The organism is Geobacter grbiciae (assembly GCF_018531165.1).
GTDB lineage: Bacteria > Desulfobacterota > Desulfuromonadia > Geobacterales > Geobacteraceae > Geobacter > Geobacter metallireducens.
This window is the reverse complement of sequence record NZ_JAHDIW010000001.1, coordinates 169938-400623: the sequence shown is the minus strand read 5'-3', so window position 1 is coordinate 400623 and position 230686 is coordinate 169938. Positions and strand designations below refer to the sequence as shown.

Below are 230686 nucleotides of genomic sequence, written 5' to 3'. Positions count from 1 at the left end.
GTGGAGAGCATCTTCACCGTCAGCGCCATTGGCCTGCGCAACCGCCTCGAACTCAAGACAAAGGCCGTTCACGGCATCGGAATCGGCAAAAACGAGATTCTTGAGGTGGAGGTCCACCCCTTCTCCCGCCTGGTCAACAAACCCCTTGCCTCTTTGCGGCCCCAGCGCTGGCGGGTCGGCATCATCTATCGCGAGGGGCAGATCGTGGTGCCAACCGGTGACGTGGCCCTCAGGCCCCATGACAAGGTCATCATTCTCGGGGATCCCCAGGCCATCAACACTATCGCCCAGATGCTCACCTTCCGCTTCGAGGCATTCCCCCGCGAATACGGCGACGCCCTCTATGTCTATCTGGAGGGAACGGAGGGCGACCGGTATTTCGAGGAAGTCGTCTACATCCTCGACACATTCCCCCTGCACCAGTTGCTCATCTTCCACCCGCCTGAAGCGGCAAGCCGGGCGGAGCAGCTTCGCATGCGGGTGGAAGAGCGATGCTCCGAGCCGCCGATAGTTGAGACAACCTCCCTGCTCCCATCCATAGCAATGGGGGAAATCATGAAGCGCCACAGCACCCGGCCCGCTCTGGTCATGCTCGCACCGCCACGCCCTGGAGGGGTCCTCTTTTCTTTCATCAGCGAACGGTCCGAAAAGCTCATGATGATGGAACTGTCCCGCATAGCCGGCGCGCCACTCCTCCTTGCCAGAGGCACCTTCCCGTACCAGAAGGTCGCTGTTCCCTGCTTCGACGATCCGGGACTCCAGCAGGCACTCGGCACCGCTCTCGAAATATCGTCATCGGTCAATTTCGAAATCACGACCCTCTTCGCCACCCTCTCCCCCTACATCGCCACGGACGAAGAGATGCGCGAGTTCGAAATGATGAAGAAGACCGTCCCCGACCTGGCTCTGCTGTTCAAGAAGAATGTCGCCATCAATCAGCTGGACGGCAACCCGATCAGCGCCTTCCGGGATGCCCTTGACTCCTATGACATGACCGTGGCCAGCATCGGGAGCTGGCGTCTCGAAAATTTTTTCAGAAGGGTCTTCCGCCCCGACGTCTGCTGGCACACGGTGAAACGTGCGCCGACAACAACTCTTCTGATACCATCTGCTCAATCCGCCATTTGACCACGGGCGCGACGAACGAACCGGCAACGTTATGCTCGAAAACCAGACATCCTTTCTCATGATCCTGTTCGGGGCCATGATTATCCCGTTTCTCGGACGGCGCTTCCGCATCCCGTCGGCAGCCTTGGAAATCATCTTCGGCGTCGTGCTGTTCAATCTGGTTCTCCGGCAGAGGGCGCCAGAATGGTTCCAGCTCCTGCGGGAAATCGGCTTCATCTACCTGATGTTCATAGCCGGCATGGAGCTCGATCTGCGCCAGATCCGCAAAAGCGGCAAGAGCGTCTGGTACGTGCTCGTCGCCCTCCTCTCCTTTACCATCACCCCCCTTGTCTTCGTCTACCTGGGGCAACCGTTCTATCTCGGGGTGTCGGTGGCCATGATCTCGGCCGGCATCGTCATCCCCGTCCTTCGGGAACTGGGCACCATCAGGACCGCCTTGGGACAGGAAATCGTCGGCGTATCCTTGACCGGTGAATTCCTCTCGATCCTGGTCCTGACCTTCATCGACGCCTACCACAAGCACGGGCTCACCGTAATGGCCGGCATGGAACTGGTCAAGCTGACTGTCCTCTTCGGGCTCGCTTTCGTGGTCCTCAAGGTTCTCTACGTGCTCGTCTGGTGGAACCCGGAACGGGTACGGATGGTCATGGAGAGCGAAGACCCGGTCGAGGAAGGGATCCGGACCGTCATCACCCTGGCCTTTGCCGGGGGGCTACTGGCATCGCTGGCGGGGGTCGAACCGATTCTCGGCTCATTTATCGCGGGGATGATTTTCAGCTACGTCTTCCGGAGCAAGGGAAAGTTCGAGGAAAAAATCAACGCCATCGGCTTCGGCTTCTTCATCCCTTTCTTTTTCATCGGCGTCGGGGGACAGTTCAACATCGACTTCCTCATGTATCCCCCCACCATCATAATGGCCCTGTACCTCACAATCGCGGTGCTGGCCTCCAACCTGCCGCCGCTGCTCCTCCTGGCGCGGCCCCTCGGCGTCTCGTTCATGGATGCGGGGCGCATGTCCCTTCTCATCTCGGCCCCTCTCTCCATGATCGTCGTTGCCGGCACCATCGGCGAAAAAATGGGGATCCTCTCCCCCGCCATGAACGGCGCCCTCGTCCTCACCGCCCTCTTCGCCAGTATCCTCTACCCATCCCTCTTCCGCTTCCTCACCAAGCGCCTCGTGCCCGAGTCCAGGTAGCTTTCCGCCTTGCCTCTCCCCTCAACGCGCCCGGCCCGTCGTTGAAACAGCCGTGGTTGCTGGTACAGTTTGAAGGATGGCTTCGCTCTACTCCCATTACCGGCGCACGAAGGGTGGCTCATGTACAGGATTTTCCGGATTGCAACTCACTTCTTGATTGTAATTGCTCTCTTCACCACTGGGGCGGCGGCTTCCCCGCAAAAGGACGTATCTCTCCCCGTAACGCCCAAGGCTCAGGTCATGCTGGACGGGAAGGAACTCTTCTCGGTCAGGGAGCGGGTCCTCTCCTTTTCTCCCGAAGACAGGGCGCGCATCATCACGGAGCGGCTCCAGAAACTTACGAGCGATCCCTTTTTCCGCAGCGATACCGTCGACGTTGTCGAGGGGGAAAGCTCTTCCGACATCGTAGCCGGCGACCTCACCATCATGACCATCACCGATCGGGATGCGTCCGCGGAGGGGATGACCCACCAGAGTCTCGCCCGGGAGCGCGCGGCAACAATCCGGGCAGCCCTTGCCGAGCACTGGAGCAGATATGAGACAAAAAATATCGTTAAAAACTCCGTTTACGCCCTCCTTGCAACAGTGGTTCTCTCAGCCCTTCTCATCGTATTCGGGCGTCTGTTCCCGGCGCTGTACCGAAAGCTCGAATCGTGGCGCGGGACCAAAATCCGGACACTCAAGATCCAGGCCTTCGAGATCATAAACGCCGACCGGATCGTGGCAGCCCTGAAAGCCTTGGCTAAGGGGTGCCGGATTTTCCTCACCCTGCTCCTCTTCTACATCTACATCCCCCTGGTATTCAGCCTTTTCCCCTGGACCCACGGTTTCGGGGCCAAGCTCCTCCACTATCTCCTGACGCCATTCTCGACAATCGGTGGCGCCGTATGGGGCTCTCTTCCCAACATGTTTTTTATCATCGCCATCGTCGTGGTGACCCACTACATTCTCAAGCTCATCAGGCTGATCTTCGCCGAAATCGGCAAGGGGACCATATCGATCCCCGGCTTTTTCAGCGAATGGGCGGAGCCGACCTTCAAGATCGTCCAGTTCCTCATCATCGCCTTCGCGGCGGTTGTGGCCTTCCCCTACCTGCCGGGATCGGAATCTCCCGCATTCAAGGGGGTATCCATCTTTCTGGGCGTGCTCTTCTCCCTCGGCTCCACCTCGGCCGTTGCCAACATCGTGGCAGGGGTGATCCTCACCTACACGCGGGCCTTCCGGATCGGTGACCGGGTGAAGATCGCCGACACCATGGGAGACGTGGTGGAGAAAACGCTCCTCGTCACCCGGATCAGGACCATCAAGAACGTGGACATAACCGTACCCAATTCCATGGTCCTCGGCAGTCACATCACCAATTACAGTTCCTCCGCCCAGGAATACGGTCTCATCCTCCATACAAGCGTCACCATCGGCTACGATGCTCCCTGGAAGCGGGTCCACGAACTGCTCGTGGAGGCGGCGCGCCGAACAGAGCATGTCCTCGAACTCCCGGAACCCTTCGTATTTCAGACCGCCCTGAACGATTTCTACGTGAACTACGAGTTGAACGCCTACACCGACCATCCCCATAAGATGGCTAAAATCTACTCCGATCTCCATCAAAACATTCAGGACAGTTTCAACGAGGCGGGAGTGGAGATCATGTCGCCCCACTACACCCAACTGCGCGACGGCAACACGGCAACAATCCCCGAAGGGTACCGTTCCGCAGGATATGAGCCGGATGCCATCAGAATCAGGAACGTCGGTGAGAAAAAACGGGACTAGCACCCCTCTTTCCTCAGGTGCCCCTTTTCGGCAGGACGGGATCCTAGAGAAGGGAGACATCCTGGTCATCAGGGAGAAATGATGAGACACGAAAAAACCAGGGAAGGTTTGACGCCGCACACCCATGCCACGGACCCGGTCTGCGGCATGGAGGTCGACCCCGAGAAGACAAAACTCGCCCATGAGCACGCCGGCACGACGTACTTTTTCTGCAGCGGACACTGCCTGGAAAAGTTCAGGAACGACCCGGCGGCCTACGCAAAGGGAAAACCATCACCAGCACCGGAGCACCAGCTGCATGGAGCCGTCTACACCTGCCCCATGCATCCGGAGGTCCGCCAGGATAGACCGGGAAGCTGCCCCAAGTGCGGCATGGCCCTCGAACCGGAAACCCCGGCAGCGGAAGAAGAGGAAGACCGGGAACTGGTCGACATGCGGCGCCGTTTCCAGGTGGCGCTGCTCCTGAGCGTTCCGGTCTTCGCCAGCGCCATGGGAGGGATGATCCCCGGGGTGCGCCTCGATGCCCTTGTTGCCCCGCAAACCCGCACCTGGCTGGAACTCGCCCTGACCACCCCGGTTGTCCTCTGGTGCGCCTGGCCATTCCTGGTTCGGGGATGGCGCTCGGTGGCAACCTTCAACCTCAACATGTTCACCCTGATCAGTCTCGGGGTCCTCGTGGCTTATCTCTACAGCATCGCCGCAACGGTTGCCCCCGGCATCTTTCCCGCCTCGTTCCGCCACGCCGATGGTTCGGTGGCCGTCTACTTCGAGGCAGCGGCCATGATCGTCACGCTGGTCCTTCTCGGCCAGGTGCTGGAACTCAAGGCCCGCTCACAAACCGGCGCCGCCATCAGGGGCCTGCTCGGCCTCGCACCCAAGACGGCGCGCCTCGTCAAGGCGAACGGCTCCGAAGAGGATATCCCCCTCGACCAGGTGGAACCGGGCAACCTGCTGCGGGTTAGACCCGGCGAGAAGATGCCGGTGGACGGCGAGGTTGTCGAAGGTTCGAGCAGCGTCGACGAGTCCATGATCACCGGCGAGCCGATCCCGGTGGAGAAAGCACAGGGAGACCTGGTGACCGGCGGCACGGTGAACGGAAGCGGCACCCTCGTCATGCGGGCCGAACGGGTCGGGGCGGACACCCTCCTCTCCCGGATCGTCCAGATGGTCGCCGAGGCGCAGCGGAGCCGGGCACCGATTCAGAAGCTTGCCGACCGGGTGGCCGCCTGGTTCGTCCCCGCCGTGGTCCTCATTGCCGGCATAACCTTTGCCGTCTGGGGAATCCTCGGGCCGGAGCCCCGCCTCGCGCACGCCCTGGTGAACGCCGTGGCGGTCCTCATCATCGCCTGCCCCTGCGCCCTGGGGCTCGCCACCCCCATGTCGATCATGGTGGCCGCAGGCAAAGGGGCATCGCTGGGGGTCCTCTTCAAAAACGCCGAGGCGATCGAGACGCTGCGGTTGGTGGATACCCTCGTGGTCGACAAGACCGGCACCCTCACCGAAGGAAAGCCGGGGCTCACAACGGTCGAAGCCCAGGGAATCGACAAAGAGCGGCTCCTTTTTCTCGCCGCGAGCCTGGAGCGGGGGAGCGAACACCCCCTCGCCGCTGCGATCGTAGCCGGCGCGAAAGCGCAGGGTGTCGAGCCGGGCAAGGTCGATGAATTTCGGGCCCTGAGCGGGAAGGGTGTCACCGGACGGGTCGACGGCGTCGCCGTCGCTCTCGGCAATCCCCGACTCCTTGGGGAACTCGGCATCGAGCCGGGAGAGCTCAAAAAGCGGGCGGATCAGTTGCGGACAGAGGGGGCCACGGCCATGTTCGTGGCGGTCGAGGGGAAGGCGGTCGGGATGCTCGCAGTGGCAGACCCGATCCGGAAGACCACCCCCGAGGCGATCGCGATGCTCCACGAGGAGGGGATCCGAATCGTGATGCTTACGGGCGACAACCGGACCACGGCTCGGGCCGTTGCGGAAAAGCTCGGCATCGACGAGGTAATCGCCGAGGTATTGCCCGAGGAGAAGGCAGACAAGGTCAGAACGCTCCAGGAAGAAGGGCACATCGTAGCCATGGCCGGCGACGGGATCAACGATGCCCCGGCCCTCGCCCGTGCCCATGTGGGGATCGCCATGGGGACCGGGACCGACGTGGCCATGGAAAGCGCGGGGGTGACCCTGGTGAAGGGAGACCTGCGGGGCATCGTCCGGGCTCGGCTCCTGAGCCGGGCCACCATGAGGAACATCCGTCAGAATCTCTTCTTCGCGTTCGCCTACAACTCCATCGGCGTCCCCGTTGCCGCCGGCGTCCTCTACCCCTTCTTCGGCATCCTCCTGAGCCCCATGATCGCCGCCGCGGCCATGAGCCTTAGCTCGGTATCGGTGGTGAGCAACGCTCTCAGGCTCCGCGCGACGCGCCTCTGACACGGGGGTAACCCGCGACGTAAAGTGTACCTTTTTTCTCGTGTTTCCAGTCCGTTGCGAACCCGGATTTGATTTGTGTACAAATTATTTGTATTATAACCCATTATAACCACTAATTCACTTCAGGATACTTCATGAACCTGTTCACCAATGCGGAAGAACTCATGGTCCCTCTTGCTTTCATTGCCGGGGGTGCCCTTGCAGGAATTATCGTCGATAGCGTGATACTGCGTCGACTGCGGGCCCTTACCCGACGAACCCCCTGGGAAGGGGACGACGTGGTCGTAACCTCTTTGAAGGGGGTCACCTTCTATGCCTTCTTTATCGCCGGCGTCTATGGGGCACTTCTCAGGACCCCCCTGACGGAGAGAACACGGGCGGTGGCCGACAAGGCAATTCTCGTCCTCTTGCTCCTTCTGGCCACGGTGCTCCTGGTCCGTCTGGCCGCCGGTTTTGTCACCCTCTACGCAAAAAAGGCGGTCCTTCCCTCCACATCCATCTTCACGAACCTGGCAAAGGCAATCGCCTTCACCATCGGCATGCTGATCATCCTCCAGTCCCTGGGAATCTCCATCGCGCCACTGCTGACCGCCCTCGGCGTCGGGGGTCTCGCCGTTGCGCTGGCCCTTCAGGATACCCTGTCCAATCTCTTTTCGGGACTTCACATCATCGCGACACGGCAGATAAGGCCGGGGGACTACATACGGTTGTCGAGCGGCGAAGAGGGATACGTAACCGACATCTCCTGGCGCAACACGGTTATCCGGACCCTGCCGAACAATACCGTGATCGTTCCCAACTCGAAGCTGGCGGGGGCCATCGTCACCAACTTCCATTTGCCGGAAACCGAAATGGCCGTCCTTCTTGACGTTGGAGTAAGCTACGACAGTGATCTCGAACACGTGGAGAAGGTCACCGTCGGAGTGGCACGGGATCTGCTCCGGGAAGTCCAGGGTGGGGTGCCGACCTTCGAGCCCTTCATCCGCTACAACGCCTTCTCGGACTTCAGCATCAACTTCACGGTCATCATGAGGGGATGTGAGTATGTGGACCAGTACCTCATCAAGCATGAGTTCGTGAAACGGCTTCACCGGCGCTACCTTGCCGAGGGGATCGAGATCCCCTTCCCGATCCGCACAGTCCGCCTCCAGCATGGGGCGGCATCGACCATACCGGGGGAGGCGCTATGATCTCCTGGCAGCTCGATCTGGGTGCCCGTCCGGAGCCCGGAGGAATCCGCTTCCGGGTCTGGGCGCCGCTGGCGCAATCGGTGAGCGTGATCCTGTCACGAGACGGCCACGAACAGGCCGTCCCCCTGGAGCGCGACGGCGAACACTTTTCCGGCGTAATTTCCGGAGCCGTGGCCGGCGACCGTTACTGGTATCTGATCGACGGCCATCTGCGCCGCCCGGACCCCGCCTCCCGCTGTCAGCCCGACGGTGTCCACGGACCGTCCCAGGTGGTTGATCCGGAGGCATTCTGCTGGACGGACGGCCAATGGCGGGGCATCCCCCTGAAGGACCTCATCACCTATGAGCTCCACGTGGGAACCTTCACCCATGAAGGAACCTTCGACGGTGCCATCGGACGCCTCGACTATCTTGCGGAGCTCGGCATCACCGCCGTGGAGCTCATGCCGGTCGCCCAGTTCCCCGGGGACCGCAACTGGGGATACGACGGGGTCTTCCCCTATGCGCCCCACCCCGCCTATGGAGGGGCCGCGGGGCTCAAGCGCTTCGTGGACGCTTGCCACCGGCGGGGGATGGCGGTTATTCTCGATGTGGTCTACAACCACCTGGGCCCCGAGGGGAACTACCTCCACGGCTTCGCCCCCTACTTTACTGGCCACTACCGGACCCCCTGGGGGGACGCGGTGAACTACGACGGCTCCTACAGCGACGGGGTCCGCCACTACGTCATCGCCAACGCCCTCCACTGGGTGGCCGAATACCACATGGACGGCCTGCGCCTCGACGCCGTTCACGGCATCTACGACTTCAGCGCCCGCCACATCCTTGCCGAACTGGCCGACGCGGTCCACAGCCTCGCCGGATGCCTGGGGCGCCAGGTCCACGTGATCGCCGAAAGCGATCTGAACGACGCACGGATCGTCATTGACCCCGAGCATGGCGGCCACGGTCTCGACGCCCAGTGGAGCGACGACTTCCACCACGCCCTCCACACCCTCCTCACGGGAGAGAGGAGGGGCTACTACGAGGATTTCGGCGCCTTTTCCCAGATGCTGACCGCCCTGCGCGACGGTTTCGTCTACGCCGGCACCTATTCCCGCCACCGGCGCCGGCGCCACGGCAGCGACTCGTCCCACCTGCCGCCCCAGCGGTTCGTGGTCTGCATCCAGAATCACGACCAGGTGGGGAACCGCGCGCTCGGCGACAGGCTTTCCTCCTCCCTGTCGCCGGAGCAGTTGAAGCTGGCCGCCGCCATGGTCATCCTCTCCCCCTATCTCCCCCTCCTCTTCATGGGGGAGGAGTACGGCGAGACCGCCCCGTTCCCCTACTTCACGAGCCACGGCGACCCGGACCTGGCCGATGCGGTCCGGAAGGGGCGCAGGGAGGAATTCGCCCCCTTCGGCTGGGACGCGGAGGTGCCGGACCCCCAGGCAGAGGAGACGTTCCGCTCGGCCCGCATCGACCCGGAAACGCGCCACCGGGGGGTGCACCGCCATCTCTTCGCCTTCACCCGGGAACTGATCCGCCTGCGCAAAATCCTCCCCCCTTTCAGCGTTCCGACCCGGCAGGGGACATCGGTCGCCGGCTTCGGGATGGAGCAGGTCCTCATGGTGAACAGACACGGCCATGGCGACGAGGTCATCTGCATCTTCAACCTGAGCGGATTCGAACAGCCGGTACCCGTGATCGGAATCCAGGGGAGGCACCGGAAGGTTCTCGACTCGACGGAGGGCTACTGGGGAGGAGGGGGCGGAGCCACTCCGGATCTGCTTGACGCAGGCGCCCTCCTTCTCGTGCCGCCGTTCGCGGTGCTCATCTACCAGAAGGAGCCACTTCCATGAGCCGCCATATCTGCATACACGGCCACTTCTACCAGCCCCCCCGGGAAAACCCCTGGCTGGAGGCGGTGGAGATCCAGGACTCGGCCCACCCCTATCACGACTGGAACGAGCGGATCACCGCCGAGTGCTACGCCCCCAACGGGGCGTCCCGCCTCTTCGACGGCGAGGGGCGCATCCGGGACATCGTCAGCAACTACGCCCGCATCAGCTTCAACTTCGGGCCGACCCTTCTCGCCTGGATGGAGGAATACTCCCCCGAGGTCTACCGTGCCATCCTGGAAGCGGACCGGCTGAGCATCGGCTGGCGCTCGGGCCACGGCAACGCCCTGGCCCAGGTCTACAACCACCTCATCATGCCCCTGGCGAACCGGCGGGACAGGGAGACCCAGGTGCGGTGGGGGATCGCCGATTTCCAGCGTCGCTTCGGCCGCTTCCCCGAGGGGATGTGGCTGGCCGAGACGGCCGTGGACACGGAAACCCTCGACGTGCTCGCCGCCGAAGGGATCCGCTTCACGGTCCTCGCCCCCCACCAGGCCGCACGGATCCGGTCCCGGGGGGCGAGGAAGTGGCACTCCGTGGAGGGGGGGCACATCGATCCGACCATGCCCTACCTCTGCCGCCTCCCGTCGGGGCGCTCCATCGTCATCTTCTTCTACGACGGCCCCATCTCCCGGGCCGTGGCCTTCGAAAAACTCCTGGACCAGGGGGAGCGCTTCGCCGAGCGGCTCCTGACCGGCTTCGACGACCGCCGCAACCGCCCCCAGATCCTTTCAATCGCCACGGACGGCGAAACCTACGGACACCACCACATGCACGGCGATATGGCCCTCGCCTACGCCCTCTCGTATCTGGAGGACAACGGCCTGGCCCGCATCACCAACTACGGGCAATTCCTGGAGCTCTATCCTCCGAGTCACGAGGTGGAAATCGTGAAGGACAGCTCCTGGAGCTGCATCCACGGCATCGAACGGTGGCGGGGTGATTGCGGCTGCAACTCGGGGGGGTATCCGCACTGGAACCAGCAGTGGCGGGGTCCCCTGCGCCACGCCTTCGATTGGCTGCGGGACGAACTGGCAGGCCCCTACGAAATGGCGGCCGGTGCCCTGCTCCGGGACCCCTGGCAGGCCCGGGACCACTACATCGGGGTCATGCTCGACCGCTCCCCCGAGCAGATGGACGACTTCTTCAACCGCCACGCCCAGCGCCCCCTGGCCGACGAGGAACGGGGCCGGGTCCTGAAACTCCTGGAGATGCAGCGCCACCTCCTCCTCATGTACACGAGCTGCGGCTGGTTTTTCGACGAGCTTTCGGGAATCGAGACGGTGCAGGTGATCCAGTACGCGGGACGGGCCGTGCAGCTTGCCCGGGAGCTGTTCGGCAACGGCATCGAGGCGTCGTTTCTCCAGCGGCTGGCGGCGGTGCGAGGCAACATCCCCGAGCACCGGGACGGCGCCCGTATCTACGAGACTTTTGTCCAACCGGCCATGATCGATCTGGTCAAGGTGGGGGCCCACTACGCGGTGAGCTCCCTGTTCCAGGAGTACGGGGAGGAGACCCGGGTCTTCAGCTACCGGGTGCGGAGCGAGGATGCCCGGCTGATCCCGGCAGGGCAGACCCGGCTCGCCATCGGCCGCGCCCTGGTCAGTTCCGCCACCACCGGTGAGCGAGATCGGATCACCTACTGCGTCCTCTACTTCGGCAACCACGCCCTCAATGGCGGGGTCCGAAGCTTCCGCGGCGAAGAGGCCTATGGGGCCATGGCCGCTGAAATCATCCGGGCCTTCGAGGCGAGCGACTTTGTCGAGATCATCCGCCTCATGGACGCCCACTTCGGCATGCACAACTACTCGCTGCGAAACCTCTTCCGGGACGAGCAGCGCCGGATCCTCGGCATGGTCATCGGCGGCGTCCTGGCGGAGTTCGAGGACCGCTACACGGCCCTCTACGACAACTACCGGCTCCTCATGGGGTTCGTCCGGCAGACCGGCATGCCAGTGCCGTACCGCTTCATGACCACGGCCCAGGTGGCCCTGAACCTGAAGCTGGACCAGACCTTCGCCAAGCCATGCATCGCCGATTCCGAGGTCGAGGAGCTTCTGCGGGAGATTGCCGACTGGGGAGTAGAGCTAGAGCGGGTCGACCTTGAGTTCCGGATTCGCCGGCGACTGGAAACGGCAATGTCGATGCTTCGCGCCGACCCCCTGGACCGGGGGCTCCTGGCCGATGCGGCCAGACTCCTGGAGCTGGCGGTCCGGGTCCCCATCACCCTTAACCTCTGGCTGGCACAGAACATCTACCTTGAGATCGCCCGGCCGTGCTGGCGCAGGCTGATGGCGCAATCAAAGAAAGGCGATGCGCGCAACGACTGGTGGTTCGAGGAGTTCCGCCGCCTGGGCGAACGGCTCAACTTCAATACTGACGCCGCTCTCCCCCCCTTATCGGAGGAATGAATGGACCAGACTGACTCTTTGGGTGCCCGGATACCGACGACCACCTACCGCCTGCAGCTCAACGCCGGCTTCCATTTCCGGGACGCGGAGCGGATCGTCCCCTACCTGCACGCCCTGGGCATAAGCGACGTCTACGCCTCCCCACTCTTCAAGGCCCGGGCCGGGAGCATGCACGGCTACGACATTGTGGACCACGACAGCCTGAACCCGGAACTGGGGGACCGGGACGACTTCGACTCCCTGTGCGGAGCCCTCGGACGCCACGGCATGGGGCAGATCCTCGACTTCGTCCCCAACCACATGTGCGTGGAAGGGGGAGGGAACGACCGCTGGCTCGACCTGCTGGAAAACGGCCCCAGCTCCGTCAACGCCGATTTTTTCGACGTGGACTGGTCGCCGGTCAAGCAGGAGCTGACCGACAAGGTGTTGATCCCGGTGCTGGGGGACCAGTACGGCACGGTCCTGGAGAATGGGGAACTGGTCCTCTCCTTCGAGGAAGGGGCGTTCTTCATCAGCTACTACGAGCACCGCTTCCCCATCATCCCCAAGACCTACAGCCCCATCCTCACCCACCGACTCCAGGAACTGGAGCGGCTCCTTCCCCCTGACCACGAGGCGTACCGGGAGCTCCTGAGCATCGTGACCGCCATCACCCACCTCCCGTTCTATACCGACCAGGATCCAGACCGGGTCCGGGAGCGCTACCGGGAAAAGGAGGTCATCAAGAGGCGGCTCTGGGCCCTCTGCTGCGACTGCTGGCCCATCAAGTCCTACATCGACGAAAACGTCCGGATCTTCAACGGCGAGAAGGGGACCCCCCGCAGCTTCGACCTGCTGGACGGGCTCCTGCGCCTGCAGGTCTACCGCCTCGCCCACTGGCGGACCGCCACGGACGAGATCAACTACCGCCGATTCTTCGACATCAACGCCCTGGGGGCCATCAGGATGGAGAACCCCCGGGTCTTCGAGGAGGCCCACCGGCTCGTGCTGCGGCTCGTGCGGGAGGGGAAGGTGACGGGGCTGCGGATCGACCACGCCGACGGGCTCTACGACCCCACCGACTATTTCCGGCGGCTCCAGCGGGCCTGCTTCCTGGAGACGAGACTGGCCGGCCTCGGCAGCACGGACGAGGAGGAGGGGGACAACCGCGCCGAGACGATCCTCCAGATGTACGACGAGATGCTGGAGGTCTCTCCCCAGGCGAAACCGTTCTACATCGTGGGCGAAAAAATCCTCATGAAGAACGAGCGGCTCCCCGAGGACTGGCCGGTTCACGGCACCACCGGCTACGAATTCGCCAACGCCGTGACCGGCCTCATGGTGGACACCCGCCACGGCCGGGAGTTCGACACCATCTATGCGCGGTTCATCCAGGAGCGGCCCAATTTCGCCGAGATCGCCTACCAGAAAAAGAAACAGGTCATGCGGTTCTCCATGGGAGGCGAGATCAACACCCTGGGGCACCACCTGAACACCCTGTCGGAGAGCAACCGCCACACCCGCGACTTCACCCTGGGAAGCCTCACCAAGGCACTGGTGGAGGTGATCGCCCACTTCCCCGTCTACCGCACCTACACGGCCACCCGCAAGGTTGCCGACCGGGACCACCAGTACATCGAATACGCCGTGGCCAAGGCCAAGCGGCGCAACCCCGCCATGAGCGAGTCGATCTTCACCTTCATCGAGGATGTGCTCCTGCTCCGTTTCCATGACAGCACCAGCGGGGAGGAGCAGGAGCAGTGGCTCGACTTCGTCATGAAGTTCCAGCAGCTCACCGGACCGGTCATGGCCAAGGGGCTGGAGGACACCGCCTTCTACGTCTACAACCGGCTCGTCGCCCTCAACGAGGTGGGGGGGATCCCCGAGCGGTTTGGCATCACCCTGGAGGCGTTCCACGGTCAGAACATCGAACGGGCCCGGAGCACCCCCCTCGCCATGCTGGCCACCTCCACCCACGACACCAAGCGGAGCGAGGATGTCCGTGCCCGGATCAGCGTCCTGTCGGAGGACCCGGGCGCCTGGCACGACTGCCTCATGCACTGGAGCCGGATGAACCGCGGCCACAAGGTGACTGTCCAGGGGGTCAAGGTGCCGGACCGCAACGAAGAGTACCTCCTCTACCAGACCATTGTCGGGGCCTGGCCCACGGAGGAGTTCACCGCCGAAGGGCATGCCCTGTTCACGGGGCGGATCAGGGAGTACCTCCTCAAGGCCATGCGGGAGGCCAAGGTGAACACGAGCTGGATCAACCCGAACCCGCTCCACGAGGAGGCGGCCCTCCACTTCGTGGACGCCATCCTCCGGGACGTGCCCGCCAACGGGTTCCTAGCCGACCTGCGCCGGACCCTTTCCCCCCTCATCCGCTGCGGCATGCTGAACTCCCTCTCCCAGACCCTCCTCAAGGTGACGTCGCCCGGCATCCCCGACTTCTACCAGGGGACCGAGCTCTGGGACTTCAGCCTCGTGGACCCGGACAACCGTCGGCCGGTGGATTTCAAGAAGCGAATGGCCATGCTGGCGGAGTTGCAGCGCGTCGAACGGGAAAAGGGAACCCTTGCACTGGCGCGGGATATTCTCCAGACCATGGCCGACGGAAAAGTGAAACTCTTTTTAGCCTGGAAGTCTCTCACCTACCGCCGGGAGCACCGCGCCCTCTTCGAGGCCGGCAAGTACCTTCCCCTGGAGGTGCTAGGGGAGCGGAGCGACCACGTCTGCGCCTTCGAGCGGTACAGCGACGGGGAGACGGTCATTGCCGTGGCGCCCCGCTTCTTTACCCGGCTGGGGGATCCCCCGTTGGGGGCGGAGACCTGGGGAGATACGCGACTCGTGGTCCCCTTCGAGAGCACCGGCCGCCCCTACCGCAACATCCTCACCGGCGAGCGGGTCGTGACGGCCCTGCGGGAGGGGCAGACGATCCTCCCCCTGGGGGCGGTGCTGACGGATTTTCCGGTGGCACTCCTGGAGGCGGTGGGGGAGGAGCAGTAACGCTTGATCCGCGGGCTTCCTGAAGCCCGTGAACGGAGGTGCCCATGACACGCAGAGTACCCTTGCCGGACGACACGCCACACTGGTACCGGGACGCCGTCATCTACCAGCTCCACGTGAAGGCCTTTGCCGACTCCGACGGCGACGGCATGGGAGACTTCCGGGGGCTCATGGAGAGGCTCGACTACCTCCACTCCCTGGGGATTACCGCCATCTGGCTCCTCCCCTTCTACCCATCCCCCCTTCGCGACGACGGGTACGACATCGCCGATTACTACAGCGTGAACCCCAGCTACAACACCCTGCGGGAGTTCCGGGAGTTTCTCCGGGCGGCTCACGCCCGACGCATCCGGGTCATCACCGAGCTGGTCCTCAACCACACCTCGGACCAGCATCCCTGGTTCCAGCGGGCCCGGCGGGCCAAACCGGGCTCGGTCCACCGGGACTACTATGTCTGGAGCGACACGCCGGAACGGTACCGGGAAGCCCGGATCATCTTCCAGGATTTCGAGACCTCCAACTGGAGCTGGGACCCGGTGGCCAAGGCCTACTACTGGCACCGGTTCTACGCCCACCAGCCCGACCTGAACTTCGACAACCCCAGGGTCCAGGCCGAGATGCTGCGGGTCATCGACTACTGGCTCGGGATGGGGGTGGACGGGGTGCGGCTCGACGCCGTCCCCTACCTTTTTGAGCGGGAAGGGACCAACTGCGAGAACCTCCCCGAGACCCACGCGTTCCTGAAAAGGCTCCGGGAGCACGTGGACGCCTCGTTCCCCAACCGGATGCTCCTCGGGGAGGCCAACCAGTGGCCCGAGGACGCCATCGCCTACTTCGGCGAGGGGGACGAGTGCAACATGCTCTTCCACTTCCCCCTCATGCCCCGTATGTACATGGCCATCGAGATGGAGGACCGCTTCCCCGTGATCGACATCATCGACCAGACCCCCTCCATCCCCGAGGGGTGCCAGTGGGCCATTTTCCTCCGCAACCACGACGAGCTGACCCTGGAGATGGTCACCGACGAAGAGCGGGACTACATGTACCGCATCTACGCCGCCGACCCGAAGGCCCGGATCAACCTGGGGATCCGGCGGCGCCTCGCTCCGCTCATGGAGCGGGACCGGCGGAAGATCGAGCTGATGAACGCCCTCCTCTTCTCGCTCCCCGGCACCCCCATCATCTACTACGGCGACGAGATCGGCATGGGGGACAACTACTACCTGGGGGACCGCAACGGCGTCCGCACCCCCATGCAGTGGAGCCCTGACCGCAACGCGGGCTTCTCCTCCGCCAACCCCCAGCGGCTCTTCCTGCCGGTCATCATCGACCCCGAATACCACTACGAGGCAGTGAACGTGGAGATCCAGGAGCGCAACCCCACGTCGCTGCTCTGGTGGATGCGCCGTGCCATCGCCGTGCGCCGCCGCTACCGGGCCTTCAGCCGCGGCGCCATGGAGATGCTCTATCCGTCCAACCACAAGGTCCTGGTCTTTCTCCGCCGCCACGAAGAGGAAGTGATCCTCGTGGTGGCCAATCTCTCCCGCTTCGCCCAGGCCGTGAACCTGGACCTCAAGGAGTTCGCCGGCATAGCCCCCGAGGATCTCTTCAGCCGCAACCGCTTCCCCGTCATCCGCGAAGTCCCCTACCCCCTCACCCTGGGCCCCCACGACCATTTCTGGTTCATCCTGCGCCGGGCCGAGGCGCCCCTTGCGGCGGAAGGGGAGCTACCGCGGATCAGGCTCCGAGGGGGACTGCCGTGGTGGGAAGCCCTCCAGCACGCCCGAGGGGACGCCCACCTGGAACGGATCACCACCGCGTACCTCACGCGCAGCGGCTGGTTCCAGGGAACGGCCAGGGCCGTCATCGGCTACGCGCTGCGGGACACCGTGACCCTGCGGCAGGGAGAAGCGGTCTTTCCCCTCTTTTTCCTGGAGGTCCGCTACCAGGACGGCCCGCCGGAAACCTACCTGCTCCCCGTGGCGTTCCTCACCGGAGCCGGGGCGAAGCGGGTGGCCGCCGAATCCCCCCTGGCGGCCATCGCGGCACTCTCGGCGGGGGATGAGGAGGGGATCCTCTGCGACGCGGTCCATGATCGGGAATTCAGGGATGCGCTCCTCTCCCTGGCCCTTGGCCGGCGTCAGCTCCACGGGAAACGGGAGAGCGTCATCGCGCCGGTCCATGGCGGGAGAAGCCGCACCGCACCGCCGGAGGAAACGGAGCACCTCGTCTCCGAGCTCCCCAAGGCCGACGGGACCAACAGCATCATCATCTATGGCGACCGCCACGCGCTCAAGCTCTACCGCAAGGTGGAGCCCGGCATCAACTCCGAGGTGGAAATGGCCCGGTTTCTGACCGGGAAATCCGGCTTCCCCAACGTCGCCCCGTTCCAGGGGAGCCTGGAGTTGCGGCATCCCGGCATGGAGCCGTGCACCATCGGCCTCCTCCAGGGATACGTGCAGAACCAGGGGGACGGTTGGCGGCTCGCACTCCACCTCCTGGACCAGTACTTCGAGCGACTCCTCTCCCGGCGGAGCGAAATCCCCCCTTCTCCGGAGCGGTTCTCGAGCCTCATGGACGGCAGCGCCTGCGCCGTGCCGGAGCCGGCGACGGAACTCATCGGCGGCTTCTACCTGGAGATGGCGGGACTCCTCGGCCGCAGGACCGCCGAACTCCACCTGGCCCTGGCCGCGGGGGGGAACGACCCGGCCTGGCGGCCGGAGGAGTATTCGACCCTCTACCAGCGCTCCGTCTACCAGTCCCTGCGCAACCAGGCCCGCCGCAGCCTCCAGCTTCTGGCCCGTCACCGCGGGGAGCTGCCGGCCGCGGACCTGGAGCTTGCCGACCGGGTCCTGGCCGCCGAAAAGGATATCCTTGCCCGGCTCCGCCTTATCTCCGGTCGCCGCGTTCAGGCAATGAAATCCCGCATCCACGGCAACTTAAACCTGGGCAAGGTGCTCTTCACCGGCAAGGATTTCATGATCATCGACCTGGAGGGGGAGCCGGACCGAACCCTCGGGGAGCGCCGCATCAAGCGTTCTCCCCTGCGGGATGTGGCGGGAATGATCCGCTCCTTCCACAACGCCACCCTCACCGTCCTCGCCCGCCACGGCACCAGCCATCCCGGCGACATCCCGCTCCTGGAGCCGTGGGCCGAGGCCTGCTACTACCACGTGAGCTGCCGCTACCTTGCGGGGTATCTGGACCGGATGGGGACGAACCCCCTCGTCCCGGCGGACCGGGGCGACCTGGAGACACTGCTGCGCTCATTCCTCCTGGACAAGGCCCTCTATGAACTCGGCTATACCCTCGCCACCCGCCCCGACCGGGCGGCGCTCCCCCTGCGGGGAATCGAGACGGTGCTGCGGGAGTACCGGACGGCATAAATGAAAAAGGAGCCCATAGGCTCCTTTTTCTGCTGCGATTCACTTTATTCCCCGGTTGCTCGCCTCTTTCGGCCGACTTTCGCCCGACCCCGGTTTACCTCCGGCGAGAGGATGAGCTGGGGTGGAAGGTTCTTGGCCCCAAGGATCCGGACCATGAGATCGAACCCCTCGGAAATCGTTTCGAGCTTTTCCCGGGGAATCTTTTCCAGCCCCGCGACGAGGAGCCCCTGGGCCACCACGGGGGACCGGGCCACCAGATCCTTTCCCTGTTCCGTCAGGTCAACCATCACCACCCGGCGGTCCTCCCGGGAGCGGGTCCGCTGGGCGAGCCCCTGGGCCTCCAGTCGGTCGATGATCCCCACCACGGTGGCGTTGTGCAGGTAGAGCCTGCGGGCAAGGTCGGAAACCCGGAGGGGCCCCTGGCCGGCAATGACTTTGATGGCCCAGAGCTGGGGACCGGTAAGGCCGGTCTCCCGCATGGCCCGCTTCGAGTGTTCATTCACCACCTGAAAGACCCGACGCAGGTTGTCGGTCACTTGGGCAATGAGGTCGGCAGTCGGTTTCATCGTCAGCTCCGGTTCGAAATCAGGTTGCGTGTCGTGGGTCGTAATCCTAGTCCCACTTTACTGGCGGCACAAGAAAATCGACAATCCGAAAGGAAGAAGTTGTTGCGGGCTTCACCATGCGGCAGCATGTAGTTTGAATACAAACGAGTCTCGACAAACCTGTCGCGCCCCGCGACACGGCTTCCCGACGCCATACTATTAGCAATTACAGAGTTTTACACGTTTTCACTACGTGCGAAAGCTGAGTTATTTATTCAACGGTCGGTCTTGGTCCATTCTCCACCAGGCTCTTTTCCACAATCTCGAAGACATCCCGTGGCAAATCGGGAAGTGCCCGGATCAGCTCCAGCTCCTCTCTCATCAGCGCCTGCCGAGCCTTATCGTATCGCCGCCAGCGGGTAAGGGGGATGGTCATCCGGGCGGCAACCTGGGGATTGATGGGCATCAGCCGTCGCAGCTCCCGGCCGAGGAAGCGATAGCCGCCGCCGTCGGCAGCGTGGAAACGGACCGGGTTCGCCATGGCGAACGCCCCAATGAGGGAACGCCAACGGTTCGGGTTGGTCAGCTCGAATGCAGAGTGATCAAGGAGACGCTCCACCTCCGCCAGGGTACCGGGAAGAGTGGATGTCGCCTGAAGCCTGAACCACTTGTCCACTACCTGCCGGTCGTCTCGCCACCGTTCGTGGAAGGCGGCCAGTGCTTCCTGCCGCTGAGGACATTCGCAGGAGGCCAGGGGAGCCAGGGCACCCAGGGTGTCAGTCATGTTGTCCGCCTCGGCCAGTTGCTCCAGGGCCAGGGGAACCATGGCGGGATCTTTCCGGGTCAGGAGGTAGGCGAGGCAAAGGTTCGCCAGGCGACGGTGACCGGCCCGGCCGTCGTCGACGGCAAAGGAGGCGTCAGTGCGGCAGGCGTTACGCACCGCAACGAAGCAGTCGGCAAGTTCATCGGCCAGGGTCCGGCGGACGAACTGTCGGGCGGCAAAGAGTGCGTCCGGGTCAATCACCGGCATGAGCTCGGCAAGATAGTCCTCGTCAGGGAGGGTAAGGGCCTCGGCCAGAAAGGCCTTGTCGGGATAGTTGCTTTCCAGGATCGCCCGAAAGGCGGCCACGAAACCGGGATCACAGGTGAGGTGTCGACCGGCTCGGAAATCGTCGGCGAGCCGCAGGAGAAGTTCCACGGCGAGCCGTTGCCCCGCCTCCCAGCGGCAGAAGGGGTCGGATTCGTGGGTCATGAGAAAGACCAAGTCATCGTGGCTATAGGGATATGAGAGCCTCACCGGTGCAGAAAAGCCCCGCAAGAGGGCCGGCACCGGTGCCGCGTCGATGCCGGAGAAGGTGAACCGCTCCTCGGCCTCCTTGATCTCCACGACCCGCGAAGGCGGTCCAGGGTGAGATTCACCGGCGAGGGTCACCGGGAGCTCCTTCCCCGTGGGGCCAAGCAGCCCCATGACAACGGGGATATGGAGGAGGAGCTTCTCTGGCTGGTCAGGTGTTGGTGGGGTGGTCTGGCGTATCGTCAGCGTGAAGGTCCGTTGGCCCGGGTAGAAGGAGCCCTCAGCGGTGAGTTCGGGGGTTCCCGCCTGGGAATACCATAGGCCGAAGCGGGAGAGGTCGATCTGCCCGGCGTCGGCAAGGGCTTGGACGAAATCGTCAATGGTGACCGCCTGGCCGTCGAAGCGGGCAAAGTAGAGGTCCATACCGGCACGGAATCGCTCTGGCCCCAGGAGGGTGGCGAGCATACGGATCACCTCGGCACCCTTGTTGTAGACGGTGGCGGTGTAGAAGTTGTTGATTTCCACGTAGGAATCGGGTCGGACCGGATGGGCCAGGGGGCCGGCATCCTCTGCGAACTGTGCGGTGCGGAGGTACCTTACGTCGGCGATCCGCTTCACCCCCCGGGATTCCATGTCCGCAGAAAACTCCTGGTCCCGGAAGATGGTGAGTCCTTCTTTCAGGGAGAGCTGGAACCAGTCCCGGCAGGTGATCCGGTTTCCGCTCCAGTTGTGGAAGTATTCGTGGCCAATCACCTCCTCGATGGCTTGAAAGTCTTCGTCGGTGGCCGTCTGGGGGCTGGCCAGCACATAGCGGGAGTTGAAGATGTTTAGCCCCTTGTTTTCCATGGCTCCCATGTTGAAGTCATCCACCGCAACGATCATGTAGATATCAAGGTCGTATTCACGTCCGAACCGCTCCTCGTCCCAGCGCATCGCCTTTTTCAGAGAGCGCATTGCGTGGTCGCACTTGTAGCGGTTCTGCTCCTCAACATAGATCCGGAGCGCCACCTCTCGGCCGTTCATGGTGGTAAAGCGGTCCTCGATGCAGACCAGCTTCCCCGCCACCAGGGCAAAGAGGTAGGCAGGCTTTTTGAACGGGTCGTGCCAGGTGGCGGCATGGCGACCGTCGGGGAGCACCTCCGCCGCCACCGGATTGCCGTTGCTGAGAAGCACCGGATAGAGTTCCCGGTCGGCGACGATGGTTGTGGTAAAAACCGACAGGACGTCGGGGCGGTCCGGATAATAGGTAATGGAGCGGAAGCCCTGGGCCTCGCACTGGGTGCAGAACATCCCTCCCGAGCGGTAGAGCCCTTCAAGGCAGGTGTTCTCCTGGGGGCGAAGCTCGGTCTCCACCTCCAGGGAGAACGAGGCCGGCACCCGGTCGATCACCAGTTGCTCCGGTTCGATGGCATAGTCGCCACGAGCAAGCGGCACCCCGTCAAGCCGGATCTCTTTCAGGACAAAACGGTGGCCGTCCAAACGCAAGGGGGGACGCTCCCCGTAGAGATCGCCATTAATTCGGAATTCCAGGCGCGAATGGACGGTACAGATATCCTCCCCCAGTTCGAAGCGAAGTTGGACGCTCTCGACCAAGTAGTCGGGGGGGGTGTAATCGCCACGGTAGATGGTTGGATGGGGGGAAACGGGCATGGGCACCTCGGGGTCGGTGATCGGTGATTGTGTGTAGCGAAGAAATTCTACCAGCTATCGGGACGGGGGGAAACGGATTTTGAGGAGTGGTGTGATTGAGAACGGCCGCCTCGGACGACGCATTGGCGGCTGCGGCGGGAATACCCACGGAAAGAGAACGGTCAACTGACATGGCTGCGGCAAGCTACATACTGTACTGCCCCTCCTGCGGTACCGGCAATCGTATCCCGGCGGACAAGGAGGGGCTGCGGAAGCTGCAAGGCTACCCTTCCGCCATTGTACCGCCATCCCCGGCGGATGACCGACCGGACATTCAACTCTTTCCAAGGGCATGCCTGGTCCGTTCGTAGCACGCATCGATCGCTTCCCGGTCATCCTTCACCTGCACCGCCTCACGACCGGTCCTCGCCACCAGGACGGCATGATGATCGAGAACCGCACGGTGCTCGTCCGTACGGATGTGGGGAGCGACGGCGGTAATGGCCTCGAGAAGCCGGAGAAACACCGGCAGATGGAACGAGGCGGCATGGCGGATCTGTCCAAACGCGGCATTCACGATTTCCTCGAAGGTGATCGGCACGACGGCGAGGCGGAGGCTCCCCTTCTCGTCGTACCGGAGCGGCGAGGGGAATTTCCGCTGGGCGCTCCTCCCGACGGCGACGCCGAGCCAGTCGATGCAGGTCATGGCGGTGAAAGGATCGTTGATGCCAGGGGAAAGAGCGCGCAGGGCCACCTCCACGAGTTGCTTCACGGCGTACTCCATATCCTGCTCGTTGGTGCGCTGCCGGCCACGAATGAAGGCATCGTTCACCTTTTTCACCAGCGTCTCGTCCCAGTGTTCCCGGGGCCATGCGGTGACGAGGGTTGCCCCTTCGGCGACGAACTCGCCGGCATGGCAATGAACCCGGAGGATCAGGTCGTGGTCGCGGGCGAAGGAGGACAACCCCTCAAGGTCTATCGCCTGGAGATACCCGCTCCCATCCGCCGCCACCGGCCACCCCTCTTCTTCGAACCGGGCAGGCAAGGCCTCCGCCACCTCCTTCGGTCCCAACTCCTTCAGCCCGTGCTCCTGCTGCTCGGGAAACAGCCGGTCGATGGTCGCCTCCAGATCACGGTAGACGGCGGTAATGATGCTGTCCGCCTGGATCGATGACGCAACGTGGTGAACGAAGTAGATGAGAACTATGGTGCTCATCAGGGCGAGCAGGTAAGTAAACGTCACCGAGAGATGGGGAACGAACGACTCCTGGTCGGTGCCCCGCACCACCCTGAGAATGAGAAGACAGTAGATGAACGTGGCGACGAATGTCCCGAGCACCACCTGGGTGCCGGTGTCCCGCATGAAGTTGCCGAGGAGGCGCGGCCCGAACGGGGAAGAGGTGAGCGAGAGAACCACGATGGTGATGGAAAAGACCACACCGGCGGTGGTAATCATGGATCCGGCCACGGTCGAGAGGAGGGTGCGGGCCCCTTCCGGCCCTCCGCTATAAAGCCAGCCGAGACGATTTGCCACATCAGGAGGAAGTGCCTCATCGAGGGTGGTCGTTCCGATGGCAAGAGCAATGGCGAGAGCCGCCATTACGGCTGGCACGAACCAGTAGCTGGAACGGAACGAGTACCAGAGATTGAAGATGCGGGTTTTCATGGAGGCTCTCACTTCAAGGGAAACGGCACCACTACCGGGGCGATGGGCGACACTCTCGGCTCCCCCACCCCCACCGGGCGAAGGAGGAACTCGTTGTTAATGAGCCGCGGGTTCACTCGGGAAAGATCTCGACCGCCTCCGTCATGACGCCGGCGATCTCTTCCTTGCCGATGACTCCGAGGATGTTTTCTGCCGTAACCGACTTGCCTTGCGTGACGACGGCAATCTCGGCATGGGCGAGCCGCAGGTGGGCCAGGATGCTGTAGAGGGGGATGTTCCCGTTGATCGTGATATAACTGCGGCATGCGGCATCGGCAACCGGAACGGAGCCCCCCTGCGTGAGGATGGCCTCCAGCGCCGCTTGGCGGGGGAAAATGCCGATCAAATAATCAGAATCCACCACCAAGAACCAGGGAACATCGGGCGCCTCCCGCACCAGGCACGCAAGGTCCCGGAGAGTCGTCGCAGCGGGAACGATTTCCCGTCGGGTCTCCATAATATCCTTGGCGCGCTTGAGGTCATAGACGTTCGAGTGGAGTGACTCGGGCATGTAGTGTCCCCTCAGGACGAGCTTCATTGTGTAGATGCTCTGCCGGCAGAGAAGCCTCCGGACGCCGTAGCAGAAAGCGACGGTGACGGTCATTGGAATGACGACGTTGTAGTCGAGGGTCATCTCAAGGATCATCACGATGGCAGTCAGGGCAGCCCCGGTCGCCCCGCCGACCAGTCCGGCCATTCCGGCCACGGCAAAGGCGGGGGGGCTGATGGCCAATCCCGGCAGCATCTTGTGGAGGGCAATGCCGTAGGCACCCCCGAGGGTTGCCCCGATGAAGAGAGAGGGGGAGAAGATGCCCCCCGACCCCCCCGAGCCGAGCGTGAGCGCGGTGGCAACGAGTTTGAGAAGACAGAGGAGGAGGAGTATGGCTTCAGTCCCCATGCTCCCGGTCAGGACGTCCTGTATCGTGGCATAGCCGACCCCTTCCACGTAGTAGTGTCCCGAGGTCTTCTGGAGAATGACGAAGATGAGCCCCACCAGAAGCATCCCGGCCACGTGGCGGAGATAGTCGTTCTGGGGGATGTACCGGTCGAAGTAACGTTCGAACGAATAGACGGACCTGACATAGAAGGCGGTGACTCCCCCCAGGATGACGCCGAGCCCCACATATGCAAGGAGAACGAACGGGTTGTCGAGACGGAAGTAAGGGGTTTCGAGGGCAGGTATCACGAAGGCCGGATGGGCGCCGAAAAACAGCTGCCCCAGGTAGGTGGCCGTGGAGGTGGTGATGATGACCGGCACGAGCGTCTTAACGCTCACCTCATGGAGGAGGATCTCCGTGGCGAAGAGCAATCCCCCGACCGGGGTGTTGAACGTGGCGGCAATGCCTCCTCCCGCCCCCGCAGCGATGAGTGTGATGATCTGCCAGGGGGGCATCCTGAGGAGTTGGCCGAGGGTTGAACCGAAGGCGGAGCCGATCTGGGCGATGGGCCCCTCGCGTCCCACTGACCCGCCGCTGCCGATGCAGAGTGCTGAGGCCAGCGACTTCACCATGGCAACAACGGGTCGGATCTTCCCCTTGCTGTAATAGATGGCATCCATCACCTCGGGAACGCCGTGCCCCTTCGCCTCCGGAGCGAAGTTCTTGGTGAGGTAGACGACGCCGACCGCCCCGATCGCTGGCACCAGGATCACCCATCCCCCCCACGGGCTGGCGGGGGTATGGACGTTGGCATCGTAGGACAAGGAAAGTTCCCCGAGAAAGAGCAGATTGTGGAAGAAGGCGATCAGTACGCGAAAGACCAGCGCGCCGAGCCCGGCGATGATGCCGGTCAGGAACGACAGGAAGGCGAACATGAACGGCCCGTATTCTTTTCGCTCCGGTGCTTCCGGCATGATCACTTCCTCGGGGATGTATCCATTTTCCACCCATTGCTCCCTGCTCGCTGGGTACTGCAATTGAAGAATAGAAACGATCAATGTCAACCGCTGCAGACATCTAAGGGGCGGATTCCGGACCACCCGCCATGGCCACGGCCGAGGTCTGGGGCCGGGCAGCATCCGAAATCATTTCTCCACCTTCCCCAGGGTCACCGCCGCTGCAATCAACGAGAGGTGGGTCAATGCCTGCGGGAAATTTCCCAGCATCTCACCGCAACGGGTATCGTACTCCTCGGAAAAGAGTCCAAGGTCGTTGGCCGTATCAGCGGCACGCCGGAACACGCTACGGGCCTCCTCAATCTGTCCGTGGGCCGCCAGGTAGTCGGCGAGCCAAAAGGAGCAGGCGAGAAACACTCCTTCCTCTCCATCGAGACCGTCATCGGCCCGGTAGCGCCGCAGCAGCCCATCTTGCTCGAGATCTTCGCGGATCGCCGCAACCGTGCGCACCATCCGTTTGTCGTCGGCTTCGATAAAACCAAACATTGGCAGCAGCAGCAAAGATGCGTCCATGATCGGGGTATCGTAAGCCTGAATAAAGACGCCGCGCTCGGGATCGTAGCCTTTATCCTCGATCTCAGAGCGGATCTGTTCACAGGCCTCTTGCCATTCGTCGACGGGAGCCTCGCGTTCGAGATCCTTCGCTAGGCGGATGCCGCGCTCGATCGCGACCCAGCACATGGCCTTCGACAGCACGAAATGACGGGGCTCCCCGCGAATTTCCCAGATCCCCCGGTCGGGATTGCGCCACTGGCGGGTCGCGGCGTCAACCAGTTCAACCAGGAACTCCCAGTAGTCATCATCAGGCGATTTGCCGAGCTTGTGCCAACCCCAGGCGAGGTCGAGCAGTTCGCCGTAAACGTCAAGTTGCAGCTGCTGTTCGGCGGCGTTGCCGACCCGCACCGGTCTTGCGCCACGGTAGCCCTCGAGTGCCTCGATCTCGTATTCGTGCAGGCGGCGCTCCCCCCCCACCCCGAACAGGATTTGCAGCTCTTCGGCGCTGCCGGCACAGCTACGCTCCATGAAACGCCGGAAGCCGTCGGCCTCGTCGGCGAAACCCAACTCGGCCAGGGTGCGCACCGTAAAGGACGAGTCGCGAACCCATGAATAGCGATAATCCCAGTTGTGCGAACCGCTGGGAGCCTCTGGCAGCGAGGTGGTCGCGGCGGCGGCGATGGCGCCACTCGGGGCGTTGGACAACCCCTTGAGCACGATCGCCGAGCGCAGGACCAGATCGCCTTCGGGACCAGTGTAATCGAGCTGCTCAGTCCACTTGTGCCACCAGTCGATGGTCTCCTCGAGGCGCTCATCCAACTCCTCGATGGATGGCGGACTCACCAGGCCGTCATCGAGGTCTTCGGGGCGCCCGTAGAGGATGGAGAGGTGACGCCGCTCCCCTGCCTCCAGGGTGCAGTTGTCAACGATACGGTGTCGGCCGCTGAATTCAAAGCAGTAGTCGCCGGAAATCAGCAGCCCCGTCTGGCCGCCCACGGCGAGATAATGATCATTTTTCCTGCGTATCCAGGGGCGCACTGCACCATAGTCAAAGCAGGGGGCGCACTCGAGGGCGACCTCAACTTCTCCCTGAACCCCTTCGATAATCCGTATAATCTGCTGGTAGGGATTGTGGCGACCCCCCCCCGCGCATGGGGAAAAAGTCGAGCACCCGCAGTTCGCCATCGGCGGACGTGAACCGGGTCTCGAGAATCAGGGTTCGCTCGAGATAACGGCGGGAAACCACGTCCCCTTCCTTGGGGTGAATACGGCAGTAGCCACCCTTCTCCCAGTCGAGCAACCGCCCGAAACAGCTGGCCGAATCGATGCGCGGCATGCAGCACCAGTCGATGGAGCCAGCGCGGGAGACTAGAGCCGAAGAATGGCAGTCGGCGATGAAGGCGTAATCGCGAATGGGGGGATAACGTCGCTTTTGATCTTTGGTCATGCAGGCCCTCTGTTCTTGCGAGCGACCATTCGATAGTAATTGGTTGTTTCGTGTTTGAATTCTACCAGTATAAATAATTCGGTGCGAACCGCTCGTTGGACTATTTCGAAAATTGACGGGGCTACTTCCTTTGTGACCACTGTGTTCCGCGCCGTCACGGCATGTCGGTGGCCTTCACCTTGGCCCGCCGGGCCTCGGCTTCCACGAAAATGCGTTTGACGTGGGGGTAGACACTTTTGATCCTCGTGTCGATCCCGGCGACGATCGCCTCGATGTCGTCCGCCGAGGCCGAGTCGTCGAACTCCACGCTCAGGTTCACGAGGATGAACTCCGGCCCCATGTGCAACGTGAGGATTTCGTTCAGGTGCTTTATCCCTTCGGCGGAGCGCACGATCTCCCGGATTCCCTCGACCACCTCGCGGTTGGCGCTCTCGCCGATCAGGAGGCTCTTGGTCTCGGCGGCGAGGATACTGGCGGTCACCCCGAGAATAAGGCCGATGACGACGGAGGCGGAAGCGTCGTACATGGAGTTGCCAGTGAGGTGGCTAAGGACGATGCCGGCAAGGGCGGTGCCGAGACCGAGAAGAGCGGCCGAATCTTCCATGAGGACGACGAAAATCGAGGGATCCTTGGCCCGGTGGACTGCGGCGAAGTAGCCGCGCTTTCCCTTGGTCCTGCTGAACTCCCGCAACGAGACGTACCAGCTGCCACCCTCGAAAACCGCGGCCAGCGCGAGCACCACGTAGTTTACTCTCGAATGCCGGATGGGGTGTGGGGCCATGAGGTGGTCTATCCCCTGATAGATGGAAGACCCCGCCCCGACGGCGAAGACGAGGATCGCCACCACGAAACTCCAGAAGTAGACCTCCTTCCCGTGGCCAAACGGAAACTGCTCGTCGGGGGGGAGCAGCGCACGCCGTCTCCCGTAGAGAAGGAGAAGCTCATTTGATGTGTCGGCCAGGGAGTGGATCCCTTCGGCGAGCATCGCGGAGCTCCCGGAGAACTGGGCTGTCACGAACTTGGTCGCGGCGATGAGGAGATTCGCGACGAGAGCGGCATGAATGGCCTTCTGGGGAGACGTCGCCATGGTTCACCCCCCGGTGCCGTTTCCGTTGTTGCGAATTTCCGGATAGATTCGTTCCACCAGTTTACCGAGGGTGAGTCCCTGGACGAGGATCGAGAAAACAACGATGATGTAGGTCATGGCGAGAATCACGTTGCGCTCCGCTCCGCTCGGAAGGGAGAGCGCCAGCGCCACCGAGATGCCCCCGCGCAGCCCTCCCCAGGTCAGGATGCGGACCGCGCCGGGGCTGAAGGAGCGGAAGAGGCGCATGAGGGAAATCGTCCCCATCACGCTCGCCCAGCGCGCCAGGAGTGCGATCCCGATCGCCAGCAACCCCGCGGCCAGGTAGGCGGGGGCGAAGGTCATGATCTGGACCTCCAGGCCGATCAGCACGAAGAGGAGGGCGTTGAGGATCTCGTCCACCAGCTCCCAGAAGGGGTCCAGGTGCTCCCGGGTCATGTCTGACATGGCGTGGGAGCGACCCCGGTTGCCGATGACCAGTCCCGCCACGACGACGGCGATCGGGCCGGAGGCGTGGAGGCGGTCCGCCAGGGCGAAACAACCCATGGCAAGGGCCAGGGTGATGATGATCTCGACCTGGTAGCTGTCGACATGCCGGAGCATCCGGTAGACGAGGTACCCGGCGGCGAGACCGACGAGGGCGCCGCCGACCGCTTCCTCCAGGAAGAGGATCGCGACTCTTTCGGCGGTGACGTCGGCGGTTCCCCGGGCCAGTTCCAGAATGATCATGAAGATGACGACACCGATGCCGTCGTTGAAGAGGGCTTCGCCGGCGATCTTAGTCTCAAGGCTCTTGGGAACCCGGGCGCTCTTGATGATGCCGAGCACCGCCACCGGGTCGGTGGGAGAGATCAGGGCACCGAAGAGGAGGCAGTGGATGAACGGAATCTGCACATTGAGGGCCTTCAGGACGAGCCAGGCAAGGCTGCCGACGATGAAGGTGGAAACGATCACCCCGACCGTGGAGAGGAGGGCAATGGACCATTTCTGGTCGGCCAGGTCATCGAACCGGATATGGAGCGCCCCAGCGAAAAGGAGGAACGAGAGCATGCCGTGGAGCAAGGCCTCGTTGAGATCGATCCCTCCCAGTACGGTCATCGCGTGGCGCTGGACTGTCTCCAGCCCGAACAGCCCCATGGCGGCGATCCCGAGGGAGAAGACCATGGAAATGAGCATGACACCGATGGTGGTCGGAAGGCGGATGGTCAGGTAGTTCACGTAGCCGAAAAGAGCGGTGAGGACCATCAGAATGGCTATGATCTCGAACAGGCTCATGATGGTTCCGTCCGCCCGGGTGGGGCAGCCCGGGCGCCGCTTTTCCCCTCGGTGACGTTGTCGTAGTACCGCCGGGTGGGATAGGCGAAATCGATATTGGTGCGCTCGGCGAACCGCTCCAGGATGGCCTCCCATATCTCCTGGGTGCTTTCGCGCCGCCAGCGCGGTTCGCAGAGGTACCGGAGAGTCAGGAGGACTCCGCTCTCCTCCACGGACGTATAGACCGTCGGCGTGAGCGTGGGAGGGAAGATCATAAACTCCCGCGACGACAGCTCCATCTTCCGTTCGGCGTCGCCGGTCAGATCCGCCGCATGGTCGGTTGCAATCTTCCGCAGGATTTCCTTCGCTCCCTTCCAGTCGCTCTCGAAGGTCACGAGGACGGCGATCTCGTTCCAGATGTAATCGAACCATCCCCGCGTGTAATTGATCTGGGGGTCGACGAACACCTTGCCGTTCGGGACGTGCACGATCCTCCCGGTGCTCTGGTCCGCATGGACCCAGTTGCCGATCTCCATGAGGGTAAACTGGAAAACCCGCAGATCGATCACGTCCCCCGCATGGCCGCCGATCTGGATCCGGTCCCCCACGTCGAAGGGGCGCCGCCAGAGGATGAAGAGCCACCCTGCCACATTCACCAGCGGATCTTTCAGGGCAATCGCCACCCCTGCCGAGAGGAGGCCAAGAAAGGTGGCGACCGACTGAAACTCCTCGAACCAGACCCGCCCCAGCAGGAGAACTGCGAATGCCACTGCCACGTAATTGGACAGTTTCCGCCACTGGTAGCGCACCCGGAAACTCTCCGTGCGCCGCCACACCATCTTTAGGATCAGCCAACGGAGCAGCCAGAGAACCGAGATGCCGGTCAGCGAGGTGATGAGCTTTTCATACAACTCTGCCGGGATGCCGGTCGTTTTCTCCAGCCATTCGGTGAGAAGTCTCATGGTTTTTCTTCCCAGTCATGGAAATGAGGCCGTTTGCAGGGAGTCCGTATGACGGCCTGGTTTCAAGTATAGAGCACCAGGAGTGGAATTCCAGACCAACCCGCGTCGGGCAACCAGTTCTCGTAGACTCATAGGAAAAGTTGGCGGCACAAAAAAAAATCGACAATCCGAAACGAAGAAATTATTGCGGGCTTCACTATGCGGCAGTATATAGTTTGAATACAAACGAGTCTCGACAAACCTGTCGCACTCCGTGACACGGCTTCCCCGGAGGCCGTGAACCCTGCGACACCATAATGGTGATACCTTGCCGATGAAGCGCCAACCCTATCGAAGACCCCCGCGCTGGTCCACGCCGCTGGTCCTGATCCACGATCTCCACCTGCTTCGCCGGTTCGTCCGGCTGCGGCGGGGGGTCTTTTCCCTCCTTTCCCGACTGCGGGTCAGCGAAAACACCCTCATGGCAGTCCTGGCCGTGGGTATCGGATTCCTGGCGGGGCTCTGCAACTACGCCTTCCGCTCATGCATCGATTTTTTCCGTTGGCTCATCATCGACAACGGCGCCCGGCTGACCGGCTATTCCCCCGACGTCTGGGACGCGAACCGGCTCTGGGCCATTGCCTTCCCCGTTATCGGCGCGGCCTTCATGCTCCCCTTCTTCATCAGATACAAGGAAGACATGGCCTTCGGCTTCCCCCGTTTCCTGGAAAGAGTCAACCTGAGGGGGGGGCGGCTGCCGCTCAGGCTCATGTTCACCAGGGGGATTTCGTCGGCCCTCACCATCGGCTCCGGCGGTTCGGCCGGGCAGGAAGGCCCCATCGCCCAGATCGGCGGTACGGCTGGCTCCGTGGTGGGCCATCTGCTCGGCATGTCGGAGGAACGGCTCAAGGTACTGATCGGCTGTGGAGTCTCCGGCGGCGTAGCGGCAACCTTCAACGCCCCCCTCGCCGGAGTTTTCTTTGCCCACGAGATTGTCCTCCTCTCCAGCTTCGAGCTCTCCTCCTTCACAAGCATCGTCATCTCTTCCGGCATGGCCACGGTCGTCTCCCGGGCCATGTACGGCGATATTCCCGCTTTTGATGTACCGGCCTACCAGCTCGTCCACCCCCTAGAACTGGTTCTGTATGCCTTGCTCGGCATTGTGTGCGGCTGCCTTGCCGCAATCTTCATTATCGGCTATGGAAAAACGAAGGCGTTTTTTGACCGGCTCCAGGTAAATCCCCTCTGGAAACCCGTAATCGGAGGATTTTTAGTCGGCTGCGTCGGAGTATTTCTCCCTCAGGTCCAGGGGAACGGTTACGGATTCATTGAAAAGGCCGTTGGCAACGACGTGGGATGGCTCCTTGTCACGCTCCTCATTGCCGGCAAGATAGTCGCCACCTGCGTCACCCTCGGGTCGGGGCTGCCAGGGGGGACCTTCGCCCCGTCGCTTTTTATAGGCTCCGTAACCGGCATGAGTTTCGGCTTCCTGGCAAACCTCCTCTTCCCGCTCCAGACCGCAACACCAGGAGCCTATGCCCTGGTGGGGATGGGGGCGTTTCTCACTTCGGTCACCCATGCGCCCATGACTGGCATCTTCCTCCTGTTCGAGATGACCGGCTCCTACAAGGTTATCGTTCCGATCATGCTCGCCTGCTCCATCGGCACCGCCGTAGCCCGCCACTTCCGCAAGGACGGCATCGACACCGCCGACCTGGCGGCCCGGGGGATCGACCTCAGGGCGGGGCGCGAGGAGACGGTACTGGAGAAGATCCAGGTGAGGGGAGTCATGATGCACGACGCAGAGGTTCTCCCCGAATCGATGACCATCCGCCAGTTCCTGGAACGCGCCCATACCCCGCGACAGCACACCTTCCCCCTGGTCAACACCGGCGGCGGTCTGGCCGGTGTCGTAACGATTCATGACTTCCTGGGTGTCGTCTTTGAACCGGACATCCTGGACCAAGTTCCCCTCGGGGAAATGGCCACCACCGACGCCATCACCGTGCAGGGCGACGAAAGCCTCGCCGCTGTGCTCAGGAAAATGGACATAACCCCCCTCGACGAACTGCCGGTTGTGGATTCCGGCAATGGAAGAGTCATCGGAATCCTGTCGCGACGGGAAGTCATTGCCGCCTATAACCGGGCTATCGTCGAACGGACCTTCAGGGCGTGAACATCCTTCCTTCATCTTCCTCCTGGAAAATAAATAAATGGGGAAGGTTTCCCTTCCCCCATAACATCTCTTCTCTGTGAAAAGAGCGTCAGTGATCGATGGCCTTGGCCATGCCAATGCCAGTGTTCTGGCGAATGTAAATTTCGTCAAACATCTTCTCGGAGCGGCGACTCGGGAAGGCGAGGCAGCCAACGATGGCGACGATGAAGCCGAGCGGAATAGAAATAATATGGATGGGGCAGGTGTATTCGATGCTGTCCGCATCTTTCCCCGGTCCTTCCGAGGGCTTCAGAAATGCTTCGGTATCGAAGCGAAATTCTTAAGGCAGTGTTGACTGCAAGAGTAGATAGGTTGCCCCGTGGCTGCCGGCGGCGAAGCCCGCATCAATCTCCATTCCGCAGACGGGGTCGGTTACTTCGGTTGGCTGTCTCATGGCGCACCTCTTAGAACCAAAGTCTACCAATTTCAGGAAGGCTTTCACTGTAGACGAATTGCCCTGAAGTGGGGTCTGACAGTCTTCAGCAAAGGGCGTCAAGCCACTGCCGCGATTTAGAGTAACAATGATGTAAGGGATGCTCTCGGGGACATGGCAACCTGCAACGGGAGCTGGTCCACAGAAATCTTGGCGATTGTCCCGCCCCCCTCATTTTCTCTTTGACGGATACGTCCCACAACCAACTCTTTTTGGGACAGCAAAAACGGAAAAACGAAAGCCCCGTAAATAGGGGCTTCGCAGGGGGCAAGTTTCAGGGGTTTTTGGGACAGCTAACGAGGACACTTCAACAATAAGCATCGGGGGGATAAGGCTGACGGGGTATTCACCCTCCAACTCAGCATGAGATCCTTTCGCAAAAAGTTCATCTTCCAGCAACTCCTCTTTAGACTGTCCGCCATTGAACCAATCGTAAAGTCCCTGCTTGTAACCGTCACCAAATAGCTGCATTGCCGGTTCGACTTGGCGAGCAAACGAATCGGCTCCCATGTGGTACATCTTGTATTACAGTGCCATAGGATCTTCCTTTTTCAGTTGTTTTCCAGAAAACGATGCTGCTGGATGATTCGATGAACAGTCGATGGCGACATTTTCAGCTTCTTAGCAATGGCCCTAACCGAAGCAGTAGGCTCGGCTGACATCAGGTTGGTTACGGCTTCTTGCTCCGCTTGAGGAGTCGGCTTCCGCCCGACACGCTTCCCCTTTTTTCTGGCATGGTCGATCCCTGCTTTTACTCTTTCTCGGATCAACTCTCTCTCATATTCTGCGAATGCACCAAGGAGGTGCGCCATCAATTTTCCGGACGGGGTGGTCATGTCGATCGATTCTCGTAACGAGATGAACGCTACGTCCAAGGATTGAAAATCGTTCAATAATCGAAGGAGGTGGCTCAGAGATCGCCCCAAACGGTCAAGCTTCCAGACAATAACGCAATCAACCTGGCGCTTTGTCGCCGTTTTGATCAGCCTGTCCAATGCAGGCCGAGAATTCTTGGAGCCAGAAATTCCTTCGTCGACGAACTCTTCATATAACCATCCCCGAGCTTCGGCAAATCGCCTCAACTCTGTAAGTTGGAGTTCAGCGTCCTGGCCTTTGTCAGTTGTGCTTACCCGTGCGTATAGCGCTGCTCTCATTATAGACCTCAATGAAAAGGAATGTCGCAACGCGTGTTTATTCTTCGAAAGTGTGCAATGTTAGGATTTTCAGGTCTACTCTACTACTTATGATTAAGGTTTTTTTTGGATTCAGTCAAAATTCTCAGAGCCTTTTCATAGCGCTTCGCAAACAGTTCAACAAAAGCAAATCCGAATACAATATCAAATACTATATAAGCTAGCGTACTCCATACCCATGTTGGTTTTTGCCAATACAATGCATAAATTACCAAAACAAAATACATAACTATCACCCACTGAGGCATTTTTCTAATTTTTGCTGTCATTTTCTCAAAATCATTGACGTTTGTCGAGAAGCAAGCAGCAATATACGGCGCAAAGTAGTAACCACTTGTTGCGTCTGCGATTGAAAGAACAAGTGTTGTGATCAGGTAGTAATGATTTGTCATATCGACCTCCTCACTTTTTTGCTCTTCTCTTATTACGTTTTTGTCCCCGTTTGGGTGGCGGGAGATGGATACGCGACGTCCTGTCTCCGTTTGGCCGACGGGGAAATCTGTACGTGATGATCGCATAGTTCTCATAGAGATCGATTCGTTCAATTGCCGCCTTAATAAGCATCCTTTTCTCGCCGAAATCAAGTTGAGCGAATTCGGCTTCGGTCAGATGGAGGCTATGCCAGTCTGGTGGTGGATCTATCGCTATTTCGATAACGTTGTTGCGACGGGCTTGTACGTCCATCAGCCCACCTTGGATTTCCGCCATTCTTTCCCGGGCGTCATCCGGAGTGATGATCCCCTCGGAAATGGCATGTACGAGGTTATTCTTACGAAGCTGGAGTTTTTCCTCTTCACGAGCCAGCTCTTTGAGCGCTATCGTTGGATCGTGTTTTGACTGTTCGTCCAGCCAATACCGTTTAAGGTTATCTAGGAATTCAAGTGTTCCGAACAGATTTCCTGTGACTCGAATATTGAGAGCCGATTGCTGGCATAGTCTTGACTTGGGGCATGCCGATGCGTCATTTTTTACCTGGCAGCCGTAATAATCTGTCCGGCTGCCATCGGATTTCACTTTCGAGTTTTGCCACACTTTCACGGTGCGGCCACAGTATCCACAGTAGACGAGACCGAGGTTGCTAAGCAATGCCGCGGCGTGTCTCCGATGTGTATAGTTCTTTCGCTCACGGCGGGCAGCTCGAATACGGACCGCCCGCTCATCATTCATGACTGGTTCCCATTCGCACTTTATGTGGTCTGTGGATTCCGGGTGAACGCGGAGTCCCTGGTAGAAGAGGAGACGGTCGTCACTGATAGCCCTTCTTACAGTTATTTCTGCCAAGCCGAGTTGTTTTGCTACGGCCTTGGCGCTCATCTTCTCTGCAAGTGTCCAAAGTATCTCCATTTGCTTCAGCTGTTCCTGGTCGATGACAATATTTTTCCGCTCAGCGTCATAACGGTACGGAGAAGAAGGTGTTCCGCCCAACCATTTGCCGTCGAGGTAAGCCTGTTCCCGTCCTTCCTGCATTCTTGCCATAATGGTCCGCATTTCGACCGAGCTAAATCCGCCCTCCATCACGAGCAGCATCCAATCCGAAGAGTGGGATGGATCGAGGGTTCTGCTCAGTGTGCCAAGTTTCACGCCGTTCTCGGCACAAAGATACAGCCAGGAAACATAGTCCTGGAGCGAGTCATCGCGTGACAGCCTAGACAGCTCAATGCATAAAACGAGGCCAATTTTTCCTGCACGTATGTCCATCTCAAGCCGTGCCCGTTCTTTCAGTAGTTCCACCTTCCCGCGCATGGCGCTTGCATTGCCGTCGTCATAGATCTCGTATTGCCATCCCTGCGCCTTTGCAAAGGCAGGCAGCTGCTCCCGTTGCGCCACTAGCCGATGTGCTTCCTTTCCCTTCTCTTCACGAGATTTCCGAATGTAGATTGCAGTCTTTCTGCCATGTCCAAGGGGGATGTCGACCTTTTTTCTTCCCATGGTCCCCCCGTTATGCCACTTTTCTTTGATGGCTGTCCTTGGATTTCAGGGTCAGAATTATGCTGAACAACCTATTGATAGCCTCGTATTGCTCGTCTGTCAGGTCTTTCCGGCAGATTTGGTTGTTAGCATTCTGCATAGGCGATCTCCTCAGTGTGGGATTTGGGAGTGTGGTGGCTCCCCCGCCTATTGATTGTGCGTGGGTGCAACAATTCGGTTTGAACGCTGGGAAAACCATCCGCCGCCTGTACGCTTTAAAACATGAAAACAGCTTTCGTTAACAGCACCGTTCCGTCATCGTTAATCCTCAGAATTTCTTGCTTAAAACGCTCGAACGCAGGCTTTGTCAGCTTTTTTCTGGTTTGAAGCAGCAGTTTACGCATTGTCGTATGTGCCGAGGTGGTCATACGGACGAGGTTTTCGGGCCTATTGTTATTGGGGTTACCGTCCAGGTGGTGAATGAAATGTTTCTTAGGTACCTGACGGCTGTGAACGCGCTCCCAGACCACGTTCCATTTTCCAGTAGATGGCTCCGATTTTGGGATCGCGGGCGATGAGTTGGATGTATCCTTGGCGGGTCTGGGTTCTGCTGGCGGTTGCCCAGAGCGGGCTTTCGCTGGTGAGGTACGGACCGGGTTGGCGGACCTTTTTCTCGTACCAGTGACGGCTGTTGAATCCCTGACACTGCTTGTTACAGTATTTCTTGTACGGCGTCACGGATTGGTCTTGATAGCCATAGAACAGTTCAACGAGAAATTTTTTCATAAATACTTCCCATTGGTCAGTGAGATAGTATCGTCGGAAGTAAACCAAAGCCGGCCAATGCCCGTCTGCCAACAATGTCGAAAAGGGGCAGAGTCACGACATTCCTTCCAGAGACTGCGAAATCGAGTTTAAGGAGGAACTCGCCAATAAATTCTTCGAGTTCCGCTTTTGAAAAATTCTCTTGGCGGCGGTCTCTATGGCGGCGTCTGACAAACCCCAAAAGGGCATGTGTGTAGAATCTGCGTTCATCATTTTTTTGCAGTCGACGCCACATTTCGATGTCGCGCCGGGTCATCTCTGGGTGGCGGATATCGAGATTTTTCAGTATCCAGTCCAGCAACTGCGGGTCGTATGATTCCATAGAGCCTCTCCCTTCACATCAAGTTAGTTATATGTTAACATATAGATAACTATGTGTCAAATAAAAAGTAACTAAATGTGAATGTGACGGTTGTCGCCACACCGGAGATCGGAATGGATGGTTTTGCAGTTGAATTGGGAAAACGGATACGAGCGTGTCGCGAAGCCCTGGGAATCAATCAGCGAGACCTGGCTGCGGCCTTGGATGTAAAGCCTCCAACTATAACGATGTACGAAAGCGGGACGCGCTCGCCATCAAACGCAGTGCTCGTGGCCATGGCAAAAAGATTAGGCACAACGACAGACTATTTGCTCGGGGCGTCGGATCAGCGGGATATTTTTGTTGACGAGGAGATTGTCACGGCGTTCCGGCAGTTCGCTTTGCTGTCGCCCAGGGACAGGCGGGTGGTGATGGAGGTCATACGGGCACTGGGTGCTGTGCCGCTATAAATTGTCTGAGTATACTGAAAAATCTCATGGGGCAGTGTCGAAACATCCTAGCCTGCCCAGTGCGAGTGTAACGTCAGGTGCCCCTGCGGGGGCAGGGGCACCTTCACAAAGGTTCGGCCGAACATGATCCTAACTGGGGGTGTAATCGCGCTTGGGATTACCAACCGTTAGATAGTATCCTATTCTTAGCCATCTCGAAGTACATTTCGTCCATTTCTATCCCGATGAAGTACCTGCCAAGATTTGCTGCTGCTACCCCAGTGGTCCCACTACCCATGCAACAGTCTAGGACAACCCCCTCTTTATTGGTGTATGTAGCGATGAAGTATTCCATGAGTGCCTCAGGCTTTTGGGTCGGGTGTCCGCCACGCACGCGAGGGTTGGGAATTTTCAAAACGCTGCGTGCGTGCCTATCACCGTTGCTGGTTTTTTCCGAATCGCTCTGCTTACCATACCCATTTTGCCCGGTAATGCCTTTGCGCCAGAGTTGATAGGGTTTTCCGCCATCCGCTATTTTGATCTCATTGTAAACGGGCTTCTGCCGATAGAAGACCAAGACGCTTTCATGTACTCTCAGCGGCTGGTGCCTAATATTGAACTGACAAGACCCGCACGACTTTTCCCATATCCATTCGTACCTAAAGTCAGCGGGGTTACTGGCAATCAGGACGGACGTAAAGGGCTGGGTCGATGTGAACACGGCTGCCCCATTGGGTTTGAGCACCCTGTTGATGTTGTCCCATAGCCTGTCCAATGGCAGGACATTGTCCCATTTGTTACGCGATACGCCATAGGGAAGATCGGTCAGGACCAGATCTACCGATTCGGAGCAAAATGTCGGCATGACATGTAGACAATCCCCGTAATGCAGTGCGCAACCAGCGTTACCTTCTTTCCGCAGCTTTTCCATAGCACTACCTCCATACGATTTTTTGAGTTACGTATGGAATTGTGCGAGGGTGCAACAGGAAGGCGTCACTCAACCCATTCAGTCCTGAGCTTCGGCATTCCTGGGTCCATCGATGCGATATAGTATTTGGGATCTTACCCCGCTGACAGTCGTGAAAAAGCAGGGGATTATCATGCTCGCTAGGGTAGCGCGTTCTCTCGGCTACTACCTGGGCCGCCATAGAGAAACCATGTAAGCACCGTGTTGGACCTGTTATCATACGGAAACAAATTTGTATGATAAAACCTCGTGGCTTACCTGCACACCCTGACCTTGTTCATGTCAAATGCTCGAAAGTCAGCGCTCTTAGTCTTATCAGTGAGGATATAGGACAATTTGGAGGATGGGAGGACGGGTATGCTCTCGTGGGAAGCAGTGGAAGTGGAGCCTTTGGATGATTATCAGGTTCGCGTCACATTTTATGATGGGCTCAAGGGTATCATTGATATGAAACAGCTAATTTTAGGTGGCCGTCCGGGCGTGTTTATCGCTCTGCGGGATCCTGAACTTTTCGCCCGTGCGTACGTAGATAGTGGGGTTATATGTTGGCCTGTATTATTTGACCACGGCGTGGGGCCGCTGGACATCGCCCCCGACTCCGCACATGCCGGAATTTCACGCCACGGCTAAATGGGTGGCTTTAGATTTCAGTATCCCCATGCCTCATGTCCGAGCGGCGCCCGGTTCAGCTCATCCCGGTAGAGACGCCACTGGGGCATGAACCGGTCCATGAGAGCCGTGAAACGATCACTATGGGGCCGCTCCAGTAGGTGGACCAGTTCGTGGACGACGATGTACTCCAGGCAGTGGGCCGGCTTCTTGGCCAGCTCCAGGTTCAGCCAGATCCGGCGGGCCGTGGTGTTGCATGCCCCCCATTTGGTCTTCATACGCTTCACCCCCCATGCGGCGGCCCGGACGCCGACGGTCTCCTCCCATTTTTCCAGGAGGGGGGGGATCTGCTCTTTCAACTGGCGACGATACCACGCCACCATGATCCGTTCCCGCCGGGCGGTGTCGCTCCCCTCCGGCACAAAGAGGTCGATGGTGGTCCGGTTGCGGATGCTCACCCTGGCCGGCCCCGGCTGGTTCACCACGTTCAACCGATAGCGCCGTCCCTGGAGATAGTGGCTCTCGCCGGTAACGTACTCCCGGGATGATTGGCGCTCCTGGCCGGCAAACCGTGCCCGGTGGCGCTTAATCCACCCAAGCTTTCCGATCACCGCCAGCCGCACGGCGTCGTCGTTCACCGCCATCGGCGCCGCAACCCTGACCCTGCCATTGGGGGGGTAGACCCCCAGGTGCAGGTTCTTGATGTCCTTCCGGACCACCTCCACGGTGATGCCGCTTATTCGTATATGGTGGGCCTCAGTACTCATGCTGGTTCTTCACAAGATCAAGGATTCTGTCGGTGCGGACCTCGTCGTTCAGGAGCACTGACTTGATGGCCAGCCGCACCTTCTTGACCTTCACGGGGTTGGCGCGCCACTCATCCTGGCGGCTTTCTCGGACCGCATTGTCGACGGCGACGGCCAGCACCTCGTCCTTGTCCAGGTTGTCGTAAAGCGCCCGCCGGGCCGGGCTGGTCATGGCCGCCGGATAGGTGGCCGCCCCGGCCGGATTCTTCGCCTTCCTGGTGAGGGCAACGATCTCGGCCAGATACTGCTGGTAGCTGATGGCATCCTTGCGCCGCTGCTCGATCAGGGCATCCAGGAGCTGCGACATCTTCTCGTAGTACTTGGGGTTGATAGGCTGCTCGTCGATGATGAGCTTGCGGACGTTGTTCTCGATGGTTTCCGCTGCCGTCTCCCTGCTGCCCCGGAGCCCCTTGGGAAGGGCAGCGACTGCATCCTCTCCCCGCTCCACGATCAGCTCGATGAGGGAGAGATCGTCAAAGGCCGAGATCTTCTCGCTCTCCTCGGCCCGGATGTAGGTGTCGATCAGGTGCCGCATGGCCGGCTCGAACATTTTCAGGTCGATGTAGTCGCCGCTGGCCAGCTTCACCTCGTTGCGCACCTTCTCGAAGTGATCCACCTCCCCCTTGATGAGGTCAATCTCCGCAGTGCCGTACCCCGCCTCGGCCAGTTCCCCGGCCAGGTTGGCAAAGGTGCGGATAAGGGCCGCGGTCATCCGGTAGAGCGCCAGCCGCTTCGGTTCGTTGGCCTTGAGCTGCTCGGCGTTGCCCGACTCCATGGCGCAGAAGTAGCGGAGATAGTCAGCCGTGTCGCCGGGCGCTTCCACCGGTTCGCAGAGGGCCTTGATCGCCTCCCGCGCCTCCTCCAGATCTTCCCTCGCCTTGGCCAGGCGGTCTTCCAGAAGCCCGGCCACATCCTCCCGGTCGTAGCCGTCCAGGGCGCCGGAGGTGTAATCCTGCACCGCCCCCTCCAGGCTCTTGAACAGATCCTTGTAGTCAACGATGTAGCCGTAGTCCTTGTCGTCGCCGTCCAGCCGGTTCACCCGGCAGATGGCCTGGAAGAGGCCGTGGTCCCGCATCTGCTTGTCGATGTAGAGGTAGGTGGCCGACGGGGCATCGAAGCCGGTCAGGAGTTTGTCCACGACAATCAGGAGCTTCATCTGCCCCGGCTCGTGGATGAACTTCTTTTTTACCTGTTTCTCGAACTCTTCGACCCGGTTCACCGCCGTCTCCGGCGGCTCATGGAACCAGTCGGCCAGCATCCGTTGGTAGATGCCATACTGGCGAAGCTTTTCCGTGAGCCCCTCGCCGGTCTCCTCCCCCTTGATGTCGGCGGGGGAGGGCCGGTAGGAGGTGACGATGGCGCATTTGCCGGCCAGCTCGGTCCGGGAAAAGAGCTCGTAGAACTTGCAGGCCTGGTAGATGCTGCCGGAGACCAGCATGGCGTTCCCCCGACCGTCCATGAGGCGGGGCCTGGTACTCATGTCGAAGAGGATGTCGGCCACGATCTTTTCCAGCCGGTCCTGGCAGGAGAGGACCTTCTGCAAAGTCCCCCACCGGGCCTTCAGCTGGGCCTTGGCCAGGTCGGTCAGCCCCCGGGTCTTCGCCTCGAACCACTCGTCGATCTTCTTCTGGGAGGTGATGCCTTGGTCGATGTCCCGGGCCTCGTAGCGGAGATCGAGCACCACCCTGTCCCTCACCGCCTCGTCGAACTTGTAGGTGTGGATGTAGCCTCCGAAGACCTCGATGCTCTTCTGCTTGTCGGCCTTGAGGAGCGGAGTGCCGGTGAAGCCAATGAAGAGGGCATTGGGGAGGATGGCCTTCATGGCCTTGTGGAGCTCGCCGCTCTGGGTTCGGTGGCATTCGTCCACGAACACGAAGAGCTCCCCCTTGGCCCTGAAGTCCGGAGGGAGGGCCTTTTTCACCTCGTCGATGTAGCCGGCGATGTCCCCCACCTCCTCGCCGTCCTCCCTGCCGCCGAATTTGTGGATCAGCGAGCAGAGGAGCCAGGGGGCGGCGGCGTTGAGCCGGGCGATGAGGTCGGCGCCGCTGGAGGTGCGGTGAATCTCCTCGTGAACCCCCAGGAACACCTTCTCGATCTGCTCGTCCAGCTCGGTCCGGTCGGTGATGATCAGCACTCGGCCGTCGGTCACGTTCTCCCGGATCCACTTGGCCAGCCAGACCATGGTGAGGCTCTTGCCGCTCCCCTGGGTGTGCCAGATGATCCCCCCCTCGCGGCGCTGCACGTGCTCCTGGGCGGCCCGGACGCCGAAGTACTGGTTGTGGCGGCAGAGCTTTTTGGTACCGGCATCGAAAACGATGAAGTCGTGGATCAGTTCCAGGAAGCGAGCCTTGCCGCAGAGCTGGGTCACGGCCCGGTCCAGGGGATTCCCGACGGGGCTTTCTTCCTTCCAGGTGAGGTAATACTTTTCCGGAGTCTCGATGGTGCCGTAGCGGAGCCCCTCGGTGTCGTTGCCGGCCATGATGAGCTGCATGGTCGCGAAGAAGTGCTGGATGAAGAGCTGCTTCTGGTTGTCCAGGTTCTGGCGGATCCCCTCGGCCACGGAGACGGTGGAGCGCTTCAGCTCCAGCACCCCCAGGGCGATGCCGTTCACGTAGAGCACCAGATCCGGCCGCTTGGTATTCGCCTTGGCATCGGCCCCCTTGACGGTCACCTCCTCGGCAATGGCGAAGTCGTTTCGTAATGGATTTGCCCAGTCGATCAGCCAGACGGTGACGGTATTCTCCCCCGCCTCGGGCTTCACCTTCACCCCATAGCGGAGCAGATCATACACCGACTTGTTGCGGTCATAGGGGTTTTTGCTCTGGTCCCCGGCGGTCTTGTCGAGCTGGTGGAGGGCGCGGCTGATAAGGGTGTCGTCGTGGCCCTGCCGCTGGAGGAAGGGGCGCAGCAGGTCCGGCTCGACGTTGCGGTTGTTCTCCCGGTCGGTCCAGTTGCCGAGGTAATCATAGCTGAGGGTGTCGCGGAACAGGCCGACGATGCGGTTCTGGGTCTTCTTTTCGATCTGACCTACGGGAGTCATGCGTGAACCCTTCTCCTGGCTTTATGCTCCGGCGTCGAAAACCGGCATGGTCCGCCGTCATAGGAATTTATACTGATTTATACGGCAATATTCGTATACTCTCGAATAATTTTCTATAAACCCTGCCATGCTTATTTTAGATTTTGCCCGATATCTAAAATAGGCCGGCGGCTTATTTTAGTTTTTCGATGAACCTCGTCATACCAGCCTGATCCTCCCCGCCGGTAGCTCCTGCATCATCTCCTGCATGTCACCCTACGAACCAGCTCGCCGCGTCCCTGTCGAAAAACTCCTCCAGCGGGATGCCCTGGCCCCCCACCAGCAGCGCTCTGGCTTCGGGATAACGGGTGCGGAAGCGTGACAGGCCCGCGGCTTTGCCGCTCCTGCCGCTCTTTACTTCGATGGCCCAGATGTCGCGCCCCTTGGCCACCACGAAATCGACCTCGTAATCACCCTCACGCCAGTAGGTGATGTCGTATTCAACCGAGGGAAGGCCGTTGCACAGGTGTGCGCCGACGGCATTCTCCACCAGCCGCCCCCACCAGATCGTATCGGCGATGGCATCGGCCATGCTCCGCGTGGAAAGGGCATTTACGAGGGCGTTGTTCCAGAGCAGCAGCTTGGGGCTGCTGCCCCGTTTCCTCTGCACGCCCCGCGAGAACAGCTCCAGGCCGCTGGCAAGGAAGGCGGATTCCAGCAGTTTCAGGTAGTGGGCCAGGGTGGTGGTGTTGCCGGCGTCCTGAAGCTGGCCGAGCATCTTGGTGTACGAGACGCATTGGGAGGGGAGCGTGGCGGCCAGGGCGAAGAGGTGGCGCAGCAGCACCGGCTTGGCGACCTTGCTCATCTGGAGAACGTCGCGGGCCAGCACGGTTTCGATCAGGGAGTCGGCAATGTAGCGCTTCCACGATGTCTCATCGTCGACAAAGGAGGCAGCGCCCGGATAGCCGCCGAAATAGAGCCACTGCTCCAGACTCCAGCCGAAGGCGTCGCGGCACTCCGGATAGCCCCAGTGGGTGCAGCGATGCAGAAAGAGCCTGCCGGCAAGGCTTTCGGTCAGCCCCTCCTGCATCAGAAGGGCCGACGACCCGAGGATCAGCACGCGGATCTCCGGTCCGCCGGAGCGGTTATCCCAGAAGAGCTTGAGGGTTTCGCTCCACCCCCGTACTTTCTGCAACTCGTCGAGGATGAGGAGCACCGGGCCGCCGGACGGGGCACTTTCGGCCACGGCACGGCGCCACTGGGTCTCAATCCAGGCCGAATCCAGCGGTACCGGGCTGTCTGCGGTGGCGTAGATGGAGGGGATGCCGATGGATTCCTGAATCTGGCGGGCGATGGTGGTTTTTCCCACCTGCCGCGGGCCGATCAGAACGTGGACCACCGGGGTCGGACGGGACAAGGCAGCGCGAAGGGTTGATAAAAGGGGACGTTCGTAGTTCATAACCGCCTTATATCATACGGCAATTCAGGGCACAATCAATTTTACTCAGTCGTTGAGTAATTTTACTCAATCATGCCAGACGTGTCCTCCCGGTCAACAGCTCCTGCATCATCCCCTGCTTCAGCAGCTGGGTTTTGTGGCGCTTTTGTTCCAGGGCGGCGATCTCGGTGTCCATGTCGGAGAGGATGGTGGCGATTGCGGTTTGTTCGGAGAAATTTCTCGGAAGAGAAATGAGCATATCAGTTAACGTACTCATAACAATGTAAGGTGTATTGCCAGCATTAACTTCTGATCTCAAACGATCTTGGAGATTTCGTTCCATGTAACGCTTTATATATTGAATGGTTGCATTAAACCCCGTTAAAACATAAGTTCGCTGATATGCATTGAATTTACCTTTATAGTAATGAATGTAGCCAACATTTGCCCCATTCCCAGAAACTAATAATGCTTCCGCATCAAAAGCGAAGGTATCTATTGCGTAACGTTCTCTAGCACAGGTAAAGAAAGGATATTCTCCATCAGGTACCATTGCATTTGCATCTAGCTTCCCTGTAGTAATCTTTTCACACAAATCCCCCAGCCTCTTCACCTCCCACTCCCCACTGAACCCCGGCAGGCGGCGCTTGCCGGTCAGCAGTTCCTGCATGGCGGCCTGCTTCATGTCGCGCTTCTTGGCGATGAGCCGGTCCAGCGAGGCGATGAGGGCATCCACGTCGGAGAGGACGGCGGCGATGGCGCGTTGTTCTGAAGGCCGTGGTACAGGGACGGGAAAAGATTCCACAATTTTACGATCCACTTTAACCATCGAGCCGCTTGAACCGCGTGCATTGTCTGAAAAAAATCGACGCCCAAATGTCGAAAGAAGCCAAAGAAGCAAGAATTCCTGGTTTAGAGATTCCCGTAAACGGACCCGCATCAAGAGGTCGGGATAAGAACATGGCTTTGGATAACCTGGATATATGCCCGCAAGACCAACCCTATCTGGTGTATTGGATCGGCTGATGACAAGGTCGCCAGCTGACAGAAGATTCGATATGATTTTCGGGTCATTAGCCGGCGCAGGTTTTACGCCCGTAATATTGAAGCCGTCTGACGATACTGCTGAGAGCGAAAGTATCCAAACTCCTGTGGGATGAGAGGGGCAAATTGGGCTATACCCGTTCTTTATAGGCTCTCGCAGGTGACAACCTAATCGAGAGCATTCCCACTCCTCCGGAATCACCCCCACCTCGGTCTGCTTGTGCCCCGGCCTCACTCCCATACAAACCCCATCCGCTGCAAGTGCTCACCCACCCTGGCACTCAACTCCTCTACCTCCACCGTCAACCGCGGCAGCGGCGTGGCGTAGCGCTCCGCCAGCTCCCTGATCCGCCCGGCAAGGGCCTGGGATACCCGGTCCAGCTCGGTCTGCACGTCGGCGGCCAGGGTGGCCAGCCACTTGCCATCCACCACCAGGGCCTTCACCTCAGCCTCGGTCAGGGTGGCGTACTTGGCCGCAACCCTGGCATCGAGGGCCTTGCGGGCCTCCTTCACTTTTTTGCCGGCGGCGGCTTCCTCTTCGATCAGCTCCAGGTAATCGGTGAGGAGCTGCCGCTCGTCGTCCGCCTCCCGGTCGTGCCGGATCGCCTTGAGCCGGTCCTTGACGCTCTTGGCGGTGAGCTTCCCCTTGTCGGTCCGGGCCTCTTCCAGAAGCCCCTCTTCGCCGCCGTTCTCCTCCTCCAGCTCTTCCATCCGGCGGCCCACGGCGTCCCGCTCAGCCTCCAACTGCTCAATTCTCTCATTGTCCGCCGCGAAGTAGCGGCCCACAATGAGGGGTGGCGGGATCAGGTCCGGCGTCCCCTGCCAGCCGTCGCCAACGATGAGGTAGACGTCGTCCTGCATGGTGTCGGTCCAGTAGGTCATGAGGTGCTGATAAACGTCGTAAGGGTCGATGAGGGGGAGATCGGCGAAGGCGGCGAGGAGCCCCTCGCTGATCTCCTCGATCAGCTCCTTGGGATGGCTGCCGGCGGCGATCCCCTTCAGGGTGGGGGTGACGACGCCCTGCCAGCGGGCGAAGCGGTCGGAGACCGAAAGGGTGAAGGCGGCGAATTCGGGGTGGCCGAAGATGGTGGCCTTGATGCTGCCGGCCTCCACGGCAAGCCGGCTGTAGCCCGGCCGGTCCGCCGGGGCAAAGAGCTCCCCCTTGAGTCCGGGGCAGACCCTCCAGTAGGAGGCGAGCCCCTCCACGTCCCGGTCCGGGATTCCCCCCTTCAGGTGGGCTTCGATGTCCTGGAGGTCTTCCGGCTCGGTGGCGTCGATGTAGCGGGGGATGTTGAGGTTGTAGTCGTTGGCCTCGATCTCGGCCCTGCTGACCATGCGGGAGTATTTGTCGATGGCGGTCTGGCGGGTGAAGACGTCGACGATCTTGTGGATGTCCTGGTGGCGCAGGCGGTTCTTGTTGCCGTCCTTAACGAACCCCTTGCTGGCGTCGATCATGAAGATGCCGGTGCGGGCGGCGGCGTGCTCCTTGTCGATGACGATGATGCAGGCCGGGATGCCGGTGCCGTAGAAGAGGTTGGCCGGCAGCCCGATGATCCCCTTGATGTACCCCTTGCGGACGAGGTTTCTGCGGATCTCCGCCTCGGCGTTCCCCCGGAAGAGGACCCCGTGGGGGAGAATCACCGCCCCCTTGCCGGTGCTCTTGAGGGAGGCGAGGATGTGGAGCAGGAAGGCGTAGTCGCCGTTTTTGACCGGGGGAATCCCCAGCTCGAAGCGCCTGTATTCGTCCTCGGCCGGGTTGAAGCCGTTACTCCAGGCCTTGGTTGAGAAAGGGGGATTTGCCACGAGAAAGTCGAAGGTTTTCAGGTGGTTGCCCTGTTTGAAGTGGGGGGCAGAAAGGGTGTTGTCCTTCCAGATCTCCGCCGTGGGGCAATCGTGGAGAATCATGTTCATGCGGGCCAGGGCGGCGGTGGCGTTGTCCATCTCCTGGCCGTAGATGGCCAGATCGAGGCCGGTACTGCTCCGGGCTTCGTCGTGGGCCTTCAGGAGCAGGGAGCCGGAGCCGCAGGTGGGGTCATGGATGGTCTGGTCGGCGCTTCTGGCCCCGTTGAGGCCGATGACCTTGGCCATGATGCGCGACACTTCGGCCGGGGTGTAGAACTGTCCCTTGCTCTTCCCCGACTCGGTGGCGAAGTGCCGCATGAGGTATTCGTAGGCGTCGCCGAGAAGGTCGTCCCCCTCCGCCCGGTTGCCGCTGAAGTCCAGCCCCTGGAAGATGCCGACCAGCTTGTCAAGCCGGTCCACCATCTCCTTCCCCTTCCCCAGCTTGTCGGGGTCGTTGAAGTCGGCCACGTCGATGATCCCCTTCAGATCGTTGGCCTCGGCCAGTCTCCCGATGATCGTGTTGATCTTATCGCCGATCTCCTTGTCCCCCTTCAGGGCCACCATGTCGGAGAAGCTCCCTCCTTCAGGCACCTCAATAAGGGCGTCGGGCCGGCCGGCGTATTTGTCGGAGACGTATTTCACGAACAGAAGGACCAGGATGTAGTCCTTGTATTGGGAGGCGTCCATCCCGCCGCGCAGTTCGTCGCAGCTTTTCCAGAGGGATGAATAGATTTCGGATTTCTTGATGGCCATGGGGCACGTACCTGCTTTTGCGATTATCAGACTGTTCGCGTTGTCGCAGCGGGGTAACGCTCGCGTAGGGATGACGGAAAGCGATCAGTCTTCTTGTAATACACTCGTGCCAATATGGAGTCAACGACTGCTCATACGCCTGCCTGAAGGGTGAGACTCTCCCGGCACGACGATCTGAAAACCGTCAAAGTAAAGACGTTTTATAAAAGACCGATCTTACGCCCTCTTGTAACGCTCACCCCAGTTTCTTTCCTGAAATTTCTGTCCTGCCTGCCGGTTGCCAACCTCTGCGGATAGTGAAATCCGCTGACGGTATCATTGCGCCAACACTCCGCAACCCGATAGCTGTTGCACCCCTGCACAATATACACACAAGCATCAGCATCAAGATCACGGAGGCAGTATGAACTATAACGATGCAGTGAAAAAAATGGCGGCCAGGTACGGCATCCCGCAGAAAATTATCAGGTATTTGATAGGGTGTAACGTGTTCACTCAAACCCTCGACCGTGAACGAGACCTCTACATTTTGGAATTCCTTGGGTGGGCGTGGGGTAACAATACACTCCTGCGAGTGCAACTAGCCGCACTGCCCCGAGTCCGTCGGTCACGCCTCGCTGAGACTGCGGATCTCAACAAATGGGAACGATATGTATACGGCAGGTACATGAACGCCGAGAGGATTATGGCCGTAGTGGTGGCGGCAGAAATCGAGGCGATTTTTGGCGTTGCGATCTCCGACGATACGATGCGCCGGATAAAACAGATCCGGCGAAAGGTGCAAAATGCACGACATTACAAGCTGAAAAGACAGATAACGTTTGGAGGGGATATATGAGCCAAGCGCCTCTCTTTCAGGCCGCGACGGTCGGCCACATATGGACAAATTTCGTAGCTCCATACTTAAAAGGGGTTTACTGCGAGATAGCGATGGAGCTCCTGCTGCTCCTTGAGCGTGAATGCGCGGTTGTCTCTTCGGTTTCTGACTCCGACGACGCAGACAGCTGGTTTAGACCCCACGCTTCCGAGATTCTCAAGCAGGTAAGTCTGGCTGAACATGCATCCCGAGTTCTTAGTGAAATGGTAGGGATTATTCCGCCGACGAGGCTGATTGAATACCGGCTGCTGGTTATTGCTATCCTGGGGGCTGACATCTCGAACTACCTGCACAAGAGTGGCGGGGTGCGGTATCATCCGGTGATTAGTGCTGCCTGGCTCCGACAATTTGTCGGGGAACGCCTGGGCCAGTCTGAACGCGATGCGGTCTCCACGGCTGTCTGGACTCACCACATCGATATTAGCGGCTCATCTCCACTGTGCGCACCCCTGCGTCGAGCTCAAATGCGAGCCAGGGCGGCTGAACTCGACGATATTTCACCAAATCTGCCATCTCTGACACGCGCGTGGCGAGAGATTCCAGTCCTGTCATTCCAGATGAAGGAGGAAAATTTCTTAATTCCACCCACCGTCCGGCTCACAAACGTTGCCCAACTGGATTGCAGCGAGATCCCGTTGGGATGGTTGGATATTGGCCAATTTTTGAAGGAACTGGACACCATTATTGATCGATGCCCGCCAGGAGACTTGGCGCTTTCGACCAGAAAGGGACCGATCTATTTTGCTCCCCACACTCTGTATCGAGTTTTCCGCCGCTTTGCTCTCTGTAGCGGCTGGTCCAGTGTGCTTCTGTATGATTCTCACCCGTTCGAGCGCCAGCGTCTGATGAAAGCTCTGATCCTTAAACTGTACGAAGCGAATGCCATTCTGGGAGAGTATCCTGCACAGGGTTTCTTTTCTAAAATTCATGTCGTCCAGTATCGCGATGGACATTGCAGGACCATGCCCCTGATTGTTTTCTGGGGGAGAGAGTTCCCACTGACGCTCCGAAGGCTTGCACTCCCAAAACCGGGATGGTTGGCAACTATCGAAAAAATATGGCCGATCAAGGTCAGGGGTGATGCCGACAATGAGGGGGGGGTGCCATGACGCACAGTAGTTAGAAAATGCTCTATCTACGGAGGATGTCATGGGCAAACGCATGTCTGAAAACAATGACGACAGATCTTCGAAGCCATCAAGTAGTGCGGGGGGAGAGGGGCATCCTGCACCTGACCACCCAAAGCCCCAACTGCTGGCGGTACCGGGCCGCGACACCAGCAATGGATCTGCGCCGCGCAATGGGGCGGTGGCCGAACACCTGTATACGTACGGGCATTGTTTCGGCGATGGCCTCACGATCCGCATCCTGGCCTACTTACGAGACGTGCGGCAGGAGAACTGAGGCAAACTTGTTGAGACCACAAATCTGGACGGACACACTCACAGGTTCATCATTCCGTATGCGGACTTTGCGGGGAGTGGCACCGAGTCCTGTAGAAGACTATTGTCGCGAGGGATTCCAATCCCCCCCGATCCAAAAGTGCGCAGACTCCTCCGGGAGTATATATTTTTCACAGAACCGGAAAACGGCACGCGTGCCTTGGCTGTAGCTAAGTCTGGATGGCACGGGGAGTTTACCAGCCCGGAACAAGCGGAAGCGAGGGGAAGTTTGCGGTTAGCGGGAATCTAGAGCATTGGAAAAATCATGTTGCCGTCTATTGCCCCGGCAATAGCAGGCTGATCTTTTCTATGTCCTCTGCCTTCGCGGCACCCCTGCTGCGGCCGCTGGGAATGGAGGGAGGCGGTTTTCACTTGTTCGGCGACAGCACTGGTGGCAAGTCGACATTTCTCAAGATTGTAGCAAGCGTTTGTGGCGGACCAGACTATATAAGGGGGTGGCGGTCAACGGACAACGCCCTGGAGGAGGTTGCGGCAGGGCATAATGATGCACTCCTCATTCTGGACGAGATGGCACAGATTGATCCCAGGAAAGTCGGGGATATTGCGTACATGCTGGCCAATGAAATGGGGAAACTCAGGTCAGGGTACTCGGGAACGAGACCCCTGCTAACTTGGCGCCTGCTAACCCTTTCTAGCGGAGAGATTACCCTCTCTGAATGCATGCATGCCGGTGGCAAGAAGGCCATGGCTGGTCAGGAGGTCCGTCTGGTAGACATACCGGCTGATGCTGGAGCAGGCTCTGGCCTCTTTGAATGCCTTCACGGCTTCGAACGTCCCGAGGAACTTGCCTCACTCATGCAGACAAATGCTTCTTGCGTGTATGGATCCCCATTCGTGGAATTCCTCGAGTGCTTGACGGCAGACCTCCAAGGTGGCCTAAGGATCACCAGGGATGCCATGAGTGAGTTTTTATCTCAGTTTCAGCGTCCTAACGCCGCCCCCCAGCAGCGAAGGATCATGAAGCGGTTCGCTCTCGTTGCGGCGGCAGGGGAGTTGACAACCCACTATGGGATAACCGGTTGGCCTCCGGGAGAGGCTATGCGAGGAGTTGCCAAGTGTCTTCGAGATTGGGAGGCTTTCAAGTACGGCGATGAAATTCAGAGATCTGATCAGATGGTTGAACAGGTTCTTTGTTTCCTTGAATCCCAGGGCAAGAGTCGCTTCCAGGATCTTCAGGATCGGAATTTCCCGGGCGCCGGATGCGCTGGTTTCCGTCACGGGAACGATAACGGCGTTATTGACTTCTTCATAAAGCCTGAAGTATTCCACACGGAGGTATGCGCCGGCTTCGACACTCGGCAAATGTGCAGACTTCTGTCATCAAGAGGTATCCTCATCGCGCCCACTGGAAGGTACGAGGTGTTACAGCGAGTACCGGCCTATGGTGGTAAGGCATGCCGCTTCTACCATCTTATGCTCTAAACAACAGCGAGTGACAGGTCGAATGCCTTCGCTTTCACGGCATAATAGTCTCGAGTTCATGGATGGTTACACTGGTTACATGGTTACAATGCTGGAACCATGCGTAATATGGACGCTTTTTACGTCGACGTGTAACCAGTATCATGCAGCTCAGTGGTTACGCTGGATACGTGAGGCTGTGGCAATCGAACCCAGCCTACCATCGGCAGGAATGTTATTGACATCCCAAATCTGGTATGGTAAAAAAATCTCCGCTTTGCGCTACAAAAGTTTTGGGCTGTAAATTCAAGCACTTCTAAGCAGGGTTTGTAGCCGAAAACCAGCAAAAAGCACCGTAAGGTTAACAACTTACGGGAAACATTCCGATCCCCAGTAGCTCAGTCGGTAGAGCAGGTGGCTGTTAACCACCTTGTCCGTGGTTCGAGTCCGCGCTGGGGAGCCAAACGTGACGCTCAGCAAATTTCTTTGCTGAGCTCAATATAGATGGATCTATGGCAGGCAACTCCCATAGATCCATTTTTATTTTTCCCACCTTCTTACCGTCCTTGTCTTTTCCCTCTTCTTCGAAATAAATGACCTTCTTCACGAGCAGGTGCAGCAGATCATATTTCTCGTCATGAGTCAGATGATCATACACATCCTTGAAGATTTTGAAGTTCTCCCGGATCATGTCGGCGCTGAGAATCTTGTTCTCCAGATCATTGGACTCAAACTCGATGGCTTCGATCTCTTTCCGCATCTGCTTTGCCTGAATCTCCAGCCCGTCAAGCTCCTTGGTGATGTAGCCAGAGCGATTATTCTGGGTACCTCCCTCGCCAAGGACCTCAAGCAGATTTTTTGCTTTTTTGTCCACCTGGGTCAGCCGGTCCGTCAGGACCTTCTTCTTGGCGGCAAGGGCTTTCACCTTTTCCCGCTGCTCCTTTGAAGCATTCTCGACGACACCATCAATAATCCGTGGATCTCCGGCAAGAAACTTCAGCTCATTCACAACCAGGTCTTCCAGCTTACGCGCATGGACACTGCCGATCCGGCATTGATCCTTGCTGTGATCATTATTCACCATGCACCGGTAATAGTAATATTTCTTCCCCTTGGAATAGGAAAAGCTCGGCGACATGGATGAACTCAGGTGTCAAACGGCACACCGGTAGTCCTTGGAGCAAATGCGGTCAACTTGTCCGCCAGCAGGCTTTCCACCGTGGGAACCGTGACGAGGATCTCCCTCCTGATCTCCAGGATATCAGGCATAATCGGTTTGACTGTCACCTCATGCGGCACATGCGGTTCTTCCACGACATCCAGAAAGACATAGGGTGCCGGGTTGCCGACAACAAGGGGGGTGTAGAAAAACTTGAAATGTCGCCGCTCCGGCAGACCACGGGAGCCCCGTTCATCTTCTTCATAGCGGATGAACGGCGGTACCTTTGCTACTTCTGCCAGAACCCGATCCAGTTCTGCCGTCGGCGCCGAACAGAGGATATCAATATCGATGGACAGCCGGCGGATGACCGGGACATGCAGCAGGAGACTTGTGCCACCTTTGAAGACAAACTTCAGATCGCTCTCGGCAAGGTGTCCTAGGAGGGCAAAGGCATGGAGTGCCCTTTCAAGAAGGGAAGGGTCTACCCCCTTGAGTTCTTTTCTCTTTTTGTCCAGCCAGTCGGCTGTGAAACAGATTTCAGCGATCATATTATTAACCCATTAACTCCACCATTTCGGTTAAAGTGGAATTAGTGGGTTATCTCCTGGCTTTCAAATTTTACTCCGCGAATTTCTGCATACCCAATAATCACTGGCAGTTGAACAATGCCGGCCTGTAGAACAGCATTAATAATCCGTTGAACTTCGTTGGGATCCATTATCTGGAGTTTGGATGATTCCACCATAAGGTCGACCAGTGCTTTTTCTATCGGCGCCGCATGATCCGCTGCAACTGGTTGTTTGCTTATGGCGGGTCGGAGAACAACCGTTTTCTCACCAGGACGAACATAACGCTCTGCCTCGGCCTTGCCGGGATTTGCCCACGCATCCCAGCTATTCTCCTTCAGAGTATCTGCAACGCTGTCCAGAGCGTCATTCTCGGCGTAAATAATAATGGTCGGTTGAGCGATAAGGTGAAGGGCAAAAGGGTTGAACTGGACCGTGGACCAGCAACAGAAATCAAGAAGCGGAAAAGCTTTTTTCATTGCCCGTATTATCTTTGTAACCGGTTTGGGATCAAGGCTGACCTGCGCTGTATGACGGCTGTACCACCCCCTCCCGGCGTCTGAGACGATGCCTGCTGTCATGGCTGCGCTCATATACTCACGAAGAGTATCGTCAGCAAGCTCAATGTTCGCATCAGACAGAGACCGTTTGACGGCAGCGAGCGAGAAATAAGAGCTCATTCCCTTAAGCTTGGGAAGGACCTGACTTAACAGGACATTTTTGCGAGATGATCGATTAGCAACAGTCATAATGTTTTCACACCCATTTCAAGAGATGATTCAAGCAGCCGCAAGCCCCAGGACTTTTCCGATCTCCTCCCGGAATGCTGAGCCATCTGTCCTTAAGTCTCGATTCAGTTTCACAAATTCAACCCTGATCCTGTGGCTGCAGTATTTCCCTTGGATTCTATACGATTTAGGCGAAACACCCGCGACAAAAGGGAAAAGCAGGATATTGTCCTGGCATTCATAACGATGTGCATAAGCATAAAGTTGATAGATGTCCGCCTGAGACACACCGTTTTTTGAATCTTCAGCATCAGATAATAAATGCTTCCATTTTGTGTCGAGAATCAACTGAGGACTGCCATCCAGACCGTCGATAATCAGGTCGGGTTTTAACCGGAACTTGCCAGAGGAATCATGCTCCCTTCTCAGCAGCCATTCGCGACGACCGATTGCCTGTGCATGTATATGTTCTCGCGACAATCCGAATTGATCCGCATATCGATGAATATATCGGGCGATGAATTCCTCGAACAGTTCTTCCATGGGGAAGAGAAGGGAAAACGAGGTCTCTTTGCCCAAACTCCACGCCGGACTCATCCCTTTCAGAACCAGCAGGGAAAAATTGATGAGCGGCTGGAATCTCTCCGTGTTGCGGTTGTAGTGGATGTCGTCAAAGTGGTGCTCCGCCACCTCCAGATCGGTCACGTCATCCAGAAAAAAGATGATTTCCCGAAGCTTCTTTTGTGCGGATGCAGTCTTGGAAATGAACAGGAGCCGACGGCTCGCCGCTTTCAAAATTCTGTTGATCGGGGTATCGGAAATAAAATCATCATACCGGCAATAGAGCTGTTCTCGATGCAGCGCGTTCTTCACGGCGTGCTGTCCGACCAGAAGCTTTCCCTTCAGGCAGCGGAGATTATCCTCCTGGGTGACGTAAGTGTGGTCGATTCCCCGTTTCAGCTCAGACAGTGTCCGCGCCGCGAACAGGGCGATCAACTGTTCTAGGAGAGGCATCTTCTGGGTGCCAATAGTGGCAAGGTCCCGATCCTCGCCGACGATCTTGCGGGTCATGGAGAGCATGTACAGCAGGTTGTGCTGAGCGCGCGTCTTCCCCGCCTCGCCTTGTTTGTCTATTTTCGGGAGTATCTCTACGGCCCCACCCGGAACGGCAATGACTCCGACGTAATTCCGTGCCCGGACAAACCTCCGGTCATGCCAATCAAAGATCGGCTCTCCTCCCGAACCACACCAGGACTCGTCAAAAGCTTGCAGCCGTGAAAGAAGCTTTTGGTTCTGCTCCGTGCGTGGAATGCGCTCGTATTCGGTAACCGTCAGATACCGCATCTACCCTTCCTGAGTATCCGCACTCTTGGCATGTGGCTGATATATGGCAGTGAGGTAATTCTTCAGCTTTTCACCGGTGGCCTTGCTGAAATCGGGATGCACTTCGTAGCGGCAGCAATCGTCAAAATCCAGGTGATCGAATCCGAGGATATCTTTTTCTATCAACTCTTCAGCATTGACCAAAGGATGCTGGTTTTTAGTTGCTCCGCCGTTGCCGTTGGCGCCGCAGCCAAGTACCAAGCAGATCTTCTCCCAGTCGCCATAGAAATATTCCTGAAGCAGCGGGATGACATTCTGAAGAAATACATCTCGAAGGTCTTCGAGGGTCGTACAATCCAAGAAATAGGAGTGGCCGATCATATGGTCGCGATCATAGAGGAATTCGATGCGGCGGTTGATCTTGTCCAGGAGCGACCTCACATTGACACCGCCAATATTTTCCTCAACCAGGTCAAGGTTAGGCATCATCTCCTTAAACTGGAAACGTCGCCGAAGGGCAATGTCAATGAAGGCAATGGAACGGTCTGCGGTGTTCATGGTACCGATGATGGAGAGGTTTGCCGGCACCCCGAATTCCTGCTTTGAATACGGAAGCCGGACCTTCAGTTGATTCTTTGCGCCTATCCGCTTGTCGGTCTCAACGAGGGTAATCAACTCACCGAATATCTTGCTGATGTTGCCGCGGTTGATCTCATCTATGAAGATTGCGTAATCGTTTGTCGGATCCTTTTCAGCCCGTTGGCAGATTTTCTTGAAGATGCCAGGTTCAATCCTATATTGAATACCGCCTTCCTCATCCTCACCCATAACTGGCCGAATTCCCTCAACGAACTCCTCGTACCCATAAGACTGATGGAAGGTAATGAACTCATAGCGTTTGATGGTCTCGGATGGAGGTATCTTCTCAGAATCCTTATTGAGATCGCATATCTCAGGAGCCAGATCCTGAACCAGATCTTCCTTGACCGACCAGACCGAATTCTCGTCCTTCCAGAAAAACTGTGGATCAAGCTTCCTTTGATACCTTACAAGTTGACATTCCTGCACGGTATGGCTTTGCAACGTTGCCCATAACCTGGCACCTGGGTTTTTGATCTCACTTTGAGAGAGTTTAGCGATAATGAGTCTGTGCTTCAGAAGGTCACGAACCTTGATTCTGCCCATGTCTAGCACCGCAGCACCTATAACCTGCCACCATGGCTTATCCGCAACGAGTCTTGCGAGATATGTCTCTTCAGGTTCTTCCGAGACTGAAGTAATATATCGCTCCATTTCCTATCTCAGAAAATGTGTTTTCCCTGTCCCAGGAGGACCATAGAGGATCTTGTTTTCAGCTTTTGCGACCTTGTTCATACCCCCTTCTGTTGCCTCTTCACGTCCCAGTTGTCCTCTTCGTAATTTCTTAAAAAAGTCTACACCCACGAGAGGGGTAATGGCTCCGACAAATTGTTCGGAAACCGGAAACAGATATACCTGTTTTACCCCACCATTCTTGTTGAAAGGGCCGCCTTCCTTAATCCTCTGTTCGAGGGGAATAGAGCTTAGATACACAGGGGCAGGCAATGGAGTGTAGGAACATTTCACCAGACGCCCCTTTTTACCGTCGATGGATCCTTCAGGACGTGTGACTTCAACCGCCTCATTTGTAACCGTGCTGATCGCCAGGATTGCCTGATCGGCATAGTGAAAAATCACATCGCCAGTTCTTACTTTTGCCAGATTATTCCAATGTCCGAGAGATGCACCTCTATCATCCTGCAATGGAGCGAATATGTAGCCGACCCTGTATTCCGCCTCGTATGAAGCACCCTGATTTACCCACCAATAACCCGAATCTTCAATCATCGGATCGCCTGAGCAGGCCATCCAGATAAAAGTGTGAATATCAACATTATCCTTAGGTAGCCACTCAACCAGATCGACCTCCCGGATGCGGGAGCAGGTATCGAGAACCCTTCTGTAGCCTTCGACGGTAAGGGGCTTGCCGTCTCCCAGGACAGGTAGTTTCAGAGACTTGAAAAATGTGTCAGTTAGCGAAGGCTTGATAAAGAAGTGGTCCGACGGGTTCCAGAGAAAAAGAGGGTACGTGGATATGAGCTTGGAGATGTTCGCCTTGCACCCGATCTCGACGAACCACGACAGCAGTTTCGTGAGCGAACTCTCCCACTCGGCTTCAGAATCCACAAGAAGGGGGAAAACAAGGCGCCAGTAATGCGACCAGCGACCTGGAGGGCCAAGGAGTTCGCCGGATATGTACTGGAGGTCTCGCCAGTTGAGAAAGTTTGTCAGCTTGAATAGTTTCTGTGCGAGTTCGCTTCCTTCTTCGTCAGAAACCTGATGTGATCCTTTAACATACGGGTCGAGAAGCTCCTTTGCCTTTATAACGGCTAGACGTTTGTAATCCAGTTCTGCCTGCTGCAGGAATTCTCCCGGTTCAGCGAAAGAAACAAACCCGGGGGTACTTGTAAGAAATTTATTCTTAAGAGTCTCCAGACCAGCAACCCGCGCCATATCCGCGAAATCCTCTTTGTAGAGCACGGTCAGAACAATATCCAGCGCCTGGGGTTCAAGCTTGAAGTGATCCCGGAAATCATTTACTGCAGCGTTGTATTCGCGGTAGTCTTTTCCAGACCTCTTCTTGAAGGGGCGTTTTTCAATTGTCTCTACAGCCCAGATCATGACATCGATCCAGATGTTGAATTTCTGAGGATCTCGCAAGTACGGGATGAGTGAATAGAACCCGATTCCTGCGCCAGGAAGTGGCTTTGTTTTAAGGAACTTATCAATTGTAGAAAAGACTTCGGATTCGGGCAGTTCCCACAACTGCTTTATTACATCGTTGGCTGTATCGATATTGCTGCAGATCTTGGCGCTATTGGCACCCAGAAACGTCAGGCCGAAACGACCAAGTTTTTCTTTGCCGTTCCCGAAGTCTTTGTCAGCAAGCTTCAGGACTTGAGCCAGTTGGTCCGAGGTGAGAGTACCGAGGTGGGAAGATATGATGGAGGCTGCCTCTTTCTCTGCTGATGTTCGAACGGACATTCGGTGTGAAGAACATTCCTTATCAACAATCTCCTTCACCCGCGACTCTAGTTGGTTGTACCTGACGGTAATGTCGGTTGATGACATCACCAAGCTGTTAATGACGTTTTCAACGGCTTCATCATCGGGAAGCCGTGTCCAGCCTTGCCCCAATAGCTGAATGCTTTCCCCAGTTTTAGCAGTAATGGCATTTTGAAGTTCAGTAAGTGAGATAGAAGCTCTTTTTATGGAAGGTAAATCAACCTGCAGATAATATGGAAATTCGGCTGATTCGGGACCGGTTGTCGGTAAAGGGCCACTAGCGGCCTTGGCTACATAGACAATCTCTCCCTCATAGGAGAATAGAAGGGTTTCACCAGGGTTGATGCCATCAGAAGATATGCGGCCTTTGGTGAACATGAAGATCCCAAAGATATCATGACGTGTTCGGAATTCTGATTCTGGATCTTCGAAATATTCAACGACCTCTGCATGTGAAGGAGTTAGCTCCTTACTCATCTTGATTAGTCGCAAAGCATCCTCCTAACTATTCTTTGAATCGCCGCTGCTCTCTCTCGACACAGGTGATCTCCAGGAGCATGTGGTTATATTGGAAGTTAAGGTAGCTCATCATCCCTTTCCCGACACTCTATGCTGCCATGCTGGCGTAATAGGGTGACGGGACAGTTGGATAAGCCCGGAACACATGAAGAAAAACCGCATCTGACCTATCCTGGACATCAGCCTCGGAATACGTTTCCGGCAATCCGGTTGCCTCGTTCCAGAGAAAATCCTGAATAGCCAGACGGACTGCGTCCCGGGTTGCCTCTTTGTCGCGCCAATGGTTGACCCGCAACTTCTCTGCTTTGAGGGTTTCAAGCAGTTCGACGGCAACCGCTTTGATGCGCTTTATATCGCCAGTTGTCAGGTCCGGCTTCTTCAGCAGGTCGAACACGGCCAGTGACTCTTCATTGAGCCCCTCCCGCACGGCGCGGCTCTCCTCATCACTCATTTCGCCGAATAACTGCATTAGGGCCTCGAAGGTCTTTTCGATGGTCACCCGATCCTTCTCGCGATTGTACTCGGCAACGATTTCCTCGTAATGCTTCTGGAAATCTGTCCGTAAAGGATTTTGCAAGAGCAGACGCTGCAGGCGTTGCTCAATGGCGTTTTTCAGATTCTGTACGGTAGTGCGTTTGGCGGGGCTACGCTCGAACTCCCGGCGCAGCCGGTCGAAATCGATCTTGCTGATATCGTAAGGTGGCGACTCTTCGGCAACAGCCGGTTGGGTCTGTGTCTCAATCGCCTCATCAACGACCTGATGCAGTTTACGGATGATATCGGTGATATCCGCCTGCTCACGGTCCTGTTGCAGGCTTTTATAGACGATGTTGATCGCGTCGAAGTCGGCCCGGCAATTATTGACACCTTCGATGGTGATGCAGGCCTTGAACTTCGAGAACACCGCCCGGCACATCACTTCAAAGCGTTTTCTCGTCTCGTCGTTTTCATTTGCCGCCTCTTTGGCCGTGAGAATTGCCGCATTCCTGGCAAATCCGATCTGCCCGATAATCCCATCCAAAGACGCGTTTCGCTCCTCCAGAAAAGCCCGGACAAAGGCAATCGCTTCACGAAGATCGGCCAACAGTTCCTCTTCCGGTTTGGCTGGCTCAGCTTCGCCACCCTCTCCGCCGCGCCCGTCATCGCCCGTTCCGGCGAAGGTGGCCAGCGCCTTGCGCAGGTTTTTCAAAATGCCGCAGTAATCGACGATCATCCCGTTGTTCTTGCCCTCGTTGATCCGGTTCGCCCGGGCAATGGCCTGCATCAGCGTGTGCGCCTTGAGGGGCTTGTCCAGGTACAAGGTCGAAAGACTGGGAACATCAAAGCCGGTCAGCCACATGGCACAAACGATAGCGACGCGAAAGGGGTGCTCCTCTGCCTTGAAGGCATCATCCAGCGACAACCGCTGCATGTTCTGGAACTGAGGCTGTTTCCGCATCGCCTCGGGGAGGGCAATACCCTCCTTAATCAGGCGCCGGTGCGGCATGATGTCCAGATCCCATTTACGGAACTTCTCGACCTCGCCCTGCTCCTCACTGACCACAACCGCCATCTGTGTCTGGCGCATCCATTCGATCTGCCGCCGCCGGTACTGTTCGTCCTGCTCATCCGTGGCCGTGGGCAACTGCGCTTCCAGCTTGCCGATTCTCTCGTCCCAATAGAACTCAATCAGCTTGTGCATGCGAACGCAGGTGATCTTATCGATACAGATAAGCATCGCTTTGCCGGTTTCCCATGCCGTGGAATAGTGGTGGACAAAATCGCGGGCCACCTTGTCGAGGCGTTTCCCGGCAGTGATAATGTGGTAGTCGCGCTTGAGCTCCTGCTCCAGGCGCTGTTCCACATCGAGATTGCCCGTCTCCAGTTCCTCCAGCTTCTCAGAGATCCGTTCGTTCAGATCTCCAACCGCCACCCCGAGTTTGTCGCCGCGGGCATCGTAATAGAGCGGCACTGTTGCCTTGTCCTCGACCGCCCGCTGGAAATCATAGGTGGAGACATACTCGCCGAACACCCGCCGGGTGATCTCGTCGTCCTTAAAGAGCGGCGTGCCGGTGAAGCCTATATAGCTGGCGTTCGGCAGTGCATTGCGCATGTTGAGGGCCAGCGTGCCGTACTGGGTGCGGTGGGCCTCGTCGGTGATGACGATGAGGTCGTCGCGCCGGGAGTAGGCCTCGCCTTCGACCACGGTCTGGTTAAATTTCTGGATCAACGAGAAGACGTGCGATTTGTGCTGGGTCAGCAGTTGTGTGAGGTGCTCTCCGCTCGATGCCCGGCACGGATCGCGGTCGTTGTCCACAACGCCACAGCCGGCGAAGGTCTTGTAGATCTGGGTATCCAGGTCGTCGCGGTCCGTCAGGACCAGAAAGGTGAAGTTGCCACCCAGCTTGCGATGCACCTTCCGGGTGAAGAGCACCATTGAATAGCTCTTGCCCGACCCTTGCGTATGCCAGAACACCCCGAGTTTGCCGTTCCTGAGCTTTCGGTCGCGAACCGCCTCGACAGCCCGGTTGACACCAAGGTACTGGTGGTTGCGGGCCAGAATCTTCCGCGATTCCCCGGCCGAGTCATCGAAAACGATGAAGTTCTCCACCATGTCCAGGAAATTGGCTTTCGCGCACACCCCCTTGAGCAGCGTCTCCATGGCCACGACGCCCGGCTGATCCTCGGCCAGGCGTTTCCACTCATGAAAATACTCGAACCGGCTGGTGACCGAGCCGAGTTTTGCATCCACCCCATTGGCCAGCACCGCCATGGCATTGTGATGGAACAGATGCGGAACGGTGTCCTTGTAATCCAGAAAGTTCTGCTCATAGGCGGCGCGGATATCCTTGCTGACGTTCTTCAGCTCCATGAACAACAGCGGCAGGCCGTTGACGAACCCGACGATATCCGCCCGGCGGCGGTACAGGTCACCCCGCACCCACAGCTCCCTGACACAGAGGAAATGATTGTTTTCCGGATGATCGAAATCGAAGATCTGCAGGCGCTCGCGTACCCGCTCGCCCTTGGCGTTGCGGAAGGTGACCTGCACCCCGTCTTTGATCAGTTCATACTTCTCGCGGTTGGTGGCGGCCAATGTCTGAGAGGCGGAGACCGTAACGATCTGACGTACGGCGTCTTCATAGGCCGTGGCGGGCAGGCCAGGGTTTAGTTCCTCTATTTTCGTCCGCAAGGTACGGGTCAGCACAACCTCGCGGTCCGACTCACGCCCCAGCAGGCTACCCGGCCCGAAATCCTCGTTGTTGTAGGCATACACCGACTCCCAGCCCAGATTCTGTTCCAGGTACTCGGCAGTCGTCTGCTGGACGAGAGTGTCTTCGGTGTAGAGGCTGGGGGTCATTCAATTGCCTCCCTTTTTCCGAAGCGGCTTCAGCTTTTTGATGTCGTTTTCCAACTCCTTGAGGCTCTCTTCATGCTGGATGCGTCGCTGCGATTCCCGGAATTTGTCATATTCCAGAGCGGCTTTTTCCTGGGCCATCTGCTGGCTGATTTTGCCTGCATGGGTCAGTAACTCCCGGCCATTGAGCTGAATAATGGCATCCAGCCGTTGAATCCAATCTGACATGTGCATGGGAATTCTCTGCTGGGCCATGGTTTCAGCAAAGGCCAGGTATTGTTCCACCAGCAGGCCGAGCAGCCTCATTTCGTCCTCTGCAAGGTAGTTCTTGGCAATGCTCACATCGCTTTTGTGCACTGCCAGACCACCTTTCTTATCGAACGACTGCATACCCATCAGGGGCAGCGCGGCGTCTGCCCGGCGATACACCAGTTCCGCCGCCGTCTGCCGGCTGATGGCCCAGAGGAGTTTGTTCTGAACCACCTTGAAAAAATCGATGGTCATTTCGTTCCTGGGGTCGTAGTCGATGCTGGTGGTATAGATATCCTTGATTTTCTGGTAGAAGAAGCGCTCCGAAAGACGGATTTCGCGGATGCGTTCCTGCAGCTCCGTGAAATAGGCCATCGAGTTGCCGGTCTTGAAGCGCTCGTCGTTCAGAGCGAAGCCCTTGACGATATATTCCTTCAAGCGCTGGGTTGCCCATATGCGGAACTGGGTACCCTGATGGGACTTGACCCGGTAACCGACGGAGATGATCACGTCCAGGTTGTAGTAATTAGGGGCTTTTTGCTGAAATTCGGAAATTCCGAATTTCTTCATCACATCAGCTTCAACCAGCTCACCTTCAGCGAAAATGTTTTTGATGTGCTCATTGATGGTTGACTTGGCTTTGCCGAACAACCCTGCCATGTGATCCTGAGTCAGCCAGACCGTCTCGTCTTCCAGCCGGACATCAATTTTGATTTTGCCGTCGGCGGCCTGGTAAATAAGAATTTCCGAAGTATTCATACCACCACCTCCCCGTTCATCAATTTGGGCAGGATAATGTCACGGGCTTTAGCGAGATTCGCGTTGGATCGCATCAGACACCGAATTTGCCGAATGATATCGTATGCAATCTCCCCAAACTGGTTCATGAGTGTTTTGCAAGGAATGATTATGTCCATTTCGCGAAATCGGCCTTTGCTGATCTCGGGATAAGTCGTACCCTTGGCATTGCTGCGAATCTCATTGACCCGGCTTAGCAGGTTAAACAACAAGTACATCCGCGATTGGTTGTCGTGTGGAACGATGTTGATGAAGCCTTGGTTTGTGCAAACCTCATGATCCATCAGAGCAAAAAATCCAACTGACGCACGGCTAGTCATGAGAATTGTCTCTGCCGGGACCATCTTGGCTGAGGACTCTCGTAAGCCTTTAGCTGTAATCTTGCGCTCTGATTCCGGCAAAATGAGGCTGTTGTTGTTCGTAATATCCGATGGGACGACCCAGGTAATATCGCCGTCCCAGTATTCTGAAACTTTGGTCGAGGGGGTACCGCCTCCTATCGTTTCGCAGACCTCGGCGATCTTTTTTCTCCCCCACCCCTCCGGCACTCCGTCGATGATTCTGGTGTGCTCGTGACCGGGGAAGCGGAGGTGGACGAACCACTCCTTGTAGAGCAGCCGCGCCGCCTGCTCCAGCAACTGAATGCGCCGCCGGTTGTTCTCTATCAGGTTGTCGAAGGAGGAGAGGATTGAGACAATAGACTGTTGTCCTTGAAGGGGAGGAAGAGGAACCTTCAGAGTTTTTACATTCGTTATGTTGATGTTCTGCTGAGCGGCTCCTCGTGCAACTGAAAGCAAACGTTGTTGTCCTAAAGTCGAGTTGAACCAGTAACAAAAAAAGTGTGGATTAGCTTCTTCAGATAACCGAAATCGGATCAAGAATGCTCCAGGTAGAACAAGTTTGTCATGCCCTTCAAATATGGCTGTAGTACCAATTCGACCTGAGCGCGTTATGACAAGATCACCTGGTTTCAAGAAGTGGTTTGCGAAGGCCGCCTCATCAAGTTGTGCTAGCGGCATAGTATCGTAAGAGATATGACCGTCTGCAGAAATGTCAGTCGTACGTAAAGTCGCAATATTTCCATCGTCTGCATACGCTGTCCCAGGGAACCTGGGGCCAAATGCACTATCTTTCACGATTTGGTCAAACACGATCTCTTGCCAAGAATGCTGAGCTAACGAGCTCATACCCCCAGCTCCACAAAATTCCTTTTGATCGTCGCAGCCAATTGCACCGCCTCGGCGTTCAGGTCCTCCAACTCGACATGGATGTCGCGCAAAGCCTCTTCGAAGTCGAAGCCCTCATCCTCTTCCTCTGGCGCGACGCCGACATAGCGGCCGGGGGTGAGGCTCCAGTCGTTGGACTCGACCTCGGCCCGGTCCACCAGTTTGACCAGTCCTACCACATCGCGCAGTTTGGCCTCGGGGAAGCGTTCGGTGAGCCAGTGGGCCTGCCGCCAGAAATAGCGAACCTGCTTGAGCTGTCCCACAGCCAGGGCTCGGGCTTCATCAGTGGCCTTGCGGGCGCGAGTGATGTCGCGGCTTGCCCAGGCGTCACTGCCCTTAGCGTCGCACTCATTTTCGCAGATTTCGATCAAGCGGCAGATGAGCTTGTAGAGCAGGTCGGTCTGCTTAACCAGATCACGGCTGGTTTCAGCCAGCGGCGCGAGACGGTCCACGGCTTTCTTGAGTTCGCCGTTGGTCGTCTTTTGTGTTTCCCATGCCACCTGCTGCTCGCTGACGGTCTTTCGGAAGGCATCCACATCCACCTTGAACAGCGGGATGGCGTCGTCCAGTTCGCATAGGGGCGATTCATGAATCGCCCCTACATCGTGGGACGCATCCTTGGGCAGGGTTTTGAGGAACGGTTCGACAGCGCCGCGCAGGGTCGCCAAGGCACCGATGAAGTCCGGCAGTGGTTCGACCGTTTCGCCTTCGTCGTCTTTCATCGTGAAGCAGGCCGCACCCTCGGCCAGCATGCGTTTGCAGTAACCTGCCACGAGATCGAGATAACGCCCGGTCTCTCCCCGATAGAGCCAGACGATGGACAGGAGGTTCTGCTCCTGCTCAGGGGAAAAGTCGAAAATCTTGCGGGTGACTTTTCGATAAATGTTGCGGGCGTCGATCATCAGCACCTTGTCGCGGTGCGCTTCGGGCTTGGCGCGATTGAGGAACCAGAGCTCGCAGGGGACGGTGCGGGTGTAGAAAAAATTGGAGCGGATGGCGGCCATGATGTCCACATCGCCGGTTTCGACCAGCTTCTGGCGGACTTTGGCTTCATCGCGCCCGGCGCTGGAGGCCTGGGAGGACATGACGAATCCGGCCCGGCCCTGTTCGTTCAGGTAGCTGTAGAAGTAGCTGATCCAGACGTAGTTGCCGTTGCTGACCTTCCCCTTCTTGTTGACGCCAGGCAGGCCAAAGGGCAGGCGCGGGTCGCTCTTCACCTTGTCGGCGTCGATCTCGTCCACGTTGAAGGGCGGATTGGCCATGACGAAGTCGGCCTTACGCAGCAGTTCGTGCGGGTCTTCGTAGTAGGTGATCGATTTCTGAATATCGCCTTCGAGGCCGTGCACCGCCAGGTTCATCTTGGCCAGGCGGATGGTGGTGGCGTTTTTTTCCAGACCGTAGAAGGTGAGCTTCTCGGTGGGGTTCTCATGCCGCCGCTCGACCACCCGGGCGCTCTGCACGAACATGCCGCCTGAGCCACAGGCCGGGTCAAGCACCGTACCGCCGGTCGGTTCGATGACGTTAGCGATCAGCGAGACCAGCGAAACCGGGGTAAAAAACTCGCCGCCGTCGTGGGCCTTCTGGTCGGCGAACTGTGTCAGAAAATACTCGTAAATGCGGCCGAACACATCACCTGAGACCCGCTTGAGCTCCTCGGGGTTTAGGGTACGCAGGAGCTGGCCGAGCACGCCGTTGTCGAGTTCCTGATATTCGTTTTTCGGCAGTACGCCGCGCAGGCTTTCGTAATCCTCTTCGATGGACTCCATGGCGTCAATGATGGCCTTGGCGCGGTCCACACTGTCGGGTAAGGCTACGAGGGTGTCGAACTGGGCCTTCGGTTGCAGGAAGATAGCGCTTTTCTGCGAGAAGTCTTCCTTGGTCAGCGGCCTGGTTTTACCGCCACGTGTGGGAAGACCTGCTTCTATGTCATCCTTGACGTTAAGATAGCGGCTGTAGGCGTGTCGCAGAAACACCAGGCCCATCACGGGCATGAAATACTCATTACTGGCGTAGTTGGAGTTTGCCCGCAGCGTGTCTGCTGCGCTCCAGAGTCGCTTTTCAATGGCTTCGATGTGTTCAAGCTGTGCCATGGTTACCTCTTCTTTTCCTGCCAATGCTGGAATTCTCCCGGCCGCAGCCGAAACCGTGCGATATTCCCCTCATGCATGCCTCTCAATTCGGTATGTACCAGTTCGATGAACCGTTGTCGGTCACTCTCGGGGATCTGCTTCGCTGTCCACGTGTTGACAAATTCCCGAGAATCCACATTGGGTTGGAGGACCACGTTACGGATCACCTCGGTCAAGGCTGTACGATATTTCATCCTGAACGGATCCGGCTCACCTAATTCCTCCCGCGTACTCAGGTATCGCTTAACCGAACGCTCGTATCCCCAGACAAATACATCCCGCAGCAGCTCAATGCGATTCAGCTCGTAGACTCCGAGTATTCCTTCGACATAGGATCGCTTGGGGACATCAATAAACGAGAGCGGGCAGAGGTTGTGCTTTACCAGCGGAATATTGGCGGCAAGTCTTGCCACTCGCTTGTTGACATCCTCGAATGGCTGCAGATAGGAGAGGTGCACTAGGGCGAAGAACGCCTGTTCAAAGGGATCTGATATGGTGGCAGCCGTATCGAGAGCCCGCTGGAAATATTCATCCAGGAGTTGCGGGGTAGACAGCGGCGTATAGACCGAACCGCCGATGCCTACCGCGATCTGACGCAGTCTGCCGCAGGCTTCTGGGTTGGGCAGCAGGTTATCGGACAGAATCGCATGGATGTTCAGCACTGAATATCTGTTGAAGCTGATCTCTTCAGCTGACTCCACGAGAAACTCGATGGCCTGCTTGTGATTCAGGATCATCTGTGTTTCCAGGGCATCTTTACCCTCGGCAGCCTGGCCAAAGGAGATCAAACGCTCTGTTTCCAGCAGAGAGTAGGTATTCCCCTCCAGATAGCTGGATGCCCAGGAAAGGTCGATAAGCAGTCGCCCCATAACCTGGCGGGCCATGGTGCCGGCAGGCACGGGATCATGGTGGGCTCGCCCGATCAGATGCAGGTGCTTTCGCGTGGCATCATCCAAGTATGGTCCGTTTTCGGGATAGGAAAGGAGAAAATCTCGATTGTATCCTGTTGGCTCACGACGCTGTATCGGCTGGCTGACATAGCGGCGGATTTCATTGCCTGCATCGGATAGCGGGATGAGAGATTCGTCGTTGGCTGCTTCTGTAACGAGCGCCTGCGGAGGACGGTAGATCCTTCCTTTCAGAACCCCCGATGCGATGATTCGATTCTGTTCGACCAGTATTGTCAAACGACGAAGAAGAGTCCGGCGATTTATAATGTATCCCATGGAGGCGAGGCCTGCCTCCAGTTCTGAAATACTTACGCCCTTAGGTGATGCGGCAATTTGTCGCTCAATGGGAATCAGCTCTTGTTCGGGAATCTGCTTTGCCACTATCTCACCCACACCTGTCGTTAAAGTGTATTTAAGTCGCAAATATACACTTTTTGTCGTAAAAGACAACATTTAGGACATGCCAAAATGAGATATATTTATGTAGGACGACAACGTCTGCAATTGGAGAGGTACTACTATGGGGGGAAATAATGCTAACAACAAGGACACCCGAGTCAGCCGGGAACAGTTGTATGAAGAGGTCTGGGCGGAGCCGATGACCACTGTCGCCCTGAAGTACAAGGTTTCATCAAGTTTCCTTGCCCGCATCTGCACTCGACTGAAGGTCCCTCGGCCACAAAGAGGCTACTGGGCCATGTACGCCACCGGCAAACGCCCCAAGAAGCCGCCATTGCCAGCTGCCAGTCCGGGGGATGAGTTGGAATGGGCGCGTGATGGTTATGCAAGAGTAGCTCAACTGCCTCCACCGCAGGTGCCGCAAGATGGCAGTCGAAATAAAAGTCGCCGGCGGTCACTGCCGCAACAGCACCCGCTGCTCGAAGGCTTCAAGGAACTCATGACCGGAGCAGGCGAGGACCGCAACGGCTTCCTCAAGCCCAAAAAATACCTGATTGCAGACATAATTGTCTCCAAGGAATCCCTGGATCGGGCAATCGAGGTGGCAAACACCCTGTATCTGTCCTTTGAAAAACGTGGTCACTCCGTCATCCTGGCACCGTATGGCCAGAATCTGCATCGCTACGAAGTTGAGCAACGTGAAAAAGGAGGGAGGCGTAATGAACATTATTATCCTGATCTCTGGAGCACTTCACGGCCGACGGTTGTCTTTATCGGCACCGTAGCTTTTGGCGTAACCATTTTTGAGATGAGTGAGAATGTCGAAGTGGAGCATCAGGATGGCAAATACACCCGGGTCTCGGAACTTCCACTCAAGAAACCGAGACGTTATGAATCATATTCCTGGCGGAGCATGTCTGACCTGCCGAGCAGGCGGTTCTGCGTGCAAGTGTACTCTCCCTATCAGAGAGTCACATGGATGCGGCAGTGGCGCGAGTCGAAAACCGGCGACTTCCCGCGAAAGCTTGCAGACCTGGTAAAAGATCTTGAAGCCGAAACAGCAAACATCGTCAAGCGTTTTGAGGAAGGTGAGCGCCAGGCCGAGATCGAACGGCAGCGGCGGGAAGAGGAAAGACGCAGGCAGGCGCTGGAAGAGGCTGAACGCCGACGGATCAAAGCTATCAAGGATAGCCGGGATGAGTTATCCGACATCATCAAGGCCTGGGCCAAGGCAAAAAGGATCGAGGAGTTCTTTGCCGACGTCGAGCACCGGATCGCCGATCTGGAGGATAAAGAGAAGACTGCTGTCCTGGAACGACTGACTCTGGCACGCAAGATGGTTGACACTACGGATGCCCTTAAATGGCTTACGTCATGGAAGACACCGGAGGAAAGGAACAACAGTGCCAAATGAACAACCCGATCATTCGCTTGACTGTTCCAACTTGTCGGTGCTTATCCGATATTTACCTGTTTTTTGTAGCAGATGAAAGAGGGTGTAATTTCTATGGATCGGCTTGCTCATATCCCAACGCCTTGAATCCCTTCATCCGCTTTTCATGCATCTTCGCCAGCATCGGCACTGAACTGTCAACGTAGTCGTAAACCTGCACTTCAACTTTGCCGGGGTGAAGACGATGCAGGCGACCAGCGTACTGCACCAGCATTCCTTTCCATGAAAAGGGGAGTGCTAGGAACAGGGTGTCCAGGCGGGCATCGTCGAAGCCTTCGCCGATGTAGCGGCCGGTGGCCAGTATCAGCCGTTCCTCTTCATCAGGGATGGATGCCAGATGTTCGATGACCTTGCGTCGCTGTTTCACCCCCATGCCGCCTTGCAGCACCACCAGGTGCTTTACCGAGTCCCGCAGTTCTCCTGCCAGGTATTCCAGATGGTCCTTACGCTCAGTCAGCAGGATCGGTGATCGCCCTTCGACTAAAGCCTTACGAATATCGTCCAGGATAAGCCGGTTCCGCTCCCGGTCTTCCGTAAGCCGGGCGTAGATTTCCTGAATGGTTGTCTCACTGGCGGCAGCCTGCAGGGTGAAGCCTGTTTCCCGGAGGATCAGGCGACGGGTAAACGCATCGTTGCCTTCGTGCTGCTTACGGTTGAGTGCAAATCTGGTCGGCCCACACTGCAGGTGGATGATTGGCTGGTGGCCGTCCCGACGGTACGGTGTCGCGGTCAGACCGACAACATATTTCGCTTTCACCTCGGCCAGCACCCGCTCGAAAGAGAACGCCGGCAGGTGATGGCATTCATCCACTATAACCTGGCCGTAATTTGCCACCAGGTCAGCTACCTCATCCTTGCGGACCAGACTCTGCATCATGGCCACATCTATGGTGCCGGTCACCTTGCTCTTTCCGGAGCCAATGGTTCCAATGGATTTCTTGGGCAAACCGAGAAACGTGGAAAGCTGCGCCACCCACTGATCAAGGAGCGGCTTGCGGTGGACCAGCACAAGCGTTGAACAGTTCCGGGCTGCCGCCATCCAGGCGCCGACTACGGTCTTACCGGAACCGGGAGGCGCAACGAAGATACCGATGTCATGACTCTCCAGTTCAGCAACTGCCTGCTGCTGGATATCTGTCAACGAACCTTGGAATGTGAATTCCGCTGCAACGCCGCTCTGTCGCTTGTCGTCGACCTTCAGCTGAATACCATGTTCTCTTAGGAGCTCTTCGAGCGCATCACGACATCCCCTTGGGAGTCCAATGTGTTTTGGCGTCTCCTCAAAGCAGGCAATGACTCGTGGAGTGTTGTGGGTGGAGAGCCGCATTTTCTGCTTCTTGTAGAATTCAGGGTTCTGGAAAGCAGCCAATCGCTTGATCCGGTTGAGCAGCTCCGAGGGCAGTGACTTCTTTTCGACAAAGATCCGCTGGGCCAGTACCGCCGTAATCTTTTTCGGCAACTTACCCTTGATCCGCTGCTCCGGCAATCGACCGGACGGGGAGCGTTCCCATGGCGCCTGGTCTTCGTCGTGGTCCGACGGCAGCTTCAGGCCGATAACCTGCCCTCGCCGTGTCGCCTTGTCAGCGATGGTTTGAACTTCCAAGGAGGAGAGGCGCTTTACGGATGAGAGATAACTCCATTGGTCAACGTAGGAAATGAAGGATTCGTCAATAAAGACCGAATTGCCCTGCTTGCGCGGTTCGCCCTGCAGCGGCAGTGCAATCAGATTGCCGAAACCGCCTCGCGGCATGGTGTCCTGGCTTGGAAAGAGTCGGTCATAGGATTCCATGCTGAGCTGGTGGCGGCGGGACATAGTCTCTGTAATCAGGAAACATCCCATCACCCTGGCTACTGCGGCAACGACCGGCTCCGAGAAAAAGAACCAGACATGGGCGCCGTTGCCGGATCGTGAACGTTCGACGGCGACTGGGAGGTCAAGTGCGTTGCAGGTTTCCCGAAAAGCTGCCACATCCTCCTGCCAGGTTGCCTTGTCAAAGTCGACAGCTAGGAACCGGCAGGTATCATCCGGCAGAAGCGAATAGACGCCGATGGTCTGTTTCCCCTGGAGGTGCTCCCGGATGACCTCGTCAGTGAGTGGCAAATACGCCTGATGATTGCAATCGGCACATTTGACCCGGGGGAATTTCCGTTTCCCGCAGAGAGAGTAGTTGCCGTCGTTACCGCAGGCCGGCATGTATCCTTTGCGGTCACCGCTCTTGCTGAGCCACATTTTGGGGTAGACGTCTTCCCGACCTTTAAACAACGAACGGAACAGAGAGATCTTTGCCGAGGGGGACAGTTCTGAGGTTTCACTGACAGGGATGGGTGGTGCTTCTAGCAATGACAGTTGCTTACGCAGATCGTGCAGATGGTCAAGGATCTGCTGACGCTGGTTTTCGAGTTCGGTAAGGCGGATCTCGCTTTGCCTGATCAGCTCGATAATTTCCTGCGGAGTTTGTTTCATGGCGTTGTGGTCATGCCAGCGATTCAAGATAGGGACGCATTACGTTACTCATTCGGCAGATCTTTGCAAAGTGCCACAGCTCCCCCATGGAGCAGCGCCGTTCATGCCAGCATTCCCTCAGGGCTTCCAGTGCCACGTCCAGCCCAATCTTGTTGCGGTATTTGAAGCAATCGACAACCGTCTTGGCAGGGGAATAAACTTTTATCTCAACGCCCTCAATCACATGAAGCTCGACCCCGCTGTAAAGAGCATCTCCTGAGAAACGAACAAAGCGGAATGGCAGTCCGTCGCTCTTTGGTAATCTGGCTTTTCTGTCAATAGCAATCCAAATATCGCTGGGGGATTGGGTGGTAAGATCAATAAACCTGAGCGCGGAGAGAAGGCATATAACCCCTTTGGGTACTCGCTTACATGCCTGCACGAGACTATAATGTTCTGTAATCTCTGAGCCTGGGACTGCGGATATTCCACGAGATAGCCGTTCCAGCTGTCCTTTGTCACAGAGACGGCTCAGATATGCTCTGGGTATGCCATACCCATCTAAATCCCGGGGGCGAATCATTCCCTTCACTTTGGCAAGAGAGATTATAGTGTCAATCCGGGATAGTTCCATAGGTTGCACTCTGTCGGCACTTGTAATTATATGCCGACTTTTAGTAACACACTTTGATATTGAGGACAAATATTTTAGTTGGTTGTTCGGATATTACATCCCGAACCAATCAGCAGGAGATCCTTTGAAACCGATACTCCGTTCTCGGATGGTTTTTCTTGACCGGACTGAGCATAAAACTGAAGTGATGGCGGAAAAAATTGCGGTGGGAGTCCCGCGTGGGGAGCCATACAAAACCAGGCTGGGCACTTTCTGAAATTCAGAAGTGCCCAGCCTTTTTCATTGTGGCACGAGGTTGTCAGCCTTGAATGAAAAGCCTATAAAAAAGGCTCCAGCACGTCACTGGAGCCTTTTTTGCTACCACTTAGCCTCTTGGTCAGACCAATGGCAAAAATAGACTAAAGACCAAATCACATTTGATAGCAATCATTCTCCCCATCTCACTGCTGACAATGGCAACTCATTCAACTCACTGCGGGCTTCTCGCCAGGTTGGGTAATACTCGTCAAGCAGCGCCACAAAACGTGCACTGTGGGTTTTTTCAATCAGGTGTACCATCTCATGCACAATGACGTATTCGAGCAAGTCCTTCGGCTTCTTCACCAGCTCAGTGTTGATACGGATATGGCCTGCCCGGTGATTACAGCTCCCCCACTTGGTTTTCATGCGCTGGAGGAAATAACCGGCTACTTTGACTCCGAGCTTCGTTTCCCATGCTGTGATGATGCCTGGCACCACCTGATGCAAGAGCGCCTTATGCCATTCGTGCAAGACGTCGGCACGCTTCTCTGACGAGCTGCCTGGGCGGACATTCAGGGTAATGCGCTTGTGATCGAGTTTAACTGATGGCTTCCTGTCCTGTTCGTTGACAGACAGCAGATAGCGCCGCCCCCAAAGGTAATGACTTTCGCGCTCAACGAACTGGCGGTGAGTTTCCCGAGCCTGATTCTTCAGCTTCGCCTGTTGTTCACGAATCCAGCCGAGCTTGGAGATGGCATAGGCACGCGCCACTTCCAGGCGGGTGCCCGTTGGAGCAGCCAGAGTCACGTGGCCGTCGGGCGGATGCACCGACAGGTGAACGTTCTTGATGTTCTTCTTTGTCACGCGAATTGATAGTTCGCCGATCTGAATCGTTGTGGTCATCGGTATGCCGGTTGGCTCTTGACGATTTCGAAAATCGCCAGCGTCGCGTCACGGTCTTTAGCCAACCGTGGATATAATGCATTTTTCACCAGATTTTCCCGCGTTTCATCGCCTTTCCAGTTGGCCGGTGCTTCCGCGCATATAACCTGGTCGAGCTCCAGCGCCAGCCTCGCCCTCTCTTCATCGTCCGTGGGGTACTGAAACGTCGTGGCCGGAATGGTTGGCAGGTTGTTGTAGAGCACGATGGCCTCCGGCTTCCCGTGCAGCGCCGCAGGAATCTCTGCATCCGGCTGATTTCGTGCCAGCCGTTTTACCAACGCCTCGGCCTTGCGCAAAAACTCTTCATAGGCCGCCGTATCTTCACGGCTCTGCTTGATGAGGTCGTCGAGCAGCTTTGACATCTGCTCATAGAAGCGTGGGTCGGTGAGTTGGTCACGGATGATAGTCTTGCGAACGTTGTTGATGATTCCCTCGGCGATGGCATTCTTTGAGAGTTTGCCTTTCTTATTGAGTGACTTGGCAATAGCATCGTGGATGCCTGTTTCGATGAAGAGTTCTGTCAGCGACATATCGCCCAACTCTCCTAGGTCGGTTGCCGGGTCGGCCTGGATGTAGGTATTGATAAGGTGGCGCATGTCTGCTTCGTAGGGCTTGATGTCTAGCTCTTCGCACGAGTGTTTTTTAATGGCACCGCGAATGTCTGTGTAAAACTCGACTTCTTTCTGGATGGCGACCGCTTCGGCATCCGTGTAGCCAGCATTGGTCAAATCCTGGGCGATGTCGGCAAAAGCCCTCACGAAGGTAGCTACGGCCTTGTAAAAGGTAATCCGTAGCGGCTCGGTTTCACTCAGAGCGCTGGGATTGGCAGCATCACCGCAGAAATGGTGCAGATACTGCTCCACCTCTCGTGGCAGGGGCACCGGGTCACTCAGGTAACGCAACGCCTCGCGAGCCTGGTCGAGCTGCTTCCTCCCTTCGGCCAGCCAGTTCTTCAGGTGAACATTGTTATCACCGCCACACCCCTCGTCGATATCGAGTTCGTCGGAACTGTAGACCGCAATGGCCTGCTGCACATCACCGAACAGCTCCTTGAAGTCTACGATGTGGCCGTAATCCTTGTCGTCGCCGTCAAGCCGGTTAGTGCGACAAATGGCCTGGAACAGGTTGTGGTCGTGCAGTTCGTTATCAAGGTAGATATAGGTGCAGCTCGGTGCATCGAAGCCGGTCAGCAGCTTACTGACCACGATCAGGAGCTTCATGTTTGCCGGTTCTTCGATGAAGCGGCGCTTGGCCTCATCCTCATACTGTTTGGTGGTCTGACCGCTCTTTAGGACATGCTTCGTGTAGGTATCGAACTTGTACCGTTCGTCGCTGTCCTTTGGTTCGCGGGAGATGGCGTTGTGGTTGGGCTCGAATGACGTGATGATGCCGCAGTAAGCCCCGAAACTGGTCTTCTGGAGCAGCCGGTAGTAATGGCAGGCGTCATAGATTGATGCGGCCACCAGGATCGCCGTGCCTCGGTCGTTGTTCAAGCGCGGTTTGAGGCCAAAATCCTCGATGATGTTGGCGATGATGCGTTGCTTGCGCTCGCCGGCACTCATCAGCTCTTCCATCGTCGCCCAGCGCTTGCGCAGGATCGCCTTCTGGAAATTGTTAAGGTTCCTGGTCTTCTGCTCAAACCATCTGTCGATGGCGTCTTTTGTCGTCAGCCGCTGCGGCACGTCGCGGGCTTCGTACTTCAGGTCGAGCACCACCTTGTCGGCTACCGCTTGGTGGAATTTATAGGTATGGATGTAGGTGCCGAAGACGTCCCGCGTCATCAGCTTATCCTTGCGTAAAAGCGGTGTGCCGGTGAAGCCGACAAAGATGGCGCCCTCCAGCCAGCGCTTCATCTGCTTGTTCATGTCGCCGCCCTGGGTGCGGTGGCACTCGTCCACAAAAACATAGAAGCGGCCGATGACCGGCGGCGGGTCTCCTTTCAGGTCGGCCACATCGAACTTGTGGATCAGTGCGCACAAGAGGCGTGGCGTCGCCGCCCCGAGCTTTTCGACAAATTCTGCCCGCGACGTAATGCGTGGCGATGCTGATTCGGCGCCGATTACCCCGGCGTTCTTCATTACCCCCTCAATCTGCTTGTCCAGTTCGTCCCGGTCGGTGACAACGAGAATACGTGCATCGGGGTCGTGCTCCAGCAGCCACTTGGCGATGAGTACCATCAGGATGCTCTTGCCACTCCCCTGCGTATGCCAGATAACACCGCCCTCACGCTTGGCGATGCGTTCCTGGGCCGCCTTGACACCCTGAAACTGGTGTGGCCGTGGCACCTTCTTCTGGCCGGCGTCGAAGATGATGAAGTTACGAATCAGGTCGAGCAGCCGTGCTTTGTTGCACAGCTGCGCCAAAGGCCGGTCAAGTAGCGCTCCAGCAGCCGGCGGTGCACCTGCTTCAGCTGGTGCCTCGTCCTTCCAATGTACAAAGAATTGCTCCGGTGTGCCGGTGGTGCCGTAACGCAACCCCTGTGAGTCGCTGCCCGCCATAACAAGCTGCACTGTACTAAAGAATCTCTTGTTGAAGATTTCTTCCTGGTTGGTGATGAGCTGACGATTCTACCCGTCCCGGAAAGAGCTGTTTAGTGTAACTGACAAAAGACGGTTTCAAAAATGACCTCAAAATGGTATTAGTTGCATATTCGAATTGTGCCATTCATAAAGCTTTAAGCTACGGAGGTCTCTCATGAAACTGCGAGTTGTCGTGATCGGAGCCAACGCTGCGGGGGCAAAAGCCGCCTCCAAGGCAAAAAGGATGAACCCCCATGCGGAGGTTACCCTGATCGACCGGGGCAATTTTATTTCTTACGGCGCCTGCGGTATTCCCTATTTCGTTTCGGATACCGTAGCCGATGTAAAAGAGTTGATGAGCACCCCGGTCGGGGTGGTGCGAGATGCAGCCTTTTTCAATAAGGTGAAGGGAGTCCACGTTATCACCGGAACCGAGGCGGTCAGCCTCGACCGGCAGTCAAGAACGGTCCAGCTGTTCGAGAAGGAGAGCGCGAAAGCCTTCTCCCTTGAGTACGACCGGCTGGTTCTGGCCACGGGGAGCTCGCCGTCCCTTCCGCCGCTGAAGAACCGAGATCTTGGCAACATCCTGACGGTCAAGGCCATTGAGGATGCGGAACTGTTGAAAGAGCGGGCCGTGACGGGAAAGAGAGCCTGTATCGTTGGCGGCGGTCTGATCGGCCTGGAAACGGCAGAGGCCTTGAGGCAGAAAGGGTTGGAGGTCACGATCGTCGAGATGCGCGACCAACTTCTGCCGGGAATACTGGACCCGGAGATGGCGAGTCTGGTTGAAAGGCATATCCGCCAGAACGGTGTCGAGGTGGAAACTTCTTGTCGGGTGGCCGGTTTTGACGGCACCGGAGTAGTGAGTAAAGTTCTGACCGAACGGGGGGAGATCCCGGCTGACGTGGTGGTGCTGGCACCAGGGGTGACACCGAACGTGAAACTGGCGAAGGAGGCCGGATTGGAGATCGGCCCCACTGGCGCCATCGCCGTCGACTCCCGCATGGGGACCAGCGACCCGGCAATCTACGCCTGCGGTGACTGCTGCGAAGCCACCCATCTGGTTACCGGGAAAAAGGTTCATGTCCCCCTCGGCAGCACCGCCAACAAGCAGGGGAGGGTCGCCGGGATAAACGCGTCCGGGGGGGAGGCGACCTTTACCGGAATCCTCGGGACCAGCATCCTCAGGGTCTTCAGCGTCAACGCGGGAAAGACCGGCCTCACCGAATCCGAGGCGAGGGCACAGGGGTATGACGTCGAAACCGTCCTCTCGCCGGCCCCCGACAAAGCGCACTTTTTCCCCGGCGCGAAACCGATCGCCCTGAAGCTCGTGGCAGACCGGGCTACCGGGAGGATTCTCGGGCTTCAGGCTGTCGGCGAAGGGGCCGTGGACAAGCGGGTGGACGCCGCAGCCGCGGCCATTACGTTCGGCGCCACCGCCGACCAGCTTTCGCACCTGGATCTGGCCTACGCACCCCCCTACTCAGCCGCCATGGACAACCTCATCGTGGCCGCGGATATCCTGAAGAACAAACTGGCCGGCCACGCCAAGGGGATCTCCCCCCGAAAGGTGAGGCAGATGCTGGACGATGGCGACGACTTCATCCTCCTCGACGTCCGCTCTCCCGCGGAACATGCCGAGGTCGGCATCGAGGGGGCCACGCTTATCCCCCTGGGGGTATTGAGGGAAAAGCTGGAGAGTCTCCCCAAGGACAAAGAGATCGTCACCTTCTGCAAAATCAGCCTCAGGGGCTACGAGGCCCAGAAGATCCTCGATGCTGCCGGCTTCAGGGATGTCAAGTTCCTGGATGGTGGCATAATGACGTGGCCCTACGAACTTCGGCGCGGCGGGGGAGCCTGATCAGCCGGGTAATGCCGACACTCCCGCTAAATCCTGCTGTCGGAAGAGACTAACCCGCTGGCGGTTTGCCACCCGAGGCTTCAAGAATACTATTGACAAAGCCCCATTGTGATGTAACATTGCCGAAAATTTTGTTTGAGTAGATAGACGACAATACTTAACCATTCGCGAGAATGGGGCGGAAAGCCTATAGGGTCTCATGGAGACAGCCGGGTTGCCGAAATATCACACGATATTTGGTCCCGGCTTTTTTTATTGTCCAAACCATGACTGGAGGCCGAGCCGACAAGGAGTGCGTCTTTGACGTGGCGGTGCCTTTGGGCGCCGGGAAACTGCAACAAGATAGTTGGTGGTAGACGATAATACTAAACCATTCGCGAGAATGGGGCGGAAAGCCTATAGGGTCTCCCTGAGACAGCCGGGTTGCCGAAATATCACGCGATATTTGGTCCCGGCTTTTTTGTGTCTTGACGCGGAACTTACCCATTTTCGAGAAAGGTACCGAACTCAATCCATGTACCGAATCGCTGACCTGCCCCTCTCTACCGCCTGTTTTCGCCTGATCGCTCTAGGGGTATGTATATTATCTCTTCAAGGATGCGCTGTACTCAGGGGTGCCCAGGAGCAATCATCGCTTGCGCCAGGCCATCTTGCCGCGGAGATCGAACGAAATGACTTTTCCATTGCCAATGGCGACGACGTCATAGGCCGGCTTGCCGTCGTCAGGCTTGAACAGGGGGATACGCTCCCGGATATTGCGAGACATTTCGGCCTGGGAATCACGGCACTCAGCGCCGCCAATCCGGGCATGGACATCTGGGCGCCCGAGGCCGGAAAACCGGTCATCCTCCCCCTGAGTTTTGTCCTGCCCGACACCCCGAGACGAGGGATTGTGGTCAACGTCGCCACAATGAGGCTCTTTCAGTACAAGGGCGATGACACCTCCCTGGCGGTATCCACCTACCCGGTCGGCGTCGGCACCAAGGAGCGCCCCACCCCCACCGGCCCAACGCGGGTGTATCGCAAGGCGGCCCGGCCGACCTGGCATGTGCCTGCTTCAATTGCCGAGGACCATCGAAAGAAGGGGGATCCGCTCCCCCCGGAAGTTCCACCGGGGCCGGAGAATCCCCTGGGGGAATACGCTCTCTACCTGAGCAAACCCGGGTATCTGATCCATGGCACGAACAAGCCGGCCAGCATCGGGCTTAAGGCAACCAATGGCTGCATGAGGCTCTATCCGGAAAACATCGAGGTGCTCTATAACGACACGCCGGTCAACACCCCGGTGGCCATTGTCAACCAGCCCTACCTCATCGGTCAGCGCGACGGGGTGCTTTACCTGGAAGCCCATACCCCGCTGGAAGACGCGGGCACTCTCGAACTGGCGAAGGTGTATGAAAAGTTGAGAGCCATTGAAAAGAAAGCAGGCCGTACGCTTGACTGGACAAAAATCCGGAAAGTACAGGCCGAGGCCCGGGGGATTCCGGTTCCCATCCTCGAACTGCGCCAGGGAAGTGAAAAAGGGATTCCGCAAACCATGGAAGTCGGGCACCCCGACACACTGCACGGCAGGCCGGAAATACCGGACCTGAAACCGGATGCCTGGTATGTTCTGGCGGCCGATGTGCGTAACGAGCTTGAGGCCCGGAGGATTGCCGCCATCATCAACCACCAGGGCCCTCCGATACCGGCACGGGTCTTGGCAAAGAACAACGCCTACCGTGTTATCGCCGGCCCGTTCGCTGATGGCAGTAAGGCCAGGGATGCGGCCAAACGCCTGAAGATCGATTTGGAAATCGACGGCATATTGATTGATCCTGCCGGGAAGTAGACAGCCCCTCTTCCTGGCTGGGCAACCTAGAGAGAAAGGAGGTGATTAGCGATGAAAGGGATTCTCTTGCTGATCGCAATGCTGCTCGTTCTCCCTGTCACTATGATTGGTTGTGCAACCTCCGGTGACCTGGAGAGAGTGCAGGCGGATCAAAGAATGCTTGATGCGAAAGTCGAGCAGGCAGTGCAGGATGCACAAGCAGCCAAGGCCTCAGCCGATGCGGCCAAAGCAAAGGCAGATGATGCCACAGCCCGCGCCGATAGTGCTATAAAGGCGGCTGAGGAAAGGGAACGGATCGCCGATGAAAAGGCGAAAAAGGCTGACGCTACTTTCCAGAAATCCATGAGGAAGTAAGGCACATTCAAGGGGGCCGTCGCGTTACCTGCGGCGCCCGGACAAGAAGTGGCAGGGTCCCAGTGCCCTGCCATTTCCTTATCCGGCAGGTGGGTCCGGCCGGATTATTCGAACATACGGACATCAGGCTCCCGGCACGGGATATTCCTGAAGATTCCAGCAAGGGGTGAGGAGATGAGGGGACCGGAAATCTTTCGCCGTGGACCGTCCGCGGAATCCGGACGGTCTTTGGCCGATACGGCAACAAAACAAAGCCGGCCGGGCAAACGCCTTAGCTTTTTTCGTATCGGCATCCTGGTAACACCGATGCTGATGGCAGGATGCGGTCACCTTCAGTCCAAGCCGACCTTTGAAGAAGCGAATGACTTGTTTAATCAGGGAAGCTACCAGGCCTCGCTGAGCAAATACGAGCAGATTATCGACCAGCAACCCACGGCGGGCGACAGGGCTCTCTTCGAGATGGGTATCATTTATTCGTATCCGAAGAACGAGCGCAAAGATTATCAGAAATCCCTGGAGTGCTTTCAGCGGGTCATAAAGGATTATCCCGGGAGCCACTACCGGCAGAACAGTCAGACGATGGCATCGTATATCAATACCGTCCCGGTCAAGGACGCGACGATTGCCACGCAGCAAACGAGGATCGAGGCCCTCCAGCGCGAGCTCACGGGCAAAGAGGATGAGATCGCTGCCCTGCGGGGAAAGATTGAAGCGCTTGAAAAAAATGTGTTTGCCTACGCCATCCGGAAGCCATCGCTCGACAAGATCCTGATAGAAAAACAGGCACGACGCATGATGCTGATCTCAAAGGGGGCGGTGCTCAAAACCTACAGGATCGCCCTGGGGGGAGACCCCATCGGCCCGAAAGAACGGCAAGGCGACAACAAAACCCCGGAAGGAGCCTACACCATCGATGCCAGAAACAGGGATAGCCGTTATCACCGGGCTCTCCATATCTCCTATCCCAACGAGAGGGACAGGAAGCGCGCCCGGGAACTCGGAGTCTCCCCGGGCGGAAACATCATGATCCACGGCATCAAGAATGGTTTCTCGTGGGTTGGAGATGCTCACGCAGGGGTGGACTGGACAAAGGGGTGCATTGCCGTAACGGACGAGGAAATAGAGGAAATTGACACGTTGGCGCCCAATGGCACCATTGTCGAGATCAGGCCATAGAAGGCCGCACGGATCATTCCGCAGGGCGACTAGAAATGCTCCCCCTTGGCCTTTTCCGCAACCTTTCCGCTGACGGTGCGACGATCCCAGACGCTCACCTCCCAGTTGTCCGGCTGATTTTCCGCGGCGATCCAGGGGGGAACCTTGACCCGGAAGTACGCTGCCAGGGCGTGGACATAGGGCTCATACATCCAGCGCAGCTCGGTCAGCTTCCGGTCAACGGTATCCCTTTCACGGAGCTTCAGTCCCCTTTCCGCCAGAAGGGCGCGGAGATCCTCCAGCTTTTCGGGCGGAAGTCGTGGTGACGCGGGCTCCTGCGGCCTGGTCCTGAAGACCAGGGAGAGATCGACCACGGCGTGGCGGGCCATGGCGAAGGTGAGTTCCGCCTGGCGCTCGCAGGCCCCGTCCACGCCAGCCATGAGGAGGGCGCAGGTGTCCAGGATCGCCGTCAGGGCCCCCAGCCACGACTGGTTTTCGTGCTGGGAGCGGAAATAGGCAAGGACCGGGTAGGAGAGGTGCCCCTCCAGAAACTCCGACGACCAGTTCTCCCACTCGTGGAGGAGTTGCCGGAGCGCGTCCATCCCCCGTTCGTGGCCGTGTCGGCGAAGCATTTCGGAGGCGGTGGGAGGTGAACCGGCCCGGGCATCCAGGAGCGAGATGCTCACCTCTCGGCTGGCGAACGACTGGTTGAGGGCCGGCAGATAGCCGATCACGAGGGCGAGAAAGCCGAACCCCATCCCCGACTCGAGCACCACGAGGAAACGCGCGGCCGTGCTCCGGGGAACCGCGTCCCCCAGCCCGAGGGTAAAGAACGTGGTGCCGCTCAGGTAGAGGTCGACAAGGAGCCCGCTGCTCCCGTCGTGGGTAACGATGGCCGAGCCGAGCCCCCAGTGGAGGAGGGCAAACCCGATGATCAGCCCCCCGGCCCAGACGCTGAGCAGGAGGAGAAGCGACAGGGGGCCGAAAAAGCTCAGCCAGGTTTCCCTTCGCCGCGGCGGGACACAGGCATTGACCATCGTTACCCAGGGGAGCCAGGTGCGCCGGTAGAAAAAGCGGGTCATGCGGAACCGGCGGGTCACCCGGCGGGGGAGGACAATGGTCTCAAACCCCTCCCAGAGCACCACCACGATCAGGGCAATGCCGCACATGGCGGCAACGATAGTCACGGGGGCCTCCGGTCACACAAGCTTCGCGGACGAATGCATAACGCCGACAACCTTGACGGTGATCTTTTTCACGGGCTCCTCCATTATTGTCGATACCTCCGGTGACACAATTCTCCTTAGCTCATGGCGACAAGCATTCTTCACGTTATGGCGGTTTTGATCACGGCCCACCTCCTCCGCCAATCCCGCGAGCGGAAACGCCGCTATCCTCTTCCCCCTGAGCAGGGTAGGTTACCTGCCCCCCCTCGACCCTCGCCATGGCGGCCAGGAGGTGTTGTTTCACGCTGTTTATCCCCATGATGTCCTTCACCTCGATCCCCCGGACAACGAGCGCATCGCCGATGAGCGAGCGGTGGCAGCGCCAGGGAACCGCCTCGGCGCACATGATGGCGGTCGGTCGTTTACTGGCCAGCACGATAAGCTTTTCCAGGGCCGCGGCAAACGCCGGTGTCTGCATGTAGTCGGCAAAGCCGCGGAAGGAGGCGTTGTGCCACCCCATGTTCACCGAATCGGCCCGGGCATGCCGCAGCCCTCCCAGCTCCTTCATGTGCCGGTAGCCGATACGGCGGTTGCGGAGAAACGTCCCTAGGGTGTCGCGATTGAACTGGGGATTGTGCCGTGAGCGGGGTATCGTACGCACATCCACAAGCTGCCTGATGCCGTGTGCCCGCAGCAGCGCCACGAATTCCTCCAGGCTGCGCGTCGAATGCCCCACGGTGTAGATCGTGAGCTGCATGGGTGCTTGGTAGAGTTCGGCCCTCAGGCGAAGCTCTTCAGGTAATCGGGGTCGGTGCTCCAGCTGATGCACGATACCGGACAGGCATCGATGGCATCGCTCTGGATAACATCCTCAGCGGCGCCGTTTGGGTCGAAGCATTCCGCCTTGTTGTCGTCATCGAAGCGGAACACGTCGGGAATGTTGTCGACGCAGAGCCCGCAACTGATGCATACGTCCTTGTCCACCAATGGTGCTTTTGTCATAGCTGTTTCCTCCTCGTGGGGTTAATGAGCACACTGACGTTGGATATGCGCGAGCCTCTTCTCCTTCACGACCGTTTCCTCACCATCCGGTAGGTGAGCCCCGTGGCGGCCAGGAGGGGAAAAGCGCCCGCGACGATGAAAACGAGGTCTCCCGGCATCCGGAGCCATTCGATGAGGCGGGGGATCGTCCCGTTGAGGAATCCGGGTCCCCGGGCGTGCCAGTAGCCGTGGTCCAGGACGTCGAAAAGCTGGAGCACCCCGCCGGGGAAGAGGTTGGTCACCACCATGAGGGCCAGGCCGATGTTCAGCCCCCAGAAGGAGACCCGAACGAATTTCTCCGGTCCGGCCCACTGCTCGTCGGTCAGCACCTGGCGCAGGGCAAAGACCGTAAGCGCCACGGCGAGCATGCCGAAGACCCCCATCATGGCGGCATGGCCGTGGTTCGGGGTGAGCATGGTCCCCACCTCGAAGTAGCTGACGATGGGGAGGTTGATGAGGAAACCGAACACGCCGGCGCCGACGAAGTTCCAGAAGCCGACGGCAATCAGGAAGTAGAAGGTCCACTTGTGGGGGATGGCGACCGGTTTGTTGCAGACGTCGCACTTCCCTCGGGTGAGCTTGACGAAGTCCCACGCATCGAGGGTGAGGAGAGTGAGGGGGACCACCTCCAGGGCCGAGAACATGGCGGCAAGGGCCATGGTGACGGCGGACTGCCCGGTCCAGTACCAGTGATGCCCGGTGCCGACGATGCCGCTTCCCAGGTAGAGGAGCGCATCCAGGTAGACCACCCGCGCCGCTGTCAGGTGGGAGACCATGCCGAGGTTGTAGAAGATGACCGCCACCATGGCGGTCACGAAGACCTCGAAAAACCCCTCGACCCAGAGGTGGATGATCCAGAACCGCCAGGTGTCCACCACGGAGAAATGGGTGGTGCCGGTGAAGAACATGGCGGGAAGGTAGAAAAGCGGTATGGCCAGGGCACCGTACAGGAAGAGGGAGGCGATCTCGCGGCGCTCCGGGTCCTGCCGGGCCGGGGCGAGCGCCCGGAACAGGAGGAACCCCCAGACCGCAAGCCCCACCGCCAGGAGGATCTGCCAGGCGCGCCCCAGGTCGAGGTATTCCCACCCCTGGTGGCCGAACCAGAACCAGAGCGAGCCGAGCATCTGCCGGACGCCAAGCATCTCGCCGGCGAGGCTCCCCACCACGACAACGACCAGGGCGCCGAAGAGGAAATTGATCCCCCCCACCTGCCCCTTGGGCTCCTTGCCGAGGGAGGGGGCCAGAAGAAGCCCCCCCGCCACATAGGCGGTGGCAACCCAGAAGATCGCCAACTGGAGATGCCAGGTGCGGAGGATGTGGCTGGGAAGGAGGGAGGAGATGTCGATCCCGTAGAAACTCCCCGGGTCGACCCGGTAGTGGACCGTTGCCCCTCCCACCAGGGTCTGGGCGAGGAAGAGGAGCGCCACGACGACGAAGTACTTGATCGTGGCCCGCTGGCTGTCGGTGGTGGCGCCGGGGAGCATCTGGGGATGGATATGCTCCCCCCTCCCCCGCCAGCCGAGAAAATCGAACTTGCCGAAGGCGAACAGGACGGCCGCGGTGCCGCCCAGGAGCATGATCAGGCTGAGGGCGCTCCAGAGGAAGGCATCGCTGGTGGGTCGGTTGCCGACCTCCGGGTCATAGGGGAAGTTGTTCGTGTAGGAATACGGCTTGCCGGGACGGTTGGCAACCGACGCCCACGCGGTCCAGGCGAAAAAGGAGGTGAGCTGCTCCAGTTCCCGCGGGTCGCTGATGTAGGCGCCGGGGAGTCCTCCATCGTTTGTGGGGTGGGAGAAATAGTCGCGCCATTTCCGAATCTGCTGCCGGTACGAAGCCGCTTCGGGCTCCAGGAAGGTGAGGGTCCGGGTCCGGAAATCATAGCGGTTCTCCTTCAGAAGGGTCCCCACCGCGCCGGCAACGCTTTCCCGCTCCGTAACATTCAGCTCTTTGGGATCGCGACCATAGTGCTGCCGGGCGAGGGACTGGGCGGTATCTCCTGCCAGCGTGTGGAGGTATTCCGCCGAGAAATCGGGCCCCAGGTAGGCACCGTGCCCCCAGATTGTCCCGTTCTCCATGAGGCCGTATCTGAGGAACACCTGCTGTCCCGCAAGGATGTCGTCCCCGGTGAAGATGGTTGTGCCGTCCCCGCTCACCACCCTGTCGGGGATCGGCGGCGCATCCCGGTAACTCTGGACAGCAATCCAGATCAACACCGTGAACCCGAGCGCGAGAACCAGGATCACGGAATTCCGCCACCAGGGCGAAAGGGTTTCGACCGGCGTGGTTCGTTCGGCCATGGGCGTCCCTCCTTCCCGCTTCCATCCTTGGAACATTGGGACGTATCGTCCATCACAACCATCTGATATCAGGCGGGCGCATAGTCAACAGTACAACCTTTTCAGGGAAATACAAACCGTCGCCCCGGCGCGTGAAGGGCGTGGCTTGACCTTGCCGGGGAATGCGATAACGTAGGGTGCATGCAACGACAATCGGGGGAGACGAGAATGAACGACGAAAAGACGCTTCAGGCGGACGATGGCGGCCTCACCAGGACCATCGGCGGGTTCGTGGCCGAGGATTACCGGACGGCGGAGGTGTTCGAGCGGCACGGGATCGACTTCTGCTGCGGCGGAAATGTTCCCCTTGATACTGCCTGCCGACAGAAAGGGATCGACCCGGCCGTCATCCTAAGCGAGATTGAATCGGCAAAAAGGGAACCGATGGAGCGAAGCCAGAACTTTGCGGCATGGGAACTCCCGTTCCTGGCCGATTACATCGTCGCCGTCCACCATGCCTACATCAAGGACACTGCCGGGCAGATCGTCCTGTACGCCCTCAAGGTCGCCGAGGTCCACGGCAGCCGCCATCCCGAAGTGAAGGAGATCGCCTCGATCTTCGAGAAGGTCGCCGCCGATCTGGCAACCCATCTGCGCGAGGAAGAGGAAATCTTCTTTCCGGCCGTGAAACGGGCCGATGCGGCGAGAAAAGCGGGAGAGAGGCCGGAACGGCAGGATATCGACGCCATCCGGGGGGATCTTGCAAGGCTCCGCCGGGAGCACGAAGAGGTGGGGGACGCGATTCACGCCATCCGCCGCCTCGCCGGGGACTTCGCGATCCCCGACGACGCCTGCAACACCTACAGGGTCACCTACCAGAAACTGAAGGAGTTCGAGGACGACCTCCACAAGCACGTGCACCTGGAAAACAACATCATTTTTCTGAAGGTGGAACGGGAGCTGATTCCCTCGGCAGCGTGAGCGGGGGCAACTGGCGAGGTGCCAGTCGGGGGGGGGCGATGGCGGCGAGGAACCGCGGCAGAAACGGACAACGAATAGACCCGTCCGAGCTGGAACTGGCCCGGGAGGTGGAGCGGCTACTGTTCCCGAAGAGTTCACCGGTCTGCACCTGGAACTGCATCGGCGTGAAGAACCGCACGGCCGGGGTGCTTGGCGGAGACTATTTCGATTCCGTCACCCTGCCGGACAGCCGCTTGGCCGTCGTCATCGGCGATGTCACCGGCCACGGCCTCCACGCGTCGGTGGTGATGTCGATGCTCTACGGTTTCATCCACCACGCGGCATTCGATCAGATCGAACCGCAGGAGCTGGCCAAGCAGGTCAATGCCTTTCTCTCCCATTTTGCCGAACGTTCCCTGACCTTCGACCTCTATTTCTCCACCACGCTCTTCATGGGGATCATCGACCCGAAGACCCTGGAACTGGAGTACGTCAACGCCGGGCACGTGCCGCCCCTCATCCGCCGGGCTGGAGCCATCATCGAACTGGCGCCGACCACTAACCCCCTCGGCTATTTCAAGAGCCTCGACATCTCGGCCGCCTCGGTCCGACTTGAACAGGGCGACCGCCTGCTTCTCTATACCGACGGGATCATCGAAGCCGCCAATCCCTCAGGAGACCGGTTCGGCCTGGAACGGCTGAAGGAGACGCTGACGGGCAACGTCCCTGACCACCTGGAGTTTCTCGACCGCGTCTTCGCGGGCCTTCGCTCGTTCGGCGCCGCCGACCCTCCGGAAGATGACTGCACCCTCCTGGTCGTGGATATCCACGGTCCGGTGCCGCCCTGACATCGGTACAGTGCGAACCACGGCTGGTTACGCTCGCAACAATAAACGTCGAATTCGCTCCGCAGGTCTTCCTGCCATCTTTAGGATGAATGGCCCTCCAGAACGTTGATGGCCCCACAAGAAAAGTCCCCGCTGTTGAGCGAGGACTTTTCTTGTTTATCGTGCGGAACGTACGCTTAAAAGAGGTAATAGAGGGAGAGGCCACCGCGGAATCCGTCAGCCGGCCCCAAGCGGAGTTCCGCAGCCTTGTCGGTGGCATCGGTGGCGACCGTGTAGGCTACGGAAGGAATCAGGTAGAAGTTGTGCGCCACCTGAAGGTAGCTCGACACTTCGAAGACGAAATCCTCGTTGGCACCCATGTCAGCTGTCGAGGTGTTGAAGTTGGCATCGATCTTCGCGTCGAGCGTTACCGTATGGTTAAGCTCTTTCTCGAGGCCGAGGGAAAGGGTATGGGTGTCCTGCTTGTCGTGATTCCTGATTGTCGCGCGGTAGACGGCATAGGGGAGGTAATGGTGGCCAAGGTTTGCGCTTGCCGCGATGAAAGGACTCACGTCCGTCGTACCGGTTCCGGCGTCTTTCTTGCGGGCGGTATCAAACTTCAGGCCGAGACCGGTGACAAGGGTGAACGGCTCCTCTTCGCCGCCAAGCACCCGATACTTGGCTTCGAGTGCAAAGTCGCCGAAGCCGTCACGCTTCTCGAATTCAGGCTCGGCAGCGCCCAGTTCCGACTTGGCTCGCTCGCTGAAGACGAACGGAATGGAAGCGGTCATCTCCACGCCATGCCCGAGACCGGCACCGAGGGAGTAAACGGATTCGAGAGTATTGGTCGTCAGCGTCCCCGAACCGTCAATGGGGCTGCTGATATTCCCCTTGGTGTGAGAGTACTCGAAGAGCGCCTGGGCCTCTATCTGCTTCTGCTCCAGAACGTCCGTGATCAACAGTTTGTGTTCCGCATGTGCCGCTGTCGCCGACAGCAACATCCCTACCACTGCAACAACCGTCTTCTTCATGAAACTTCTCCTTCCGATGAAATGAATAATCCGCCGCCCTCTGGCATGGTGCTCTAATGAGAAGGCAGGCCTCAACACTCAATACACCAATTTTCATCGTTGTGACAACCTTATTAGCGAATATCTGATGCCTGAGGCATTGCCAGGGAGGCGAATACCATCAACGCCGTACGTTCTCCAGCAGCCCCGGAGCCTGTCGGTCGAGGATGCGGTAGGCCCCCAGTTTAGCCCGGTCCTCGATCACGAACCAGATGAGGGCATAGGCCCATACAATCCCCCCCCACCCCCAGCCGATCGGCGCCATGAAGAGGCCATAGACCGCGATGGCGGTGGCGACGAGCTGGGTGCCGATGGTTGCGGCCAGAAGGACCGTGGCCGGCCGGCTGCCCCAGAACGGTCCCCGGGCCCTAGAGGCGAAGATGGTGAGGTGCCCGGATACCGAGAGCTTCAGATAGACAAGGCTCTGGATGACGTCGCGGCCAAGGCCCGAAAGCCGTTCCGCCAGGTAGTAGAGACCGAAGGTCGCAATGACGCCGACAATGCCGAGGACCGTGGATACGCCGAGGACCACCGGCATGTTCCAGGATTGGGGCTCCGGGGCTGGCTCCTGGCGGTCAACGGCGATGGCAAGGATCGCCCCGTCGTTCAGGAGCGCCAGGAGCACGATCATCACCGCCGTGACCGGGTAGAAGTTGAAGACGAGGATCGAGAGGGTGATAAAGAGGAGAACCCGGATCGTCTCGGAGATCCGGTAGATGGTATAGCTGGTCATCCGCCGGAAAATCCGGCGGCTTTCGGTGATGGCGTCGATAATGACCGAGAGGCCGGGGGTGAGGAGAACGATGTCTGCCGCGGCCCGGGCGGCGTCGGTGGCCCCGGAGACGGCGATCCCCGCGTCCGCCTTCTTGAGTGCCGGGGCATCGTTGACGCCATCGCCGGTCATCCCCACGATGTGCCCCTGCTGCTGGAGGGCCTCGACGATATGGAACTTGTGCTCGGGGAAGACCTGGGCAAAGCCGTCGGCCTTGTCGATGGCATCGGCGAGCCGTGAGGCCTCCCGGTAGTCGGCGCCGGTAAGGAGCGCGGCGTCGAGGATCCGGTCACCGAGGCCGAGCTCCCTGCCGATCTCCCGCGCGATGGCAAGCTGATCCCCTGTCACCATCTTGACCCGTGTCCCCATCCGGCGGGCAGCGGCCAGGGTCTCCCGGGAATCGTCCCGGGGGGGATCGAAGAGGGGTATGATGCCGAGCATGCGCCACGCCCCCTCCCCATCGCGCCGGGCCACGCCGAGGGAACGGAACCCCCGGGCCGCGAACGCCTCAACGGCCGCGTCGATCCGGGCACGGGCCGCGGGGACGGGGGATGCGAGTCCGACGATCACCTGCGGGGCTCCCTTCGAGACCGTGAAGGTGGTCCCGTCGGGGGCGGCGACCGTTGCCTCGGTCCGCTTGGCCACGGGGTCAAAGGGGATAAAGCGGACCACCCGATATCCTTCCGGGGATGATCCTGCCGGGAGTTTGCGCAAAACGGCCTGGTCGATGGGATCGGCGTCCTCCCTGCGGGAAGCGAGGGCCGCGGCGAGGATGACGGCGTCGGGGTCGACCCCCTCGGCGCAGAAGGAATCGCCGAGGGTGAGCTCGTTCTTCGTAAGGGTCCCGGTCTTGTCGGAGCAGAGGATATCCATCCCCGCAAGCTCTTCGATGGCGGCCAGGCGGCTTACGATGGCCTGGCGGCCGGCGAGGATCCGGGCCCCCACCGCCATGGTCACCGAGAGGATGGTCGGCATCGCCACCGGGATGGCCGCCACGGTCAGGACGAGAGCGAACTGGAGTGTCTCGCCTATCGGGTCCCCGCGAAAGAGGGCCACGGCGATAATCATCGCCACGAGGCCAATGGCGACGACGATGAGGTAATCACCGATTTTGAGGACAGCCCGCTGGAAGTGGCTGACAGTCTGGGCCTCTTCCACGAGCCGGGCGGTTTTCCCGAAAGAGGTGTCCCTGCCGGTGGCGTAGACGAGGGCGTTTCCCTCGCCGCGCCTCACCACGGTTCCCGAGTAGACGGCCTCCCCCACCCCGCGCGAAACCGGGAGCGACTCGCCGGTCAGGGCAGACTGGTCGACCTCCAGCGGATCTCCCTCGATGAGGCGTCCATCGGCCGGGACGATATCGCCAAGGCGGAGCCTGATCACATCCCCCGGCACCAGCTCGCGGGCCGGCACGATCCGCCACTCGCCGCCACGCCGGACCTTCGCCTTGAGGGCGAGGGACTGCTTCAGGGCCGCAATGGCGTTCCCCGCCTGGTATTCCTCCCAGAAACCGACGGCGGCATTCACCAGGAGGAGGACGACGATAATCCCGAAATCCTCCCAGTGCCCCACGAGCGCCGAGAGGACCGCCGCCGCCTCGATCATCCACGGGATAGGCCCCCAGAAGAACGCAAGGAGTTTCCGGAAGGCGGAGGGCTCCCTTTCCTGGAGTTCGTTGTAGCCAACCTTTTCGAGACGTCGGGCAGCCTCGCCGGGGGAAAGTCCTTCGGGCGAAGAAGAGAGCCGGCCGAAAAGCTCGACAAGGGGGATCGTTTGCAGCGAAGGGTCCTCAGCGGATCGTTCTTCGTTTACAGGGTTCTGGTTCATTCTCTGCAGTCCTTTGCGTGCCTTCATCCTGATAACGGTGGATCAGGCTAAAGGATATCCCGTCCCGTTCCACAGGCAACCGCCCGGGCGACTACTTTCCTCGCACTTGATCCGTGTTACACTTGTAGCAGGAAAGGCGTTCAAATTTACTGACAGAGGTGAAAATCATGGAAGATTTCAGGCGTATTCTCGTGGTGAGCAGAATGACCACCTACTGCCAGGAGGCGGTTCACTGCGGCGTCTCCCTCGCCCGCAAGTATGGCGCGGAACTCTTTCTTATCCACGCAATTCACAACCCGTTCGGACTTGAAGGATGGAACCTCCCCGTTGTTTCCCTCGAAAAGGAGTATGAGAAGATCACGCGAGAGGCCAAGGAGGATCTGGACAGGATTCTGGAGAGGGAACGAAGCAATGGCCTCCCGGTGACCGAGTTGATCAGGAAGGGGGAGCCGACCAGAGAAATCCTGAAGGCGGTGGAAGAGCTGAAGATCGATCTTCTGATCATGCTCTCCCATGAAGAATGGCGTCTCGAGCATTTCCTGTTCGGAAGGAGCAACGAGGAGATCGTGCGGAAGATGCCCTGCTCGGTCCTTCTCGTAAAAAAGGAACCCCAGCCGGTGAAGTGGTAGTGCACACCTGATCGACAAGAGCAGTTGAGAAGTATTCTTTGCTGCTCTTGTCTTAAAAAACGACAGCCGTGGCAGGATAGTAAAGACAAAGGAGCCGATTCCGGCTCCTTTGTTTAATGATTTCGATTATTTGACGGTTACAACAAAATCATCCCGCCTGTTTTTGGCCCAGGCGACTTCGTCGTGTCCCGGGTCGGCAGGTTTTTCCTCTCCGTAACTGATGATGGAGAGGCGATCGGCCGGCACACCCATGGTAACCAGGTATTTCATTGCTGCCTGTGCCCTCCTCTCCCCAAGGGCAAGATTGTACTCGTCAGAACCCCGCTCGTCGCAGTTCCCTTCTATCCGCACCCTGAAACTGGCACTCTTTAACAACTCGGCGTTCTTGACCAGTGTTTCCCGCCCTTCCGAAGAAAGTGCGGACGAGTCGAAATTAAAGAAAATCTTGGTAAGGGCAGCCTGCAGTTGAGCTTCTGTCATAGTGCCCTTTGCGGCACCTTCCTTGGACTGGTCTTTGGACTGAACCTCCTTGGCCGGCAGAGTCTTGATTCCCCCATCCTTTACTGCCGGCGAGGCAACGGCCGCTTGAGCAGTCTTGTTTGATGCAACCGGGACCATCTCATCTTTCTTTATCGTCTCGTTTTTGGCACAACCTGCCACCGCAAGGATTCCGATGCTTAACATTGTGACACGACACAACATTTTTCTCATGGCGATACTTCTCCTGGTAAAAATGGAAGCTGATTGGCATCAAATCTTCCGCTTCGGCGATTACATCATCCCCTCTCCCTGAGGGAGAGGGCCAAGGTGAGGGGGGAGTGGCGATATCGTGTCGCTCCCCTCATCCGGCCTTCGGCCACCTTCTTCCCTAGAGGGAAGGTTTTAGCAGAGATCAGTGCCAATCAGAAAATGGAATGAATGGTGATTACGTCCGGAACATGCCCGACGTCAACGAACAGAGAGAACAAAATGTATCAGGCGTACGCTAGGGGAGGTGCTCTGGCGGAAATGAAGCAGAGTACGGAAGAAACAATCTTGTGGGGTTCGCAATGGAAGGCTGAAACCCGGGGCGCTGATACATTGAAGAACTCGGCTCGACGGCAGAGTTCAAACGCATGACCGTGTTTTTCAATACCTGCCTGTGTCGTTTTTACCTGAGTTTCAAGTACGGCACGGGGCCGTGACGTGGGTTTCTGGGGTCTTGCTATGTTCGGAGCTCTCGTCCCCAGAAACACGAGGACAAGGGAAACGGTCACTATGACCGGCCACATAACCCTTCTATCTGCAAGAGAAACCCTCCACTCTTTCATGAGAACACTATCTATACCGAATAGAGGAGCATTGCAAGAAATTCTCTGAAACCCTGAAGACTATCAGCAGGCAAGCAAAAAGGCCGTCTCCCTCTCATAGGGGACGGCCTTTTTGCTTGCGGCTCCATTAATTCTCCCGTGCCGGGCACCCGATCATCTTGAGGCCACGGTGGTTGCCGTGCGTTCTAGCGGCTCTTCACCTCAGCTTTTTCGCCGAAGCTCTCTTTCACCCCTTTGGCCATGCCGAGCATGGTGAGAACTGCCGGTACCATCTGGGCCACGATGATCAGGGCGCAGAACCCGAGGAAAATCCACACGAACACGCCGCTGTTGTCTTCCCGTGCTCCCGATGCCGCCAGGGCCGACGTTACGCTCCCCATTACCAGTGCCAGTGTGCTGGCTGCAGTTCTCGCTCTCATGGCCGTCTCCTTTCTCATCTATCTTCGTATTGTGCCGGTCTCTTACCGAGTTGTTTCCGAAACCTAGCGGGCACCTTCCTCTTCCTTGCCCGAGAAGAGCCCCTTTACCATGGAGCCGAGCAGGATAATCGCCGGGATGGTCTGGAAGGCGATGACGGCGGCGCCCAGGGTCAGGAACAGCGGGGCGAGGAATCCTCCTTCGTCGGCGGCTGCGCCGCTGGCGGCAAGGGCAGAAGAAGCGGTGGCTATCGTAACGATCAGGGCGTTGGTTATGGCTTTCATGGCATCCTCCTTGTTTTCCGGTGCTAACTGATTGCTTTTGTCTTTTACATAGCATCGGGCATGCCAGGAGCATGAAAATATATTATTATTTTATAACATGTTGAAATTGCTGAATAATTATTTAACGCTTCCGGCAACGGAGATACGGCGGGGGAGGAAATCGTATAGGGGGGGCATACATGCTGGGAAGGGAAATCTCTCCTTCCCTGAAACACATCAGTGTAACAGCTTGATATTACTCATCACTAAACCTCGTACCGGGTGCATAAAAAAATAATGCGTCTTAAGAAAAAATTCTAACCTCTCACCCATGGCGCGAGGCGACAGCCGCAAGGTCGGCCGCCAGAAGATCTACGTCCGCCTCGGTGGTCTCCCAGGAGCACATGAAACGGGCCCCGCCGGAGCCGATGAAGGAATAGAAGTGCCACCCCCGCTCCTGGAGGGCGGCGGCCACCTCGGGGGAGAAGTCGGCGAAGACCGAATTGGCCTGGCGGGGAAAACGGATCCCCACGCCGGGAATCTCCCGCAGGCGGGCCTCCAGCCTGGCGGCGCAGGCGTTGGCGTTGGCCGCCCGGGTGAGCCAGGCGCCGCTTTCCAGCATGCCGACCCAGGGGGCGGCCAGGAAGCGCATCTTGGAGGCGAGCTGCCCCGCCTGCTTGCAGCGGTAGTCGAATTCCCGGGCCAGATCCCGGTTGAAGAAGATGATCGCCTCCCCCACCGCCATGCCGTTTTTGGTGCCGCCGAAGCAGAGGACATCCACCCCCGCTTTCCAGGTGAGTTCGGCGGGGGCCGCGCCGAGAGTGGCAACGGCGTTGGCGAAGCGGGCCCCGTCCATGTGGAGCTTCAGATCGAGGCGCCGGGCCAGCTCCCCCACGGCCTGAAGCTCCTCCACCGAATAGAGGGTGCCGAGCTCCGTGGCCTGGGTGATGCTCAGGGCCTTGGGCTTGGGATAGTGGATGTCGGTGCGGCGCTTCACCGTGTGCTCCACGGCCTCCAGGTCCACCTTGCCGTGCCCGCCGGAGACGAGGAGGATCTTGGTCCCGTTGGAGAAGAATTCGGAGGCCCCACACTCGTCGGTCTCCACATGGGAGGTCTCGTGGCAGATGATGCTGTTGTAGGAGTGGCAGAGGGATGCCAGGGCCAGGGAGTTGGCGGCGGTGCCGTTGAAGACGAAGAAGACCTCGCAGTCGGTCTCGAAGAGATCCCGCAGCAGCCGGCACGCCTTCTCCGTCCAGGGGTCGTCGCCGTAGGAGCAGGCGTACCCCCTGTTGGCGGCCTCCATGGCCTGCAAGGCCTCGGGACAGATCCCGGCGTAGTTGTCGCTGGCGAACTGGTATTTTTTGACCGTATCGACTCCATCTGTCATCGGCACTCTCCATCGAACCGCGCGGACGTGGGCACTTTTCGGGAGAGAGTATACGGGCGCGGGAAAATAGTAAACCTGAATCCGTCACGGATCCACGGTCAAGAGCGGACAGAACGGTCGCTGGCCCGCCGCCTTGCACGGGTCGATTTGTGTGCTACACTCTCAGCTACTCCGGCAGAAACAGCCGCCCGGTTTTGCGCTCGAGGCGGGAACGCCGGGGAGGTAGCGGCCCATGAACATTTCCCTGGTCTTCCCCCCCTTTCATCTCCAGTCCCTCTACAATCTCCCCCCCCTGGGACTCATCAGCCTCGCCACGGTGCTGGGTGAGGCGGGGCACCGTGCGGTCATCCGCGACCTGGTGCTGGCCCTGCGGCAGGGAAGCCTCGGCATGGGAAAGGAGCTGTACGGGGAGGCGGCACGGATAATCCTCCGGGACGATCCGGACTTGGTCGGCTTTTCCGCCCAATGCACCACCTTCCCGGCAGTCGTCCGGATCGCCCGGCTCCTCAAGGAACAAAAGCCCGACCTGCGCATCGTGGCGGGTGGGCACAACGTCTCCTTCCTCGACGTCCCCACCCTTGAGCGCTTCCCCTGGATTGACGCCGTGGTCCGGGGCGAGGGAGAGGTGACGTTCCGGGAACTGGCAGCCTCCTTTGCAGTCGGCAATGATCCTGCGGAGGTAGCGGGAGTTACCTGGCGCCGGGGCACGGAGATCGTCCGCAATCCCGACCGGGAGTTGATCGCCGACCTCGACACCCTTCCCCTCCCCGACTACACCCTCGTCCCCCCCCTGGCCAGCTACCGCGACGCCTGCGGCATCCCCCGGAGCATCGCCATCCTCGAAGTGGGGCGAGGCTGCCCCCACCGGTGCGTCTACTGCTCAGAGTCGGTCATGTGGCGGCGACGGACCCGGACCTTCTCCATCCCCCGGCTGATCCGCGAGATGGAGGAACTCCACGGCCGCTTCGGCGCCGAGTGCCTCGTCCTCGCCTACGACCAGTTCACGGCTGACCGGCGCTTCGTGGAGGAGTTCTGCAACCGGGTCATCGATGCCCGGCTGAACCGCGTCCCCTGGTACTGCATCTCCCGGCTCGATTCCCTCGACAGGCCGCTCCTCGATCTCATGCGCGAGGCGGGGTGCGAGTCCATGTGTTACGGGATCGACTCCGGCTCCCGCAGGACCCTGGCGTTCATCGGCAAGGAGATCGACGAGGGGATCCTCTACCAGCGGGTGCGGGAGACCACCGAGGCGGGAATCGTCCCCACCCTGAGCTTCGTCATCGGCTTTCCCGAGGAGGAGCGCGAAGATATCGACCAGACCCTCTTCCTCGCCCTGAAGGCGGGGGTCCAGGGGAACAGTGCTCCCCTCGTGCAGCTTCCGACGGTCCTGGCGGGGACCGAGCTCCACCGGCGCTATACCGGTCGCCTCATCAGGGAGGTGGACACCTACTTCTCCCTCGGTCTCGAATTCGATGATGGCCGGCGCCTGGCCGACGACGAGAATCTCATCGATGCCGCCCCCTTCCTCTTCAGCTCCTTCTACAACCTCCCCTGCGCCGGGGTTTCCCTGGCGGAGCTGGACCGGATCGCCCGGTGGTTCCCCCTCATCCTCAACGGCTACCCCAAGTCGTTCATCCTCCTCTCCCTGGCCCTCGGCCGGCCGCCCAGCGGCCTGTTCCAGGAAATCCTCTCCCGGCTGGAGGAGGAAGGGTGGCGCGAGGATGACCCGACGGCCGAAACCGCTTTCCTTGAGCGCATTCCCCGCCATGCCGAAGGACTCATGGCCGGGAATGCCTCGTGGCCCCACTTTGCCGAAATTCTCACCTACGAGACCCTCGCTCTGCAAGCGACCCATCGCTGTCCGCCCCGCGCGGACGGGGCCAGACCGCTCACGGGCGACCCCGCCGAGAGGTGCCGGCCGATGCTCCGGGAAGAGGTCACGGTGTCCGAATTCCGCCGGAACCTGCCGGCGATCATCGCCGACCTGAAGAGCGGCATCTTCAGGGAGTCCTACCCCCCGGAGCCGACGCTTCTCATCTTCTATCCCTCCGGAGAGAGGCTTGAGGTGCTGGAGATCAACCGGTTCGGCAAGGATTTTCTCCTCCTCTGCAACGGCTCGGCCACCTGCGAGGAGATCGCGGCGACGCTGTACGGAGAGTACGGCGTCGCCATGGATTCCGGCGCTTTCAGCGAAGAGTGCAAGGACGCCCTTGCCGTGTTCACGGGGATGGGACTCGTCCGCGACGGTGCGGCACCCGCCCCTTGACACGCTCTTCTCATCCCACGGAAAGGAGGTGATTCCCGTGTTGAAGATCAGGAAGATCGAATCAAAAGCCATGTCGACGGCTGCCTGTCACGGTCCGGCGTGCCATTCGCCGGCTTGCCACTCTCCATCATGCCACTCACCCGCATGTCATGCCCCTGCGTGCCATGCCCCGGCATAGGAAATGATCGTTGAAGTTTTCCGAGCGGGTTGACGCCATGGTCTGCCCGCTCTTTTTCATTCCGCTGCTGCGGACCGATGAGGAGCGATTATGTCGCTGCATCCCGCGGACTCCATTGAAGAGCCGCCGCGCTTCCCGGTCGTCGACGGCCACGTGGACCTCGTCTACGACCTGATGTGCCGTCACCCCGGAATCCCCTTCGAGCAGCTGGCTGACGGGCAGGTAACCGCCTCGTCCCTAAAGAAGGGAGGGGTGCGGGTGCTGGTGGCTGCCCTCTACTGCGCCGACAGCCACAACGGCCCCGTGAGCGCCGCCCGGGAGATGCGGCGGCTCCACGACTACGCCTGCCGCCACCTGGGGTGGTTCGCGCCGCTCCGAAGTCCCGGGGAGATGGCGGCCGCCCTCGGAGGAAGCGGCACTCCCGGCATCGTCTTTCTCGTTGAGAACGCCGACGCCCTGCTGGAGCTGAGCCTGGACGAGGTGCGGCGCTGGGGAGTGAGGGCCGTGGGGCTGACCCATGCCGGCAGGAACCGGCTGGCCGACGGCAATGGCGTTACCGACCCGAAGGGGCTGACCGCTGCGGGAAAAACTCTGGTGAGGAGCCTCGCCGACGCCGGCCTCATCCTCGACGTGGCCCATCTGGCCGAGCCCGGTTTCCGGGAGGTGGCTTCCCTCGTCGCCGGCCCTCTCATCTCCTCCCACACGGGGCTTCGCTCCTTTTGCGACCGCCCCCGCAACCTCTCCGATTCCCAGGTGGCCGAAATTGCCCGCCGGGGAGGGGTGGTGGGAATTTCCGCCGCCCCCGAGATGCTTGTTCCCGAAGGAACGGCGACCCTCGACGACCTCTTCCGTCAGGTGGACTTTGTTGTCCAGCGGCACGGCCCGGAGGCGGTCGGCATCGGGAGCGATTTCGGCGGGTTTGACGGCATAGCAGCAGGAGCGGAGGACCACGGCGGCCTTCCCATCCTGGCGGAGCGCCTCCTGGGGGCGGGCTATCCCGCCGGGGCGGTGGGGCTCATCATGGGGGGAAACTGGTGCCGGATCTACGGGGGAGTTCCCGGCGGACCGGCGTGAGAGTCGTTGTTTTTGTCTTTCCGGATGCCTAACAGACTGCCGGACAAGAGCTTTTTGCCCTGGAGCCGATTGTTCATTGACACGCCCGACATCCCACCATTATGATATTCTTCACTTTCATGAAAGCCTGGCAAATGCATCCGGGACCAGCCATGTTCAACAAAATCATAGCCGTTTTGCTCATCATGGCCGTCCTCACCATTGCCGGCAACGGGCTTTGTTTCGCGCAGGATAACGACCATTGCCCCCAGGCATCCTGCGCCAAGGCCGGGTCGGTTCTGAAGGCGGATTGCGCAGACGCAAGCCCTTGCTGTCCCGATGATGGCGGGGATACCGAGGGGGACTGCCACTGCTGTCTCTCCTGCCCGTGCCACGCACCGCTGAACAGCCACCCCCCCCTGATTTCCTATTCGCCTCTTATTATTAGCTTGTCGTTCCTCGAACACCTCAACGCGCCACCGGACGTGTACCGCTCCATCTTTGTCCCCCCCCAGATACAAGCCTGATCCGCTGAAGTAACGGCCCCACAGCCGTGGGGAATTCGTGCGCCCTTAGTCCGAATTTCCACCCTTCAGCGCCACCCTGTCACCCACAATTCAATCCAGCAAATCAGCAAGGAGGTGCTGTCTTGTCACGAGCGTATCGTTTCGTGCCCGGAGCGGTCCATCTGCTCCTGGCGTCATTGGTTCTTTCCCCCCAGGGGGCCTCGGGTGAAATGCACTCGCTGACCCTGCCGCAGGCTGTGGAGTATGCCCTCGTCAACAACGGCGAGCTGAAGGCGCTGCGCGCCGAAAAGGAGGTGGCCCGAGCCGGGCTGGAGCGGGCCGCGCTCTTTCCCAACCCCACCCTGGAGTTGTCCGGAGATACCGGTTCCCTGACCGGCAGTTCCGGCGAGAACGTCGTCTCAATCGGCCTTTCCCAGGAATTCCTGACCGGCGGCAAGCGGGCCAAGCGCCGGGTCGTCGCCGAGGTGGAGGCGGAGGAGGTCCGCCAGCAGATTGCTGATCGGGAAAGAACCCTTGCCCTGGAGGTGAAGAGCACGTTTGCCGAGTTCATGCTGGCCCACAAAAGGCGGGAACTGGCCCAGCGGGCCGTGGACCTGAACGGGAAGCTGCTGGAGATAACGCGGGAGCGCCTGGCCGCCGGGGACATCCCGGAACTTGAGGTGAATCTCGCCCGGGTGGAGCTGGCCCGGAGCGAAGGGCGAAAAATCGAGACCGTGCGCGGACTCAGCCCCCTTCTGGCCCGACTGCTGACCCTCCTGGGGCTCCCGACGGGGGATGCGGTCAATTTAGCCGACTCTCCCGAACGGCAGGCCGTGACTATCCCCCCCGATGAGCTCACCCGCCTCGCCCTGGTAAACCGCCCCGACCTGAAGGTGCTCCAGGCTGCCCGCTCCAAGGGGGACGCCGCGGTGGAGCTGGCCGAGGCGGAGCGCATCCCGAACGTGATTGTCGGAGTCGGCTACACCCACGAGCAACGGGTGGACGCCACCGGCGTCGGAGACGAAAAGACCCGCGACAACCTCCTGGGGATGAAACTTTCCATCCCGCTCCCCGTATTCGACCGGAACCAGGCCGGCATCCGCGAAGCCCGGGCCAGGACGCAGAGCGCCGGGAACCGGCTGGAGTTCGCCCGCACAGGCGTAGCCCGGGAGATCGAAGGGGACTATGCCCGGCTGGCGGCGGCGGACAAGGCCCTCGACCTCTATGCCGGCGGCATCCTTCCCCAGCTTGAGGAGAACCTGAAGATCGTCCAGGAGGCGTACCAGCTGGGCGAGGTGGGGATCCTCTCGGTGATTGAGGAGCAGAAGAAATACATCGAAGTCCACGACGGCTACCTCGCCGCCCTTGCCGAGCGACAGACGGCCCTGGCGCGGCTCGAAGCCTCGGTGGGGGTTGACTTCCAGAACACAACCAGTGGAGGTGCGCAGTGAACGGGAAAAACGGAATCATCATCGGCATCATCCTGGCCGTGGCCGTCGGGGGTGCCTTTATCTATCGCTCTACCCATGTGAAAGGGGGTGCCGGCGAGCACGCCGAAACGCAGGAGGCCGGCCATAAGGATGAAAAGGGGGGCCACGAGGAAGGGAAGCACGAGGGAGAGAAGGAAGGTCATGACGGCCACGACGGGCATGGGGAAGAAGGAAAGGTCAAGATGACCGCCGAGGTGCAGAAGCAGAACGGCGTGGCCGTCGCCGCGGCAAAAAAACAGCGGCTCGCCGGCGCGATCAGCGCCACCGGCAAGGTGGAGGCCAATGCCGACCGGATCGCCCATGTCTCGCCCCGCATCCCCGGCAAGATCGTCAGTGTCAGGGCCTCCCTCGGGGACGGTGTCGCCGCTGGCCAACCCCTGGCGACCCTGGACAGCGTCGAGCTGGGAGAAGCCCTGAACCGCTACCACCAGTCGAAGACACGGCTTGCCCTGGCCCAGTCCAATATGGACCGGATCAAGACCCTGGTGGAGAAGAAGATCGCGGCCCGCAAGGATATCCTCCAGGCGGAGACCGACTACAAGATGGCGCAGACGGAGCTCCATACCGATGTGGAGCGCCTCTCCCTCTACGGCGTTTCAACCTCCGAGCTGAAAAATGCCAACCACCGCAAGCCGCTGTTGCCGGTCCGCTCCCCCATCGGCGGCATCATCACCGAAAAGCACGCCATCGTCGGCGAACTGGCCGACCCTTCCACAAGCCTCTACACCGTGGCCGACCTCTCGTCGGTCTGGGTGATGGTGGACATCAACGAAAAGGATCTGGCCAAGATCCACCGGGGCCAGCCGGCAGCGGTCACCGTCACCGCCTTTCCCGAGCTGAAGCTGAAGGGGCGGATCACCTACATCGCCGACCTGGTGGACGAAGCGACCCGCACTGTCAAGGCCCGGGTCGAGGTGGCCAATCCGGGGCGCAAGCTGAAGCCGGAGATGTTCGCCACCGTGGAACTGACCCTGGCGGCCGACGCGCCGCCGGTCCTGGCGGTTCCCGAGGATGCCGTGCAGGATCTGGACGGGAAAAAGGTGGTTTTTGTGGCGGAGGGGAGCGATGAATTCGCGGCGCGCCCCGTGCAGACCGGGCGGACAGCAGGCGGCCTGGTGGAGATTTTGTCCGGGTTGAAGGAGGGCGAAAACTATGCCGTCAAGGGCTCCTTTATTCTCAAATCAGAGATCAAGAAGGGTGAGATGACGGATGAACACGGCCATGGAGAATGATCACCATCGTCACCATCAAGCACACTTAACGGAAGTGAGGTTCCGATGCTGGAGAAAATAATAGCCTACACACTGCGACAGAAGGGAATGATCCTCTTCGCGGCGCTGGTGATCATCGTCGCAGGGTTATATTCCTACGCGAAGCTCCCCATCGACGCCTTCCCCGATGTGACCAACATCCAGGTGGAGGTGGTCAGCCACGCCGACGGACTGTCGGCCATAGAGATCGAACGGAACGTCACCTACCCCATCGAGATGGCCATGCGGGGCCTCCCCGACATCGAACAGATGCGCTCGGTCACCAAGTTCGGCCTCTCCATCGTCACCATAGTTTTCAAGGACAACGTGGATATCTATTTCGCCCGGCAGCTGGTGTTCGAGCGCCTGGCGGAGGCGCGGGATAAGGTCCCGAAGGGGGTCGAGGTCGCCATGGGGCCAATCGGCACCGCCATGGGGGAGATCTACCAGTACACCCTGGAAGGGAAGATGCCCACGGATCCCCAGCAGAAGATGGCCTACCTGACCAACCTGCGGACCATCCAGGAATGGATCGTGACGCCCCAACTGAAGAGTGTCGCCGGGGTCAACGAGATCAACTCCTTCGGCGGCTATTTCAAGCAGTACCAGGTGCTAGTGGCGCCGGAAAAACTCCTGAAGTACGGCATCACCGTGGACGACGTCTACACCGCCATCGGCAGCAACAACGAGAACGTGGGGGGCAACCTCCTGGAGCGGGGGACGGACCAGTACATCGTCCGGGGGGTCGGCCTCATCAAGGACGTGAGCGACATCGAGAACATCGTCCTCAAGTCGGCGGGAGGGACTCCCACCTCTATCCGCGACGTGGCCCAGGTGAAGGTGGGGGAAGCGGTCCGCATGGGGGCCGCCATGAAGGACGGCAAAGATGAGTGCGTCGGCGGCATCGTCATGATGCTGCGGGGCGAGAACAGCCGCGAGGTGGTGCGCCGGGTTGCGGAAAAGGTGAAGGAGATCAACGAAAACAACGTGCTGCCGGAGGGGATCAGGATCGTTCCCTTCTATGACCGGAGCGACATCGTCAAGACCAGCGTCGGGACGGTGAACAAGGCGCTCATCGAAGGGTCGATTCTTGTCCTGATCGTCCTGTACCTGCTCCTGAACAGCATCCGGGGGAGCGTAGTGGTTCTCATAGCACTCCCCCTCTCCCTCCTGGCCACCTTCATCGTCATGAAGCTCACGGGGATCAGCGCCAACCTCATGTCCCTGGGGGGGCTGGCCATCTCCATCGGGATGATCATTGACACCACCATCATCCAGGTGGAGAACGTCCAGCGCCACCTGAGCGAAGGGGGGGAGCGCCATCCCAGGATGAAGACGGTGCTGAAGGCGGTCATGGAGGTGCGCAAACCGAGCATCTTCGGCGAAATGATCATCGCCATCACCTTCATCCCGATCCTGGCCCTGGAGGGGATCGAAGGGAAGATGTTCGGCCCCCTGGCCATCACCGTGGCCATTGCGCTCCTGGCGTCACTGCTCCTTTCCATCTTCATCATCCCGGTGCTCTGCAACCTCTTCCTGAAGCCGGAGCCGGAAAAAGAGAGCCTCATCATGCAACAGGCCCACCGGCTCTACCTGCCGCTCCTCGACTACGCCATGAACAAGCGGCGGGTGGTGCTGGGGGTGGCCGGAACCCTCCTGGTGGTCTCCCTCGTAATGGTGACCCGGCTGGGGACGGAATTTATCCCAACCATGGATGAGGGCTCCTTCGACATGGATGTCTCCATGCTCCCGGGCGTCTCCCTGTCCAAGGCCATGGAGGTCAACCAGCGGGTCGCACAGAAGCTGAAGCAGTTCCCCGAACTGGGGACGATTGTGTCGCGGACCGGCCAGACCGGGGTGGCCCTGGACACCAGGGGCTCGGACAAGACCGGCTACGTGGGGATTTTGAAGCCGAAGGACGAATGGACGCGGGACATCTCCAAGGAAGAGCTCACCAACGAGATGCGCGAGTCCCTGGAGTCCGTAGCCGGCATCTCCTTCGGCTTCAGCCAGCCGATCCAGTGCCGCATCGACGAACTGGTGGCCGGAACCCGGGCGCAGCTGATCGTCAAGCTCTTCGGCGACGACATTGACGTGCTCAGCACCAAATCCCAGGAGATCGCCAAGGTGCTCTCCACCATCAGGGGGGGGACCGACCTTAACGCCGAGAAGATCTCCGGCCAGCCGTATTTGACCGTGAACATCGACCGGGCGCGGATCGCCCGCTACGGTCTCAACATCAGCGATGTGCAGAAGGTGATCGAAATCGCCGTTGCCGGCAAGGCGGCATCGCAGCTCTACGAGGAAAACCGCAGCTTCGACATCACGGTGCGTCTGCCGGAGGAGAAGCGGAACTCCATGGAGGCGATCAACAACCTGATCATCACCACGAAAACGGGGGTAAACGTCCCCCTCCAGCAGCTGGCCGAGGTGAAGATGGTGGAAGGACCGGTGCAGATCAGCCGCCAGGACGGGGTGCGCCGCATCGGCATCGAGATGAACATCACCGGCCGTGACATCGGCGGCTTCGTGGCCGAGGCGAAGCAAAAGATCCGGGATGGGGTGAAGCTCCCCCCCGGCTACTACCTCACCTGGGGCGGTCAGTTCGAGAACCAGCAGCGGGCCATGAATAAGCTGATGATCATCGGGCCGGTGGCCATCGGCCTGATCCTGCTCCTCCTCTACGTCACCTTCCGGTCGATCCGCCTGGCGTTCCTGGTCATCGCAAACCTGCCGTTCGCCCTCATCGGCGGGGTCTTCGCGCTCTTCATCTCTGGGCAGTACCTATCGGTGCCGGCCTCGGTGGGGTTCGTGGTCCTCTTCGGCGTTGCCGTCCTGAACGGCCTCGTGCTGGTGTCGCGGATTTCACAACTGCGGGAGGAGGGGCTGGAACTGGAGGAGGCCATCCGGAAAGGGGCCGCCGACCGTCTGCGGCCGGTGCTGATGACGGCCTCCATCGCCATCTTCAGCCTGATCCCGATGCTCCTGTCCGGCGGCACCGGATCGGAAATCCAGAAGCCGCTCGCCACGGTTGTCGTTGGCGGCCTGGTGACGTCCACCCTGCTGACGCTGCTGATCATCCCGTCGGTGTACGGCTGGTTTGAAAAGAGGAAGGTGGAGGAAGAGGTATGAACCGGATCACCATGACAGTGCTGGCCGTCGTCACCCTTGCCATCCTGGGCGGTTGCGCGGGGACTGCCGAACTGGCACGAACCGCTGCCATCGCCACGCGGCAGGATGTTTTTGTCGAAAAAGCGCAGGGGCAGTCTCTACCGCCGGGCTATGCCGAGCTTCGGGTTGTGTCGTCCCTGAAGACCCATGGGCCGGAAACCTGTTCACGGAAAGACGTCCACGGCACCCCGGAATACAAACTGCTGTTGAACATCGGGGGGCAGACTGCGGAGCTTGGGGGCGATCCCCGCCCGGAGCGCAGCGAGCCCCTCGGACTCCGCGACCCGGAGGCCGGCGAGGGGATGAGGTACCGGTTCACGCAGACCCTGTATGTCAGGGAGGGCACCCACCACATGGTGGTTGCCCTCCCCGCCGACAACGTCGCCACCGAGCGGGAGATCATCCTCCCCGAGGGGAGCAGCACCACCATCGTGTTGGAGCCGGGATACGGCACAGCATCCCCGCGAAGCCGCCCCTCATCCTACACCGTAACCGATTTCAGAGAAGGGATCAGGGCCCTGCGCGTAGTGCTCAATGCGAGACCATTTAAGCCGCGGGAACTCAGTGGGTCCAGTCGATGATCCGGGTCTCGGGACCGACCTTTTTCTCCACGGCGCCCTTGATGGCGGCGAAATGGGGGCAAGGATACCCGATGGGATTACCGTTTTTCATGCAGGAGGCGAACACGATCGCCTCCGCCCCGCGCTCGACCATCATCTTGGCCCTGGTCACGGCTTTTTTGCCGGAGCAGCCACCGCACGAAAGAAACCCGATGATCTCCACCGGCCCGGTTTCCGCAAAGGCCAGGCTCCCCTCACGGGCGACCTTGAAATCGGTGCTCCCCGGACACATATCCTCGGTCAGCTGACACCGGATGATTCCCACTTTCATCGCTTCGTTCCTCCCTCTCGTTTTTCCGTTCGAATGACTACACCAGCCGGAACCATATAAGGCTTCCCTCCCGTTGCATCGTCGCCATGCGGGATTACAATGGTTGTACCCTTTTATAGCATCTCACCGGTCTTTTTAAAAAGACAGACTACACGACCCTACGAGCTACGCCCCGGTGGCCCCCACAAAGGAGCATGTCATGCACAGCAGCGAACTGAACGCCAGAATCGTCAGCCGCGGCAAGGAATTTTTCACCAGCATCGCCGGCGAGAAGCCGTCCCTCTTCGACAAGGGGGCCTGGATGGGAAAGGCCATGGACTGGAGCATGCGGAACGACCAGTTCAAGGTCCAGCTGTTCCGATTCGTGGACGTGTTCCCCTCCCTCACCACCAGTAGGCTCCTGACGGAGCACATCCGCGAGTACTTCGGCGATGAGGAGGCAATGCCCCCGTTCATGGCCACGGGTGCCAAGGTGGCGGGGATGCTCGGCTCCTTCGGCGGCGCCGTGCTGAACCGGGTGCTCACCTCCAATATCGAGGATATGGCCCGCCAGTTCATCGTGGGTGAAACCACGAAGGAGGCAGTGAAGAACCTGGAAAAACTCCGGAAAGACGGCTTCGCCGCCGTGGTGGATGTCCTCGGCGAGGCGACTCTTTCGGAGGAGGAGGCCGAGGCCTACACGAACACGTACCTGGAGCTTCTGGAGACGCTGAAGAAGGAGCAGGGAACCTGGAAGGGACTACCGGGCACGGGGGGCGATCCGGATCTCGACTGGGGCCACGCCCCCAGGGTGAATATCGCGGTGAAGCCCACGGCCCTCTACTGTCTCGCCAATCCCCAGGATTTCGAGGGGTCGGTGGTCGCCATCCTGAACCGGATGCGCCGCATCTTACGGAAGGTCATGGAGGTAAACGGCTTCCTCTGTATCGACATGGAATCGTACCGCTTCAAGGACATGACCCTGGAGGTCTTTCGCCGCCTCAGGCTGGAGCATCCGGGCTATCCCCACCTGGGGATCGCGCTCCAGGCCTATCTGAAGGATACAGACCGGGACCTGGACGGCCTCCTGGCCTGGGCGAAGGAGCAGGGGGTCCCGATCTCCATCCGCCTCGTGAAGGGGGCCTACTGGGACTACGAAACCGTCCGGGCCCGGCAGAACGGCTGGGAGGTGCCGGTATGGACCATCAAGGCCGAAACCGATGCCGCCTTCGAGCGCCAGGCCCGGAAGATTCTGGAAAACCACGCCGTCTGCCACTTCGCCTGCGGCTCCCACAACATCCGCACCATTTCGGCGGTCATGGAGCTGGCGCGGGAACTGAACGTCCCCCCTGACCGCTACGAGTTCCAGGTCCTCTACGGCATGGCCGAGCCGGTCCGCAAGGGGATCCTCAGGATTGCGGGGCGCATCCGCCTCTACTGTCCCTACGGGAGCATGGTGCCGGGGATGGGGTACCTGGTGCGCCGGCTTCTGGAGAACACCGCCAACGAATCGTTCCTGCGCAAGAGCTTTGCCGAGGATGCCCGGATCGAACAGCTCCTGGAAGACCCGGCCGTGGCGGCGGAGCGGGAGCAGGAAGCCCGGACCGCCAGGCCGGAAAAGGAGCGGACGGGCCCCGACGGCCTCCCCCCCTTCGGGAACGAGCCGATGGTGGATTTCACCCGGCCTGACCATCGCGCCGCCTTTCCGGATGCGTTGGCCCGGGTGCGGACTCAACGTGGAAAAACCTATCCCCTCTTCATCAACGGTAAAGAGGTCCTGACCGCCGACCTCCAGCCGACCGTGAACCCCAACACCCCCTCCGAGGTCCTGGGGCAGATCTGCCAGGCCGGGACAAAGGAGGCAGGGGATGCCGTCGCCGCGGCCAAGACCGCCTTTCCGGCGTGGCGCGACACCGATCCCCGGACCCGCGCCGACTACCTCCTCAAGGCAGCCCGGATAGCCCGCACGCGGATTTTCGACCTCTCCGCCTGGCAGATCCTTGAAATCGGCAAGCAGTGGGACCAGGCCTATGCCGACGTGACCGAGGCCATCGACTTCCTGGAATACAACGCCCGGGAGATGATCCGGCTGGGCGGGCCCCGGCGGCTCGGCCACGCGCCGGGGGAGCTGAACCACTACTTCTACGAGCCCCGGGGGGTGGCCGCGGTCATCGCCCCCTGGAACTTCCCCCTGGCCATCAGCGCGGGAATGGCGTCGGCGGCCATCGTGACCGGCAACTGCGTGGTCTACAAGCCGTCGGGCCTCACCCCCCTCATGGGGTGGCACCTGGCGGAACTGTTCCGGGAGGCGAGGCTCCCCGACGGGGTCTTCAACTACATGCCGGGGCGGAGCTCGGTCATGGGAGACTACCTGGTGGACCACCCGGACGTGAGCCTCATCGCTTTCACCGGCTCCCTGGAGACGGGCTTGAGGATCAACGAGCGAGCCGCCAGGGTCCAGCCGGGTCAGGCCAACGTGAAGAGGGTCATCTGCGAGATGGGTGGGAAGAACGCCATCATCATTGACGACGACGCGGACCTGGACGAGGCGGTCCCCCAGGTGCTCCTTTCGGCCTTCGGGTTCCAGGGGCAGAAGTGCTCGGCCTGCTCCCGGGTCATCGTGCTGGACGCCATCCATGACCGGTTCGTGGAGCGGCTCGTTGCCATGGCCCGGGCCACCTCGGTGGGCCCGCCGGAGGACCCGGCCCACTCCATGGGGGCCGTGGCCGACGACAACGCCATGAAGAGGATCAGGGAGTACATTGAAATCGGGAAAACGGAGGGGAAACTCCTCCATGAAGGGCCGGTGCCGGCCGGCACCGGGTACTACGTCCCCATGACCATCATCGGCGGTATCCGGCCCGAGCACCGCATCGCCCGGGAGGAGATCTTCGGCCCGGTGCTGGCGGTCATGCGGGCCAAGGACTTCGATGAGGCCATCCAATGGGCAAACGCCCCCCGGTTCGCCCTCACGGGAGGGGTCTTCAGCCGCAGCCCCGAGCACCTGGCAAAGGCGAGGCGGGAGTTTCGGGTGGGAAACCTCTACCTCAACCGCGGCATCACCGGCGCCCTCGTAGAGCGGCAACCCTTTGGCGGCTCCCGCATGTCGGGGGGAGGGACCAAGGCGGGGGGACCTGACTACCTCCTCCACTTCATGGACCCGCGGACGGTGACCGAGAACACCATGCGGCGCGGCTTCGCGCCGAGCGACGAGGAGAGCGGCCGGCTTTAAAACTCAGAAGGCAAACCCCACCTTAAGCCCGACGTGGTGCGCCACGGAATCGGGCTGAAAGGCGCCGGAGGCTACCAAGACCGCACCTGCGGAACCGGATGATTTTTCCACCCGCACCGTGTCGGACTGGCCGAATTCCATCTGCTCATAGAAGACGCCGATCCTCCACTGCCCGAATGTGGCGCCGGCTTCGGCGAAAGCCGACGGTTTATTCTTGGGCTCGGTGACAAAATCGTTGTACCCATCCGAACTCCAGTCGGTATGAACGCGGGTGTACACGGGGAGGGTGACTCCTCCTTCGGCAAACAGATGCTTCGTCGCACCCCGCACACCGATCCTTCCGTAAAAACTGTTCCAGTCCTCGACCGAAAGGGATCTCAGCCAGAATTTATGGCCCAGCACGGCAAAGGGCGAAACCGAAAAAGCGTCCCCCACCGGCAGCTTCAGCCCCACCCGGACCTCTTCGGCGGTTCCGAAATAGGTCGTATCACCCTCAAGGGGTGCCCAACTCCCCACCTGGAATCCCCGGTAGTCGACGTTCCCCCCCCCAGACCTCAAGAGACGGCCGGATGAACACCCTCTCCCCGACAAAGCCGGTGTAGGCAATGCCGGCACCGCTCACCAGCCCCCTTTCCCTGATAACCCCTTTATCGCTGACGGTTTCCTTCCAGTCGAAGTAGCCGCTCTTGAGAAAAACTTCGGTCTCTCCCGCCCAGGCGGAGGAGGTCAGACACACAAGCACACACACCATGAGAACCAGCCGCATACTGTTTTCTTCCTCTCCATTTCTTCCAGTTTCGGGATCACCGAAATTTCGATCACCCTGAAACTCTCTTCGACTGAGGGGAGGAAAACTTTAGGAATAATTCTAAAGGGTTGTATGATGCGGAATGACTGCGGCCACCCCTCGGAGAGGCCGTTCACAAGGCACTTCAAGGGGGACGGATAGCGAACAATCTCGAGCCTATCGGGGAGGATGGCCCGCCGATTGACACCCGCTCCTTCGCTGTTAGAATGTGACCATAGCCGACCGTTCCGACCAATCTTTTTTCCAGGAGGTGGCGCGGATGCTCATACGGGTCAGATATCAGGACAACACGTACGACATGGTGAAGACGTGGCGCCTTGAGGAGTACATTGCCACGGGCAAGATTTCCGCCTTCCACCGGGGCAACGAATGGGTGACCGTCAGTCGCGGCCAGGTCCGCCACAGCGGCGACACATCCTATGGCGGCCCCGAACGGCGCCGGCGGGAAAACAACCTCTCCCGGGTAGCCTGACCGGAATTACCCATGACTGGTGCCCATGGGCACCGTTTGCATTCTTCCAGCCCGGCTGACAGAGAACTGTTCCGCCACACCCCGGTTCAGACTACACAAGTGCCTGTCGGCCCCTGCGCGGGAGGCGGCCCATGGACGGTGAGCAGCCAACCTTCATTTTCGAGCTCCAGAAGGAGCTTGATGCGATTCGGGAAAACTTCAGGGCAACGGCATCTCCTGACGTCATTACCACCATGGATCGGTCTGCGGAGGAACTCATCCGCGCCGGGATCGTGGAACGGGCACTGCAGGTGGGCTCCCCTGCACCGGATTTTGCCCTCCCCAACGCCGTGGGGCGGGAAGTCCGCCTCTCGTCGATCACAGCTCGGGGGCCCTCGGTAATCACCTTCTACCGCGGAGCCTGGTGACCTTACTGCAGCCTGCAGTTGCGGGCCTACCAGAAAATCCTTCCCCAGCTCAAGTTACTGGGGGGAGAGCTCCTCGCCATCTCCCCCCAGACCCCTGACAAGACCCAGGCGACCCTCCTCAAGAACTTCCTCGAATACGAGGTATTGAGCGACGTGGGGAACCGTGTCGCGAAACGTTTCGGCCTCGTTTACCCGGTGGGCGCCGAGATGCGACGGATTTACCTGGGCTTCGGCGTCGACCTGGCCGAGTACAACGGCGCCGACTCCTGGGAACTCCCTCTTCCCGGCACTTTCGTCATCGACCGGACCATGACCGTCCGGCTTTCCTTTGTGGATGCAGACTATACCCGACGCCTGGAGCCCGCCGCGATCCTCGACACCCTTCGGGCCATGCGGGATGAGGGGAGTTCTTCATGATTACCACGCTTCTGGAAGGAAACCGGCGCTTCGTGGCCGAGACATTCGAGAAGGAGAAGGATCTCTTCGTGGAACTGACGCGGGGGCAGAAACCCACGGTGCTCTGGATCGGCTGCTCCGACTCGCGGGTGCCGGTCAATACCATCACCCAGACCAAAGCCGGCGAGGTCTTCGTCCACCGCAACGTGGGGAATATCGTCGCCGCCAATGACTGGAACCTTTCGGCAGTCCTGGAATTCTCCATCAACCACCTGAATATCCCCGACATTGTCATCTGCGGCCACTACGGCTGCGGCGGCATCCAGGCCCTTGACGAGGAAAACTCCGACGACAAATACATCCCCATCTGGCTCATCAACGCCTACAAGGCAAAGGAGCTGGTCGACGAAAAGCTCCGGGCGCTTCACATCGACATCCCCCAAGAACAGCGGATGAAGCTGATCGTTGAGGAGAACGTCCGCCTCCAGCTGGAGCACCTGCGGGAGTACCCCTTTGTCCGCAGGGCCGTGGAAGAGGGAAAACTAACCCTTAACGGCTGGGTCTACGACATGGGAAACGGCGAGATCAGGATAGTTGCCACCGAGAGCTCGCCAAGGATCGGGAAGGGGACATGCAGCATTAGAATAAAATAACACTGTTATATTTTTCAGAAAATTTACCAGCTAGCCTCTTGCAATAGCCTTTCTCTACTTATACAATCAACAAAACACAACATCAAAATCGGCTTAGCGATCAGCTTTTCCTTCAACATCTCCCAAGGAGGCAACCCGGTGAAAAGTCATGTCTGGCGCCCCCTGTTCGTGGCTCTCGGTCTCGTCATCCTCATCCTCGTTGCCAGGGTCTTCGTGGTTCCCGCGGATTTCGGCATCGGAGAGCGGGGCTACATGTACGGCTGGCATCGCAAGGGAAACGAGGAGGAGTGGAAGAAGGTCACCGTCAAGTACAGGACCAAGGCATACTGCAAGGAATGCCACGGGGAAAAGGTGGAAAGCATCGGCCGCTCCCCCCACGGTGTCCTGCAGTGCGAAAACTGCCACGGCCCGGCTCTGGACCACCCGAAAGACCCGCCGACTCTCACCATCGACCACAGCCGCAAGCTCTGCATCCGGTGCCACGCCAAGCTCGACACACCATCCAGCGGCAGGTCGAAGATCCGCGGCATCGATCCCGAGACCCACAATCCCGAGGCCGAATGCAGCCTCTGCCACGACCCCCACCACCCGAACCTGGAGGAGCTGAAACGCCATGAATAGACGCGAGTTTCTCAAGCGGAGCATGGTTGTCGTGGCCGGCATGGCGGTGCCGGCGGCGGCCCTGCACCTCATCGACCCGAAACAGCTTCTGGCGGCGAAGCCGGAACTTCGCTGGGCCTTCCTGGTGGATGCCTACAAGTGCGTCGGCTGCGGATTCTGCGTCAAGGCGTGCAAGCTGGAGAACGAGGTACCCTATGACGCCAATGTCTCCCGCACCTGGGTGGAGCGTTATGTGGTGAAGAAGGACGGCGAAGTCCTCATCGACTCCCCCAAGGCGGCCCGGGACGGCTTCACCACGAAGAAAATAGAGGTGGGAGAGGGGAAGTTCCGGGAGGTGAAGGACGAGGATATCGAGAAGGCCTTCTTCGTGCCAAAACTCTGCAACCAGTGCGAGAATCCCCCCTGCGTCCAAGTCTGCCCCGTGGGGGCCACCTACTCCACCGCCGACGGCGTGGTGCTCGTGGACCGCAAGTGGTGCATCGGCTGCGGCTACTGCATCATGGGGTGCCCCTATGGGGTCCGCTTCTTCCACCCGGTCCACAAGACGGCGGAGAAATGCAACTTCTGCTACCACCGGATCACCAAGGGAATGAAGTCGGCCTGCGTCGACGCCTGCCCCTTCGGGGCCCGGCAGATCGGCAACCTCCGGGACCCCGACGACCCGGTCACCAAGATCATCATGACTGAACGGGTCGGCATCCTCAAGGAGGAATACGGAACCAAGCCCCAGGTCTACTACATCGGCCTGTCCAAGGAGGTACGCTAGCCATGCTGCATGGGGAAGCCTGGACCGTCAAAGAGCTCTTCGTCTATCCCAACGAGTACATTTATTGGACCATCCAGATCGTCATGTATCCGTTCCTCACGGGCCTCGTGGCCGGGGCCTTCGTGCTGTCGTCCCTCTACCACGTCTTCGGCGTCACGAAGCTGAAGGAGATCGCCCGTTTCTCTCTGGTCTTTTCCTTCGCCCTGCTCCCCTGCGCCCCCATGCCGCTCCTCCTCCACCTCCAGCAGCCCCAGCGGAACCTCAATGTCCTCATGACCCCCCACTTCACCTCGGCCATCGCCGCCTTCGGGATTGTCTTCCTCACCTACGGGATGATCGTCGCTTCGGAGCTCTGGTTCGTCTACCGCGGTTACTTCGTCACCACCGCCCGGGAGCTGCGCCTGAAGCCGAACCGCGACCTCTCCGAAACCTTCCTCATGGGCCTCTACTCGATCCTCGTGATGGGGGCCTGGGACGTGAGCCACCACGCCCTGGAGCAGGACGAGAGGGCGGTGAAGATCCTGGCCGCGGTCGGCATTCCCGTGGCCTGCTTTCTCCATGGCTACGCCGGCTTCATCTTCGGCTCGGTGAAGGCCAACGCCCTCTGGATGACGCCGCTCATGCCGGTCATCTTCATCTGCTCGGCGGTGGTCTCGGGGATTGCCCTCTGCATCCTCACCTACGTCATCACCATGGAGTTGAGAAAACTCATCATTGCCTGGCGGCGGAAGGAGAACCCCTCCCTCCCCTCCCCCGGTGAACTGGGGGGGGTGGAGACCCAGGTGGTGACGATGACCTCCAGGTATCTCATCATGTTCCTCATCCTCGCCATCACCCTGGAGCTTCTCGACCTGATCTTCCGGGGGTACACGGCGGTCAAGTCGTGGGACATCCTCCGGAGCGTCATCTACGGTAAGGATTTCACCTCCATCTTCATCCTCCAGTATGGGCTCGGGAACCTGGTCCCCTTCATCCTCTTTCTCCTGCCGGGGCTCACGGTCCGCCGGGCGGTGGCCGGGACGATCCTCGTCCTCTTCGGGGTCTTCATGATGCGGTGGAACGTGGTCATCGGCGGCCAGGCCTTCTCTGCCTCCTTTGCCGGGTTCATGCACTATCACATGCCGATCTGGCCCCACGACATGGAGACCTTCAAGGAGGGGCTCTTCGGCGCCCTCATGGTGGGCTCTATCCCCTTCGCCCTCTTCTGGCTCCTTTCCCGTATCTTGCCGATCTTCGACCTGAATGAACCCCACTGACCTCTCCCCGTTCTTCGGCACAAAAAAGGGCGGCCTGCATGGCCGCCCGGAGAAAAGGACGTTCGGAGAGGGCTCGCGCCGGATGATGCAAGCAACCCTCTTTTCCGGCTTTACGCCAGGGTCTTCGCTTCCCGTTCCACGATATCGATGATCTCGCGGTAGATGGCAATCATGACGCCGATCTCACGCCACTTCTTCGCCACCATCCTGAGCAGGGACAAAGCGTGGACCAACGTGCCGGAAAAAACGAAGATTCCGGCTATTCGGGTATCCTCGTTTCCCATCATGTAGCAGGAGACGACCCCCACGGTGATCATAGAGGCAAACCACGCCAGTTCCGGACCCTTGAAGGGGTTCTCCATGAGCGTCAGGAAGTCGACATAGTAGCGGGAAAGCCCCCGCACCTTCTTAAGGAATTCAGCCAGCTCGTCCCCTGCATATCTCAGGTATGCATAGGAGATGAACCGGTCCGCCGCCGACTTTTTCCCCGTTTTCATCCGCTCGTTCACGTACTTGTCAATAGCCTCATCAATAACTGTCGTGTCCATAAACCCACCCTTCTGTCTACTGTCCACTTCAAGACGTATAACAGGTCGGGAAATTTTCCCGCAACCACTGGCCTGGCAAAGAATTGACAACGCATTTACGACGTCTTCCATGTTCCTTTGCGCAGAATTAATTTACACAAATCATGCCAGCAGATGCCCGCTTCGCATCTTAAGGTTTTTTCTTCAGTGGTTACAGGCAGTTCGGGCAATGTTCCATACTTGTATATCATTCTACTACAGTTTCATATTTTGCATCATATCAGGTTACATTATATTTCTGTTAACACGCGGATCGGTGTACGGCGGGCATTTACATCTGGTGGAGGGACAGTGACGCGGTATCGGGCATTTCGCAGCGGTGCGAAGCGCCCCAGCACATTTTCGTAGCGATGCGAAAAAGGAGAGATGTGTCGGAGGGGCAGCCGGGGCAGCCCCTCCGGGAATGAGCTAATTGAAGAAAAATCTTACACCCACGGTACCGGCAACGCCGCTCGGGTCAAAATTTCCCGATCTGCCTTCCGCCGCCATGTCGACCTCGGGAGCAATAACCCCTTTGACCTCGGCGTTCAACACAAGCTGTCTGGTGACGAAATAATCAACACCCCCGTTGACATGGACTCCAACTCCCGTATCCACATGGGCCTTTGTGCCCGAGGGGCGCGTATAATCAATCAGCAGAATGTCGAGACCACCCCCTGCGTAAGGGACAAACTTGGATTGGGGCAACAGAAAACGATACTGCCCCCCCAGGGAGACGTTCACAACCTCAAAGTCCCCTTCGTCCAGTCCCGAAACGCGGTTGGAGCCGAATTCGGTATGCGTCACGTCGATCTCGGCCGCAATGTTATCGGTAATGCCGTAGATCACCCCGCCTCCGCCGATGAACCCGACGTCGGTCTCCAGCTTGCGGTCGTCAAAATCACTCTCGGCAGGGAGGTAAACACCGAGCCGCCCCGTAACGCCCAACTTTCCCTTGATGCTGTCGGCCAGCGCAGTGCCGCTGAGGCCGGCAACAGCCACAACAATCCATGCCACGGTTACCAATCGCTTCATCCTTTCTCCTCCTTGATAAGAATGTTCCGGCGCACCGTCTTCACGCCATGTCGATGACCGTCTTCACCGCCTTCTCGATCCCTTCGGCCGCTTCAGAGATCCGGTTGGCAAGCATGTAGGCGGGGGTGGTGACAATCTTGTTCTCTCGGTCCACCACAAATTCCGTAACTGGACAATCAACATGCTCGCTCCCCGTATCGACAATTGCTGCCGCCGTGCCGGCGTCGGTCCCGATGGTCACTTTCGGCTTGTAGTCACGGCCGAGGGTTGCGGCGATGAGAGCCGGAGCGATGCAGATGGCGCCAATGGGCTTCTTCGCGAGGGCCATCTCCCGGATAAGCCGCGCCACCTCGGGATGGATGGAAGCACCTGCTCCCTTCTCCGCGAAATTGCAGAGATTCTTTGCCGCCCCGAAGCCGCCGGGAAAGACGACGGCATCCAGGTCGGCAGCCGCAATCTCCGCCACGTTCCTGATCTTGCCGCGTGCGATCCGGGCCGACTCCACGAGGGTATTGCGGACGGCGCCGGTTTCCTGGGAGGTGAGATGGTTCACCTCGCGAAATTCCATGTCAGGCGCCAGGCATACCGCCTCGGCTCCGTTCCGGTCAATGGCAAGCAGGGTAAAAACCGCCTCGTGAATCTCACTACCGTCGTAAACACCACAGCCGGAAAGGACAACTCCGATTTTCTTCATGCGCTCTCCTCCTTGTTTTCGTTGCGGGATGGCGGACGCCAGTCATATCTGGCGTGAATGGAGTAATAGAGGGTACCAAAGTGGAGTAAAGTGTAATCCCTCTCCCCCCTCTCCGCAAGGATGATTTTTACACGTTTGTGTCAATTACTGGAGGAAAAGGCTTACAGGAGGGGAGATCAGATACCGGCCGATAGTGTGCGACGAGCCTTCTTTTTCCGTGTGCGGAGATCGGCGAAAAAACCGCTCAGGATTGCGGAACATTCCTCTTCCCGCACCCGGGAAGTGAGTTCAACCCGGTGATTGAGCCGGCGGTCATCGGAGAGGTCGTAGAGGGAACCGGCCGCACCTCCCTTGGGGTCATGGCAGCCGAAGACCACCCGGTCGAACCGGGCGAGGATGATGGCCCCCATGCACATGAGGCACGGCTCCAGGGTCACATAGAGAACGCATCCCGTAAGGCGCCAGCACCCGAGTCGCCTGGCGGCCTGGCGGATGGCTATCATTTCGGCGTGGGCCGAGGGGTCCTGCTTATTTTCCCGCAGGTTGTGCCCACGACCGATTACTGCGCCATTTCTGACAACGACAGCACCAATAGGGACCTCGTCCCGGGCAGCGGCCTTTTCCGCTTCTCGCAGGGCCTTCCCCATCCAGTAGCTGTCGTCCCGCACTCCCTCGGCTTTACGGCGAACCATCCGATCCGGTTCCTCTCCGTCGGTTATTGATACTGAACGTACAGGGGCTTCGGATCCAGCATGAGCACCTCGCGAGGGGTCATCATCGGGTCTCCCTTCTTGGTGTCATTGTGGTAGAAAAGCTTGAACCCCGTATACTGGACCGGCTCTGCCACGATGTAGTCGGCGTAGGAATCGCGCTTCAGTGAAGGTGCGCCCCAGCCGTCCATGTGCATGACGATCTGCACTTCGGGCCGGAGGGTGATTTTGCGTGCATTGGTGACGCCGTTGCGGGTAAAGCGATGTACCGTCAGCACCTTGGGAGGGAGGTTATTGGTCTTTACCAGGCGGCTGAGATACTCGGTGACGTAGTTGATATCGGCAGCATCGTAGGTGCCGATTTTTGTCCCCGGCTTCGCCCCGCTTTTGACAAGGTTAAATTCAGGATCGATTCCCAGATGAACGTCGGGATTTTTCAGGATCCACTCGAAGCGCGGCAGAAGCGTCCTGATGTTCTCGTGCCCCGTCTGGATATCGATAAACATGAGGGCATTGGCCTCCCGTGCCCAACCATGCACCTGATTCACCACGTCATCTGGCATGACCATCCGGTATTTGCCACTCTTGCCAGGGTCACCCTGGGCTACCACTGCAATAAGATGCAGGGCCGGTTGCACCGGCTTCGAGGGGTCAGCCTTTTCCCAGCGGGACACCTCTTCCTTCAAGCGCCGCAGCATGTCATCCTTCGGATGCTCGCCCAGCGCCCCCATCTTCTTTGAAAGCGGATTCCCGTAATAGGCAACGATGCGCCTCCCGGGAAGGATCGCCCCCGGCAACGGGTTGGGGCTCTTCACGGGCCATCCGGCCTGCGCGGCCACCTCGGGGTTCTCGCCGGTCCGGTACCGGTTCTTCGGCGTGGCAACCCTCGAACTGGAAACAGGTTTAAAGCGTGGCTCTTCTGGTTGGGGAGGAGGAGCAACCGTCTTCTTTCCAGTAATCGCCGTTGACTCCAGCGTCTCAACGGAACGACTGCTCTCCTGTTGTGCCTTGTTGAACTTACATCCTGGCAGAACGGACAGCAGGAAGAGAACGCCGCACGCCGCAACGGCAACAACCCGGCGCCGCATGTAGGGGATATGTGATCTCACGTATGACTCCATCAAGAGAACAGTAGCTATGAACAACTCGTCAAGGCATAAGACTAGCAGGTTTCGTACCATTTCGGCCACATTCATCGCTCAACCGGTCACGCTGTCAGGTGGGCGCCCCACGCCTGAAAAGAAGAGGGGTTACGGCTCTTGCCGTAACCCCTCTTGTAAAAATGGCGCGCTCGAAGAGATTCGAACTCCTGACCCCCAGATTCGTAGTCTGGTGCTCTATCCAGCTGAGCTACGAGCGCGCATGCATTAACTGGCAGGAATGAAATCCACCAGCGTAAAACCGTACTTGGGATGACTGAATGAATGGGTCGTCGGATACAGCGAAAAAAGCCATCCCTTGAAAACTTCTTTTCCACCTTCAATGATTCGGATCTGGGCTGCCGGGTTTTTCGGCTCATTGGACTGGGACGTCAGGGTCGTTCCATCCATGGTAAATTGGGGGAGGAACGTGTCCACCGCAATGGTAAGTCCCGAGCCGGGAATTGCAAGCTGAGAGCCGATATTTACCGTGTAAACGGCTTCCTTGTTGACAGCCTTATCCGTGACGGCGATCTTGACCGCTTTCCACTTCCCCTTGACGCTTTCAGGGACGACAACTACCGATTCTTTCTTTTTTGTCGCCGCCTCCCCATGGGGAGATGCCATTCCCTCAGGCTTTGCTTCTTCCTTCTTGCTGCAACCGGCAACCGCTGCCATTACCATGGCAACTACCACAAAGAGCCTGAAAACCGACCCCACAAGGCCTCCTCAATCCGAATCGCGCCGGCACCGCCGTCGCGCTGTCAACTGGCGGAGAGAGAGGGATTCGAACCCTCGATACCGGTTTCCCAGTATACTCGCTTAGCAGGCGAGCGCCTTCGACCTACTCGGCCATCTCTCCCTTAAACTCATATCTGATAATGGCGGAGGAGGTAGGATTCGAACCCACGGAACTTTCGTTCAACGGTTTTCAAGACCGCCGCCTTAAACCACTCGGCCACTCCTCCGGGAGTCCAACCGATCCAACCTGATTATCCGCCCTACGCAGCCACACGGAACGTTCTGTTTAGCATACTTTCCGGGGCCACGCAATTAATTTTTTTCACCGCATCTAACGGCCGATGCTTGAATATCCTCCCATGTAGGGCCTCAACGCCTCGGGAATCATCACGGTACCATCCTCCTGCTGGTAATTCTCGAGGATGGCAACCAGGGTCCGACCAACAGCAAGCCCTGAACCGTTCAGGGTATGGACGAATTCGGGCTTGGCCTTGTCGTCCTCACGGAAGCGTATTGACGCCCGACGGGCCTGGAAATCCTCGAAGTTGCTGCACGAGGAAATCTCCCGGTAGGTATCCTGGGCCGGGAGCCACACCTCAATATCATAGGTCTTGGCGGCCGAGAATCCCATATCGCCGGTGCAAAGCTCCACCACCCGGTAGTGGAGCCCGAGCTGGCGGAGCACTTCCTCGGCATTGGCCAGAAGCCGTTCCAACTCCGCATAGGAGGTGGAGGGCTGGGTGAATTTGACCAGTTCCACCTTGTTGAACTGGTGCTGGCGGATCAGGCCCCGCACGTCCTTGCCGTAGGAGCCAGCCTCCTTCCGGAAGCAGGGGGTGTAGGCGGTGTAGGAGAGGGGAAGATCGCTTCCCTTCAGGATCTCTCCCCGGTGGATATTGGTTACCGGCACCTCGGCGGTGGGGATCAGGTAGTAGTCGGTTCCGTCCAGGTGGAAGAGGTCCTCCTCGAACTTGGGGAGCTGGCCGGTGCCGGTCATGCTTTCGCGGTTGACCATGAACGGCGGGAGAGTTTCCTCGTAGCCGTGCTTCTCCGTATGGAGGTCGAGCATGAAGTTGATAAGCGCTCGCTCAAGCCGGGCACCAGCACCGCGGTAGAGGGTGAAGCGGGCGCCCGTGAGCTTGGCCCCCCGCTCGAAATCGAGGATACCGAGACCTTCGCCGATCTCCCAATGGGGCCTGGGGGTGAACCCGAAACGGGGAGGCTCACCCCATTTCCGCACCTCCCGGTTGTCGGCCTCGGAGGCGCCCACCGGCACCGATTGGTGGGGGATATTGGGGATCGTCAGGAGGACCGCCTGGAGGTCGTCGTCGACCCCCCGGAGGTCGTCGTCGAGAACCTTGATCTTGGCGGAGACTTCGCGCATCTCGGCGATGCGGGGCTGGGCCTGACTCTTGTCCTTGATCCGGCTGATCTCCTCGGAGGCGGCGTTGCGCACCGCCTTGAGGGATTCGGCCTCGCGGAGGAGTTCCCGGCGACGGGAGTCCAGTTCCCGGAACCGGTCCAAGGTCACCGCGCCGCCACGGGTGGCAAGACGCTGTTCGACAGACTCGAAATTTTCCCGAAGGTGTTTGGGGTCAAGCATGGATAAGTCCTTTACTTTTCAGGCATTAAAGCTATAGTTCTTAGCATCCGTATCCCCAAGAGTCAACCGTTTTCCCTCTCGGAGCCCCCATGCGCCAGGTCCGGCTTATGCTTGCCGCCATCGTCACCCTCCTTGCCGTCCCGGCCCTGGGCGCCGACGGAATCGTCATCACCTGCGTCGGCGACATCATGCTCGCCGGCAGCGCCACACCGACCCTCTCCCGGTCAGGATACGACCACCCCTTCGCGAAGACGGCCCAGGAACTTCGGCGGGGCGATATTGCCATGGGGAACCTGGAGGCCCCCCTTACGGAGCGCGGAACCGAGTACCGGGACAAAACGTACCGTTTCCGGACAAACCCCATCGCTGCAGCAGCCTTGAAGCGGGCCGGCTTCTCGGTCCTCACCCTGGCCAACAACCACATGATGGATTACGGAAATGAGGAACTCCAGGACACCCTGTCGACCCTCTCCCGCCACGGCATTGCCCACACGGGCGCCGGCGCGTCACTGGCCGAGGCCCGCCAGAAGGCGGTGGTCTCGGTGCGGGGGAAGCGGATCGCCTTCCTCGCCTATTCCCTCACCTTTCCGTCGGAGTTCTATGCTGGCCCGAACCGGCCAGGCACCGCCCCCGGCTACGCCCCCCATGTGCGGGAGGATATCAGGCGGGCGAAGGCGGAGGCCGACTACGTGGTGGTCTCGTTCCACTGGGGGGCGGAGCGGGCAGAGTTTCCGAAGCAGTACCAGACGGAGACTGCCCGATTGGCCATTGATGCCGGCGCCGACGCCATCATCGGCCACCACCCCCACGTGCTGCAGGGGCTCGAATTTTACCGGGGAAAGCCGATTCTCTACAGCCTCGGCAACTTCGCCTTCGGCAGCCGGAGCACCGCCGCCGATCGGAGCGTCATGGCACGGCTGATCCTCTCCGACGAAGAAACCTCCGTGGAACTGGTCCCCCTGAACGTCCTGCACCGGGAGACCCGCTACCAGCCCGGCATCCTTTCGGGGCGCAAGGGAGCGGAGGTTATCGAGCGGCTGAACCGGCTGTCGCAACCGTTCGGCACGGTGATTTCGGGTTCTGCGGGGCGCTTCAGGGCAAGAACATCCGGAGCCGACCAGCGCATCGCCGCCCGCTGACGGGGTGAAAAGGAGGCGCGTCATGCGCCTGTTCGTGGCAATCGATCTTCCCGACGAGGTCAAACGGTCAGTGGCTGATATCTGCCGGGGAGTCCCCGGAGTGCGGTGGCTTCCACCGGACCAACTCCATCTGACCCTCCGGTTCATCGGCGAGGAGGACGATGCCGTCGCTGCGGCGATCCGTCGCGGCCTGGCAGAGATCACCTCTCCCCCCTTCCCCCTTTCCCTCCAGGGGGTGGGCTGCTTCCCTTCCCCCCGGCGTCCGCGGGTTCTCTGGGTGGGGCTCAGCGGCGGAGCCCCCCTCCAGCAGCTCCAGCAGAAGGTTGAGGCGGCGGTGGTAGCAGCCGGCATCCTTGCGGAAGAGCGCCCCTTCTCACCCCACATCACCCTGGCCCGCCTGAGGGAACACCGGGAGGGTGACGTCGCCCCCTTCCTGGCGCGGAATGCCTCCTTCCACTGCGAGCCGTTCACGGTCGACGCATTCCACCTCTATTCGAGCATCCTTGCCGCAAAGGGGGCCATCCACCGGCACGAGGCGAGCTATCCTCTTGCAGGGCGAATGGAGACGGCTGGCTGACGTTCGGGAGGGACGAAACAGGGTTAAAGCACGGCCGCCATCCTGATGGGATGGCGGCCGTGATCATTGGAGGGATCAGCTAAAGAGGTCCATGACCTTGTCGAAGAAGTTCTTCTTCATGGGGTGGGCGTCTTCGCCGCTGATGCGGGCGAATTCTTCCAGGAGCTCCCTCTGGCGCTTGTTGAGATTTGAGGGGGTCTCCACCTTGACGACCACCATCTGGTCGCCCCGACCGTACCCCTGGAGCTGGGGAACCCCCTTGCCCCTGAGGCGGAATATCCTTCCCGACTGGGTCCCCTCGGGAACTTTCATGGAGACCTTGCCGTCGAGGGTCGGCACCTCCATTTCACACCCCAGGGCCGCCTGGACGAAGCTGATGGGGATCTCGCAAATGACGTCGTTGTCCTCCCGGTTGAATATGGGGTGCTCCTTCACGGCAATGGCCACGTAGAGGTCGCCGTTGCCCCCCCCCTTGGTCCCCTGCCCCCCCTCACCGGTCATCTTGAGGCGGGTGCCGGTCTCGACGCCAGCCGGTACTTTCACCGAGAGGGTCTTGGTGTCACGCACCATGCCGTTCCCCCGACAGGTGGGACAGGGGTTCTCCACCACGCGTCCCTCGCCGTTGCAGTGGCTGCAGGTCTTGCTGACGCTGAAAAACCCCTGCTGGAAGCGGACCTGTCCGGCGCCCCGACAGGTGGGGCAGACCTTGGGCTCGGTGCCGGGCTTGGCGCCGCTGCCGCCGCACTCGCCACACCGCTTGCCGAAGGGAACCTGGATCTCCTTCTCCACCCCGAAGGCGGCCTCCTCGAAGGTGAGCTCAAGGTTGTACTGGAGGTCGTCCCCCCGCCGGCCCCGGCTCCCCCGGGGACGCCCCCCGAAGATGTCGCCGAAGATGTCGCCAAAGATGTCGCCAAAGGGGGTTCCGGCGCCGAAACCACCGAAGCCGCCGGAGGAAAAGCCGCCGGCCCCGAGGCCGGCGTGGCCGAACTGGTCGTACTGGGCCCGTTTCTGGGAATCGGAGAGGACCTCGTAGGCCTCGGTGATCTCCTTGAACTTCTCCTCGGCCTCCTTGTCCCCGGGATTCTTGTCCGGATGGTACTGGATGGCCAGCTTGCGGAATGCCTTCTTGATCTCGGTGTCCGAGGCGTTGCGGTGGACCTCGAGCACCTCGTAATAGTCGCGTTTCTCTGCCAAGGGATATCCTTTGGGGCAAACGGCTCAGGGGCCAGGGGCACAAGGGGAGGTGTACCGCATCGCCCCTTCGCCCCTGGCCCCTTTGCCTTCAGCCAGTGATGTTTGGTTACTTCTTGTCGTCCTTCACTTCCTCGAAGTCGGCGTCCACCACCTTCTCGCCACCCTTGGCGCTGGCGTCGCCGGCGGCCTCAGCCCCCGGCTGGGCTCCGCCCTCGGCCTGAGTCTTGGCGTAGACCGCCTCGGCCAGCTTGTGGGATGCCTGGGTCAGGGCGTCGGTGGCTTGCTTGATGGCGTCGACGTCGTCCCCTTCCATGGCCTTCCTGAGGGCAGCCACGGCCTCTTCGATCTTCTTCTTCTCGTCATCGCCGATCTTGTCGCCGTACTCCTTGAGGGACTTCTCGGTGGAGTATGCCAGGGTGTCGGCATGGTTGCGGGCCTCGATCAGCTCACGCTTCTTCTTGTCCTCGGCCGCGTGGGACTCGGCCTCCCGGACCATCTTGTCGATCTCCTCCTTGGAGAGGCCCGACGAAGCGGTGATCCGGATCGACTGCTCCTTGCCGGTGCCGAGGTCCTTGGCCGACACGTGGACGATGCCGTTGGCGTCGATGTCGAAGGTGACCTCGATCTGGGGGACACCGCGGGGTGCCGGCGGGATGCCGGTCAGCTCGAAGTTCCCGAGGGTCTTGTTGTCGTTGGCCATCTCCCGCTCCCCCTGGAGGACGTGGATGGTGACCGCCGGCTGGTTGTCGCTGGCCGTGGAGAAGACCTGGGACTTCCGGCAGGGGATGGTGGTGTTCTTGTCGATGAGCCGGGTCATGACGCTGCCGAGGGTCTCGATCCCCAGGGAGAGCGGCGTCACGTCCAGCAGAAGCACGTCCTTCACGTCCCCCCGGAGGACTCCGCCCTGGATGCCGGCGCCGATGGCCACCACTTCATCGGGGTTGACCCCTTTGTTGGGGGCCTTGCCGAAGATCTCCTGGACCCGCTTCTGGACGGCCGGCATGCGGGTCATGCCCCCCACGAGGATCACCTCGTCCACCTCGGAGGGAGAGAGGCCGGCGTCCTTGAGGGCGGTGCGGCAGGGGCCTTCCAGCTTGTCGAGGAGGTCGGCGCAGAGGGCCTCCAGCTTGGCCCGGGTGAGCTTCATGGTCAGGTGCTTGGGCCCAGTGGCGTCGGCGGTGATGAACGGGAGGTTGATGTCGGTCTCCATGGAGGAGGAGAGCTCGCACTTGGCCTTCTCGGCCGCTTCCTTGAGGCGCTGGAGGGCCATCTTGTCGCCGCGAAGATCAATCCCCTGGTCCTTCTTGAACTCGTCGGCGATCCAGTCGATGACCCGCTGGTCGAAGTCCTCGCCCCCGAGGAAGGTGTCGCCGTTGGTGGACTTCACCTCGAAGACCCCGTCACCCAGCTCCAGGATGGAGATATCGAAGGTACCGCCCCCTAGGTCGAAGACGGCGATCTTCTCGTCCTTCTTCTTGTCGAGGCCGTAGGCCAGGGCCGCGGCGGTGGGCTCGTTGATGATCCGCAGGACGTTGAGCCCCGCGATCTTGCCGGCGTCCTTGGTGGCCTGGCGCTGGGAATCGTTGAAGTAGGCCGGCACGGTGATGACCGCGTCGGTGACCGTCTCCCCCAGGTAGTCCTCGGCGGTCTTCTTCATCTTCTGGAGCACGATGGCCGAGATCTCGGGGGGGGAGTACATCTTGCCGCGCACGTCCACCCAGGCGTCGCCGTTGTCGGCCTTGACGATCTTGAAGGGGGAGATGGAGATGTCCTTGCGGACCTCCTCGGTGTCAAACTTGCGGCCGATGAGGCGCTTGATGGCGAAGAGGGTGTTCTCCGGGTTGGTGACTGCCTGGCGCTTGGCCTGCTGCCCCACCAGACGCTCGCCGCTCTCGGCGAAGGCCACCATGGACGGCGTGGTGCGGCTCCCCTCGGAGTTGGCTATGACAACGGGCTCCCCCCCCTCCATGATGGCGACGCAGGAGTTGGTGGTACCCAGGTCGATACCGATGACTTTGCTCATGTAACTGTTCCTCCTTTGGTGTGTATCTGAACAGAACCTAGTTATCGCCCCGGCGAAAGGCAAGGGGGCAACGAAAAAAATCTACTTGGACACCGAAACCATGGCGGGGCGGATCAGCCGCTCGTTCAGGAGGTACCCCTTCTGGAAGATCTCCACCACGCTGTTGGCCGGCACATCGGCGCCATCCACCTGGCACATGGCCTGGTGAACCGCCGGATCGAAGGAAGTCCCCTTTTCGGCTTCCACGGCCGTGACCCCGAACTTCTTCAGGGTCGACTGGAGCATCCCGAGGGTCATCCGGACCCCCTCGATGACCGCCGAGGCACTCTCCTCGCTGACATGGTCCAGGGCCCGCTCCATGTTGTCCACGATCGGCAGGATCTCCATGATGAGGCTCTCGTTTCCATACTTGAGGAGCTCTTCCTTCTCCTTCTGGGTCCGTTTGCGGTAGTTCTCCAGGTCGGCCCGCTCCCGGACGAACTTATCCCAGTTGGCGGCCGCCTCGGCCTCCTTGGCGGCCAGGGCCTCCTCCAGCTCCTTCACCCGGTCGGCGCCGGCGGCGGGTGCCCCTTCGGCTGCCGGGGCCGCGGTTTCGGCCACGGGCTCTTCGGTATGGTGCGCTCCTGCGTGGGAGCCGTGCTTTTTCTTGTCCACGATGGTTTTCCTTTCTTCTCTACTCGTCTTCGAGCAGCTTGCTCACGAGCTTCGCGGTGTAGTCGACGATGGGGATCACCTTGCCGTACCCCATGCGGGTCGGGCCGATCACCCCGAGGACGCCGAGGGTATTTTTCCCCGACATATAGGTGGAGGTGATAACGCTCAACCCCTCCATGTGGTTCAGGTGGGTCTCGGAACCGATGAAAATCTGGACTCCCTGGGCCGAAATGCAGCGGTCCAGGAGATTCACCAGTTGGTTCTTCTCCTCGAAGGCCCGGAAGACATCCTTCATGCGCCCCACATCGGCGAATTCGGGCTGATCCAGAATATTGGTCTGCCCTTCCATGAAGATCTGGGCGCTACCCTCCACAATGGTCTGCTCCGAAAGCCTGAGCGCCCGCGAGAAGAGCGTGTCGTAGAGGACCTTTTCGTTCCGCATCTCCTCCAGGATACGGGTCCGCACCTGGGCGACGGGAAGCCCCTGAAGAAGCTCGTTCAGGTAGTTGGACATCCGGACCAGGTCGGCCTCGGCGAACTCTTCCTCTGACTCGATGAGCCGGTTCTGGACCGCACCGTTATCGGCGACCAGGATGGCCAGGATCCGGCGCCCCCCCAGCTTCACGAATTCAATGTGCCGGAGGGTGGTGGAGGAGAAGCGGGGAGCGAGGACAATCCCCATGTAGTGGGAAACCGACGACAGGAGCCGGGTCGTCTCGTGGAGAACCGCCCCCATGTCGCGCCCCGCGCCGGTGTAGCGCTTCCGTATCCGCTCCCGTTCGGCCTTGTCAATGCGCCCTACCGCCAGAAGGGAATCCACGTAGAAACGGTACGCCCGGTCAGTGGGAACGCGGCCGGCAGAGGTGTGGGGCGAGGCAAGGAGCCCCATCTCCTCCAGATCGGCCATGGCGTTGCGGACCGTGGCCGGCGACAGGTTGAGCCCGTGCCGCCGCGTGACGGCCCGGCTTCCCACCGGTTCGGCGGTCACAATATAGTCCTCGATGATCGCCTCAAGGATCTTTTTATTGCGCTCTGAAAGCCCTTCTCCCATACCGACCCCACAAAGAAGATTAGCACTCAGAGTTGGTGAGTGCTAACGGGGTAAAGGTAACAACGCCCCTCTTCTTTGTCAAGGAGATTTCCGGCAGCGGGACCGGTCAGAGAAAGGCCGCGAAGACCCGGTTTGAGAGGATTACCCCCCGGCGGGTGAGCCGCAGGCGCCCCCCCTCGCGCACAAGGAGACCGGCGGCGTTGAGCCCCTCAATGGCGGTGCCGTGGATCTCCATGAGGGGCCGGCAGAATTCCTCCCGAAACCGCGCTTCCTCGATTCCTTCGAGCATCCTGAGCCCCAGAAAGAGCCACTCGGCCATGGCGTCCTCTTCCGCAAGAAGGGTAATGTCCGTCTCGGGCAGAACCCCATCCGCCAGGGGGCATCCGTAGGTGCCGAGGTCGTCCGGGTTGCGCCAACGGAGGCCGGGGAACGGCTCCCGCAGGAACGAGTGGGCCCCGGCGCCGAACCCGAGATAATTCCCCCGCCGCCAGTAGACCTGGTTGTGGCGGGAGCGGCATCCCGGGAGGGCGAAGTTGGCAATCTCGTACTGTTCATAGCCGGCCGCCGCCAGGATCTCCGACGTCTCCTCGAACATGGCGGCGGCGTCATCCTCGTCCGGAAGCGTCAGTTCACCCTGATCCTCCTGGCGGGCAAAGGGGGTCCCCTCCTCCACCGTGAGACCGTAGGCGGAGATATGCTCCGGCCGAAGGGCTGCCGCCATCCGGAGCTGGTCTCGCCAGTGGTCAAGGCTCTGGCCCGGAAGCCCGTGGATGAGATCGATGCCGATATTGTCGAAGCCGGCCCGGCGGGCCAGGGCAAAGGCGTCCTTCGCTTCCTGGGCCGTATGGACCCGGCCGAGTCGCACCAGCATCCGATCGTCGAGAGACTGGACACCGAGAGAGAGGCGATTCACCCCGGCCGTCCGGTACCCCGCGAGGGAGTCGGCCGTGACGGTGCCGGGATTGGCTTCGAGGGTGATCTCGGCCGCGGGATCGAGCCTGAACAGGCGGGTGGCGCAATCGATGATATTCCCGACAAGGTCGGGCTCCAGCAGCGACGGGGTCCCTCCTCCCAGATAGAGGGTGGTGGCGCGCAGGGGGGATGCCAGCGCCGCGGCCCGGAGCGCCATCTCCCGGAGGAGAAGCGCCGCGTACTCGCCAGTCGCGAGGGGGGCTTCGTCCGTGGAGGCGAAGGCGCAGTAGAGGCACTTGCGCACACAGAAGGGGATGTGGATGTAAAGGGCAGCCGTATCGTCCATTTGTGCCGATGATACGCCACCTTCTGCGCGGAAGTCCAAACTTCTTTGGTTGAAAATGGCCCGGGATGCCGCTACACTAAACCCCGTTTGGCAGGCGCACCCCAAAGTCCCGGAGGGAGATCGGCATGACGCGTACCGTGAAGGCAGGAGCCGTCCAGTTCACCATCAAGGTTGGCGACGTGGATGCCAACATGCGGTATGTGGAGGGGGCGCTGCGCCGCCTCGCCGCCCAAGGGTGCACCCTGGCGGTCCTCCCCGAGATGTGGGACACGGGCTATGCCTACCGGGAGCTGAACGAGCTGGCAAAGCGGACCCCCGAGGTAGTGGCGGAACTGGGGCGGCTCTCCCGGGAGCTGGGAATGGTGATCGTGGGGAGCATGCCGGAGCCCCACGGGGAAAAGGTCTGCAACACCGCCTACGTCCTGGACCGGGGGGAACTCCTCGGCTTCTACCGGAAGATCCACCTCTTCTCCCTCATGGGGGAAGACCGCTCCCTGGACGGCGGCGACCGCTGGCTCGTGGTGGATACCAGCGTGGGGCGGATCGGCGTCTTCATCTGCTACGACCTCCGGTTCCCGGAGCTGGCCCGGCGGCTGGCAGTGGAGGGGGCGGAGATCCTCGTGGTGCCCGCCGAATGGCCCAAGCCCCGGGACGAGCACTGGAAGGCACTCCTGAACGCCCGGGCCATAGAGAACCAGCTCTTCGTGGTGGCGGCCAACTGCTGCGGGATCCAGGGAAAGCTGGACTTCTTCGGCGCGAGCCTCATCATCGGACCCAAGGGGGAGCACCTAGCCGAGGGGGGGTACGAGCCGTGCGAGATCAGCGCCTCTCTCGACTTCGGGGAGATGGATTCCTGGCGCCGGCAGATCCCCTGCTTCGAGGATAGAAAGCCCGAATTTTACTAGGATTATTTCGTGCCGCCCTCTGCTGCCTTCCGGAAAACGGTTGACGTGGCAGCCGGCCGGGACTATTGTTCAGCCAACGCGTATCTCATTAATTTAACTGCCGGAGGTTCATGCCGTGTTACATCTTGCGGGAACCGGTCTCGTCGTCAAGCTCGTCCTCTGCGTCCTCGTCTTCTTCTCGGTGGTCTCCTGGGCCATCATCTTCTTCAAGCTCCTCCAGGTCTACCGGGCCAACAGCGAGTCGGAGCGCTTCCTGGATTTCTTCTGGAAGACCAAGCGGTTCGACGGCATCAACTCCCAGCTGGACCGCTTTACCAACTCGCCCCTGACGGTCCTCTTCAGCGAGGGGTACGGCGAGCTGAAGCGCCTCGTGGAGAAGGGGGACCAGAAGGAAGAGCTGGACGTCATGAGCACGGAGCTGGGGGGCATCGAGAACATCGCCCGGGCCCTGCGCCGCGCCACCACCTCGGAGATCACCCGGCTGGAGAAGTACGTGACGTTCCTGGCCACCACCGGCTCCACCACCCCCTTCATCGGCCTCTTCGGCACGGTCTGGGGGATCATGACCGCCTTCAAGGGGATCGGCGAGACCGGCTCGGCATCCCTGGCCGTCGTTGCTCCGGGCATATCCGAGGCCCTCATCGCCACCGCCATCGGCCTGGTGGCCGCCATCCCGGCGGTCATGGCCTACAACCATTTCCAGTACAAGATCAAGGTCCTCATCGCCACCATGGACAACTTCTCCACCGAGTTCCTGAACATCGTCCAGCGGACCGTGACCAAGAAGTAGGAGCAGACCATGGAAATCGGCAGCAGAAACAACGGCGACCGCGGCACCATGTCGCAGATCAACGTCACCCCCCTGGTGGACGTGATGCTCGTGCTCCTGGTCATCTTCATGGTTACGGCCCCCATGATGCAGCAGGGGGTCCAGGTGAACCTCCCCAAGGCGGAAACCAAGGCCATGGCCACCCAGGAGGAGGCGGTGGTCGTCTCCATTGACCGGAGCGGCAAGGTCTTCATCAACGCCACGGAGGTGGCTCCGGGAGACCTGAAGGCGAAACTGACCACCATGGTGGCCAACCGGACGAAGAAGGAGGTCTTCCTCAAGGCCGACCGGGATGTCCCCTACGGTGATGTGGTGCGGACCATGGCTGAAATCAAGGGGGCCGGCATCGAGCGCCTCGGCATGGTGACGGAGCCAGCCCCGACAAAATGAGCCGTACCCGCCAACCGAGAGATACCGGGCTGGGGTGGGGGGTTGCCGCTTCCTGCGTCGTCCACGCCTCCGTCGCCGCCTTTGTCCTCCTCCACCACTTCTCTTCCCCCGCCCCCCTAGAGGCGCCCGTCTACTACGTGGATGTCGTGAACCTGCCGGTGGCCGCTCCCCAAGCCGGGAGTCGCGTAACCGGAGGGAGCCCGCCCCCAGCGGCGCCGTCTCCCCCACCGAAGCCCGCGGAGATGGCCCTTCCCCAGAAACGCACCCCGACAAAGGCGGCCACGCCGAAGAAGAGTTCCTCAAAGGAGAGTGATGCCGGCAAGGCCTTCGAGGAGCGGATGGACAAACTCCAGCGGGCCATCGACGAACGGCGCCAGGAGGCGGCCCTCGACTCCCTGCGGCGCAAGACCGCGGGAAGCGGCCGCCAGCCGGAGCGGGTGGGAACCCCCGGCGGCACCGGGAAAGAGGCCGGAAGCGACTACGCCAGCTATATCCAGTCCCGGCTCACGGACGCCTTCCAGTCCACCATCGCCCACCAGAGCAAGGCACCGGAAGTGGTGGTAAAACTCACCATCGACGCCGGCGGGCACATCGCGCGGAAGCGGATCGAGCGTTCGAGCGGCGACAAAATTTTCGAAGAATCGGTCTACAAGGCCATCGCCCGGGCCGAAAAGACCTTTGTCCCGCCCCCCGGCGGCGGCGAATTCGACTACGGTTTCATCTTCAGACCACAGGGAGTGGGAAAAAAATGACACGACGTCTCTTCATTCTCATCACCATCATGCTCTGCCTGATCCCCGCACTCCTCCATTCCCAGGAAGGGTATCGGGAAGTGACGGCTGCGGGAACCCACAAACTGACCCTCACCGTGGACTCCCCACGGCGCCTCGGCGGTTCCGATGCTCCCCAGGTGGCCCGCGAGACGGCCGAAGCGCTCCAGTTCGACATGGTCCTTGCCGGCCCCTTCACCGTCACGGCCCCCTCGACCGCCGCGGCCTCGGCCGGCATCCGGCCGGGAGAGTTCGACTTCGCCCCCTGGCGCGGCGCCGGGGTCGACCTTCTGGTCAAGAGCGGTTACACGGTTACGGGAAACGCCATGACCATGGAGTTCCGCCTCTACAACGTCACCCAAGGGAAGGAGATCCTGGCCAAGCGGTACACGGGCCGTCCCGGCGATGTCCGGAGAATCGCCCATACCTTCTCGGACGACATCATGGCCGCCCTGACCGGGGAGCGTGGTCCCTTCACGGGAAAAATCGCTTTTGTCTCCACCCGGGCCGGCGCCAAGGCGATCTTCCTCATGGACTATGACGGTCACAACGTCCAGCAGCTCACGAAAAACCGCTCCATCAACCTGAACCCCGATTTTTCCCCCAGCGGGAAGGAAATCATCTTCACCTCCTACCGCCAGGGAAATCCGGACCTCTTCCGCCGCGAGCTCTTCACCGGCGCCGAGGCCCGGATCTCCTCCTACCGGGGGATCAACGCCACCGGCGCCTGGTCCCCCGACGGCAAGACCATCGCCCTGACCCTGAGCAAGGACGGCAACTCCGAGATCTACACCATCTCCCGGGACGGGAAGAGCCCGCACCGGCTCACCAACACCAGCGCCATCGAGGTCTCCCCCGCCTGGTCCCCCGACGGCCGCAAGATCGTCTTCGTCTCCGACCGGCTCGGCAAGCCCCAGATTTTTATCATGAATGCCGACGGCACCGGAGTCCGACGCCTCACCACCAACGGCAGCTACAACGTGAGCCCCCGCTGGTCTCCCAAGGGTGACCGGATCGTTTACTGCCGCCAGGAGGGGGGGTTCCAGATCTACGCCATCAATCCCGACGGCTCTGGCGATACCCGGCTCACCAGCGAGGGGAGCAACGAGCATCCCCGCTGGTCCCCTGACGGCCGCTTCATCACCTTCAGCTCCACCCGCGGCGGCGGTGAACGGATCCACGTGATGAGGGCCGACGGCAGCGGCCAGACCCGGGTTTCCGGCGGGAAGGGGAGGGACTCCCATCCCGCGTGGTCGCCGCGTTGGTGAGGCAGGTGTTGAAAATGGAGCGCTGTCCTCTATAATGAAAACAGAAGGGGCACGTGCAGAACGTGATGAGGAGGCCGGTATGCTAGGCGCAAGCGAGCGAGGAGGCGAGGCGTACCCGAAGGTACGATGAGCTTTCGAGCGAGCGGCAACAACGCAGACCGGCCTCGTAATAGTTTTGCACGTGCCTCAGAATTTTCGGCGACCGGCCGGGTATCATTTTTCCGGCAGGCGCTTGTCTAACAACAAAAGGAGAAGATGTATGCGAAAAAGCACCTTTGGTCTCGTTGCCCTCATCTGTTCCGCTCTCGTTGCGACTGGTTGCGCCAAAAAGGAGATGGTAAAGCCGGAAGAGGCGGTACCGCCGGTAGCGGCCCCCCAACCCACAACTCCGGCCAAACCCGCTGCTCCGCCGGTGAAGGAGGAGCCCATTACAGCCCAGCCCATCCCCGAGGCCCCCGTCAAGACGGAAACCCTCCAACCGGCCACGGCCCTTGACACCGTCACGGCGACTCTGGATCGGATCTTCTTCGATTTCGACTCCTTCGTCCTCTCCCAGGCCGCCCGGGATATCCTCTCCAAGAACGCGGAGTACCTCCTCAAGAAGCAGCCCAATGCCCGCCTCCTGATCGAAGGGCACTGCGACGAGCGGGGCTCCGACGAGTACAACCTGGCCCTGGGGGAGAAGCGGGCCAAGGCGGCCCGTGATTACCTGGTGACCCTCGGCGTCGCCGCCAATCGCCTTTCCATCATTAGTTACGGTGAGGAGAAGCCCCTTGATCCGGGACATACCGAAGAAGCCTGGGCGAAAAACCGTCGGGCCGAATTCCTCATTGTCAAATAAGACCATCGTCCGGGAAAACGGGAGGGGAGCCGGCAACGGCTCCCTTTCTCTATTGCCGGGCAACAACTACGGAGACGCCGATGAACATCGTACGGAATATATCGCTCGTCGTGCTGCTGGCCCTGTCGGGATGCGCCATGCGCAGCGACCTGGAGACGGTGCAACGGGACAACGAGGAACTGAAGACCCGCATCTTCCGCCTTGAGAAGGACCTGGGAGGGGTGCGGACGGAGACCAGGGCCGGCATCGAGACAACCTTGCAGGACTTCGAGAAGGAGCGGGCCGGCGCCCGTAAGGGGCTCGCGGACCTCCAAGCATCCATGGACGCCATGAAGGTTGACCTCCAGGTAATGGCCGGGAAGGTGGACGACCTCTCCCTGGCCGCCAAGAAGCCGGCCGAGGAGGTGAATCTCCTCAAGGAAGACCTGGAACGGCGCCTTTCCTCCCTGGAGGAACGGCTTGGCGCGGTGCAGAAGAAGGTAACGGACATGGAAACGGCCCAGGCCAAGCCTCCCGAGCCTGCGACTCCCGAAGCCCTTTACCAGAAGGGGCTCGACGCCTACCGGAGCGGCAATTTCGCCGCGGCCCGGGAGTCATTTGCCCGCTTCCTGGAACAGCACCCGAAGCACGAACTGGCGGTCAACGCCCACTACTGGTCCGGCGAGGCCTACTACGGCGAAAAGAAATACGAACAGGCAATCCTGGAATTCCAGGAGGTGATCAAAAATTTCCCCGGCAAGGAAAAGGTACCTGCGGCTATGCTGAAACAGGCCGGGGCCTTCAACGAGATCGGCGACGTGAAGAGCGCCCGCTACGTGCTGCGGAAACTCATCGACGAGCACCCCTCCACCGAGGAGGCGAGGCGGGCCAAGGAGAGGCTCAAGGCCCTCAAATAACAAAAGGCGGGTGCAAGCCCGCCTTTTTCATTTCCGACATCTCGTATCAGGCCGTCTCAAGCCGACTTCGCCCCGTCGCCTCCCCTGGACGCAGTCTCTGCTGCCCGGTCCCCATGGGCCTTAACCTCGGCAGCCGGGTCCCCCATCGGGTCGGCAGCGGCGGTCTGGGCTTCTTTTTCGGCCTTTTCCTTTTCATCCAGATTCCGGACCTCCTCGGCCATGTTCCGCTGGAAGTCGTCGGAGGCCCGCTTGAACTCGGCCAGCCCCTTCCCCAGGGACCGGGCGATGTCGGGGAGCTTCTGGGGACCGATAACGATCAGGGCGATGACAAGGATGACTATCAACTCCGGCATGCCGATTCCAAACATGTTCGTATACCTCCCGTGACAGCGGCCGGAGTCGCCGGCCCGCCGCAAAACACCTTCTCAATTCTGGCCAAAGGATGTGAAAATAATAGAGTGTGGGCCGAGTCGTGTCAAGGGCGCCATATCGAGGCCCCGCCCATGGACGGGCAAAGGGTTTGACATCGGGGCGAACGTTGATTTAGTATCATCCAATTTCGCCCGTATACGGGAAAACGGGAAAGGAAACACACCCATGCAGGCCGATACCATCAAGCAGGAAATCAGGCGGCTCCTCAAGGAGCGCAACGCCGTCCTCCTGGCTCACAACTACATGCGGGACGAGGTGCAGGAAATCGCCGACATCACCGGCGACTCCCTGGGGCTCTCCCAAGAGGCGGCCAAAACCGCTGCGGACGTGATCGTCTTCTGCGGTGTTCACTTCATGGCCGAGTCGGCATCCATCCTCTCGCCCCATAAGACGGTGCTCCTGCCGCGGCGCGACGCCGGCTGCCCCATGGCCGACATGGTGACGGTGGAGGGACTCCTGGAGCTGAAGGCCAGGCATCCGGGCGTGCCGGTGGTCACCTACGTGAACTCATCGGCGGCCGTAAAGGCCGTGAGCGACATCTGCTGCACCTCGGCAAACGCTGTGAAGGTGGTCAACTCCCTCCCTGACCGGGAGGTGATCTTCGTCCCCGACCGGAACCTGGGGCAGTTCGTGGCGAAACAGTCCGACAAGACCTTCCACTACTGGGACGGCTACTGCCCCACCCACGAGCGGCTCAAGGCCGACGTGGTGGCGCGCCTGAAGGCAGAGAATCCCGATGCCCTTTTCATCTGCCACCCCGAATGCAACCCGGCGGTGGTGGCCCTGGCCGACCACGCCTGCTCCACGAGCGGCATGTACGATTACTGCCGCAAGAGTCCGGCCAAACGCTTCATCATCGGCACCGAGGCGGGAATCCTCTACAAGCTCCGCCTGGAGAACCCCGACAAGGAGTTCATCCTCGCCTCGCCGGCTCTGGTCTGCCCCAACATGAAGCTCACCTCCCTGGAGGACATCCTCGATGCCCTCACGACCATGGCGCCGGTGGTGCAGGTGCCTGAGGATATCCGGGTGCAAGCCAAGCGGGCACTGGACCGGATGATCGCCATACCGAGGGACTGAGATGCGGGGACCGGGGACCCGGGACCGGAACAATCCAATCTGTCGAGGTTTTCCAATGATCCGTTCATTCCAGGGGATGCAACCCCAGATCGCCCCTTCAGCGTTCATCGCCGAAACCGCCGTGGTCATCGGCGACGTGACCGTGGGGGCCGAAAGCAGTATCTGGTATAACGTGGTGGTCCGGGGAGATGTGAACTTCATCCGGATCGGCGCCCGGAGCAATATCCAGGACCTCACTATGCTCCACGTGACCCACAAGAAGCACGCCGACGACCCCGGCGCCCCGCTCGTCATCGGTGACGACGTGACCGTGGGGCACAGCGTCACCCTCCACGGCTGCACCATCGAAAACGGCGCCTTCATCGGCATGCAGGCCATGGTCATGGACAAGGCAGTGGTTGGAAAAGGGGCACTGGTAGGGGCGCGGGCGCTGGTCACCGAGGGGACCGTAATCCCCCCCCACACCCTATGGGTAGGGGCACCGGCCCGGTACAAGCGGGATTTGACTCCTGACGAAATCGCCTGGCTCCAGCGGTCTGCGGGCAACTACGTGAAATACTCCCGGGAGTATCTGGACGATACGCCATAGCACCCGGCCTCCGCAGCCAATGAAAAAGCCGGCATCCCCTCGAGGGGAGCCGGTTTTTTTGTTATCGCAACGCAGGGAAACTGGTCAGAATTTGAGGAACGTGAGCCGTTCGGCCGGGTCGGGTCGAGCTGCATCGTCCCGTGCCGCCGCCTTTGTCACCGTGCCGCCCCCCCTCCCCTCTCCATCCTCCGTCAGCACCGCCACGCTCCGCTCCATGACCGCATTGGTGAAGAGCCCGCCCCGTAAGTTTGCGCTTGCCAGCGCTGCACCCCGCAGGTTCGCCCCCACGGCATAGACACCCGTCAGGTCCGCCCGCTCCAGGTCGGCCCCTTCCAGGTTCGTCATGAAGAGGCCGGCCCCCGAGAGCTTGGCCCCCTTGAGGCTTGCCCCCCGCAGATTGGCCATTTCGAGGGATGTCCCCCGCAGGTTCGCCCCGTCGAGGCACGCCCCCGCCAGATTGGCCAGGTAGAGGTCGGCATTGGCCAGGGAGGCGTTGCGCAGATCAAGGCCGGCCAGGTTCATCCCCCGCAGGTTCGCCCCCGACAGATCGCGGGTCGTGCCAAGGACCTCGCGCACCTCTGCCGGACCGGGCCGCCATCCCCCTCCCCGCTTCGGCTCGACTGCCACGACCGGCGCAACGGTCCGGACGGGAACGACCGGCGTCGGCTCGGCTTTTGCGGAAACCACCTTCTGGTCCGCTTTCTTTGCAGTACGGGTCACCTTTGCCGCCTTCGCCGGCTTCTTTTTGGCGTGGCCACGCCCGGCGACACCCCGCCTGCTTACGAGACGCACATACTCGGCATAGGCAAGGGCCGGCTTCGCCGGGGAAGAGGCCGCGACTTCGGTGGACTCGGTTTTTTTCTTCCCCGCCGGGGAGGCGGCGGCCGGCGTTTCACTGCCGACGGAGACGGAGAAGGTGGTGATGACGATCGGAATTCCCAGGCAACGGAACAGGAGGTGCTTCATGGACGGTACTTCCTCTCGGGCGTAGTGCGAACAGGGGGGCGGACTTGCCGGAGGCAGACGACATTGTCCCCTCTTTCCGTATCGGACATTTTTCGCCTTCCTTGAGCATTTTTTTCTCGAGAACCCGGTCCTGCGCCCCCGGAACCCCTTTCACCAAGGGATACGCCGAGGGGGCAGCCTTGCCTTTTCACAGCCGCGCTGGTATCGTTCCAGAGCACCCTTACGACGCAAAGGAAGACGGAATGCCCCTCGCAAACAGCCAGCTCATCGACCGGATCACCGACCACCTCGCCCCAAAAACCGGCCGGGTCACCCTCACCGGTCTCAAAGGATCGGCCCCGGCCTATCTCCTGGCCCAGCTTCTGAAAACGGCGGAGCGCCCCCTCCTCGTCATCGCCCCCGACGCCGACAGGGCCGCCGAGGTCTGCACCGAGCTTCGCTTCTTCAGCGGGCGCCCCTTCGACGTCCTCTCCTTTCCCGCCTGGGACGTGGCCCCCTTCGAAAAGGGATCGCCCCACGCCGACGTGACCGGCCAGCGGCTCGCCTGCCTCCGCCGCCTCATGGATCGCAAGACGGCCGCCGTGGTGACCACTCAAGCGGCCCTCAGGCAGCGGGTGCTCCCCAGGACGATGCTGGACAACGCCTCCCTCTACTTCCTCCCCGGCGAGGAAAGCAACCGGGATGAATTTCTCGCAAAACTCGTCACTCTGGGTTACCTGAATGTCCCCCTGGTGGAAGACCGGGGAACCTTCGCCGTAAGGGGAGGAATCGTGGACATATTCCCCCCCGGTTTCGAACAGCCGGTGCGGATCGAGTTCTTCGGCGACTTCGTGGAGACCATCCGGGCCTTCGACCCCCTATCCCAGCGCTCCCTGGCTCCACTGGAAGAGCTACTCCTCCTCCCCTCCCGGGAGATGGTCCTGACCGATGAAGTGCTGAAGTCCGCCTCTCACCGCATCAAGGCCCGCTGCGACGAGCTGGAGATATCCCCCGTGGCCCGGCGGGAACTTCTGGAGCAGCTACAGCAAGGCCTCTACCCCGCCGGCGTAGAGTGGCTCCTCCCACTCTTTCATCCCCGGCTGGAGACCCTCTTCGACTATGCCGGCGACGCAGTCCGGGTGATCCTGGACCCTGACGCCCTGGCCGATGAAAATGCGCGGCTCGACGCAGAACTGGAAACGGCCTCGGCCCAGGCGCGGGAACAGGGAGACCTCTTCGCGTCACCGGCGGAATTCTTCCTGACCGCTTCGGAAACCGCCGGCAGCATCGAAGCGGGACGGCTCGTGACCATCCCCTACCTGACCGTAACCGGGGAGGTCGACGAAAAAACAGCCGTAGCCCTGGACATCCAGGAAAACACCGACCTCAAGGTGGACGTCTCCTCCGACAGTGAGCGGGTCCTGAAGCCTCTGGTGACACGGCTCAACGGCTGGCTGGAGGAGCGGCAGCGGGTAATAGTCGCCTGCCACCAGCGGGGCCAGGCCCAACGCCTCTACGAGCTCCTCTCCCACTACCCCCTCCCCCTGAACATCTCCGACCGCCCCTTCCCCGCCGAGCGGGAGCGGGGCGACGGCAAGGTGGACGTTGTAATCGGCGACCTTTCACGGGGGTTCCGGCTCCCCGAAGAGAAGCTCATTGTCATAGCCGAAGAGGAGATCTTCGGCCGCCGCCAGAAGCGGCGCGGGGTCTCGGAGCTGCGCAAGAAGCAGATCATGACGTCGCTGGCAGAGCTGAAGCCCGGCGACTACATGGTCCACCTGGACCACGGCATCGGCATTTACCGGGGGCTCCAGCACATTTCCCTGAGCGGTTGCGCCGGTGACTTCATCCTCCTTGAATACGCGGGAGGGGACAAGCTCTACCTCCCCGTGGACCGGCTGAATCTCGTCCAGCGCTACGTTGGGGCCGAGGGGCTCGAACCACGGGTGGACAAGCTGGGGGGAACCTCCTGGGAAAAGGCCAAGGGGAAGGCCCGGGCCGCCGTGCAGGAGATGGCCGGGGAGCTCCTGCAGATCTACGCGGCCCGCCAGCTCCACGAGGGACACGCCTTCTCCCCCCCCGACGACCTCTACCGGGAGTTCGAGGCCTCATTCGCCTACGAGGAGACCTCGGACCAGATGTCGGCCATCATGGACGTGATCGGCGACATGACAAGCCCGAAACCCATGGACCGCCTTGTCTGCGGCGACGTCGGCTACGGCAAGACCGAGGTGGCCATGCGGGGGGCCTTCAAGGCAGTCATGGACGGCAAGCAGGTGGCGGTGCTGGTCCCCACCACAGTCCTGGCCCAGCAGCACCTGGAGACCTTCAAGGCCCGTCTCGGCGCCTACCCGGTCACCGTAGAGATGCTCTCCCGCTTCCGCACGCCCAAGGAGCAGAAGGAGATCCTGGAGAAGGTGAAAAAGGGGGCCATCGACGTCATCATCGGCACCCACCGGTTGCTCCAGAGCGACGTCTCCTTCAAAGACCTGGGGCTCCTCATTGTGGACGAGGAACAGCGCTTCGGCGTCACCCACAAGGAAAAACTCAAGAAATACAAGGCGGTGGTAGATATTCTCACCCTCACCGCCACCCCCATCCCCCGGACCCTCTACATGTCCATGATGGGGATCCGGGACCTCTCCATCATCGACACCCCGCCGGTGGACCGGCTGGCGGTAAAGACCTTCGTAGCCCGCAACTCCGACGACCTGATTCGGGAGGCGGTCATGCGGGAACTGCGCCGGGGGGGGCAGGTCTTCTTCGTCCACAACCGGGTCCAGTCCATCATGAACTGGGCCGAGCACCTGCGCCGCATCGTCCCCGAGGCAAAGATCGCCGTGGGGCACGGCCAGATGGACGAAGGGGAATTGGAGAAGGTGATGCTCGGCTTCATGCACGGAGAGACCAATCTCCTGCTCTGCACGACCATAATCGAGTCGGGGCTCGACATCCCCAACGCCAACACCCTCATCATCGACCGGGCGGACACCTTCGGCCTGGCCCAGCTCTACCAGCTTCGTGGTCGCGTCGGGCGCTCCAAGCAGCGGGCCTACGCCTACCTGCTGATCCCCGGCGAAGGGGCCATCTCGTCCGATGCCCGGGAACGACTGAAGATTATTCAGGAACTGACGGAACTCGGCGCCGGTTTCCGGCTCGCCACCCATGATCTCGAAATCCGCGGCGCCGGCGACATCCTGGGGGCCAAGCAGTCGGGGAACATAGCCGCCGTGGGCTTCGACCTCTACACGGAGCTCCTGGAGGAGGCGATCCAGAACCTGAAGGGTGAGGAACGGCTGGAGCGGGTGGAGCCGGAGATCAACCTCCGGATACCGGCATTCGTCCCCGAGGACTACGTCAAAGAGCCCAACCAGCGGCTTATCATCTACAAGAAGCTCACCCAGGCCGAAAACGAGGAAGAAGTGGACGAAGTCATGGCGGAACTGGTGGACCGCTTCGGTAAACTTCCCCTGGCCGCCACGTACCTCCTGGAAGTGATGAAGCTGCGGATTCACTTCAAGCGCTTCGTGATCACCATGGCGGAATTCGACGGCAGGCGCCTCTGCCTCAGCTTCCACCAGAAGACGCCGGTCCCTCCGGATACCATCATCGGACTCATCCGTTCAAACCCGAAGCGATACCAGTTCTCACCGGACTTCCGGCTTACGGCGGAGCTTGCCGACACCTCCTTCGAGGGGGTCCTGGAAGAGGCCAGAAATCTCTTGAAAAGGCTTGGGTGATGTGCTAGCTTCCGTAAGATTCTTCAATACTTAATGAGCCTGAAAAGGAGTTTCAACGTGAAACGAACAGCGGTTCTGACGATCCTCTCGGCCACCCTCCTGGCGGTCCCGTTCACCGGCTGCAAAGGAAAGACCGAAACCGGCACTGCCACGGCCCCCGCCAAGAAGGCCGGGGAAGTGATCGCCGAGGTTAACGGCGACACCATCACCACCGGCGACTTCCAGAAGGAGCTGGAAAACCTTCCCCCCTACCTGAAGCCCATGGCCGACACTGCCGAAGGGAAAAAGGAACTCCTCGACACCATGGTGGTCCGGGAGCTGATCCTCCAGCAGGCCAGAAAGGACGGCCTGGACAAGAGCCCCGATGTGGCAGCCAAGCTGGAGGAGCTCAAGAAGCGGGTCGTAGTGGAGGCGTTCCTCAAGAAGAAGGTGGAGGAGCAGGCCAAAGTCTCCGACGAGGAGATGAAGAAGTTCTACGAAGAAAACAAGGACAAATTCAAGACCGGTCCCCAGGTCCACGCGAGCCACATTCTCATGAAGAGCGAGGACGAAGCCCAGAAGGTCCTCAAGGAACTCAAAGAAGGGGGGAACTTCGAGGAGCTGGCCAAGAAGCACTCCATCGACTCCGCCGCGGCCAAGGGAGGCGACCTGGGATGGTTCAGCAAGGGCTCCATGGTCCCCGAATTCGAAAAGGTGGTATTCGGCCTGAAAGAGGGGGAAACCTCCGGCATCGTCAAGACCAAGTTCGGCTACCACATTATCAAGCTGACCGGCAAGCGGCCGGCCGGCATCCGTACCTTCGACGAGGTGAAAGAGCAGCTCAGGGCAGCCATCCTCCCCAGCAAGCAGCAGGAAGTCTTCCAGAAGCTCAAGGATGACATCAAGAAGGGGGCCAAGGTCACCATCAAGGAGGACGTCCTCAAGGGAATCGGAGGCGCCGCCGCGGAAAAGCCGGCACCCGCGGGCCCCGAGAGCACTCCGGCAAAGAAAGCGGAAACGAAGTAAGCGCACCGGGGCTGCCGGCAGCAACGTCGGCAGCCCCGTGCCCCCTCCCCAACGGAAACCATGATTAAAACCCTCATCACAGCCACCCTTGTCCTTATCGCCACCCTTCCCTCACCGTCACACGCAGAGGTGGTCAACCGGATTCTTGCCGTCGTCAACGACGAAATCATCACCTCCTACGCGGTCGAGAAGGAAAAGGCAACTATCCTCAAAGAGGCTGAGCGCCAGCAGCCTCCGCCCCCCCCTGAATCCCTCGTCCATCTGGACGAGACGGCCCTTAACCGCCTCATCGACAAGAAGCTCGTGGAGCAGAAAGTCCGGGAGCTGGACATCAAGGTAAGCGAAGAGGAAGTCCGGCAGGCCATCGAGGACGTGAAGCGGCAGAACAAGCTCTCCCAGGAGTCCCTCGTCTCGGCCCTGGCCAATCAGGGGCTCTCCTTCGACCAGTACAAGGTCCAGATCCGCGAACAGCTGGAGCGGCTGCGCCTTGTGAGCCAGGAGGTGCGGTCGAAGATCCAGGTCGGTGAACGGGAGATGCGGGAGTACTACGAGGCGAACCCCGGCCGGTTTGGCGGCGAGGAGAACTTCCGGGCCCGCAACATCTACTTCAAGCTCGATGAAAAGATGCCGGCCGACCAGGTGAAGAAGATCATGACCACCGCCCTGACCGTCCTCCACGAGGCCCGTGACGGCAAGGACTTTGCCGAACTGGCCCGCCAGCACTCAGACGACCCTGCGGCAAAGAATACCGGTGGCGATCTGGGAACCTTCCGCAAGGGGGACATCCTCCCCGAATTCGAGGAGAGCCTCATAAAGATGAAGCCGGGCGAGGTGAGCGACCTCATCTATGTCTCGGGGGGGCTCCACATCGTCAAGCTGGAGGCACGCTTCGCCGGCACACCGAAACCCTTCGAACAGGTCAAGGCCGAAGTGGAGGACATCCTCTACCGGAAAAAGTCGGAAGAGCGCTTCAACCAGTGGGTGGCCGACCTCCGCAAGGGGGCGGCCATAGAGATTAGACAGGAAACGGGGACCGGGGACCGGGGACCAGCAAAACCGTAAACCAACCTCCACCCGCTTCTCGCCGACTTTTGGTTCGGATGCTCTTGACGTTTTTCTTCGCTTTTACCGATCCCTGGTCCCCGGTCCCGACCTTTACAGCCCCTTGCCCCGCAACTCCTCCACCAGGGTCTTCTGCTCCGGGGTAAGGCTCTCGGGCACTGACACCCCGATCCGCACGAAAAGATCTCCCTTTCCCGCCTTCCCCATGCGGGGGAAACCGAGCCCCTTGAGGCGGATCTTGGTCCCCGGCTGGATGCCGGCGGGTATCTTGATCCGCTTGGTACCCTCCAAGGTTGGCACGTCGAGGGAGGCGCCGAGGAGGGCGTCGGTAAAGCGGATCTTCCGCTCCACCACGATGTCATCACCCTCCCGAGTGAAATGGGGATCGGTTCCCACCTTGATGATCAGGTAGAGGTCGCCGGTTGGTCCGCCGCCATGGCCAAAGCCCCCCTTCCCCGCTACCCGAAGCCGCGCGCCGTCCTCCACCCCGGCCGGTATCTTGACGGCGAGCTCCTCCCGCTTCCCGTCTCGCATGAAGGCCACTCGCTTTTCTCCGCCGTCATACGATTCCCGGAACGTAACGGGAACCTCCATGGTGAAGTCCTCGCCCCGCCGGCGACCGCCACCGAAGCCGAACCCCCCCTGGCGGAAACCGCCGGCGCCGCCGAAGATGCGGGAGAAGATGTCGTCGGTGCCGAACCCCATGTCCTTGAAGATATCCCCCACGTCAAACCCGCGGAAGATGTCCTCCTGGCTGTAGCGCTGGTGGAAGCCGCTGGAGCCGAACTGGTCGTACTGGGCCCGCTTCTGGGCATCAGAGAGCACGGCGTAGGCTTCGTTGATCTCCTTGAATTTGTCCTCGGCCCCCTTGTCGCCGGGATTTTTGTCGGGATGGTACTTGACGGCCAGCTTCCGATAAGCCTTCTTGATCTCAGCTTCAGTGGCCCCTTTCTTCAGGCCGAGTACCTCGTAGTAATCCGTTTGCGCCATCTGAAAATCCTTTCCGTAGGTCTTGAAAGAATGTAAGCGCTCCGGGGTACCCTGTCAACGGTTCAGCTGGAGAAGGCTCCATGTTTACTTTCTTGACAGCCGCCCATGCAGGGTCTATCAATGATCAGAGTGCATTCATCGAACGGTGAGGAGCAGGGATGAAAAAAGTTATCGTGGTGGGGGGCGGCATTTCGGGACTCGCAACCGCCTTCGAGCTGCGCAATAAAGGTGCAGAGGCGGGCATCGAGCTGGATGTGACCCTGCTGGAAAAGGAAGAGCGGGTCGGCGGCAAGATCTGGAGCATCAAGGAGGAGGGATACCTCTGCGAGTGGGGGCCCAACGGCTTTCTGGACTCCAAGCCCCAGACCCTCGACCTCTGCCGGGACCTGGGTGCCTCGGAAAGGCTCCTGCGGAGTAACGATAACGCCCGTAAACGCTTCATCTACACCGGGGGCGTTCTGAACCGGCTCCCCGAGAACGGCCCCATGTTTCTCAAGAGCAGCCTCATCTCGTGGCCCGGCAAGCTGCGCCTCGCCATGGAGCCCTTCATCTCGAAGCGGACCGACGGCACCGACGAGACCCTCGCCTCCTTCGGCCGCCGGCGCCTCGGCGAGGAGGCCCTCCAGAAGCTCATCTCCCCCATGGTGTCGGGGATCTTCGCCGGCGACCCGGAAACCATGTCGCTCCGCTCCTGCTTCCCCCGCATCGCGGAACTGGAGGACGAATACGGCAGCCTCATAAAAGCCATGATCAAACTGGCGAAAAAGAAGAAGCAGGAAGCGGCCCAGGGAAAGGCGGTATCGAGCGCCGCCGGCCCCGGTGGAGTCCTCACCTCTTTCCGATGGGGGATCCAGGAGCTGACCGACATCTTGGCGGAGCAGCTCGGTTCCGCGACCGTGGTTACGGGTCAGCCCGTGACGGGCTTGACCAGGGGATCAAGCGTCCCGTGGCGGCTGAAGACGCCCACCGTCGATATCGACGCCGACGTGGTGATCCTCGCCTCGCCGGCCCATGCCACCGCCGGCATCGTCAGCGGCGTTGACGCCGCCATGGCCCAGGTGCTGGGGGAGATCCCCTACGCCTCCATGACCGTGGTCTGCTTTGGCTTCGAACGGGAGCGGATCGCCTACGACCTGAATGGCTTCGGCTACCTGATCCCCAAGGTGGAGGGGATGAACACCCTCGGCACTCTCTGGGACTCCAGCATCTTCGAAAACCGTGCCCCAGAGGGTAAGGTGTTACTGCGGAGCATGCTCGGCGGCGCCTGCTTCCCCGAGTACGTGAAACTTTCCGACGCGGAGGTGATGCAGCGGGTGAAGGCAGATCTCAAGGCGACTATGGGAATCACGGCGGACCCCTCCTTTATCAGGATCTTCCGCCATCCCCAGGCCATCCCCCAGTACACCGTCGGCCACGGAAAGCGCTTGGCGGCTCTCCAGGAACGCTCCTCGGCCCTCCCGGGGTTCTTCCTTACCGGAAACTCCTACCGCGGCATCGGCCTCAACGACTGCGCCACCGCCGCCAACCGCACCACCGACGAGGTGGTGGCCTATCTGAAGGGCCGATAGTTAATGCTTGAACATACGACGATCACATTCTATTCTTCCCGTACCCCGTACGGGCATTCACACCAATACCAAGGAGGAAGACCATGAAGAAAACCCTGCTGACCCTGACCGCCTGCATCACCCTCGGCGCCTTTGCCGGTATCGCTTCGGCCGCCGACTACACCATCCCCTCCCCCTCTGCCGAGCTCCAGAAGAGGGAGGATAAGGCAAAGGAAAAGGTCCAGAAGAAGGAAAAGGCCGCGAAAGAGAAGCTTGCCGAAAAGGAAAAGAAGGTCTCCGACAAGCAGACCGACGTAAAGGAGCAGGTTGAGAAGAAAAAAGCCCAGGCCACTGAAAAGCACGAAAAGGTAAAGAGCAAAGTGAAGCAGAAGAAGGAGAAGGCCAAGCAGATGAAGGAAGCCGGGAAGAAAGAAGTGCAGGACTTGAAAGAGATGAAGTAACCGCCACAGACTACGACGCCAGTCTTCGGGGGGGGGCCGCGCCAGCAGCCTCCCCGCTTTAGTTTTATCCATCCGGCAGCTCACGCTACCTGTAGTTCTTCCTCCGGAACAGCCCCGTCTTGAGCGACACGATCCGATCCAAAAAGAGGATCCCGTCCAGATGGTCCATCTCGTGCTGGATGGCGACCGCCTCGAAGCCGCTGGCGGAGATCACCCGCTCCGTCCCCTCCCCGTCCCGGAACCGGACGGTGATGGTGGTGGCCCGCTCCACGTCGCCGGTGTAGTCTGGGACGCTCATGCATCCCTCCCGCATGATGGCCGCACCTTCCCGGTGGGCGATCTCGGGGTTTACCATGACAAGGAGACCGTGGTTGTTCTCCTTACCGTGGCGGCTTCCGGAGACGTCCACCACGCAGACCCTTAGGGTGACACCGATCTGAGGTGCGGCGACCCCGACGGAGCCGGGTCCGGCACGCATGGTGTCCAGAAGGTCGTCGATAAGACACCGGATCTCGTCGTCGATAACGGCGACGGCATGGCTCACCTTCTTGAGTACGGGATGGGGATAGCAGAGTATGGGCTGTGCGGGCATGGCGTCAGAGGGAGACCGGCGTGATGGATCGCACCGAAATCTCCACGTTCATCTCCTTCTTAATCTTGTCGAACATTGCCGCCACGTCTTCCACGACAATACCTTCCGGTAGTGCCGCCTCCAGCATCAGGACGTAGACCGGCTCTTCCTTGGTGCCGATGAGCTTGGTATTGAGGTCGGTAATATTCACCTTCCGCTCTGCCAGCTCATTTGTCACGCGGTAGATGATCCCGGGCCGGTCGGAGCCGTAGACCGAAACCATGCAGAGCTCCCCTTCCGGTGCCTGATAGGCCACCTCGTCGGGGGAAAGGGTCCGGGCCGCCACCGTGAGCCCCATCTCTTCCGCCACTCCCCGGAACTCCTCCAGAATCCTCCCCTTGCTGAAGGGTTTCTCATGGGAGACGATGAGAATCATGGAGAACTCCCCCCCGAGCATGGTGGAGCTGGAATCCTCGACGTTGCACCCCAGCCGGTAGAGGACCCCGGCCGTTGCGGCCACGATACCGGGGCGGTCTTTTCCCACAACCGTGACGGCGTAGTGGGCAAGGGAATCCGTTTTCTTCGTGCTCATCATGGAAAGGGTCTCCTTCGGTGATCGACGCGCTATTCCGCAGCGGGTAGACGTCGACTCTAGCAGATGGCGTCGCCAATGGCAAGGTGGCGGATGAGGTTCCTCATGGCCAGGACTTCACTCGACCGGCCGAACGATCATATTAAGCACGAAGCTGACGACACTGAAGACCAGCGCCCCCACTATCGCGCTCCCTATGCCGGCGACGCTGAATCCCGGCACGATCCAGGCGGCCAGGGCAAAGACGGCGCCGTTCACCACGAGGGTGAAGAGGCCGAGGGTGAGCACCGTGATCGGCAGGGTAAAAAAGGAGATGATGGGCCTGAGTACCGCGTTGAGGAAACCCAGCACAAGGGCCGCAACGAAGAGATTACCGGTACCGGCGATGCTGATGCCGGGAACCAGGCGGACCACGGCAAAGAGGGCCACTGCGTTGACAATCAATTTAAGGATGATTCCGAGCATTGTGTGATGTCTCCTTACCGGCCTTTTAGCCGGCCCCATTCGTAGATCGGAGCGCCCCGATGAGTTGCTCGGGAAGCCGGCGGGGCTTCATCCCAGGCCGGACGCAGACGAGGGTGACGCGCCCCTCCACGAGGGTCTTTCCGTCTTCTGTCCTCACTACCCGCTGCCTCAGGGAGAACGTGGTCTTCCCCACCTCAAGCACCTCGGTTTCCACCCGGAGGAGGTCATCGAGCACCGCCGGCGCCCGGAAGTCCACCTCCATCCGCACTACCGGGAAGACGGCACCCTCGTCGGCCAACTCCCGCACCGACAGTCCCCGCCGGCGGAGAAACTCGCACCTCCCCCGCTCGAAAAAGCCCAGGTAGCGGGCATGGTAGACAACCCCTCCGGCATCGGTGTCCTCATAGTAGACGCGAAACTCCATTCCTTCCCCTCCCATGACAAAAAAAAGAGGCCCGGGGCCTCTTTATGAGCGGCACCTTAGCGCCGTTACTTGAATTTCAGAACCACACTGTGGAGCGAGCCGGTGTCCTGGTCCCGGAGCTGCATCCGCAGTTCCCGCGCCGTATCCGCCTCGGCAGGGAAGAAGAGGAAGCCGCTGGCGATGCTCCCGGCCGGGAGGGTCTTCCCTTCCAGCCCCTTGGACCGAATGTCATTGATAATGGATCGCTCCCGTTCCCCCGAGGTTCCCCCCTTGAGGCCGCCGGCAACGGCACCGCCGGCGCCGCCGATGGCAGCTCCCTTGCCGATCGCCTCGCCGATGCCGTGACCGGAGACGATGCCGACGGCAGCGCCGAGTACGGCACCTCCGACGGCGCCAAGAATGGCACCCTTTCCGGTCTCGCTCCCGAAGAAGGAGGCGAACTGGGTCGATTTCTCGATCCGGTCCACGGCCACCGCGTTGGGGACCACCTGGAAGTAGCGGTTCTGATCGTTCACCAGGAAGGTCTGATTGGAGACAATCTCCATGTTTTTCGCCCCCTGGTTGGTCATGACGATCTGGACGGGAATGAGGCCGCTCCCCTTGATATCGAAGCCGAAGGCGTTCTGGGCGGCCCCACTGTCGGCGTAGGCCTCGCCGCCGATGGTGACGCCGCTTACCACGAGCCGGTTCACGTAGTCCTCGGCGGGCCGGAAACCGACGTACTGGCTCCGGTAGGGGGTGCAGGCCGAGATCAGCATCAGGGGGATAAGCAGGGTGGCGCCTTTCTTGAGCATGGCATGCTTCATGGCTTGTTCACTCCTTGGTGATGAGGTGAATGGAACTGTGAAAAGATTATCACGCTTCTTTCCCGTGACAATCATCATCCGTGGCTCAATGTGCCCAAAAAAGCGGCATCAGATTTTTCAATGTAACGGGTTTTCTCGAGCAGAGACAGGGCACGGGCTCACTTATACCCCAAAACCGTCCACACGCGAATCTGGTGTCAATAACGCGAAAACAGTCTATGCCTCGTTTTTTCGTCCCATTACGATGAGGCTTCGCCCGTCACCGGAGAACGGCAGAGGGAATTCCAGCACCTGGCGGATCTCCACACCGAGCACCTCCAGGGCGGGGCGGGACGTCTCGGCCTCCTCGCGGCCCCCCTGCCCCTTCATGGCGACAATGGCACCGTTTGGCCTCAGGAGGGGCAGCGCCATGCGGACAAAGGTGGGGATGTCGGAGAAGGCCCGGGAAACGATCCAGTCGAAGTGCTCGGCAAACCGCCCTGCCAGCTCCTCGCCCCGGGCATGGAGCGCCTGGAAGTGCGAAAGGCCCAGAAGCCGCCCCACATGGCGCTGGAAGATGATTTTCTTTTCCACCGCATCCACTGACATCGCTTCGCTCTTCGGATGAAGGATGGCAAAGGGGATGACCGGAAAGCCGCCGCCGGAGCCGAGATCCAGGAGCCGCCCCCCCCTCCCGACCGCGCGGCAGAGAGAGAGGGAATCCACGAAATGCTTCAGGGCGATCTCCCGTTCGGTGGTGATGGCGGTCAGGTTGATCTTGCGGTTCCATTTCCGAAGCTCAGCGGCAAAGAGGGCTAGTTTCCCCAGTTGGGCCGGGGTGAGTTCCACCCCCAGTTGGGCCGCTCCGCGCACCAGGAGGTCCTTGGCTTCCTGGTCCATGCTACCCCCGGGCCTTGAGGGCAAGGGCCAGGATCCCCATCGCCGCCGGGGTCACCCCCTGGATACGGGAGGCCTGCCCCAGGGTATCGGGGCGAAACTTCGCCAGCTTCTCCCGGACCTCGGCCGAGAGGCCGGGGAGGGCACCGTAGTCGAAGCCGACGGGAACACGGGTCCCTTCCAGCTTCCGTGCCCGCTCCACCTGGTCCAGCTGCCGCTCGATGTACCCCTGGTACTTGATCTGGATCTCCACCTGCTCCCGAACCACCGGCGGCACCTCCGCCGCCCGGGGATCGATGCGACACAACTCCTTGTAGGTGATATCGGGTCGCCGCAGGAGCTGCTCATGGGTGACGGCATTCTGGAGGCCGGTCAGGGCAAACGCGGCCAGGAAGTCCGGATCCGCCCCGGAGGGGAGGAGCTTTGCCCCCTGGAGCCGCGCAAGCTCGGCACCAATTTTCTCTCGTTTTTCCAGAAACTGCCGGTACTCTTCCTCCGGCACAAGCCCCGCGGCGTGGCCCCGCTCCCGCAGCCGCAGGTCCGCGTTGTCCTCCCGCAGGAGGAGCCGGTACTCGGCCCGTGAGGTGAACATCCGGTAGGGTTCCCGGGTGCCGAGGGTGACAAGGTCGTCGATCATGACGCCGATATAAGCCTCGCTCCGGCCCAGAATCAGCGGTTCTTTGTCCCGCACCCGCAGGGCGGCGTTGATCCCCGCCATGAGCCCCTGCCCCGCCGCCTCTTCGTATCCGGAGGTGCCGTTAATCTGGCCGGCGTGGTAGAGGTTACGGACAAGCTTCGTCTCCAGGGAGGCGTGGAGCTGGATCGGGTCCACGTAATCGTACTCGATGGCATAGGCGGGCCGCATGATCTCCACCCGCTCCAGCCCCTCGATGCTCCGGTAGAAGGCCCACTGGATATCGATGGGGAGCGAGGTGGAGAGCCCCGAGGGATAGTACTCCACCGTGTCCCGCCCCTCGGGCTCCAGGAAGGTCTGGTGGCGGTCCTTCTCGGGGAAGCGGACCACCTTGTCCTCGATGGAGGGGCAATAGCGTGGACCGATTCCTTCGATCACGCCGGCATAGAGGGGCGAGCGGTCGAGCCCCGAGCGGATGATCTCGTGGGAGCGGGGGTTGGTGTAGGCGATGTAGCACGGCACCTGGGGCTGGTCGATCCGCTCCGTGGAGAAAGAGAACGGTACTGGCGGGTCATCCCCGTGCTGGGGCTCCAGGCGGGTGAAATCAATGGTGCGGCCGTCGAGCCGGGCCGGGGTGCCAGTCTTGAGACGGCCCACGGCAAAGCCCAGCTCCCGGAGCTGATCCGACAGCCCCACGGACGGCAGATCCCCCGCCCTCCCCCCCGGGTAATTGGTGAGCCCCACATGGATGAGCCCCCGCATGAAGGTGCCGGTGGTGAGGATGACGGTGGCGCCGAGGTAGCGGACCCCGACCTTCGTATCGACACCGCGTACCTCGCCATCCTCAACCACAATGCCGGTCACCTCGGCCTGCTTGAGGGAGAGGTGTTCCTGCTGCTCCATGACGTGTTTCATCCGGAGACGGTAGAGCTGCTTGTCGGCCTGGGCCCGGGAGGCCCGGACCGCCGGCCCCTTGCGGGTATTGAGGATGCGGAACTGGATGCCGGTGGCGTCGATATTCTTTCCCATCTCGCCGCCGAGGGCATCGATCTCCTTCACCAGATGCCCCTTGGCCGACCCGCCGATGGCAGGGTTGCACGACATGAGGGCAATGGCGTCCAGATTAATGGTGAGAAGCAGCGTCTCGCACCCCATGCGGGCAGCGGCCAGGGCCGCCTCGCAGCCGGCATGGCCCGCCCCCACCACGATGACGTCGTACTGTTTATCGTAGTCGATGAATTCCATCTCTTGCGTATGACCTCAATCCTGTTTCACAGGAGGCGATAATGGATACGGTATCCCAGCAAATTAGTCAGTGGCAACAAGAAGTTAGCCACAATGTTCCACGTGAAACATCTACCCAATGATACCCGTTGCACCCCTTGTTCGTCAAACCTACTTCCCGATGCAGAACCGCTGGAAGATCAGCTCAAGAATATCATCGGGGGTCGTCTCGCCGGTAACCTCCCCAACGGCATCAAGGGCGTCCCTGAGGTCCACGGCCAGAATTTCCAGATTGTTGCCCGCCGCCAGATTGGCGAAGAATACGGCGATTCTTCCCCGAGCCTTTACCAGGGCATCCCGGTGCCGTGTCTGCGAGAGGGCCACATACTCCCGGCTGTCAATGGCTCGACCGTGAATGAAGGTTTCGAAAACGGCCTTCCGCAGGTCGTCGATGCCGGCCCCGGTGGCAGTGGAAATAGCAACGGCGCGCACACCCTCCAGCTCGCCGGGAATACGAAGGGTGACCGGAAGATCGCTCTTGTTTGTGACGACAATTACGCGCCGTTCCGCCAGGGCGGCAAGAATCATCCGGTCGTCGTCGTCAAAGGGACGGGAACCGTCGAGGACGAAAAGGATCAGGTCAGCCTGGGGTATCTTCTCCAGGGTGAGACGGACTCCCTCCTGCTCGACGACATCCTCAGTCTCCCGAATGCCGGCGGTGTCCAGCATCCGGAGCGGCAGGCCCCGGACGTTAACCACCTCCTCGATGATGTCCCGGGTGGTACCGGGGACCGACGTGACGATGGCGCGCTTCTCCTGGAGGAGCGTATTGAGGAGACTCGACTTCCCCACGTTGGGCTTCCCGGCGATGAGGACCGACACCCCGTCCCGGAGCACCCTCCCCTCGTCGAAACCCTCCAGGAGTTCTTCAATTCGGCCCGAGGCCTCCCGGGCCTTTGCCTCGATCTCCACCCGGGAGGCGGGATCCACCTCGTCATCGGGGAAATCGATGAACGCCTCAACAAGGGCAAGACTATGTCGCAGACAACCCTGCACGGCCTTGAGCCGCTCGGAGAGGCGCCCCTCCCGCTGGTGCTGGGCCAGATTGAGAGCCACATCGGTCTTGGAGCGGATCACGTCGATGACCGCCTCAGCCTGAACGAGGTCAATGCGGCCATTCAGGAACGCCCGGCGGGTAAACTCCCCCGGCTCGGCCGGACGGGCGCCGCACTGGAGCACCGCGTCCAGGACCCGGCGGGCGACCAGGTATCCCCCGTGGCACTGGATCTCAAGGACATCCTCCCGGGTGAAGGAACGGGGTGCCCGCATCAGCACCGCCATAACCTCGTCAACGGTGTCCCCCGACTCGGGATCCACTACGGTGCCATAATAAAAACGGTGACTCACGAAGTCACCGTTCTCGTTAACCCGCCGGACGATCCGCCGGGCAATGGCGGGGACATCGGGACCGCTCACGCGGATGATGCCGATCCCCCCCTCCCCCACCGGCGTGCCGATGGCCGCTATGGTATCTTCCAGGTACATCGTGTCCCTACTTGGCCTCGGCCGCGGCGATGCTCTTGTTGATGTAGGATTGCTGGATAATGGTCAGAACGTTGTTCACGAGCCAGTAGAGGACGAGTCCCGACGGAAAGTTCAGGAACATGAAGGTGAAGACCACCGGCAGGGCCATCATCATCTTCTGCTGCATGGGGTCCATTTGGGACGGCGTCATCTTCTGCTGGATGACCATGGTGATCCCCATGATGATGGGAGTCACATAATAAGGATCCTTGCCGGCGAGATCCTGGATCCAAAGCATGAACGGCGCGTGGCGCAGTTCAATGGAGAACATGAGGGCCTTGTAGAGGGCGAAGAAGACCGGGATCTGGACGAGCATCGGGAGGCAACCACCCACGGGGTTCACCTTGTGGGTCTGGTAGAGTTCCATGATCGCCTTGTTCATGGCATCGCGGTCATTCTTGTACTTTTCCCGCACCTCCTGCATCTTCGGCTGAAGCTTCTGCATCTGCTTCATGGACTTGTAGCTGGAGTGGGTCAGGGGATAGAAGATGATCTTCAGGATCACCGTGATAATGATGATGGCGATGCCATAGTTGTGGACGTACTTGTAGAAGAACTTGAGGCTGTGGAGAAGCGGTTTGGCCAGCATTGCGAACCAGCCCAGGTCGATGGCCCGCTCCAAGCTGTTTCCCTGTGCCTTGAGGATATCCAGATCCTTGGGACCGAAGTAGAGGCGATAGGCGACGGATTTCGACTCGCCGGGATTCAGGGAAGTTTCCGGTGCGGTGATGGTGTCCTCAAGCATCCCCCGGGGGGTGCTGCGGACAGCGGCCGTGGCGATGCTCCCCCCCTGCCCCACGACGGCCGAGAGGAAATACTTGTCGGCAAAACCACTCCAGAGAGGTGCACTGTAGCTCTTCCCCTGCCCGACCAGGTCCTTGACCTTCTCCTCCGTAAGCTTGTCCTGGGCAAAGGTCACCGGTCCGAACGTCTCAAGCCGGCTCTCCTTTACCCGGGGAACCGCCGGATAGGTCATGACCGTCTGGAAGGCGGCTCCGGCCCGGGCCGTGCCGGAATTGGCAGTCTGGTAGACCATGTCGATGCCGTAGTTGCCACCCTTGAAAGTGTAAATCTTGCGGACCGTGACGCCGGCAGGCGAGATCCAGGTGAAGGCCAGTTCCTTCTTCTCCCCTGCCTCCACGGTCAGGGAGTCGGCGCTCGACACAAAGAGGGCAGACAGATCGAGACCAATGCCGGCAGCACGGGTGGAGAGGGTATACGCGGACGGGTCGCGCTCGTCCACCAGGGTGACATGTTTGCCGGTGAGGTCAGCGGTTTCCCGGTACTTTTTCAGGACAAGGCGGGTCAGACTACCCCCTTGAGTCGAAAAGACCGCCGTATAGTCCGGCGTCTCGACGGCTATCTCTTTCTGCTGGGCCTTAACCGCTGCAGCGGGCACAGGTGAAGGGGCCGGAACTGCTGCTACAGAAGCCTGGGGTGCTCCCGGCTGGGAACCGGTCACCGCCTGCTGGGCGGACGGCGCCGGAGCCTCCTTCTTCGGCGGGGGGAACAGGGCCGAGTACCCGTAGAAGAATACAATAGAGAGGATAACTGCAATCAAAGCCCTTTTTTCCATGTCAGCTCCTGATGGATGGTTACTTGACGGGGTCGTAGCCACCGGGGTGGTACGGATGACATTTCATGATCCGGACGGCACTGTACCACAGCCCTTTGAGCAGGCCGTGCCGCATGAGCGATTCCTTGGCATAGGTTGAACAGGAGGGATAGAAGCGGCAGGTGGGCCCGGTGAGGGGCGAGAGGTAGCGCTGGTAGATGCCGATGATCTTGATGAGAATCTTCAGCATGATCGTGTGAGGCCCGCAAGGCGCTCCACCACCCGGTCCAGTTCCTTGCAGACTCCCTGGTAGTCGAGCTTGTCAGCTCCCCTTCGGGCAATTATGTTGATGTCGAGGGGAGGAAAGAGCGCCTTGTGCAGTCGATAGTACTCCCGCACAAGGCGCTTGATCCGGTTTCTGGTTACCGCGTTGCCGACCTTGCGGCTTACGGTGATGCCAATACGACAAGCTGGTTCAGGACCCGCTACCCAAAGAACAAGGAAACAGGGGGTGCTGATCTTGCGCGCTCTCTCCGAGAGCCTGAGAAAATCGACTCTTTTGAGCAGACGCTCGTCTTTGGTGAACGTGAACAGAGGAATTCCCCCTCGGTCCGCCTCCAGGCGTCGGAAGGCAAACGGAGGATTACTTGCCGGCGATGGTCACAGCAAGACGCTTACGCCCCCTGGCACGACGACGCTTGATAACGAGCCGGCCGTTCTTGGTGGACATCCGGACACGGAAGCCGTGAGTGCGCTTCCGGGAAGTGTTGCTGGGCTGAAAGGTCCTTTTCATATGCTATCTCCCTGAATCAGTGTCTCTTTAGCTGATATTGCAAAGAGAGTATCTTTAATCACAGCAACCATTGTCTGTCAAGTACAAATTTACCTCCCTACGGTACATTTGGCCTTGCAAACAACCCTCTCCTCTGCTAGTCTCCTCTATCCTGAGGCTACATCCAGCCTGTCCAGAATAGTAGCTTTTCCACTTCCAATACCTCAATTTATCAACAAAAATCCAGTTATTCACACCTGTTGACAACCATGTGTATAACTGGTCCCCGAGACTACCCTCTATGGAAGATGTTTGGCTCCAGGCACAATCCAATCTGGCCAAGGTGCTCACGCACCAGACCTTCACCACCTGGATAGAGCCGATCAGGTTCGCCGGAGCCCATAAAAATACTCTCCTCCTGGAGGCCCCCAACCAGTTCATCAGGGACCGGGTCAGGGAGAGCTATCTTCCCATGATCCTCGAATCGGTCCGCTCCCTCACCGACTCCCACTTCCAGGTTGAACTCCAGGTGGCGGCCCGGCAACAGGAAAAGACAGCGAAAAGCCCACGCAAAAGCCACACAGAGGATGAGCTCGGGCCCGTTGAGTCGGAAAAAAGCGTGCCCGCCGAATTTTCCACCAATCTGAACGCCAAGTATACCTTCGACACCTTTGTCTGCGGCGGGAGCAACCAGTTCGCCCATGCAGCGGCCCTGTCGGTGGCCAACAACCCGGCCGGCAAGTACAATCCACTTTTCATCTACGGCGGCGTGGGTCTGGGGAAAACCCATCTCCTGACGGCCATCGGCAACCAGGTTTTGGCCAAGAACCGCAAGGCCCGGGTCTGTTTCTACACCTCCGAGAAATTCATGAACGAGCTCATCAACTGCCTCCGTTACCAGAAGATGGAGCAGTTCAGGAACAAGTTCCGCAAGATGGACCTCCTCCTCATCGACGACATCCAGTTCATCGCCGGCAAGGAACGGACCCAGGAAGAGTTTTTCCACACCTTCAACGCCCTCTACGAGTCACACAAGCAGATCGTGGTCACCTCGGACAAGTTTCCCAAGGACATCCCCGGCCTGGAGGAACGGCTCCGCTCCCGCTTCGAGTGGGGACTCATCGCCGACATCCAGCCCCCGGACACCGAGACCAAGGTGGCCATCCTCAGCAAGAAGGCCGATTCCGACGGCATCCGCCTTCCGGACGACGTGGCGCTCTTTCTTGCCTCCAGCGCCAGCACCAACGTGCGGGAGCTGGAAGGGATGCTGATCCGCCTCGGCGCCGTGGCGAGCCTCACGGGAAAGAACATCACCCTTGACATGGCCCGGGAGGTTCTGAAAGACATCATCGTCGACAAGACCAAAGAGGTCACCGTGGAGATGATCCAGAAGTATGTGGCCGACCACTTCAACATCAAGGTGGCGGAGCTTAAGTCGGACAAGCGCCTCAAGGCACTGGTGGTGCCACGCCAGATCGCCATTTACCTCTGCCGCGACCTGACCAAGGCCTCGTACCCGGATATCGGGGAGAAATTCGGAGGGAAGGACCACTCGACCATCATCCACTCGGTGAAGAAGGTGGACAAGCTCCTCTCCCAGGATTTCGAGCTGAAAAGCACCATTGAGACCCTGCGCAAGGGGCTGTTGAACTAAAGGGGACAACCCTGTGAATGGAGGGACCCTTTGTGGACAACCTTCCTATCCTTGACCGTCCGCTCCGGGATAACCCGGCAGCCGTCAACAGGGAAGCACTTATAAAAATTGTGTTACTATCGTGAGTTACCGAGTTATCCCCGGATCCACAGCCCCTATTGCTTCTACTAAGCTTTAAAAAAGCATAAACATACTAATCTGCATCTGTTGACAAGGAGGAGCGATGGAATTCAAGATCGACAAGGAAACCTTCTCCCGGGCTCTCCAGAAGATCCAGGGAATCGTCGAAAAGAGGAACACCATGCCGATCCTCTCCAACGTCCTTATCGAGGCCCATGCCGATCGGATCGAACTGACGGCCACGGACCTGGAAGTGGGAATGAAGAGTTCCTACGAGACGACTGTGACCCGGGAGGGACGAATCACCGTTTCGGCCAAGAAGCTCTATGAGATCGTCAAGGAACTCCCCGAGGAAGCCATCTCTTTCGCCACCAAGGAGAACGACTGGGTGGAAATCCGCTGTGGCAAGGCCCACTTCAGCATCGTCGGCCTTTCCCCCGAGGAGTTTCCCTATTTCCCCAAGGTGAACGAAGAGAGCCTGATCCGGATCGAGGGGGCGCTCCTGGCCGACATGATCGAGAAGACCGCCTACGCCATCTGCTTCGACGAGACCAAGTACAACCTGAACGGCACCTTCGTGAAGGCCACCGTTGAAGATGATAAACCGATTCTCCGGATGGTGGCCACCGACGGCCACCGCCTCTCCATCGCCGAGAAGGAATTCCACGGGGCCGTGGGGCCCGAGATGGCCAAGGGGGTCATCTTCCCCAAGAAGGGTATCTTCGAGCTCAAGAAGATCTGCGAGGAGGCGACCACCGAAGAACTGGCCCTCGGCTTCATGGACAACAGCGCCGTCATCAAGAAGGGGAACACCGTGGTGGTGATGCGGCTCGTGGACGGCGAGTTCCCCGACTACACCCGCGTAGTCCCCGTGGCCAACGACAAGATCGTGACCGTGGCCCGGGATCCGTTCCTCCACTCCCTGCGGCGGATGTCGATCCTCTCCAGCGAGAAGTTCAAGGGGATCCGGATGGAGATCAACGGCGAGCAGATGATCATCTCCTCCAGCAACCCTGAACTGGGGGAAGCGTCGGAGGAACTGGACGCAGCCTACAGCGGCCCTCCCCTTTCCATCCGGTTCAATGCCAAGTACCTCCTGGACGTCCTGGCGGTCCTCAACGAGAGCGAAGTGGCGCTGGTCCTCCGGGACGAGCTGTCGCCGGCCATCGTGAAACCGGCCGCGGTCGACGGTTTCACCGCGGTGATCATGCCGATGCGGCTGTAGGAAACAGTAACCGGCAGGCACGGAAGGCGAAGGCCCCTCCCCGGGAGAGGCCTTTTGCCGTTCTTTCGGCTATAGAAACACCATGTTCGTGACGAAGATCCAGATCAGTTCCTTCCGGAACATCGCCGCGGCGGAGATCCGCTTCGACCGGCGCTTCAATGTCCTCCACGGCGCCAACGGCCAGGGGAAGACCTCGGTCCTGGAGGCCATCTATCTCCTGGGGACCATGAAGTCGTTTCGCCTCGCCAAGACCCCTGATCTCGTTACCTGGAACGCTCCACATGCACTGCTGCGGGGTTGGGCCGAACGGGATGGGGTCGGCAGGGAGATCGCCCTCTACCTGGGGAAGGAAGGCCGCAAAGCGAGGGTCGACCAGAAGCCGGTGACCCGGCTCGCCGATTTCTTCGGCAACGTGAACGCCGTGGTCTTCTCCCCCGAGGAGATCGCCATGGCCCGCAGCGGCCCGGACCTCCGGCGCCGTTACCTGGACCGGGCCATCTTCAGCGGAGATCTGGGGTACCTGCTCCTCCACCACGAGTATCACCGGCTTCTCAAACAGCGCAATGCCCTGCTGAAACGGGGCAGCCGGGATGGCTTGGACATATGGACCGGCCAGTTGGCCGAGGCCGGTACCCGGCTTATGATGAAACGAATGGAGTATCTGGCCGAGGTAGAACCGCTGGTACAGCGTTTTTACCGGGATATTGCCGGGTGCAATGAAGAGGCCGGACTTGCCTTTCGCCCGCATCTTACGAGCCCCGAACGGGTTGCCGGAGAGGGAACCGGCGCCTTGCTGGCGCTCTTTGAAGCCCATGAAGCCGAGGAACTCCGCCGGGGTACCACCGTGGTTGGCCCCCACCGGGATGATGTTGACTTTATCCTGAACGGCCGGGTGCTCCGCACCCATGGCTCCCAAGGGCAGCAGCGCAGCTTTGTCCTGGCCCTCAAGATGGCCGAGATAGAGTACCTGGAGCGGCTTAACGGAGCCCCGCCGGTGTTGCTGCTGGATGATATATCTTCGGAGCTGGATCCGCAGCGCAACGAAAATCTCATGACCTTCCTCCGGGAAAAGCGGATGCAGGTCTTTATCACCACCACCGATGTTTCAACCCTCCGCCTGGCGGGGATTGCAACCCATGCGTCCTTTCACGTTTCACGTGGAACGGTAACGCCTTCATAGAGGGAGAAGTATGGCTGACGAACTGAACAACGATTACGGAGCGGACAAGATCAAGGTCCTTGAGGGGCTCGAAGCTGTTCGCAAGCGTCCCGCAATGTACATCGGCTCAACTTCGAGCCAGGGGCTCCACCACCTGGTTTACGAGATTGTCGATAACTCCATCGACGAGGCCCTGGCCGGCTACTGCAACGAGGTGAACGTCACCATCCACCTGGACGGCTCCATTACGGTGGTGGACAACGGCCGGGGTATTCCCACCGAGATGCATCCCACTGAAGGGAAACCGGCGGCGGAGGTGGCCCTTACGGTTCTCCATGCCGGCGGTAAGTTCGATAACACATCCTACAAGGTGTCCGGCGGTCTCCACGGGGTCGGCGTATCGGTCGTTAACGCCCTGTCGAAAAAGCTTGAACTGGGAATTCGCCGTGACGGGAAGGTGTTTCAGCAGTCCTATGCCTACGGAGCACCGCTGACTCCCCTGGAAATTGTGGGGGAGACCAAGAAACGGGGAACCAGAATCACTTTCCTCCCCGATGACACCATCTTCGAGACAACGGAATTTTCCTTCGATATTCTTTCCCAGCGGCTGCGGGAGCTGGCCTTCCTGAACGCCGGGGTGCGGATCACCATCTCCGACGAGCGGGAAGAGGGTAAACACCACGACTTTCACTACGAGGGGGGAATCGTCTCCTTCGTGGAGTACCTGAACCGGAACCGAACCGTGCTCCATCCGAAACCGGTCTACTTCCGGGGTGAGAGGGCGGGGATCGACATGGAGATCGCCATCCAGTACAACGACTCCTACGACGAGAAGGTTTTCACCTTTGCCAACAACATCAACACCCACGAGGGTGGTACCCACCTGGTGGGGTTCCGGGCGGCACTCACCCGCTCCATGAACTCCTACGCCGCGGCCAACGAGCTGACGAAGAAGGAGAAGGTCTCCATCTCCGGCGAGGATCTGCGGGAGGGGCTCACGGCGGTAATCTCAGTCAAGATTCCCCAGCCCCAGTTCGAGGGGCAGACCAAGACCAAGCTCGGGAACTCCGAGGTGAAGGGGTTCGTGGAATCCCTCATGAACGAGCAGCTGGCGGTCTTCCTGGAGGAGAACCCGAAGATCGCCAAGGACATCATCGGCAAATCCATCGAAGCGGCCCGGGCCAGGGAAGCGGCCCGCAAGGCCCGGGAGCTGACCCGGCGTAAAAGTGCCCTGGACATCTCCAGCCTCCCCGGCAAGCTGGCCGACTGCCAGGAGCGGGACCCGGCCCTCTGTGAGCTCTATCTCGTCGAGGGTGACTCCGCCGGCGGCTCCGCCAAACAGGGACGGGACCGGAAGTTCCAGGCGATCCTGCCGCTCAAGGGGAAGATCCTCAACGTGGAGAAAGCCCGGTTCGACAAGATGCTCTCCTCCCAGGAGATAGGCACCCTGATCACTGCCCTGGGGACCAGCATCGGCAAGGAAGACTTCGACGTGGCCAAGCTCCGCTACCACCGGATCATCGTCATGACCGACGCCGACGTGGACGGCTCCCACATCCTGACGCTGCTCCTCACCTTCTTCTTCCGGCAGATGCCGGAGGTGGTTGAGCGGGGGCACCTCTACATCGCCCAGCCGCCGCTCTACAAGGTGAAGCGGGGACGCAAGGAGCTCTATCTCCGCAACGAGGCGGCCATGCAGACTTACCTCCTGGAGGAGGGGACCGAGGATATGGTCCTTTTCCTGGAGAACGGCGAGAAGACCTACACCGGCAAGCAGATCATCCCGATCCTCAAGCAGCTGGTGGAGTACCGGACCATTCTGGACAAGGTGGTGCGCAAGGGGATCAATGAGGAGCTCATCCGGGTCTTTCTGCGGCTTGGGGTCAAGTCCGGCATCGAGGACATGGAGCAGTTGGTGCCGTACCTGGCGAACATATCCCGGGTCTACGAGGGGGGTGATTCCAGCCCCCTGGACGACGGGCGGGCAATCGTGCGGCTCGGCAACCTCCGGATTGCCCTGGACCAGCACACTCTCGACATCATAGGGTCCTACGAGTACGGGCTCCTGGCCGAAAGCTTCCGGAAGGTCAGGGAGATGTTCGGCGACGGCCGGGCCGTGGTCTCCAGCGAGGGGAGGGAGCTCTTCGCCACCGCCATCGGGCTCGACCTCCTCTCCTTCTTCATGGACTCCGCCAAGAAGGGGCTCTCCATCCAGCGCTATAAAGGTCTCGGCGAGATGAACCCGGACCAGCTCTGGGAGACCACCATGGAGCCCACCAACCGGACCCTCCTCCAGGTGAAGATTGAGGACGCCATCGAGGCCGATACCATCTTCACCATCCTCATGGGAGACCAGGTGGAGCCCCGCCGGGACTTCATCGAGAAGAACGCCCTGAACGTGTCGAACCTCGACATCTGATGACCGATATTAGTAATTATCCGAGGAAACAGAATGCTTGAACATACCCTGAACAAGACTGCCGTCAATATCGAAGACGAGATGAAGCGCTCGTACATGGACTATGCCATGAGCGTCATCATCGGCCGGGCCCTCCCCGACGTGCGGGACGGACTGAAGCCGGTGCACCGGCGCTGCCTCTACGCCATGTACGACATGGGGAACGATTACAACAAGCCCTACAAGAAATCGGCCCGGGTGGTCGGGGACGTGATCGGTAAGTACCACCCCCACGGCGACACGGCGGCCTATGACACCATCGTCCGGATGGCCCAGGACTTCTCGCTCCGCTACCCCCTGGTGGACGGCCAGGGGAACTTTGGCTCCGTGGACGGCGACTCTCCGGCGGCCATGCGGTACACCGAGATCCGGATGGAACAGCTGGCCCACGAACTCCTGAACGATCTGGAGAAGGAGACCGTGGATCTGGGGTTCAACTACGACGGCTCCCTCACGGAGCCACTGGTGCTCCCCTCCAAGTTCCCCAACCTGCTGGTGAACGGCTCCTCCGGCATTGCCGTCGGCATGGCCACCAACATCCCCCCCCATAACCTCTCGGAGGTCATCGACGGGATCATTGCCACCATCGGGAACCCGCACATCAGCTTCGAGGAGCTCCTGGCCCTGGTCCCCGGTCCCGATTTCCCCACCGGCGGGTTCATCTACGGCCGGGAGGGGATCCTCCAGGGGTACCGGACCGGCCGCGGCATCGTCCAGATGCGAGCCCGGGCCAGCATCGAAACCCACAAGAAGACCGAGCGCCAGTCCATTGTCGTCACCGAGATTCCCTACCAGGTGAACAAGGCGAACCTCATCACCAAGATCGCCGAGCTGGTGCGGGAGAAGAAGCTGGAGGGGATCAGCGACATCCGCGACGAGTCCGACCGGGACGGGATGCGGATCGTCATCGATCTCAAGAGGGACGAGAATCCCCAGGTGATCCTCAACCACCTCTACAAGCAGACCCAGATGCAGACCTCCTTCGGCATCAACATGCTCGCCATCGTGGCGGGACGGCCGAAGGTCCTGACGCTTCAGGACGCCATCGGTCACTTCATCGACCACCGCCGCGAGATCGTCACCCGGCGCACCATCTTCGATCTCAAGAAGGCCGAGGCCCGGGCCCACATATTGGAAGGCTACAAGATTGCTCTCGACTGGCTCGACGCGGTCATCGAGCTGATCCGGGGGTCAAAGACCCCGGCCGAGGCCAGGGAAGGGCTCATGTCAGGCCTCTTTTCCGACGAGGAGTGGCTCCAGAAGATGGGGCTCCCCCTGCCGGCCATCCACAGCCAGTACCAGAAACCGGTGCGCCTCACCGAGGTCCAGGCCCAGGAGATCCTGAACCTGCGGCTCCATCGCCTTACGGGTCTGGAGCGGGACAAGATCCTCCAGGAGTACGAGGACATCCTCAAGTACATCGCTCGTCTCAAGGAGATCCTCGCCTCCGAGGCGGAGATCCTCAAGATCATCGTGGGAGAGCTGCGGGAACTGAAGGAAAAGTTCGGCGACGAGCGCCGCACCGAGATCGTGGACCGGAGCGCCGAGATCTCCCTGGAGGACACCATCGTCGAGGAGGACGTGGTGGTCACCGTCTCCCACACCGGCTACATCAAGCGGACCGCCGTCTCCCAGTACCGGTCCCAGCGCCGGGGGGGGAAGGGGAAGACCGGCATGAAGACCAAGGAGGAGGATTTCGTCGAGCACCTCTTCGTCGCCTCCAGCAAGGACTTCATGCTCTTCTTCACCGATGCCGGCAAGGTCTACCAGATCAAGGTCTACGAGATCCCCGAGGGGGGCCGGGCCACCCGCGGCAAGGCCATCGTCAACCTCCTGAACCTTCAGGAGAACGAGCAGATCACCGCCATTCTCTCGGTGAAGGGGTTCGACGACGAGCGGAACATCCTCATGGCGACCCGCCTCGGTGTCGTGAAGAAAAGCCCCCTGCGGGAGTACGCCAACATCCGGAGCGGCGGGATCATCGCCGTGAACCTGGACGAGGGGGACAAGCTCATTGCCGTGGCCCTCACCGACGGGCGGCAGGACGTACTCCTGGCATCCAGGAACGGCAAGTCGATCCGCTTCCACGAGGAGGACGCCCGTCCCATGGGGCGCGTGTCGCGCGGGGTGCGGGGAATGACCCTGGAGGACGACGACGTGGTGATCGGCATGGAGGTCATCAACCCGAGCGCCACCGGCTCCACCATCTTCACTGTCACCGAGCACGGCTTCGGCAAGCGGACCGAACTGGACGAGTACCGGGTCCAGTCCCGGGGGGGCAAGGGGATCATCACCATCAAGACCACCGAGCGCAACGGCTGCGTCGTGGACATCATGCAGGTGACCGACGAGAACGACCTGATGCTCATCACCGACCAGGGGAAGATCCTCCGGATACCCGTGGCCCCCTTCTCGGTCATCGGCCGCAACACCCAGGGGGTCAGGCTCATGACCGCCGAGCAGAACGAGCGGATCGTGGCCGTGGCCAAGCTGGCCGAAAAGGATGAGGGAGATGAGGGGCCCGACAGCGGCGATGACGTTCCCGAGGCGGAGGTTGTCGAGGAGTAGCCGCGACGGACAGCGGCCCAAGACCGGATGATGCGTATTTTCCGGCCGCGGGTCCCTGGTCCCCGGTCCCCGCCTATGAAAAGTAATCGCAGCATCGACACGAGTCTCCGGGAGCGCCACACGATCCTGAACCTCCTGGAGGAACTGACAAGAGAGACCGTCACCACCGACGAACTGACCAGGATCGGCACCACGCTAAGGGCGGCGGGACGCCGGGCCCTTTCTCCCCTCTTCCGGCGCCTCTGGCGGGAGAAGAACGAAGCGGTCATCTCCCGCTACACCACGCTCCTGAGCTTCTTTGAGGATGACGGGTGGCTGGAGCAGCTGATCCAGGTGGCCCTCACCCGGAAGGACTTGGAAGGACCGGCCCGGTTGGCCCTCATCCAGGCACTGGCCGGCTATGGGGTGGACGTGTCAGCCCCCCCCTTCGCCCAGGCCGTGGACGGGAGCGGAGGCTCCCTTCGGCTTGCGGTTCCCCGGCTCCTTGACCGGGGGGAGGAAGGGCTCATCGTTTTCATGGAGGAGTTCGCCGCTTACGGCCTGGAGGCCCAGAAGGCCATCGTCCGTGAGCTTTGCTTCGTGGACGACCCCCGGGTGGTGGACCTCTTCGGGGTCCTCCTGGCGTTCGACGAGCCGGATACCCACCGGGAGATCATTGAGACCCTGGGGAGGGTCAGATTCCCCGGGGCTGCGCGTCTGCTTCGGCGTTATCTGGCCGAAGCGCTCGAAGAGCACCGTTCCCTGGCCGAGCGGAGCCTGCGGAGGCTGGGGTTCCTGGGGGTCGACGCCGGCGACGGCGGGGCGGAACCGCAGCTGCCATTCCATGCCACGTGGGCGAGCCCCCCCGATGCCGCAGGACTCAGCTGCCTCCTGGTGGCACGCTGGACAGCGTCCGATCGTCTCGACGTTCTCTTCATGGAGCTCCACGAGACCGACGGGATGCGGGATGCCTGGGGATGGAGCGGCCTGACGCCGGACGAATATGGGGATATCGTGCGGGAAAACGCCGTGGAAGAGACCCTGGTGGCGGTGGACCCGGGCTACGCGGCCGATCTGATCGGGGATGCCCTGGAGCGGAGCCACGCAAGCGGCTTCTACCTCCCTCCCGAGTTTTACGTGCGGCAGCGGATCCTGTCGGGGCTCGACGTGACCCCGCGCCCCTACGTCCCCTCCTTCGGGGGGATGGAACTGGCCGGGGCGGACCGCCCTGATGAGGTAGCCGGGAGCGCCGGGCTCCTGGACGACTGGTTCTTTGACGGCTGGTTCTTCTTCGACAGCCGGACCCGGCTTCTGGCCGACGAGCTGGAGCGGTTCGGCGACGAACCCTTTGCCCGGGAGGACGAGGCGGCCGTGGACCGGTTCCTGGAGCAATGGTGCAGCCAGGAAGTGGCCCCCCGCTTGGAGCGGATAGTCCGGCGGCTCTTCCTCACGGCCGACCTCATGGTCCGCGCCGGCCGGGAGGAGCACCCGGTGGCCCAGACCGTGGCCTGCGCGGTGAGCCTCTCCCGGGGGATCATCCCCCTTCACCGGCACCCCTTCCTGCGGCGCTGGCTCCTGGAACTGATCGGCATGGTCCGGGAGGCCCGGGCCGAAGGGTACCAGTTCCCCCCCACCCCCTGGGACGACGAGGATGGGGAGTGGGATTAAGCGCAAAAGCTATTTGAAACACTGAGCAACGGAGCAACGGAGTAAAATCTGAGAAAAAACCCTAGTTGGGAACAGGCAGGATTTTTCGAAAAAAGGGGTTTTCTCTGTTGCTCAGTTGCTCTGTGTTATTAGCTGGTTAACTAACATGAGCGAGGGACTGTCCATGGGCGAAAAGATCGGAGTCATCGGCGCGGGGAGTTGGGGAACGACCCTGGCAAATCTTCTGGCAAAGAAGGGGCTGGACGTCACCCTCTGGGCCTATGAGCCGGAGCTGGTGGCGGAGATGCGGGCCACGCGGGTCAACACCCTCTTTCTCCCCGGCACGGAACTCGCTGCCGGCCTCGCCTTCACCAACTCTCTTGAGGAGGCGGCAACGGGGAAAGATGTGCTGGTTCTCGTCTCCCCCTCCCAGGTCATGCGGAGCGTCTTGACGCAGCTCGCTCCCCTCCTGCGGCCCGGGGTGACGCTGGTGAACGCTTCCAAGGGGATTGAGCTCGATACCCTCATGACCATGGACCAGGTCTGCGCCGCCGTCCTCCCCCCCGCAGTCGCCGGCCGCTTCTGCGTCCTCTCGGGCCCAAGCTTTGCCCGGGAGGTGGCCCAGGAGATGCCGACGGCGGTGGTGGCGGCCTCCGCCGATCTCGAGGCTGCGGCCCAGGTCCAGCGCCTCTTCACCGCCCCCTATTTCCGGGTCTACACCAACAGCGACGTGGTGGGGGTCGAGATCGGCGGGGCCCTCAAGAACGTCATCGCCCTGGCCGCGGGGATCTCCGACGGCCTGGGGCTCGGCCACAACACCCGGGCCGCCCTCATCACCCGGGGGCTCGCCGAGATGAACCGCCTCGGCCGCGCCATGGGGGCGGATCCGGCCACCTTCGCCGGGCTTGCCGGCATGGGGGACCTGGTCCTCACCTGCACCGGCGACCTCTCCCGCAACCGGACCGTGGGGATGAAGCTGGGCCAGGGGATGCGCCTTGCGGAGATCCTCGGGGAGATGCGGATGGTGGCCGAGGGGGTGAAGACCGCCGAGTCGGCCTGGCGTCTTGCCAGCCAGATGGGGGTCGACATGCCCATCACCGAGAAGGTCTACCAGGTGCTCTACGAGGACAAGCCGGCACGGCAGGCGGTCCTTGAACTCATGACCCGCGACCCGAAGGCCGAGCGGGGGTAAGAACCCGAGTCCCCACACCCGTCGGAGGGTATGCCATGAACCTGCGCCTCACGATCAGGAACAAGCTTTTTCTGGCTACCCTCCTCATTCTCTTCATCTCCTACGCCATCCTTATCCAGACAACCGTCACCAGCATCAACACCTCCCTTGAAGACAACCTGGCCAAGGAACTTGCCGAGAACCTCCGCTACGCCAAAGACCAGTACTTCTCCCGGGCAGAGCACCTGAAGTACGCCCTCCTCCTCCCCGCCTCCGCGCAGACGGTGCAGGAGCGGGTCAGGCGGATGGACAGGGTCTGGCTCCAGGAGACGGCGCGGCGCTGGAAGACCAGCCTCCCCTTCGCTGAGCCGTTCCTCTTTGTGGACCCGCAGCTGAAGGTCATCGCCGGCGATGGCGAGTCGGTGCCGGAGAATGTCCGCGAACTGGCTCCCATCGTGGAACGGGCGCTGCGGGAAAAACGGCCCGTTTCCGCAACCGAGTTGGTGAGCGACCGTTTCCTCTGCAGCGCCGGGGTCCGCGACTTCTGCTCCCGTCCTCCCTACAGAGACGGGAGCGTCATGATGATAACCGTCGTCGTCCCGGTACTGGCCGAGGGGGGGGAGGCCCTGGGTGCCATCGTGGCCGGGGAAGTCATCGACCGGGACGTGAAGCAGCCGGCCGGGACTCAGGAGATTTTCGGCAAGCAGGTGGTTGTGGCCGTCATCCGTGGCAATAGGCTTGCCCCGGCCGGCGTCAATCCTGCCTTCCCCTACCCCGCAGCCATCGCTCCCGATATCCTCGACAAGCTGGAGCGGGGGCAGTCGTTCGGAGGCGACGTCACCATAGGGGGAACGGCCTACAAGACCGCTATCTCACCCCTCACCAATAGCCGCGGAGACTACGTGGGTTCCCTCTACGTGGCCCTGTCCCGGGACGACTTCAAGGGAATCATCGGCGACAGCCTGAGGAACATCCTGGTTTCCGCCGTCATCGGCATCGTCCTCACGTTTCTGACGGCCTTTCACGTGGCCCGCCGGCTGACCATGCCCCTGAACGCCCTTGCCGGCGGGGTGCGGCAGATCGAGAATGGGGACCTGCGGCAGCGGGTGGAGGTAACCACCGCCGACGAAGTTGGAGAGTTGGGAGAAGCGTTCAACCGCATGGCCCGAAGCCTGGAGGAGCGGGACCGGACCATCCGGGCCACGGCCCGCGAACAGGCGGAGCTGAACCGCAAGCTCCAGGAGATGAATGAACACCTCGAAGAGAACGTGAGCGAACGGACAACAGCCCTGCAGATGGAGATGGGGCGTCTTGAGGCGATTCTCACCGGCATGGCCGAAGGAATCGCGGTCACCGACCGGGAGGGGAAAGTCATCCTCTTTAACCCCGCTGCCCAGCGGATCTTCGAGATGGTTCCCCCCCGGGTAATGGGGCATACCCTGGAGGAACTCTGTGCCGGCGGAGAGTTCTGTGCCCTCGCCGATTACGTCCGCACCATGAAAGAAACCGATGACCTGACCCCCCGCCGGGACGTGGAGATGTCCATGAAGGGGAAGAAACTCACGATCAGCCTTTCACCGTTCTGCGACCAGGGGGGAGCCCTGGCCGGCGTCGTCATGTCGGTGCGCGATGTGACTGGGGAAGAGGATGTGGATCGGGTGAAGACCGAGTTCATCTCCACGGTGTCCCATGAGCTCAAAACACCCCTCACCTCCATCAAGGGGTCGCTCCAGTACATCCACGACCGGGGGAAAGGGTTCGGCGGGATGGAGGGGGAGCTTCTCTCGGTCTGCCTCCGCAACACCGACCGGCTGATCCGGCTCGTGAACGATATCCTCGACATTGCCCGGATCGAATCGGGACGGCTGGAGTTCGTGCCGGAGCCCCAGGAGGTGCGGGCCCTGGTCACCCACTCCATCGAGGAGTTGGCAGGGTACGCCCTGGAGCACGACGTTGCCGTCGAGAACCGCTGCGGCCAGGATCTCCCCCCCATCTATGGGGACCAGGACCGTCTCGTGCAGGTTCTCACTAACCTCCTCTCCAACGCGATCAAGTTTTCACCCCGGGGGGAACGGGTGGTGGTGACGGCGGAGAGGACCGCAAACTACGTGGCCATATCCGTGGGTGATCGGGGCCGGGAGATCCTGTGGTCGGATCGGGGGAAACTCTTCAAGAAATTTCAGCTGCTCGACAATTCGGACCGCCGTCAGCACGGCGGGACGGGCCTTGGGCTTGCCATTTGCAAGGAAATCGTCGAACATCACCACGGCAGGATCTTCTACAACGAAGGGACCGGGGGGGGGAACGTTTTCACCTTCACGGTTCCCGTCTATGAGGAACAATCATGAATAACCTCAAAATCCTCATCGTCGACGACGAAGCGGATATCGCCCTCATCCTCAAGCTTCAACTGGAGGACGCCGGCTACCGCACCACCCGGGCCCGGGATGGCCTGGAAGCCCTGGAGATGCTGGCCCGGGAACACTATGACCTGATTCTCCTGGATATCCGCATGCCCCGCCTGGATGGCATTGAGGTGCTGGAGCGGATCCGGCAGGAGTGGCCCGAGCTGGTGGTGGTGATGATGACTGCCCACGGCAGCGAGGACATCGCCGTTGAGGCCATGAAGAAGGGGGCGGTGGACTATATTTCCAAGCCCTTCTCCTCCGACGATATGAAGAAGCGGGTGGAGCGGGCCATCGAGTACAACCGGACCCGGCTCGAGAACGAGCGGCTCCAGCGGGAGGTGGAGGAAGAGCGCCGGAAGATGGAGGCGATTCTCCAGGGGATGGCAGAAGCTCTTGTGGCCGTGGACCGCCAGGGACTCGTCATGAGCATCAACCGCACTGCCGCGGAACTTTTCGGGGTTGATGCGGCCGCGGTCCATGCCCGCCCCGTGGAGGAGCTCCTCTCCGCCGCCATCCCGGCCGACCGGCTCCCCTGCCGCGTGGTGCTCGCCACGGGAGAGCCGTGCCTCGACGTGGCCTACGACCTCCGCCTGCCGGGGCGGGTCGTGCCGGTCCTCTCCAGCGCCGCCCCCCTGGCGAACGCCGCCGGCGAGATGATCGGGAGCGTGGAGATCATTCGCGACATCTCGGCCCTCAAGGCCCTGGAACAGGAGCGGGAGGATTTCGTCAGCATGCTCTCCCACGACCTGAAGACCCCCATCACTGCCATCATCGGCTCCATCGACCTGGTGAAGGAGGGGCGGCTCGGTCCGGTGAATCCGGAACAGAGTATGTACCTGGACGCCGCCGTGGAGAGCTGCGCCGAGATGGTGGACATGATCGACACACTGCTGGATGTGCATCGCTTCGAGGCGGGGCGGATGGTGACGACCCTTGTGGAAGAAGAGCTCGGGCCGCTCCTGCAGCGGACCGTTGGCAGGTTCGAGCCGGTGGCCCGCCACAGCGGGCTCGAACTCACCCTCTCCCTCCCCGGCGCTCCTGTCACCTTCCTGGTGGACCGGAAGCAATTCGGGCGGCTCCTCGGCAACCTCCTCTCCAATGCGCTGAAGTTCACCACTGATGGCGGCATCGAGGTACGGGCGGAGTTGCCGGAGAACGTCGCGGCGGCCGCACAGGGGATTACCCCCGGCGCCTACCCGACCGAGAGTCTCCCCCGGGAGGGACAATACCTGCTCGTTTCGGTGAGCGACACGGGGGCCGGGGTTCCGGCCGATTCCCTCGTCACCATCTTCGACCGCTTTGTCCAGGCCCGCAACCGCAAGATGGGGAAGTCGAGCGGCACCGGGCTCGGGCTCGCCTTCTGCCGCAAGGTCATGGATGCCCACCGCGGCTTCATCTGGGCTGAGAGCGAGCCTGACAGGGGGAGCACCTTCCGGATGCTCTTTCCGCTGGGGACCGACTGACCACTGACCGGGAGAACCTCGCCCATGAAGCTGCCGTACCACACCATGCCCCTCAGGATCGCGGCCTACTATGCCGTCTGTGCAGGGCTCTGGGTCCTCCTGTCCGACCGGCTCCTCGGGGTTGCCGTGCGGGATCCCGACCTCATCACCAACCTGGCGACGGCAAAGGGATGGCTCTTTGTGGCGGTCACCGCCCTCCTCCTTCATGTGGTGGTCCGGCGCTTTGTCGAAGAAGTGACGCGTCGGGAGGAGCTTTTGCGGGAGCGCAACGAGGAGCTCTGCATGGTGGAGGAGGAGCTCCGCCAGCAGCTGGACGAGTCCGAGCGAAACCAGCATGAGCTGCGGGAGAGCGAGGAAAACTACCGGCTCCTCAACGCCGAGTTGGAGCAGCGGGTGCGGCAACGGACCGCGGAACTGGAGCAGACCAACCGTGAGATGGAGTCATTCAGCTATTCCGTTTCCCACGACCTGCGGGCGCCGCTACGCCACATCGACGGGTTCAGTCGGGTGCTCCTGGAAGACTGCGGCGACCAGCTCAATCAGGAGGGAAAGGGATACCTTACCCGGATCTGCGCCGCTGCCAACCGGATGGGGCAGCTCATCGACGATCTCCTCCAGCTGGCCTCCGTGAGCCGCAGCGAACTGCAACGGCGCCCCGTCGATTTCAGTAACCTGGCTCGGACCATAGCCTTGGAACTGAAGCAGACAGACCCGGAGCGTGAGGTTACCTTCACCATTGCCGGGGGGGTCAGCGCCCTGGGAGATCCCGTCCTCCTGCGGGTCGTGCTGGAAAACCTCCTGGGTAACGCCTGGAAATACACGGGGAAGAATCCCCGCACCGCCATCGAGTTCGGGGCAGTCGAGGGGGAGGAGGGACGGGTCTACTTCGTGCGGGATAACGGGGTCGGCTTCGACATGACCTACGTGGGCAAGCTTTTCACCCCCTTCCAGCGGCTTCACGCCATGGACGAGTTCGAGGGAACCGGCATCGGGCTCGCCACGGTGCGCCGGGTGGTGGAACGGCACGGCGGGCGGGCCTGGGCCGAAGGGACAATCGGCGTAGGCGCCACCTTTTATTTCACCCTGGGAGAATCTTACCGCCTTGCGGAGAGCGAAGAAGGATAAGCGATGGACGATATGCACCTGAGGATACTGCTGGCGGAGGACTCCGAGGAGGATGCCTTTCTGCTCCTGCGGGAGCTGGAACGGGGGGGATACACGGTGGAGTGCGAGCGGGTGCAGACCCGCTCCGCCATGAAAAAGGCCCTCGCTTCCCGGGAATGGGACATGGTCATTTCCGACTACCGGATGCCCCGGTTTTCGGCTCCCCAGGCCTTGGAAACCCTCAAGGAGAGTGGTCTCGACCTCCCCTTCATCATCGTCTCCGGCAAGATCGCCGAGGATATGCTCGTGGACGCCATGCGGGCCGGCGCCAACGACTACTTCATGAAGGGGAACCTGTCGCGGCTCATTCCTGCCATCGAGCGGGAGCTGCGGGAGGCTGCCGAGCGGCGCATCCGGCGCCGGGCCGAGCGGGCCATCCGCCAGGGGAAGATGGAGTGGGAGGCGGCTTTCGACGCCGTGTCGGACCTGGTCCTTCTCACCGACCTCTACAGCACGGTCATCCGCTGCAACAACCGGGTCATCGAGGCCTTCAACGCCACCTACAGCGACATCCTGGGGAGGAACATCACCGAGCTTTTCTACGGCAGCCCCGACGCCGGGGAGAGCATTTTCGATCAGTGCACCGATCTGAAGGCCGATAACGGCGATGTCCGCTTTCCCAAACTCACGGGATGGTACAAGGCCTCCTGCTTTCCCATGCACCCTACCGAAAACGAACACGGCTTCGTCTACGTCATCAAGGACGTCACCAAGCGGAAAAAGATGGAGGAAGAGAAGGAGCTGGCCACCCTGGAGCTTCTCCGGAGCCGCCAGGCCCTCAGGGAGAATCTGGAGGAGATGAAGCGGGCCAACATGGAGCTGGGGCGCCTGAACGCCGCCAAGAACACCTTCATCGGCATGGCCTCCCACGAGCTGAAGACCCCGCTTACCTCCATCATCGGTGGGCTCCAGTTTCTCTTCCACTACAGCGGCCTGGAGATGACCCCGGAGCAGAAGGAGATGATGGAGTCGGTCTACGAGGGGGTGACCCAGCTGCGGGGGATCGTGGACGATCTCCTCTCCATCTCCCGCATTGAGACCAAGGGATTCGCCGTCACCAAGCGGATGGTGAACCTCCTCAATCTCTGCCGGGAGGTGCGCCATACCCTGCTTCTTCCCCTGTCGGAGCGGGATATTGAGCTCTCCATCGCCGAGGACACCTGCAGCATCCCGGCCGACGAGGGGTTCTGCCGACTCGTGACCCGAAACCTCCTGGAGAACGCCATCAAGTTCACCGCCGACGGGGGAAGGATCACCATCAGCGGCGAGCTCACCTCCCTGGACGACCTCCTCCCCCAGGCCGATTCGCTCCGCTGCTTCTACCGGGAGTTCCCCTCCAACATCGAGGGGCACCCTGCCTTCTATCGCCTCGACATCGCCGACACGGGAATCGGCATCCCCCCCGAGGAGCGGGTGCGGATCTTCGAGAAATTCTACGGCGTCGGCGACCTCGCCTACCACTCCTCCGGCAAGACCGGCTTCATGTCCAAGGGGTCAGGGCTCGGCCTCTCCATCGTCAAGGGGATCATGGACGCCCACGGCGGCATGGTCTGGGTGGGGCCCGGGGAAAACGGCTCGGGAAGCGTCTTCTCCCTCCTCTTCCCCATGGACAACACCTGTGTCATCCCGCCCCGCGAAGGGAGACGGTAGGCCCCATGACAGCGGCTCTCTCCCTTCATAGCCTCACCAAGCGCTTCGGCTCCCTCACGGCCGTGGATTCCTTCTCCCTGGAGGTGGCGCGGGGAACCATCTTCGCCCTGCTCGGCCCCAACGGCGCCGGGAAAACCACCATTATCCGGATCCTCACCACCCTCCTTCGCCCCGACGCCGGCACGGCCCTGGTGGAGGGGTTCGACGTGAGGCAGCAGGGGAAGGAGGTGCGACGCCTCATCGGCGTGGTCCCCCAGGACAACAACCTGGACCGCTACCTGACCGCCCGGGAGAACCTGGTGATGCAGGCCCGGCTCCACGGCATGGGGGTCGCCGAGACGAACAAGCGGGTGGACGAGCTCCTGGATCTGGTGGGGCTTACGGGGCGGCGCAACGACTTTCCCGACACCTTTTCCGGCGGCATGCAGCGGCGCCTCGTGGTGGCCCGGGCCCTGGTCCACCGCCCCCGGGTCCTCTTTCTCGACGAGCCCACCACCGGTCTCGACCCCCAGTCCCGCCGGGCAGTCTGGAACTATGTGGACTCCCTTAAGGATTCCATGACCATCTTTCTCACCACCCACTACATGGACGAGGCCGACGCCCTCTGCGACCGGATCGTCATCATGGACCACGGCCGGATGCTCGTGGACGGGAGCGCGGCCCGGCTCAAGGAGCGGATGGCCCACGCCCACTGCTACGAGCTCCGGTTCCGGGCCAACGCCGACCGCTACGAAGCGATCCTGGCAGGCTTCCCCTTTGTCCGCTCCCTCCAGCGGACCGGCGACCTCTTTCGCCTCTCCCTGGCCGGCGAGGAAAGCCTCAAGCCCCTCATGGACGCCATCGGCACCGACGACATCCGCACGATCTGTCTCCGGGAGCCGACCCTGGAGGATGTGTTCATCGAGCTGACAGGGAAAGAGGTGCGGGAATAGTGTTCAAAGGTGCCTTCTCCATCTGGAAGCGGGACATGCTTGTCCTCCGCCGCAGCCTCTTCTCGGAGCTGGTGGCGGTGGTGGCCTCTCCCCTCACCTTCTACCTGGCCTTCGGTTTTGGTTTGCGCGGCTACATCGCCGACGTGGAGGGGGTTCCCTACACGGTCTTCATGGCGCCGGGGCTCATCACCATGACCGCCGTCTCCGCCGCCTTCGACGAGAGCGCCTGGAGCATGTGGTTCCACCGCAAGGTGCAGCGGACCATCGAGGCCTACCGGGTCACCCCCATCACGGTCTACGACATCGTCATCGGGAAGATCATCTCCGGCTTCAGCCAGGGGGCCATCAAGGGGGTGGCGGTGGCCGCCGTCATCTTCCTCCTGACCGGGGTCCGGTTCAACCCGGCCCACCTGGCTGGATACCTTGGTTTCATCGTCCTCGGCTCCATGGTCTTCTCCTGCGCCGGCACCGTCTGCGGCACCCTTATGGACAAGCCCGAGACCATCGGCAAGGTCCAGGCAGTGGTCATCATGCCTCTCATCTTCCTCTCCGGGGTCTTCTTCCCCGTCTCTTCCTATCCCGAGACCATGAGAACCGCCGTCATGGCGATCCCCACCACGGCCCTCTTCGAGGGGTCGCGCCGGGCGCTCCTGGCGGGTGCCTTCGACGGAGGGCTCATCGGCATCCTCGCCGTGACCGCCCTGGTCGCCTTTGCCGCCACGGTGGCCATCTTCAACCGGAAGATGGCGGAGTAGCCTCTATCTGCGCGGAGCTAAACTTCTTGTGCTGCCGGCGTTATTCATAGTAGGATTTATGAGATTGACATACGAACGGAGAACCCATGGCTGAAGAATTCATACCCAAATGGGTTGCCTGGGAAACCACCCAGAAGTGCAACCTCAAGTGCGTCCACTGCCGCTGTTCCTCTGACCTGACCTCTTCCGAGGGGGATTTCACCACCGAGGAGGGAAAGAAGCTCCTGAAGGAGATCGCTGACTTCTCCAAACCGGTGATCGTCCTCTCCGGCGGCGAGCCCCTCATGCGCAAGGACATCTTCGAGCTGGCCGAGTATGGCACCTCCCTGGGGCTGCGCATGTGCATGGCCACCAACGGCGCCCTGGTCACCGACGAGATCTGCCAGAAGATGCGGAAGGCCGACATCAAGATGGTCTCCCTCTCCCTGGACGGCTCCACGGCCGCGGTCCACGACGACTTCCGCCAGTGCCCCGGCGCCTTCGACGGGGTGGTGCGGGCCGCTGAGATATTTCGGCGCAACGGCCAGAAATTCCTCATCAACTCCTCCTTCACGAAGCGCAACCAGCACGACATCGCCAGCACCTTCAAGCTGGCCAAGAGCCTGGGAGCCACTGCCTGGTACATGTTCATGATCGTCCCCACGGGGCGCGGCGAGGAGATCATGAACGAGCTCATCACCAAGGAGGACTACGAGGAGATTCTGGAGTGGCACTACCAGCAGGAGAAGCTGGAGGACGAGATCCTCATGCGCCCCACCTGCGCCCCCCACTACTACCGGATGGTCCCCATGCGGGCCAAGGAGGAGGGGGTGAAGTTCGAGCGCCGGTCGCTGACCTTCTCCACCGGCGGCGGCAAGGGATGCATCGCGGCCCAGACCATCTGCCTCATCGACTGCTTCGGCAACGTGAAACCCTGCTCCTACTTCCACCGCACCGCCGGCAACGTGAAGGAGACCCCCTTCCGGGAGATCTGGGAGAACTCCGAGATCTTCAAGGACCTGCGCAACTTCAAGGCCTACAAGGGGAAGTGCGGCGAGTGCGAGTTCATCAACGTCTGCGGCGGCTGCCGGGCGAGGGCCGACGCGGTGCATGGGGATTACATGGCGGAAGAGCCGTTCTGCAATTACGTCCCTATACGCCTTCAAAAGAAGGCGTAGGGAGGAACGCGATCTTTGCGCCATCTTGGCGCCGTCCTCGAATCTCTCCTTGTGCGGCGTAGCGCTGCTACGCCTCCGCGGGAGCTTCTGCGGGTGCACCAATCTGACGCAAATCTCACGTTCCTGTTTTTTTTGCTCAAAATCCAATACAAAATTTCTCTGGGGAGGATTTTCAATGAATAATCGTTTTCTCGACGCCTGCTGGGGGAAGCCCGTTGACCGTACCCCCGTGTGGCTCATGCGGCAGGCGGGGCGCTATCTCCCCGAATACAGGGCGGTGCGCTCCAAGTGCACCTTCCTGGAGCTCTGCAAGACCCCGGAACTGGCCGCCGAGGTGAGCATCCAGCCGGTGGATATCCTGGGGGTCGACGCGGCGATCCTTTTCTCCGACATCCTGACGCCGGTGGAGCCCATGGGGCTCAAGCTCGATTTCGTCCCCGGCCCGGTCTTCGAGACCCCGGTCCGGACCATGGCCGACGTGGAGCGGCTCCGGATCCCCAACCCCGAGGAGGATGTCCCCTACGTCCTCGACACCATCAAGATCCTCCGCAAGGAACTGGCGGGCCGGGTGCCCCTCATCGGCTTCGGCGGGGCACCGTTCACCCTGGCCTGCTACATGGTGGAGGGGAAGGGTTCCAAGGATTGGGCCACCATCAAGCGGATGATGTACGCCGCCCCCGAGGTTTACGCCGCCCTCATGGAGAAGGTGACCATGATGGACATGGAGTACCTGAACGCCCAGATCCGGGCCGGGGCCCAGGCGATCCAGATCTTTGACACCTGGGGCGGGGTCCTCTCCCCCACCGATTACGAGAAATTTGTCCTCCCCTACACCCGGAAGCTCATCAATGGCCTGAACCGCCAGAACACCCCGGTGATCCACTTCGTCAAGGGGGCCGGCACCATGCTGGAGACGGTGCAGAAGGCCGGCGGCGACGTCATGGGGCTCGACTGGCACGTGAACCTGGGGAAAGCCCGGGACGTGCTTGGCCCGAACATGGCTGTCCAGGGGAACCTGGACCCCACGGTCCTCTACGCCCCCAAGGAGGTCATCGAGCGGGAGGTGCAGCGGGTTCTCGACGAGAACGCCGGCCGCCCCGGCCACATCTTCAACCTGGGGCACGGCATCCTCCCCACGGTGCCGCCGGAGAACGCCATCCACATGGTCGAATGCGTGCACCGGCTGTCACAGAAGTAGGCGCAGCGAAGAGATGAACCGGAAAAGGGAGCGAAGGTGGCTCCCTTTTTCTTTTCACCGTTAGGAAAGAGGCCCCCATGAATGATCGCATCACCGACCTGGAGATCCACGTTACCCACCTGTCACGCACCGTCCAGGAGCTGAACGACGTGGTCTACCGCCAGCAGCAGACCATCGACCGGCTGGAGGCGGAGCTGAAGGGGCTCCGGGAGCAGGCTCTGGCCGTGGCCCCGTCCCTGGTGCGAAAGCCGGAGGATGAGGAGCCGCCCCCCCACTACTGAGAGCCTGTCCATGAATAAGCATTCCAGGCCCGCATCCTGTCTTCACGCCTTCTCCGTCCCTCTCTTCGCGACAAAGCCCCCCCGCTTCATCCCTCGCAAAAACGCATCCACCACCTGGGGATCGAACTGGCTCCCCTTCCACCGCTCGATCTCCGCCAGGGCCGTTTCCTGGGGCATCCCCCGGCGGTAGGGGCGGTCGGTGGTCATGGCGTCGAAGGAGTCGGCCACGGTGATGATCCGCGCCACCAGGGGAATCTCCTCCCCCTTGAGGCCGCTGGGGTAGCCGGTGCCGTCGTAGAATTCGTGGTGATAGAGGATGGCGTTCATGACCGAGGAAAAGAAATCGGAGGTGGAGATGATCTCCATCCTCTTGAGGGAGTGGGCCTGCATGATCTCTAATTCCTCCGGGGTGAGGGAGCTCTCCTTGCGGAGAATGGCGTCGGGAATGCCGATCTTGCCGATGTCGTGGAGAATGGCTGCCATCTCCACCCGGGAGACGGTTTCCGGCGGGAGCCCCATCTCCCGGGCGATGCCGAGGGCGTAGCGGGCCACCCGGTCGATGTGGCCCCGGGTGTAGGAGTCCCGGGCCTCCACCGCCGCCGCCAGGGTCTTGAGGCCCGATTGGTAGCCGCTGATGATCTGGTCGGTCATGGTGTTGAAGGCGGTGCCGAGGTTCTCCAGTTCGTCCCCCGTGGTGAGGGTGGCCCGGGCCGTGTAGTTGCCGGCGCTGAGGCTGCCGGCAATACCGTGGAGGTGGGCCACCGGCGCCAGGACCATCCGGCGCAGGAGGTAGTAGAGGGTTCCCATCACCATGGCCATGATGCCGGCGCCGGCCAGGGCAAAGAGGATGCGGGCCTTGACGATCTGACGCTCCGCATCCTGGAGCGGCAGGGCGACGCTCAGCCCCCCCCGCACCTCGCCCACCTTGTATCCCTGCTGCAGGTGACAGGTGAGGCATGACTTCTCCACCACCAGGGGGATGATCCGCTGGTAGGCGGCATGGTCGCCGTCCCGCACGATGCCGGCGATGCCGTCGCGGCTGGCGGTGAAGCCGCGCCGCTCGAACTGCCGCAGTGCCTCGGCCTCGAAGGGGGCCGGCTTGTTTGCGGGGTTCAAGGGCTTGAGGCTTGAGAGGTGGAAGCGGTAGAGCCCTTTGCGTTGGGCGTATTCGGAGAGCTTACGGATGGCCAGGGCCGGGTTGTGGAAGACGTAGTCCCGTCCCTCCTTGTCGGTGATGCCGGAACCGGGCAGGTAGGGGTTCGGCTCCACCCCGGGGGCCTGGCGGATGTAGATCCCCTCATGCTCCGAGATCCAGGCCCGGGTGATGACCACCTGCTGGAGCAGTGCCGTGCTTTGGCGGTCCACGTGGTCGTAGATGGCCTTTTTTGCCTGCTCGTACATGAAGAAGAAAAGGATGCCGATTGTCACGAAGACCGTGATGCCGACGGCCACAAGAAACTTGCGGGCAAGGGCCAGCCTGATAGCCATGGAGTCCCTCTCTTTCCGGCGCGTGGGAACGTCTTCCCTGAAGCTTCAATAATACATTATCCGTGCCTAATATTCTCTCCTCGGGGCAAAATCATCTCTTCCGCCTTGACCGCCTCCGGGTAATGGGGTATCTGGAAGGGAAGCCGCATATCCCTTCAGCGAGGCGATCATGACAGAAAAAACCGCCGTCCTCCTCCTTCAGATGGGGGGGCCCGACTCCCTGAACGCCGTGGAGTCCTTCCTCGTCAACCTCTTCACCGACCGGGACATCATCCGGATTGGCCCCGCCTTCCTGCAGCCCTTCATCGCCCGGCTCATCGCCAAAAAGCGGGCCAGGCCCGTGGAGCGAAAGTACGAGGAGATCGGCGGCAAGTCCCCCATCCGGGAACTGACCGAGGCCCAGGCAAAGGCCCTGGAGGAGGTTCTGGGGGACGGGTACCGCTGCTTCACCGCCATGCGCTACTGGAAGCCCACCACGGTGGAGGCCCTGGCCGCCATCCGGCGGGAGGGAATCACGCGGGTCATCGCCCTCTCCCTCTATCCCCACTACTCCCGGGCCACCACCGGCTCCAGCGTGAACGAGCTGAAGCGGGTCCTGGCCCAATCGGGCGCCACCTTTGACGTCACCTACGTGGATCGCTTCTTTGACCATCCCCGCTACATCGAGGCCCTGGCCGAGAAAATAAAGGAAGGGCTCGACGACTTCCACCCCCTGGCCGAGGTGCAGATCCTCTTTTCGGCCCATTCCCTTCCCCAGTCCTTTATCGACGAAGGTGACCCCTACCTCTCCCATATCGAGGAGACGGTGCGGCTCGTCATGGAGCGGTTCGAGGGGGTCACCTACCACCTGGCCTTCCAGTCCCGGGCCGGGCCGGTCAAGTGGCTGGAGCCCTCCACCGAGGAGATGCTGGAGCACCTGGCGGCCCACCAGGTGAAGAACCTCCTCATGGTCCCCCTCTCCTTCGTGTCGGATCACATCGAGACCCTCCACGAGATCGACATCGAGTACGCCATGCTGGCCCACCGGCTGGGATACGCCAAGTTCCGCCGCTCTCCGTCCCTGAACAGCTCCCCGGCGTTCATCGACTGCCTGGCAGACCTGGTGCGGAAGGCAGGGACGTGAGCGGCATGGAAAACGGGACGAAAACCTGCGCCGTCTGCGGGGGGGAGTTCACCCCCGGAGAGGAGCGCACCCCCTACGAGGAGGCAGGCGAATGGCTGGCGGCCGAACTCTGGAACGACGCCGGCACCCTCTGTCCCCAATGCCTGGACAACCGGGCGAAACTCGCCATGATGTACGTTATCGACAGGTGAACTGCTATGGAACAGACAACCATCGACGGAATCTCCCTCTCCCTGGCCGGACCGGTCCAGCTTCCCCTGAAATGGGTCGGCCAGGATGAGCTCCTCCAGCAGCTCCTGGCGGCATGGATGGTCATCGACGACCGGGACATCCCCTTCAACCCCCGCCTCATCGGCAAGCCGGGGGTGGGGAAGACCACCCTCGCCTACGCCGCGGCACGGCGCCTTGGGCGCCCGGTCTACCTCTTCCAGGCCACCATGGACACCCGCCCCGAGGACCTCATCATCACCCCGGTCATCGGCCCCGACGGGAAGATCCAGTACGCCGCCTCGTCCCTCGTTTCCGCCATGGTGAAGGGAGGGATTCTCATCCTCGACGAGGGGAACCGCATGAGCGAGAAGGCCTGGGCCTCCCTGGCGCCGCTCCTGGACGACCGGCGCTACGTGGAGTCCATCATCACGGGGCTGAGGGTCCCGGCCCACCGGGATTTCCGGATCGTGGTCACCATGAACGAGGACGCCTCCACCTTCGAGGTCCCCGAGTACATCCACTCCCGGCTCCAGCCCCAGATCTTCATCGACTTCCCCGAGGCCGACGAGGAGCTCATGATCCTCAAGGAGAACCTCCCCTTCGCTCCGTCTCGAATCCTGAAATACGTGGTGGATTTCCTCCAGCGGGCCCACGCCGCCGACGAGCTCTACTCGGTCCGCGACGGCATCAACATCGCCCGCTATGCCCTCAAGATGATGGCCGCCACCGAACGCGCCGCCGCCGAGCTCCTCCCCCTTGCCGTGGAGCGGGTGCTGGGGGACGAGGCGCTGCGGTATCTGGCGTAAGCCATGCCCCACCGCCTCCACCTGGAACAGTTCGGCCCGGTTCACGCCCTCCCCGTCCTCCACTACCGGATGGAGTTCGCGCACCTCGTGCGGGAGGCGGTGCACCGGGTGAAGCCCGACTGCATCGCCCTGGAGCTGCCGCCGACCCTGGAGGCCCCCTTCCTGCGCGGAGTGGCCCGGCTGCCGGAGATGTCGGTCCTCCGCTACGGCACCAGGGGGAAGAAGAAAGGGGAGGAGACGGTCTACCTCCTCGTGGAGCCGGCGGATCCCCTGGTGGAGGGGGCACGGCTCGGCCGGGAGCTGGAGATCCCCGTGGCACTGATCGACGTGGATACCGATTCCTATCCCCTCCACCACGAAGCGCTCCCCGACCCCTACGCCATCCACCGGCTTGGCCTCACCCCCTACTACGAGGAGTATCGCAAGGGGTGCGCGGCGCTCTCCCACGGTCCCGAGGACCGGCGGCGGGAGCAGGGGATGGCCTTCCGGCTCCAGGAGCTTTCCCAAGAGCACGGCCGCATCCTCTTCATCTGCGGGATGTTCCACCTGGAGCGGGTGAAGGAGGAGTTCGGCCGCCCCCAGGCCGCGCCCCTGGAACGGGTCCGGCGCGAGAACGTGGCCCTCTTCAATCTCCACCCCGATTCCTGCCGGGAGATCCTCGGGGAGTTTCCTTTCCTCTCGGCAGTGTACGAGCTGCGTCGGGACACTCTGCCACCGGAGCCTGGAGACGGCAGTGCCACGCTGCGCAAACGGTATAGCGTATTGGAACTGATCGAGGGGGGGAAGCGGGAGATTCCCGAGGAGGAGCTCCTGCGTCATGCCATCGACCGGAGCGCCCGCCACACGGGGCGGGAGGGGGAGTTTCCGGACCGGCAGCGGATCATATACCATCTTTTCAAAGAGGCGGCACGCCACTACCGGCAGGAGACTGGCGAGCCGCTCCACCTCTGGCAGAAGCGGGCCTTCTTTCGCTTTGCCCGCAACTACGCCTTGACCGGCGGCATGCTCCTCCCCGATCTCTTCCAGCTTCTGGCCGCGGCCCGCGGCTGCATCGACGACAACTTCGCCTATGCTTTCTGGCGTCTGGCCACCCACTACCCTTGGCAGCGGACCGACGCCGACCTTCCCACCCTCGCCATCTCTCCCGAGGAGATCTGGGGTGGCGCTCGCCGTATCCGCTTCCGCCCCCGGCAGAAGCGGCAGAAGGGGCTGTCGCACCTGGGATTTCTGAAGCGGAAGAAGGAGAAGCGCCCCGGCGAGTGGCTGGAGGGGTTCGACAATCCCGCCATCTGCTCCTACCCGCCGGAGGACGTGGTGATCGAGGACTACGGCCGGTTCCTGAAGAGGAAGGGGGCCATGCAGCTCTCCGAGGAGCTCTCCCGCACCGAGCCCTTCACCGCCTCGCTCCTGGACGGGATCGACATGCGGGAGACCCTGCGCAATCTGGCCGACGGCCGGATCTACGTGCGGGAGAACCAGCGGGCCACGGGGGGCGTCGGCGGGGTGGTGGTGATCTTCGACGAGGACCGGGACAACCGCAGGTTCCCCTACCGGATGACCTGGCTCGGGGAGCACGATCAGGAGTCGGACATGGCCTTCTACGCCACCTCCCCGGCCGACAACATCGTGGGCCCCGGCATCTGCCGCTGCGAGTACGGCGGCTTCCTCCTCTCCTACCCTCCCCGGCGCATGATGGACGTCTGGCACGACCCGGACTACGCCTTTGCCCGCTCGAAAGCCGAGGTGCTCCTCCTGGCGGCCCTGGACTACTCCCCCGAGAAGCACGTGGTCTACGCGGCGCCCCGTCCCCCCCGGAGCATGTTCCGCCAGCTGGCGGCCCGCATGGGGAAGAAGATCGTCTACATCCCCCTCGGCTCCCTGTCGCCGGTGAAGCTCAAGGGGCTGCGGGTCCTCCACATCCTCCATGGCCACGACAAGCGGGAGATCGCGAAGAACTATGTCTGGTGACCCTCCTTGTCGAGGGCGGCCGGACGGGTATACTTGAAGCAATGTTAATGGCCGGAGGCACGCATGTCCTGGTTTGCCAACCTGAAGATCAGCACGAAGTTCAACATCATTCTGTCGCTCCTTCTGGTTTTCGTCTTTCTGGCGGCGGCCTTCTTCGTCTACCATCGGGAAAGGGCGCTCATCGACCGGATCGCCGTGGACAACGCCCGGAGCATTGCCCGGCAGATCATCGAGACCCGTGACTACATCTCCAGCGTGGTAAAGGGGGAGCCCAACGAGAACTACAACCTGGTTCCCCAGGTGGTGGCCACCAACGTGGCCAAGCGGCTGACCAGGGGGAGCGACTACTATGTGCGGCAGGTTTCGCTCCGGTACCGCAACCCCGACAACCGCCCCGATCCGTACGAGGAAGAGATGCTCAAGCTCTTCGCGGCAAAGAAGAGCACGGAAACCTACCGCATCGTCCGGACCGACAAGGAGCAGAGTTTTCGCTACATGCTCTCGATGGTGGCGGAGAAGAGCTGCCTCGAATGCCACGGCCGCTACGAGGATGCGCCACCCTTTGTCCGGGCCCGCTTCCCCAAGGGGCATTTCTCCTACAACTACCAGGTCGGCGAGGTGATCGGCGCCGTGTCGGTCTCGATCCCCCTGGCCGACCTCTACCGCGAGGCCGGGACCGACTTCAGACTCGATCTGGCCACCCGGGGGCTCACCTTCTGTCTCATCATTTTCGTGATGGGATTCCTTGTCCGGCGCGCCATCATTGACCCGCTCCGGCAGGTTTCCGCCTCCATCACCCATGTCGCTGCCACCGGCAGTTTCGGCGACCGGATTCCCCAGCGCTCCCGGGACGAGATCGGCGAACTCGTGGCCGCCTTCAACGGCATGATGGAGGAGTTGGACCTCAAGACCCGCCAACGGCTAGAGTCCGAGGACCGCTACCGCAATGTCCTGGAGATGGCCCAGTCGGCCATTGTCACCTTCCTGGCCGACGGCAAGCTCATCATCACCAATCGCCGCGCCGAGGACCTCTTCGGGCTGCCCAAAGGGGAACTCCTCGGGGCATCGATCTACACCTTCCTGGCCGACGGCGACGGGGTGCGGGAGGGGATCGCGGCATACCTGCGCGACGGGACGGGGGGATTGGTTGGTGAGACGACTTCCCGGAAAATACGGGACATCAGGGGGAGGATAACTGAGGTTGAGATGGCCCTCTCCGTTTCACGGTCGGACCATAATCCCCTCTTTACGGCAATCCTGAGGGAGCACAACCAACACTCGGCCTACTGAAAAAGTTTCGGCACAAAAAGAGGGGGAACGCTTGATGCGCTCCCCCTCTTTTGATAATCCCTCCACCATGCCGTTGGCTTGTAAGGGCCTCACAGCGAGTTCCTTACAGGTGGCAGGCTCTGTACCGCTTCAGGCAAATCCCACATGATGGGGCAGCACACCACGGTAGAAAGAACCCCCGTCTTACGTAAATGTTCCGCTGGGGCATATCAGCCTGACGCGCATGGCAGAGAGAATTCTAATATTTGTAGCTAGTTTAGCCTCCTCTCCCGGATAAATCAAGGGGCTTTTTCTCCACCGTCGTCGACCCCGAGGAATGCGTTCAGGCGCCTGATTTCCTCCATGAGCAGATCAAAGCCGTGGAAGGTCAGGGATTGGGGACCGTCGGAGAGGGCCTTGTCCGGCTCCGGATGGACTTCAATCAGGACGCCGTGGGCTCCGGCCACCAGTGCCGCCTTGGCCATGGGGGCCACGAGGCTCCGCTTTCCCGTGGCGTGGGAAGGGTCCACCATGACCGGCAGGTGGGACATCTCCCGGATGAGGGGAACCACCGCCAGGTCCAGGGTGTTGCGGGTGGCGGTCTCAAAGGTCCTGATCCCCCGCTCGCAGAGGATCACGTGGGGGTTCCCCTCGGCCAGGATGTATTCGGCGGCGGCCAGGAATTCTTCGATGGTTGCGCTCATGCCCCGCTTGAGCAGGACCGGCTTCTGGATGCGGCCAAGCTCCTTGAGGAGCTCGAAATTCTGCATGTTGCGGGCACCCACCTGGAGGAGGTCGGCGTATTCCGCCACGAGCCCCACCGTGTCGGGACTCATGACTTCGGTGACGATGGGAAGTCCTGTTGCCTCCCGGGCCTTGGCCAGGAGCTTCAGACCCTCTTCCCGCATTCCCTGGAAGGTATGGGGGCCGGTGCGGGGCTTGAACGCCCCTCCACGGAGAAGATCCGCCCCAGCCTTCTTGACGGCCCGGGCGGTCTTCAGGATCTGCTCCTCCCCTTCCACCGCGCAGGGGCCGGCCACCACCACCGGCCGTTTCCCCTCGCCGATGGAGACGCCACAGACCTTCACGATGGTGTTGCGGGGATGGAAGTCGCGGGAGACGAGCTTGTAGGGCTTGGAGACGTGGATCACTTCCTGGACGCCGGGGAGGTCCCTGATGGTGGTGTCGTCCACGTACCCCTTGTTGCCGAGGACCCCGATGGCGGTCCGCTCGCTCCCCGGAATCGGCGCCGCCGTAAGCCCCATGGTTTCCACCGTCTTCACAACCGCCTCGATCTGTTTCGGACCAGCCTTGTGGTTCATGACGATCAGCACGCGCCCCTCCTTTTCCAAGATTGCAGTCGTCTCATCGGAGCAACGATACCAGAGGGGGACACGGGGGTCAACGGTGCCTTGCTTTTTCGCCGGCAATGGGTAGAATGGATTTCCCGGCCGCAATGACCGGGCCACGACGTGACGGAGCATCGGGAGGACCCATGAAGCTCAAGGAAGCGCAGATCGCCCGGCTCGCGGAGCAGGTGCTGGAACGGCTCATCGCCGCGGGGCTCATAAACCTCAAGGCCGAGCGGGGGGTCGTCCTCGACCGGATTAAAAAAGCCGTTGCCTCCGATGCCAAGGGGGAAGAGGATCTGGCGCGGGAGGCCGAGCGCCTCCTGGAGCAGACCCTGCGCTCCATGGGGGGGGGCGTCGGCATCGACCGGCACAAGATGCTGAAGATGATCAAGGAGCGGCTGGCCAAGGAGAAGGGGATCGTCATCTGACCCTGGCCCGCCGGCACGGAGCACAAAACCATGAGCATTTCCGAAGACCGCATATCCCATCTGGCCCATCGGATCCAGGACCGGCTCTGGAAGGACGACCTGGCCGATTTCCCCGATGAGCGGCGCTCGCTGCAGTGCATCAAGGAGGCGATCTCCTCCTTCTTCGCGGTGACCGGCGAGGTGGATGCCGCCGTCCGCAGGAAGCTTGCCTCCTACGCCCAGGCCAAGGTGCCGGGGAGCCGGGAGTACGAGGTCCTCTACCAGAAATTCTACCAGGAAGAGATGGCGAAGCGGAAATGGTGAGCTTCTGCGGCAGATTGACGCGCGCGCTTGTCTTTACGGCGCTTCTCGCCATCGTTTTCATGGTGCTGGCCGGCTGCGGACCAAAAACCCAGATCAGCGTCTCCCCCTCCTTCCGCCCCGCCTCCGATGTGGAAACCGCCTATGTGGTCCCCTTTGGCGGCGCCCTGGTACCCGAGGAGTTCTCCGCCACGGTCTTCAACGATTTTGTGGACCAGCTCAACGGCCGCCGGCGCGAGACCGGGATCCGCTCCTTCGCCATCCTCAAGGACGAGGTGAGCGCGGTGGATCCCGGCTGGCTCGCCCGCCAGTACTACATCTCTGGCGACATCTGGAGTTATGTGGAGGACTCGGGGTGCTGCTCCACCAATATCCGGGTCAAGGCCCGGGTCTATATCCATGAGCCCGGCAAGAGCATTCCGTCGGTGGAGATCTTCGTCCCCATGGAGAGCTTCTTCGACCATGACCGCTCCACCATCGACCGGGAGCGGGGCCGCCTTGCCCGGGACCTTGCCCGCGACCTTTCCCAGAAAGTACTTGCCGCCATGGCGCCGCCACGTCCCCCTGTGTCTTCTTCCCCCTGAAATTTTTTTTGCAAATGACCTTGATTTTTGCCCGGGGGGTGACTATAGTTACTTCGCGTTAGCACTCAGCTGTATCGAGTGCTAATTTTTTTCGATGAAATCACGTGAGCATACTCATGGAAGAAAGGAGAAGCAGCAGATGAAACTCAGACCGTTGCAGGACCGCATCCTCGTGAAGAGAATCGAGGAGGAGCAAGTTACCGCCGGAGGGATCTTCATCCCCGACACCGCCAAGGAGAAGCCCCAGCGCGGCGAAATCGTGGCCGTCGGCAATGGCAAGAAGACCGAAGACGGCAAGGTTATCCCCATCGACCTGAAGGTGGGCGACAAGGTGCTCTTCGGCAAATATGCCGGCACCGACATCAAGGTCGAAGGCGAAGACTTCCTGATTATGAGGGAAGACGACATCCTCGGCGTCATCGAATAGAGTGGCCGGCTTCGCCGAAGGTCCATCCGGAGCCTTTGGCCGTGCCATGAAACAGCATAGATAACAACATACGAAGACGAAGATTAAATAGGGAGGAACGAGTAACATGGCAAAGATTATCAAGTTCGATCAGGAAGGTCGCAACGCCATCCTGAAAGGTGTCAATACTCTTGCTGACGCGGTCAAGGTGACCCTCGGCCCCAAGGGACGCAACGTCATCATCGAGAAGTCGTTCGGTTCCCCGCTCATCACCAAGGACGGCGTCACCGTCGCCAAGGAAATCGAGCTGGAGGACAAGTTCGAGAACATGGGCGCCCAGCTTGTGAAGGAAGTCGCTTCCAAGACCTCCGACGTTGCCGGCGACGGCACCACCACCGCCACGGTTCTCGCCCAGGCCATCTACCGCCAGGGCTCCAAGCTGGTGGCCGCCGGCCACAACCCCATGGAGATCAAGCGCGGCATCGACAGCGCCGTTGAGACCATCGTGGCCGAGCTCCAGAAGATCTCCAAGCCGATCAAGGACCACAAGGAGATCGCCCAGGTCGGCACCATCTCCGCCAACAACGACAAGACCATCGGCGGCATCATCGCCGAGGCCATGGAGAAAGTCGGCAAGGAAGGGGTCATCACCGTGGAGGAAGCCAAGGCCATGGAGACCAGCCTTGAGACCGTCGAGGGGATGCAGTTCGACCGCGGCTACCTCTCCCCCTACTTCGTGACCGATCCGGAGCGCATGGAGGCTTCCCTCGAGAACGCCAACATCCTGATCCACGACAAGAAGATCTCCAACATGAAGGACCTGCTCCCGATCCTTGAGCAGACCGCCAAGAGCGGCCGTCCGCTGCTGATCATCGCCGAGGACATCGAGGGCGAGGCCCTGGCCACCCTGGTTGTCAACAAGCTGCGCGGCGTCCTCAACATCTGCGCCGTCAAGGCTCCGGGCTTCGGCGACCGCCGCAAGGCCATGCTGGAAGACATCGCCGTTCTCACCGGCGGCAAGGTGATTTCCGAAGAGCTCGGCTTCAAGCTCGAGAACGCCACCTTCGACATGCTCGGCACTGCCAAGCGGATCACCATCGACAAGGACAACACCACCATCATTGACGGCGACGGTTCCGAAGCCGACATCCAGGGCCGCGTGAAGCAGATTCGCGCCCAGATCGAAGAAACCAGCAGCGACTATGACCGCGAGAAGCTCCAGGAGCGCCTGGCCAAGCTCGTGGGCGGCGTTGCCGTCATCAAGGTCGGTGCCGCCACCGAAACCGAGATGAAAGAGAAGAAGGCACGGGTCGAGGACGCCCTCCACGCTACCCGCGCGGCCGTTGACGAAGGGATCGTCCCCGGCGGCGGCGTTGCCTACATCCGTTCCCTCTCCGCCCTCGATGGGGTCAGCCTCCCTGCTGAGCAGCAGTTTGGCGTTACCCTCATCAAGCGCGCCCTTGAAGAGCCAATTCGCCAGATCGCCCAGAACGCCGGCGTTGACGGCTCCATCGTCGTCGACAAGGTGAAGAACGGCAAAGACGCATTCGGCTTCAACGCTGCCGATGACGAGTACGTGGACATGATCGCGGCCGGCATCATCGACCCGACCAAGGTTTCCCGCTCGGCTCTGCAGAATGCCGCTTCCGTGGCCGGCCTTATGCTGACCACCGAGGCTATGATCGCCGAAAAGCCCAAAGACGAAGCAGCGCTGCCTGCCATGCCCGGCGGCATGGGCGGCATGGGTGGCATGGGCGGCATGATGTAAATCATTCCAGCCCATTCTGGATGAACCCAAAGAGGGGAAGGACTTCGGTCTTTCCCCTCTTTTTGTTTCCAGGATTTTACCGCCCTGTTTCTATTGAGTTTTTGAGTGGTAACCTTTGAAATATCAACCCATTTAACGAATAAAAAAATGCTGGGTGGGTCCTTGGCTCCCCGCAAAAATGTGTATACTTAATAAACGCCAAGGGTTGCCCCGCGGCCCACACTTATCGGGCAGGTAAAGAGCCTGCTTTTCCTGCCCGCGTTTCGAGGGAGGGGAGAAGACGATGAACGGTACCAGCACCGTGACGCTGCGCGAACATATCGCCGCGGTCAAGGAGGGAACACGCCGCTTCGAGAACGCCTTCCAGGGGGTGACCCGGATGATCCTGGAGCAGGGAGTCGACAAGGTGGTTGTCAACGGACGCACCACCTACGATTTCCGGATATTCCGCACCGGCCGCAAGCATCCCGTCGGCATGTACGACGAGATCAACAGCTTCGTCTCCTTCGTGAAGGATGCGGCCGAAGGGGGATCCTCCAAGGAAATGGCCTTTGTACTCGTCGGGGAGCCGGGCAACGGCAAGACTTTCTTCGTGGAGTTCGTCTGCGGACGCTACCGGGAGTTCCTCTCGAAGCCCGAAAACCGGCGCTATTCATTCCGCTACACCGGAATGGCACAGTTGGGGAGCTACGGTAAGATCGACGTCATTGAGTCCCAGACCTACGAAGACCCCATGGTTCTTGCCATGAACCTCTTCGAGAGCCGAAGCGAAGGGGCGGAATTCCTGGCGCGGGAGTTCGGCTTTAGCGACAGCGAGATTGAACACCTCTCCGACAACTATCGTCCCCTGGGGGCCTGCTCCAGCTACATCCTGAACGACATCAGGAACTTCTCCGGCGGCAACATCGACGAGATGCTGAAGTTCATCGAAGTTATACCGGTTCCCCTTACCGAGACCCTGGGGACCGTCACCGGCAAGTACGCAGCCAAGGACAAGATCACCTCCAGCGCCGTGGACCTCCTGGGGGAGGAGTCGATCCAGCGGCTCCTCCACATCACCGACATCAACAACCCCTACCGCTTCGACCTGCGCCGCGGCGCCCTGGCCCGGGTGGCCGGCGGCGGCATCCATTTTTCCGACGAGATCTACAAGAACAAGAAGGACCTGGTGCAGGTGTATCTCGGGGTAATCCAGAACCGGATGATCGAAATCGACGGCTACCGCTGGCCCATCGACACCCTCATCATCGCCACCAGCAACAACGCCGAGTTCAACCGCTACCTCTCCGAAAAGGAAGAGGCCCCCATCATCGACCGGTGCCGTATCTGCTACGTCTCCCACAACACCAACTACCGGATGCAGGAGCAGCTCACCACCTACGCCATCGGCGGCGAGACCAAGACCACCCTGAACCGGGAAGAGCTCCACCAGGACCCGAACCTGAACTACGCCGCCTGCGTAGGGGTGGTGCTGACAAGGCTCCCCCGTTCCGAGAAGCTCACACCCATCGAGACCATGAAGCTGGGGGCAGGGGAGATCGCCGGGGAGAAGAGCCTCAAAACCCTGGCCGAGGTGGTGGATATACTCAGCCAGGAACAGGACGTCACCAAGCGTTTCGGCCAGAAGGGGCTCGGCCAGCGGAACCTGGGGCGGGCCGTCCAGCTCCTGGTGGAGAGCTCGGAGACCAACGAGGGGCGCTGCATGGTGGCCTACGACGTGTTCAAGTCCCTGGAGCGGATCGTTCTCGACTATGTCCCCGACCAGAACGACCGGGCCAAGTATCTGGAGGACCTGAAGATAGCCAAGGGGCTCTACCGCGAGCGGATCATGACCGAGATGTTCAACGCCTACATGGACGAGCCTTACGCCGTCAAGAAGGACGTCATGAACTACGTGAACATGATCATCGGCATCGACGCGGAGAGTCTCGGCCCCGACCGGATGTGGAAGTACAAGGATCCCCAGACCGGCGAGCTGAAGGCCCTGAAGATCGATGAGCGCTACGTGAAGAACGTGGAGGACCGGCTTGGCCTCAAGACCGACGAGCAGCGGGAGAGCTTCCGCACCTCCATTCGCAAGATCTACGGCCAGAAGATATCGGTGGATTCCACCTACGACTTCATGGACAACCTGGAGTTGGTGAAGGCGGTGACCGATGTGCGGCTCAAGAGCGACATCGCCGGTGCCGGGAGCCTCATCGGCGCCCTGGCCAACCGGACCAACGAGGAGAACCAGAAGCTCTACGACCGGATGGTTGACACCATGCTGAAGAAGCTGGGCTACTGCCGGACCTGCGCCCAGAAGACGATAGAGTACTTCTGCACGCAGGAAGACGAGATCTAGATAGAAACGCGGCTTTTCCGCAATCTCTGCGTTGATCTTCATAATTGCTTGTGCGGCGTAGCGCTGTTACGCCTCCGCGCAATCATTCGATCGCCTTGACCTTGCGAAAAATCCACGTTTCTATACGGTCTGAAACCAACATGAAAAACGAAGACTCCAAAATCTTTAAAATATGGGACATCTCCTCCCTTGCCCCCGGGCCTGAAGGGTCCTACACCACCCGGATTCGCTCCCTGGATGAACTTCTGGAGCGGGACCGGCTCCGGGAAGAGGACGGCTTTCCGCGCAAGATCCGGATCGGCAAGCTCATCAAGCCGGGTAAGGGGAAACAGGAGAAGTTCGTGGTGGTCCCCACCACGGTGGAAGAGAAGTTCATGCACGACCGGGCCCCCACTCCTCCCGAAGAGGAGGAACCCATGGGGGGGACCGGCGACGAGGCGGAAGGGGATATCCTCGGCGAGCAGCCGGTCCGCCCCGAGCAGGGGGCGGGAAGCGGCACTGCGGGACACGGTGGCGGCGAGGGGCATGAACTGGAGTCATCGGCCTACGACCTGGGGCGGATTCTGACGGAGCGGTTCAATCTGCCGAATCTGAAGGAAAAGGGGAAGAAGAGTTCCCTCTCCCACTACACCTACGACCTCACCGACCGCAACCGGGGCTTCGGCCAGATCCTCGAAAAGAAGCAGACCCTCAGGCGGGTCATCGAGACCAACATCGCCCTGGGGAACATCGATGATGTGACCAATATCGACACGACCCGCCTCCTCATCGACCCCCGGGACCGAATCTTCCGGATCCTCTCCCGGGAACTGGAGTACGAGTCCCAGGCCCTCGTCTTCTTCGTCCGTGACTATTCCGGATCCATGGAGGGGAAGGCATCGGAGGTGATCTGCTCCCAGCACGTGCTCATCTACAGCTGGCTCCTCTACCAGTTCGCCAGGCAGGTGGAGACCCGATTCGTCCTCCATGACAACGACGCCCGGGAGGTCCCCGACTTCTACACCTACTACAACCTCCGGGTTGCCGGGGGAACGAGGGTGGCGGCGGCCTACAAGATGGTGAACGACATCGTGGAGCAGGAGAGCCTTGCCAAGGATTACAACATCTATGTCTTCCACGGCACCGACGGCGACGACTGGGACACCAACGGCGAGGAGACCATTCCCGAACTGCGGCGGATGCTCACCTACACCAACCGGGTGGGGATCACCATCGCCGAGCATAACGCCTACGGCTCCCGCGGGGCCACCGAGGTGGAGCGGTACCTGAAGGGGTCGGGGCTCCTGGATGAAAAGCCGGAGTTTTTGCGCATGGATGTGATGGGAGAGGATGCCGACGAGACGCGGATTATCGACGGGATCAAGAAGCTGATCTCCTGATTCCTCAAGGTTATTATGGAACTCATCGATCAACATACCAAGAGCATCATGGAAGGGTGCAAGGAGCGCGCTCGCGACGCCGGCTTGCGCTTCTCCGACGAGACCCTGGAGTACATCGTCACCAACCGGGACATGCTGGAGCTTCACCCGAAGGTGATGATCCCGACCCTCTACGACTACTGGGTCCATGACGTGGAACTGCTCAGGGAAAAGGGAAAGTACGAACTCTACCCCAGCAACCCCTACGAGACGGTCATCAACACCCGCCCTCCCATCTCCTTTTACAACGACAACAATCCCGACTGGCTGAACGTGATGATCTTCTACCACGTCCTGGCCCACATCGACTTCTTCCAGAACAACCTCTACTTCCGCCATACCTGGGAATACGACCTGACCGGGAAGGCCCTGGCCGACAAGCGGCTCATCGCGCGGTTGCGCTCCGAGCACGGCCGGTGGGTCGACTACGTCATCGAGTTCGCCCGTTCCATCGACAACCTGGTGGGGTACTTTGACGGGCTCTCCCACCTCTTCCGGCAGGACCGCCCCCCCTTTTCCAAGCGGCTCGACTACTACTTCGACGTCTTCCTCCAGGAGGTCAAGGGGGTGAAGACTGCCGAGTACGTGAAGGAGATCGAGCGCTACAACCGCTGCAGGCGGGAAGTGGGTGAGCTGTGCGAAGAGAGCTTCTTTGCCGACGTGGTCGCGAAGAATCCGGAGTTCGAGGCGTTCTATCTCAAGGGAACCCGGGAGAAGAAGGACGAGCGGCTCGATCTTCTCCAGTTCCTCATGGAGCATTCGGAGTTCCTGAACCAGGACGAAAACCTGTGGATGAAGTCGGTGCTGGAGGTGATCCGCTCCACATCGGTCTACTTCCAGCCCCAGATCCGGACCAAGATCATGAACGAGGGGTGGGCCAGCTACTGGCACGAGGCCCTCTTCCTCACCGACGACCGGATCAAGGGGCACGAGGTGGACTTCGCACGGGTCCACTCGGGGGTCACCTGCCTCCACCGGGTGGGGCTCAATCCCTATGCCATCGGAATGCGGCTCTTCCAGCAGATCGAGGAGGGGGGCGATCAGGGGCGGCTCTCCCTGGAGTACCAGCGGCTTGCCGACAGCCATGCCCGGAAGGAGTTCGACCGGGCCACCGGCACGGGGCGCGACGTTATCTTCGCGGTGCGGGAAAACCTCTGCGACTTCACCTTCATCAACACCTACGTGGACCAGGACTTCGTCAACCGCCACAACCTCTTCGTGGTGGGTAAGCGCCTGAATGCGGAGCGGACGGCGTGGCAGTACTACGTCAAGAGCCGTAAGGCCGAGGAATACCGGGGCATGCTCCTGGAATCCCTCTACCATCCACCCCGCATTGAGGTGGACCGGGCAAAGGGGGGTGGAAAGACCCTCTACCTCAACCATCTCTTCGAGGGGAAACCGCTGATTCCGGACTTTATCGCCAACACCATGCTGGGGATAGAATTCCTCTGGGGGGGACCGGTGAAGCTGGAGACCAGCGAAGTGGTGTCGGCTCCTCCCCGGGAAGCGGGCGCGCCCCGCGGCGAAGGGGAAGCGCCGAAGATCCACTGGCGTCGGCACGTCTATACCATGGAAAACCGGACACTTTCCAAGACTCTCGTGTGAGCGGAACAGACCCATGGACACCATAAGCAGGGCATTACATCACATGGACCGGAGCGCGAACGAATGGGAGCACCTGGCCCCCATTCCCTTCGAGGAGTTCCTGAAGATTCTCGTGGCCAATCCCACGCGGGTCATCCGCAACGTCTTCCAGGTCTTCAATGACATGGTCATGAGCCACATCGACATCGGCGCCGATGAGTATCCCGACGACCCCGAATCGATCCATTTCATCCCCTATGACTGTCGCCGCCTCTTCGTGGAGGGGACCGACCATCCCTTCTTCGCCGACCGCCTCTTCGCCAACCGGTTCGTGGGGCTCGTGGAGGCCCTGAAACGGGGTTCCCTCCAGAACAAGATCTATGTTTTCGAGGGGCCGCCGGGAAGCGGCAAGAGCACCTTCCTCAACAACCTGCTCCTGAAGTTCGAGAACTACGTCAATACCGACGCGGGAGTACGCTACGAGGCGGTCTGGCGTCTGGACCGCCAGGCATTCGGGGGGTTCACCCGGCACGAGACAGCGGTTTTTCTCGACAAGCTTTCCAAGCTCCTGGAGGAGCACGACTTCAGTCAGGATGAACTCCTGGCGGCGGAGCACGCCCTCCATCCGGGGGATGACTACGTGGAGATCCCCTGCCCCTCCCACGACAATCCCCTCCTCGTGATCCCGAAGCAGCTCAGGCGCCAGTTCTTCGACGACCTGTTCAAGAATGACGAGATGAAGTGGCGTCTCTTCACCGAGAAGGAGTACGAGTGGCTCTTCCGCGACACCCCCTGCACCATCTGCAGCTCCCTCTACCAGGCGCTCCTGGCCCGGCTGAAAAGCCCGGCGGCGGTCCTCGGCATGCTCCACGCCCGCCCCTACCGTTTCAACCGGCGCCTCGGCGAGGGGGTCAGCGTCTTCAACCCCGGCGACAAGCCGATGCGTAACAGTGTCTTCACCAATGAGATGCTCCAGAGCCGGATCAACGCCATCCTCAAGGACAGTAATCTGGTGAAGTACCTCTTCTCCGAGTATGCCAAGACCAACAACGGCATCTACGCCCTCATGGACATCAAAGGGCACAACACCGACCGGCTCATCGAGCTCCACAACATCGTGAGTGAAGGGGTCCACAAGGTGGACGACCTGGAGGAGAACGTCGACTCCCTGTTCCTGGCCCTCATGAACCCCGAGGACAAGAGTAACATCGAGGGGTACCAGTCGTTCCTGGACCGGGTCGAGTACATCAAGATACCCTACGTGCTGGACCTCAACACCGAGGTGGAGATCTACCGCAACACCTTCGGCAAGCACATCGACCACAGCTTCCTGCCCCGGGTCCTCCACAACTTCGCCCGGATCATCATCGCGTCGCGCATGGACGAACGCTCCTTCGCCATGCACGAGTGGATCCCCGAGCCCCACCGCTACAGCACCTTCTGCGATTTCAACCTCCAGCTTCTCAAGATGGAGATCTATACCGGGTTCATCCCTCCCTGGCTCACGGAGGAGGACCGCAAGCGCCTCACGGCCAAGCGGCGGCGCCAGATCATCTCCGAGGGGGAGAACGAGGGGCACAGGGGCTTTTCGGGGCGCGACGCCCTGAAGATCTTCGGCGAGTTCTATTCCACCTTTGCCCGCAAGGACAAGCTGATCACCATGACCATCCTCATCGCCTTCTTCACCAAGGTCCACCCGGAGCTGGGGAAGCAGCTTCCCAACGGCTTCCTCGACGCCCTCAGGGGGCTCTACAATTTCACCATTCTCCAGGAGGTGAAGGAATCGCTCTACTACTACAACGAGGAGCAGATCTCCCGGGACGTTCAGAATTACCTCTTTGCCATCAACTTCGAGCCCGAGGTGGACGAAACCTGTACCTGGACCAGGGACAAGCTCCACATCAGCGAGTCGTTCTTCGAGGGGATCGAGAGCCGTCTTCTGGGGGCCAATGGCCGCGACCGGGCGCAGCGTCTCGCGTTCAGGAAAGAGATCCAGCGGGAGTACGCCGCCCACACCCTGGCCCAAGAGATCCTCTTCGAGGGGAAGGGAATCACCGCTACCCGTCTCTACCGGACTTTGTTCGACAAATATGTCTTCAACCTGAAGGAGAAGGCCTTGGACCCCTTCCTGGAGAACGTCAACTTCCGCCGCGCCATCAAGGATTTCGGGAAAGAGGAGTTCAAGACCTACGACAAGCGGATCCGCGACGACGTCACCTTCCTCGTCAACAACCTCTGCAGCAAGTTCCGCTACACCAAGAACGGCGCCAAGGAGGTCTGCATCTACGCCATCGACAACGACCTGGCCAAGGCGTACGGCAGCACCTGATGAACGGCTAGCCCCTTCTTCAGCCGAAGGGGATCAACTCGATGATGGTAACCTCGGGGGGGGCCAGGAAACGGAGCGGCGGACCCCAGGTGCCGCTGCCGCGGCTCACGGAGAGGGCTGACCCGTTCGCCAGCCGATAAAAGCCGTCCATGTAGGGATAGGAGAGACGGACCAGGAGCCCGAAGGGGAAGAGTTGGCCGCCGTGGACGTGGCCCGAGAGCTGGAGGTCGAAGCGTCCAACGGTCTCCCCGTCGATCCGGGGGCGATGCTTGAGAAGGATGGTGAAACGGTCGGCGGGAAGTCCCGCCAGGGCGTTCCGTTCGGCATGGGGCGGCGAAGGGGCTGCGGGGTCGTCGACCCCGGCGATGTTTACCGCTCCCCCGGCGGTCATCCCCTCCCCCCGCAGGACCGTAAATCCTCCCCTGCGAGTGAAACCGATGGCTTGGTCGAGACCGACGTAAACCTCGTGGTTGCCGGTTACCGCGAACTTTCCGTACCGGGGCGAGAGCTCCGCCAGTGGTTTCTCCAGAGCCGACAGGTCGTCGATCTGGCCGTCCACCAGATCCCCCGTCGAGACGACGATGTCGGGCCTGGCCTCCCTGACTCTGGCCAGGATATTCTCAAGCCGTTCCTTCCGTACAATCAGACCCAGATGGACATCGGAAATTTGCGCTATCGTCAGCTTCGGGATCGTGGCGGGAAGTTTCGTGGTGGGGATAACGATCCGCCGGGACCTGATGTGTCGTGCCTCCATGTAGCTCGACAGGCATGCCAATACTGCGTAGGCTGCGGCGATGCCGAAGGCGGCCCTTCTTCCGATGATCAGGAGGGACGGGTCGCGCTGCAGGAGCGTTCCTCCCCCCTTGAGAACGAGGTGAAAGAGATCCATGGCAAGAGATGCGGAAAAGAAGAAAAAGAGGAGGCCCATCCAGAGATAGCCGGTCCAGGCCAGGAAGCGGGCTGTGAATTCCCACCCCTGCCGCTCGGTGATACGGACGAGGACCGGCGCGATGGCCATGAGCGCCAGGAAAAAAGCGAGGAGGGTGCCTATGGATGGGCCGAAGCCGAAGGCCCCCCGCGCCTTGACGAAGAAATAGGCGTGAGTGCCGCCGTAGACCAGGAAAAAGACGAGCAGAAAGAGGTTCACGACGGTTGTTACTCCCTGGTGGCAAGGAAATGGGGCACAGACGTTCCTCCGACGCGCATCCTAAGGCTCCGGATTGTCGCAGGACGGGCACGACTGCTCGCCACTTTCCGGATCAATTTCCAACTCCGCGCCGCACACCTCGCATATCCCCTCGGTCTTCTCTCCCGTTGCCCACGTGCGGTAGGTCTCCCCGAATCGCTTTGAACCTTCCATGTGTGTACCCTCCGTTTCGTTACGCAGAAGATAAGGTACCTGTTCATGCCCCGCAAACCTGATAATTGTATCACGGAGCGGCAGCGTGGCTACGGCGCCATTCGACGCTCTGCGGGCAGGGTCGGTTTTCCTCTCAAGAAAGAGGCGGGGGATGCCGATAAGAGCTGTGAGTCCAAAAGGTTAGGGACCAGGCACAGGAGGGTAGCCCATGAATGTCGACAACCGGATTGCCAGGGCCGAAGAGCTGCTGGCCACGATTCCCGAACTTCCAACCGTCCCGACGGTTATTGTCAGCATTGTACAAAAACTTCACGACCCCGAGGTGGATATTCAGGAAATTCTCGACCTTCTCCTCATGGACCAGGTGCTGACGATCAGGCTCCTGCGGCTGGCCAATTCTCCCTATTACAGCACCATGAAAAACATCGTCTCCCTGAAAGAGGCGATCCTATACCTGGGGCTGGATCACATCAAAGAGGTCATCTACACCTGCTCGATCGTCGACCTGTTCAGGGAAGGAAAGGGGGTCATCGATCGGGCAACACTCTGGTCCCACGCCCTTGGCGTCGCCCTGGTCTCCAAGAGGATCGCCAAAAAGGTCGGCTACGCCGAACCGGATAATGCGTATATTGCCGGGTTGCTCCACGACATCGGCGAGGTATTCCTCAACTACTATCTCGAACCGATGTTTGCCCAGATCGCCCAGAAGGCCAAGGCAGAGGGGCATTCCTTCCACGGGGTCGAGTCCCTGTTGCTCGGCACCACCCACAACGAAGTGGGTCACGTCATCGGCAGACGGTGGAATGTTCCGAAATTCGTGACTGATGCCATGCTCTACCATCATGAGCCGACCCACGCTCCCCAGGATGATGCCGGCCTCGTTTCCATCATCGCCGTCGCTGACCAGTTCTGCCGCTGGCGGAGCATCGACTACGGCGGGTATGAGGTGAGCGAGGGGGGCGAGACCGAATACGCGGCGTGGTGCCGCATGGCCGGGCACTTTCCCGGCATCGATGCAGACGCCATTGAGACGATCCTCCGTGACCTGGACAACGCCATTGAAGACATCAGGCTCCAGGTGGAATCGATCTTCCTGTTCATCTGAGAGCCCTTGTTGCGGCAGACGCCAGTGATGGGCATCACCTCACGATGGGGCATTCATGTCGCCCCTGGGGCGTCGGGACCTGCCGATCAGTAGATGCACGATTTTGCGGGCGAGGAAGGCAAAGACAAGGAGAAATACCACGACCACTCCCAGCATCAGAAGGGGGTGTGTCAGGGCGATCAGGGAGCCGCCCACGGCGAAGAGGTCCTCCACCAGGCTTGCCCCGATGTTGCTGATGGGCTCCGGGCTCTGGTTGAGGATCACACGGGTGCCCGCCTTTGCCGAATGGGCGGTGAAGCCGATGCCGCCACAGGCGAGGACGATCGCCACCTGAATCCACGGATCATAGTTACCGATAACGGTGTAGCCGAGCACCGCGGCCCCGATCGGGCGGATAAAGGTGTGGATCCCGTCCCAGACCGTATCGACGAGGGGAATCTTGTCCGCCAGGAATTCGACAACGAAACATGCCGCCGCAATGGCAAGCACCCGCCAGTCGGCAAGGACCGAAAGCCCTGCCAGCCTTTGCGGAAGATGGAAGGAGCCGAATCGCAGGGCAAGGCCAATGGCAAGGATTGTCGTGTAGAGCCTCAGCCCCGAAAAGAGTGCGATGCCGGTGGCCGTCCCCAGCAGTGCCAGTATATCCATGGTGAATCATCCCGGTCCGAACGTCGGTTGTATTCTCCTCTTCGCCAAGCCCTGACCCTCGGGTTTCATTCGACCACTTCGAGCACGCCTTCCATCCCCTTTTCCCGGTGGCTCTTGAAGAAGAGAAGTTTCTTGTCGCAGTACATGCTGTACCTGCCGGTCTTGACCGGGGTGAATTTCACGATTTTCGGCTCCTCACCCAGGCTGACATCAAAGACAATCCCGGCCTCCGGCGAGTTCATGGCGATATTGTGGGGAACCATCCCCGCTTCTTTTCGTACCTTCAACTCCACCGGCACGTTCACCTTGACAACGATATGGCCCGGTTTGAAGAAGTAGCTCCCCCCAACGATTTCCACATGCTGGATCCCGTCGCTGCCGATGGTGGCAAAGTAAGGTTTTTCCTCCTCCTGGGAAGCGACAGCCGCAAGGCTGCCTGCCGCCAGCATCATCACGATGGCGATAGTTGTTTTCATTGAAGGACTCCTCTGTCGCGGTTTGTAAGGTAATTCTAAGGCGCGAGGCGTGCTTGTCAATGGAAGGGAGAGGAGTGGAAGTATTACATCTCCACCCGCGTCACGACACCCTGGAGGCGGCTGGCCGGCAGCTTGTGGAACTGGACGAAATTTGGGGTGAGCTTTTTGAAGACCGAGAAGACCCGCCAGATGGGGTTGCGGGTGGAGATGTCCTCGACCCCGTAGAAGATGACCTTCTCCTGGATGCCGTTCGCCTTGAGGAGCGCCTCAATGTCCACCACCTCCATGTACCCGGCCTCGATCCGGAAGGCGTCAAGCCCCGGCCCGATGCCCTTTATCAGCTCGGTCTCGACCCCCAGGGGTTCGTCGGTGATGACGAGGGAGATGAAGACGTTGCGCTCGTAGATGATGTTGCTCCGGATGATGCAGTGGACCACGTAGGGGGGGACCACGTCGGTATCGCGGGTGAAGAAGAGACCGGTCCCCCGGATGGGCCCCTTGGCGTAGATCTGCTCGTAGGAGAGGAGGAAAGTCTCCAGGTCGAGGGGTTTCAGGGCGTGGTAGAGGGAGCGCTGTCCCCGGGTCCAGATGATGATGGTGACAAAGGGGATTGACGCCAGGATCAGGGACCAGTAGGCCCCGTGGGGGATCTTGGAGAAAGTGGAGAGGAGGTACGCGGCGTCGATGAGGGTGATCACCAGGGCCACCAGGGCCCGCCACTTCTTGGTGGTGTGGGCGAAGACGATGATCATCATGATGCCGGTGATGGTCATGGAGCCGGTGACCGCCATGCCGTAGGCGGCGGCCAGGTTCTCGGACTTGCGGAAAAGGAGCATCACGAGGATGACCGCCACCATGAGGAACCAGTTGACGGCCCCCAGGTAAATCTGGGATTTGATCTCCCGGGAGGTGTAGTCGACCCGCATGAGCGGCAGGAGCCGCGTGGTGATCCCCTGGTAGACGATGGAGAAGACCCCGCTGATGATGGACTGGGAGGCGATGATGGTGGCCATGATGGTGAGAATGAGGAACGGGATGTAGAGGGTCGGCATCTGATCCCTGACCATGCCGAAGAGGAGGTTTTTCGCCTCCGGGTGGGTAATGGCGAAGACCCCCTGCCCCAGGTAGTTGAGGTAGAGGGCCATGAAGACAAAGTACCACGACTTGACGATGGGGCGTCGCCCCAGGTGTCCCATGTCGGCGTAAAGGGCCTCGCCCCCCGTGGAGCAGAGGATCACCTCGGAGAGAACGAAGTAGCCGGCCAGGCCGTTCTCCCGGAAGAAGGTGAAGGCGTGCCACGGGTTGATCGCCTCCACAATCTCGGGCATGGAGAGGGCGGAGACGACGCCGGTGACGGCGAGGGTGCTGAACCAGACCGCCATGATGGGACCGAAGGCGCCGGCCACCCGATCGGTCCCCTTGAACTGGACTGAGAAGAGGCCGATGGCGATGGCGGCGGCGATGGCGACAAGGGTCCCGGTGGAGAGCCCTTCGAGGCCGGGGATCAGGAGGAGCCCCTCCACGGCGGAGAGGATACTGATGGCGGGGGTGATAACCCCGTCGCCCAGCAGGAGTGATACCCCCACGAAGGAGAGGAAGCCGGCAAAGGCCACGAGACGCCCCGTCTTCACCAGCTTCATGATGATCTCCCGCAGGACGATCTCCCCCCCTTGCCCTTTGCGCCCTAGGCTCATGGCGAGCCAGGCGTACTCCATGGTCACCAGGATCGTCATAGTCCAGAAGACCAGCGACAGGATGCCGAAGACGTTCTCCTTCGTCGGCTGGGTTAGGGTGAAGATGACGGTAAGGGTATAAATGGGGCTCGTGCCGATGTCGCCGAAGACGAGACCGAGCGCCTTGACGATTCCCCCCAGTGAGGCGTCTCCCTTATGCTGGTCCATGGCCGGTCCCCTTCGCGGATTACATCTCCACCCGCGTCACGACGCCCTGCAGCTTGCTGACCGGCAGCTTGTTGAACTGGACGAAGTTGGCGGTCTGCCGCTTGATGGTCGAGAAAACGCGCCAGATGGGGTTGTTGGTGGCGATGTCCTCGATGCCGTAGAAGATGACCTTTTCCTCGATTCCCTTCTTCTTGAGGAGCCGCTCGATGTCAACCAGTTCCATGTAGCCGGCGAGGATCTCGAAACTGTCGAGCCCCGGCCCGATCCCCTTCGTGAGATTGGCACTGACGCCAAAGGGCTCGTCGGAGCGGTTCAGGGAGACGAAGACGTTCCGTTCGTAGATGATGTTGCTCCGGATGATGCAGTGGATCACATAGGGGGGGACCACCGCCGTCTCCCGCACGAAGAAAAGCCCGGTGCCGGGAATATTGTGCCCTTTGGCGTAGATTTGCCCGAAGGAGAGGAGGAACGTCTCCAGGTCCAGGGGCCTGAGCGCCCGGTAGAGGGCTCTTTGGCCCTGGGTCCAGATGATCATGATCGCCAGGGGAATCGAGGCAAGGATCAGGGACCAGTAGCCGCCGTGGGGGAGCTTGTGGAAGTTTGCGAGCAGATAGGTCAGATCGATGAGGGTCACCGCCAGGGCGATGGGGACCTTCCACTTTTTGGTGGTGTGGGAGAAGATCATGGTCATCATGATGCCGGTGATGAACATGGTGCCGGTGACCGCCAGGCCGTAGGCTGCAGCCAGGTTCTCCGATTTCTTGAAGATGAGCATGATGAAGATGACCGCCACCAGCAGTGACCAGTTGACGGCGCCGATGTATATCTGGGATTTCAGGTGCGTGGAGGTGTAGTCCACCTTCATGAGAGGGAGGATCCGGGTGGTTATCCCCTGGTAGACGATGGAGAAGACCCCGCTGATGAGGGCCTGGGATGCGATGATGGTGGCCATGATGGTGAGGCAGAGGAAGGGAATGTAGAGAATGGGCGCCTGGCTCTTCACCATGGAGAAGAGAATGTTCGTTTCGTTGGGGTTTCTCAGGATGAAGGCCCCCTGCCCCAGGTAGTTGATGACCAGGGCGCTGAAGACGAAGTACCAGGCCCGGATGATAGGCTTTCGCCCCAGGTGCCCCATGTCGGCGTAGAGGGCTTCTCCCCCGGTGGCGCAGAGGATCACCTCCGAGAGGATGAAGAACCCGGCTAGGCCGTTGTGCATCAGGAAGGTCACGGCGTGATGGGGGCTCACCGCGCTGACGACCTCCGGAGTGCCGGCGATCGACACGATCCCCGACAGAGTCAGGGCGCCGAACCAGATGACCATGATCGGCCCGAAGGCGCCGGCCACCTTGTCGGTTCCCTTGAACTGGAAGATGAACAGTATGAGGGCGATGACCGCCGCAATGAGGATCAGGACCCCCTGGGCGAGGTTCTCCCATCCCGGGATCAGCCGCATCCCCTCCACGGCGGAGAGGATACTGATGGCCGGCGTGATGATGCCGTCCCCCAGGAGGAGCGAGACCCCCATGAAGGCGAGAAAGCCGACGAAGGCCACCTGGCGCCCCGATTTCAGGAGCCGGACCAGGATCTCCTTGAGAACGATGGTCCCCCCCTCCCCCTTGCGGCCGAGGCTCATGGCGAGCCAGGCATACTCCACGGAGACGAGGATGATGAGGGTCCAGACGATGAGGGAGAGGATGCCGAGGACATGCTCGGCGTCCGGTTTCGTCAGGGTCATGATGACCGTGAGGGTATAGATGGGGCTTGTGCCAATGTCGCCAAAAACAAGCCCCATGGACTTGATGATTCCGCCCCAGAACGATTCCGCGTGTTCCTGCACCATCCGTGCATCCTCCAAGGCTCGCGAGCCGGTGCCGGGCATCGGGATGCGAGCCAATGTATACAGCCGGCCCCTTATATCACTTAGCACACGGCGGCACAAGCGCAAACCGGCTCCCTTTCCGGCCATTACCCTTGACCTTCTCTCCCCGCTTCGGGTAGTCTGAACGGATGACAAAACCGTACGAACAGCCGAAAAAACCGGAACTTCTCGCCCCGGCCGGCTCCCTGGAGGCCTTCTTCGCCGCCATGGAGAAGGGGGCTGACGCGGTCTACGCGGGGCTTCGGGAGTTCTCGGCCCGGGCCAAGGCGAAGAACCTCTCTCTCCCCCAGATGGAGCGGATGGTGGCCTATGCCCACGGCCTCGGCCGCAAGGTCTACATCACCCTCAACACCCTGGTGAAGGAGGGAGAGCTGCCACAGCTCGTGGAGACCCTCGCCGCCCTTGAGGCCATGGGGGCCGACGCCGTTATCCTCCAGGATTTGGGCGTGGCCCGCCTCATCCGGGACCACTTTCCGGGCCTTCCCCGCCATGCCTCCACCCAGATGACCATCCACAACCTCCCCGGCGCCCGGATGCTCAGGGATATGGGGTTCGAGCGGGTGGTCCTGGCACGGGAGCTCCACCTCGACGACATCCGCCATATCAGCCGGGAGTCGGGGGTGGAGATCGAGTGCTTTATCCACGGCGCCCTCTGCTTCGCCATCTCGGGTCAGTGCTACTTCTCGTCATTCCTCGGGGGGCACAGCGGCAACCGGGGGCGCTGCGCCCAGCCCTGCCGCCGCCACTACCGCTATCGACAGAACGAGGGGTACTTCTTCTCCACCAACGACCTCTCCACCGTGGACCTCATCCCCGACCTGGCCGCCGCTGGGGTCTCGTCCCTGAAGATCGAGGGGCGGATGAAGTCGGCCGAGTACGTGGCGAGCGTGGTGGAGGCCTACCGCCTCGTCCTCGACGCCCCGGAGCGCAAGCGGGCCGAGGCGGCGGCCCGGGCCAAGGAGATCCTCAAGTTTTCCTTCGGCCGGGTCCCTACCAAGGGGTTCATGGCGTCCCGCACCCCCACCGATATCGCCATCCCCACCCTCCGGGGGGCCACGGGGCGTTTTCTCGGGGAGGTGAAGAGCGTGCGGGGGGACCGGCTCACCTTTGAAACGAAAGACCGCCTCTTCGTGGGGGACCGGGTCCGGGTGCAGCCCAAGAGCGACATGGCCGGCAAGGCCTTCACGGTGAAGGATATCTTTGTGGGGAAGGAGCGGGTGAAGTCGGCCAGGGAGCGGAGCATCGTCACGGTGGTGTCCCCTTTCGCCTTCAAGGCGGGGGACGCGGTCTTCAAGGTCTCCTCCGAGACCGCCTTCACCATGAGCGAGAACGCCTGCCTGAAACGCCTCGACGCGGTCAAGCCGGGGAAGATCCCTTGTGCCCTTGAGCTTTCCCTTGCCGGGGAGACCCTCCGCATCGCAGCCCGGGCCGCCGGTGCCGAATTTGCCGCCGAGTTTCCGGTCGGCCTTCTGGAGCCCTCCACCACCAGCGACATGGCAGGGGTCCTTCGGGCCCAGTTCTCCCGCACCGGCGAGACCCCCTTCGAGCTCCTGGGCCTTGACGCTCCGGGCTTCCCCTCGGTTCTCATCCCGCCGGCTCGGCTCAAGGATATCCGTCGCGACTTCTATCGCCGGCTGGGAGAGAAGGTGGCGGCCGGCGTTGCCCAGCGCCGGGCCGAAGCGCGGAAACGGGCACTGGCTTCCCTGGTCCCGCCGGGGCACCCGCGTCGTGAGGTCAAGAGCGAGGTGACGGTCCGGATCGAGCACCTGCGCGATGCCGCCATCCTTCGCCAGCAGGGGGTTGACGCCATCATCCTTCCGGTCTCTCGGGCCAACATCCACCAGGTTCCCCTTGCGGCGCGCAAGCTCCGGGGGGATGAGGGGCGGATCATCTGGCACCTCCCCTTCGTCATCTTCGACGCGGACCTCCCCTTCTACGAGGAGGCGGTCGCCCTCCTCACGGGGCAGGGGTTCCGCCGCTTCGAGCTCTCGAACCTCTCCCACTTCCCCCTTCTTGCGGGACGGGACGTGGAGCTCTCCACCGACTACCGCCTCTTCTCCCTCAACACCCAGGCCATCATGGCGTGGCACGAGCTGGGGGTGACCACTTCCACCCTCTACATCGAGGACGACGTGGAGAACATGGCGGTACTCCTCGGCGCGCCGGTGCCGGTGCGACGGCGGGTCCTGGTCTACGGCGGGGTGCCGGCCATGACCACCCGCGTCGCCATCAAGGGGGTGAAGGGGGACGCCCCCCTGGTCTCCGACCGGGGCGAAGAGTATGAGGTGGCGGTGCGGGGAGACCTCACCACCATCACCCCAGCGGTCCGCTTCTCCGTCACCCACTTCCGGGGCCGGCTCCAGGAGGCGGGGTGCGGCTCCTTCGTGGTGGACCTCTCCCAGGCCCCCCGGGAGCGGTGGCGCCCCATCCTCGACGCCCTTGCCCGGGGCGAGGGGGTGCCGGGGACGAGCGAATTCAACTTTGTCATGGGATTGGTATAGATACTATGGGAAACAGCACCGACTCGATCATCACCGACTATCTCGTCCGCGTCATCGCCAGGGACGGCAGCATCCGGGCTCTCGCCTGCGTCACCACCGGCCTCGTGGGTGAGCTCTGCCGGCGCCACGGCACCTGGCCCACGGCCTCGGCGGCCCTGGGGCGGGCCGTGACCGGCGGCGCTCTCATGGGGGCGCTCCTGAAGACCGGCCAGCGGGTGGCACTCCGCTTCGAGGGGAACGGCCCCCTGAAGAAGATCCTCGTGGAGGCCGACGCCAACGGCGCCGTCCGTGGCTGCGTGGGGAACCCGGAGGTGAGCCTCCTGCGGGAGGGCGGCAAGCTGGACGTGGCAGCCGCCATCGGCCAGGCCGGGCTTCTCACCGTCACCAAGGACCTGGGGCTCAAGGAGCCCTACACGGGGACGGTGCTCCTCTACACGAGCGAGATCGCCGAGGACCTCGCCTACTACCTGACCGACTCGGAGCAGGTGCCGTCGGCGGTGGGGCTTGGGGTCTTCGTGGAGCCCGACGGCGCCGTCGCCGCTGCTGGCGGGTTCCTCATCCAGTCGCTCCCCCCCCACAACGACGAGGCGGTGGACCGGCTCATGGAGCGGATCGGCGCCATGCAGCCGGTCACGGAGCTCCTCCGGCAGGGGAAGAGCCCCGAGGGGCTCCTGGAGTACCTCTTCGAGGGGATTCCCTACGACACCCTGGAGAAGCGGGCACTGGCCTTTGTCTGCTCCTGCAGCCGGGTACGGATCGAGCGGGTCCTCATATCGCTTGGGCGCGACGACCTCGCCTCCCTCCTCGCCGAACAGGGGGAGACCGAGGTGACCTGCGAGTTCTGCCGGGAGCGCTACCATTTCGGCCGCGATGACCTTGAGCGTCTCCTTGCCGGGATTTCAGCAATGTAGCGCTCGTCCTCGCAAATTCCTCCGCCGCGGGTATACTTTTTGGTGATTCCCCCACGCAGCGGAGGCCAACCATGACAATCCACGACATCACGGTTCCCCTTTCTCCCGACCTTCCCGTCTACCCCGGCGACCCGCCGGTCACCTGCGAGCCGGTCACCCGCATCGCCCGGGGAGACACAGCCAACGTCACCCGCATTACCATGACCACCCACAGCGGCACCCACCTGGACGTGCCGGGCCACTGCCGCGATGGCGGCGCCACCGTGGACCACCTCCCCCTCTCCCTTCTCATGGGGAAGGCCCGGGTGCTGGACATCCGCGGCGAGCGGGCCATCGGCCGCCATGAGCTTTCCCGTCTTCCGGTGCGGGGAGAGGAGCGGCTCCTCCTGCGGACCGACAATTCCCTCCTCTGGGATAGCCCCGGCTTCCAGGACGATTTTGCCCACCTCACCGAGGAGGGAGCCGCGTTTCTCATCGAGGCGGGAGTCCGGCTCGTGGGGATCGACTACCTCTCCATCGAGGGAATCGCAAGCGGCATCACCGTCCACCGGATGCTCCTGGACGCGGGGGTTGTGATCTTGGAGGGGATCACCCTTGCCGAGGTGGAACCGGGTGAGTACGAACTGGTTTGCCTTCCCCTTAAGATTGCCGGCGGGGACGGCGCTCCGGCCAGGGCCATCCTCCGGGGGAGGGAACCGAAGGGGGGAGAAACCCCCTTCGACCCCCACACGACCCGTTGGCCCGTGGCCTGACTGGGGGCGCCATGGCAGGATCACGGAAGATCGTCAGCGCCCGGGAGCTGGACCTCCTGCGCCGCCTTCTCCGGGAACGGACCGAGGAGCTGGAGCGGGCCAACGAGCGCCTCTTCATGGCCACCCAGGTGAAATCCGAATTCCTCTCCCACATGTCCCGGGAGTTCCAGCGTCCCCTGGACCGCATCGTCGACTTCGCCTCCTGCCTCCGGGACGGCGCCATGGGGGAGGTGAACCCCGAGCAGCGGAGTGGCCTCGACGCCATCGTCATACGGGGGATGCGGCTCCAGCGGATGCTGCAGCGGGTCCTGGAACTCTGCAGCAGCGATCTGGGGATGGCGGTCTTTCTTCCCAAGGAGTTTCCCGTCGAGGATGCCCTTGAGCGGGTGGTGAAGCGACTGCGGGAGAGGGCCGAGAAACAGGGTGTGGCCATCGATGCCGGCTGCGTTGATGGGGGAACCCTCCTGGCCGACGAAGGGAAGTTCTCCTTCATTATTGAAGAGTTGGCCACAAATGCCCTCAAGTTTTCACCCCGGGGGTCACGGATCACGGTGCGCCTGCGGGACGTGACCGGAGGCCTGGAGGAGCGGTTTCTGGAAGTGGCGGTTTCCGACCAGGGGCCGGGCATCCGGGAGGAGGAACTGGGGCAGATCTTCAAAAGCTTCGAGATGGGGAGCGGCGTGATTGCCAGCCCCGGAAGCCTCGGGCTCGGGCTCGCCCTGGTGAAGCACTTCGTGGACCTTCACGGGGGGAGGATATCCGTCGAGAGTCAGGCCGGTGAGGGGAGTTCTTTCACCGTCCTCTTCCCCAAGGGTGGTCCTTCGGTGCGCATGGTCCGCACCCCCCGGGTTCTTGTGGCCGGTCTGGAGGAGGACTTCGCGGGGCCTCTTCTTTCGCGGCTACGGGACGAAGGGTATGAAACCATCACTGCCGGCGGCGGTCAGGACGCCCTGGACAAGGGGATTTCCATGGCCCCGGACCTCTGCATTCTGAGCCTCTCCCTCCCCGAAGTGGGAGGGATCGACGTCTGCCTGCGACTCAAGGCCCACGAACGGAGTAAGCAGATCCCGGTCATTATCACCGCCCCCTATCCTGACCGCTCGGCCAAGGTGGGAAGCGCCCAGGCGGGGGCCGACGGTTTTTTCGTCCTCCCGGCCGAAACGGAGGAGCTCTTCCTCAAGGCCCGCAGCCTCGTCGCTCAGAAGTTCAATTACGATTTCCTCAAGCGCAATTACGAGATCGCCGCCAGCGAGGCGTTCACCGATCCCCTTACCGGCCTCTTCAACCTGCGCCAGTTCTGGTTGAGCCTCGACCACGAGCTGGCCCGGGCCCGCCGCTACGGCAGGCACTGTTCCCTCGCCATGATCGACATCGATTTCTTCAAGCAGTACAACGACCGGCACGGGCACCTGCGCGGCGACGAGGTGCTGAAGGAGATCAGCAAGCTTTTCGTTGCCAGCATCAGGAACTCCGACATCGCGGCCCGCTACGGCGGAGAGGAGTTCGTGGTCATCATGCCTGAAACCGGCCGCGACCTGGCGCTCATCGCCGGGGAAAAGCTGCGGCGGGCCGTGGCCGAGCACCCCTTTTCCCTCCAGGAGACCCAGCCGGGCGGTCTCCTCACGGTAAGCGTCGGCATCGCAACCTTCCCCGACGACGCCACGACGGCCCGGGAGCTGGTGGATGCGGCGGACCAGGCCCTCTACCGGGCCAAGGGGCTGGGAAGAGACCGGGTGGAGAGCCGTTCCCCGTAGTCTGTGGCGTCCCGGACGGCGGGTGGTATACTGGAAAGTGTAAGAATACTGCAGGCGATTGGGCGGAAGGCAGGAAGCCTTCCGGGAAAGGGGTGTGACGCCTATGACAACTCCACGTGGATCAGCGCGGTTTGGCGTTGAGGAGCACGGCAAGAGGGCAGCCCGCAGCACGGATGTCTACCTGCCGGCTGAAGGTAAGGAAGAGGCGGTGGTCTGCACCGGGTGCAAGGCTACCTTCTGGGGGAAACGGTGGTTCAACGAGGGTGACGAAGGGGCAAAGTTCCCCGCCGGCCATCTGCCCCACAAGGGGGTCTGCCCGGCCTGCCAGCGGATGAAGGACAATAACCCCGCTGGGGTTGTCACCCTGTCCGGCGACTACCTCCTCAAGCACGAGGAGGTGATCCTGAACGCCGTCAAGAATGTCGAGGCGAAGGCGCGGGCCAAGAATCCCCTGGCCAGGATCATGGAGATCGGCCAGGAGGCGAATGTCATCACCATCCGCACCACCGACGAGAAGCTGGCGGAAAAGCTGGGGAAGGAGATCTACAAATCCCACAGCGGGAAGCTCGGTCTCCAGTGGAGCCAGGACGAGGGCTTCGTTCGGGTGAACTGGACACGGTGACGCAGAAAAGGCGACGGAAACGTCGCCTTTTTTTGTGAGATAACCCCGAAAAGGCATTTGAACACTGAGCAACGGAGCAACGAAGTAAAACCTGAGAAGTAAAGGCGCTATTTCTTCTTTAAGAAGCACGCCTGGAGATTAGGCAGAATTTTAAGCAAACAGTTAATTGTAATTCTCCGTTGCTCCGTTGCTCAGTGTTATTGCATTACAACAAGATGCCCCGGTTGGCGCATGCGTCGCGGAAGGGGTCGTCGAGGGGTGCCTCAGCAGTGATAGGACGCCCGTCGGCAGCGGTGAAGGACATGGCTCGGCAGTGGAGCATCATCCGTGGGGCCTTTTCGCCGCCGTAGGTGGCGTCGCCGACGATGGGAAGACCGCAGTGGGCCAGGTGGACCCGGATCTGGTGGGTGCGGCCGGTGAGCGGGCGGGCCTCCACGAGAAAGCCGCCGGTCCCCCGGGCGATGACAGCGAAACGGGTCAGCGCCTCACGGCCCGGGGTGGCCACCCCGTAGCGGGCGCTCCCTACCTTGGCGATGGGGGCGTTGACCTCCCACTGGTCCGATGCCGGCTCGGCCGTAACAAGGGCCCAGTAGACCTTTTCCACCCTCCCCTCTTTCAACTGAGCGGAGATGTGGGCCGCTGCCCTCTTTGTCTTGGGGAAGATCATCACCCCCGAGGTCCCCCGGTCGAGACGGTGGATCACCCGGGCCGGCTCCTGGCTACCGAGGGTGCGCAGGTAGAGGGTGACCGCATGCTCCACGGTCCCCTTGAGTTGGTAGGGGGTCCGCTGGCAGTTGAGCCCGGCCGCCTTGTTCACCGCCAGGTAGTCGCCGTTCTCGAAGAGGAGGTCATCACGGGTGTAGGCCAACTCCTGGTAGCGCTCCGGCTCCATGACGCCGAGGACGATCTCCTCCCCGGCCCGCAGCGTGCGGGAGGCGACCCGCACCATGGCGCCGGCCACGGCGCATCCCCCCCAGTCGATGATCTTGCGGACACGGGTCTTGGAGAGCTGCGGGAAGAGCCGCACCGCCCCGTCGTCGAGACGCATCCCCGCCTCCCCTTCTCCTACCCGGCCGGTGAGGATCATGGCAATCCAGCCTTGGCCCGGAAAAGGGCAATGATAGTCTTGCCGTCGCGGATGCGGCCGTCCGTCGCCATGGCGACAGCCTCCTCAAGGGGGACCCGCACCGTTTCAATCTCCTCGTACTGCTCCGGGTCGGCCTCCCCCTGGGAGAGTCCGGTTGCCAGGTAGAGATGGATCGCCTCGTCAAAGACTCCCGGTGAGGTGAGGATGACACCGAGGGAGTCGAGCCGGGTCGAGGAGAGCCCCGTCTCTTCGGCCAGCTCCCGGAGGCCGCATGCCGCCGGCTCTTCTCCCGGATCGAGGCGGCCGGCCGGGATCTCAAGCAACGTTGCATCCACCGAGGGGCGCAACTGCCGGATGAGGGTCACCGTGCCGTCGTCGTGGAGCGGCAGGACGCCCACCCCTCCCGGATGGCGTACAACCTGGAACGTGTGCCATCCCTTGTCGCCTATCCGTACATCCATCTGCTCAATGTCGACCACCAGCCCTGTGAAGGGGATGGTGCGGTTGCGGGTGTCCATGGCATTTCCACCTTTCAGCAAATGAGGCGAGCATATCACTAAGCGGGGAGAGAAGGGAAGAAGGGGCTTGGTCGCGGCAGTCGTTTAATTTCTCAAGAAATGGGACATGTTACCGAAATAATACTGTAATGATGAACTTTATGGTGACCGTTACCTAAGGGTGCCCATGGGACGGATGAGCCTCAAAACCAAAATTGCAGCCTTCGTGATGCTCATTATGTCTACCTGCATCCCCTTGGCCGCTCACCTCACGCTCTCTTTTCTCGAGAATGAATACGCTCGCGGTGTGGAGGCCCAGCAGACCACTCTCGTGACGAGGCTAGCCAAGGATCTGGACGACAAGCTCGTGGTATCCCATGACACACTCGTCTCCGCGGCCCGGAGCTGCACCGCCGGTCACCTTGCAAGCAGCCGGAGGGCGCGGGAATTCCTGAACACGCTGCCGGCCCTCGGCTCCATCTTCGACAACGGGGTGTTCCTCTTTGCCGCCGACGGGAAGCTCCTTGCCTCCACTATTGAAGAAGTCATCCGGCCCGGCATGGACTTTTCGGACCGGGAGTATCTCCGTGTCACGGTGGCAACGGGGAGGCCGTATATCTCGTCTCCCTATATCTCCCGGCAGTCCCTCCGGCATCCGGTGATCATGTTCACCGCACCGATATTCAGCCGCGACGGTCGCCTGGTGGCACTCCTTGGCGGCAGCATGGATCTCATGAAGGAGAATTTCCTCGGTTCCCTGTCCGACGCGAAGGTGGGGCGCACCGGATACTTCTATCTCTTCACCGCCGACGAAACCATCATGACGAACCCCCATCGAGGGACCATGCTGAACTTCGGCCTGCCACCGGGGCTGCGAAGCCTCTATGCTCGCGGCGCCGGCGGCGTGGCAGTTTCCGGCGAGACGATCAATGCGCAGGGAGAAACCGTCGTCACGACAGTGAAGCGGCTGGGCGCGGCGCCGTGGATGCTTGCAGCCGATTACCCGGTGGCCGAGGCCTATGCACCGATGCTGGCCACGGAACGTTCGGTCCGGACCTGGATCATCCCCGCCGGGCTCCTGATCGCCATTGTCGTCTGGTTGTTCATGCGTCGCTTGATGACGCCGATGCTCTTCCTTGCGGAACAGATCAGGGGGATTGAGGAAAGCGGCGCCTACCGCAACGTGCTCATAAACTCCGGCGACGAGATCCAGGCGGTGGCCGACGCCTTCAACAGCCTCATGAACCGGCTTCGCGACAACGAGGAAAAGCTTGTCCTCCTCTCCACCCGCGACTCCATGACCGGCCTTTACAACCGGCGCTTTTTCGAGGCTGAGATGGACCGGATCGACCGGGGGCGCCACTTTCCGGCCAGCGTCATCATGGTCGACGTGGACAGGCTCAAGTGGGTGAATGACACCTCGGGGCATGCCGCCGGAGACCGGCTGATCGTCATGGCGGCCTGGGCGCTCCAGGAGGCGTTTCGGGCAGAGGATGTGGTGGCGCGGGTGGGGGGGGATGAGTTTGCCGTGATTCTCGAAGGTACCGACGGGGCTGCAGCAGCTGAAGCTCTGGTTCGCTTGCGGGGAAGCGTAGCCGCACTCAATGGCGGGTCAGCGGAGTGCGGCTTGAGCCTCTCGCTCGGCGCGGCAACGACCGATGCTCCCGGCACCCTGCGTGACGCCTGGCGCCTGGCCGACCGGCGGATGTACGAGGACAAGTCTCTCCATAAAGCCGGGATGGAGACGAGGTGAGGCGGTTTCGGGGCAGGGGGAGGCGGGGGGGGTTACAGGGCACAGCGCAGCAGTTTCACCCCGTCCCTGAAGAGGATCTCCACCTTGTTGGGCTTGGTGACGGTCACAACGATGCCGATGCCGAAGACGGGATGGGAGACGACCTCGCCGGTGCGGAAGGGGCGGTCCATGGCATAGGGGGTGGCCGTGTCCGGGTCGACCCTCTCCATGCTCAGTTCCCACTCCGACGGCCCCTTCGGGACCGGCTCCCTGCGGGGGCGACCCGCCGATGGGGTGCGGGGGGAGGCAGTGCGCTGGGAAGAGGAACGCTCGACCGGCTTCTTTTCTTCCTGGGGCTGGTGGTAGTTGTGCTGGCCGCCGCAGGTGTTGCACTGGACCCGGACAATCCGCTCCCCCACCATCGCCACGATGGTGTGGTTCAGCACCGCCCGGCACCGGGTGCATTTCGCCTCGACAATATCTCCTGCTGAGCGCTTCCTGACGATCATTCTTCCACCTCGCAATATTTCCCCCGAAAGGGACGGCGTTTATAGCACTTTGCCCCTGACGTGTCAAGGGAGTTCCCCCCACCGTCGCGCACGTCGGTATGGACCTGGCTGCCGCAACAATGCTATGCTTTCACATTGCGGTAGTGAAGATCAGTATTTCCAGGATGCATACGAGGTGTAACGCACGTCATGAACGTCGAACAGATGAAAACCGTCCTGCGGGAAATCCTGACCAGGACCGATCTTACTCCCTGCGTGGTGGGGCACCGGGGGGTCGGGAAGACCGCCGGGATCGTTCAGCTCTGCCGGGAGTTGGGGAGCAGCTACGTGCCGCTGCGCCTCGGTCAGATGGAGGTGGGGGACCTGGTCGGCATCCCCTACCGGGAGGGGAAGGTGATGAACTGGTCCCGCCCCTGTTGGTGGCCCGCCGATGACGAGCCGGCCACGGTCATCCACTGCGACGAGCTGAACCGGGCCCAGCAGGAGGACACCCTCCAGGCCATATTCCAGTTCGTGGAGCCCCCGGCCGAGGGGATGCGCCGAGCCCTCCACACCCACTCCCTCCACCCGAAACACAAGGTGGTGGTGACCATCAACCCCCCCGACGGCACCTACCAGGTGGCAACCCTGGACCGGGCACTCATCGACCGGATGGTGATGCTCTACGTGGAAACCGACTACCACTGCTGGGCCGGCTACGCCGCGGCCCGGGATCTGGACACCGGTGTGCGCCACTTCCTGGCCGCCAATTCCATGTTCCTCGCCAGCCAGGGGAGCCCCCTGGAGATGGATGCCGAGCCCACGGAGCGGGGATGGGAGATGGTGAGCATCCTCAGGAAGAGCTGTCGCTTCCCCAGGGACCTGGAGATGGAGATCTACGCCGGCATCGTCGGCAAGGAGGCGGCCATTGCGTTTCTACGCTGGTGCGCCGAGAACACCCGCCGCCCCGTCACCGCCGTCGAGGTCCTCAACGGCTGGGACGGGGTGCGGGAGCGCCTTGAGGCCCAGCGGGACGACCTGCAGGCTTCCACCATGGGGGACATCGTGGCGACCCTCACCGCTAATCCGCGGCTCGGAGCGGAGCAGGAGGAGAACCTGGTCCGCTACATCGACATTCTTCCCCGGGATATGCGGTTCGGCCTTGTGAAATCGCTTCTGAAGATCCCTCCCGTGGCCCAGGCCATCTCCCAGGACAAGTACGACGCCGTCGTCTTCGACGCCATCCGGACCATCAGCGCGGAAGCCCCATGACCACAATCACACCCCGGCTTACAACCCTTCCCAACGGCCTTCGTGTCGTTGCCGTGGAGATGCCCCACCTCAACTCGGCGGAGATCGCCGTCTACCTCAGGGTGGGGGGCCGCCATGACAGCCGCGAGAAGGCCGGACTCGCCCACTTCTTGGAGCACATGCTCTTCCGCGGCACTGTCGAGCACCCGTCGAGCCTGGAATTGGAGGCGGACTTCGAGGCGATCGGTGGCTGCATCAACGCCGCCACCGATGCCGAGACCACCTGCTACTACACCCGTGTCCACCCTGATCACGTGGCCGAGGGGCTGCGGCTTCTGTCGGTCATGCTCCTCTCACCACTCCTCACGGGGCTCGAGATTGAGAAGAAGATCATCACCGAGGAGGCCCTGGAGGATATCAACGAACAGGGGGAGGAGGTCAACCCCGACAACCTGGCGAGCCAACTCCTGTGGCCCGGCCACGGGATCGGCATGCCCACCATCGGCTATCTCGACACCATTGCCGGCTTCACCGCGGAGGATCTCCGGGGGCACATGGCCCGCCACTACGTGCCGGAAAACGCCGTCGTGGTGGCGGCGGGAAGGGTTTCTGTCGAGGAGGTATTTGCCGCTGCCGGCCGGGCCTTCGCATCCTGGAGCGGCCCCCCGGTGCCCGTGCAGGAATCGGTCTCCGATGTCCAGGACGCTCCGGTTTCCCTGTTTGTCAAGGACTCCGACAGCCAGGTGAACCTCCAGCTTGCCTTCCGGAGCTTTCCCCGGGAGGACCAGCGGCTGGCTGCTGCCCGGCTCATCCGGCGCATCCTCACCGGCGGCGGCTGCTCCCGGCTCCACCTGAACCTGCGGGAGCGGCTCGGCATCGTCTATTCGGTGGACGCCCAGCTTGCCACCTACGACGACACCGGCTGCTTCGCTGTGGAACTCTCCACGGCCCCGGAGAACCTGGCCGTGGCAGTGACGGAGGTGCTGCGCGAGACCCTGCGCCTGGCAACTGAGCCGGTGGGGGACGAGGAACTGGGCCGGGTTCGGCAGGGATATTTCTTCGACCTGGATTACAGCAGGGATTCCACCTTCGACATGCAGGTGCGCTACGGATGGGGTGAGCTCATGGGGATGGTGCGGAGCATCGAGGAGGACCAGGCCGAGGCCGGCGCCGTGGATGCCGCGGCGGTCATGGCCACGGCCCGGGAGCTCTTCGCGCCGGCACGGCTCAACCTGGTGGCCGTGGGTCCGGTGAAGGCGGCGGTCAAGCGGGAGATTGCCGGCATTGTCAGGCGGTACGAGGAGGGGTTCCGAGAAAATCTATTTTAAACACGGAGCAACGGAGAAAAATCTGAGTCGAAAAAAATCGGAAGCTAAGTGGTTTTCTCTGTTGCTCCGTTGCTCCGTGTTATTGCGTATTTTGGTTTTCGGATAATCACTTCGTCTCAATCACCCGCGCTTTGATCTTACCCACCACCCCGGCGATGGCCGCCAGGTCGTCGGGGCCCTCGCCTTCCACCAGCTTCACATGGGTGGCATCGACGGGAGCCTGCCCGAAGGTGGGGTCCACCTGCAGCCATCCCCCATCCACGTAGCTTTCGGCCCAGCTGTGGTAGAGAAATCCCTTCCCTTCCAGATAGGCGAGCCCCGAGACGAACCGGGTCGGGATCCCCGCGGCACGGGCGAGAGATGTATAGAGCCGGGCGTGGGACTGGCAGTTCCCCTTCCGTGATTTGAGGGTGTCGAGGGGGGAGGGGGCGTCGGTGACAGCGCCCTCCACGGCGGCTGCCACCCACTGGACGAGCTTTTCCACCCGCTTCCGGGGGATCGTTTCCTGGCCGACCACTTCCCTGGCCTGGGCAATGATGACGGGATTATCCGCCGGGAGCCGGTCCGTGGGCTCCGTGAAGCGCGTTCGCTCCGGATCGGCAAGGGGCGAGGCGGCGGTCTTTGCCGGTTCCACCGTGAACACCACCGTCCCGGCATCGGTCCGGCGGGTGGTTTGCCCCCCTCCCTGGATGAGGGACATGGAGGCAGGAATCCCGTCAAGCTCCATCACGAGCCGGGTCAGACTGGCCGCGTTGGCAAGGGGGGGATCGACCCGCACCAGGCTGAAGTCGAAGATAAGGTCCCGACGGGAGAGAGCCGCGGAGGCGATGAACTGCCGGGTGCGCCCCTCATCCTCGGCCACAGTTTCCACGAGGCCGTCCCGCACCGACTCCCGTATCGTATCCCCCGCGGCGTCCACCCAGATGTCGTTGTCAACGAGGGGGAAAAGGTCGTTGCGGATGTGGAGGGCGCGGGCCCCGTCCGGGAGGGGCTCGAATCCCACGACCGTCACGGTCACCTTCTTCACTTTCACCGCCTCCACATCGAGCATCTGGACCTGGAGGCGCTTCCCCTTGGCGGTCCCCTTCATGAGGGGGACGATGTTCAGGACCGGCGGCGGGAAAACGGGACCTTTAGCCGTCAGGAGCTTCTCTTTCCTTTCTCCACCCGCATTCACAACCACCTTGACTCCCTTGGGTGTCGCCTCCCCGGTAACTACCATGGGGGTTCCGTCAATGACCTGCTCCACCGCGAATGACCTGAGAGAGAGGTCGGTCCCCACGATATAGCGTTCCCGGGAAGATGCCTCGCGGGAGAACCCCATGACGACCATCTTCACGCTCCCCTCGGCCGTGATCTCGTACCCGCCGTCCTTCGCGGTGATGTTCTGGTGAGCGAAGCCGGTCCGCTCGTTTCCGAGAAAGATGCCGAACCACCGTTCCCCCACGGGAGGCTTTTGCAGCAGGGTAGAGGCTTTGGTTTCGGCGTTGACGGAAAGCGCCGTGACGAGAACGAAAAAGAGGATGCCGAGGCTCTGGGAAAAAAGGTGTATGAGGCGCATGGCGTGGGGGTTACTCCGTGAAGAGCGGCTCCTTGGTCGTTTCGGGACGCTCCTCCTTGCGGTCGAGAGTACAGCTGTTCCGGGTGGCAGAGGCCGTCCCCCCTTCGTCCTGGCGCTTGAGCAGGAGGGAGGCGAAGTCGAGAATCTCCTGCTTTTCGGCAGGATTCAGACGGCGAAATTCAGATATGAGACGGTGTTCGTCAAGGGTCAGGTCCATGGAGGGCTCCTTTGGCGGAATTGGTGGAAAATCGGCTGAATCTGAGGAGGTTATACCATAAACCGCAGAGGGGAGCAATTGGAGGCAAGGGAAGGCTTTGGCGGGCGAAAAGATGAAAAAACTTTGTATATTAATTAGTTAGAAATATTTTTTGTTGCAGGGGTGGCAGCAGCACGGTATACTATAGATGAAAGTATTGCGAGGGTCGCAAGGCCCTCATTATACCCTAGTTGACTTTCCCTCCTAGTCGCTAGGGTGTTTTTTTGCCTGCTGGTGTGCCACGTGTGGCACAGTGCGCTCCGGGTGTGCCATTGGTTGCACAGGGAGGGGGGCTTGGTATATGATTCAGCGGTGGATCAGGCAATCAACAGAGTGTAAGGCATAACATTCTCAGCTGGGAGAACCATGGAACCGATCATTACCGTAAAAGAGAAGTGCCGTAAATGCTACTGCTGTGTCCGGAGTTGCCCGGTCAAGGCGATCAAGGTGGCCAAGAGCTACACCGAGATCATCGTCGACCGGTGCATCGGCTGCGGCAACTGTCTCAGCAACTGCCCCCAGCAGGCAAAGATGGTGGCCGACAAGGTGGGGGTGACCGAAAAGCTCCTCTCCTCGGGGGAGGAAGTTATTGCCGTGCTCGGATCCTCTTTTCCCGCCTTTTTCCATAATGTTACCCCTGGTCAGTTGGTGGCGGGCCTCAGGAAGATCGGCTTTGCCGAGGTCCACGAAGGATCCTATGGGGCCGAACTGATCGCCGACGATTATGCCCGAATCACGTCGGATAAGGGGCACCCCCGTATCTCGTCCCACTGCCCTGCCATCGTCGATCTCATCGAGCGCCACTACCCGAAGCTCGTGGGGAACCTCGTGCCGGTGGTATCCCCCATGGTGGCCATGGGGCGGTATCTCAAGGGCACCCTGGGGCAGCATGTGAGGGTTGTCTACATAAGCTCCTGCATTGCCAACAAGCTGGAAACGCAGACCCAGGAGACCCGCGGCGCCGTCGACATCGTTCTGACCTACCGGGAACTGGAGGGTATCTTCCGGAGCCGTCAGATAGCCCTGCCGGCCCTTGCCGACGAGCCCCTCGACGGAATCAGGCCGGGGGCCGGCCGGCTTTTTCCCATTGCCGACGGGACGTTCCGGGCCTTCGGCATCCCCTTTGATCCCCTGGACACCGAGATCGTCGCCGCCTGCGGTGAGGTGAACGTCATGGGTATCATCAATGACCTGGCTGCCGGGCGCATCTCCCCCCGGATCGCCGACCTCCGTTTCTGCTACGACGGCTGCATTGGCGGCCCCGGCAGAAACCGGGCGCTTACGGAGTTTTACCGCCGCAACCGGGTGATTGCCCACTTCAAGCAGGAGGTTCCCTGCCGGACGGTCCCCAATTCCCTCCTTGAGGCAGGGAGGGTCTCCTTTGGCCGCAGCTTCGCCAGCAAGTACGCGAAACTGGAGGCCCCCAAGGCGAACGATGTCCGCAAGATCCTCAACGCCACCAACAAGTTTACGGTGAAGGACGAGCTCAACTGCCGGGCCTGCGGTTACCGCACCTGTCGCGAGTACGCTGTGGCGGTCTATCAGGGGCTCGCGGAGATCGAGATGTGCCTCCCCTACAACCTTCAGCAGCTGGAGGAGGACCGGGGGCGCCTCATCCAGAAGTACGAGTTGGCACGGCGGGAACTGGAACGGGAGTACGGGGACGAGTTCATCGTGGGCAACGACCGCAAGACCCTGGATGTGCTCGGCCTCATCAAGCAGGTGGGCCCCACCCCCACAACGGTCCTCATTCGGGGGGAGTCGGGGACCGGCAAGGAGCTCACCGCCCGGGCGATCCACCGCTACAGCAAGCGCAACGACAAACCGCTGGTTACCGTCAACTGTACCACCATCACCGACTCTCTCCTGGAGAGCGAGCTCTTCGGTCACAAGCGGGGAGCCTTCACCGGTGCCGTTGCCGACAAGAAAGGGCTCTTCGAGGCCGCCGACGGGGGGACGATCTTCCTCGATGAGATCGGCGACATAACCCCCAAGCTCCAGGCGGAGCTCTTGCGGGTTCTCGATATGGGGGAGGTGCGCCCCGTGGGGGGGACTGCAGCAAAAAAGGTGGATGTGCGCCTCATTGCCGCCACCAACAAGAACCTGGAACAGGGGGTCCGCGAGGGGTGGTTCCGGGAGGATCTCTATTACCGGCTCAACGTCTTCACCATCACCATGCCCCCCCTGCGAAGCCGCGTCGAGTCGATTCCCATTCTGGTCCACCACTTTATGGACAAGGCAAGCACCAAGCTCAACAAGCGGATGGTCGGCATCGAGGACCGTGCCGTCAAGGCGCTCACAAAGTACCCGTGGCCTGGCAATATCCGTGAGATGCAGAACGTCATCGAGCGGGCTGCCGTTCTCACCCATGACGGCGTGATCCGGGTCGAGAACTTCCCCCTTGCCCTCTCTGAGGGGCTTGAGGAGGGGTTCGCCACGGGGCACGACATCCACGCAGCATCGTTTCGGTCCGAGCGGGAGCAACATATGGGGAAGCTGGAGAGAAAGCTTATCCAGCGCTACCTGGCGGAGGCCAACGGCAATATTTCGCGGGCGGCGAAACTGGCAAACATCCCCCGGCGGACCTTCTATCGGCTTCTCGATAAGTACCGCCTCAGGGAACGGGATGTTCGCTAACTCCTTGATGGCGCAGCGTAAACAATGTGTGCACTTTTGGCCAACTCTGTGCCACCAGTGACACAATTGTGTATACAGAATATTTTATTAATCCAAACCAATGTTTTAAAAATGCAATAATTTTAAACTGTTGCGACTGGGTTATCGATTTCCGTGTTTTGGCATGCAAATGGCAATAGTGTTGTCTCATACGATTGAACGTAACCGAGCACACTATACACGGAGGAACAGACCATGGGTAGAATGAGAGAAAATCCGCGGTACAACGTCATTTCCATGAGAATCAGCGACGAGGAGCGCGATCGGCTCCAGCAGATAATGGAGGCAACCCAGAAGAGTGTCTCCGACATCATGCGCGAGGCCATGGAGATTTTCGCCGTTCAATTGCAAAAGACGGAGCAGCCCCACCACCAGAAGGCCGCCTAAGAAAAAAGGGCCGCAGGAAGCGGCCCTTTTTTCTTAGGTTGATTGTGCCAAAGGTGTCACAGGGGATGGGAACCCTGTGGCAACCATTCGTCATTTTACCTTCCAGGTCGTCCCCTGGGGGGAGTCGAGCAGCATGATCCCCTTTGCGGCGAGACTGTCACGGATTTCGTCGGCGCGTTTGAAGTCCCGGTTTGCGCGGGCCGCAATCCGTTCCTCGATCAGCCGTTCGATCTCCTCGGCGGTAATGGGAAGCTCCGCAGCCTTGCGGTTTTTGAGCCGCTCCGCGAACGCACGGGGCTCGGAGGTGAAAATGCCGAGCACCCCCCCCACCTCCCGAATGCGATCCCGCGCCTCTGCCAGGAGGTCGCGGTTGCTCCCTCCCGTTCCTTCCCCCAGCACCCTGTTTGCCGACCTCACCAGATCGAAAACGAAGCCCAGGGCCTGGGCCGTGTTGAAGTCATCATCCATGGCTTCGCGGAAACGCTCGGGAAAGGTGGCCGCCTTTTCGGCCAGCTCCCTGTCAGCCTCTCCCGTCGTACCCTCCGCTCCCTTTGTCAGATTCTCATCGATTCCCGCAAGGGTCCCGTAGATCCGCTCCAACCCGGCCTCGGCCTCCCGCAGGTTCTGATCGGAGAAGTCGATGGGGGAGCGGTAGTGGGCCGAGAGGAGGAAGAAGCGGAGCACCTCGGCGTCGTACTTCTCCAGCACCTCCTTGATGGTGAAGAAGTTCCCCAGGGACTTGCTCATCTTCTCGGAGTTGATGTTCACGAAACCGTTGTGGATCCAGTAGTGGGCGAAAGGCTTGCCGTTGGCCGCCTCGGACTGGGCGATCTCGTTCTCGTGGTGGGGAAAGACCAGGTCCTTGCCGCCGCCGTGGATGTCAAAGGTCTCCCCCAGGTACTTCATGCTCATGGCTGAGCACTCGATGTGCCACCCCGGCCGCCCCTGGCCCCAGGGGGACTCCCAGAATGGCTCGCCCGGCTTGGAGCCCTTCCAGAGGGCGAAATCCATGGGGTGGCGCTTCTTCTCCCCCACCTCGATCCGGGCCCCGGCCTGCATCTCGTCCAGGTTGCGCTTGGAGAGCTTCAGGTAGGGATCAAACTTTTCCACACAGAAGTAGACGTCGCCGTCCGCCGCGTAGGCGTACCCCTTGTCGATGAGGCGACTGATGACGTCGATCATTTCGGCGATATGATCGGTGGCCTTGGGCTGGTGGGTGGGGAGATCGAGCCCCAGGGCCGCCATGTCCCGGTCGAACTCGGCGATGAAACGCTCCGAGATGACGTTGTAGGGAACACCCTCCTGATTGGCCCGGTTGATGATCTTGTCGTCCACGTCGGTGTAGTTGCGGACGTAGGTAACGTCATATCCCGCGTGGCGCAGGTAGCGGTAGATCATGTCGAAGACCACGTTGGCCCGGGCGTGGCCGATGTGGCAGTGATCGTAGACCGTGACGCCGCAGACGTACATGGAGACCTTCCCCGGCACGAGGGGGGTGAATTCTTCCTTGGTTCCGGAAAGCGTGTTATAGACGCGCAAAGACATGTACTAACCTTTCATCTGAGGCTCTTGCAAAACTATTGCGGGGCCGGTCTGCATTGTTGCCGTTCGCTCGAAAGCTCAACGTACCTGCGGGTACGCCTTGCCTCCGCGCCGAGCATCCCGGCCTCCTCTTGACGTTATGCAAGAGCCTCATTGCATTTATTTCTTGGTCCACGAATCCCGCAGGGTCACCGTCCGGTTGAAGACCGGCGCCCTGGGGCGGGAATCCTTCAGATCGGCGCAGAAGTACCCCTGCCGTTCGAACTGGAAGCGGTCCTCGGCCTGGGACGCCGCCAGGGAGGGCTCCAGGCGGCAGTCGCGCACAATCTCCACCGACGCCGGGTTCAGGTGCTCCTTCCAGTCGTCGCCCGAGGGGTTGGGATCGGTGAAGAGCCGGTCGTAGAGGCGAACCTCCGCCGCCACGGCGTGGCGGGCAGAGACCCAGTGGATGACCCCCTTAACCTTCCGCTCGGACCCCGGCAGGCCGCTGCGGGTCTCGGGATCGTAGGTACAGCGGACCGCGGTGACGGTGCCCTCGGCATCCTTCTCCACGCCGACGCACTTCACGATGTAGGCTCCCCTGAGGCGTATCTCCTCCCCGGGGGAGAGGCGCTTGAACCCTTTGGGGGGGATCTCGGCAAAATCATCCCGCTCGATGAACAGCTCGCCGCAGAAGGGGACCTGTCGGCTCCCCAGCTCAGGTTTCTGGGGATGGTACGGGATGGTGAGCTCCTCCGCCTCTCCCTCCGGGTAGTTCTCGATGACGAGTCGCAGGGGCCTCAATACCGCCATGACCCGGGGGGCCCGCTCGTTCAGGTCCTGGCGGACGCTCTCCTCCAGGATGCTCATGTCGATCCAACTGTCGCTCCGCCCTACGCCGATGGTCTCGCAGAAGTTCCGGACCGCCTCGGGGGTGTACCCCCGCCGTCGAATCCCCATGATGGTAGGCATGCGCGGGTCGTCCCAGCCGGAGACGTCACCGTCCTTCACCAACTGCAGGAGCTTGCGCTTGCTCATGACTGCGTAGGTGAGGTTCAGGCGCGCGAACTCGTACTGGCGGGGGCGGTGAGGGACCGGCAGATTGTCCAGGAACCACTCGTAGAGAGGCTTGTGGGCCTCGAACTCCAGGGTGCAGATGGAGTGGGTGATCCCCTCGATGGCGTCGGACTGGCCGTGGGCGTAGTCATACATGGGGTAGATGCGCCAGGCGTCACCCACGTGGGGGTGGGAGGCGTGGATGATCCGGTACATGACTGGGTCCCGAAGGTTCATGTTGGGGGAGGCCATGTCTATCTTCGCCCGGAGCACCTTGGCGCCGTCGGGAAACTCCCCGGCCCGCATCCGGCGGAAAAGATCCAGGTTCTCCTCCGGGGAGCGGTTGCGCCAGGGGCTCTCCTTCCCCGCCTCGGTCAGGGTGCCGCGGTGGGCCCGGATCTCCTCGGCCGTCAGGTCGTCCACGTAGGCCTTCCCCTGGAGGATTAGGTGCTCTGCCCACTGGTAGAGCTGCTCGAAGTACTCGGAGGCGTAGTAGAGGTGCGTCCCCCATGAGAAGCCGAGCCACCGCACGCTTTCCTTGATGGATTCCACATACTCGGTTTCTTCCTTTACCGGGTTCGTGTCGTCGAAGCGGAGGTGGCAGCGGCCCCCGAACTCCTTTGCCAGGCCGAAGTTCAGGCAGATGGACTTGGCGTGGCCGATGTGGAGATAGCCGTTGGGCTCAGGGGGGAAGCGGGTGACGATGGTTTCGCGTTTGCCGCCCTTCAGGTCCTCCTGAACGATGGTGCGGAGGAAGTTGGCGGTGTGGGGCGTTTCGGTTGACATGGACTCGATCCTTTGGACGTGATTTCAGGGGGGGCGCTACCTGCGCTCCATGAGGACCACCGCATAAGCGGCGATTCCCTCGCCTCGGCCGGCAAAGCCGAGTTGCTCGGTGGTAGTGGCCTTGACGTTGATCCGATCGATCTCAGCGATGAGGTCTTCGGCGAGATTCGCGCGCATCTCCGGGATGAAGGGAGCCAGCTTGGGGCGCTGGGCCACGATGGTGGCATCCACGTTGCCGAGGACATATCCCTTCTGGCCGGCCAGGGCCATGACGTGGCGCAGGAGCTTGCGGCTGTCGGCCCCCTTGAACTGGGGGTCGGTGTCGGGGAAGTGCTTCCCGATGTCCCCAAGGGCCAACGCCCCGAGGATGGCGTCGGCGATGGCATGGAGGAGGACGTCGGCGTCCGAGTGTCCCAAAAGCCCCCGTTCGTAGGGAACATCAACTCCTCCGAGAATCAGTTTCCGCCCCTCCACGAGGCAATGGACGTCGTAGCCGTGCCCGATTCTCATGGCAGCTTCTCCTTGATGAACGCTTCTGCCAGAACCATATCCTCCGGCGTCGTGATCTTAACGTTGCGGTAGTCTCCCAGAACGATCCGTACCTGTCGCCCCAGGCGTTCCACGAGCATGGCGTCGTCGGTGCCGAGGAACCGCTCGGCGTCGGCCACCTCGTGGGCTGCGCGGATGACGCCGTAGCGGAAGGCCTGGGGAGTCTGGGCGAGCCAGAGGGTCTCCCGTGACGGCGTTGCGGTGATGATGCCGTCCTCCACCACCTTCACCGTGTCCTTGGCCGGTACCGCCACAAGGGCTCCGTCGTTTTCCCGGGCCGTTGCGGTTGCCCGGCCGAGGATATCCTCCGTGACAAAGGGGCGGACCCCGTCGTGGATGAGAATCACGTCGTACTCCCCCACCGTTCCCTCCATGGCCCGCAGGCCGTTCAGTACCGACTGCTGACGCTCGGCTCCGCCGGCAACGATGCTCCGCACCTTCGAAAAGCCGTGCCGCTCCACCACCTGCTCCCGGCAGAAAGGGATCTCGTCCGCTGGAATCACGACGAAGATGCCGTCCACCAGGGGGGAGCGCTCGAAGACTTCCAGGGTACGGGCAAGGATCGGCATCCCGTCCAGGAGCAGATACTGCTTGTTGATGGAGGCACCCATCCGCTTGCCCATGCCTGCCGCCGGAATCAGGGCGAAAACTGCCATGTGTCGACCTCATTACGGGCCGGTGCGCTGCGGGAGCAACCGGCCGGAATTATCCGATTATACAAAAGGATAGGTAAAAAACCAGACAAAAGTCGCGCCACATCGGTAGGAGTTCCTAGCCGGCAAGACTGCTGAGGGCCGCGGCTATGAACGGGATATCGTTATCCTGGAGGGTGCGGACATCGAGAAGGAAGCGCCCCTTGTGGATGCGGCCGGTGACCGGAACTTCCATCCCCCGAAGCCGGATTTCCATCTCCTGGGGAGAGATGCCGTCTGCCTCCACGGCCATGAGGGTCGTTGGCAGTTCGAGGAGGGGATAGGCCCCTCCCCCCACCTGGGAGATACCGCTGGTGAGGGTGAGTCGGATGTCTGGCGGGGATGCCCGGCGGATGCGTCGCGCAAAGCTCCGGGCGCGGGTCGCCAACTCCGCGGCCGACGCGGTAAGCATCCGGAGGGTCGGGATCTCGGCCAGGGCCAGCCGTTCGTCCCGGTAGAGGCGGAGCGTTCCTTCCAGTGCAGCCAGGGTCAGCTTGTCGATCCGCAGCGCCCGCAGGAGGGGATGCTTCGTGAGGGGAGCGATGAATTCCCTGCGGCCGACGATGATCCCTGCCTGGGGGCCGCCGAGGAGCTTGTCGCCGCTGAAAGTGATGACGTCGACCCCGGCCTTGACGAATTCCTGAACCGTCGGCTCGCCCCGGATGCCGAAGGGAGAGAGGTCCAGGAGGCATCCACTCCCGATGTCGGCCATGACCGGCACGGAATGCTCTTTGCCGATGGCGACAAGCTCGGTGGCGGACACTTCGGCAGTAAAGCCGACCACGGCAAAATTGCTGGAATGGACCTTGAGGAGAAGCGCCGTCTGCTCCGAGACCGCCTGGTGGTAGTCGCGGGGATGGGTCCGGTTGGTGGTCCCCACCTCCCGGAGAATAGCGCCCCCCTGCCCCATGACATCGGGAATGCGGAAGGACCCCCCGATCTCCACCAGTTCCCCCCGGGAGACGATGACTTCCGTCCCGGCCGCCAGGGCCGACAGGGCAAGGAGCACGGCGGCGGCGTTATTGTTCACCACCAGGGCCGCCTCGGCACCGGTCAGGTCGCAGAGAAGCCGTTCCACGTGGCTGTAACGGCTTCCCCGCTCTCCTTTTTCCAGGTCGAATTCGAGGTTGGAGTAGCCGAAGGCGATCTCGTCCAGGAGCGGTTTCACCCGCTTCGACAGGGGGGAGCGCCCCAGGTTCGTATGGATCACGACGCCGGTCCCGTTGACTACGCGCCGCAGACTGAAGGCAGTCGAGCGGGCAACTTCCCGTTCGATTCTCGACGTTACCGCACCTTCAAGCAGTTCCTCTTCCCTGAGAAAGCCGCTGCGGGCAGCGGTGCGAAGGGAGTCAAGAACGGACCTGACAGCGTTGAGGACGGTCGGGCGGGGATGAATGCCGAGAAGGACCTTGGTCCCATCCCATTCGAGAATTTTGTCAACTTTGGGGATACGCGCAAAGAGCGTCACGGG

At 60.8% G+C, this 230686-nt stretch carries 189 protein-coding genes, 4 tRNA genes, 1 other RNA gene, 3 pseudogenes and 2 riboswitches (1 of these 199 running past the window's edge); of the genes and pseudogenes, 98 read left to right on the top strand and 99 right to left on the bottom strand.

All coding sequences use genetic code 11. The features are described 5' to 3' along the window. The 9 genes from KJB29_RS01750 to treS form a co-directional block, all read left to right on the top strand. Window positions 1-1128: the 3' portion of a potassium channel family protein gene (locus KJB29_RS01750; protein ID WP_215733095.1), read on the top strand. The gene continues 354 nt to the left of window position 1, outside the view; only the last 1128 of its 1482 coding nucleotides appear in the window; its start codon lies beyond the left edge, outside the window; it ends in the stop codon at window positions 1126-1128. Window positions 1129-1159: 31 nt separating this feature from the next. Then, a complete protein-coding gene (locus tag KJB29_RS01745; protein WP_215733094.1) occupies window positions 1160-2323 on the top strand; it encodes a cation:proton antiporter in 1164 nt (387 codons plus the stop codon). Between the two features lie 153 nt (window positions 2324-2476). Next, window positions 2477-4096 carry a mechanosensitive ion channel family protein gene (locus tag KJB29_RS01740; RefSeq protein ID WP_246560108.1) on the top strand — a complete coding sequence of 540 codons (1620 nt, stop codon included), beginning with the start codon at window positions 2477-2479 and terminating at the stop codon, window positions 4094-4096. Window positions 4097-4177: 81 nt separating this feature from the next. After that, a complete protein-coding gene (locus KJB29_RS01735) occupies window positions 4178-6511 on the top strand; it encodes a heavy metal translocating P-type ATPase (RefSeq protein WP_246560106.1) in 2334 nt (777 codons plus the stop codon). Window positions 6512-6645: 134 nt separating this feature from the next. Next, window positions 6646-7701 (top strand): mechanosensitive ion channel family protein, encoded by a 1056-nt coding sequence (locus tag KJB29_RS01730; protein WP_215733091.1) that lies wholly within the window; start codon window positions 6646-6648, stop codon window positions 7699-7701. Next, a complete protein-coding gene (treZ, locus tag KJB29_RS01725; protein WP_215733090.1) occupies window positions 7698-9542 on the top strand; it encodes a malto-oligosyltrehalose trehalohydrolase in 1845 nt (614 codons plus the stop codon). The genes KJB29_RS01730 and treZ overlap by 4 nt, the downstream gene beginning before the upstream one ends. After that, window positions 9539-11992, top strand: a complete 2454-nt coding sequence (locus tag KJB29_RS01720) for a DUF3536 domain-containing protein (protein ID WP_215733089.1) — start codon at window positions 9539-9541, stop codon at window positions 11990-11992. The genes treZ and KJB29_RS01720 overlap by 4 nt, the downstream gene beginning before the upstream one ends. Next, a complete protein-coding gene (locus tag KJB29_RS01715; protein WP_215733088.1) occupies window positions 11993-14977 on the top strand; it encodes a malto-oligosyltrehalose synthase in 2985 nt (994 codons plus the stop codon). It begins immediately after the preceding gene. Between the two features lie 44 nt (window positions 14978-15021). Next, the gene (gene treS, locus KJB29_RS01710) at window positions 15022-18363 is read left to right on the top strand and encodes a maltose alpha-D-glucosyltransferase (protein WP_215733087.1); all 3342 of its coding nucleotides are present in this window, start codon (window positions 15022-15024) and stop codon (window positions 18361-18363) included. Between the two features lie 44 nt (window positions 18364-18407). On the opposite strand, the gene KJB29_RS01705 is transcribed toward treS, so the two are convergent. The 9 genes from KJB29_RS01705 to KJB29_RS01665 all read right to left on the bottom strand — a co-directional run bounded on the left by KJB29_RS01705 (window position 18408) and on the right by KJB29_RS01665 (window position 30672). Continuing rightward, window positions 18408-18929, bottom strand: coding sequence for a MarR family winged helix-turn-helix transcriptional regulator (locus tag KJB29_RS01705; RefSeq protein WP_215733086.1), 522 nt, complete (start codon window positions 18927-18929; stop codon window positions 18408-18410). Window positions 18930-19179: 250 nt separating this feature from the next. Continuing rightward, window positions 19180-21852 (bottom strand): aminopeptidase N, encoded by a 2673-nt coding sequence (gene pepN / locus KJB29_RS01700; protein ID WP_215733085.1) that lies wholly within the window; start codon window positions 21850-21852, stop codon window positions 19180-19182. 313 nt (window positions 21853-22165) lie between these two features. Next, a complete protein-coding gene (locus KJB29_RS01695; protein WP_215733084.1) occupies window positions 22166-23497 on the bottom strand; it encodes a DUF2254 domain-containing protein in 1332 nt (443 codons plus the stop codon). Window positions 23498-23609: 112 nt separating this feature from the next. Continuing rightward, on the bottom strand, window positions 23610-25421 hold the full coding sequence (locus KJB29_RS01690; RefSeq protein ID WP_215733083.1) for a chloride channel protein: 1812 nt from the start codon (window positions 25419-25421) through the stop codon (window positions 23610-23612). A gap of 138 nt (window positions 25422-25559) precedes the next feature. Beyond that, window positions 25560-26963 (bottom strand): glycoside hydrolase family 15 protein, encoded by a 1404-nt coding sequence (locus tag KJB29_RS01685; protein ID WP_215733082.1) that lies wholly within the window; start codon window positions 26961-26963, stop codon window positions 25560-25562. A 40-nt stretch (window positions 26964-27003) separates the two neighbouring features. Continuing rightward, window positions 27004-27372 (bottom strand): trehalase-like domain-containing protein, encoded by a 369-nt coding sequence (locus KJB29_RS01680; protein WP_215733081.1) that lies wholly within the window; start codon window positions 27370-27372, stop codon window positions 27004-27006. A gap of 154 nt (window positions 27373-27526) precedes the next feature. Then, window positions 27527-28459, bottom strand: a complete 933-nt coding sequence (locus KJB29_RS01675; protein ID WP_215733080.1) for a cation diffusion facilitator family transporter — start codon at window positions 28457-28459, stop codon at window positions 27527-27529. 3 nt (window positions 28460-28462) lie between these two features. Continuing rightward, the gene (locus KJB29_RS01670; protein ID WP_215733079.1) at window positions 28463-29731 is read right to left on the bottom strand and encodes a cation:proton antiporter; all 1269 of its coding nucleotides are present in this window, start codon (window positions 29729-29731) and stop codon (window positions 28463-28465) included. Continuing rightward, window positions 29728-30672, bottom strand: a complete 945-nt coding sequence (locus tag KJB29_RS01665; RefSeq protein WP_215733078.1) for a mechanosensitive ion channel family protein — start codon at window positions 30670-30672, stop codon at window positions 29728-29730. Before KJB29_RS01665 ends, KJB29_RS01670 begins: the two co-directional genes overlap by 4 nt. A gap of 313 nt (window positions 30673-30985) precedes the next feature. Between KJB29_RS01665 and KJB29_RS01660 the strand changes: the two genes are divergently transcribed. Together KJB29_RS01660 and KJB29_RS01655 are read left to right on the top strand one after the other, a co-directional pair. Next, window positions 30986-32827, top strand: a complete 1842-nt coding sequence (locus KJB29_RS01660) for a chloride channel protein (protein WP_215733077.1) — start codon at window positions 30986-30988, stop codon at window positions 32825-32827. Window positions 32828-32918: 91 nt separating this feature from the next. Beyond that, complete coding sequence (locus KJB29_RS01655; RefSeq protein ID WP_215733076.1) at window positions 32919-33161, top strand: hypothetical protein; 243 nt, start codon at window positions 32919-32921, stop codon at window positions 33159-33161. 309 nt (window positions 33162-33470) lie between these two features. On the opposite strand, the gene KJB29_RS01650 is transcribed toward KJB29_RS01655, so the two are convergent. The 7 genes from KJB29_RS01650 to KJB29_RS01620 all read right to left on the bottom strand — a co-directional run bounded on the left by KJB29_RS01650 (window position 33471) and on the right by KJB29_RS01620 (window position 37547). Continuing rightward, the gene (locus KJB29_RS01650; protein ID WP_215733075.1) at window positions 33471-33809 is read right to left on the bottom strand and encodes a hypothetical protein; all 339 of its coding nucleotides are present in this window, start codon (window positions 33807-33809) and stop codon (window positions 33471-33473) included. A 41-nt stretch (window positions 33810-33850) separates the two neighbouring features. Continuing rightward, window positions 33851-34453 (bottom strand): recombinase family protein, encoded by a 603-nt coding sequence (locus KJB29_RS01645; protein ID WP_215733074.1) that lies wholly within the window; start codon window positions 34451-34453, stop codon window positions 33851-33853. Between the two features lie 83 nt (window positions 34454-34536). Further along, a complete protein-coding gene (locus KJB29_RS01640) occupies window positions 34537-34884 on the bottom strand; it encodes a hypothetical protein (RefSeq protein ID WP_215733073.1) in 348 nt (115 codons plus the stop codon). A 10-nt stretch (window positions 34885-34894) separates the two neighbouring features. After that, entirely contained in the window at window positions 34895-36421 is a 1527-nt protein-coding gene (locus KJB29_RS01635; protein WP_215733072.1) for a recombinase family protein, read from the bottom strand. A gap of 254 nt (window positions 36422-36675) precedes the next feature. Further along, complete coding sequence (locus KJB29_RS19805) at window positions 36676-36930, bottom strand: HNH endonuclease (RefSeq protein WP_215733071.1); 255 nt, start codon at window positions 36928-36930, stop codon at window positions 36676-36678. Continuing rightward, window positions 36893-37186, bottom strand: a complete 294-nt coding sequence (locus KJB29_RS01625) for a hypothetical protein (protein ID WP_215733070.1) — start codon at window positions 37184-37186, stop codon at window positions 36893-36895. Before KJB29_RS01625 ends, KJB29_RS19805 begins: the two co-directional genes overlap by 38 nt. A gap of 16 nt (window positions 37187-37202) precedes the next feature. Continuing rightward, window positions 37203-37547 (bottom strand): hypothetical protein, encoded by a 345-nt coding sequence (locus KJB29_RS01620; RefSeq protein WP_215733069.1) that lies wholly within the window; start codon window positions 37545-37547, stop codon window positions 37203-37205. A 113-nt stretch (window positions 37548-37660) separates the two neighbouring features. On the opposite strand from KJB29_RS01620, the gene KJB29_RS01615 reads away from it, so the two are divergent. Beyond that, complete coding sequence (locus tag KJB29_RS01615) at window positions 37661-37996, top strand: helix-turn-helix domain-containing protein (protein ID WP_215733068.1); 336 nt, start codon at window positions 37661-37663, stop codon at window positions 37994-37996. A gap of 157 nt (window positions 37997-38153) precedes the next feature. Here the strand turns inward: KJB29_RS01615 and KJB29_RS01610 are convergent, their stop codons facing one another. Continuing rightward, window positions 38154-38906, bottom strand: a complete 753-nt coding sequence (locus tag KJB29_RS01610) for a DNA-methyltransferase (RefSeq protein WP_215733067.1) — start codon at window positions 38904-38906, stop codon at window positions 38154-38156. Window positions 38907-39302: 396 nt separating this feature from the next. Here KJB29_RS01610 and KJB29_RS01605 point away from each other — a divergent pair, with 396 nt between their 5' ends. After that, a complete protein-coding gene (locus KJB29_RS01605; protein WP_215733066.1) occupies window positions 39303-39575 on the top strand; it encodes a DUF2442 domain-containing protein in 273 nt (90 codons plus the stop codon). A 17-nt stretch (window positions 39576-39592) separates the two neighbouring features. On the opposite strand, the gene KJB29_RS01600 is transcribed toward KJB29_RS01605, so the two are convergent. The 5 genes from KJB29_RS01600 to KJB29_RS01580 all read right to left on the bottom strand — a co-directional run bounded on the left by KJB29_RS01600 (window position 39593) and on the right by KJB29_RS01580 (window position 48456). Further along, window positions 39593-40321: a M48 family metallopeptidase gene (locus KJB29_RS01600; protein WP_215733065.1), complete on the bottom strand. Its 729-nt coding sequence runs from the start codon at window positions 40319-40321 to the stop codon at window positions 39593-39595. Next, window positions 40311-43400, bottom strand: a complete 3090-nt coding sequence (locus KJB29_RS01595) for a type I restriction endonuclease subunit R (RefSeq protein ID WP_215733064.1) — start codon at window positions 43398-43400, stop codon at window positions 40311-40313. The genes KJB29_RS01600 and KJB29_RS01595 overlap by 11 nt, the downstream gene beginning before the upstream one ends. A 250-nt stretch (window positions 43401-43650) precedes the next feature. Beyond that, the gene (locus tag KJB29_RS01590) at window positions 43651-44838 is read right to left on the bottom strand and encodes an ATP-binding protein (protein WP_215733063.1); all 1188 of its coding nucleotides are present in this window, start codon (window positions 44836-44838) and stop codon (window positions 43651-43653) included. Window positions 44839-44908: 70 nt separating this feature from the next. Then, window positions 44909-46102, bottom strand: a complete 1194-nt coding sequence (locus tag KJB29_RS01585) for a restriction endonuclease subunit S (RefSeq protein ID WP_246560102.1) — start codon at window positions 46100-46102, stop codon at window positions 44909-44911. Further along, window positions 46093-48456: a type I restriction-modification system subunit M gene (locus KJB29_RS01580; RefSeq protein WP_215733061.1), complete on the bottom strand. Its 2364-nt coding sequence runs from the start codon at window positions 48454-48456 to the stop codon at window positions 46093-46095. Before KJB29_RS01580 ends, KJB29_RS01585 begins: the two co-directional genes overlap by 10 nt. A gap of 403 nt (window positions 48457-48859) precedes the next feature. Here KJB29_RS01580 and KJB29_RS01575 point away from each other — a divergent pair, with 403 nt between their 5' ends. The 6 genes from KJB29_RS01575 to KJB29_RS01545 all read left to right on the top strand — a co-directional run bounded on the left by KJB29_RS01575 (window position 48860) and on the right by KJB29_RS01545 (window position 53143). Continuing rightward, complete coding sequence (locus KJB29_RS01575; protein WP_215733060.1) at window positions 48860-49294, top strand: hypothetical protein; 435 nt, start codon at window positions 48860-48862, stop codon at window positions 49292-49294. A gap of 92 nt (window positions 49295-49386) precedes the next feature. Next, window positions 49387-50442 carry a hypothetical protein gene (locus KJB29_RS01570; RefSeq protein WP_215733059.1) on the top strand — a complete coding sequence of 352 codons (1056 nt, stop codon included), beginning with the start codon at window positions 49387-49389 and terminating at the stop codon, window positions 50440-50442. Window positions 50443-50494: 52 nt separating this feature from the next. Further along, on the top strand, window positions 50495-50737 hold the full coding sequence (locus KJB29_RS01565) for a hypothetical protein (protein WP_215733058.1): 243 nt from the start codon (window positions 50495-50497) through the stop codon (window positions 50735-50737). 218 nt (window positions 50738-50955) lie between these two features. After that, window positions 50956-52218 (top strand): DUF927 domain-containing protein, encoded by a 1263-nt coding sequence (locus KJB29_RS01555; RefSeq protein WP_215733057.1) that lies wholly within the window; start codon window positions 50956-50958, stop codon window positions 52216-52218. 366 nt (window positions 52219-52584) lie between these two features. After that, window positions 52585-52660: transfer RNA gene (locus KJB29_RS01550), tRNA-Asn, on the top strand. A gap of 174 nt (window positions 52661-52834) precedes the next feature. Next, window positions 52835-53143 (top strand): hypothetical protein, encoded by a 309-nt coding sequence (locus KJB29_RS01545; RefSeq protein WP_215733056.1) that lies wholly within the window; start codon window positions 52835-52837, stop codon window positions 53141-53143. 60 nt (window positions 53144-53203) lie between these two features. Here KJB29_RS01545 and KJB29_RS19800 read toward each other — a convergent pair. From KJB29_RS19800 to KJB29_RS19645, 11 genes and pseudogenes are all read right to left on the bottom strand, one after another. Further along, window positions 53204-53335, bottom strand: a pseudogene (locus KJB29_RS19800) (recombinase zinc beta ribbon domain-containing protein); the annotation flags it as partial. An 8-nt stretch (window positions 53336-53343) separates the two neighbouring features. Continuing rightward, the gene (locus KJB29_RS01540; RefSeq protein WP_215733055.1) at window positions 53344-53907 is read right to left on the bottom strand and encodes a nucleotidyl transferase AbiEii/AbiGii toxin family protein; all 564 of its coding nucleotides are present in this window, start codon (window positions 53905-53907) and stop codon (window positions 53344-53346) included. A gap of 41 nt (window positions 53908-53948) precedes the next feature. Next, entirely contained in the window at window positions 53949-54674 is a 726-nt protein-coding gene (locus KJB29_RS01535; protein WP_215733054.1) for a DUF6577 family protein, read from the bottom strand. Window positions 54675-54704: 30 nt separating this feature from the next. Further along, on the bottom strand, window positions 54705-55997 hold the full coding sequence (locus tag KJB29_RS01530; protein WP_215733053.1) for an McrC family protein: 1293 nt from the start codon (window positions 55995-55997) through the stop codon (window positions 54705-54707). Then, window positions 55998-57269 (bottom strand): McrB family protein, encoded by a 1272-nt coding sequence (locus KJB29_RS01525; protein WP_215733052.1) that lies wholly within the window; start codon window positions 57267-57269, stop codon window positions 55998-56000. It abuts the gene before it with no gap. Between the two features lie 3 nt (window positions 57270-57272). Further along, window positions 57273-59552: a hypothetical protein gene (locus KJB29_RS01520; RefSeq protein WP_215733051.1), complete on the bottom strand. Its 2280-nt coding sequence runs from the start codon at window positions 59550-59552 to the stop codon at window positions 57273-57275. 115 nt (window positions 59553-59667) lie between these two features. Beyond that, window positions 59668-62919, bottom strand: coding sequence for a type I restriction endonuclease subunit R (locus KJB29_RS01515; protein ID WP_215733050.1), 3252 nt, complete (start codon window positions 62917-62919; stop codon window positions 59668-59670). Continuing rightward, a complete protein-coding gene (gene rhuM / locus KJB29_RS01510; RefSeq protein ID WP_215733049.1) occupies window positions 62920-63924 on the bottom strand; it encodes a virulence RhuM family protein in 1005 nt (334 codons plus the stop codon). Then, window positions 63921-65150, bottom strand: coding sequence for a restriction endonuclease subunit S (locus KJB29_RS01505; RefSeq protein WP_215733048.1), 1230 nt, complete (start codon window positions 65148-65150; stop codon window positions 63921-63923). The genes rhuM and KJB29_RS01505 overlap by 4 nt, the downstream gene beginning before the upstream one ends. Then, window positions 65147-67279: a class I SAM-dependent DNA methyltransferase gene (locus KJB29_RS01500; RefSeq protein ID WP_215733047.1), complete on the bottom strand. Its 2133-nt coding sequence runs from the start codon at window positions 67277-67279 to the stop codon at window positions 65147-65149. Before KJB29_RS01500 ends, KJB29_RS01505 begins: the two co-directional genes overlap by 4 nt. A gap of 2 nt (window positions 67280-67281) precedes the next feature. Beyond that, a complete protein-coding gene (locus KJB29_RS19645; RefSeq protein WP_215733046.1) occupies window positions 67282-68649 on the bottom strand; it encodes a Fic family protein in 1368 nt (455 codons plus the stop codon). Between the two features lie 139 nt (window positions 68650-68788). Here KJB29_RS19645 and KJB29_RS01490 point away from each other — a divergent pair, with 139 nt between their 5' ends. Continuing rightward, window positions 68789-70081: a hypothetical protein gene (locus KJB29_RS01490; RefSeq protein ID WP_215733045.1), complete on the top strand. Its 1293-nt coding sequence runs from the start codon at window positions 68789-68791 to the stop codon at window positions 70079-70081. Window positions 70082-70172: 91 nt separating this feature from the next. On the opposite strand, the gene KJB29_RS01485 is transcribed toward KJB29_RS01490, so the two are convergent. Beyond that, window positions 70173-72584 carry a TOTE conflict system archaeo-eukaryotic primase domain-containing protein gene (locus KJB29_RS01485; RefSeq protein ID WP_215733044.1) on the bottom strand — a complete coding sequence of 804 codons (2412 nt, stop codon included), beginning with the start codon at window positions 72582-72584 and terminating at the stop codon, window positions 70173-70175. A 103-nt stretch (window positions 72585-72687) separates the two neighbouring features. On the opposite strand from KJB29_RS01485, the gene KJB29_RS19795 reads away from it, so the two are divergent. Beyond that, on the top strand, window positions 72688-72843 hold the full coding sequence (locus KJB29_RS19795) for a hypothetical protein (protein ID WP_246560297.1): 156 nt from the start codon (window positions 72688-72690) through the stop codon (window positions 72841-72843). Between the two features lie 216 nt (window positions 72844-73059). Here KJB29_RS19795 and KJB29_RS19790 read toward each other — a convergent pair. From KJB29_RS19790 to KJB29_RS01470, 3 genes and pseudogenes are all read right to left on the bottom strand, one after another. Next, window positions 73060-73197 (bottom strand): annotated as a pseudogene (locus KJB29_RS19790) (type IV toxin-antitoxin system AbiEi family antitoxin domain-containing protein); the annotation flags it as partial. Window positions 73198-73623: 426 nt separating this feature from the next. After that, window positions 73624-74340, bottom strand: a complete 717-nt coding sequence (locus KJB29_RS01475) for a M48 family metallopeptidase (protein WP_215733042.1) — start codon at window positions 74338-74340, stop codon at window positions 73624-73626. Beyond that, window positions 74337-76934 (bottom strand): type I restriction endonuclease subunit R, encoded by a 2598-nt coding sequence (locus KJB29_RS01470; protein WP_215733372.1) that lies wholly within the window; start codon window positions 76932-76934, stop codon window positions 74337-74339. Before KJB29_RS01470 ends, KJB29_RS01475 begins: the two co-directional genes overlap by 4 nt. A gap of 139 nt (window positions 76935-77073) precedes the next feature. Here KJB29_RS01470 and KJB29_RS01465 point away from each other — a divergent pair, with 139 nt between their 5' ends. From KJB29_RS01465 to KJB29_RS01450, 4 genes are all read left to right on the top strand, one after another. Continuing rightward, the gene (locus tag KJB29_RS01465) at window positions 77074-78759 is read left to right on the top strand and encodes an FAD-dependent oxidoreductase (RefSeq protein ID WP_215733041.1); all 1686 of its coding nucleotides are present in this window, start codon (window positions 77074-77076) and stop codon (window positions 78757-78759) included. A gap of 145 nt (window positions 78760-78904) precedes the next feature. Next, window positions 78905-78981: riboswitch (cyclic di-GMP riboswitch) on the top strand. 132 nt (window positions 78982-79113) lie between these two features. Beyond that, a riboswitch (cyclic di-GMP riboswitch) is annotated at window positions 79114-79190 on the top strand. A gap of 83 nt (window positions 79191-79273) precedes the next feature. After that, entirely contained in the window at window positions 79274-80590 is a 1317-nt protein-coding gene (locus tag KJB29_RS01460) for a L,D-transpeptidase family protein (RefSeq protein ID WP_215733040.1), read from the top strand. Between the two features lie 51 nt (window positions 80591-80641). Further along, window positions 80642-80944, top strand: a complete 303-nt coding sequence (locus KJB29_RS01455) for an Lpp/OprI family alanine-zipper lipoprotein (RefSeq protein ID WP_215733039.1) — start codon at window positions 80642-80644, stop codon at window positions 80942-80944. Window positions 80945-81250: 306 nt separating this feature from the next. Continuing rightward, window positions 81251-82120, top strand: coding sequence for a L,D-transpeptidase family protein (locus KJB29_RS01450; protein WP_215733038.1), 870 nt, complete (start codon window positions 81251-81253; stop codon window positions 82118-82120). A gap of 29 nt (window positions 82121-82149) precedes the next feature. Here KJB29_RS01450 and KJB29_RS01445 read toward each other — a convergent pair whose 3' ends face one another. From KJB29_RS01445 to KJB29_RS01430, 4 genes are all read right to left on the bottom strand, one after another. Then, complete coding sequence (locus tag KJB29_RS01445) at window positions 82150-83286, bottom strand: ion channel (protein WP_215733037.1); 1137 nt, start codon at window positions 83284-83286, stop codon at window positions 82150-82152. A 160-nt stretch (window positions 83287-83446) separates the two neighbouring features. After that, a complete protein-coding gene (locus KJB29_RS01440) occupies window positions 83447-84022 on the bottom strand; it encodes a DUF488 domain-containing protein (protein WP_215733036.1) in 576 nt (191 codons plus the stop codon). Window positions 84023-84045: 23 nt separating this feature from the next. After that, window positions 84046-84267 carry a ferredoxin gene (locus KJB29_RS01435; protein WP_004513649.1) on the bottom strand — a complete coding sequence of 74 codons (222 nt, stop codon included), beginning with the start codon at window positions 84265-84267 and terminating at the stop codon, window positions 84046-84048. A gap of 65 nt (window positions 84268-84332) precedes the next feature. Further along, a complete protein-coding gene (locus KJB29_RS01430) occupies window positions 84333-86603 on the bottom strand; it encodes a nitric-oxide reductase large subunit (RefSeq protein WP_215733035.1) in 2271 nt (756 codons plus the stop codon). A gap of 207 nt (window positions 86604-86810) precedes the next feature. Here KJB29_RS01430 and ric point away from each other — a divergent pair, with 207 nt between their 5' ends. Both ric and KJB29_RS01420 read left to right on the top strand, forming a co-directional pair. Next, window positions 86811-87563, top strand: coding sequence for an iron-sulfur cluster repair di-iron protein (ric, locus tag KJB29_RS01425; protein WP_215733034.1), 753 nt, complete (start codon window positions 86811-86813; stop codon window positions 87561-87563). Between the two features lie 38 nt (window positions 87564-87601). Further along, window positions 87602-88390: a PP2C family protein-serine/threonine phosphatase gene (locus tag KJB29_RS01420; RefSeq protein ID WP_215733033.1), complete on the top strand. Its 789-nt coding sequence runs from the start codon at window positions 87602-87604 to the stop codon at window positions 88388-88390. A gap of 176 nt (window positions 88391-88566) precedes the next feature. Here KJB29_RS01420 and KJB29_RS01415 read toward each other — a convergent pair whose 3' ends face one another. Next, window positions 88567-89400 carry a transporter gene (locus KJB29_RS01415; protein ID WP_215733032.1) on the bottom strand — a complete coding sequence of 278 codons (834 nt, stop codon included), beginning with the start codon at window positions 89398-89400 and terminating at the stop codon, window positions 88567-88569. A gap of 160 nt (window positions 89401-89560) precedes the next feature. Then, complete coding sequence (locus tag KJB29_RS01410) at window positions 89561-92035, bottom strand: plasma-membrane proton-efflux P-type ATPase (RefSeq protein ID WP_215733031.1); 2475 nt, start codon at window positions 92033-92035, stop codon at window positions 89561-89563. Between the two features lie 167 nt (window positions 92036-92202). On the opposite strand from KJB29_RS01410, the gene KJB29_RS01405 reads away from it, so the two are divergent. After that, entirely contained in the window at window positions 92203-92664 is a 462-nt protein-coding gene (locus KJB29_RS01405) for a universal stress protein (protein ID WP_215733030.1), read from the top strand. A 126-nt stretch (window positions 92665-92790) separates the two neighbouring features. Here the strand turns inward: KJB29_RS01405 and pal (KJB29_RS01400) are convergent, their stop codons facing one another. The 4 genes from pal (KJB29_RS01400) to KJB29_RS01385 all read right to left on the bottom strand — a co-directional run bounded on the left by pal (KJB29_RS01400) (window position 92791) and on the right by KJB29_RS01385 (window position 96041). Next, complete coding sequence (gene pal, locus KJB29_RS01400; protein WP_215733029.1) at window positions 92791-93375, bottom strand: peptidoglycan-associated lipoprotein Pal; 585 nt, start codon at window positions 93373-93375, stop codon at window positions 92791-92793. 784 nt (window positions 93376-94159) lie between these two features. Further along, a complete protein-coding gene (locus KJB29_RS01395) occupies window positions 94160-94393 on the bottom strand; it encodes a hypothetical protein (RefSeq protein WP_214184643.1) in 234 nt (77 codons plus the stop codon). A gap of 63 nt (window positions 94394-94456) precedes the next feature. Continuing rightward, on the bottom strand, window positions 94457-94675 hold the full coding sequence (locus KJB29_RS01390; RefSeq protein WP_215733028.1) for a hypothetical protein: 219 nt from the start codon (window positions 94673-94675) through the stop codon (window positions 94457-94459). Window positions 94676-94979: 304 nt separating this feature from the next. Beyond that, complete coding sequence (locus KJB29_RS01385) at window positions 94980-96041, bottom strand: threonine aldolase family protein (RefSeq protein ID WP_215733027.1); 1062 nt, start codon at window positions 96039-96041, stop codon at window positions 94980-94982. A 232-nt stretch (window positions 96042-96273) separates the two neighbouring features. On the opposite strand from KJB29_RS01385, the gene KJB29_RS01380 reads away from it, so the two are divergent. The 7 genes from KJB29_RS01380 (at window position 96274) to KJB29_RS01350 (ending at window position 106536) form a co-directional block, all read left to right on the top strand. Beyond that, window positions 96274-98307 (top strand): B12-binding domain-containing radical SAM protein, encoded by a 2034-nt coding sequence (locus KJB29_RS01380; protein WP_215733026.1) that lies wholly within the window; start codon window positions 96274-96276, stop codon window positions 98305-98307. A gap of 268 nt (window positions 98308-98575) precedes the next feature. Beyond that, complete coding sequence (locus tag KJB29_RS01375; protein WP_215733025.1) at window positions 98576-99559, top strand: dipeptidase; 984 nt, start codon at window positions 98576-98578, stop codon at window positions 99557-99559. Between the two features lie 152 nt (window positions 99560-99711). Continuing rightward, window positions 99712-100065 carry a hypothetical protein gene (locus KJB29_RS01370; protein WP_246560099.1) on the top strand — a complete coding sequence of 118 codons (354 nt, stop codon included), beginning with the start codon at window positions 99712-99714 and terminating at the stop codon, window positions 100063-100065. A 122-nt stretch (window positions 100066-100187) separates the two neighbouring features. Beyond that, entirely contained in the window at window positions 100188-101495 is a 1308-nt protein-coding gene (locus tag KJB29_RS01365; protein WP_215733023.1) for a TolC family protein, read from the top strand. Continuing rightward, entirely contained in the window at window positions 101492-102766 is a 1275-nt protein-coding gene (locus KJB29_RS01360; RefSeq protein ID WP_215733022.1) for an efflux RND transporter periplasmic adaptor subunit, read from the top strand. Before KJB29_RS01365 ends, KJB29_RS01360 begins: the two co-directional genes overlap by 4 nt. Before the next feature lie 45 nt (window positions 102767-102811). Continuing rightward, on the top strand, window positions 102812-105916 hold the full coding sequence (locus KJB29_RS01355) for an efflux RND transporter permease subunit (protein WP_215733021.1): 3105 nt from the start codon (window positions 102812-102814) through the stop codon (window positions 105914-105916). Further along, window positions 105913-106536 (top strand): hypothetical protein, encoded by a 624-nt coding sequence (locus tag KJB29_RS01350; protein WP_215733020.1) that lies wholly within the window; start codon window positions 105913-105915, stop codon window positions 106534-106536. The genes KJB29_RS01355 and KJB29_RS01350 overlap by 4 nt, the downstream gene beginning before the upstream one ends. Here the strand turns inward: KJB29_RS01350 and KJB29_RS01345 are convergent. Continuing rightward, the gene (locus tag KJB29_RS01345) at window positions 106517-106846 is read right to left on the bottom strand and encodes a CGGC domain-containing protein (protein WP_004513667.1); all 330 of its coding nucleotides are present in this window, start codon (window positions 106844-106846) and stop codon (window positions 106517-106519) included. The genes KJB29_RS01350 and KJB29_RS01345 overlap by 20 nt on opposite strands. 199 nt (window positions 106847-107045) lie before the next feature. On the opposite strand from KJB29_RS01345, the gene pruA reads away from it, so the two are divergent. After that, window positions 107046-110057 (top strand): L-glutamate gamma-semialdehyde dehydrogenase, encoded by a 3012-nt coding sequence (pruA, locus tag KJB29_RS01340; RefSeq protein WP_215733019.1) that lies wholly within the window; start codon window positions 107046-107048, stop codon window positions 110055-110057. A gap of 3 nt (window positions 110058-110060) precedes the next feature. On the opposite strand, the gene KJB29_RS01335 is transcribed toward pruA, so the two are convergent. Further along, a complete protein-coding gene (locus tag KJB29_RS01335; RefSeq protein ID WP_246560096.1) occupies window positions 110061-110573 on the bottom strand; it encodes a hypothetical protein in 513 nt (170 codons plus the stop codon). Further along, a complete protein-coding gene (locus KJB29_RS19170; protein ID WP_246560093.1) occupies window positions 110551-110823 on the bottom strand; it encodes a hypothetical protein in 273 nt (90 codons plus the stop codon). The genes KJB29_RS01335 and KJB29_RS19170 overlap by 23 nt, the downstream gene beginning before the upstream one ends. A gap of 301 nt (window positions 110824-111124) precedes the next feature. Here KJB29_RS19170 and KJB29_RS01330 point away from each other — a divergent pair, with 301 nt between their 5' ends. From KJB29_RS01330 to nrfD, 6 genes are all read left to right on the top strand, one after another. Further along, the gene (locus KJB29_RS01330; protein WP_215733018.1) at window positions 111125-111337 is read left to right on the top strand and encodes a GSU3473 family protein; all 213 of its coding nucleotides are present in this window, start codon (window positions 111125-111127) and stop codon (window positions 111335-111337) included. A 131-nt stretch (window positions 111338-111468) separates the two neighbouring features. Continuing rightward, a complete protein-coding gene (locus KJB29_RS01325) occupies window positions 111469-112161 on the top strand; it encodes a peroxiredoxin-like family protein (RefSeq protein WP_215733017.1) in 693 nt (230 codons plus the stop codon). Further along, window positions 112158-112793 (top strand): carbonic anhydrase, encoded by a 636-nt coding sequence (locus KJB29_RS01320; protein ID WP_215733016.1) that lies wholly within the window; start codon window positions 112158-112160, stop codon window positions 112791-112793. Before KJB29_RS01325 ends, KJB29_RS01320 begins: the two co-directional genes overlap by 4 nt. Window positions 112794-112931: 138 nt before the next feature. Then, on the top strand, window positions 112932-113414 hold the full coding sequence (locus tag KJB29_RS01315) for a cytochrome c3 family protein (RefSeq protein WP_215733015.1): 483 nt from the start codon (window positions 112932-112934) through the stop codon (window positions 113412-113414). Continuing rightward, window positions 113407-114180: a 4Fe-4S dicluster domain-containing protein gene (locus KJB29_RS01310; RefSeq protein ID WP_215733014.1), complete on the top strand. Its 774-nt coding sequence runs from the start codon at window positions 113407-113409 to the stop codon at window positions 114178-114180. Before KJB29_RS01315 ends, KJB29_RS01310 begins: the two co-directional genes overlap by 8 nt. A gap of 2 nt (window positions 114181-114182) precedes the next feature. After that, a complete protein-coding gene (gene nrfD / locus KJB29_RS01305) occupies window positions 114183-115436 on the top strand; it encodes an NrfD/PsrC family molybdoenzyme membrane anchor subunit (protein ID WP_215733013.1) in 1254 nt (417 codons plus the stop codon). Window positions 115437-115546: 110 nt separating this feature from the next. Here the strand turns inward: nrfD and KJB29_RS01300 are convergent, their stop codons facing one another. The 10 genes from KJB29_RS01300 to serS all read right to left on the bottom strand — a co-directional run bounded on the left by KJB29_RS01300 (window position 115547) and on the right by serS (window position 121924). After that, window positions 115547-115984, bottom strand: coding sequence for a GSU0071 family protein (locus tag KJB29_RS01300; protein WP_215733012.1), 438 nt, complete (start codon window positions 115982-115984; stop codon window positions 115547-115549). Window positions 115985-116431: 447 nt separating this feature from the next. Beyond that, window positions 116432-117037, bottom strand: coding sequence for an OmpW family outer membrane protein (locus tag KJB29_RS01295; RefSeq protein ID WP_215733011.1), 606 nt, complete (start codon window positions 117035-117037; stop codon window positions 116432-116434). A gap of 40 nt (window positions 117038-117077) precedes the next feature. Continuing rightward, entirely contained in the window at window positions 117078-117731 is a 654-nt protein-coding gene (elbB, locus tag KJB29_RS01290; RefSeq protein ID WP_215733010.1) for an isoprenoid biosynthesis glyoxalase ElbB, read from the bottom strand. Between the two features lie 176 nt (window positions 117732-117907). Further along, the gene (gene tadA, locus KJB29_RS01285; RefSeq protein ID WP_215733009.1) at window positions 117908-118423 is read right to left on the bottom strand and encodes a tRNA adenosine(34) deaminase TadA; all 516 of its coding nucleotides are present in this window, start codon (window positions 118421-118423) and stop codon (window positions 117908-117910) included. Window positions 118424-118446: 23 nt separating this feature from the next. Then, on the bottom strand, window positions 118447-119550 hold the full coding sequence (locus tag KJB29_RS01280) for a hypothetical protein (RefSeq protein ID WP_343213528.1): 1104 nt from the start codon (window positions 119548-119550) through the stop codon (window positions 118447-118449). 174 nt (window positions 119551-119724) lie between these two features. Further along, window positions 119725-119801, bottom strand: a tRNA-Arg gene (locus KJB29_RS01275). A gap of 7 nt (window positions 119802-119808) precedes the next feature. Next, window positions 119809-120300, bottom strand: a complete 492-nt coding sequence (locus KJB29_RS01270) for a DUF2155 domain-containing protein (protein ID WP_004513683.1) — start codon at window positions 120298-120300, stop codon at window positions 119809-119811. Window positions 120301-120349: 49 nt separating this feature from the next. Then, a tRNA-Ser gene (locus KJB29_RS01265) sits at window positions 120350-120442 on the bottom strand. A 20-nt stretch (window positions 120443-120462) separates the two neighbouring features. After that, window positions 120463-120548 (bottom strand) — tRNA-Ser (locus tag KJB29_RS01260). Between the two features lie 104 nt (window positions 120549-120652). Further along, window positions 120653-121924: a serine--tRNA ligase gene (serS, locus tag KJB29_RS01255; RefSeq protein ID WP_215733007.1), complete on the bottom strand. Its 1272-nt coding sequence runs from the start codon at window positions 121922-121924 to the stop codon at window positions 120653-120655. An 89-nt stretch (window positions 121925-122013) separates the two neighbouring features. On the opposite strand from serS, the gene KJB29_RS01250 reads away from it, so the two are divergent. Together KJB29_RS01250 and thpR are read left to right on the top strand one after the other, a co-directional pair. Further along, window positions 122014-123063 (top strand): CapA family protein, encoded by a 1050-nt coding sequence (locus KJB29_RS01250; protein WP_215733006.1) that lies wholly within the window; start codon window positions 122014-122016, stop codon window positions 123061-123063. Window positions 123064-123085: 22 nt separating this feature from the next. Further along, the gene (gene thpR / locus KJB29_RS01245; protein ID WP_215733005.1) at window positions 123086-123640 is read left to right on the top strand and encodes an RNA 2',3'-cyclic phosphodiesterase; all 555 of its coding nucleotides are present in this window, start codon (window positions 123086-123088) and stop codon (window positions 123638-123640) included. A gap of 75 nt (window positions 123641-123715) precedes the next feature. Here thpR and dnaJ read toward each other — a convergent pair whose 3' ends face one another. The 5 genes from dnaJ to hemW all read right to left on the bottom strand — a co-directional run bounded on the left by dnaJ (window position 123716) and on the right by hemW (window position 129820). Beyond that, window positions 123716-124834 carry a molecular chaperone DnaJ gene (dnaJ, locus tag KJB29_RS01240; RefSeq protein ID WP_215733004.1) on the bottom strand — a complete coding sequence of 373 codons (1119 nt, stop codon included), beginning with the start codon at window positions 124832-124834 and terminating at the stop codon, window positions 123716-123718. 106 nt (window positions 124835-124940) lie between these two features. Continuing rightward, window positions 124941-126857: a molecular chaperone DnaK gene (dnaK, locus tag KJB29_RS01235; RefSeq protein WP_215733003.1), complete on the bottom strand. Its 1917-nt coding sequence runs from the start codon at window positions 126855-126857 to the stop codon at window positions 124941-124943. Window positions 126858-126938: 81 nt separating this feature from the next. Continuing rightward, window positions 126939-127511 carry a nucleotide exchange factor GrpE gene (gene grpE / locus KJB29_RS01230; protein WP_215733002.1) on the bottom strand — a complete coding sequence of 191 codons (573 nt, stop codon included), beginning with the start codon at window positions 127509-127511 and terminating at the stop codon, window positions 126939-126941. Between the two features lie 19 nt (window positions 127512-127530). Next, window positions 127531-128562 (bottom strand): heat-inducible transcriptional repressor HrcA, encoded by a 1032-nt coding sequence (gene hrcA / locus KJB29_RS01225; RefSeq protein WP_215733001.1) that lies wholly within the window; start codon window positions 128560-128562, stop codon window positions 127531-127533. A 106-nt stretch (window positions 128563-128668) separates the two neighbouring features. Continuing rightward, window positions 128669-129820: a radical SAM family heme chaperone HemW gene (gene hemW, locus KJB29_RS01220; RefSeq protein WP_215733000.1), complete on the bottom strand. Its 1152-nt coding sequence runs from the start codon at window positions 129818-129820 to the stop codon at window positions 128669-128671. 125 nt (window positions 129821-129945) lie between these two features. On the opposite strand from hemW, the gene KJB29_RS01215 reads away from it, so the two are divergent. From KJB29_RS01215 to ybgF, 7 genes are all read left to right on the top strand, one after another. Further along, window positions 129946-130725: a carbon-nitrogen family hydrolase gene (locus KJB29_RS01215; RefSeq protein ID WP_215732999.1), complete on the top strand. Its 780-nt coding sequence runs from the start codon at window positions 129946-129948 to the stop codon at window positions 130723-130725. A 115-nt stretch (window positions 130726-130840) separates the two neighbouring features. After that, entirely contained in the window at window positions 130841-131515 is a 675-nt protein-coding gene (gene tolQ / locus KJB29_RS01210; RefSeq protein WP_215732998.1) for a protein TolQ, read from the top strand. Window positions 131516-131524: 9 nt separating this feature from the next. Continuing rightward, the gene (gene tolR, locus KJB29_RS01205) at window positions 131525-131944 is read left to right on the top strand and encodes a protein TolR (RefSeq protein ID WP_214186247.1); all 420 of its coding nucleotides are present in this window, start codon (window positions 131525-131527) and stop codon (window positions 131942-131944) included. Further along, complete coding sequence (locus tag KJB29_RS01200) at window positions 131941-132696, top strand: energy transducer TonB (RefSeq protein WP_215732997.1); 756 nt, start codon at window positions 131941-131943, stop codon at window positions 132694-132696. Before tolR ends, KJB29_RS01200 begins: the two co-directional genes overlap by 4 nt. Then, on the top strand, window positions 132693-133982 hold the full coding sequence (gene tolB, locus KJB29_RS01195; protein WP_215732996.1) for a Tol-Pal system beta propeller repeat protein TolB: 1290 nt from the start codon (window positions 132693-132695) through the stop codon (window positions 133980-133982). The genes KJB29_RS01200 and tolB overlap by 4 nt, the downstream gene beginning before the upstream one ends. 259 nt (window positions 133983-134241) lie before the next feature. Next, window positions 134242-134823 carry a peptidoglycan-associated lipoprotein Pal gene (pal, locus tag KJB29_RS01190; protein ID WP_215732995.1) on the top strand — a complete coding sequence of 194 codons (582 nt, stop codon included), beginning with the start codon at window positions 134242-134244 and terminating at the stop codon, window positions 134821-134823. Between the two features lie 80 nt (window positions 134824-134903). Then, the gene (ybgF, locus tag KJB29_RS01185; RefSeq protein ID WP_215732994.1) at window positions 134904-135719 is read left to right on the top strand and encodes a tol-pal system protein YbgF; all 816 of its coding nucleotides are present in this window, start codon (window positions 134904-134906) and stop codon (window positions 135717-135719) included. A gap of 56 nt (window positions 135720-135775) precedes the next feature. Here ybgF and KJB29_RS01180 read toward each other — a convergent pair whose 3' ends face one another. Then, a complete protein-coding gene (locus KJB29_RS01180; protein ID WP_215732993.1) occupies window positions 135776-136087 on the bottom strand; it encodes a TatA/E family twin arginine-targeting protein translocase in 312 nt (103 codons plus the stop codon). Between the two features lie 229 nt (window positions 136088-136316). Here KJB29_RS01180 and nadA point away from each other — a divergent pair, with 229 nt between their 5' ends. Both nadA and KJB29_RS01170 read left to right on the top strand, forming a co-directional pair. Beyond that, entirely contained in the window at window positions 136317-137231 is a 915-nt protein-coding gene (gene nadA, locus KJB29_RS01175; protein ID WP_215732992.1) for a quinolinate synthase NadA, read from the top strand. A gap of 55 nt (window positions 137232-137286) precedes the next feature. Next, entirely contained in the window at window positions 137287-137820 is a 534-nt protein-coding gene (locus tag KJB29_RS01170) for a gamma carbonic anhydrase family protein (RefSeq protein ID WP_215732991.1), read from the top strand. An 84-nt stretch (window positions 137821-137904) separates the two neighbouring features. Here KJB29_RS01170 and KJB29_RS01165 read toward each other — a convergent pair whose 3' ends face one another. Continuing rightward, the gene (locus KJB29_RS01165) at window positions 137905-138786 is read right to left on the bottom strand and encodes a pentapeptide repeat-containing protein (RefSeq protein ID WP_215732990.1); all 882 of its coding nucleotides are present in this window, start codon (window positions 138784-138786) and stop codon (window positions 137905-137907) included. A 242-nt stretch (window positions 138787-139028) separates the two neighbouring features. On the opposite strand from KJB29_RS01165, the gene mfd reads away from it, so the two are divergent. From mfd to KJB29_RS01150, 3 genes are read left to right on the top strand one after another with little or no spacing between them, the layout of a single operon-like run. Next, window positions 139029-142505, top strand: a complete 3477-nt coding sequence (gene mfd / locus KJB29_RS01160; RefSeq protein WP_215732989.1) for a transcription-repair coupling factor — start codon at window positions 139029-139031, stop codon at window positions 142503-142505. Window positions 142506-142562: 57 nt separating this feature from the next. Then, the gene (locus KJB29_RS01155; RefSeq protein ID WP_004513704.1) at window positions 142563-143510 is read left to right on the top strand and encodes a peptidylprolyl isomerase; all 948 of its coding nucleotides are present in this window, start codon (window positions 142563-142565) and stop codon (window positions 143508-143510) included. Window positions 143511-143570: 60 nt separating this feature from the next. Next, the gene (locus tag KJB29_RS01150) at window positions 143571-144572 is read left to right on the top strand and encodes a peptidylprolyl isomerase (protein ID WP_011366203.1); all 1002 of its coding nucleotides are present in this window, start codon (window positions 143571-143573) and stop codon (window positions 144570-144572) included. A gap of 93 nt (window positions 144573-144665) precedes the next feature. Here the strand turns inward: KJB29_RS01150 and KJB29_RS01145 are convergent, their stop codons facing one another. After that, window positions 144666-145562 (bottom strand): DnaJ C-terminal domain-containing protein, encoded by an 897-nt coding sequence (locus KJB29_RS01145; protein ID WP_215732988.1) that lies wholly within the window; start codon window positions 145560-145562, stop codon window positions 144666-144668. A 158-nt stretch (window positions 145563-145720) separates the two neighbouring features. On the opposite strand from KJB29_RS01145, the gene hemG reads away from it, so the two are divergent. Together hemG and KJB29_RS01135 are read left to right on the top strand one after the other, a co-directional pair. Further along, the gene (hemG, locus tag KJB29_RS01140) at window positions 145721-147130 is read left to right on the top strand and encodes a protoporphyrinogen oxidase (protein ID WP_215732987.1); all 1410 of its coding nucleotides are present in this window, start codon (window positions 145721-145723) and stop codon (window positions 147128-147130) included. 83 nt (window positions 147131-147213) lie between these two features. Beyond that, a complete protein-coding gene (locus KJB29_RS01135) occupies window positions 147214-147570 on the top strand; it encodes a hypothetical protein (RefSeq protein ID WP_004513708.1) in 357 nt (118 codons plus the stop codon). 85 nt (window positions 147571-147655) lie between these two features. Here the strand turns inward: KJB29_RS01135 and def are convergent, their stop codons facing one another. The 12 genes from def to rpmH form a co-directional block, all read right to left on the bottom strand. Beyond that, complete coding sequence (def, locus tag KJB29_RS01130) at window positions 147656-148162, bottom strand: peptide deformylase (protein WP_215732986.1); 507 nt, start codon at window positions 148160-148162, stop codon at window positions 147656-147658. Window positions 148163-148166: 4 nt separating this feature from the next. After that, window positions 148167-148733, bottom strand: a complete 567-nt coding sequence (locus tag KJB29_RS01125) for a glycine cleavage system transcriptional repressor (protein WP_035468817.1) — start codon at window positions 148731-148733, stop codon at window positions 148167-148169. Between the two features lie 117 nt (window positions 148734-148850). Continuing rightward, the gene (locus KJB29_RS01120) at window positions 148851-149198 is read right to left on the bottom strand and encodes a phage holin family protein (RefSeq protein WP_215732985.1); all 348 of its coding nucleotides are present in this window, start codon (window positions 149196-149198) and stop codon (window positions 148851-148853) included. Between the two features lie 25 nt (window positions 149199-149223). Continuing rightward, window positions 149224-149622 (bottom strand): tol-pal system-associated acyl-CoA thioesterase, encoded by a 399-nt coding sequence (gene ybgC / locus KJB29_RS01115; RefSeq protein ID WP_215732984.1) that lies wholly within the window; start codon window positions 149620-149622, stop codon window positions 149224-149226. Window positions 149623-149687: 65 nt separating this feature from the next. After that, window positions 149688-150428, bottom strand: a complete 741-nt coding sequence (locus tag KJB29_RS01110; RefSeq protein WP_215732983.1) for a glycine zipper family protein — start codon at window positions 150426-150428, stop codon at window positions 149688-149690. 216 nt (window positions 150429-150644) lie between these two features. Then, window positions 150645-151307: a 16S rRNA (guanine(527)-N(7))-methyltransferase RsmG gene (rsmG, locus tag KJB29_RS01105; RefSeq protein WP_215732982.1), complete on the bottom strand. Its 663-nt coding sequence runs from the start codon at window positions 151305-151307 to the stop codon at window positions 150645-150647. A 1-nt stretch (window position 151308) separates the two neighbouring features. Further along, window positions 151309-153183 (bottom strand): tRNA uridine-5-carboxymethylaminomethyl(34) synthesis enzyme MnmG, encoded by a 1875-nt coding sequence (mnmG, locus tag KJB29_RS01100; protein WP_215732981.1) that lies wholly within the window; start codon window positions 153181-153183, stop codon window positions 151309-151311. Between the two features lie 150 nt (window positions 153184-153333). Then, complete coding sequence (gene mnmE, locus KJB29_RS01095; protein WP_215732980.1) at window positions 153334-154707, bottom strand: tRNA uridine-5-carboxymethylaminomethyl(34) synthesis GTPase MnmE; 1374 nt, start codon at window positions 154705-154707, stop codon at window positions 153334-153336. Window positions 154708-154714: 7 nt separating this feature from the next. Next, complete coding sequence (gene yidC / locus KJB29_RS01090; protein WP_215732979.1) at window positions 154715-156322, bottom strand: membrane protein insertase YidC; 1608 nt, start codon at window positions 156320-156322, stop codon at window positions 154715-154717. A gap of 19 nt (window positions 156323-156341) precedes the next feature. Then, window positions 156342-156551, bottom strand: a complete 210-nt coding sequence (gene yidD / locus KJB29_RS01085) for a membrane protein insertion efficiency factor YidD (RefSeq protein ID WP_004513718.1) — start codon at window positions 156549-156551, stop codon at window positions 156342-156344. After that, on the bottom strand, window positions 156545-156895 hold the full coding sequence (gene rnpA / locus KJB29_RS01080; RefSeq protein ID WP_215733371.1) for a ribonuclease P protein component: 351 nt from the start codon (window positions 156893-156895) through the stop codon (window positions 156545-156547). The genes yidD and rnpA overlap by 7 nt, the downstream gene beginning before the upstream one ends. 49 nt (window positions 156896-156944) lie before the next feature. Then, on the bottom strand, window positions 156945-157094 hold the full coding sequence (rpmH, locus tag KJB29_RS01075; protein ID WP_004513719.1) for a 50S ribosomal protein L34: 150 nt from the start codon (window positions 157092-157094) through the stop codon (window positions 156945-156947). A gap of 280 nt (window positions 157095-157374) precedes the next feature. Between rpmH and dnaA the strand changes: the two genes are divergently transcribed. The 16 genes from dnaA to KJB29_RS00995 all read left to right on the top strand — a co-directional run bounded on the left by dnaA (window position 157375) and on the right by KJB29_RS00995 (window position 180062). Beyond that, window positions 157375-158727: a chromosomal replication initiator protein DnaA gene (dnaA, locus tag KJB29_RS01070; protein WP_215732978.1), complete on the top strand. Its 1353-nt coding sequence runs from the start codon at window positions 157375-157377 to the stop codon at window positions 158725-158727. 223 nt (window positions 158728-158950) lie between these two features. After that, window positions 158951-160072, top strand: coding sequence for a DNA polymerase III subunit beta (dnaN, locus tag KJB29_RS01065; protein WP_004513721.1), 1122 nt, complete (start codon window positions 158951-158953; stop codon window positions 160070-160072). Between the two features lie 82 nt (window positions 160073-160154). After that, on the top strand, window positions 160155-161252 hold the full coding sequence (gene recF, locus KJB29_RS01060; RefSeq protein ID WP_215732977.1) for a DNA replication/repair protein RecF: 1098 nt from the start codon (window positions 160155-160157) through the stop codon (window positions 161250-161252). A gap of 10 nt (window positions 161253-161262) precedes the next feature. Next, window positions 161263-163650: a DNA topoisomerase (ATP-hydrolyzing) subunit B gene (gene gyrB, locus KJB29_RS01055; RefSeq protein ID WP_215732976.1), complete on the top strand. Its 2388-nt coding sequence runs from the start codon at window positions 161263-161265 to the stop codon at window positions 163648-163650. Window positions 163651-163683: 33 nt separating this feature from the next. Next, window positions 163684-166257, top strand: coding sequence for a DNA gyrase subunit A (gene gyrA / locus KJB29_RS01050; RefSeq protein WP_215732975.1), 2574 nt, complete (start codon window positions 163684-163686; stop codon window positions 166255-166257). A 75-nt stretch (window positions 166258-166332) separates the two neighbouring features. Continuing rightward, on the top strand, window positions 166333-167904 hold the full coding sequence (locus KJB29_RS01045; protein ID WP_215732974.1) for a HEAT repeat domain-containing protein: 1572 nt from the start codon (window positions 166333-166335) through the stop codon (window positions 167902-167904). 163 nt (window positions 167905-168067) lie between these two features. After that, on the top strand, window positions 168068-169075 hold the full coding sequence (locus tag KJB29_RS01040) for an NAD(P)H-dependent glycerol-3-phosphate dehydrogenase (protein ID WP_215732973.1): 1008 nt from the start codon (window positions 168068-168070) through the stop codon (window positions 169073-169075). A 35-nt stretch (window positions 169076-169110) separates the two neighbouring features. Continuing rightward, complete coding sequence (locus KJB29_RS01035) at window positions 169111-171402, top strand: ATP-binding protein (protein ID WP_215732972.1); 2292 nt, start codon at window positions 169111-169113, stop codon at window positions 171400-171402. Next, on the top strand, window positions 171399-172925 hold the full coding sequence (locus KJB29_RS01030) for an ATP-binding response regulator (protein WP_215732971.1): 1527 nt from the start codon (window positions 171399-171401) through the stop codon (window positions 172923-172925). The genes KJB29_RS01035 and KJB29_RS01030 overlap by 4 nt, the downstream gene beginning before the upstream one ends. Window positions 172926-172949: 24 nt before the next feature. Further along, window positions 172950-174050: a sensor histidine kinase gene (locus tag KJB29_RS01025; protein WP_215732970.1), complete on the top strand. Its 1101-nt coding sequence runs from the start codon at window positions 172950-172952 to the stop codon at window positions 174048-174050. Between the two features lie 3 nt (window positions 174051-174053). Continuing rightward, window positions 174054-175739, top strand: a complete 1686-nt coding sequence (locus tag KJB29_RS01020) for a sensor histidine kinase (RefSeq protein ID WP_215732969.1) — start codon at window positions 174054-174056, stop codon at window positions 175737-175739. Window positions 175740-175744: 5 nt separating this feature from the next. Continuing rightward, a complete protein-coding gene (locus tag KJB29_RS01015) occupies window positions 175745-176671 on the top strand; it encodes an ABC transporter ATP-binding protein (RefSeq protein ID WP_215732968.1) in 927 nt (308 codons plus the stop codon). Continuing rightward, a complete protein-coding gene (locus KJB29_RS01010) occupies window positions 176671-177426 on the top strand; it encodes an ABC transporter permease (protein ID WP_215732967.1) in 756 nt (251 codons plus the stop codon). Before KJB29_RS01015 ends, KJB29_RS01010 begins: the two co-directional genes overlap by 1 nt. An 86-nt stretch (window positions 177427-177512) precedes the next feature. Then, window positions 177513-178583: a radical SAM/SPASM domain-containing protein gene (locus KJB29_RS01005; RefSeq protein WP_215732966.1), complete on the top strand. Its 1071-nt coding sequence runs from the start codon at window positions 177513-177515 to the stop codon at window positions 178581-178583. 175 nt (window positions 178584-178758) lie between these two features. Next, window positions 178759-179781: a uroporphyrinogen decarboxylase gene (gene hemE / locus KJB29_RS01000; protein ID WP_215732965.1), complete on the top strand. Its 1023-nt coding sequence runs from the start codon at window positions 178759-178761 to the stop codon at window positions 179779-179781. A gap of 77 nt (window positions 179782-179858) precedes the next feature. Beyond that, window positions 179859-180062, top strand: coding sequence for a SlyX family protein (locus KJB29_RS00995; protein ID WP_215732964.1), 204 nt, complete (start codon window positions 179859-179861; stop codon window positions 180060-180062). Between the two features lie 42 nt (window positions 180063-180104). On the opposite strand, the gene KJB29_RS00990 is transcribed toward KJB29_RS00995, so the two are convergent. Next, window positions 180105-181550, bottom strand: coding sequence for an HD domain-containing phosphohydrolase (locus KJB29_RS00990; protein ID WP_215732963.1), 1446 nt, complete (start codon window positions 181548-181550; stop codon window positions 180105-180107). 169 nt (window positions 181551-181719) lie between these two features. Here KJB29_RS00990 and hemH point away from each other — a divergent pair, with 169 nt between their 5' ends. The 5 genes from hemH (at window position 181720) to KJB29_RS00965 (ending at window position 186947) form a co-directional block, all read left to right on the top strand. Next, a complete protein-coding gene (gene hemH / locus KJB29_RS00985; RefSeq protein ID WP_215732962.1) occupies window positions 181720-182673 on the top strand; it encodes a ferrochelatase in 954 nt (317 codons plus the stop codon). A 5-nt stretch (window positions 182674-182678) separates the two neighbouring features. After that, window positions 182679-182864: a hypothetical protein gene (locus KJB29_RS00980; RefSeq protein WP_215733370.1), complete on the top strand. Its 186-nt coding sequence runs from the start codon at window positions 182679-182681 to the stop codon at window positions 182862-182864. A 6-nt stretch (window positions 182865-182870) separates the two neighbouring features. Further along, entirely contained in the window at window positions 182871-183689 is an 819-nt protein-coding gene (locus KJB29_RS00975; RefSeq protein WP_215732961.1) for an AAA family ATPase, read from the top strand. A gap of 3 nt (window positions 183690-183692) precedes the next feature. Next, the gene (locus KJB29_RS00970) at window positions 183693-185657 is read left to right on the top strand and encodes a TraB/GumN family protein (protein WP_215732960.1); all 1965 of its coding nucleotides are present in this window, start codon (window positions 183693-183695) and stop codon (window positions 185655-185657) included. 63 nt (window positions 185658-185720) lie between these two features. Beyond that, complete coding sequence (locus KJB29_RS00965; RefSeq protein WP_215732959.1) at window positions 185721-186947, top strand: Tll0287-like domain-containing protein; 1227 nt, start codon at window positions 185721-185723, stop codon at window positions 186945-186947. Window positions 186948-187002: 55 nt separating this feature from the next. Here the strand turns inward: KJB29_RS00965 and ssrS are convergent. Next, window positions 187003-187183, bottom strand: a non-coding RNA gene (ssrS, locus tag KJB29_RS00960) — 6S RNA. A gap of 42 nt (window positions 187184-187225) precedes the next feature. Further along, on the bottom strand, window positions 187226-188260 hold the full coding sequence (aroF, locus tag KJB29_RS00955; protein ID WP_215732958.1) for a 3-deoxy-7-phosphoheptulonate synthase: 1035 nt from the start codon (window positions 188258-188260) through the stop codon (window positions 187226-187228). Window positions 188261-188355: 95 nt separating this feature from the next. Here aroF and KJB29_RS19785 point away from each other — a divergent pair. The 8 genes and pseudogenes from KJB29_RS19785 to KJB29_RS00910 all read left to right on the top strand — a co-directional run bounded on the left by KJB29_RS19785 (window position 188356) and on the right by KJB29_RS00910 (window position 199439). Next, window positions 188356-189009 (top strand): annotated as a pseudogene (locus tag KJB29_RS19785) (DUF507 family protein). A 14-nt stretch (window positions 189010-189023) separates the two neighbouring features. Beyond that, complete coding sequence (locus KJB29_RS00940; RefSeq protein ID WP_246560091.1) at window positions 189024-189590, top strand: hypothetical protein; 567 nt, start codon at window positions 189024-189026, stop codon at window positions 189588-189590. 139 nt (window positions 189591-189729) lie between these two features. Then, on the top strand, window positions 189730-190017 hold the full coding sequence (gene groES, locus KJB29_RS00935; RefSeq protein ID WP_004513794.1) for a co-chaperone GroES: 288 nt from the start codon (window positions 189730-189732) through the stop codon (window positions 190015-190017). Window positions 190018-190123: 106 nt separating this feature from the next. Further along, entirely contained in the window at window positions 190124-191764 is a 1641-nt protein-coding gene (gene groL / locus KJB29_RS00930) for a chaperonin GroEL (protein WP_215732954.1), read from the top strand. Window positions 191765-192047: 283 nt separating this feature from the next. Then, window positions 192048-194108 (top strand): serine protein kinase PrkA, encoded by a 2061-nt coding sequence (locus KJB29_RS00925; RefSeq protein WP_215732953.1) that lies wholly within the window; start codon window positions 192048-192050, stop codon window positions 194106-194108. Between the two features lie 50 nt (window positions 194109-194158). Beyond that, on the top strand, window positions 194159-195487 hold the full coding sequence (locus tag KJB29_RS00920; protein ID WP_215732952.1) for a DUF444 family protein: 1329 nt from the start codon (window positions 194159-194161) through the stop codon (window positions 195485-195487). A 15-nt stretch (window positions 195488-195502) separates the two neighbouring features. Continuing rightward, on the top strand, window positions 195503-197131 hold the full coding sequence (locus KJB29_RS00915; RefSeq protein WP_215732951.1) for a SpoVR family protein: 1629 nt from the start codon (window positions 195503-195505) through the stop codon (window positions 197129-197131). A gap of 13 nt (window positions 197132-197144) precedes the next feature. Further along, window positions 197145-199439 (top strand): serine protein kinase PrkA, encoded by a 2295-nt coding sequence (locus tag KJB29_RS00910; RefSeq protein ID WP_215732950.1) that lies wholly within the window; start codon window positions 197145-197147, stop codon window positions 199437-199439. 19 nt (window positions 199440-199458) lie between these two features. Here KJB29_RS00910 and KJB29_RS00905 read toward each other — a convergent pair whose 3' ends face one another. Together KJB29_RS00905 and KJB29_RS00900 are read right to left on the bottom strand one after the other, a co-directional pair. After that, entirely contained in the window at window positions 199459-200586 is a 1128-nt protein-coding gene (locus tag KJB29_RS00905; protein WP_215732949.1) for a metallophosphoesterase, read from the bottom strand. Between the two features lie 60 nt (window positions 200587-200646). Beyond that, window positions 200647-200799 (bottom strand): hypothetical protein, encoded by a 153-nt coding sequence (locus KJB29_RS00900; protein ID WP_004513801.1) that lies wholly within the window; start codon window positions 200797-200799, stop codon window positions 200647-200649. A 208-nt stretch (window positions 200800-201007) separates the two neighbouring features. Here KJB29_RS00900 and KJB29_RS00895 point away from each other — a divergent pair, with 208 nt between their 5' ends. After that, on the top strand, window positions 201008-201904 hold the full coding sequence (locus KJB29_RS00895) for an HDOD domain-containing protein (protein WP_004513802.1): 897 nt from the start codon (window positions 201008-201010) through the stop codon (window positions 201902-201904). 39 nt (window positions 201905-201943) lie between these two features. Here the strand turns inward: KJB29_RS00895 and KJB29_RS00890 are convergent, their stop codons facing one another. The 4 genes from KJB29_RS00890 to KJB29_RS00875 all read right to left on the bottom strand — a co-directional run bounded on the left by KJB29_RS00890 (window position 201944) and on the right by KJB29_RS00875 (window position 206769). After that, window positions 201944-202552 (bottom strand): DUF4126 domain-containing protein, encoded by a 609-nt coding sequence (locus KJB29_RS00890; protein WP_215732948.1) that lies wholly within the window; start codon window positions 202550-202552, stop codon window positions 201944-201946. 65 nt (window positions 202553-202617) lie between these two features. Further along, complete coding sequence (locus KJB29_RS00885; protein WP_215732947.1) at window positions 202618-203028, bottom strand: cupredoxin domain-containing protein; 411 nt, start codon at window positions 203026-203028, stop codon at window positions 202618-202620. An 83-nt stretch (window positions 203029-203111) separates the two neighbouring features. Then, a complete protein-coding gene (locus KJB29_RS00880; protein ID WP_215732946.1) occupies window positions 203112-204929 on the bottom strand; it encodes a KUP/HAK/KT family potassium transporter in 1818 nt (605 codons plus the stop codon). A gap of 19 nt (window positions 204930-204948) precedes the next feature. Then, window positions 204949-206769: a KUP/HAK/KT family potassium transporter gene (locus KJB29_RS00875; RefSeq protein ID WP_215732945.1), complete on the bottom strand. Its 1821-nt coding sequence runs from the start codon at window positions 206767-206769 to the stop codon at window positions 204949-204951. Between the two features lie 167 nt (window positions 206770-206936). Between KJB29_RS00875 and KJB29_RS00870 the strand changes: the two genes are divergently transcribed. The 5 genes from KJB29_RS00870 (at window position 206937) to KJB29_RS00850 (ending at window position 213348) form a co-directional block, all read left to right on the top strand. After that, window positions 206937-209309 (top strand): peptidase U32 family protein, encoded by a 2373-nt coding sequence (locus KJB29_RS00870; protein ID WP_215732944.1) that lies wholly within the window; start codon window positions 206937-206939, stop codon window positions 209307-209309. A 5-nt stretch (window positions 209310-209314) separates the two neighbouring features. Next, on the top strand, window positions 209315-210220 hold the full coding sequence (gene hslO, locus KJB29_RS00865) for an Hsp33 family molecular chaperone HslO (RefSeq protein ID WP_215732943.1): 906 nt from the start codon (window positions 209315-209317) through the stop codon (window positions 210218-210220). 71 nt (window positions 210221-210291) lie between these two features. After that, the gene (locus KJB29_RS00860) at window positions 210292-210972 is read left to right on the top strand and encodes a cyclase family protein (RefSeq protein ID WP_215732942.1); all 681 of its coding nucleotides are present in this window, start codon (window positions 210292-210294) and stop codon (window positions 210970-210972) included. Between the two features lie 11 nt (window positions 210973-210983). Further along, window positions 210984-212726 (top strand): diguanylate cyclase, encoded by a 1743-nt coding sequence (locus tag KJB29_RS00855; protein WP_215732941.1) that lies wholly within the window; start codon window positions 210984-210986, stop codon window positions 212724-212726. Between the two features lie 103 nt (window positions 212727-212829). Then, the gene (locus KJB29_RS00850) at window positions 212830-213348 is read left to right on the top strand and encodes a BCAM0308 family protein (RefSeq protein WP_215732940.1); all 519 of its coding nucleotides are present in this window, start codon (window positions 212830-212832) and stop codon (window positions 213346-213348) included. A gap of 205 nt (window positions 213349-213553) precedes the next feature. Here the strand turns inward: KJB29_RS00850 and KJB29_RS00845 are convergent, their stop codons facing one another. Together KJB29_RS00845 and KJB29_RS00840 are read right to left on the bottom strand one after the other, a co-directional pair. Further along, complete coding sequence (locus KJB29_RS00845) at window positions 213554-214435, bottom strand: RluA family pseudouridine synthase (protein ID WP_215732939.1); 882 nt, start codon at window positions 214433-214435, stop codon at window positions 213554-213556. Continuing rightward, entirely contained in the window at window positions 214432-214953 is a 522-nt protein-coding gene (locus tag KJB29_RS00840) for an NUDIX hydrolase (RefSeq protein WP_215732938.1), read from the bottom strand. Before KJB29_RS00840 ends, KJB29_RS00845 begins: the two co-directional genes overlap by 4 nt. 175 nt (window positions 214954-215128) lie before the next feature. Between KJB29_RS00840 and KJB29_RS00835 the strand changes: the two genes are divergently transcribed. Next, entirely contained in the window at window positions 215129-216685 is a 1557-nt protein-coding gene (locus tag KJB29_RS00835; RefSeq protein WP_246560087.1) for a sensor domain-containing diguanylate cyclase, read from the top strand. Between the two features lie 32 nt (window positions 216686-216717). Here the strand turns inward: KJB29_RS00835 and KJB29_RS00830 are convergent, their stop codons facing one another. Then, entirely contained in the window at window positions 216718-217173 is a 456-nt protein-coding gene (locus KJB29_RS00830; protein WP_011365620.1) for a hypothetical protein, read from the bottom strand. A gap of 189 nt (window positions 217174-217362) precedes the next feature. Between KJB29_RS00830 and KJB29_RS00825 the strand changes: the two genes are divergently transcribed. Next, window positions 217363-218424, top strand: a complete 1062-nt coding sequence (locus KJB29_RS00825; RefSeq protein ID WP_215732936.1) for a hypothetical protein — start codon at window positions 217363-217365, stop codon at window positions 218422-218424. Further along, window positions 218421-219731, top strand: coding sequence for a M16 family metallopeptidase (locus KJB29_RS00820; protein WP_215732935.1), 1311 nt, complete (start codon window positions 218421-218423; stop codon window positions 219729-219731). Before KJB29_RS00825 ends, KJB29_RS00820 begins: the two co-directional genes overlap by 4 nt. Window positions 219732-219837: 106 nt before the next feature. Here the strand turns inward: KJB29_RS00820 and KJB29_RS00815 are convergent, their stop codons facing one another. Beyond that, window positions 219838-221292, bottom strand: a complete 1455-nt coding sequence (locus KJB29_RS00815) for a transglutaminase-like domain-containing protein (protein WP_215732934.1) — start codon at window positions 221290-221292, stop codon at window positions 219838-219840. Window positions 221293-221302: 10 nt separating this feature from the next. After that, a complete protein-coding gene (locus KJB29_RS00810) occupies window positions 221303-221509 on the bottom strand; it encodes a hypothetical protein (RefSeq protein ID WP_215732933.1) in 207 nt (68 codons plus the stop codon). A 405-nt stretch (window positions 221510-221914) separates the two neighbouring features. Between KJB29_RS00810 and KJB29_RS00805 the strand changes: the two genes are divergently transcribed. Continuing rightward, window positions 221915-224185 carry a sigma 54-interacting transcriptional regulator gene (locus tag KJB29_RS00805; protein ID WP_215732932.1) on the top strand — a complete coding sequence of 757 codons (2271 nt, stop codon included), beginning with the start codon at window positions 221915-221917 and terminating at the stop codon, window positions 224183-224185. A 234-nt stretch (window positions 224186-224419) separates the two neighbouring features. Beyond that, window positions 224420-224611: a ribbon-helix-helix domain-containing protein gene (locus KJB29_RS00800; protein WP_004514180.1), complete on the top strand. Its 192-nt coding sequence runs from the start codon at window positions 224420-224422 to the stop codon at window positions 224609-224611. Window positions 224612-224701: 90 nt separating this feature from the next. On the opposite strand, the gene cysS is transcribed toward KJB29_RS00800, so the two are convergent. From cysS to selA, 5 genes are all read right to left on the bottom strand, one after another. Further along, window positions 224702-226156 (bottom strand): cysteine--tRNA ligase, encoded by a 1455-nt coding sequence (gene cysS / locus KJB29_RS00795; protein ID WP_215732931.1) that lies wholly within the window; start codon window positions 226154-226156, stop codon window positions 224702-224704. Window positions 226157-226312: 156 nt separating this feature from the next. Beyond that, the gene (locus KJB29_RS00790; protein WP_215732930.1) at window positions 226313-227974 is read right to left on the bottom strand and encodes a glutamine--tRNA ligase/YqeY domain fusion protein; all 1662 of its coding nucleotides are present in this window, start codon (window positions 227972-227974) and stop codon (window positions 226313-226315) included. A gap of 36 nt (window positions 227975-228010) precedes the next feature. Then, the gene (gene ispF, locus KJB29_RS00785; protein ID WP_004514183.1) at window positions 228011-228484 is read right to left on the bottom strand and encodes a 2-C-methyl-D-erythritol 2,4-cyclodiphosphate synthase; all 474 of its coding nucleotides are present in this window, start codon (window positions 228482-228484) and stop codon (window positions 228011-228013) included. Beyond that, the gene (gene ispD, locus KJB29_RS00780) at window positions 228481-229179 is read right to left on the bottom strand and encodes a 2-C-methyl-D-erythritol 4-phosphate cytidylyltransferase (RefSeq protein ID WP_215732929.1); all 699 of its coding nucleotides are present in this window, start codon (window positions 229177-229179) and stop codon (window positions 228481-228483) included. Before ispD ends, ispF begins: the two co-directional genes overlap by 4 nt. 115 nt (window positions 229180-229294) lie before the next feature. Then, window positions 229295-230683, bottom strand: a complete 1389-nt coding sequence (gene selA, locus KJB29_RS00775; protein ID WP_215732928.1) for an L-seryl-tRNA(Sec) selenium transferase — start codon at window positions 230681-230683, stop codon at window positions 229295-229297. Window positions 230684-230686: the final 3 nt, after the last annotated feature.

Excerpts from the sequence above, each read along its gene's own strand:
- KJB29_RS01745 (WP_215733094.1), top strand. The coding sequence starts at position 1,160 with ATGCTCGAAAACCAGACATCCTTTCTCATGATCCTGTTCGGGGCCATG.
- KJB29_RS01735 (WP_246560106.1), top strand. The coding sequence starts at position 4,178 with ATGAGACACGAAAAAACCAGGGAAGGTTTGACGCCGCACACCCATGCC.
- KJB29_RS01730 (WP_215733091.1), top strand. The coding sequence starts at position 6,646 with ATGAACCTGTTCACCAATGCGGAAGAACTCATGGTCCCTCTTGCTTTC.
- treZ (WP_215733090.1), top strand. The coding sequence starts at position 7,698 with ATGATCTCCTGGCAGCTCGATCTGGGTGCCCGTCCGGAGCCCGGAGGA.
- KJB29_RS01720 (WP_215733089.1), top strand. The coding sequence starts at position 9,539 with ATGAGCCGCCATATCTGCATACACGGCCACTTCTACCAGCCCCCCCGG.
- KJB29_RS01715 (WP_215733088.1), top strand. The coding sequence starts at position 11,993 with ATGGACCAGACTGACTCTTTGGGTGCCCGGATACCGACGACCACCTAC.
- treS (WP_215733087.1), top strand. The coding sequence starts at position 15,022 with ATGACACGCAGAGTACCCTTGCCGGACGACACGCCACACTGGTACCGG.
- KJB29_RS01705 (WP_215733086.1), bottom strand. The coding sequence starts at position 18,929 with ATGAAACCGACTGCCGACCTCATTGCCCAAGTGACCGACAACCTGCGT.
- pepN (WP_215733085.1), bottom strand. The coding sequence starts at position 21,852 with ATGCCCGTTTCCCCCCATCCAACCATCTACCGTGGCGATTACACCCCC.
- KJB29_RS01695 (WP_215733084.1), bottom strand. The coding sequence starts at position 23,497 with ATGAAAACCCGCATCTTCAATCTCTGGTACTCGTTCCGTTCCAGCTAC.
- KJB29_RS01680 (WP_215733081.1), bottom strand. The coding sequence starts at position 27,372 with ATGACCAAAGATCAAAAGCGACGTTATCCCCCCATTCGCGATTACGCC.
- KJB29_RS01675 (WP_215733080.1), bottom strand. The coding sequence starts at position 28,459 with ATGGCGACGTCTCCCCAGAAGGCCATTCATGCCGCTCTCGTCGCGAAT.
- KJB29_RS01670 (WP_215733079.1), bottom strand. The coding sequence starts at position 29,731 with ATGAGCCTGTTCGAGATCATAGCCATTCTGATGGTCCTCACCGCTCTT.
- KJB29_RS01665 (WP_215733078.1), bottom strand. The coding sequence starts at position 30,672 with ATGAGACTTCTCACCGAATGGCTGGAGAAAACGACCGGCATCCCGGCA.
- KJB29_RS01660 (WP_215733077.1), top strand. The coding sequence starts at position 30,986 with ATGAAGCGCCAACCCTATCGAAGACCCCCGCGCTGGTCCACGCCGCTG.
- KJB29_RS01650 (WP_215733075.1), bottom strand. The coding sequence starts at position 33,809 with ATGGGAGCCGATTCGTTTGCTCGCCAAGTCGAACCGGCAATGCAGCTA.
- KJB29_RS01645 (WP_215733074.1), bottom strand. The coding sequence starts at position 34,453 with ATGAGAGCAGCGCTATACGCACGGGTAAGCACAACTGACAAAGGCCAG.
- KJB29_RS01640 (WP_215733073.1), bottom strand. The coding sequence starts at position 34,884 with ATGACAAATCATTACTACCTGATCACAACACTTGTTCTTTCAATCGCA.
- KJB29_RS01635 (WP_215733072.1), bottom strand. The coding sequence starts at position 36,421 with ATGGGAAGAAAAAAGGTCGACATCCCCCTTGGACATGGCAGAAAGACT.
- KJB29_RS01625 (WP_215733070.1), bottom strand. The coding sequence starts at position 37,186 with ATGAAAAAATTTCTCGTTGAACTGTTCTATGGCTATCAAGACCAATCC.
- KJB29_RS01620 (WP_215733069.1), bottom strand. The coding sequence starts at position 37,547 with ATGGAATCATACGACCCGCAGTTGCTGGACTGGATACTGAAAAATCTC.
- KJB29_RS01615 (WP_215733068.1), top strand. The coding sequence starts at position 37,661 with ATGGATGGTTTTGCAGTTGAATTGGGAAAACGGATACGAGCGTGTCGC.
- KJB29_RS01610 (WP_215733067.1), bottom strand. The coding sequence starts at position 38,906 with ATGGAAAAGCTGCGGAAAGAAGGTAACGCTGGTTGCGCACTGCATTAC.
- KJB29_RS01605 (WP_215733066.1), top strand. The coding sequence starts at position 39,303 with ATGCTCTCGTGGGAAGCAGTGGAAGTGGAGCCTTTGGATGATTATCAG.
- KJB29_RS01600 (WP_215733065.1), bottom strand. The coding sequence starts at position 40,321 with ATGAGTACTGAGGCCCACCATATACGAATAAGCGGCATCACCGTGGAG.
- KJB29_RS01595 (WP_215733064.1), bottom strand. The coding sequence starts at position 43,400 with ATGACTCCCGTAGGTCAGATCGAAAAGAAGACCCAGAACCGCATCGTC.
- KJB29_RS01590 (WP_215733063.1), bottom strand. The coding sequence starts at position 44,838 with ATGAACTACGAACGTCCCCTTTTATCAACCCTTCGCGCTGCCTTGTCC.
- KJB29_RS01585 (WP_246560102.1), bottom strand. The coding sequence starts at position 46,102 with ATGGGAGTGAGGCCGGGGCACAAGCAGACCGAGGTGGGGGTGATTCCG.
- KJB29_RS01580 (WP_215733061.1), bottom strand. The coding sequence starts at position 48,456 with ATGGCCATCAAGAAATCCGAAATCTATTCATCCCTCTGGAAAAGCTGC.
- KJB29_RS01575 (WP_215733060.1), top strand. The coding sequence starts at position 48,860 with ATGAACTATAACGATGCAGTGAAAAAAATGGCGGCCAGGTACGGCATC.
- KJB29_RS01570 (WP_215733059.1), top strand. The coding sequence starts at position 49,387 with ATGGAGCTCCTGCTGCTCCTTGAGCGTGAATGCGCGGTTGTCTCTTCG.
- KJB29_RS01565 (WP_215733058.1), top strand. The coding sequence starts at position 50,495 with ATGTCTGAAAACAATGACGACAGATCTTCGAAGCCATCAAGTAGTGCG.
- KJB29_RS01555 (WP_215733057.1), top strand. The coding sequence starts at position 50,956 with ATGGCACGGGGAGTTTACCAGCCCGGAACAAGCGGAAGCGAGGGGAAG.
- KJB29_RS01545 (WP_215733056.1), top strand. The coding sequence starts at position 52,835 with ATGAGTCAGATGATCATACACATCCTTGAAGATTTTGAAGTTCTCCCG.
- KJB29_RS01540 (WP_215733055.1), bottom strand. The coding sequence starts at position 53,907 with ATGATCGCTGAAATCTGTTTCACAGCCGACTGGCTGGACAAAAAGAGA.
- KJB29_RS01535 (WP_215733054.1), bottom strand. The coding sequence starts at position 54,674 with ATGACTGTTGCTAATCGATCATCTCGCAAAAATGTCCTGTTAAGTCAG.
- KJB29_RS01530 (WP_215733053.1), bottom strand. The coding sequence starts at position 55,997 with ATGCGGTATCTGACGGTTACCGAATACGAGCGCATTCCACGCACGGAG.
- KJB29_RS01525 (WP_215733052.1), bottom strand. The coding sequence starts at position 57,269 with ATGGAGCGATATATTACTTCAGTCTCGGAAGAACCTGAAGAGACATAT.
- KJB29_RS01515 (WP_215733050.1), bottom strand. The coding sequence starts at position 62,919 with ATGACCCCCAGCCTCTACACCGAAGACACTCTCGTCCAGCAGACGACT.
- rhuM (WP_215733049.1), bottom strand. The coding sequence starts at position 63,924 with ATGAATACTTCGGAAATTCTTATTTACCAGGCCGCCGACGGCAAAATC.
- KJB29_RS01505 (WP_215733048.1), bottom strand. The coding sequence starts at position 65,150 with ATGAGCTCGTTAGCTCAGCATTCTTGGCAAGAGATCGTGTTTGACCAA.
- KJB29_RS01500 (WP_215733047.1), bottom strand. The coding sequence starts at position 67,279 with ATGGCACAGCTTGAACACATCGAAGCCATTGAAAAGCGACTCTGGAGC.
- KJB29_RS01490 (WP_215733045.1), top strand. The coding sequence starts at position 68,789 with ATGGGGGGAAATAATGCTAACAACAAGGACACCCGAGTCAGCCGGGAA.
- KJB29_RS01485 (WP_215733044.1), bottom strand. The coding sequence starts at position 72,584 with ATGAAACAAACTCCGCAGGAAATTATCGAGCTGATCAGGCAAAGCGAG.
- KJB29_RS19795 (WP_246560297.1), top strand. The coding sequence starts at position 72,688 with ATGCCAGCATTCCCTCAGGGCTTCCAGTGCCACGTCCAGCCCAATCTT.
- KJB29_RS01475 (WP_215733042.1), bottom strand. The coding sequence starts at position 74,340 with ATGACCACAACGATTCAGATCGGCGAACTATCAATTCGCGTGACAAAG.
- KJB29_RS01465 (WP_215733041.1), top strand. The coding sequence starts at position 77,074 with ATGAAACTGCGAGTTGTCGTGATCGGAGCCAACGCTGCGGGGGCAAAA.
- KJB29_RS01460 (WP_215733040.1), top strand. The coding sequence starts at position 79,274 with ATGTACCGAATCGCTGACCTGCCCCTCTCTACCGCCTGTTTTCGCCTG.
- KJB29_RS01455 (WP_215733039.1), top strand. The coding sequence starts at position 80,642 with ATGAAAGGGATTCTCTTGCTGATCGCAATGCTGCTCGTTCTCCCTGTC.
- KJB29_RS01450 (WP_215733038.1), top strand. The coding sequence starts at position 81,251 with ATGCTGATGGCAGGATGCGGTCACCTTCAGTCCAAGCCGACCTTTGAA.
- KJB29_RS01440 (WP_215733036.1), bottom strand. The coding sequence starts at position 84,022 with ATGCAGCTCACGATCTACACCGTGGGGCATTCGACGCGCAGCCTGGAG.
- KJB29_RS01435 (WP_004513649.1), bottom strand. The coding sequence starts at position 84,267 with ATGACAAAAGCACCATTGGTGGACAAGGACGTATGCATCAGTTGCGGG.
- KJB29_RS01430 (WP_215733035.1), bottom strand. The coding sequence starts at position 86,603 with ATGGCCGAACGAACCACGCCGGTCGAAACCCTTTCGCCCTGGTGGCGG.
- ric (WP_215733034.1), top strand. The coding sequence starts at position 86,811 with ATGAACGACGAAAAGACGCTTCAGGCGGACGATGGCGGCCTCACCAGG.
- KJB29_RS01420 (WP_215733033.1), top strand. The coding sequence starts at position 87,602 with ATGGCGGCGAGGAACCGCGGCAGAAACGGACAACGAATAGACCCGTCC.
- KJB29_RS01415 (WP_215733032.1), bottom strand. The coding sequence starts at position 89,400 with ATGAAGAAGACGGTTGTTGCAGTGGTAGGGATGTTGCTGTCGGCGACA.
- KJB29_RS01410 (WP_215733031.1), bottom strand. The coding sequence starts at position 92,035 with ATGAACCAGAACCCTGTAAACGAAGAACGATCCGCTGAGGACCCTTCG.
- KJB29_RS01405 (WP_215733030.1), top strand. The coding sequence starts at position 92,203 with ATGGAAGATTTCAGGCGTATTCTCGTGGTGAGCAGAATGACCACCTAC.
- pal (WP_215733029.1), bottom strand. The coding sequence starts at position 93,375 with ATGAGAAAAATGTTGTGTCGTGTCACAATGTTAAGCATCGGAATCCTT.
- KJB29_RS01395 (WP_214184643.1), bottom strand. The coding sequence starts at position 94,393 with ATGAGAGCGAGAACTGCAGCCAGCACACTGGCACTGGTAATGGGGAGC.
- KJB29_RS01390 (WP_215733028.1), bottom strand. The coding sequence starts at position 94,675 with ATGAAAGCCATAACCAACGCCCTGATCGTTACGATAGCCACCGCTTCT.
- KJB29_RS01385 (WP_215733027.1), bottom strand. The coding sequence starts at position 96,041 with ATGACAGATGGAGTCGATACGGTCAAAAAATACCAGTTCGCCAGCGAC.
- KJB29_RS01380 (WP_215733026.1), top strand. The coding sequence starts at position 96,274 with ATGAACATTTCCCTGGTCTTCCCCCCCTTTCATCTCCAGTCCCTCTAC.
- KJB29_RS01375 (WP_215733025.1), top strand. The coding sequence starts at position 98,576 with ATGTCGCTGCATCCCGCGGACTCCATTGAAGAGCCGCCGCGCTTCCCG.
- KJB29_RS01370 (WP_246560099.1), top strand. The coding sequence starts at position 99,712 with ATGTTCAACAAAATCATAGCCGTTTTGCTCATCATGGCCGTCCTCACC.
- KJB29_RS01355 (WP_215733021.1), top strand. The coding sequence starts at position 102,812 with ATGCTGGAGAAAATAATAGCCTACACACTGCGACAGAAGGGAATGATC.
- KJB29_RS01350 (WP_215733020.1), top strand. The coding sequence starts at position 105,913 with ATGAACCGGATCACCATGACAGTGCTGGCCGTCGTCACCCTTGCCATC.
- KJB29_RS01345 (WP_004513667.1), bottom strand. The coding sequence starts at position 106,846 with ATGAAAGTGGGAATCATCCGGTGTCAGCTGACCGAGGATATGTGTCCG.
- pruA (WP_215733019.1), top strand. The coding sequence starts at position 107,046 with ATGCACAGCAGCGAACTGAACGCCAGAATCGTCAGCCGCGGCAAGGAA.
- KJB29_RS19170 (WP_246560093.1), bottom strand. The coding sequence starts at position 110,823 with ATGCGGCTGGTTCTCATGGTGTGTGTGCTTGTGTGTCTGACCTCCTCC.
- KJB29_RS01330 (WP_215733018.1), top strand. The coding sequence starts at position 111,125 with ATGCTCATACGGGTCAGATATCAGGACAACACGTACGACATGGTGAAG.
- KJB29_RS01320 (WP_215733016.1), top strand. The coding sequence starts at position 112,158 with ATGATTACCACGCTTCTGGAAGGAAACCGGCGCTTCGTGGCCGAGACA.
- KJB29_RS01310 (WP_215733014.1), top strand. The coding sequence starts at position 113,407 with ATGAATAGACGCGAGTTTCTCAAGCGGAGCATGGTTGTCGTGGCCGGC.
- nrfD (WP_215733013.1), top strand. The coding sequence starts at position 114,183 with ATGCTGCATGGGGAAGCCTGGACCGTCAAAGAGCTCTTCGTCTATCCC.
- KJB29_RS01300 (WP_215733012.1), bottom strand. The coding sequence starts at position 115,984 with ATGGACACGACAGTTATTGATGAGGCTATTGACAAGTACGTGAACGAG.
- KJB29_RS01295 (WP_215733011.1), bottom strand. The coding sequence starts at position 117,037 with ATGAAGCGATTGGTAACCGTGGCATGGATTGTTGTGGCTGTTGCCGGC.
- elbB (WP_215733010.1), bottom strand. The coding sequence starts at position 117,731 with ATGAAGAAAATCGGAGTTGTCCTTTCCGGCTGTGGTGTTTACGACGGT.
- tadA (WP_215733009.1), bottom strand. The coding sequence starts at position 118,423 with ATGGTTCGCCGTAAAGCCGAGGGAGTGCGGGACGACAGCTACTGGATG.
- serS (WP_215733007.1), bottom strand. The coding sequence starts at position 121,924 with ATGCTTGACCCCAAACACCTTCGGGAAAATTTCGAGTCTGTCGAACAG.
- KJB29_RS01250 (WP_215733006.1), top strand. The coding sequence starts at position 122,014 with ATGCGCCAGGTCCGGCTTATGCTTGCCGCCATCGTCACCCTCCTTGCC.
- thpR (WP_215733005.1), top strand. The coding sequence starts at position 123,086 with ATGCGCCTGTTCGTGGCAATCGATCTTCCCGACGAGGTCAAACGGTCA.
- dnaK (WP_215733003.1), bottom strand. The coding sequence starts at position 126,857 with ATGAGCAAAGTCATCGGTATCGACCTGGGTACCACCAACTCCTGCGTC.
- hrcA (WP_215733001.1), bottom strand. The coding sequence starts at position 128,562 with ATGGGAGAAGGGCTTTCAGAGCGCAATAAAAAGATCCTTGAGGCGATC.
- hemW (WP_215733000.1), bottom strand. The coding sequence starts at position 129,820 with ATGGACGATACGGCTGCCCTTTACATCCACATCCCCTTCTGTGTGCGC.
- KJB29_RS01215 (WP_215732999.1), top strand. The coding sequence starts at position 129,946 with ATGACGCGTACCGTGAAGGCAGGAGCCGTCCAGTTCACCATCAAGGTT.
- tolR (WP_214186247.1), top strand. The coding sequence starts at position 131,525 with ATGGAAATCGGCAGCAGAAACAACGGCGACCGCGGCACCATGTCGCAG.
- KJB29_RS01200 (WP_215732997.1), top strand. The coding sequence starts at position 131,941 with ATGAGCCGTACCCGCCAACCGAGAGATACCGGGCTGGGGTGGGGGGTT.
- tolB (WP_215732996.1), top strand. The coding sequence starts at position 132,693 with ATGACACGACGTCTCTTCATTCTCATCACCATCATGCTCTGCCTGATC.
- pal (WP_215732995.1), top strand. The coding sequence starts at position 134,242 with ATGCGAAAAAGCACCTTTGGTCTCGTTGCCCTCATCTGTTCCGCTCTC.
- ybgF (WP_215732994.1), top strand. The coding sequence starts at position 134,904 with ATGAACATCGTACGGAATATATCGCTCGTCGTGCTGCTGGCCCTGTCG.
- KJB29_RS01180 (WP_215732993.1), bottom strand. The coding sequence starts at position 136,087 with ATGTTTGGAATCGGCATGCCGGAGTTGATAGTCATCCTTGTCATCGCC.
- nadA (WP_215732992.1), top strand. The coding sequence starts at position 136,317 with ATGCAGGCCGATACCATCAAGCAGGAAATCAGGCGGCTCCTCAAGGAG.
- KJB29_RS01170 (WP_215732991.1), top strand. The coding sequence starts at position 137,287 with ATGATCCGTTCATTCCAGGGGATGCAACCCCAGATCGCCCCTTCAGCG.
- KJB29_RS01165 (WP_215732990.1), bottom strand. The coding sequence starts at position 138,786 with ATGAAGCACCTCCTGTTCCGTTGCCTGGGAATTCCGATCGTCATCACC.
- mfd (WP_215732989.1), top strand. The coding sequence starts at position 139,029 with ATGCCCCTCGCAAACAGCCAGCTCATCGACCGGATCACCGACCACCTC.
- KJB29_RS01150 (WP_011366203.1), top strand. The coding sequence starts at position 143,571 with ATGATTAAAACCCTCATCACAGCCACCCTTGTCCTTATCGCCACCCTT.
- KJB29_RS01145 (WP_215732988.1), bottom strand. The coding sequence starts at position 145,562 with ATGGCGCAAACGGATTACTACGAGGTACTCGGCCTGAAGAAAGGGGCC.
- hemG (WP_215732987.1), top strand. The coding sequence starts at position 145,721 with ATGAAAAAAGTTATCGTGGTGGGGGGCGGCATTTCGGGACTCGCAACC.
- KJB29_RS01135 (WP_004513708.1), top strand. The coding sequence starts at position 147,214 with ATGAAGAAAACCCTGCTGACCCTGACCGCCTGCATCACCCTCGGCGCC.
- def (WP_215732986.1), bottom strand. The coding sequence starts at position 148,162 with ATGCCCGCACAGCCCATACTCTGCTATCCCCATCCCGTACTCAAGAAG.
- KJB29_RS01125 (WP_035468817.1), bottom strand. The coding sequence starts at position 148,733 with ATGAGCACGAAGAAAACGGATTCCCTTGCCCACTACGCCGTCACGGTT.
- KJB29_RS01120 (WP_215732985.1), bottom strand. The coding sequence starts at position 149,198 with ATGCTCGGAATCATCCTTAAATTGATTGTCAACGCAGTGGCCCTCTTT.
- ybgC (WP_215732984.1), bottom strand. The coding sequence starts at position 149,622 with ATGGAGTTTCGCGTCTACTATGAGGACACCGATGCCGGAGGGGTTGTC.
- KJB29_RS01110 (WP_215732983.1), bottom strand. The coding sequence starts at position 150,428 with ATGAAGCATGCCATGCTCAAGAAAGGCGCCACCCTGCTTATCCCCCTG.
- rsmG (WP_215732982.1), bottom strand. The coding sequence starts at position 151,307 with ATGGACCAGGAAGCCAAGGACCTCCTGGTGCGCGGAGCGGCCCAACTG.
- mnmG (WP_215732981.1), bottom strand. The coding sequence starts at position 153,183 with ATGGAATTCATCGACTACGATAAACAGTACGACGTCATCGTGGTGGGG.
- mnmE (WP_215732980.1), bottom strand. The coding sequence starts at position 154,707 with ATGTACCTGGAAGATACCATAGCGGCCATCGGCACGCCGGTGGGGGAG.
- yidC (WP_215732979.1), bottom strand. The coding sequence starts at position 156,322 with ATGGAAAAAAGGGCTTTGATTGCAGTTATCCTCTCTATTGTATTCTTC.
- yidD (WP_004513718.1), bottom strand. The coding sequence starts at position 156,551 with ATGCTGAAGATTCTCATCAAGATCATCGGCATCTACCAGCGCTACCTC.
- rpmH (WP_004513719.1), bottom strand. The coding sequence starts at position 157,094 with ATGAAAAGGACCTTTCAGCCCAGCAACACTTCCCGGAAGCGCACTCAC.
- dnaA (WP_215732978.1), top strand. The coding sequence starts at position 157,375 with ATGGAAGATGTTTGGCTCCAGGCACAATCCAATCTGGCCAAGGTGCTC.
- dnaN (WP_004513721.1), top strand. The coding sequence starts at position 158,951 with ATGGAATTCAAGATCGACAAGGAAACCTTCTCCCGGGCTCTCCAGAAG.
- recF (WP_215732977.1), top strand. The coding sequence starts at position 160,155 with ATGTTCGTGACGAAGATCCAGATCAGTTCCTTCCGGAACATCGCCGCG.
- gyrB (WP_215732976.1), top strand. The coding sequence starts at position 161,263 with ATGGCTGACGAACTGAACAACGATTACGGAGCGGACAAGATCAAGGTC.
- gyrA (WP_215732975.1), top strand. The coding sequence starts at position 163,684 with ATGCTTGAACATACCCTGAACAAGACTGCCGTCAATATCGAAGACGAG.
- KJB29_RS01045 (WP_215732974.1), top strand. The coding sequence starts at position 166,333 with ATGAAAAGTAATCGCAGCATCGACACGAGTCTCCGGGAGCGCCACACG.
- KJB29_RS01040 (WP_215732973.1), top strand. The coding sequence starts at position 168,068 with ATGGGCGAAAAGATCGGAGTCATCGGCGCGGGGAGTTGGGGAACGACC.
- KJB29_RS01035 (WP_215732972.1), top strand. The coding sequence starts at position 169,111 with ATGAACCTGCGCCTCACGATCAGGAACAAGCTTTTTCTGGCTACCCTC.
- KJB29_RS01030 (WP_215732971.1), top strand. The coding sequence starts at position 171,399 with ATGAATAACCTCAAAATCCTCATCGTCGACGACGAAGCGGATATCGCC.
- KJB29_RS01025 (WP_215732970.1), top strand. The coding sequence starts at position 172,950 with ATGAAGCTGCCGTACCACACCATGCCCCTCAGGATCGCGGCCTACTAT.
- KJB29_RS01020 (WP_215732969.1), top strand. The coding sequence starts at position 174,054 with ATGGACGATATGCACCTGAGGATACTGCTGGCGGAGGACTCCGAGGAG.
- KJB29_RS01015 (WP_215732968.1), top strand. The coding sequence starts at position 175,745 with ATGACAGCGGCTCTCTCCCTTCATAGCCTCACCAAGCGCTTCGGCTCC.
- KJB29_RS01005 (WP_215732966.1), top strand. The coding sequence starts at position 177,513 with ATGGCTGAAGAATTCATACCCAAATGGGTTGCCTGGGAAACCACCCAG.
- hemE (WP_215732965.1), top strand. The coding sequence starts at position 178,759 with ATGAATAATCGTTTTCTCGACGCCTGCTGGGGGAAGCCCGTTGACCGT.
- KJB29_RS00995 (WP_215732964.1), top strand. The coding sequence starts at position 179,859 with ATGAATGATCGCATCACCGACCTGGAGATCCACGTTACCCACCTGTCA.
- KJB29_RS00990 (WP_215732963.1), bottom strand. The coding sequence starts at position 181,550 with ATGGCTATCAGGCTGGCCCTTGCCCGCAAGTTTCTTGTGGCCGTCGGC.
- hemH (WP_215732962.1), top strand. The coding sequence starts at position 181,720 with ATGACAGAAAAAACCGCCGTCCTCCTCCTTCAGATGGGGGGGCCCGAC.
- KJB29_RS00980 (WP_215733370.1), top strand. The coding sequence starts at position 182,679 with ATGGAAAACGGGACGAAAACCTGCGCCGTCTGCGGGGGGGAGTTCACC.
- KJB29_RS00975 (WP_215732961.1), top strand. The coding sequence starts at position 182,871 with ATGGAACAGACAACCATCGACGGAATCTCCCTCTCCCTGGCCGGACCG.
- KJB29_RS00970 (WP_215732960.1), top strand. The coding sequence starts at position 183,693 with ATGCCCCACCGCCTCCACCTGGAACAGTTCGGCCCGGTTCACGCCCTC.
- KJB29_RS00965 (WP_215732959.1), top strand. The coding sequence starts at position 185,721 with ATGTCCTGGTTTGCCAACCTGAAGATCAGCACGAAGTTCAACATCATT.
- groES (WP_004513794.1), top strand. The coding sequence starts at position 189,730 with ATGAAACTCAGACCGTTGCAGGACCGCATCCTCGTGAAGAGAATCGAG.
- groL (WP_215732954.1), top strand. The coding sequence starts at position 190,124 with ATGGCAAAGATTATCAAGTTCGATCAGGAAGGTCGCAACGCCATCCTG.
- KJB29_RS00925 (WP_215732953.1), top strand. The coding sequence starts at position 192,048 with ATGAACGGTACCAGCACCGTGACGCTGCGCGAACATATCGCCGCGGTC.
- KJB29_RS00915 (WP_215732951.1), top strand. The coding sequence starts at position 195,503 with ATGGAACTCATCGATCAACATACCAAGAGCATCATGGAAGGGTGCAAG.
- KJB29_RS00910 (WP_215732950.1), top strand. The coding sequence starts at position 197,145 with ATGGACACCATAAGCAGGGCATTACATCACATGGACCGGAGCGCGAAC.
- KJB29_RS00900 (WP_004513801.1), bottom strand. The coding sequence starts at position 200,799 with ATGGAAGGTTCAAAGCGATTCGGGGAGACCTACCGCACGTGGGCAACG.
- KJB29_RS00895 (WP_004513802.1), top strand. The coding sequence starts at position 201,008 with ATGAATGTCGACAACCGGATTGCCAGGGCCGAAGAGCTGCTGGCCACG.
- KJB29_RS00890 (WP_215732948.1), bottom strand. The coding sequence starts at position 202,552 with ATGGATATACTGGCACTGCTGGGGACGGCCACCGGCATCGCACTCTTT.
- KJB29_RS00885 (WP_215732947.1), bottom strand. The coding sequence starts at position 203,028 with ATGAAAACAACTATCGCCATCGTGATGATGCTGGCGGCAGGCAGCCTT.
- KJB29_RS00880 (WP_215732946.1), bottom strand. The coding sequence starts at position 204,929 with ATGGACCAGCATAAGGGAGACGCCTCACTGGGGGGAATCGTCAAGGCG.
- KJB29_RS00875 (WP_215732945.1), bottom strand. The coding sequence starts at position 206,769 with ATGGTGCAGGAACACGCGGAATCGTTCTGGGGCGGAATCATCAAGTCC.
- KJB29_RS00870 (WP_215732944.1), top strand. The coding sequence starts at position 206,937 with ATGACAAAACCGTACGAACAGCCGAAAAAACCGGAACTTCTCGCCCCG.
- hslO (WP_215732943.1), top strand. The coding sequence starts at position 209,315 with ATGGGAAACAGCACCGACTCGATCATCACCGACTATCTCGTCCGCGTC.
- KJB29_RS00860 (WP_215732942.1), top strand. The coding sequence starts at position 210,292 with ATGACAATCCACGACATCACGGTTCCCCTTTCTCCCGACCTTCCCGTC.
- KJB29_RS00855 (WP_215732941.1), top strand. The coding sequence starts at position 210,984 with ATGGCAGGATCACGGAAGATCGTCAGCGCCCGGGAGCTGGACCTCCTG.
- KJB29_RS00850 (WP_215732940.1), top strand. The coding sequence starts at position 212,830 with ATGACAACTCCACGTGGATCAGCGCGGTTTGGCGTTGAGGAGCACGGC.
- KJB29_RS00845 (WP_215732939.1), bottom strand. The coding sequence starts at position 214,435 with ATGATCCTCACCGGCCGGGTAGGAGAAGGGGAGGCGGGGATGCGTCTC.
- KJB29_RS00840 (WP_215732938.1), bottom strand. The coding sequence starts at position 214,953 with ATGGACACCCGCAACCGCACCATCCCCTTCACAGGGCTGGTGGTCGAC.
- KJB29_RS00835 (WP_246560087.1), top strand. The coding sequence starts at position 215,129 with ATGAGCCTCAAAACCAAAATTGCAGCCTTCGTGATGCTCATTATGTCT.
- KJB29_RS00830 (WP_011365620.1), bottom strand. The coding sequence starts at position 217,173 with ATGATCGTCAGGAAGCGCTCAGCAGGAGATATTGTCGAGGCGAAATGC.
- KJB29_RS00825 (WP_215732936.1), top strand. The coding sequence starts at position 217,363 with ATGAACGTCGAACAGATGAAAACCGTCCTGCGGGAAATCCTGACCAGG.
- KJB29_RS00820 (WP_215732935.1), top strand. The coding sequence starts at position 218,421 with ATGACCACAATCACACCCCGGCTTACAACCCTTCCCAACGGCCTTCGT.
- KJB29_RS00815 (WP_215732934.1), bottom strand. The coding sequence starts at position 221,292 with ATGCGCCTCATACACCTTTTTTCCCAGAGCCTCGGCATCCTCTTTTTC.
- KJB29_RS00810 (WP_215732933.1), bottom strand. The coding sequence starts at position 221,509 with ATGGACCTGACCCTTGACGAACACCGTCTCATATCTGAATTTCGCCGT.
- KJB29_RS00805 (WP_215732932.1), top strand. The coding sequence starts at position 221,915 with ATGGAACCGATCATTACCGTAAAAGAGAAGTGCCGTAAATGCTACTGC.
- KJB29_RS00800 (WP_004514180.1), top strand. The coding sequence starts at position 224,420 with ATGGGTAGAATGAGAGAAAATCCGCGGTACAACGTCATTTCCATGAGA.
- cysS (WP_215732931.1), bottom strand. The coding sequence starts at position 226,156 with ATGTCTTTGCGCGTCTATAACACGCTTTCCGGAACCAAGGAAGAATTC.
- KJB29_RS00790 (WP_215732930.1), bottom strand. The coding sequence starts at position 227,974 with ATGTCAACCGAAACGCCCCACACCGCCAACTTCCTCCGCACCATCGTT.
- ispF (WP_004514183.1), bottom strand. The coding sequence starts at position 228,484 with ATGAGAATCGGGCACGGCTACGACGTCCATTGCCTCGTGGAGGGGCGG.
- ispD (WP_215732929.1), bottom strand. The coding sequence starts at position 229,179 with ATGGCAGTTTTCGCCCTGATTCCGGCGGCAGGCATGGGCAAGCGGATG.